Here is a 226,856-nt window from a genome sequence, read left to right on the forward strand (position 1 = left end):
GCGCCGACGTGCAGGAAGTGGCCAAGGGCATCGGCCTCGACAAGCGGATCGGTTCGAAATTCCTGCATGCAGGCCCCGGCTACGGCGGCAGCTGCTTCCCGAAAGACACCCGCGCCCTTGTGCGCTCGGCCGATGACGCAGGCGTTGACCTGAAAATCGTCCGCGCTGTCGTGGATGTGAACGAAGAACGCAAGCGTGCCATGGCCGCCAAGGTGATCGGCGGTTGCGGCGGTTCGGTTGCCGGCAAGAAGATCGCCGTGCTTGGCCTGACCTTCAAGCCGAACACCGACGACATGCGCGAAAGCCCGTCGCTCGATATCCTGCCCGCCCTTCAGAAGGCCGGCGCTGAAATCCATGCGTTTGACCCCAAGGGCATGGAAGAAGCCAAGCACCTGCTGCCGGGCGTGCATTTCGCGAATGACCCCTATGAAACCATGATCGGCGCCGATGCGCTTGTGATTGTCACCGAATGGAACCAGTTCCGCGCGCTGGACCTTGGCCGCGTCAAGGACCTGATGAAGTCGCCGGTGATGATCGACCTGCGCAACATCTATGGCCGCGCTGATCTGGCGAGCCACGGCTTCCACTATACGGGCATCGGTCGTTGAAGTGACGGATCGCGGCCGCGATAGACCGGCGCGGCCGCACCACCAGATCTGGGCCATTGCCGGGCCTGCCATCGTTGCTGGCTCGTCCGAGCCCATGGTGGCACTGGTGGACGCGTGGGCGGTGGGGCACCTGCCCTCGCCTGTTTACCTTGCCGCCATCGCAGTGGGCGCCGGGCTTTTTTCCTACATTTTCTGGGCTTTCGGTTTTCTCCGCATGGGGACAACCGGCCTGATCGCACAAGCGACCGGGCGGCGTGACATGGGCGAGGCTGCCGCCATCCTCACCCGCGCCGTCACCCTTGGCCTCGCCATCGGCCTCATCATCGTGGCCACAGGCCCCGTGATCTTCCATCTGGGCCTTCTGGCCTACGCGCCACCCGAAACAGTGGAAGCGCCGCTCACGCGATATTTCGACATCCGGCTTTTCGGCGCGCCCTTCACCCTGATGCTCTATGCCGTCACCGGCTATCTGATGGGTCGCGGGCAGGCCAAGCGCTCGCTTGTCGTGCAGCTGGTGCTCAATATCAGCAATGCAGTCCTGAACCTGATCCTTGTTGTCGGGCTTGAGATGGGGGTGGCCGGCGTGGCGCTCGGCACCCTAATTGCCACCCTGCTGGCGTTTGGGTGCGGGCTTTATTTTGTGCGGAACGACTTTAATGCCGGCACGCTGAAAGCGGCACTTCTGGACCGCGCCACCTGGGCGCCGCATGCCATCGGCAAGCTTTTCTCCTTAAGCGGACTTCTGCTTCTGCGCACGCTGATCCTGCTGACCAGCCTCCTGATCATCACCCGTCAGGCGGCAGCCCTCGGCGAGGCGGCCCTTGCCGCCACGCAGATCATGAACACTTTCATGATGCTGATGAGCCTTGGGCTTGATGGGTTTGCTTTCGCGTCCGAAGCGCTTGCAGGTGCGGCGGCCGGCGCGCGGGACAGGACGCTTTTTTCTTTCTGGGTCAGGATGGGTTTCCTGTGGTCGGCAATTGCCGCCCTTCTCTATGCAGGCTTCTATCTGGCTTTCGGCAACACGATTGTGGCGCTTCTGACCGACCTGCCGAGCGTGCGGGCGGCAATGGAACCGCTCATTCCCCTGCTCGCGCTGATGCCGATCCTCGGCTTTGCGGCCTACCAGTTTGACGGCATCTATGTGGGGCTGACGGCGGCGGGCGGCATGCTGGCCACGATCCTGGCGGGCGGCGCCGTGTTCGCCATCAGCGTCGGGCCGCTCAGCGACCGATACGGCCTTGTCGGCCTTTGGGGCGCTTTCGGGCTGTTTCTGGTGGTGCGTGGCCTAGGGCAAGCGCTTCTTTATCCGCGCCTTGCCGCAAGGGTTGGCCCTAGAGGATAGCTTTCACCGCTTCGGGCGGACGGCCAATGGCGGCCTTGCCGGCGTGGAACACAATCGGGCGTTCGATCAGCTTCGGTGTCGTCGCCATCGCCTTCACAAGCGCCTTGCCATTGGTGACATCCGCCAGACCCTGCGCCTTGTATTCGTCTTCCTTTGTGCGCATCAGGGCGCGCGGCTCGATCCCGAGCATGCCAAGCACTGCCTCAAGCTCGTCCTCCGACGGGGCCTCTTCAAGATACAGCCGCACGGTCGGTGTCAGGCCCATGCCTTCGAGAAGGGCGAGCGTTTCGCGTGATTTGGAACAGCGCGGATTGTGCCAGATGGTGACGGACTTTTCGGCCATGGGGCGGTCTCCTTGAAGGTCAGGAAAGGGAGCGGCTGGAGCGGGTAACGGGAATCGAACCCGTAACAAGAGCTTGGGAAGCTCGTGTGATACCTTTTCACCATACCCGCAATGGCCATGGTCGGTGCGGAAACTAGCCGCCTGACCGCCTGAAATCAAGAATGATCTGTGCCTTGGCCCCGCTTCGCGCTTGACGGCGACAGGATGCCCCGCCACTTTGTCGACGCCGGGTGGCAAGGGGCCGCCGCGGGCAATGATATTCAGGAGTTTGAACCATGCGCTATCAGAAAGGCACCGACCGCAACGTGACCTCCAAATGGGCTCGCCAGACCCAGATGGTCCGTGCCGGCACCATGCGCTCTGATTTTGGCGAGATGGCGGAATCCCTGTTCCTGACTTCCGGCTTCGCCTATGCGACCGCCGAGAGCGCCGAGGCGCGCTTCGATGGCCGCGAGGAAGGCTTCACCTACAGCCGGCAAACCAACCCGACCGTTGCCATGTTCGAGGAGCGGATGGCGCTTCTGGAAGGCACCGAGGTTGGCCGGGCGACCGGCACCGGCATGGCCGCGATGACGGCTGCCCTTCTTTGCCAGCTGAAAGCCGGCGATCATGTGATCGGCGCGCGGGCTGCGTTTGGCTCGTGCCGCTGGCTTCTTGATACCCTGCTGCCGCGCTACGGCATCGCCACCACAGTGGTGGACGGCACGGACATCAATGCCTGGGCCGCCGCCGTGCGCTCGGAGACCAAGGTCCTGTTCCTCGAGACACCCGCGAACCCGACGCTTGAAATGGTCGATATCGCCGCTGTTGCCGCTGTTGCCAAAAAGGCCGGCGCGCGGCTTGTGGTCGATAACGTGTTCGCGACCCCAGTGCTGCAGCGCCCGGTGGACCTTGGCGCCGATATCGTCTGCTATTCGACAACCAAGCATATCGACGGGCAAGGCCGCTGCCTTGGTGGCATCGTGCTTTGCGACAAAGCATTCGACGAGGAGTTTCTCTATCCCTACTACCGTCACACCGGCTGCGCCATGGCGCCTTTCAATGCCTGGGTGATGCTGAAGGGCCTAGAGACGATGGAACTCCGTGTCAATGCGATGGTCGATAACACCGAATATGTGGCCGCCGCCCTCGCAAAGCTTCTCGCCACCACGCGGCACCCCTCGCTGCCGAACTTCCCGCAGAAGGAACTGGCCGCACGCCAGATGACCCGCGGCGGTACCATGATTGCCTTCGAGCTGGCCGGTGGCCGCGACCAGGCGTTCAAATTCCTGAATGCGCTCGAGATCATCGATATCTCGAACAATCTCGGGGACAGCCGCTCGATCGCCACGCATCCGTGGAGCACGACCCACAAGGCGCTGGCCGAGGAATCAAGGCTGGAGCTTGGCATCACGCCGGGCCTTATCCGCCTGTCGGTCGGCCTTGAAGACAAGGATGACCTGGTCCGTGACCTGACCGCCGCCCTCAAGGCAGCGGGTGTGTGAGCCCTTTATGAGCGACGATGACGATGACATGGACGACGACCTGATCGATGGTGTGATGACCTTCGAGGCCATTACCGAAGGCGTGCGGGTCGCCGTCCAGTCCTATTTCCTCTCGGGGCAATCGGACCCTGAAGAGGGCTCCTACGTCTGGGCATACCGGATCCGCATCAGCAACGAGGGTGCGGCAACGGTGCAGCTTATCAACCGCCACTGGATCATCACCGATGGTCATGGCGGTGTGCAGGAAGTGCAGGGTGCCGGCGTTGTGGGCGAGCAACCGGTGCTCGCCCCCGGCGAACGCTTCGTCTATACAAGCGGCACCCCGCTTTCCACGCCCACGGGCTTCATGCGCGGCACATACGAGATGCAGCGCCCGGATGGCACCTTCTTCGATGTGGAAATCCCGGCCTTCTCCCTCGATAGTCCTCACTATTCGCTGAAGCTCAATTAAGCGCTTTATCTGGCGTTCAGCTTCATGGTCCTATGATGGGACCATGAAGAAGCTTTTTGCCCTGTTGCTGATTGTCTCCTGTGCCAGCACCGCCCGTGCAAACGAGGCTGCAGACGCCTATCGGCAGGGGCGTTTTCTAGTCGCCCGCGATCTCGGCCGGTCCCTCGGGGACGCCGACAGCCTCGCCTGGGCGTGCCGCGCCGGCCTTGTTATCGGCGGTTACAGCGGCGATGCCCGGCAATCTGCCCATGACCTGCACGGCGCACTTGAAGACTGCGACGCCGCGCTCGCCCTTGATCCCGACCATCCGTTTGCCCTCGTCAGCCGCGCGCTTGCCATCGGGTTCGAGGGAAAGCGCGTGAAGAAGGCCAATCTCGCCAAAGCATCGCGCGAGATGCTTGAAGGCGCCCTCACGCGCCACCCCGACGACCCGCTGGTGCTTGGCGCACTCGGCGGCTGGCATGCGGCTGTTTCACGATCCGGCTTTCTGGCGCGCGCCGTTCTCGGCGGCAATTCAAAAGTTGCGCGGGACTATTTTGAACAGGCCCTTGCCCTCGCGCCTGAAAATTTGCCGATCCGCTTTGAATTTCTGAAATTCCTTGCAACAGGTAACAGTGATGAACGCAAGGAAGCCCTTGAAGGCCTCGTAGCCTTTGAGGCAATGACACCATCGGACGCGTTCGACCGGATGCTGCTCGAAAAAGCGCGCGCCCTGACGGATGCCCTGAAAGTGAACGACAAACGCGCCATCCGGGACGCCCGTGAGGCCGCCAGCGCCTTCACCAATATCGACGATGCGAAGGAAGAGGTTGAGCCTTACCCGCTCGCCCAATGAATACCAAAGGGGGACATATGCCAGGGAACGCCGGGGCCAATCGATACAGCCTTGTTGCCATCGTCCTGCATTGGCTGCTCGCTGCGATGGTGATCGCGCTGCTGATTCTCGGCCCCGTCATGACAGACATGGGCGATGACGACCTGATGCTGAAGTTCGACCTTTACCAGTGGCACAAATCGCTTGGCATCAGCGTTCTCATTCTCACGCTCTTACGGATCGGCTGGCGTATCATGAAGGCCCCGCCTCCGCTGCCTGCCGCCATGGCGCGGCGTGATATCTTGCTAGCCCGCACGATGCATGCGCTTCTCTATGTCCTCACCCTTGCCATTCCGCTCGCCGGGTGGGTGACGGTGTCGGCGTCGCCGCTGGGTATTCCGACCTATCTTTATGGCACAGTCCCGTGGCCGCACCTGCCGGTTACCGGTGAAGCGGCAGAGGCCATCGCCAAGACGGTGCATGCCGCGCTGGCGTGGGGGCTGATGTTCCTTGCCGTCGGGCATATCCTCGCTGCCCTCTATCACCAGTTCGCCCTCAAAGACGGGCTCCTTGCCCGCATGTTCCCTATCGGAGACCCGCGCCCATGAAAGCTTTCATCGCTGTATTCATGCTTGCCACCGCGCCCGCAGCCGCGAGCGACTGGCAGCTTGACCGAGAGGCCAGCCATCTGGGCTTTGCCTACCAGCAGACGGGCGCACCCACTGAGGGACAGTTCAGCGCCTTCGACGCCGATATCAGCTTCGACCCTGCCGATCCGGCAGCTGCGAAAATCAGGGTGGTTGTCGACCTCGCCTCGATCGACCTCGGCGCCAAAGACCGTAACAAGATCGCGGCTGACCCGATATGGTTCGACAGCGGCGCCCACAGTGAAGCTGTTTTCACCGCAACTGGCGCGACCTCCCTTGGTGGAAACCGCTACCGCGCCGACGGAGCTCTTGCCATCAAGGGTATCGAAAAGCCCGCAACGCTTGATTTTACCCTCGATATCGATGGCGATACCGCCCACGCCGTTGGCAGCGCCACGCTCGCCCGGCTCGACTGGGACCTGGGCGGTGGCCAATATGCCTCCGAACGCTTCATCGGATTCAGCGTCCAGGTGAATTTTGACATCAAGGCCGAAAGGATTGCCCCGTGACCCTGCGCCACACTGCCACCGCCGCCCTCATTGCTGCCGCCCTTGGCCTTGGCGCCTGCCGGGGGATTGTCGATACCGTCTATCCGGTGAATGTGGCGCCTTCATCGATCCATGCCGGCAGCTACAGCATTGATCCCTCCCATGCGGGCGTCATCTTCAATATCCGGCATATGGAACTGGCCCGCTTTTACGGCCGCATTCCGGTGAAGGATGGATCGCTCGCCATCGACCCCGATAGCCCCGAGACGGCCAAACTGCAGGTCACGATGGATGCCGCCGGGCTCGACACTGCCAATCCGGTGCTGGACGAGAAATTGCGGGATCTGGTTTCAGCCGACGAATATCCGGAGATCACATTTGAGAGCATATCGGTTGTCCGGACCGGCGAAGCGACCGCCAATGTGACCGGCAACCTGACCATCGCCAAGGCAACAAAGCCGGTGACGCTTGTCGTTACCTTCGCCGGCAGACGCACAGATCCCCTGAGCGGCGATGACCGCATGGGTTTCGATGCGACAGGGACAATCAGGCTCAGCGAGTTCGGCCTCTCGGCTGTCTGGACCCCTTTTGTCGCTGACGAACTGGACCTGACAATCGGGGCCGAATTCACACGGCAGAAATAGGCTTCAGAAAGTTTTCTGGCGGGTCGCTGTTGCGCGCTCGATGGCGGCTGCCGTCAGCCGGTCGATGCCGAGCGTGTGGCGGATGATCTCGAGGAGGCGCAGTTCTTCCTGCGGAAGCTGGCCGTCCGAAGCTGCCACCTCGCAGGCGACCGAATAGACAAGGTCATAATCCTTTTCAGGCACCGCCTCAGCGACGAGGCCAAGGATGGCATCGAGGCCTTCCTCGCTCTGCAGGAGATCGATGCAGGTGTCGGTGTCGGTCGCCAGATGCTCGATCCGGTATCCCCGAAGTGCGGGAAGATAACCGACAAGTCCGGTCATCCGCTCGAGTTCGCGGTCCGTCATCGCATCATCGGACGCAGAGACAAGGACCATCGTATAGATGAGGGCGGTTTCCGGGCTGATCGTGGACATGGGATTCTTGTTCCTTGAATAATCGACTGTTCCGAACGTGGGGCAAATCGGCGGTCGCTGCAAGTCTCAGCGGCCGAAAAATTCACGGACCGAGGCAATCGCCGCGGCAAGCCCGAGCCTTTCAGCCACCACGCCTTCAGGCAAGCCTTCCAGAAGCCGGGTCGGCGTGCGGGCATCCAGAATGACGAACACGCCCCGGTCACCGGCCCGCCGGATAAGCCGGCCAAAGCCCTGTGCCAGCTTCATCCGTGTCTGCATATCGTCGTAAGCCGTACCGCCGAAAGCATCACGGCGCGCTTTATGGAGGAGCGTCGGGCGTGGCCACGGCACGCGGTCCAACACCAGAAGGCGCAGGCTTTCCCCCGGCACATCAACGCCGTCGCGCACGGCATCGGTGCCAAGAAGGCAGGCGTGCGGGTCATCGCGGAAGATATCGACAAGGGTAGCTGTGTCGATCGGGTCCACATGCTGGGCATAAAGCGGCAGGCCGGCCTCTTCCATCGGCCCGGCGATCTTATCCCACGTGGCCTTCAGGCGCTTGATCGCAGTGAAAAGGCCAAGGCCGCCACCACCTGAGGCGAGGAAAAGCTCACGGTAAGCCGACGCCACCTGGGCTGCGTCCATGCGGTTCACGTCATTCACCACGATCACGCGGGTCTGAGCCGCATAATCGAAGGGGGAAGGTACGGCAAGCCGACGCGCAGTGACGGGCAGATGCTTGGCGCCCGAGCGCAGGTCAACCCCGGCCCATCCGTCGCCCTCTTTATCCGCCGCGCGGTCGCGGAGGGTCGCTGATGTGACAAGAACACCGTGCGCGGGTGTGAACACCATATCGGCGAGCGGCTTGGTGGGGTCGATGAAATGACGGCGCATGCCAACGTCGCGCTCGCGGCCGTCCACCCGGTCGAGCTCGAACCAGTCGACGAAAATGTCAGGCACCGTACCGCCGAGCGACAGGAGCATTTCCATCCAGCTTTTGACCATTTCAGCGCGGAGCTTGAGGCTGCGGGCCGCGACCTCAAGCCGGCCACGGTCCCCGGTTTCCAGAATGTCGGCATCTTCATCGAGCCGCGCGAGGAGCGAGGCGGCAAGCGCCACCATCGGCCGCGCAAGGCCGGAAAGCGCCTCGGCAAGCTGCCCCGCAGCCGTCAGGAGCGCCGGCGGTGGGGCGGCAACCCCGGCCTCGACCGCCAGGCCGAACTCCACATTGTTCGCCCGCGCCAGCACGACAGCGCGCACTTCCATCAGGAAGGTTTCAAACCGGGTCATGGCGGCAGCCCCCGCCACCCGGCTCGCCCAGCCATCGGACGGCAGCACGCGTGCGGCTTCCAGAACCCCATCCAGAAGCGCCTTGGCGTCGGCATCATCGGCGATCAGTTCCTCGATCCGGTTCCGAAGGCCACGGGCACGGGTTGCGCCCCCCGATTCCTTGCCCCTGATCCAGCGGCGGAGCTCGCCTCCTTCAAGGCCGGTCAGCGCCACCGCAAAGGCGCTGTCGGCGGCATCAAAAAGGTGATGGCCTTCATCGAAGACCAGCCGTTTCGGCAGGTCGGGGTCGCCGTAGCGATTGGCAGCCTGCGCGATGGTCAGGGCATGGTTCGCGACCACCAGATCGGCGTGGCGCGCCTTGCGCCCGGCGCGCTCGATATAGCAGCGCCGGTAATGCTGGCATGCGGCATAAAGGCATTCGCCGCGCCGGTCGGTGAGCCCTGCGATACGGGCCGCGCCAAAGTGGGCGCCAAGCCAGCTCGGGAAATCGCCGCCGATCATGTCGCCGTCGCGGGTGAAGCGCGCCCAGCGCACCACAAGCCCCATCAGCACGCTGTCGCGGTCCGCCCCGCCACCAAGCGGCAAGGCACCCCGCTGCATCACGGCGGTCAGCGTTTCCTCGATATTCAGGAGGCAGGCGTAATTTTCCCGGCCCTTGCGGATCACGGCCTTGCGAGCCTTCCTTGTAGGATCGGGATAAAGCCTTGAAAGTTCCTGATCGAGCTGGCGCTGCAGGTTCTTGGTGAAGGTGGAAAGCCAGACAGGCGCGCCGTTTGTTTCAGCCCAGAGGCTGGCGGGTGCGATGTAACCCAGCGTTTTGCCCGTGCCGGTGCCAGCCTCCAGTATCTGCATGTTCGGCCCGCCTTCCATCTCGCGCGGGCGGAAGCTGTGGGTGGCGGCAGCGGCAAAGCGGCGCTGGCCTTCGCGGGTTTCGGAAGCATTCCCTAAAAGTTCGGCCAGCCGACTTTCTGACGACGCCGGGTCCACTGGGTCATCGCCCGGCGGCGGGGGCGGCCCCATGTCTTCCCATTCAGGCAGCGCTGTCCACACGCGGAGGCCGTCGTCGCGGCTATGGTCGGGGAAACGGCGCACTGCCCCCATCACCATCGGCCCCCAAGCCCAGCCGGCACGCGCCATCATGCCGGCGACCCGTTCGGCCCCGGCCCGATACCGCCAGATCTCGGCGCCCGCCTCGGCAAGCAATCGTTCCGCCACTGCCCGCATGGCCATGCACTGGTCTTCAAGGGTGGCGACAGGCAGATCAAGCGACAGTGCCTTCATCAGCCCGCCAAGCGTCGGCAGGCAGTAGCGTGCCGGACGCACGAAGGCGTAAAGCTCCAGAAGATCGAACGCCTGAAACTCGGAAAGGTTCAGCCGGCGGGCTGCAGCGGGCCGTGAAACAATCAGGTGCGGTTCGCGGACCAGATAGCCGGCGGCTTCATGCGGCCTCAGGGTTTCGATCACGCCGTCCGCATCAAGCCGGCAGCTTTCGCGCACCGAAAGCGCCATCACCGGCAGGCCATCAAGCCCCCTGCCCGCGCCGCCGCTTTCCGCATCGTATCCTGCCATGACCGTCATGCGCCGGACATTAGCGCCAGCCCGGAGGCCGCACCACAGAAAAGCGGCGGCCCCATCCGCATCCTTGACGAAAGGCGCAGAAATGCTTAGCTTCCGCCCACTTTTGAACCCCATCCCCAAAAGGTGCCAACATGACCGATAATGCCGCGCTTGCGCTTGCCTCCAACGCCTGGCCTTTCCAGGAAGCCGAGAAGCTGGTGAAGCGGTACTCGAAACAGGCACCCGAAAAGGGATATGTGCTCTTTGAGACCGGCTATGGCCCCTCGGGCCTGCCGCACATCGGCACCTTTGGCGAGGTTGCCCGCACCACGATGGTGATGCGCGCCTTCCGCGAGCTTTCGGACATCCCGACCCGCCTCATCTGTTTCTCGGATGATATGGACGGCATGCGGAAGATTCCCGAAAACGTGCCGAACCAGGAAATGCTGAGGGAACATCTGCAGAAGCCGCTGACCGCCGTGCCCGATCCCTTCGGCACGCATGGCAGCTTTGGCGAGCACAATAACGCGCGCCTTTGCGCTTTCCTCGATTCCTTCGGCTTCGATTACGTGTTCGCGTCCGCGACTGACTATTACAAATCGGGCAAGTTCGACGGTGTGCTGAAGCTCGCCGCTGAACGCTATGACGACATCATGAAAGTGATGCTGCCGACGCTCGGCGCCGAGCGGCAGGCGACCTATTCGCCCTTCCTGCCGATTTCGCCGAAATCCGGCCGCGTGCTTTATGTGCCCATGAAGAATGTGGACGCAAAAGCCGGTACCATCACGTTTGATGATGAAGACGGCGAAGAGCTGACCGTCTCCGTCACCGGCGGCAATTGCAAACTACAGTGGAAGCCGGACTTTGGCATGCGCTGGGCGGCCCTTGATGTTGATTTCGAGATGTTCGGCAAGGACCACCAGACGAACGCTGTGGTCTATGACCGCATCTGCCAGATTCTGGGCGGCCGCGCGCCCGAGCATTATGTTTACGAGCTGTTCCTTGACGACAAGGGCGAGAAAATCTCCAAGTCCAAAGGCAATGGCATCTCGATCGAGGAATGGCTGACCTATGCCAGCCCCGAAAGCCTCGCCCTTTACATGTACCAGAACCCGCGCAAGGCAAAGCGGCTGTATTTCGACGTGATCCCGAAGGCGGTGGACGAATATTACAGCTTCGTCGAAGCCTTTGGCCGTCAGGACGAGGCCGAGCGTTTCAAGAACCCGGCATGGCATATCCATGGCGGCAATGTTGAGCAGAAGAACCTGCCGGTGAGCTTCGCCCTCCTCCTCAACCTCGTTTCCGCGGCAAATGCCGAAGACAAGGCCACGCTTTGGGGCTTCGTCTCGCGCTATGTGCCGGGTGCCACGGCTGAGGCCTACCCCGAGCTTGACCGCCTGATGGGCTATGCGATCCGCTATTACGATGACTTCGTGAAACCGACGAAGGTCTTCCGTCTGGCAACCGATGCCGAGAAAGCCGCTTTCGACGGCCTCATCGCGCGCCTGAAGGCCCTGCCCGCAACCGAGACGGACGCCGAAGTGATCATGACCGAGGTCTATTCAGCCGGCAAAGACGCGGGCTACGAGAATCTCCGCGACTGGTTCAAGACCTGCTACGAAGTGCTCTTGGGCCAGGAACAAGGCCCGCGCATGGGCGGCTTCATCGCGCTTTACGGGATCGAGGACACGCTTGCCCTCATCGACCGCGCCCTGAAGGGCGAACTCGTCGCCTGAAGCGTTCGCTGATCCAATGAAAAAGGGCGGCCCGATTGGTGCCGCCCTTTTTATCTGTCCTGTCTGGCCGTCGGATCAGGCCTTGGTGTCCACATGCACATCCATGGCACGCGATACGCCAACCATGGCCGGGCGCAGGAGCCGGTCCTTGATCATATAGCCGCCGGCGATCAGCTGCACGACTGAACCCGGTGCATGCTCGGCGGTCGGCACCTCGAACATCGCCTGATGCTGCTGCGGGTCGAACCGGTCGCCCACCGCCGGCGTCACTTCACGGATGCCGTGGCGTTCGAAAATATTGATCAGCTCGCGTTCGGTCATCTGCACGCCTTCGATCACCGGCTTCACGGCTTCATCAAGGCTTTCCGGCAAGCCCGAAAGGGCGCGGCGCAGGTTATCGGAAACATTGAGGAGATCGCGGGCGAAGCTCGTCACGGCATAGGCCGAGGCGTCCGCCTTGTCCTTCTCGGCACGGCGGCGGATATTCTCGCTTTCGGCCATGGTGCGAAGGAGCCGGTCCTTCACTTCATTGAGGTCGGCTTGCAGCTGGTTGATCAGCTCGTCTTCGCTCGGGCCGTCTTCGGCGCCCGTGAGATCGATTGTATCGCTCTCGGACTCGGCGGCGGCGTGGGCTTCGGCGTCAATGCCGATGTCGTTTTCGGGAAGGTCGCTTGCTTTGTCTTCTGCGCTCATGTCTTCACTCAATTGGTTGTATTCGGGGCTGCCGGGCTATCAAAGAAGCCGGCTCACCACCTGTGCCGTGTAATCGACCATCGGGATGATCCGCGCATAGTTCAGCCGCGTGGGGCCAATGACCCCAAGCACCCCGACAATCTGGTTCGCACCGTTCATATAGGGGGAAACGACGACAGATGAACCCGAAAGTGAAAATAAATTGTTCTCGGCCCCAATGAACATCTTCACGCCGCGCCCATCACGGGCCAATTCCAGAAGCCGGATGAGGTCTTGCTTGCGCTCCAGTTCGTCAAACAGAAGCCTGATCCGCTCTAGGTCCGTCGCTTCCTGCACATTATCGAGAAGGTTCGACGTGCCCGAAATGATCAGCGAGGCCGGCAGGTCGTTACCGCCGGACCAGACGGCAAGGCCAGCTTCCACCACGCGGGCGGTGAGGTCATCAAGCTCGGCCCGGCGCGCCTCAAGCTCGGCCCGGATCGATGTCATGGCGCCTTCAAGCGTGCGACCACCGAGGCGCGCATTCAGATAATTGCCGGCGGACACAAGCGTGGAGGCCGGCAGCCCGGCTGGCAGGCTGATGATACGGTTTTCCACGCTGCCGTCTTCCGACACCATCACGACAAGCGCGCGGCCGGGGCCGACGGGCACAAATTCGATATGGCGAACGGAAAGCTCCCGCTTCGGCACCATCACAAGGGCGGCGCAGCGCGACAGGCCGGAGAGCGCCTTGGTGGCCTCCCCCAGTGCTTCCTCGATCGTACGGCCCGAGGAAACACAGCGGCCTTCGATGGAGGCACGCTCTTCCCGCGTCAGGTTGCCGACCTCCATCAGGCCGTCCACAAAAAGGCGCAGGCCGAAATCGGTGGGCACCCGCCCGGCTGAGGTGTGCGGCGCGGCGATCAGGCCAAGGTCTTCAAGATCTGCCATCACATTGCGGATGGTGGCGGGCGATACGGCGATCCCGTCGGCCCGGCTGATGGTGCGCGAGCCGACAGGGTCGCCGGTCTCGAGATAGGTCTCGACGATCTGGCGGAAAATGGCCTTCGAGCGTTCGTTCAGTTCGACAAGCGACATGGCGTTCCATCTGCCTTTCATCTTCCAGTCGGAATGTAGGAACGCGGCGCCCGCGCGTCAATCGCTGCGCCTTTGACCTTGGCGACGTGCTGAGGTAGAAGAGGGGCCATTTTTGAACGGTCCAGAAAAACCGGCCCCAAAGCCGGACAAAGAAAAGGAAGAAACATGCGAGCAAGCGGCCGCGCCACCGACGAGATGCGCCCCATTGAAATGATCCCGGGCTTTGCCAAGCACGCGGAAGGGAGCTGCCTTGTCAAATTTGGCGACACCCATGTGCTCGTGACTGCCACCTTCGAGGAGCGCGGCCCTTCGTGGCTTCGCGACAGCGGCAAGGGCTGGATCACCGCCGAATATGGCATGCTGCCCCGCGCCACCCATGGCCGCGTCGCCCGTGAAGCCGCCAAAGGCAAGCAAACCGGCCGCACGCAGGAAATCCAGCGCCTGATCGGTCGCGCCCTGCGCGCCGTTGTCGACCTCACCCAGCTGAACGAGAAGCAGATCCGCATCGACTGCGACGTGATCCAGGCCGATGGCGGCACCCGCACGGCTTCGATTTCCGGCGCCTATGTCGCCCTTCACCAGTGCTTTGACTGGATGGTCCGCGAAGGCCACCTTGCGGCCCTGCCCTTCACCGACAGCATCGCTGCCGTTTCGTGTGGTATCGTTGATGGCCGCGCCGTGCTTGATCTTGACTATGTCGAAGACAGCAGCGCCCACACCGACGCCAACTTCGTGCTGACCGGCAAGGGCGGCATCGTGGAAATCCAGGGCACGGCAGAGGAAAGCCCCTTCTCGGAGGAGGAATTCCTGCGTCTGTTGCGCCTTGCGCGCATGGGCTGCGACGCCATCGGCCGCGCCCAGAAGGCCGCTATCGAAAAGGCAAAATGAATGGCCCGCAAATTCACCGGCAACAAGATCGTCATCGCCAGCCATAACGAAGGCAAGGTGCGCGAGATCAACGAGCTTCTCGCCCCCTTCGGCGTGGAAGCCATCTCCGCCAAGACGCTTGGCCTGCCCGAGCCCGAGGAAAACGGCGACAGCTTCATCGCGAATGCCGAGATCAAGGCGGTGGCGGCAGCGCTTGTCTCGCAGATCCCGGCGCTTGCTGACGATAGCGGGCTGGAGGTCAATGCCCTTGCTGGTGATCCGGGCATTTTCAGCGCCCGCTGGGCCGGCCCGAAGAAAGATTTCAGTGCCGCCATGGCGCGCGTTATCGAGGAAATGGACGACGATCCGGACCGCGGCGCCAACTTCACCTGTGCACTCTCCCTCGCCTGGCCCGACGGCCATGTGGAAAGCTTCGAAGGCAAGGTGTTTGGCGAGCTTGTCTGGCCGATGCGCGGCGAGAAGGGCTTTGGCTATGATCCCATTTTTGTGGCGAAAGGCGAAAGCCGGACGTTCGCTGAAATGGACCCCGCCGAGAAACATGCGATGAGCCACCGGGCGGATGCCTTCCGCCAGCTGATCGCTGCCTGCTTCCAGAATGTCGCCTGACAAACCTTCGCTGCCGGGCGACAGTGCGCCGCACGCAGCCGGCATCTATGTGCACTGGCCTTTCTGCCTGAAGAAATGCCCTTACTGCGATTTCAACAGCCATGTCCGCGACAGCGTGGATCATGATGACTGGTCGCGCGCGCTGATTGCCGAGATTGACGCCACCGCCGCGCTCTACCCGAACCTCAAGGCCGCCTCGATCTTTTTCGGGGGCGGCACGCCTTCCTTAATGGCGCCTGAGACCGTGGCTGTGGTGATCGAGCGGGTGCGCAGCCATTGGGGCGGTGACGAGATTGAAATCACGCTAGAAGCCAACCCGTCCAGCGTGGAGGCCGGACGCTTCCGTGCCTACCGGGAGGCCGGCGTCAACCGCCTTTCGATGGGCATCCAGTCCTTGCGCGATGATGCCCTGCAGTTCCTCGGGCGGCTTCATAACGCCAGCGAAGCCCTGAGGGCGCTTGAAGTTGCGCGGCACACTTTTGAACGGGTCAGTTTCGATCTCATCTATGCCCGCCCCGGTATGGAGCTGGCCGATTGGCGCACCGAGCTTTCCGAGGCGCTCGCCATGGCGCCGTCGCACCTTTCGCTTTATCAGCTGACCATCGAGGAAGGCACCGCCTTCTGGCACCAGTATCGCCGGGGCGCCTTTGCCCTGCCCGACGAGGAAACGGCAGCAGCCCTTTATGACCTGACGCAGGACATGACGGCAGCGGCAGGCCTCCCCGCCTACGAGACATCAAACCACGCCGCCATGGGCCAGGAATCGCAGCATAATCTGATCTATTGGCGCGGCCTTCCCTATGTGGGGATCGGCCCCGGCGCGCACGGGCGGCTGCCAAACGGGAGCGGCGCGCTCGCCACCGCCAATATCAAGCGCCCGGAAGACTGGTTGAAGGCGGTATCCGACACCGGCTTCGGCCTCACCGAGACTTTCACGGTGGAGCCCCTCGAGCGCGCGACCGAGGCCTTGATGATGGGCCTGCGGCTGATGGAAGGGCTCGATATCGCCGCAATCGAGACCCGTTTCGGTGCGCCGCGAAACGAATGGCTTGATGAGGCGACCCTCGCCTCGCTCGTGTCAGACGGTTTTCTGAAGGCCGACGATGGCCGGGTGACGGTCACCCGTGCCGGTCAACCGGTCCTCAACCACCTTATCGGGAAACTGGCGTTGTAAAGGCCGCAGGCGACGGATCGATCACCTCGAACCCGCGATCGCCAATTTCAAGCACCGCAAGGCCGCGCTCGTTGAGCCCCGTGGGCAGCAAGCGGAAGATGCCATCGACGCCTGCAAAGCCCGTGGGTTCGGTCAGCGCCATTGCCGTGAAGAAATTGCGGCCATCCGCATCATCGCGCATCAGGCTCGCCACCAGCGCCATGCCGTCATAGGCCAGGCTTGCAAGCCGCGGCGCATCCCGGCCATGAAGGGCACGGTAGCGGCGGAAGAAGGCATCTGCCTTCGTGGGGTCGGGGGCCGCGAACCAGCCATGCTTCAGCGGCGGTTCTTTCAAAAGGTCCGGATCGAACCAGAGCCCGGTGCCCAGAAGCTTCACCCTATTGAGGTCGGTCTCATAATAGGCGAAGAGCGGCGCCAGCGTTTTCAGGAGCGCGCCCCCTTCAGGCAGCAGCACGGCATCAAAGTCGGGGTCGCCCAGCACTTCGCGGTCATCGATTTGGCGGGCGATTTCATCGGTCATCTCGTCGCGAAGGCTGCGCAGGAACGAGACTTCATCCTGCCGCGCCTTCCGGCGGGCGTCATAGTCGGTCAGGCGCTTCACGGGATCGGCAAGCGCCGCCGCGTCGGATTCGTAGGATTCAAGCCGGGTGACCTTGGCACCGGCATCGAAGACCGCGTCACCGAAGGCTGTGCGCACCCGCTCGCCGTAGCGGCCATAGGGGATCATCGCGGCGAAACGCTCGCGGCCCTGTGCGGCGGCGTAGCCGATCACCCGGTCCACCTCGGTTTCGGGCAGGAAGCCGAGGATATAGCGGCCGGGGGCCGCCACCGTGCGGTCGTTCGAAAAGCCGATCACCGGCACACGGCGCTGCGCCGCCAGCTCGCCCGCTGCCGCCACATTGCGCGACAGGAGCGGCCCAAGGATGATCGAGGCCTTGTGGGTATCAAGTGCGAGGGTTGCCGCCGCCCGCGCGCCTTCCTCCGTGCCTTTGGTGTCTAGCGGCACAAGGGTGATGCGGGGGTCGTAGGCATCGTAGAAAGCCATGGTGGCAGCATCAAGGAGCGCGTTGCCGACATCGGCTTCAGCGCCCGTCAGCGGCAGGAGAAGCGCGACCGTAACCGATACCTGTGCCTGCCCGGCCGGCGCCGGCGTGGGTTCGATCTTTTTCGGCTCGGTACGTGTTACCGGTGCGCGCGGTTCGCTCACGGTTGGTGCCGGTTGTTCGCGCTCACCGCCGCCGCATGCCGCCAGCAGGAAGACGGCTGCCAGCGCCGCGAACCTCATACCCGATTGAAAGCTTCTTGCCACCCGCCTGTCCCCTGGTGTTTGTTAGGCGCACAGATAAACATCCTGCCCCATGGCCCGGCCTGACACATAGCATCCGGCGCGGGCGCAGGTAAAGATAGCGGGCGCCTCGCCCGACCGCCACTCAGGAAAGCAAGTGAATGTGCCCGGAAGATGACATGGACGAGCCGTTGGCCGCAGAAGACCCGTTTGCCGATGCGCCGGGCAAGGGCGGGCCGCTCGCACCCGGGCTTTATGTCGTGGCCACCCCCATCGGCAACCTGGGCGATATGACGGACCGGGCGAAGGCCGTGCTGGCGCAAGTGGACCTGATCGCCTGCGAGGACACGCGGGTGACCCAGAAGCTGCTGTCCTATCTGATGATCCGGAAGCCCATGCTGCCCTATCACGAGCATAACGGCCCCGCCATGCGGCCGAAGCTTCTGGAAAAGCTGGCCGGCGGCGCGCGGATCGCGCTTGTGTCGGATGCCGGCACGCCGCTCATTTCCGACCCCGGTTTCAAGCTTGTGGATGCCGTGTGCGAGGCTGGCCACAAGGTTACGCCCATCCCAGGCCCTTCGGCGGCTATCACCGCCCTTTCGGTGGCCGGCCTGCCGACCGACCGTTTCCTGTTCATGGGCTTCCCGCCGCCGAAATCTTCCGCCCGGCGCGACTGGTTCGAAGCCGAGAAGGCAACCCGCGCCAGCCTTGTTTTCTATGAAAGCGCCCGCCGCCTGCCGGAAACCCTGCGGGACGCCGCCGATGTGCTCGGGGCCCGCCCGGCAGCCGTCGCCCGCGAGCTGACCAAGAAGTTTGAAGAAGTGCGGCGGGACGACTTGATAAGTCTCGCCAACCACTATGAAGCCGCCGGTGCCCCGAAGGGGGAAATCGTTGTGGTGATTGGTGCGGCTGAAGAAAAAGCCCCGGCAGGCACCGCCATCGATGCCGACAAGGCCCTGAAGCTGGCGCTGGAGCATATGAGCACCAAATCCGCCGCGCGCTTCGTGGCTGATCTCTTGGGCCTGAAGCGCAAGGACCTTTATGAACGCGCCCTCGAAATCGGTGGCAAGCATGGCGGCGAGGACTGACCGCCGCGACATCGAGAAAGCCGGGCGGCGCGCCGAGATGCTCGCGGGCCTCCTGTTGCGCCTCAAGGGATACCGCGTCCTCACCCGTCGCTTTCGCTCCCGCCGGGGCGAGGTCGACCTGATCGCGTGTCGGCGCGGGTTACTGGTCGCCGTAGAGGTGAAACAACGGCAAAGCGAAGCGGCAGCGCGCGAGGCGATCACCGCCCGCCAGCGCCAGCGTATCGCCGGCGGGATCGAGGACTGGAGCGCCCGCACCGGCCACACGGGCCCTGTACGCTTCGACGCCATCCTCATCCTGCCCCGCCGTCTGCCCATCCATATCAAGGACGCATGGCGGCTGACATGAGAAATTCTGACAACAGCGTGACTGGCACCCTGCGCCCCTTGGGGCTATAGGAATCAGACGACAGCAACAGGAGTTAAGCGATGAACGCTGCCCCCCTCCGGGTCGCCATCCAGATGGACCCGATTGAAACCATCAATATCAATGGCGACAGCAGCTTTGTTCTCGGCCTTGAAGCCCTGAAACGCGGCTATGAGCTTTATCACTATCTGCCCGAGGCGCTGACCTATGAAACCGGCAAGGTAACCGCCACGGCGCGCCGCATGGACCTGCGCCGCGAGGCTGGCAACCATTATACGCTCGGCGATCCGGTGAAGCTTGATCTTGCTGAAGATATTGACGTGATCCTGATGCGTCAGGACCCGCCCTTCGACATGGCCTATATCACCGCTACCCACCTTCTGGGCCTGATTGCCGACCGTACGCTTGTCGTCAACAACCCCGATGAAGTGCGGAACGCGCCCGAGAAACTGTTCGTCACCCTGTTTGCCGACCTGATGCCCGAAACCATGATCACGCGGCAGCTGGATGACATCCGCGAGTTTCGCAAGAAACACGGCGAGATCGTCATCAAGCCGCTTTATGGCATGGGTGGATCGGGCGTTTTTCACCTGCGGCAGGACGACAGCAACCTCACCGCCCTTTATGAGATGTTCGTCGAACGCAACCGCGAGCCGGTGATGGTGCAGCGCTTCATGCCCGAGGTACGCCACGGCGACAAACGCATCATTCTGGTGGATGGCAAGGCGGCTGGTGCGCTGAACCGCGTGCCCGCAACCGGCGAAATCCGCTCCAACCTTGTGGCGGGCGGCCGCGCCGAGAAGACCGAACTGACCGCCCGCGAGCAGGAAATCTGCGAACGCATCGGCCCCGCCCTTTACGAGCGCGGCCTGATTTTCGTCGGCATCGATGTGATTGGCGACTGGCTGACCGAGATCAATGTGACCTCGCCAACCGGCCTGCAGGCAATCCTCAAGCTCGGCGGCCCCGCCCTTTGGGAAGATATCTGGGATGCCATCGAGGCCCGACTGAAGGGCCTCGGGCGGCTTTAAGCCTTAAATCCCGCAAACACCAAGGCGGCCACACAGGTCATCGAGCTGATCGAGCGTTTCATAGCGGATGGTGACGACACCACCTTCACCGTCCGCGCCGCCGCCATGCTCGATCGTCACCTTCATGCCGGTTGCGGCTGAAAGATCCTTTTCAAGCGCCACGGTATCGGCGTCCTTCGCCTTGCCGGTACCGGAGAGGCCACGGGCCTTGGGTGCCGCCGGGCGGCCCTTGGCCTCGTTTGCCAGCACTTCAGTCTGGCGGACCGACAGGCCTTCCTTGACGATGCGTTTGGCAATCTCTTCAGCGTCCGCTGCACCAATCAGGGCGCGGGCATGGCCCATGGAGATAGCACCGGCATTGACCATATCCTGGACGCTCGTGGGCAGCAGCAGCAGGCGCATCAGGTTCGCCACATGACTACGGCTTTTGCCGACGATTTCCGCCGCGGTTTCCTGCGTATGGCCAAACTCGTCAATGAGCCGCTTGTAGGCGGTTGCTTCCTCAATGGCACTCAGGTCCTGCCGCTGGACGTTTTCAACGATGGCGATTTCGAGCACTTCGGAATCCGAAAGCTCCCGCACCACCACCGGCACTTCATGGATGCCGGCCTTCTGGGCTGCCCGCCAGCGCCTCTCGCCCGCCACGATCTGGAACCGGTCGCCACCCATCGGCCGCACAAGAATCGGCTGCAGGACACCCTTTTCCTTAATCGAGGCCGTCAGTTCGGCAATCGCTGCATCGTCGAACCGGTTGCGCGGCTGGGCGTTGTTGCGCTCCAGGAAAGCAATCGGCAGCACGCGACGCGAGGCATCGCCAATCGCGGCCTGGGCTGCCACCACCTGCGGGCGGTCGTCAGCGAGAAGAGCGGAAAGGCCTTTCCCGAGGCCTTTTTTGGGCTTGGCACCAAGTTGCATTGATAGTCCTAACTTCTTGTTTTTATTCTATACTTCAGGCCGCAAGCGCGCCGTCACGGGTGAGAAGCTCGCGCGCCAGGCTGATATAGGCCTGACTGCCCGGGCAGCGGTGATCGTAAATGAGCGCCGGCATGCCATGGCTCGGCGCTTCGGAAATCCGCACATTGCGCGGGATCATCGTCTCATAGACCTGCGAACCGAGATACTGGCGCACGTCGCTCGCCACCTGTTCCGACAGGCGGTTGCGGCGGTCGAACATCGTCAGCACGATCCCGTTGATCGAAAGCTGCGGATTGAGGCTCGCCTGTACCTGATTGATCGTTTTGAGGAGAAGGCTGAGGCCTTCAAGCGCGAAAAACTCGCACTGCAGCGGCACCAGCACCTGATCGGCCGCCACGAAGGCGTTGATGGTGAGGAGCGACAGCGAGGGCGGGCAATCGATCAGCACATAATCATAGGCCGACGACACTTCGGCCAGATCGAAGGCCTGACGCAGGCGGAAATTGCGCTGGGGCAGCTCGGCAAGCTCGAGATCAGCGCCCGACAGGTCAACCGTCGACGGGATCAGCTCGACAAGCGGAACCTCGGTTTCAATCACCGCGTCCTGCAGGTCTGCCGCGCCCATCACCACGTCATAAGAGGTGATTTCGCGCGATGCCCGGTCGATACCAAGGCCGGTCGAGGCATTGCCCTGCGGATCGAGATCCACGATAAGCACATGCTTGTCCACCGCTGCCATCGCCGTCGCCAGATTGATTGCCGTCGTCGTTTTGCCGACGCCACCCTTCTGATTCGCCACTGCGATGATGCGGCCCTTGCCGGATTGTGTCATGTCCGCCCCCCTTCAGGCTGATGCCGGATGGACTAATCGTCTGATTTTATTGGATTCCGCCTCAGGAAAAGCGGGGCTGAACTGCAGTGAGCCGCAAGATCACGCCCTTGTCGTCGCTCAGGCTTTGGAACCGGTCAACATCCATCTTCCACGCCTTCATGGCCTCGGTCAATTCGTCTTCCGCCCCTTCACCCTTCAATAGCCAGAATTCGGTATTCGGGCCGATGAAAGGCCTCCCCCAATCAAGGAGCTGACCCACCTTGGCACAGGCGCGCGACGTGATGAAATCGACAGGGAAAGTTTCAAGCGCTTCGATTCGCTCATTATGAATCGTGGCAAGGGCCGATGTTTCACGTGAAACCTGCCCCATGAAACTGCACTTCTTGCCGTTGCTTTCCACCATATGCGCGTGGCCGAGCCCCATAACGGAAAGCACAAGGCCGGGGAAACCCGCCCCCGACCCGATATCGAGGAAGGTGAAATCGCCCTCCCCCTTCGCCTTGCGGATCAGGGGATAAAGCTGCGCAGAATCAAGGAAATGGCGGCGCCACAGATCGGGGATCGTGGTATCGGACACCAGATTCTTGGCCTTCTGCCACTTCACGAGAAGGGCGGCATAGGCTTCGAGCTTCGCAAGTGTTTCACGTGGAACAGCGAGATCCGCGGCAAGGCGTTCGGCAGTATAGGCAGCCATATGTCAGGCTGCCCGCTTGCGCTTGATATGCCCAAGGATGAGCGTGAGCGCCGCCGGCGTCACACCGGCGATCCGGGCTGCGGCACCGAGCGTTGCCGGGCGGGCGGTGCGGAACTTCTCGCGCATCTCGTTTGAAAGCCCCGGAATGGCATCGAAATCCAGGTCCTCGGGGATCGTCAGCGCCTCATCCCTGCGGAAGGCATCGACGTCCGCCTGCTGCCGGTCCAGATAGCCGGCATACATGGCATCGATGCCGAGCTGCTCGGCAATCGCCGGATCGATGGCGCCAAGTTCCGCGGGCCAGATGGCTTTCAGCTGGGCATATTCAATGGTCGAGAAACCAAGAAGCGTTTCAGCCGACCGGCGCTGGCCATCCTGATTGAGGCTGAGGCCATGTTTGCCGGCTTCGTTCGGCGTCAGCGACAGGCCCTGCAGGGTGGCGCGACCGGCCGCCAGCGCCGCCTTCTTCGCCGCGAACGCCTCGCGGCGCTCGCTGCCGATAAAGCCAATGCGGTCTCCGATATCGGTCAGGCGCTGGTCCGCATTATCGGCCCTAAGCGTCAGGCGATATTCCGCCCGGCTCGTGAACATGCGGTAAGGCTCCCGCGTGCCCTGTGTAATCAGGTCATCGAGCATCACACCGATATAGGCGTCCGCACGATCAAGGATGAAAGGCGTCTCGCTGCCACCAGCCGCAAGCGCCGCATTGGCGCCAGCCATCAGGCCCTGCGCTGCTGCTTCCTCGTAGCCCGTGGTGCCATTGATCTGGCCGGCCAGATAAAGGCCGGTCACGCGGCGGGTCTCAAGCGTCGCTTTCAGTTCGCGCGGGTCGATGAAATCATATTCTATCGCATAGCCCGGCCGGATGATCGTCACCTTCTCAAGGCCGGGGATCGACCGGATGAGTGCATCCTGCACCTCTTCCGGCAGGCTTGTCGAAATGCCGTTCGGATAAACGGTCGGGTCATCAAGGCCTTCGGGCTCCAGGAAAATCTGGTGGCTTTCCTTATCCGAGAAACGCACGACCTTGTCCTCGATCGACGGGCAGTAGCGCGGGCCCCGACCTTCGATCTGGCCCGAATACATCGGCGCGCGGTGCAGGTTATCCTTGATCACCTGATGCGTCCGCTCGGTCGTCCGGGTGATGAAGCAGCTGATCTGCGGTGTGGTGATCTCGCGGGTCAGGAACGAGAAAGGCACCGGCGGATTATCGCCCGGCTGTTCCTCGCAGACAGACCAATCGATGGTGCGGCCATCGAGGCGCGCGGGCGTGCCGGTCTTCAGGCGGCCGAGCTCGAACCCGAGGCTCATGAGCGTATCGGAAAGGCCCAGTGCCGGCGCCTCGCCCACACGGCCCGCCGGAATCTTCTTTTCACCGATATGGATCAGGCCGCGCAGGAAAGTGCCTGTCGTCAGGATCACGGCACCGGCCCGGATCTCGGTGCCGTCACCCAGCACTACACCGCCAATGCGCGGCTTCTCGCCTGAGCGGTCGATGATCAGGTCCTCGACTGCGCCGCCAAGGATCGACAGATTCGCATAGTCGCCGAGGATCGCCTGCATGGCTTCGCGGTAAAGCTTGCGATCGGATTGCGCCCGCGGACCCTGCACCGCCGGACCCTTGCGACGATTAAGGAGGCGGAACTGGATGCCGGCGGCGTCCGCCACCTTGCCCATGACGCCATCAAGCGCATCGATCTCGCGGACCAGATGACCCTTGCCGAGCCCGCCGATGGCCGGGTTGCACGACATCTCGCCAACCGTTTCCGGCTTGTGGGTGACAAGCAGGGTCTTCGCGCCAACACGGGCCGACGCTGCCGCAGCCTCCGCCCCGGCGTGGCCACCACCAATCACGATCACATCAAACACGGTCGCGCTCATCCACAAACCTCACACATGGCAAAAGACAGGCCGCCCCGCGCCTTCGCGGAACCACCTGCCCAACCTGCTCTGAAACATGGCGGGGTCTATACTAGAGAAAGGCGTTTAAGTCAAAGTTAAGCGGGCCGCTTACCGGAGCGTGTTTCACGTGAAACACAGTGCCTGCTGCAAACGGGCCATGGCACTTTTCTGCTTCCGACTGACAGCAACTCCATCGCCCCAGGCTTCTCCGCTGTCGTGCCAAGCGGAAATGTGCGCAAGCGGCCAGGGCACATCAAAATCAGCCGCGCTTTCAACAAGAATAACGAGGGCCTCAACAGACCGGTCGAGCAAGGCTGCTTCGATACGTGCGGCAAGACCGGTGACCTTCATCGGAACAGGCTCAGGCTCGTCGTCCGTGCCTTTCCGCAGAAGCGTCTGGCTTGCACTGACCATCATGCAGTTCGCGTGACCTGCATCGACCAGTGTTTGTTGCCTCGTCCGCACAAGCGCTGCAGACCTTGCCCCACCCGCGCCGAAAACGACCTCGACCGGCATGGCGCCGGGCTGACACGCCAATCGGGCGAAGAAGTGCTGCAGATAGTGGCGGGAAATCGGGGCGAGGCCAACCACCGGCGCGAAATTCACTTCGTTCACCACAGCGCCAGATATGTGCCATGGAATGGATATGTCGTCAGTCATGATATCGATTCCGATCACCGAAAGGCGGAACAACGATTGTACCCGCCGTGCGAAATCGAGGTTTTCGGGATGGATGATGGGCGTCACATCCTCATCAAGGCCACCATCCGCCGTGCTTTCGATCTGCCGGAGCGGCGCACGCGTACCCTGCTGCGGCACATAGTCAAAACTCATCCCTGCCCGTTCAAGTGCCTGCGATGCCAGAGCATCGTGGGGCCAACGCGTATCCCGCTTCCACGGCGGCAGCTGTTCGTTCGTGGCATTGGCGCGCACCACCAGTTCGGCGATGGTGCTGGTGCCGTCGCCCACAACAGCCTTCGGGCCGCGCTTGACGGCATAAAGCAAGTGGCCGTCCACCATCACCAGCCGGTGGCAGACCCCCTTGAGCATCGGCTCCACCAGAATGCGTCCGGACGGCGAAAGCGCGAGCGCATCCTCCGCCGCAACACGCACGGCATCAGATGACGCCAGATTGATCGCCACGCCTTCACCCCGTTCGCAATCAACCGGCTTCACCACAACCGGCCAGCCGGCGGACGCCGCGGCTTGCAGCGCCGCGTCAACCGAACGAACAACATTTCCCTTTATGGCCGGCAGCCCGGCGCGGCGCATCAGATCGGCGGTTTGTGCCTTGTCCCGTGCGAGCCGGGCCCCGAGGGCGGAATCGCCCCCAAGCGAAGGCGCATCTATCCACACAGACTGTGCCCCGAAGCCGAGCTGGAAGGTGCCTCCTGCCAAATAACGAAAAGGGATGCCCTTCCGCCACGCTTCCCTCAGCACCGGCACCGTTGTTGCCCTGCCCCCGGCAAGAGAGAGAAGGCCACCGTCTATCACCTCATGCTGCAGCCAGTCCTGCACGGCCGAAATGTCACGATCATCCTGCGGCGAGGAAAGCCGCTTCAGGCATTCCATCGCTTGTCCCAAGAGCCACACATTGAGGTTGCGCCCGTATTCGGCAAATGCCGGAACCGCTGTCGCAACACGGTATGCCGGCACATCCTGCTCGGTTGTTTTCACATCGAGCGAAAGGATATGCCCTCGATCAAAGGATGGAATGCGAGCTGCAAGAAGGATCTCCCGCCGAACAAAAAGGCATCGCTCGACCCAGCCTCTGGCCTGCGAATGCTGTTCACCCTCCTTGGATAAAGTCAGGTGAAAACCTTCGCCAAAACAACGCACAATCCGGCCATCAAGCGTTTCGGCCTCAAAGGCCGGAATGGCTGTCAGTTCGAGCCTGATCCGTTCATGATCGAGCGGCCATACCGGCTGTGCGCGGCCACTGGTTTTAGCCTTTTCAACTCTGGTGTCGATATTCATGCCGCTACATCACTTGCCGATGCAGAAATCGGAGAAAATAACGTCCAGGAGGTCCTCGACGCCGACACGGCCGGTGATCCGGCCGAGCGCGCGCGCAGCCATGCGGACATCCTCGGCGGCGAGCACCGCATCGAAACCCGCGTTCGTCTCGAACCGCACCAGATGCTCCACAGTCTCGGAAAGCGCCTGGGCGTGGCGGAGGCGCGTCAGGCTTGGTGCCTCACGCGGTGCCATCGCATCCATCACATGGTCGCCCAGCCGCGCGAACAGGTCATCGAGCCCATGCTCGGTTTTTGCCGAAACGGCGGCAAAACCGACAAGGTCCGCAGGCACATCCTTTTGTTCCACGTGAAACATCGCTGTTCGGTCGGCCTGCGTGACCACAAGGAAGGCGCCTTCCCCAAGCCACTCGGTGACCCCTTTCGGGATTTGCGGCCAGTCGTCGGCGCGCACCAGCACGAGGCGCAAGTCAGCTTCCTCCGCCCGCGCCCGCGCCCGGCGGATGCCCTCGGCTTCAATCGCACCTGCCCCTTCGTCGCGTAGGCCCGCTGTATCGATCAGCCGCACCGGGTAGCCACCCAGATCAAGCTGCACTTCCAGCACGTCGCGTGTTGTGCCGGCTTCATCCGAAACGATGGCTACGTCGGATTTCGCGAGTGCATTCATGAGGGTCGATTTGCCCGCGTTCGGCTCACCGAGGATCACGATCCGGTAGCCGTCCCTTAGCGCCCTGCCCCGGCGGCCATCCGCAAGGTGCGCTTCGATCGACTGGCGCAGGCGGGCGATTTCAGGCCGCACCGCGCCCGCTACCCCTTCGGGCAAATCCTCGTCGGGGAAATCAATGTCGGCTTCGAGATGCGCGAGGTGAGATACAAGCGCCGTGCGCCAGCCCTCGTAAAGTGTGCGCAGGGCGCCGTCCATCTGGCGGAGCGCGACTTCCCGCTGGGCTGCGGTTTGCGCGTGGATCAGGTCATTCAGGCCCTCGGCTTCGGTGAGGTCAAGCTTGCCATGCTCGAACGCACGGCGCGAAAACTCGCCGGGTTCGGCCGGGCGCAGACCCTTCATGGCGCCCAGTGCTTCGATGACGCCGCCCACGACCGCGCGACCGCCATGGAGATGCAGTTCCACCACATCCTCGCCCGTAAAGCTCGCCGGGCCTTCGAAATAAAGGACAAGCGCTTCATCGAGCCGGGCAGCGGTTGCGGGGTCGGTCAATCGCCGGAGTGCGGCTTTGCGCGGCTCGGGGCGCGCCTTGCCGGAGGTCAGTGCCTCAAGGGCAGCACCAGCACGGGGGCCCGACAGGCGCACAACGGCAACGCCGGCGACACCGGCGCCGGAAGAAAGCGCAAAGATTGTATCGGTGGCCAAGGAATCACCAGTAACTATATGATTTTATTTATCTTTTGACGTATCTTGCGTGCCCGCCATACCCGACATCATGTTCCACATGCTTTTCTGGAACTCGCCAAGCCCGGTATTTGCACCGCCCATCCACAATTTGATGGCCTTGTCGATATCCTCGGCATCGAAGCCTTTTTCGATCCGGCGTTTCATCTCGTCCATCACCGCATCATTCAGTGGCCGTACATCCGGCAGGCCAAAAAAGGTGCGGGCTTCTTCAGGCGTGCAATCGATATCGATGGTAATCTTCATGGGGCGTCGACCTTCCGGCTTGCCGCCAGGCAGGCGGGCTTGATAGCGTCGCGTCAGACTTCTCTTCTAGCCGGAGCCGATCCTTGCCGCAACTCTCGATGCATACGCCTATTTCCGACCTGACCATCCACGAATGGGACGGCGCCCTTGTGGCGCTCGATTGGGGATGGGGCGGTGAGGACGAGGTGACCCCGCTGCTGCGGGAAGCCAAGCGCCAGCTGGACGCCTATTTCGACGGCGAGCTGACACAGTTCAACCTGCCCTTTGCGCCCGAAGGCACCCCTTTCCAGAAACGGCTGTGGCGCGCCCTTTCAGATATTCCGTATGGGGAAACCATGTCCTACGGCGAGCTCGCCACCAAGCTTACATCCTCGGCCCGGGCCGTGGGCACAGCGTGCGGCCGCAACCCGCTCCCGATCCTTATTCCCTGTCACCGTGTGCTGGCAGCTGGCGGCAATATGGGGGGCTATTCCGGCGATGGCGGCCTGATGACCAAGAAAGCGCTGCTGGTGCTTGAAGGCGCCATGAGCGTCGAGCAAGGACTGATGCTTGAAGCCTTGGGATTCCTTGATTAACCTTGCCGCGATTGCAACCGCATCTTTGGGGGATAAATGATGGGCGACTGGATCAATATCGACGCTGGCGACGGCTCTGGCAGCTTCAAAAGCTATATGGCCCGCCCGGCTGGCGGCAAGGGTCCGGTCGTGATCGCCATCCAGGAAATCTTCGGCGTCAATGCCGGCATGCGCCAGATTTGCGATGAGCTTGCAGCTGATGGCTATATCGCTCTTTCGCCCGATCTGTTCTGGCGGCAGGAAGCAGGCGTCGAGCTCACCGACAAATCCGATGCCGAATGGCAGCGCGCCTTCGCCCTGATGCAGGGCATGGATATCGACAAGGGTATCGAGGATATCGCCACCACCATCGCCGCTGCCCGTCGGCTTGAAGGCGCGTCCGGCAAGGTTGGCGCTACCGGTTATTGCCTTGGCGGGCTTCTCGCCTATCTCACCGCCTGCCGCACCGGGATCGACGCCACCGTCAGCTATTACGGCGTGAATATCGACAAGTTCCTGATCGAGGCCACGATGATGGAAACCCCGCTCGTGTTGCATATCGCGGGCGAGGATAAATTTGTCTCCAAGGAGGCGCAGGCCACCATCAAATCGGGCCTCAAGGATAATCCGCTTGTCGAAGTGCATATCTATGACGGCAAGGACCATGCCTTTGCCCGGCCGAACGGCATCCATTATGACGCCGACGCCGCCACGCTCGCCAATGGCCGCACGAAGGAATTCTTTGCGAAACATCTGAAGGCCTGACCTTCCCTGCTGCCCGGAGGGGCCAATGACCCGCAATCCGCTTGTTTTCATCGTCCTTGGTGCCGGCCTTTCGGCTGCCTCCGCCTTCCTGATGCTGCAGATGTTCGGCGACGGTGCCGTTGCCACCGGCTGGGCGCTGGATGCCACGGCGCGGGTTTCGTTCGCCTTCTGGTTCCTCACCTTCATCGCCCGGCCGCTTAATGCCGTGAAACGTAGCGAGGGAAGCAAGAAACTCGTCTCCCTGCGCCGCCAGTTCGGGATCGCGTTTGCAAGCGCCCATATCGTGCACGCCTATTTCATTGTGCAGATCGCAGCCCTGGTGCCTGCCGATTTCCCGCCGGCGCGATTTGTGCCCGGCGGCTTTGTCTATCTTCTGATCCTCCTGATGTTCGCGACGAGTTTTGACCGCACGGCCAAAGTCATGCCCGGTCGCAGCTGGCAGTATCTGCACCGCACCGGCCAGTGGGTCATTGCGCTCGCCTTCCTGAATTCATCCCTTCAGGGCATTTTCATCCCCGATCACAATCGCCTGACCCATATGGTGCTGGCCGCCCTTGTCATTGCCGCCATTGGTCTCAGGGCCTATGTCTGGCAGGGACAGCGCAAAAGGAGACAAGCCGCATGACGACAGCCCGTGTAATCCGCTTCGAAAAAACCGGCGGCCCCGAAGTGCTGGCAAGCGCCACATTGGATATTGCTGCCCCCGGTGCGGGCGAAGTGTTGATCCGGCAGGAAGCTATCGGGCTCGATTTCATCGATACCTATCACCGCTCGGGGCTTTACCCGGTGCCCCTGCCCGCCGTGCCGGGGCTTGAAGCCGCAGGCGTCATCGAAGCTGTTGGCGCTGGTGTTACAGAATTCCGCGAAGGTGACCGGGTGGCCTACCCCTCCGGCCCGATGGGCGCCTATGCAAGCCACCGCCTGTTCCCAGTCGCCCGCCTCGTGAAACTGCCGGACGGGGTCGATTTCGAAGCCGCTGCCGCGCTGATGCTGAAGGCCGCCACGGTTGAATGCCTCATCCGTCGCACCTTCCGAGTCGAAGCCGGACAAACCGTGTTGTTCCACGCAGCAGCTGGCGGCGTCGGTCTCATTGCCTGCCAGTGGCTCAAGGCGCTCGGCGCCAATATCATCGGTACGGTGGGGTCGGAAGAAAAGGCCGAAATCGCCCGCGCCCACGGCTGCACGCATACGATCAACTACAACACCGAAGACTTCGTCGCCCGCGTGCGCGAGATCACCGATGGCAAGGGTGTGCCTGTGGTTTACGATGGTGTCGGCAAGGATACCTTCATGGGGTCGCTCGATTGCCTTTCACGGCGCGGCATGATGGTCAGCTTTGGCAATGCGACGGGGCCGGTTGCCCCCTTCTCGCCTGCGATCCTCGCCCAGAAGGGGAGCCTTTTCCTTACCCGTCCGACGATGATGGATTATGTGGCAACCCGCGAGGATCTGGAGCTTTCCACAAACGCCATCTTCGATGCGATCAAGGCCGGGCATATCACGGCAAGCGTCCGCCAGCGTTTCGCGCTTGAGGATGCGCCAGAAGCCCACCGCGCGCTCGAAAGCCGGGCCACGACCGGCCAGACAATCCTTATCCCCTGAAACGAAAACGGCCCCGCAATCGGGGCCGCTTCTCATTCATTTCCTGACTGACGTTCAGGCCATCGTGTTGCGGTTGGCACCGCGGCGGCGGGCAAAGCCGATGCTGGCGCCGAAACCGAGGATCACCATGAGCCAGGTCGAGGGTTCGGGGATGCCGGCCACAAGACCGCCACCGGGAATGCTGGCAACCGGATCGATAAATTCCACATTCATCGAAAGGATACGGAAGGTGTCGTTCTGGCTGATCGCGCCGAACGCCAGCTGATCTGTTACCCAGCCACCATCGAAGGTGAAGGTCGACCGGTTGTGGTGCGAACCGCTGAGGCCGAACTCGCCCATCAGGGCATTGTCTTCACCGAACAGGCGGAAATCATCGGAATTGTCGGCGTTGCCGAACACGACGCTCACGATCCGCACGGCTTCGCTGAAATTGAAGACCAGCACATCATCGGTGCCGTTGCCATCAATCCAGCCATTGTCGTTCTTGCCAAGCGACACGCCAAGGCCGTCACCCGAGCGGGTCACCTGAGCATAGTCCCAGTAGCCACTGTGATGGTTCTGCTGAACCCATTCCCACGGGGTGATCGAGCCATTCTTGTACTGGCCGGCGGTAACCTTGAGGTTCACATCGCTCGACGAATAATCGTAGCTGTAGGCACTGCCCGAGCCACTTGAGAAATCGAACGTAACCGCAGCGCTTGCCGGAACACTGGCAAGGGCAAGGGCCCCAACAACTGCATACGAAAACGCCTTCAACATCTTGTCTCTCCCTGAGGACATTGGTGTCCTGATTCGAGACAAGTCTCTCAAATGCCGATAAAATCATTGCTAAGGATTGGAGACAATTTTAGGCGAATTGAAAAAGGGGCAGAAATCCTGCCCCTTTGAGATGTTTTAGCTGATTTGAAACCGGTTATTTCTTCGGCATCAGGTCCAGAAGGGCCGTAACGGTCGCTTCCACGCCGCGACGCACCGCCGGTTCAGGCGTTACTTTGAAGAGCGGCGAATGGTGGCTCGGCACCGGTTCCCCACCGGCTGCTGCGCGCTCGAAATCGGCCTTTGGTGTGCCGCCTACCTGGAAATAGACGCTCGGGATCGCCGGATCGGTGGTGAAGAAGGGGAAGTCTTCCGCCCCCATATTATCCTTCGGCTTGTTACCGACCATCTCGGCGCCGAATTCAGCGGTCCAGAGCTTGCGCAGGCGCTGGGCGAGCTCGGGGTTGTTCATGGTCGGCGGGGTCGATTCCACCGCAAGCCGCACTTCCGGTAGCAGGTCCTCGGGCATGCCATTGGCGCGGCCAATGCCCTCGGCGATATTCACGATGCCGTCAAAGAGCTTCTTGCGGGTCTCGGGATTGTCCGACCGCACGCTGAGGCCAAGCTCGGCATGATCCGAGATGATATTGGCCTTGGTGCCAGCCTGGAACAGGCCAACTGTCACCACGCCCGGCTCGTAGGGCCCGAGGGTGCGGGACACAAGCGTCTGCAGCGCCATCACGATTTCGGACGCGATCACCACCGGGTCCTTGCCGCGGTGCGGTGCGGCGCCATGCGCGCCAACGCCGTGGACAGTGATTTCAACCGTGTCGGAACCCGAATAGGGCGATGCGTCGGAAATGTCGATATAGCCAGCCTCATGGCCTGCTGCGACGTGGAAGGCGAGTGCCATATCCGGCTTGCCGTAGGTCTTGTAGATGCCCGCTTCCATCATCGCGCGGGCACCGCCAACAACCTCCTCCGCCGGCTGGCCGATAAGCATCAGGGTGCCCGACCATTTGTCCTTCATGGCTGCCATGCGGCGCGCGGTGCCAATCAGCGAGGTGACATGCACATCATGCCCGCAGGCATGCATCACCGGCATCAGGTTGCCGTTGCGGTCTTCCTGCGTGGCTTTGGAGGCATAGGCGAGGCCCGACTTTTCCTCAACCGGCAGGCCGTCCATATCGGCGCGCATCATCACCATCGGGCCGGCGCCGTTTTTCATGATGGCCACCACGCCGGTGCCACCGATCCCGGTTGTGACTTCGAAGCCCGCAGCCTTCAGCTCTGCCGCAAGTTTCGTCGCGGTTTTATGCTCCACAAAGGAAAGCTCGGGATTCGCGTGGAAGTCCTTGAACAAGGCATCGAGATGCTTGTCATAGTCGGCCTTAACGGCTTTGGTCAGCGCGTCGTCGGCATGGATTGCCGGCGCGGTCATCACAAGGCCAAGGGCAAGGGCGATAGTGCGTTTCATGAAGTGTCCCCCAATTCATCAAATCTGTTACTGCGCGAGCCTAGCACAGAATTCGGCACTGCCAACCCAAAGGGTCTATAACTTTAGAAAGACGCGAGAAGGGCGTCTGTTTTGATGACAAGGGCATAGTCAGCGGCCAGATGGGCAAGGGTCAGTGCCTGCACATCTTCAGCTGTCCAGACCCTGCCATTCATGTCCGTGACGTCAGTCGCGGCCGTTGCATCAGAAACTACGGTTGCCTTGAATCCAAGGCTCGCTGCCATACGGGCGCTGGTGTCCACCGAATGTTGCGTAAGTACGCCAGCAATCACCAGTGCTGATACGCCATTCGCTTTCAGCAGGGCCTCTAGTCCGGTATCCACAAAGGCATTGTTCGTGTTTTTTCCGAACACGGTTTCACCGCCGAGCGGCTTCACCTCATCCTTGAAGGCATGGAGCGGCTGGTCGGGCCGGTAAGGCGACATGGGATCAATGCTGTCGTGCCGGATATGCACAACCGGCCAGCCTTTTGCGCGCCAAGCAGCCAGCAATTGTGCCATGTTGGCCTCAGCGTGCGGGTTGCCACGCCGACCCCACTTCGGATGGTCGATCGCCTTCTGCACATCGATGAGGATCAGCGCCTTCATCATCACACCCCTTCAAAACGATAAGGGGCCCGATCATCGGACCCCTTAGCTGACTATCATTTTCGGAGATGAACCTAGTTGTTCATCTGCTGGAAGAATTCGTCGTTGTTCTTGGCGTCCTTGAGCTTAGCAAGGAGGAATTCCATCGCGTCCACAGTGCCCATGGGGGTGAGGATACGGCGCAGGACCCACATTTTGGCAAGCACGCCCTGATCGACGAGCAGCTCTTCTTTCCGGGTACCGGATTTGAGGATATCGATCGCCGGGAAGACGCGCTTGTCGGCGACCTTGCGGTCGAGCACGATTTCGCTGTTACCCGTGCCTTTGAATTCCTCGAAGATCACTTCGTCCATCCGGCTGCCGGTATCAATCAGTGCGGTTGCGATGATCGACAGCGAACCGCCTTCCTCGATATTACGTGCGGCACCAAAGAAGCGCTTGGGGCGCTGCAGGGCGTTCGCGTCCACACCGCCCGTCAGCACCTTGCCGGATGACGGAACAACGGTGTTGTAGGCGCGTGCAAGGCGGGTGATGGAATCAAGAAGGATCACAACATCCTTGCCGTGTTCGACAAGGCGTTTGGCCTTTTCAATCACCATTTCGGCAACCTGGACGTGGCGGGAAGCGGGTTCATCGAAGGTCGAGGAGACGACCTCACCCTTCACGCTGCGCTGCATGTCCGTCACTTCCTCAGGGCGTTCGTCGATCAGAAGGACGATCAGGAAGCATTCCGGATGGTTACGGGTGATCGACTGGGCGATATTCTGCAGGAGAACGGTTTTACCGGTGCGCGGCGGCGCCACGATGAGCGCGCGCTGGCCTTTACCGATGGGTGCCACCAGATCGATGACGCGCGGGCTTTTGTCCTTCACGGTCGGATCGTTGGGGTCAAGCTTCAGGCGCTCGTCCGGGTAAAGCGGCGTCAGGTTATCGAAGTGAACCTTGTGACGGGCCTTTTCAGGCTCCTCGAAATTGATGGCCGATACTTTGAGCAGGGCAAAATAGCGTTCGCCGTCTTTCGGCGCGCGAATCTGGCCTTCGACCGTGTCACCGGTCCTGAGGCCGAAGCGCCGCACCTGGGAGGGGCTCACATAGATATCATCGGGACCGGGCAGATAGTTTGCCTCGGGGCTCCGGAGGAAGCCGAAGCCATCCGACAGGATCTCGATCACGCCGCCGCCCATGATTTCAACCTCGTCCTCAGCCAGTTGCTTGAGGATGGCGAACATCATGTCCTGCTTGCGCATCGACGATGCGTTTTCAACACCGACCTCTTCGGCAAGCGAGAGAAGGTCTGCGGGTGATTTCTTCTTAAGATCCTGAAGATGCATGGGATCGTCCGATATCGCTGGGATTGGCAGGTCTGGATCCGGGCGTTTGTCCTGGGGCTCGATGGCTCGAAAATTCAGAACATTCCGTCGTGTGGCCGCTCGGTCGGATTACGGTGGACTGAGATGGATTGGCCGGGAACGGGGCGGATAGTCAGAGGTGGCACCGGATGAAGACAGTTCCGGTGTGGGATAAAGCTAGCATGACCGACCTTGCTGTCAAGCGATTTGGAAACCGGCGCCGATGTCAGAAGGGGCGAACGATCACCATGATCACCGCGATGATGATGCCAATGGCCGGGATTTCGTTGACCATGCGGAAGAAACGACCGTCATGATGGCGAATGCCGGCCGCCGCCTGCTTGCGCCAGCGCGCCACAAAAACCTGGAAAATGGTGAGGGCAACAACGGCCGCAAGCTTCACATAAAGCCAGATGCCGGCGTCGAACCCGATATTGAGGACAAGAAGGATACCGAAGGTCCAGGCCGCATGCATGGCAGGCCCGAGGATGATTTTGGCGAGCTTGGCTTCGCGCTCGATCCAGCGCGCATCCTCGCTGCCGCCGGCGGGGTAATCCATATGATGGGCCAGATAGCGCGGCATCAGGAAAAGCCCGGCCATCCAGAAGATGACGCTGATCACATGCAGCGCCTTCACCCAGAGGTAAAAATCACCCAGAAAGCCTTCGATGCCCATGACAATACCCCTTAGCGCCGGAATGTCTTGATGGTCTTGGCGAGCTCGGCCACATGCTCGGGGTTGGTTTGCGGCACGAAACCATGACCGAGGTTGAAGACATGCGCGCCGCCTGCAAGCCCTTCCAGGATGCGGAGCGTTTCAGCGACCATGCCGCCGCCGCCCGCAACCACATGCCAAGGGTCAAGATTGCCCTGCACCGGCACCATATTCTGGATATCCCGCCCGATTTTCAGCGATACGCCGGTGTCCAGCGACACGGCATTCACGCCGGTTTCGCGGACATATTTCTTGTAAAGGCTGCCGGCAAGGCGCGGGAAACCGATGATCGGCACTTCCTTGTGCTTGGCCCGGATACGCGACACGATGGCGCGGGTCGGCTCGATCACCCAATTGTCGAACGCGGGCTCCGGCAGTGCCGCCGACCAGCTGTCGAAAATCTGCACGGCATCGGCGCCGGCATCGATCTGCGCGATCAGATATTCACTGGTGGCTTCGACCAGCATATCGAGAAGACGGCCGAACAGGCCGGGCTTCGAATAACCCAGAAGCCGCGCGGCCCCATGGTCCTTGCTGCCTGCCCCTTCGACCATATAGGTCGCGACTGTCCACGGCGCCCCGGCAAACCCCAGAAGCGTTACCTCATCGGGCAGGTCCTTCCGGAGCCGCCTGACTGTTTCGTATACGGCACCGACCTTTTCATGAAAGCCCGTCATGCCGATTTTGGAGAAGGTGGCCTCGTCATTGACCGGCGTGAGGCGAGGTCCATGGCCTGTCTCGAACCAAACCTGCTGACCCAATCCGTCGGGCACGACAAGAATGTCCGCAAACAGGATCGCACCGTCCATGCCATAGCGGCGGATCGGCTGCAGGGTCACTTCGGTTGCAAGGTCCGGGCTATAGCAGAAATCCATGAAGGATTTCGATTTGGCCCGCGTCTCCAGATATTCAGGGAGATACCGCCCTGCCTGACGCATGAACCAGAAAGGTACACGGTCGCCCGGATTGTTCTTGAGCGTTTCAAGCAGGAGCCTGGTCATGATGAAGGGACGCCTTTCAATGCGTGTCGAAACTCGAAAACCGGGCGTACCCTATTCAATCTTCTTATATGAATCAAAAATATTGTTGTTGTAGTGGAACCCTGTGAATCCTGTGGATAAGCATTTTTCCACATCTTTATGCACAGTTTTCCACAAGCAGTGCTGGCCGTGGAAAATCTGTGGAAAGATCTGCGGATAAACCGGCGTTTAGGCTGGAATCCGCCGCCCGATTAGGATGGGATTGCGTGGAAAACCTGATTTCCAGCCGGTTTCAACCACCTGTCATCCCGGGTTTTCCGGGCAGTGGATAGACAGCACAAGCTTGCATATAAAGCTGTCGCAAAATGTGGGAATCCGCCCTAGTCTGTTTCTTCACAGTCCGGCCAACAGGTTATCCACAGCTTATCCCAGCGAGTTATACATGAACGATCTGACCGACATGCCGACCGCGCCGTTCCAGGAAGGGGAAAACCCCGGCGAACGGATTTTCCACGTGCATCTGGTGTCGGATTCGACCGGTGAAACGCTTGACGCGACCGTCGGGGCAGCCCTTGTCCAGTTCGAAGGTGTCAGGGTCCAGAAGCATAGCTGGCCGCTTATCCGTTCTGCCATGCAAATGGAACGGCTGATGGAAGATATCCGCGAGGACCCGGGCCTTGTCATGTATACCCTCGTGAACCCGAAAATACGACAGGCGCTGGAGGAAGGTTGTCAGGCCGCAAATCTACCGGTGCTGTCGATCCTTGATCCTGTCATCAATCTTCTTGGCACCTATTTCGGGGTGCAGGCGTCGCACAGCGTCGGCAAGCAGCATATGATGGACGCCAACTATTTCCGCCGTATCGATGCCCTTCACTATACGATGGCGCATGATGACGGCCAGATGACTGAGGAATTGTTCGAGGCCGATATCGTGCTTGTCGGCGTGTCGCGGTCGTCGAAAACGCCTACGAGCATCTATCTCGCCAACAAGGGCTACAAGACGGCGAATGTGCCCTTCGTGCCCGTTGTGCCGATGCCCGAGGAACTGGACCATCTGAAAGATACGTTCGTGATCGGCCTCACCACGAGCCCGGACCGGCTGGTGGCGATCCGTACCAACCGCTTGCGGTCGCTCCATAAGGATGACGATGGCTGCTATACGGACGAGGAGCATATCAAGACCGAAATCGCCGCCTGCCGCCGCTATTGCAGCGAACGGGGCTGGCCGGTCCTTGATGTCACCCGCCGCTCGATCGAGGAATCGGCGGCTGCCATCATCCACAAATATCACGCCTGGCTGGAGGCCCGCCGCGAGGGCAGCGCATGAGCGACGTGACAGGGGTCATCCTGGCATCCGGCAGCAAGACACGCCGGGCCATGTTTGCGGCTGCCGGTGCGGCAGTCGAGGCCGTCCGTCCCCCGGTTGACGAGGAAGCCCTGAAGGATTCCCTGATCGCGGAAGGTGCGTCGCCGCGCGAAATCGCCGATGCGCTTGCCGAACTGAAGGCGGTTGCCGTGTCGGCGCGCCATCCCGGTGCGCTTGTGATTGGCGGTGACCAGGTGCTGGTGCTCGGTGACCGGATCATTTCCAAAGCCAGGGACCGGGCCGATGCCACCGCGAAGCTGAAAGCTCTTTCAGGCAACCGGCACGAGCTGCTCTCGGCGGCGGTTGTGGCCTTGGACGGCCAGCCGATCTGGCGCCATGTCGATAAGGCCCGGCTCGACATGCGGCCACTCAGCGACGCTTTCATTGAAGACTATCTCGACCGGATGGGCGATGTGGCCTTTGAAAGTGCGGGCGCCTATCAGCTTGAAGGGCTCGGCGCCCAGCTTTTCACGCGGGTAGAAGGCGATTATTTCACCATTCTCGGGTTGCCGCTGTTGCCGCTTCTCGATCTTCTCCGCCGTTATGGACAGGTTCCCTTATGAGCGATCATGTATCTTTCGCCGATCTCACGTCAGGGGCGGTTACCGGCACGATTGCCGCAGTGATCGGTCACCCGGTCGGCCATTCGCTGTCCCCGAACCTGCATAATCCGTGGCTCGCGGGCGCCGGTATCGAAGGCCGCTACCGCGCCGTTGACGTGCCGCCGGAAGTGCTGGCTGGCGCCGTACCGGCGTTTCGCGACCTGGGCCTCAAGGGCTTCAATGTCACCGTGCCGCATAAGACGGCAATCATCCCCCACCTTGATGCGCTCGCACCTGTGGCACGCCAGATGGGCGCGGTGAATGTGGTGGCCTTCGATGAGGCCGGCAAGGCAACGGGGTATAACACCGATGGTACCGGCTTCATGGCGCACCTGAAGGCCAGCGTGCCCGATTGGCCGGTGGACCGGCCTGCGCTTGTGATCGGCGCAGGCGGGGCGGCCCGCGCCGCTATCGTCGGGCTTCTTGGTGAGCCGTTGCCCTTTGTGATGATCACGAACCGCAGCCGCGACAAGGCCGAAGCCATTGCCAGCGAGATCGGCCGGGGCCGGGTCACGGTTGTTGACTGGGCGGACCGGCACGCCGCCGTTGGCGGCGCCGGGCTTGTCGCCAACACCACCTCGCTTGGCATGAAGGGCCAACCGCCGCTTGAGCTTGATCTTGCGGCCGCTGCCGCTGATAGCGTCGTCTACGATATCGTCTATCAGCCGCTGATGACGGACCTTCTGACCCGTGCCGAGGCCCGTGGCCTGCGCACGGTCACCGGGCTTGGCATGCTGGTTGAACAGGCCCGCGCCGCCTTCCGCATCTGGTTTGGCCAGTTGCCGGAGGTGCCGGAGGGCCAGATCGCCGAGCTGGAGGCGCGCTTCAGATGATCATCCTTGGCCTCACCGGATCGATCGGTATGGGCAAGTCGGTGACGGCGGATATGTTCCGTGCGCTTGGCGTGCCCGTCCATGATTCCGATGCCGTGGTGCACCGGCTGCAGGCCAAGGACGGCAAGGCGATCCCGGCGATTGCGGCGGCCTTTCCGGGCACGGTCGAGGACGGTGCGCTGGACCGTCAGGCGCTTGGTGCCGCCGTTTTCGGCAACGAGTCGGCCTTGCAGCGCCTGCAGGGCATCATGTTTCCGCTGATCATGGAAGACCGCCGCGATTTCATCGAGGAAGCAACATTGAAAGGCCAGAAGCTGGTTGTCCTTGATGTGCCGCTTCTTTTTGAAACGGGGGGCGACAAGGCCTGCGACAAGGTCGTTGTGGTGACGGCACCCGCCGATGTGCAGCGCCAGCGCGTGCTCGCCCGACCGGGCATGACACCGGAGCGGTTCGAGAAGGTGCTGGCCCACCAGATGCCGGACGCCGAAAAACGCCGCCTCGCCGATTTTCTGATCGACACCAGCCTCGGGATGGCGCATGCCGAGGCGGAAGTGCGCAAGATTGTCGAAAGGTTGACCGCCGAATGAGAGAGATCATCTTCGATACCGAAACCACCGGCTTCGATCCCCTCACCGGGGACCGGGTGATCGAGATCGGATGCGTGGAGATGATCAACAAAAGCCTCACCGGCAACAATTATCACATCTATCTGAACCCGCGCCGCGAAGTGCCGGAATCCGCGGTGCGCGTGCACGGCATCACCACCGCGATGCTGGCCGACAAGCCCTTCTTCGAAGACGTGGTCGATGATTTTCTGGCCTATGTGGGGGATGACAGCATCCTTGTGGCCCACAATGCCGAGTTCGACATGAAATTCATCAACTGGGAGATCGAGAACGCGTCGCGTAAGATCATCTCGCCCAAGCGTTTCAAGGATACACTGGCGATCGCGCGGGTGAAGTTTCCGGGTGCGGGCAACAGCCTTGATGCGCTTTGCAAACGGTTCGGGATCGAAAACGGCCACCGCACCCTGCACGGCGCGCTTCTTGACGCTGAAATCCTCGCGGATGTCTATATCGAGCTTCTGGGGGGGCGTCAGGCCGGGCTTGATCTTTCCGTCACCCGCACCACCACGATGGTGAAGCGCGAACGCGTTTTCCGTGAGGCACGTTCTTTTGCACCGAGCGACGAAGAACTTGCCGCTCACAGTGCGTTTGTCGGCAAGCTCAAGGACGCGATCTGGCTCAAGTGACCTTGGGCTTTGGCTTCTCGCGCAGCAGCAGGACGCCGGTAAAAATCAGGCCGGTCGCCAGAAAATCCGCCAAACCGATATCCTCGCCCGCGATCACCGTGCCGATGAAAAGGGCGACTACCGGCGGCACATAGGTCGCCGAAGCTGCGGTCACCGCGCCTGACGAGGATACCAGATAATAATAGGTGATATAGGCAACGCCGGTGCCCATGAGCCCGAGCCCGACGATAAGGAGGGCCGCCACCGGCTTGTCGTCAAAAATTGCCCCCATCCCCGAAAAATCGGTGATCAGTGCAAGGATCACAAGGCTTGCCGCCAGCTGGTAGGTCGTGAGCGCCGCCGAAGGGATCTGGATGCCCGCCACATATTTGCGCGCATAGACAAACGAGGCACCAAGGCTGACGCTGCCGATCATGATGTAAAGCGCCCCGATGATGTTCCCCTCGCCGATGTCAGCCGCGAAGGGGTCGGCGATCAGGATCACACCCGCGAAGCCCGCCAGGATACCGAGGGCCTTGCGCAGGGTGATCTTCTCGTCCGGCAGGAAGATGGCGGCGATCAGGAAGGCGAACAGGGGGCTTGCCCCTGATAGGGCGCCGGCAATGCCCGATGGCAACAGCGCCACACCTGCCGCAAACCAGCCGAAATAGAAGACGGTGGCAAGGATCGCCATCATGGTGAAATGCAGCGTGTATTTCAGGTGGGCGCGCTTCAGATAGCCCTTGGCGCCGGCATACACAGCGACCGCCAGAAAGCCGAAAAAGACGCGGAAGATCACGATCTGCAGCGGCGAAAGCACGGCAGAGGCGAGCTTCATATAGAAGAAATTGCTGCCCCAGAGGATTCCGAGCGCCCAGAAGGCAATGACCGGCGCATAGCGCATGGCGAGACCTCAAAAACTGATCCGGTGATCAGTCGTAACGCTGGCCTGCCGCGCCGTCCAACCAGATATGGCCGGGGATGCCGTTAGCTCAGCTTTCCTCAGTTGATGCTGTTGAAGAAGCGACCGAGCGGGATACCAACCGGGCAGAAGACATCCTTGCCCTGATCGCAGTCATAGAGGCTGAATGTCGTGATGTCGGCGCGGCCCACAATGTATTTCTTGTGCACGAAACCCATCTCGTCCATCTCGCGGCTGTCGGCGGAGGCATCGCGGTTGTCGCCCATCATGAAATAATGGTCGGCGGGCACCACATAAAGTGGGGTGTTATCAAGCCGGCCGCGGTCGGTGCGTTCGTAAATGCGGTGAACAGTGCCGCCCGGCAGTGTTTCGTCATATTCTTTCACGCGGGTCTCGAAGCCGTTGTAGCTGGTGTAATCCACTTCACCCACGGGGCTGCGCGGCACCTGCACACCGTTGATATAGAGGCGGCCTTCCTTCATCTGGATGCGGTCACCCGGCAGGCCGATGACCCGCTTGATATAATCGGTGTCGCGGTAAGGCAGCGTGAAGACAACCACATCGCCGCGGTCCGGCGCGCTTTCAAACAGGCGCTCCTCGCCGACCGGCGGGTCAAAGGGCAGCGAATACTGATTGTAGCCATAGGCGAATTTCGCCACGAAAATCCGGTCACCAACCTCAAGCGTCGGCTCCATCGAGCCAGATGGAATATGGAAGCTGGCCCAGCCTACCGTTGTGAAAATCACATAGAAGAAGATGATTCCAAGGATGTCCTTGATGAAGGCTTTTGCCTCGTGCGCCATGCAAATATCCGCTTCTTGTCAATCGGTGGGGCGGGGCAGAAGCGCCACCCGGATGTGTTCTGCCAGATAGATAAGCCGCCCTTATCCGGCGTTTCAAGCACGGAATGGTTCTAAAATTTCTCTTTCACCTGCCTTGCGGCGCCGGAAAGCCGCGCCTATATAGGCCCTGAACGGAAAGCGCAGGCCGCTTTCCAGTATCTGCAAAGCCCGGAGAGACCGGACAATCGGCGCCTGATAGGGCCGCGTCCGGCCGGCTGAAAGGGAAGAGGACAAAATGGCAAAAGTAATCGGTATCGACCTCGGCACCACCAACAGCTGCGTCGCCATCATGGACGGCGCCAAGCCGAAGGTTATTGAAAACTCGGAAGGCGCACGCACCACGCCTTCGATGGTCGCTTTCACAAACGAAGACGAGCGTCTCGTCGGTCAGGCTGCAAAGCGCCAGGCGGTGACGAACCCCGTGAACACCCTGTTCGCGATCAAGCGCCTCATTGGCCGCACCTACGACGACCCGACCACCCAGAAAGACAAGGGCATGGTGCCCTACAATATCGTCAAGTCGCCGAACGGCGATGCCTGGGTCGAGGTCAACAGCGAAAAATACAGCCCGAGCCAGATCTCGGCCATGATCCTTCAGAAGATGAAGGAAACGGCTGAAAGCTATCTTGGTGAAGATGTGACGCAGGCGGTGATCACCGTTCCCGCTTACTTCAACGACGCCCAGCGCCAGGCCACCAAAGACGCCGGCAAGATCGCGGGCCTTGAAGTGCTGCGTATCATCAACGAGCCGACGGCAGCCGCCCTCGCCTACGGCCTTGAAAAAGACGACGGCCACACGATCGCAGTCTTCGACCTTGGCGGCGGTACTTTCGACGTATCGGTCCTCGAGATCGGTGACGGCGTGTTTGAAGTGAAGTCGACGAACGGCGATACGTTCCTCGGCGGTGAAGACTTCGACATGCGCCTCGTTGATTATCTCGCTGACGAGTTCAAGAAAGAGAACGGCATCGATCTGCGCACCGACCGCATGGCGCTGCAGCGCCTCAAGGAAGCGGCCGAGAAAGCCAAGATCGAACTGTCGACCGCACAGCAGACCGAAATCAACCTGCCCTTCATCACTGCAGATGCCTCGGGTCCGAAGCACCTTCAGCTGAAGCTGACGCGTGCCAAGCTCGAAAGCCTTGTTGAAGACCTGATCAAGCGTACGCTGGAGCCCTGCAAGAAAGCCCTCAAGGACGCGGGTCTCAAGGCTGGCGATATCCAGGACGTGGTTCTCGTGGGCGGCATGACCCGCATGCCCAAGATCCAGGAAGTTGTGAAGGAATTCTTCGGCCGCGAACCCCACAAGGGTGTGAACCCGGATGAAGTGGTGGCCATGGGTGCTGCCATTCAGGCGGGCGTCCTGCAAGGCGACGTGAAAGACGTTCTCCTTCTCGACGTGACCCCGCTGTCGCTTGGTATCGAAACGCTTGGCGGCGTGTTTACCCGCCTTATCGAGCGCAACACCACGATCCCGACCAAGAAGAGCCAGATCTTCTCGACCGCTGAAGACAACCAGAATGCGGTAACGATCCGGGTCTTCCAGGGCGAGCGCGAAATGGCAGCGGACAACAAGCTCCTCGGCCAGTTCGACCTTCTGGGTATTCCGGCCGCGCCGCGCGGTGTGCCGCAGATCGAGGTAACCTTCGATATCGACGCCAACGGCATCGTGAATGTGTCGGCGAAGGACAAGGGCACCGGCAAGGAACAGCAGATCAAGATCCAGGCGTCGGGCGGCCTTTCGGACGCTGACATCGACAAAATGGTGAAAGACGCTGAAGCCAATGCAGAAGCCGACAAGAAGCGCCGCGAGCTTGTGGAAGTGAAGAACCAGGCGGAAGCCCTTACCCACTCCACCGAGAAGACGCTTTCCGAGAACAAGGACAAGATCGCCGACGCCGACAAGAAGCCGGTTGAAGATGCGATTGCGGCCCTGCGCGGTGTGCTCGATAGCGAAGACGCCGATGCGATCCGCCAGAAAACCGAAGCCCTGGCTCAGGTTGCCATGAAGCTTGGCGAGCAGATCTACAAGGCGGACGCTGAAGGCGGCGCTGCGGCTGGTGGTGCGAAAGCCGCCGGTGCAGACGAAGCCGAAGGCGGCGACGATGTTGTCGATGTGGACTTTGAAGAAGTCGACGAGAACAACAAAAAGTAACAGCACCCTGAATTGAAGGGTGAAAGACAAGGGGCGCTTGCCGGACCATTGCAATAGGCAAGACCTGGCAGCGCCCCATTGCTTTTGACAATACGACCCTTCGGCCAAGACGGAGAAGACCGACGTGGCGAAGCAAGACTATTATGACCTTCTGGGGGTCGGCCGTGATGCCGATGCGGACGCGCTGAAGAAAGCCTTCCGCAAGGCGGCGATGCAATATCACCCTGACCGCAATCCGGGCGATGCGTCGGCCGAACAGAAGTTCAAGGAAATCAACGAAGCCTACGATGTCCTGAAGGACCCCGAGAAGCGCGCGGCTTATGACCGGTACGGTCACGCAGCGTTCGAGGGCGGCATGGGCGGTGGCCCGGGCGGCCATGGCGGCGCCGGCTTCAATGTGAACGACATTTTCGAAGAATTCTTCGGCGATTTCATGGGCGGCGGCGGGCGTGGCTCGCGGCGTGGCGGCGGCGGCAATGGCCGCGGCGCCGACATGCGCTTCAACATGGAAATCAGCCTTGAGGATGCCTACCACGGCAAAACGACGACGATCACGGTACCCAGCAGCGAAGCCTGCGGCCCGTGCGAAGGGTCGGGGGCAGCCCCGGGCACAGCGCCCGAGGTGTGCGACACCTGTAACGGCGCCGGCAAGATCCGCACCACGCAGGGCTTTTTCATGGTGGAACGCACCTGCCCCAAATGCCAGGGCGCGGGCCGTGTGATCACCAAGCCGTGCAAGGCCTGTCACGGCGCCGGCAAGGTGGCGAAGGAAAGCACGCTCGAGGTGAAGATTCCGCAGGGCGTGGAAGACGGCACCCGCATCCGCCTTTCCGGCAAGGGCGAGGCCGGCACGCGCGGGGCACCGCCCGGCGACCTTTACATCTTCCTCAGCGTGAAGCCGCACCCGTTGTTCCGGCGTGACCGCGACATGCTCTATTGCCAGGTCCCGATCCCGCTGACGACCGCGGCATTGGGCGGCACCATCGAGGTGCCCGTGGTGGATGGCAGCCGCGCACGGATCAAGATCCCCGAGGGCACCCAGTCGGGCAAGCAGTTCCGCCTGCGCGGCAAGGGCATGCCGGAGCTGAACGGCGGCTATACCGGCGACATGATCATCGAAACGGTGGTCGAAACCCCGGTCAACCTGTCGAAGCGCCAGCGCGAAATTCTGGAAGAGTTTGCCGATATTTCGGGGGACGATGTCTCGCCCCGCTCGCAAGGCTTTTTCGCTAAGGTCAAAGATCTCTGGGATGATCTGACCGAATAGAAAACGGGAGAATTGCCATGAAACTTGCGCCGGTCCTGCTTCTTATGATGCTGTCGGCGTGTGCCGTGGCCGATCCTTCCGTTTCAACCAGCGAAACAGCCCCCGGATTCTTCTGGGGGCTTCTTCATGGCTTCATCGCGCCCTTTGCCTTCATCGGCAGCCTGTTTTCCGACGATATCGCCGTTTACAGCGTGCCCAACAGCGGCGGCTGGTATGATGCCGGTTTCATCATCGGCTTCCTGTCGATGGCAGGGGGCGGCGGGAAGGCGTCCCGGCGCAAGGGCTGATCTCAGGCGAGATAGCCCGCCACCAGCCTGATCATTTCATCGACCAGCACTTCGGCGCGGGCTTCGTCCTGCTCCTCGATGGCCTGATCGGTCAGCACAGAAATTGCGGCCGTCAAGGTGCGGACCTGCGCTTCCAGCCGGTCGGCCGGCGGAGTGCGGTCGGTTTTGGCCAGTGCTTCGCGGATCAGCCGGTCCAGCCAGCTGCCGGGCTTCGGGATCGTGTTCCACAGCGGCTGGGTGCTGTTTTCATAGCGTGTCAACCGGCGGAAGGTCGGGTGGGCGCGGGCCGCAGCCCAGAAGCTTTTGATCAGATGACGGTTGGTGACGCTCCAGTCCGAATGCTCGCCGATGCGCTGCAGTTCGTTCGCCACCACCTGCATCACCTCGTCATGGGCGCGCTCGCGCAGCACCTCGAGGATCGAATCAAGGCTTTCGAAATACTGGTAAACCGAGCCCACCGGCACACCCGCCTCGCGCGCGATGGCGGTGGTGGAAAGGGCAGCGGTTTCTGCCTCCGGGGATGCCACCAGCAGCCGTTCTGTTGCTTCGATCAGGGCATTGACCCGGGCTTTGGCGCGAGCCTGCCGGGGTTCCTTGCGGATAGCGGTGCGCGTTGTCACCTGTTTTCCTTCTTGTTGCGCTGCCCACTGTATGGGGTGCGACATGCCGCCAGTCTAGCCAAATCGGCAAAAAATGAAATCGTTTCATCTTTTTCTTGACGGACCGGTCCAGAATAGGCAGCCTTGACGCATCGGACATCGGGCTCCGGCGGGATCATGCCGGGGGGCGTGTTTATTTGTGCGACGAGGGGACCCATGAACATCATTTTCAAATCGGCGGCGGTAGCCCTGTGCCTTGGCACCAGCGCGCTCGCCTGGGCGCAGGCGGAAACCGAAACGGCGCCGGCAGCAACAGAAGAAGCGGCGATGGCGGACAATGTGATCCGCGTCGTTCCCGGCGAAAACGCCCAGGAAGACATTCAGGAAGCCCTGATCCTTGCCGAACCGGGCAGCGTGATCGAGCTTGGTGCCGGCATTTATAACCTGACGGGCGCCTTGTCGCTTGACGTGCCGAACATCACGCTGCGTGGTGCGGGCATGGATCAGACGATCCTGTCGTTCAAGGGCCAGACGACCGGCTCCGAAGGCCTGCTCGTCACCGCGGGTGGCGCCTGGATCGAAAATCTGGCGATCGAGGACACTCCCGGCGACGGTATCAAGGCCAAGGGTGTTGACCAGATCACCTTCAAGGATGTCCGCGTTGAATGGACCCGCGGGCCCAACGCCGAAAACGGCGCTTACGGCCTGTATCCGGTGGAATCGAAGAATGTGCTGATCGACGGCGCGGTCGTGCGCGGTGCGTCAGACGCCGGCATTTACGTGGGCCAAAGCCAGCAGATCATCGTGCGCAACAGCCGCGCCGAGTTCAATGTGGCGGGTATCGAGATCGAAAACTGCTATTTCGCCGATGTTTACGACAATGTTGCCACGCGCAACACCGGCGGCATCCTGATCTTCGACATGCCGAACCTGCCCCAGAAGGGCGGCCATTCGATCCGCATTTACAATAACAAGTCGTTTGCCAACGACACCGCCAACTTCGCCCCTCCGGGCAACGTAGTGGGCAGCGTGCCGCGCGGTACTGGCCTCATCGTGATGGCGAACCACGATGTCGAGGTTTATGACAACGAGTTTTACGACAATGCCTCGATCAACGTGTCGGTGAACGCTTATCAGCGCGATTACAACGACCCGGAATTCGACCCGCTGCCGCGCAACATCTATATCCACGATAACACCTATGGCCGCGCGGGCTGGGACCCGGACAAGGCGGTCAAGGATCTGGTGGCACCGCTCACCGGCACGCCGATCCCCGATATCGTCTGGGATGGTGCTGTGGATGGCATCTGGGCCGCTTTCTTCGGCGCTGACGAAGGCAAGGGCGTCTATGTGAAGGAAGCGGCTACCGTGAAGGTCGCGAACCTCAATGTGGTGCGTGACATGATCCTGCCGTGGGATGTGTCGCCGACCTTCGAGCTTGAGGAATATCAAGGGACCCTGCCGCCGCGTGACGCGGTCAAGCTGCCGCAGGACAAGTGATGAAGGCGGGGTCTGCCCTGTCCGGCAGGCCCTGTTTTCAGCGAGTAGGGATGTGAAGAGGAACGCGTAATGAGGCGTCTTTTCGGGCTTTTGACGGTGATTTCAGCGATGTTCGCGCTTTCGGGCGCGGCGGCTGCCGTCAATGACGCCGTGTTGATGGCAAAGCGCCCGGCAAAGCTTCTGTCGGACTATGGCCTTTTTGCCGACGGGGCGGCGCAGGTGCCGGGCGAACGGGTGGTGGCCTATGACCTGATCAGCCCGCTGTTCACCGATTATGCCCACAAGTTCCGCTTCATCTATGTGCCTGAAGGCAAGACGGCGGCCTATGACGACACGGAAGTCCTTGATTTCCCGGTCGGCAGCGCGCTTGTCAAAACCTTTGCCTATCCCGCCGATTTCCGCAAACCGGACGACAATATCCGCCTGCTTGAAACCCGCCTCCTGATCCATCAGGCCGAAGGCTGGGTCACTTGGGCCTATGTCTGGAACGAGGACCAGTCGGACGCCGTTTTGAAGGTCGCGGGCGCTACCATCCCGGTCAGCTGGACGGACGAAAGCGGCGCCCCGCGCAGCATCCAGTATGTGGTGCCGAACAAGAACCAGTGCAAAGGCTGCCATGTGTTCGACAAGGCGGTTTCACCGATTGGCCCCAAGGCGCGGAACATGAACCGCGATAATGTTTATGCCGGTAACACGCAGAACCAGCTGGCACATCTTGCAGCCATCGGCTTCCTGACCGGCGCACCGTCGCCTGATCAGGCCCCGCGCGTCCCGGCACCGGATGACGCAGCGGCAAGCCTTGATGCGCGGGCACGGGCCTATCTTGATGTGAACTGTGCGCATTGCCACCGCATGGAAGGGCCGGCCTCCACCTCGGGGCTGTTCCTCATTTACGGCGAAACACGCATGAACCAGGTGGGGCTGAAAAAGCGCCCCGTGGCGGCCGGCCGCGGCTCCGGTAACCTCGCCTATGACATTGATCCCGGTCATGCCGACCGGTCCATCATTCCGTTCCGTATGGAATCGGTCGATCCGGGTGTGATGATGCCCGAGCTCGGACGAACCGTCGCCCATGCGGAGGGGGTTAAACTGATTTCCGACTGGATCAACAGTATGAAGGAATAGGCCTATCCGCTTCATAGATCCGGGGGGAATGAATAAAGGGCTTGCAGGCATATGGCTGCAAGCCCTTGTGGCCGTTCTGAGAACGGTTTGGCTAGGGAAAAGGGGCGGCAATTGAACAAGCAGCCCCGTAAAAAGGAAGCGGAGGGGAAACGCATGCTTTCCACGGATGTCATTGCCCGGCTTTTGGCGGGCGCAAGTGTAGCCACCATGATCGGCTCCCAAGCTGCGGTAGCGCAGGAGGAGCAGGATGTCTTCGGCCTTGAAGAGATCGTCATCACGGCCCAGAAACGCGAACAGTCGGCACAGGATGTGCCGATTTCACTGAATGCCTTTTCGGGTGAATTCCTTGATATCGTTGCGGCCGAGGACATGCGTGACCTCGTCGCCTATACGCCGGGCCTTGAGATCGGCACCAGCGTCACCCAGCCTTCCTTCCAGATCCGCGGCGTGCAGACCTCCGACTTCGGTGTGGGCACCGATCCAGCGGTCGGCCTTTATGTGGACGGCGTTTACGCGGCACGCTCGGGTGCTGCCATCGTCTTCTTCTCGGATATCGAGCGGGTTGAAGTACTGAAAGGCCCGCAGGGCACGCTCTTTGGCCGCAACACGGCGGCTGGCGCCATTTCGATCATCACCAAGAAACCGGTGATGAACGAAACTGAAGGCAAGGTGAAGCTGCGGTATGGCCGGTTCGACAAGCAGCAGCTTGATGCGATGATCAACCTGCCGATCACCGAAACGCTGGCCCTTCGCGCCAACCTCCTTGTCAACAATCAGGACGGCTATGTGAAGGATGCGCTCACCGGCGAAGATTACGGCCGCGAGAATAACGACACAGGCCGTGTCCAGCTGCGCTGGGAGCCCTCTCCGCAGACCTCTGTCAACCTTGCCTACGAGTTCGATCGTACCCGGCAGGACGAGAATCCGCCGATCATCGGCGTTTCGAATGGCGGTTATCGGTATAACCCGAGCGCCGATACGCTCGGCGACATTCCGGGACAGGGCGATGTGCTTGTTGGCATCGCACCGCTCCTCGGGCTTCCTTTCACGCGCGATACACCGCTATCGGCACTTGATGCTGTGCCCCTTGGTGCCATCTATGCCGGCTTCGCGCCGTTCGGCTATGTGCCGAGCAACCCGGGTGCCTCGTGGAACTTCTTCAAGCCTGCGACCTCGGTAGGCGGGGCCGATCCCTTGGGGCCGCTCGCCAGCGACATTCATAACGGCGCCGAGAACCGCAACCTTTACGGGGTGAACCTGACGATCACCCATGATTTCGAATGGGCGACGCTCACTTCGGTCTCGGCTTTCAAGAAGTTCAGCACCAATAACCTGCAGGACGAGGACGGCACCGCCGACCCCACCTTCTATTTCGATACGGACAATATCGAGGACAACAAGCATTTCTATCAGGAACTGCGCCTCAACGGCGTCAGTGGCCCGCTGACCTGGACGGCAGGCGTTTCCTTCTTCAAGGAACGCGCCGAGCAGGCTTCGGCCACGCACGGCACCACAGATTCGATCGACAATACGCTCTATAACGTCGGCGCTACGCCCGGTGCGCTCGCCTTCGCGTTCGATCCGACCGACGGTTTCAATGCGTGCGACAGCCTGATGCTCGACAGCTTTGGCGGGTTCGTCAGCCTCCTGAACGATGTGCCGCTTTCCTGCTTCGATCCGTCACTGCCCGGTGCATCGCTCGAGCAGCTTGCCCAGACGTTCGGCACCACCATGTTCGGCCGCACCTGGGAAGAAACCATGTATGGTGTCGGTCGCAACTCGGCGTATGCGGCCTATGCAGACGCCACCTATGCCCTGACCGACCGGCTGAACCTTACGGCGGGCATCCGCTTCACCCACGACAAGAAATCGTGGGAATGGTTCAACGGTGCACGCACCATCTCGGGCTATGACGAGCTGACCATCCCGGCCATCGGCATGAATCTCGCCGATGTTCACCAGATGCTCCTCGCCAGTATCCTTGGCGGCAACGGTGACCTCGTGTTCAACCAAAGCCTTGAAGGCCAAGAGTTCGAGCGCAAGGACAGCTGGAACAACCTCAGCCCGCGGGTTGTGGTGGACTATAAACTGACCGACGACTTCATGGTCTTTGCCTCTTACGCCAATGGCTACAAGGCGGGCGGCTTCAACTCGGTCGAGGTGAACAGTTATTTCGACAACGAAAAAGTCTGGAACATCGAGGGCGGCTTCAAGTCGGAATGGTTCGACCGCACGCTGCGTTTCAATGCGGCCGTATGGCATTATCGCTATGACGACCGGCAGTCGATCCGCCTGACCACGGTCGATGGCTCGAACGTACCGCAATATGTCACCCAGACGACCGATACCTCGGGCAAGGGTATCGATCTTGAATTGCTGTGGGTGCCGGTTGAAGGTATGCGCCTCTTTGCCAACGCCGGCTTCCAGGACATCACCTGCAAATCGAACTGCGGCGATGACGACACGTCGGACGGCGATGATGATCCCTTCATCGGCGAACCGACCGGTGTGCCCTCCACCCGCATCTCGTTCGGCGGCATGTACCGGTTCGATCTCGGCACCCGTGGTTTCCTCGATTTCCATGTAGCTCATAGCTACAGTTCGGCAAATCGCGAGAACCAGCTTTGCCGTAATGCCGGCTCGTGCGGCATTGTCACGGTGGGTGATGTGACCTGGGAAACCGGTGTGGCCGAAAACTACACCGATGCCCGGATCACCTGGTCGACCGAAGACGAGAACTTCAGCCTGTCGGTCTTCGCCAACAATATCTTCAGCAATCGCTATCTTGGCGGCGCCGGTGGTCTTGTTGTCGATACGATGGGGGCCCCGCGGACCGAAATCCGGATGCCCGGTATCTGGGGCATCGATCTGACCGCGCGCTTCTGAGGCGCCGACACCAGCTTTACGGGAAGGCCGGGTTCGCCCGGCCTTTTCTTTTGCCCGTCACTTTGCTAGGGCTTCTGCACCGGATGAAAGGAAATGCGATGGCGGAACAGGCGCTGAGGGTCGGCATCATCGGATGCATGGGCCGCATGGGACAGGCGGTTGCCGCCGTGGTGACAGCTGCGGACGGGCTCGTGCTCGCGGGCGGTATCGACCGGGCTGGCAATCCGGGCCAGCGACTTGCCGGTACGGGCGCGCCCATCGTTGCCGATATTGCGGGCCTTTTCGAAATTTCGGACGTGGTGATCGATTTTTCGGCGCCCGGCTCCACCGCCGCGCATGCCGAAGCGGCGACAGTGGCGGCAACGGCCCTTGTCGTCGGCACGACGGGGCTCACGGCCAGTGATCATGCGGCCCTTGATGCAGCGGGCAAATCGACGGCTATCGTCCAGGCTGGCAATTTCTCGCTCGGCGTCAATCTCCTGATGGCGCTCACGGAAGAAGCCGCCCGGGTGCTGGGCGATGACTGGGATATCGATATTCTTGAAATGCACCACCGTCACAAGGTGGACGCACCTTCTGGCACAGCGCTGATGCTGGGGGAAGCTGCTGCCAAGGGTCGCGGTGTTGATCTGGATACGGTCGCCTGCAAGGCGCGTGACGGGGTGATCGGCGAACGGCCTGTTGGCGAAATCGGCTTTGCAACCCTCCGGGGCGGCGCTGTGATCGGCGAACATGAAGTCATTTTTGCATCGGATAGTGAACGGCTCGTCCTGTCGCACAAGGCTGAAAATCGCAGCCTTTTCGCCAAGGGTGCCGTGGTGGCAGCTCGTTTCGCCGCGACTGTCCCGGCAGGGCGTTATTCGATGCAGGATGTGCTGAAGCTGCAGCTCGGGGGCCAATGATGGGTGGAATGACGGGTGACAAGCTTTCCGATCTTGGCCGTCAGATGCGCCTCAATGCCGCCGGTAAAAAGCTGGCGAGCGGTGATATGCCCGCCGCCTTTGCCGACTATCTGGCCCTCGCGCGCGAGGGCTATGCACCGGCCCAGCATGTGACGGCCCTTTGCCTCGGCTCCGAGGATATGCCGGACGAGGCCCTTGGCGAGGAAGCACAGGACTGGGAGCGCGACGTGGAAGCGGCTGCGTGGGATTGTATCTCGGTCCGGAACGGTTTTGATGGGGCGGGTTTGATTTTCAAGCAGGCGGCCCTCGACCCCGAATGGCACGCCGCGATGGAAGCCCGCGTTGACGAACTGGCGGCCGAGTTCCCGGCGGCCGTGCAGGATACTTTGCCGGACGAAGACGATGACTGACGATCAGTCCGATGAGGCATGCTATGACCGCCATATGGCTGCGACCGAAATGCTCCGTGCCGGCGCCTTTGCAGAGGCTTTTGCTGAATTTCTGACGCTCGCCCGGGCAGGATATGCGCCTTCCCAGCATCTGGTGGGGCTTTGCTTCGCGTCTTCAGACATGCCCGACGAAGCCCTTGGCAAGGAAGGGGAAGGCCGGGACCGCGAGGTGGAAGCGGCGGCCTGGGATTACCTTTCGGTCCTGAACAAGTTCAAAGGCGCCGGGCTGATTTTCAGGCAGGCGATCCTGGACCCTGAATGGCGTGCAGCAATGAATGCCCGGAGGGATGAACTGGAGGCAGAGTTTCCGTCAACCATGCGGGAAGTCCGCCCTGAGGACGACTAGACCTAGCGCCGCTGCCACGCCTCCAGCGCTTCTCGGATTTCAGCGGCAAGGTCGCGCCGTTCGGCAGGGTTCAGATAGGCGCCAAGGCTCACCGTTTGCTGGTGGGTTGTGATGGTCAGCTCGGTGCCGCCGCGGTCGTCTTCCAGAAGCTTCACCTTGGCCCAGTAGGGCTCCAGCCGCCAGCTTTCGCGTCGTCCGTTCGGGTAGCGCCGCTCCACCAGAAGATCGGTATCCGTCAGGCGGACCGTTTCGGTCAGCCGGGCGCGGCGGTAGCTGATGGTGAAGGCAAGCCAGATGGCAAAAATGTCGGCAGCCACGAACAGCACGACAGGCCACGCCCCCACGAACAGGAAGCGCAGGGCGGCAAGCCCGGTGATGCCGCCAATCACCCACATCAGGCGCTTGAAATGTCGCCGGCTCAGTGACCGGTGGGGATAAACGATCAGGTCCAGATGGGCCCGGCCCGTCACAACCGGTCGCCGGAGAGGAGCTTCGGCAGCGTGCCGACCGTGCCGCGCGCGTGCGCCATGAAGAAATTCCTCAGGGGCGGGATGCGGTCGACCACCGCAAGGCCAAGGTCGCGGGCGATACGAACGGGTGCGATATCGTTCGAGAACAGACGGTTCAGCACGTCGGTGACGCCCGCAAGGGTCACATTGTCGAACTCGCGCCAACGGGCGTAGCGGTCAAGCACCGCGCCCGATCCGATATCGAGCCCGGCCCGGGCAGCATCAACAATCACCTCGATCAGGGCGGCCACATCGCGCAGGCCCATATTGAGGCCCTGACCCGCAATCGGGTGGATGCCGTGGGCGGCGTCCCCCACCAGTGCAAGTCGCGTGTCGGTATAGCGGTCAGCGAACTGCAGGGTCAGCGGATAGCACCAGCGCCCGCCAATCACCTTCACCTTGCCCAGAAAATCGCCGCAGCGGCGCTGCACTTCGGCCTCGAAGGCGCGCGGCGAAAGGCCCATCACCGTGTCGGCCAGATGCTGCTTTTCGGTCCAGACAAGCGAGGAACGATTGCCGGTCAGTGGCAGGATCGCAAAGGGTCCGGACGGCAGGAAACGCTCATGCGCCACACCGCCATGCGGAAGCTCATGCTCGATCGAGCAGACGATACCAACCTGATCGTAACCCCATTCGGTTGCCGTGATGCCGGCTGCCCGCCGTGCCTGGCTGGCACGCCCGTCGATCCCGAGGAGGAGGCGGGCACTGATCGTGTTGCCGTCGGCGAGGGTCAGGCGGACGGTGGCTGCATCGCGCTCGATTTCGGTGACACTTGCGGGTGCCAGATGGCGCAGGTTCGGCAATTCCTTGGCGCGGGCATGAAGCGCCAGCCGCATGTGGCGGTTTTCAACCATCTCGCCAAGCGGTCCGGCGCCGAGGTCGCGGTGGTCAAAATGCAGATGCATCAGCGACGGGCCGTCCGACACGCGGATTTCCTTGATCGGCTGGTGGCGGCCTTCAAGATGGTCCCACACGCCGATGGCTTTCAGAAGATTGCAGCTGGCATAGGCGATGGCACTTGAGCGCCCGTCGAAGCTTTCGAGCGTCTGGTCGCCCGGCTCGCCCCTGTCGATCACGGTCACATCAAGGCCGTGCGCCGCGAGCCCGATGCCCGCCGCAAGACCCGCGAGGCCCCCACCAAGGATGGCGATATCGGTCGTCTGATCGTGTGGCATGGCGCGGGCTCCTCTCTCCCTTCTGCTCTACGCCCTTGGGGGCTTGCTGTCCAGCATGGCCAACGCCTACTTGTCAGGGCCCCGGCGGTCTGGGTAAAGTGGCCGGGCTCATGCAGAACAAATCAGGGACAGGCAGACAGTGACAGGCGTAAAGGGAGTGAAACGGACAGCGGGCAAGAAGCCCGGCAAGGCTCAGGCTGCGGCATCCCGCTCCCCGCGCCGCGTTTCCTCGAAACCCGCTGCCCGCAAGGGTGGTGCGGCGCCGATCCTGCCGCCTGCCGTCGTGACGGGTCTGAAGTCCACCGCCTGGCGTGGTTTCGGCCTTCTCCTGATGGCGCTTGGCGTCATGCTTGTGCTGTCGCTCGCGACCTATAATCCGATGGACCCGACGCTCAATCGCATCGCGGATGGCCCTGTCACCAATATGATGGGGGCGCCGGGCGCGGCGGTTGCCGATATCCTGATGCAGACGCTGGCGCTTGGCGCCTATCTCCTTGCCTTGCCGCTGCTCGTCTGGGGCTTCAAGATCGCAAGGCTCAAATGGCTGCGCCTTTTCTGGATCAATCTCGCCTTCCTGCCGGTTGGCGTGATCCTTCTCTCCACCGCGATCAGTGTGGTGGCACCGGGCGGCGATTTCCCGGTGCAGGCGGGCTATGGCGGTGCGCTTGGCCAGATGTTCTACAGTTATGTCATCACGCTTTTCGGCGCGCTGGTGCTGCCGAAATGGATTTTCGCGCTCGTTTTCGTGGCGCTGGGCTTGCCGGCCTATGCTGTGTCGCTGGCGCTTTCGGGCGAAGAATGGCGCACCATCGCGCGCGGCATTTATATCGCCGTGGCGATGAGCTGGCGCTGGCTCAAATGGGGCCTCGCCCATAGCGTTCTCGCCGTCGTCAAGGCAGCCGGCTTTGCCAAGGGCCGGGTGGCGGAACAAACGGCCTCGCGCCGCGCCGCGCGTGCTGTACGCCGCGAACCGGTGATCGGTGAAGCAGCCGACCACGCCCCCGTCTTTGTGGACACTGAGCCCGATGACGACGACCTGCCGCCTTTTGAAATGGACGAAACCCCCGCCAGCCGCAGCCGCGTGAAGGCCCGGCAGGACCCGGTGAAGGGTAAGCGCGAGGAAATCGAGGCCCAGCGTGCCTTCGATCTGGGCGACAGTGACGGCTTCCGCCTGCCGCCCTTGGAACTCTTGGCCCCGCCCAAGCCCGGTGAAAAGATCGACAGCCTGTCGACCGAGGCACTGGACGGCAATGCCCGCATGCTGGAAAGCGTGCTTGATGACTTTGGCGTCAAGGGCGACATCAATGACGTTCGCCCCGGCCCCGTTGTCACGCTTTATGAGCTCGAACCCGCCCGCGGCACCAAATCGGCCCGTGTGATCGGCCTTGCCGACGATATCGCCCGCTCGATGAGCGCGATCTCGGCCCGTGTGGCCGTTGTGCCGGGTCGCAACGCCATTGGGATCGAACTGCCGAACCAGAAGCGCGAAACGGTTTACCTGCGCGAACTGCTGGCGAGCCGCGAATATGAAATGACCAAGGCCCGCCTGCCGGTGGCGCTTGGCAAGGATATCGGCGGCGCTCCGGTGATCGCTGACCTCGCCACCATGCCGCACCTTCTGGTCGCCGGTACTACGGGCTCGGGCAAGTCGGTCGGCATCAATACGATGATCGAGTCGCTCCTTTACCGGCATACGCCCGAAACGCTCAGGCTGATCATGGTCGACCCCAAGATGCTGGAACTGTCGATCTATGACGATATTCCGCATCTCCTCACCCCTGTGGTGACCGAAGCGAAGAAGGCGGTCGTGGCGCTCAAATGGGCGGTGCGCGAGATGGAAACCCGCTACCGCAACATGTCGCGCCTTGGCGTGCGCAACCTTGCGGCTTTCAACAAGCGGATCGAGGAAGCCCGCGCCAACGGCGAAGAGCTCGTGCGCGAGGTTCAGGTTGGTTTCGACAAGGAAACTGGCCAGCCGATGTATGAAGAACAGCGCTTCGACTTCCAGCCGCTGCCTTATATCGTCATTATCATCGACGAGATGGCTGACCTGATGCTGGTTGCCGGCAAGGACGTGGAAGCCACTGTCCAGCGACTGGCGCAGATGGCACGGGCGGCGGGAATTCACCTGATCATGGCGACTCAGCGGCCGTCCGTTGACGTGATCACCGGTACGATCAAGGCGAACTTCCCGACCCGGATCAGCTTCCAGGTCACCTCGAAGATCGACAGCCGCACCATTCTGGGGGAGCAGGGCGCCGAACAGCTCCTTGGCATGGGCGACATGCTTTATATGGCGGGGGGCGGACGCATCACTCGCGTGCATGGTGCCTTTGTCTCGGACGAAGAGGTACAGTCCATCGTCGATCACCTGAAACTGCAGGGTCAGCCGGACTATAAGGCGGAAGTCACCGAAGAACCTGAAGAAGGCTTCGACAGCCCGTTCATCCCCGGTCCATCCGGCGGCGGCAATAGTGGCGATGATGCCAGCCTCTATGATCAGGCGGTGGATATCGTGCTGCGTGACAGGCGGCCCACCACCAGCTATATCCAGCGGCGGCTGAAGATCGGCTACAACAAGGCCGCCTCGCTGATCGAGGAAATGGAACAACAAGGCGTGATCAGCGCGCCCAATGCCAAAGGCCAGCGCGAAGTACTGGTCCCGGCACGCGAGGAAGAATACTGATGAAGCGCGCTTTTGCGCCCCTCCTTCTCTCCCTTTCGGTCTTTTTCTCAGGCATGGCAGCGGCGCAGGAAGCCGAACTGCCGCCCCTTGAGGAAGCGACGATGGAGGAAGACCCGATCTTCGCTGCCTTCAAGGCGGTGGAACGCTATTTCCGCGAAACCCAGAGCCTGAAGGCCGGCTTCGTGCAGCATGCACCCTCGGGCGAGATCACCTCGGGCATGGTCTATATGGCACGGCCCGGCCGCATCCGGTTTGATTACGCGGGCGATGTGCCTTTCCTTGTGGTGGCGGACGGTGAAGCCCTCAACCTTATCGACTATGAAGTCGGGCAGGTAACGCGCTGGCCGATCGACGATACGCCCTTGCGGCTGCTCCTTGGCCGCGATGTGGATCTTGCCCGCCTTGGCGCGCAGGTGCAGGCGGCACCGGGCGGTGACGAGCGGATTGTGGCCGTGCATGCGCGCGACGAAAACCGGCCCGAGCTTGGCACCATCACGATCTTTTTCGAACGCCGCGCGGGCGAGCCCGACACGCTGACGCTGAAAGGCTGGCTCGTGAAGGATGCACAGGCGCAGGAAACCTATGTCGAGCTCGTGGACGCCATCCTCAATCCCGAGCTTGAAAAGAAGCTCTGGACGTTTGAAGACCCGCGCGGCCTTTCCAAGCGCCGCCGCACGCGCTGAGGGGATCATCATGGCTGATATCGATATCGACGATCTTCTGGAAGAATTGCCGACCCTTTCGGGCGTCGCCGCCTTCATCGCGGTCGTCAACAATATGCACTGGTTCCGCACGCTTGGCGAAACGCCGTCGGATAACGACCGGCGCATTGCCGAAGCTTACGGCCCCGCACTCGGTTTCCCGGAAGCCGAACCCGCGTTCCTGTTTGACTGGGAAGATGCGGCGGCAGCAGCGGAATCGAACGATATCAACAGCCCCTCGTGGGAAGCGGAAGAGCAGCTTCGCGCCTCGCTCACCGATGATCTTCTGGCGGTGCTTGACGAAGATACGTTCGAAATGGTGCTGACGCATATCAATGAAAGCACGATCCCGGCGATTGAAGCGGCGGCCGAAGATGCCGCGGATTATCTCAGGATCGACGACGGCGAGTTTGTGCGCGCCGCCGCCGGGGCCGCCGTGCAGGCGGTGCATCAGGCCGCTCTTGTGATGCTGACCGGGGCCGATGACGATCACCCCTTCGCGCTCCGTTTCCGGCTTTTTGAACGCGGGCGCTGGCCCATTGGCGTCACCGGCGCCAGTTTCCTCATCTACTGACCGACGAAAGGATCAGCCCTTGCGCATTGTTACCTGGAACATCAACTCGGTCAGGGCCCGGCTTGATATTGTCGAGCATCTCATCCGCACGCATCAGCCCGATGTGCTGTGCCTGCAGGAAACCAAGGTGATGGACCCGGATTTCCCGCGCCGCTTCTTTGAAGATCTCGGGATGCCGCATCTGGCCATCAAAGGCCAGAAAAGCCATCACGGCGTGGCGATTGCCGCGAAGGCGCCGTTTGCGGAAAGCTATTCGCTGGACTGGTGCGGCAAGGGCGACGCCCGGCATATCGCGGTGAAGCTCACGACAGGCCAGACCGTCCACAATTTCTATGTGCCGGCAGGCGGCGATGAGCCTGACCCTGCGATCAACGACAAGTTTGCCCACAAGCTGCAGTTTCTGGACGAGATGATCGAATGGTCGAAAAAGCTCGCTGAGCCCTCGATCCTCGTGGGCGATATCAACGTGGCGCCGCACCCCGATGATGTTTGGAACCACAAGCAGCTTCTGAAAGTCGTCTCGCACACCCCGGTGGAGACCGACAAGCTGTTCACGCTTCTGGATGCGCACCAGTGGGTCGATGTATGCCGCGAGATCGTGCCGCTTCCCGAAAAGCTCTATAGCTGGTGGTCCTACCGCTCGCCCGACTGGTCGAACGCCGACAAGGGCCGCAGGCTCGACCATGTGTGGACGAGCCCGTCGCTGAAAGCTGCGATCCGCGGGGCAAAAGTGCTGCGCGACGGGCGCGGCTGGGGCGAAAAGCCATCTGACCACGCACCCGTCGTCGCTGATTTCGAGTTTTGAAGAAATTTCTCGTCATGCCGGGCTTGACCCGGCATCCAGTGGTGCTTGCCGCAAATATGGACCCCGGATCAAGTCCGGGGTGACGAGTTCTATCAGCCGAGCGCCTGCAGGCTGTAGCCGCCGGGCTCGGTGATCAGCAATTGTGCTGCACCGGGCTCGGGCTCGATTTTCTGGCGCAGGCGGTAAACGTGGGTCTCCAGCGTGTGGGTGGTCACACCTGAATTATAGCCCCAGACCTCCGTCAGCAGCTCTTCCCGGCCAACCGGCTTGCCGCCGGCGCGGTAAAGATATTTCAGGATCGCCGTTTCTTTCTCGGTCAGGCGCACCTTCTTGCGGGCACCCTGGTCCTCAAGCAGTTTGCCTGCCGGGCGGAACTGGTAGGGCCCGATATGGAAGGTGGCGTCTTCGGTCTGCTCGTGCTGGCGCAGATGGGCGCGCACGCGGGCCAGCAGCACGTTGAAGCTGAAAGGCTTCGTCACATAATCATTCGCGCCAGCATCAAGGCCAAGGACGGTATCGGCATCCGAGGTCACACCGGTCAGCATGATCACCGGGGTCTTGATCCCGTTCTTGCGGATGCGGCGGCACAGTTCGCGGCCGTCCATGTCGGGCAGGCCCACGTCCAGCACCAGAAGATCGGCCTGGTTTTTGGAAAGCCAGTCGAGCGCGGCGCCGGCCGTGCCTTCCTGATGGGTGGTGAACTCGTCACAAAGCGCCAGCTGGTCGGCCAGCGTCTCGCGCAGATCTTCGTCATCGTCCACAAGCAGGATTTTGCGGGTCGCCATGTTGTTTGCTCCTTGGCCTTTGCTGTCGTGTCTTGTGCCTCGGGCTTCGAGTATGCCCGAGCTTTGGTCCTCTATAAAGTGGCGGCAGATTGGCAACAGTCAAACTTGCTCACAAATGTTTGATTGGCATCGCGCCGTATGACACAACAGGTTCCCGTGCAATGCCCATGAGTGAAGCCTTAGCCCATGCTCGATTTTCGTGACAACCTGACGCCTGTGAACCGGGCCGCCGACGATTTGCGGCGCGGCCTGCCGGTCGTGGTGGCGGGCGCGGATGGCAAGGGATTGGCACTTCTGCCGCTGGAGCTTGCAAACGGCCCGGCGCTTGACGCGTTCGAGGCGGTGGCCGGCACCGGCTTCCTGATGGTGACAGGCCAACGTGCCGAAGTCCTGAAGGTCGGCCACAAGGGCTGGCCCGTGGTGCGCCTGAAGCGCCCCGGCTGGATGGAAAGTGCCGATCTTGCGGCCCTTGCCGACCCGACGCTCGATCTTGCCTCGCCGCTCAAGGGCCCGTTCACGCGGATCGATCACCCGGACACGGACACCGACCGGGCGGCCCTGAAGCTCCTGAAATGGGCGCGGCTGTTGCCTGCGGCCCTTGCGGCTGAAATTGACGACGCTGCCACCGTTGCTGCCCGCGAAGGCTGGCTGGTGGCGAATGCGGATGCCGTGCTGGCGGTTGACCTGTCGCAGGCAAGTGCCCTCAGGATCGTGGCGCGTGCCCTGGTGCCGCTCGCGGGCGCTGAAAAGACCGAGCTTGTCTCGTTCCGGCCGCTGTCGGGCGGGATCGAGCATATCGCGATTGTGGTGGGTGACCCTTCCCGCCATTCACCGGTGCTGGCGCGGCTTCACAGCGAATGCTTCACGGGCGATCTTCTCGGTAGCCTCAAATGCGACTGCGGCGAACAGCTGCGCGGCGCCATCAAGGCAATTGGCGAAGCCGGCGGCGGCGTTGTGCTGTATCTCGCGCAGGAAGGCCGGGGCATCGGGCTTATCTCGAAACTGAAGGCTTATTCGCTGCAGGATCAGGGCTATGACACGGTCGACGCCAACACCCGGCTCGGGTTTGATGTCGACGAGCGCGTCTTTGCGCCGGCGGCTAAAATGCTGAAAAGCCTCGGGTTCTCGACCGTGCGCCTGATGACCAATAATCCCGAAAAAGTCGCCGCCCTCGGCCGTTTCGGGATCGAGGTCACTGAGCGGGTCCAGCATGCCTTTCCGCCGAACCCTCATAATGTCGGCTATCTCGCGACCAAAAAGTCGCGCACCGGCCATATGCTCTGATCATGCCACAGGTCTGGACCGTCACGCCCTCGGCTGATGATGCCACCAAAGGGCAGCTCTCCGGTCCGCTCCTGAAGGCGCCGTGCGCGCTCGGCCGATCGGGCGTGGTACCGGAAGCTGACAAGACGGAGGGCGACGGCGCAACACCTGCTGGCACCTATGCGCTGCGCCGGGTTTTCTACCGGCCTGACAAGGAAGCAGCGCCGGTCACCCGCTTGCCGGTGATGGCGCTGAACCCGACGCTCGGCTGGTGCGATGACCCTGAAAGCCCCGATTATAACCGGCTCGTGCGCCTGCCGACCGGTGCTTCGCACGAGAAGCTGTGGCGGGATGATGCCCGCTATGACCTCATCCTCGTGCTTGGCCACAATGATGCACCGCCTGTGCCCGGCAAGGGCAGCGCCATCTTTGTGCATGTGGTGGAACCCGGCTTTGTGCCGACACAAGGCTGTGTCGCCTTCGAGGCAAGCGCCTTGCGCTCGCTCCTCCGGTTAGTTGCGCCAGACGACCTTTTCCGGATCGGGCGGCTTTAGGCCCGGTTGCCGAAAATGGCGGTGCCGACGCGCACATCGGTTGCCCCCATCGCGGCGGCGAGCGCGAAATCGCTGCTCATACCCATCGATAGCCGTGCGAGGCCGTGGCGGGCAGCCAGCTTTTTCAGAAGCGCGAAATGTAGGGTCGGGTCATCGTCCACAGGCGGGATCACCATCAGGCCAACAACATTCAGGCCGATCTCGCGGGCGTGGGCGAGAAGGCCGGGCAGTTCCTCAAGCGAGACCCCACCCTTTTGGTCCTCGCGGCCGGTATTCACCTGAATATAGACGGGCAGCTGGCGGCCCTGCGCATCCATTTCCTTCTTCAGGGCGTCGGCGAGCTTGATGCGGTCAAGGCTGTGAATCTCGTCAAACAGCGCAACGGCATCGCTCGCCTTGTTCGATTGCAGGCTGCCGATCAGGTGCAGCTCTACATCCGGGAAACGTTCCTTGAGGGGGAGCCAGCGGCCCTCGGCCTCCTGCACGCGGTTCTCGCCGAAAACGCGGTGGCCGGCCTCAAGTGCCTCGACGACCCGGTCTTCTGGTTGCATCTTGGAAACTGCAATCAGGCGTGGCTGCACGTCGGGTGCACCGGCATGGCGGCACATGCGGCTGATGTCTTTGGAGACCTGGGCGAGATTATCGGCAACAGACGTGCTCATGTCCTGTCCTTGTCGTGGCAGCTATTCGGGGGCTGGAGGCTTCAGGGAGCTATGTGGTATGAGGCCGTCATGGTCAAGCCCTTCACGCCAGTCCGCCATCAGATTTGCCGCCGCGCCGGGGTGTGCGTTGCCGTCTATATCGCAGACCGCGGACGCGGCGCTGATCCGCTTTCGATCATTCGCCATCTGCCTGCCGGCGCGTTTGTCCTCTACCGCGATTATGATGCGGTGGACCGGGCCGCGTATGCACGTGGCCTCGCCAGCGCCTGCCGGAAGCGGCACTTGCCACTCATCGTCGCAGGTGATGCGCGTCTGGCCCGTGCGGTGAAGGCTGACGGCCTCCACCTGCCGGAATATCAGCTCTATCGTCGCCCGGCGAGCTGGCGCGGGCTGCTGACGGCTGCGACCCACAGCCGACGCGCGCTCCATTTCGCCCGGTTGCGCGGGGTGGACCTTGCACTTGTCTCCCCGGTTTTTGAAACACGCAGCCATCCGGGTGCCCGCACGCTCGGGGTCCACCGGCTTGCCCGGCTCGTGCGCGGGGCAGGTGTTAGGTTCGCCGCACTTGGCGGCGTGAAAAAGGCAAACGCAGGCAGGCTGAGGGGGCTGCCCCTTGCCGCTATCGCCATGATGGATGGTTGGAATTAGGCCCTAGAAGCGGAACTGGCCGCCAAGGAAGACCATCTGCTCGCTTTCGGCCGAGAAGGGCGTTGCCACGATGCGGCTCGAATAATCGAGATAACGCACGCCGCCCTGCACGCCGATCCGCTCGGTCAGCCGGTAAGACGCGCCAAGCTCGACGGCCAGCACGTCGCGCGCGGCATTGTCGATGCCCATCAGGTCGGCGCCGGCCTTGTATTCGCTGAGCGAAAGGCGGGTCGCGAAGGCCCCTTGGCGCCACGAGAAGCCGACGTCATAGCCGGTCGAGCGGCCAGCGGCATGATCGGTAACCTGCAGCATGGCGGCGTCGATGGCAAAGCCGCCGAAACCAAGGCTGAGGCCGGATTCGATGCGTTCCTCGCCGGGGCTGACGCCAAACCCGAAGGCATCGGTTGCGGCCACGCGGCGGTCACCCTCGATCCGGTAGCTGCCGGAGAAGCCAAGACGGAACGCCGGGTCAGCCTTGTCCTTGCCGAAGGAAAGGGTCAGGTTGCTGTCCGCACCCGCCAGCGGCAGGCGGTTCACGCCCTGCGTGCCCGAAGGTGCCAGCAGCGAGGAGAAATCGGGAATATCGCTGGAAGTACGGCCACTGCCTATCGGGGCGGCGTTTTCCTGCAGATAGAAGAAGCCTTTTTGCTGCCCGTTGTCGTTCTGGCGCAGGCTCAGTTCCAGTTCCTTCAGGCCTTCGGCGCTGCCGTCGCGCGGCACAGGCTTCAGCCAGGCCATATGTTCGGCCATGAAGAGATCGAGGCTTTCAAGGAAACCGTTCGATTCAAAACGGGTACTGTCCTCTGCCCCGGAGGGAGCAGAGACAAGCGCGGCAACAAGAAGTGCCATTCCCGTCCTGGTCAGTCGTTTCATTGTTCGTTCCTCGAAACACGAAGGGGCACCTCGGCCCACACACGGCCCTGGAACCCATGGGGGTACACGCGGCATATCCGTTGATACGCTTTAACCGCCCATGTCCCTTTAAGGTAAGGACGATTTTTGTGCGAGGGCAAGAGGGCGGCGTTAATAAATACTGGCTGTGACCCGGAGGCCACTGTTTGTCCGCTTTTCTGGCTGGTCAGGGGGCGGTGAGGCCGCTATAAGGCCAAGGAGCATGGCGGCAAGTCCCATTTTGGGCATGTCTATGCCGCTGGAACGATAGCGAAGAACGGGAACCCAGGTATGATTCGATTGGTGCGGTTTGGCATGGTGGCAGTGGCTTCGATGATGCTCGCAGCCTGCGGCATTTTCGGCGGTGGCGACGAAGTCGACGCGCAGAAGATCGAGGCGCGGACCACGGCGCTTGGCGTCAATGGTTACCTGTGGCAAGCCACGCTTGAAACCCTGTCCTTCATGCCGATTGAAAAGGCCGACCCGGCTGCAGCCGTGATCCTGACCGGCTGGCAGACCGATCCCGCCACCCCGAGCGAGCGGGTGAAGGTGATGGTGCGTTTCCTCAGCGAAGACCTGCGTTCCGACGGCATCAAGGTCAGCGTTGTGCGGGAAGCCGATCAGGGCGGCAACTGGGTGGCGGTGCCGGTGCAGGCCTCGACGGCGCTGACGATCGAGGAATCGATCCTCGCCAAGGCCCGGACCCTGAAGGTCGGTACTGTCCGCTAAGGGCGGACGCACACTACCAAGAATTTTCCGGGTCCGGGACATGCCGCACGTCAGGCATGGCCGGACCCTTCAACTATCCGAGTGAATATCATGTCGCGCTACAATGCCAAGGCAACCGAAGCGAAATGGCAGAAGGTCTGGACAGACCGCGCCAGCTTCAAGACCGATTCCACCAGCAGCAAGCCCAAATATTATGTGCTTGAGATGTTCCCGTACCCGTCGGGCCGCATCCATATGGGCCATGTGCGGAACTATACGCTTGGTGATGTGGTTGCCCGTTTCCGCCGTGCGCGCGGCTTTGAAGTGCTGCATCCGATGGGCTGGGACGCCTTCGGCATGCCGGCTGAAAACGCCGCGATGGAACGCAAGGTCCACCCCGCCGACTGGACCTACGACAATATCGCCAACATGCGTGCCCAGCTGAAACAGGTTGGCCTCGCCATCGATTGGGACCGCGAGATCGCGACCTGCGACCCCGAATATTACGGGCAGGAACAGCGCATCTTCCTCGATTTCCTTGAAGCCGGCCTCGTTTACCGCCGCGAAAGCTGGGTGAACTGGGATCCGGTCGATAATACTGTGCTCGCGAACGAGCAGGTGATCGATGGCCGCGGCTGGCGTTCGGGTGCGCTTGTCGAGCGCCGCAAGCTCAGCCAGTGGTTCCTCAAGATCACCGATTTCGCCGACGAGCTCCTTGACGGCCTCAAGACGCTTGACCGCTGGCCCGATAAAGTCCGCCTGATGCAGGAAAACTGGATCGGCCGTTCGGAAGGCCTCGAGTTCACCTTCAAGGTCGATGAAACCGGCGAAGACCTGCCGGTTTACACCACCCGTCCGGACACGCTTTTCGGCGCCAGCTTCTGCGCGATTTCGGCTGACCATCCGATTGCCGCGAAGCTCGCTGAAGAGAATGCCGAGCTCGCAGCCTTCATCACCGAATGCCGCCAGACCGGCACCAGCGAAGAAGCGCTCGAGAAAGCGGAAAAGCGTGGCTACAACACCGGGCTTCATGTGATCCATCCGCTGGACAGCAGCTGGAAGCTGCCTGTCTATGTCGCCAACTTCGTGCTGATGGAATATGGCACCGGCGCCATTTTCGGCTGCCCGTCGGGCGACCAGCGCGACCTCGATTTCGCCCGCAAATACGGCCTGTCGGTCGTGCCGGTCGTTATGCCGGCGGACGGCGACGCTGCCACCTTCACGGTTGGCGACGAGGCCTACACGGGCCCCGGCGTGATGATCAACAGCTGCTTCATGGACGGCATGGAAGCTTCGGCTGCCAAGGCGATGATCATCGACAAGGCGGAGGCCGATGGCTGGGGCACGCGCCGCGTGAACTTCCGCCTGCGCGACTGGGGCGTTTCGCGCCAGCGCTACTGGGGCACGCCGATTCCGGTGATCCACTGCGAAGCCTGCGGCGCCGTGCCGGTGCCGGCGAGCGACCTGCCGGTGAAACTGCCGGAAGATGTGAGCTTCGACCGGCCGGGCAACCCGCTTGAACATCACCCCACCTGGAAGCATGTGAATTGCCCCTCGTGCGGCAAGCCCGCGCGCCGGGAAACCGACACGATGGACACGTTCGTGGACAGCAGCTGGTATTTCCTGCGCTTCTGCACGCCCGAACGCCATGACGTGCCGTTCGACAAGGATATCGCCGACAGCTGGATGCCGGTGCGCCAGTATATCGGCGGGATCGAGCATGCGATCCTGCACCTTCTGTATGCCCGCTTCTTCACCCGTGCGCTCCACAAGGTTGGCCGTGTTGGCATCACCGAACCCTTTGAAGGCCTCTTCACGCAGGGAATGGTGAACCACGCCACCTACAAGGACACAACCGGCCAGTGGGTTTTCCCCGAGCTTGTGCAGTCGCGCGAGGACGGCACCTTCTACCGCACCGACAACGGCCTTGATGTCGTTGAGGGCCGTGTCGAGAAGATGTCGAAATCGAAGAAGAACGTGGTCGATCCCGACGACATCATCGACCAGTACGGCGCCGATACCGCCCGCTGGTTCATGCTGTCGGACAGCCCGCCGGAGCGCGATCTCCTTTGGACCGAAGCCGGGATCGAAGGCGCATGGCGCTTCACGCAGCGCCTGCATAGGCTGGTGACCGGGGCGCTGGAGACGATGGCGCCGAAGGGTGCCGCGATGCCGGCGAGTCTGTCGGAGAGCGCGCTGGCGCTTCGCAAGGCCGCCCATAAAACGATCGACGGCGTGACCGGCGATATCGAGGCCCTGCATTTCAACAAGGCAGTGGCGCGGCTTTACGAGTTCGCCAATGCGCTTGGCGCCGATACCAAAGGCGAGGGTGCAGCTGAAGCCGTGCGCGAGGCTTGCGAAATCCTCGTGCAGCTGGTTGGCCCCATGATGCCGCACATTGCCGAGGAACTGTGGTCCAAGCTCGGTCACACGACCCTTTTGGCCGATACGCCGTGGCCGGTTGCCGACAAGGCACTTGTCGTGGACGATACCGTCACGCTTGCGGTGCAGGTGAACGGCAAAACCCGCGACACGATCGATGTGGCGAAGGATATGCCGAAGGACGAGGTCGAGAAGGTGGCGTTGGCGAACGACAAGGTCGCCAGGTTCCTTGACGGCGTCACCGTCCGCAAGGTCATCGTCGTGCCGGGCCGTATTGTCAATATCGTTGCGAACTAGGAGCCTCTGACCCATGCGCCTTGCCCCCGTCTTCGCCCTTGCCGCCGCCCTGCTGACCGCTGCCTGCGGTTTCCAGCCGCTCTATCAAGGTGGTGCTGACGGGGCGGTGCGTGGCGGGATCGCGGGTGTCGAGGTCGGCCCGATTGCCGACCGGCTGGGGCAGGAGATGCGCAACCGCCTGATCGAACGGATGGGTTCGGGCGAGGGCAGCGATTACCGGCTGGATGTGGTGCTGAACACCGAAACCGAAGGCTTCGGTATCCGCTCGGACGCCGCCGCCACGCAGGAACAGATGATCCTGACGGCCGCCATCCGCCTCACCCCCATCGGCACCGACACACCGGTGATCGAGGATACCCTGCGTGCCCGCACGTCTTACGATCTTGTGCTGTCGGATTATGCGACGGTCGCCGAGCGGGAAGATGCCGCCCGCCGCCTCGCCTTTGAACTTGCCGAGCGTATCCACCGCCGCCTTGCCCTCTATTTCAATCAGAAGGACAAGGAAAAGACCGGCCAATGAAGGTTGCACCCCGCGACATCGAAGCCGTTTGCCGGTCGCTGCCGGCCGGGGTTCGGGTCGTGCTGGTGTATGGCCGGGACGAGGGCCTCGCGCGTGAACGCGCCACCCGCATCGGCAAGCAGATTGCCCCCGATCTTTCCGATCCTTTCCAGGTTGCCCGCCCCGATAATGCGACGGTGAAGGCCACGCCGTCGCTTCTCGTTGATGAAATGTCGGCCATCTCGATGCTTGGCGGGCGCCGCCTTGTGCGCCTTGAAGGTGCCGGCAACGACATGACAGACGCGGTGAAACTGGTGCTGGCCGACCCGCGCGGTGACGGGCTTCTCCTCATCACGGCGGGGGACCTTGATGGCGGCTCGTCGCTCCGCAAGGCGGTTGAGGGCGGCAAGGATGCGCTCGCCATCGCCTGCTATGAGGATAATGCCCGCGATCTCTCGGGCCTTGTGCAGGAAGTGCTGTCCGCTGCCGGGCTTCGCGCCAGCCGCGATGCGATGGCCTATCTGATTGAAAACCTGGGCGGGGACCGTGCCGTTTCGCGCGGGGAGCTCGACAAGCTTGTCCTTTATAAGGGCAATGACAAAAGCGAGATCACGCTGGATGATGCCCGCGCCTGCGTGGGCGACACGGCGGCCTTCGCACTGCATGAGATTGCCTCTGCTGTGACTGCGGGCGACATGAAAAAGCTGGAAACGGGGCTGGAGCGCGCCTGGATCGCCGGTGAAAGCCCCATCGCGATCCTCCTGCTGCTCTCTCGCCGCCTGATGCGCCTGCATTATGCGCGTGCCTTGATGACAGAACAGAATCTGGGCCCCGCCGAAGCGGTGGAACGCCTGCGCCCGCCCGTCATTTTCTTCGAAAAACCGGTCTTCACCGCCGATCTCGCCCGCTGGACCGCCCGGAAGATCGAACAGGCGCTCGATATCCTCATCGAAGCCGATCTCGAGTGCAAAACCACCGGCAACCCGGCGGAGGTTATCTGCGCCCGCGCCTGCCTGCGCCTCGCCAAAGCGGCGCGGTAAATCAGGCGGAAAAGCCGATTCGTTACAACGTGTTAGCGCTGGTCACGCCTGTGGATAACTTAGCTTCCTCTAAATTACCGTTAAGATTCAATTAACTAATTGTCTACCAGCAAAGTGCGGTTGACACTTCAACATTCTGTATAAAAAATCGATGCTGACCCAAGATGTAGTGGCTGCGGTGTACGAGACCGCAGCCACTATAAACCGCAATATAGGTGTCTGCCCGCGGTCAAAGGCGTTCGACAGGGAAATTCTACCCCAAACTTCTCAGGGGTCAAGGCAGACACGAGGCGAAGCTGACGAATAAAGGAGGCCAAAATGGCTGACGTCACATACCCGTGTTACAAACAACGAAAAGATGCTAGCGGTCAGTGGTATTGGATATACTACGCCAAAAATAAAGAAGAGATCGCGAGGAGTAGTGAAAGCTATCACAATCGTAGCGATTGTACTCATAGCATCAATTTGGTCAAAAACTCCAAGGACGACCAAATTTACTATTACGACTAATCATATGGGCCGGCTGTGTCTGTGTGTGGTACAGCCGGTCCGCATCTGGGTTTTTTTCGATCATTCCCACCTTTGGATATATCCAAATTTGACGCGGCAGGCTCACCCCTGCCCGTGGAGTTGCCGGTAGGCCGTCGGGCTCATGCCGAAACGGCGTTCGAATGCCTGAATGAGCCGTCCGGCGGTGCCGAAGCCTGAATGGGCAGCGACAGCCTTCAGCGGCAGGCCGGGGCCTTCCAACAGGCTACGGGCGGCGTCAAGCCGCAGGCGCTCGAGATACCGGGCCGGTGTGTCGCCGGTTTCCTTCACGAAATGACGGTGGAAGCTGCGCTCGCTCATGCCGGCGCGGGCGGCGGCATCGCTCACATTGATCGGACCGGCCAGATTGTCGGCCATCCAGCTGATGATGGCACCGCAGCTGCCGGCGGATTTCACCTGACCCTTCAGAAGCGTGCTGAACTGGCTCTGGCTGCCCGGCCGGCGGGCGTAAACCACAAGGCCGCGCGCGACCTTCATGGCGAGGTCGCGGCCAAGGTCGGCTTCCACAAGTGCCAGGCACATATCGATGCCCGCTGTCACCCCGGCAGAGGACCAGAGATCGCTGTCCTGCACATAAAGTGCGTCGGCATCGACACTGACCGCCGGATATAGCTCCTGCATGCGTCTGGCCCAGCGCCAGTGGGTGGCAAGGCGCTTGCCTTCGGCCACCCCGGCAGCGGCCAGAATGAAGGCGCCGGTGCAAACGGACCCCAACCGTCGCGCACAGCCAGCCGCCTTTCGCACAAAGGCTTGCAGGCGGGCATCGTTCGCGGCTTCTTCGGCCCCATGCCCCCCTGAAATCAGGACGGTGTCGGCGTCCTCTGGGTTGATTTCATCCAGCGGTGTGGCCTGCAGGGTGAGCCCGGCGGTCGTGGCAATCTCGCGGCCCTCAAGGCTCGCGAGCAACACCCGATACTGCGGCTGCGGGGACAGTTCGCTTGCCGAGGCAAAGACCTGCGCCGGGCCGGTGATATCCAGAATCTGGGCGCGGTCGAAGCCGACGATCACAATGGTGCGCATGGGCGCCCTCTCCAGTTTGGCAGAAAATACACATAATGTGTCATATCAGACAATCACGATCAAGCCTAGGATAGGGGCACAAAAAACCGAGACACGACACGAAGGAGAAAAACCATGACCATCGAAATCGGATTTCTGCTGTTCAACGGCATGACCCAGCTGGATTTTGCCGGACCTTTTGAAGTGCTATCCCGTGTGCCGGGTGCGCGGGTGCACCTGGTGGCGGACAGCCTTGACCCCATCACGGCAGACACGCACCTGCGGCTGCTACCCACCGTTACCTATGACGATTGCCCGGCGCTGAATGTTGTATGCGTGCCCGGCGGGCCGCATGTGGAAAGCGTTTACGAGAATGCGGCTGCCATCGATTTCCTGCGCCGGCAGGCCGCACAGGCGGATTATGTGACCTCGGTCTGCACCGGGTCCCTGATCCTTGGCGTTGCCGGGCTTCTGGACGGCTACAAGGCGACCAGTCACTGGACGTCGTTGCCGCTTCTCGCCCATTTCGGCGCGGTGCCGACCAAGGGCCGGGTGGTGACCGACCGCAACCGCATCACCGGCGGCGGGGTAACGGCGGGGATCGATTTCGGCCTCACAGTCGCGGCGGCGCTTGTCGGCGAAACGGCAGCCAAGATGATCCAGCTGGGCCTTGAATATGATCCGGCGCCGCCCTTCAACAGCGGCCATCCGGACGTGGCGGACAAAGAGATCACCGATGCGGTGCTGGCCGCCATGCAGGACCGGCTCGACACGCGTTTCAAGCGCGCGGCGGAATTCGCCTGACCCTCGACCTGGCTCACGACAGCCTTTAAAAAAGACGAACCGGCTGCAACCTCATGGATTGCAGCCGGCCCGCACTTCGGAGCTTTCCGCTCCCGGACTCTGGAGAGGTTGTTGCTCTTAATTCAGGGTTTCCGGGGTCGGTTCTTCTGCGCCTTGCTGTTCCTGGGCCATTTGAGCCCGGTACAGGGCTTCAAAATTGATCGGCTCAAGCAGCAGCGGCGGGAAGCCACCATCGCGCGACGCATCGGCAATGATGCGACGGGCAAACGGGAACATCAGCATCGGGGCCTGCACCAGGAGGAAGGCGCGAACCGCTTCCTCGGGCACGTTCCGGAGGCCGAAAAGGCTGCCGTACACAAGCTCGACAGCGAACGCGACCTGGTTCTTGCCGTCTTCGAGCGTGTTGTTGGCAGTGGCGGAAATCTTCAGTTCCACCTCGTAAACGTCGTCACCCAGCCGGTGCACGCCCACATTCACATTCACATCGATCGCCGGTTTGGCGGCGGTCATGTTCTGCAGGCTTGCCGGGGCATTCGGGTTTTCGAAGGACAGGTCCTTCACATATTGGGTGATCACGCCAACCTGCGGCATGTCGGCGCCATCCGGGGCGGGACCGCTCAGCGGGTTCTGGTCGTTCTCGAAAACATTGTCGGCCATGGTAAGTGCGTTTCCTATTTGGGGCGCCGCCGGTTTCGATGGCCACCCGGGATCGTTTTCGGGGGACACGGCTAGCACGGTTTGAAGGGGGGAACAACCCGGAATTCCGGGCTTTCCGGCAATTTCACAATTTGTCGATAGGGCGTGGCGGGGTGGTGTCGTCCTTTTCGGAAACCACTTCGCCCTCGATGATAATGACCCGGCCTGATCCACCCCGCGGGCGGACCATCAATCCGGCAGCACCCACCTTGATCAGCGCACTGCGCACCGGCGGGATCAGGAGAAGGAAACCGAGGCCGTCTGTCAGGAAACCCGGGATCATCAGGCAGAAACCGGCAACCAGGAGGAAGGCACCATGCACGAGCGTGGCGCCCACGGGCTGTCCGTCAGCGGCGGCGCGCTGCATGTCCAGCATCAGCCCTATGCCCTGATGGCGCACAAGGCCAAGGCCGACAACAGCCGTCAGGATGCAAAGGCCAACGGTCGACAAGGCGCCGATTTCGTCGCCCACGTCGATCAATACAGTCAGCTCCGCCACCGGCAGGCCGATCAGAAGAATGAGGAGAATCCAACCCATCGCTTGTTCTTTTCGTTCAACACTCCTATCTATTAGGGGATCATGGGCGCTGCCTTCAATGGTTTGGCGCTTTAAAAACTCTGCTGGGTCGACCTGGAACACGATACATGGAAATTTTCGACATCATCATCCTTGCCATGGTGGCCGGATTCATTTTCCTGCGCCTGAGGGGCGAACTGGGCAACAAGACCGGCAATGAACCCTTGCCGCCGTCGAACCCGCACCCGCGCGCCGCGGGGTCTGACCGCGTGGTCGACCTGCAGGGCCGCCCGGTTGACGATGCCGATTATGCAGCCCCTGCCGAGGCCGAAGCTGCCGATCCGCGCTTTGCGTCGGCCTTCAATGCCATGCGCCGGCTGGACAGCCATTTCAGCCCCGCGCAGTTCCTGAACGGTGCGGCGCAGGCTTATCCGATGATCCTCGAGGCCTTCTGGGCCGGTGACCGTGACACGCTTAAAAACTATCTGTCGCCCGCCGTTTTCGACCAGTTTGACGGGGCGCTGAAAGCGCGCGAGGAAGCGGGCCACAAGCTTGATAACCGTCTTCTTGACGTAACGGCTGCCGATATCGTTGAAGCGCGCCTTGAGGGCAAGACGGCTGAAATCACCGTCCATTTCTCGGCTGAAATCATTGCAGTCACCCGCGACAAGGACGGCAAGGCCATCGAAGGCAACCTGTCGGACAGCGTTGTCGTGAACGACAACTGGACCTTCGCCCGCGACCTGAAATCGCGCGATCCGTCCTGGAGCCTCGTCGCGACCCGCGCCGGCTGACCTGCCATGGCGGGGCGTTTCCTGAAGCTTCTGGCTTTTCTGGCGCTGGTGGCCCTGCCGCTGGCGCTTGCCTTTTTCCTGCGCCCGCCCGAGCGGGGCCTGCGCTTCGCCCCTGTAGCCTACAGCGACCTGCCGGGTTGGGATGCTGACCAGACGAAGGACGCCTGGCCGGCGCTCGCCGAAAGCTGCAAGCGTATCCTGACCCTGCCTGACAGCCGCGCCATCCCCGGTGCTGCCATTGGCGGCACGGCGGCAGACTGGAAGCCGGTCTGTGGTGCGCTCCTGACCCTTGAAGGGGCTGATACTGAAACGCTGCGTGTTTTCATCGAGGCCAATTTCACGCCCTTTGCCGTTACCCTTGCCGGTAACCCGGCCGGGCTTTTCACCGGCTATCACGAGGCTTTCCTGAAGGGCAGCGAGACGCCTTCCGAAACCTATAATGTGCCCCTTTATGTGCGCCCGCCCGAGCTCGTGATGGTCAATCTTGGCCTTTTCCGGGACAGCCTGAAGGGGGAGCGGATCGCCGGCGAGGTGAAGGACGGGCAGCTGGTGCCCTATGCCTCCCACGCCGATATCAACAAGGGCGCGCTCAATGGTCGCGGGCTCGAGCTTCTGTGGGTCGATGACGCCGTTGAGGCTTTCAACCTGCATATCCAGGGCTCCGGCCGCGTCCAGATGCCGGATGGCAGCCTCCGCAAGGTCGGTTATGCAGCCCAAAACGGCCACCCCTATGTCGCCATCGGTCGTATCCTGATCGAACGCGGTGAAATCCCGCGTGAAAAGATGTCGATGCCTGCGATCAAGGATTGGCTGCGCGCCCACCCGGACGAAGCCGCCGGGGTGATGGAGGCCAACCCTTCTTTCGTATTCTTCCGCGACCTGCCGGTCGATCAGGAGCCCGTGGGGGCGGCGGGTGTGCCGCTCACAGGTGGCCGTTCGCTGGCGGTGGATCGCAGCCACCTGCCCCTGCACGCTCCTGTTTTCCTGTCCGCCAGCCAGCCTGACCCAAAAGCACCAAATGAGAGCCTTCCCTTCAACCGCCTGATGGTGGCGCAGGATACGGGCGGGGCGATCCGCGGCGAGATCCGCGGCGACGTTTACTGGGGTTCTGGCGAGGACGCGACGATTGTTGCAGGCCATATGGCGGCCAAGGGCCGTTTCTGGCTGCTGCTGCCGAACGGGATCGGCCCCGATGCCGGGCGGTCGTAAACGGCCAAGGAAGCCCGCCGCCCCGCCTGAACTGACGGGTGAGGACGCGACCCTCTGGGAGGCACTGGCCGCCAGCGTGCGCCCCCTGAAGGGTCGCCCCAAGCCGCCACCGCTAAGCCCCCGCCGCCCCGATGTACCCGACCGCGGCGCCGACCGCCTGCCGGATGAATGGTTCCGCGAAGGCGGCCCCGCGCCAACGCCCGGCATTGACCGCAAGACCCGCCGCCGCATCGCCAAGGGCCATACCGATGTGGACCGCGCGCTGGACCTGCACGGCATGACGCAGGACGGCGCCTATAATGCACTCAAAGGGGCCATTGAAGGCGCCATCCGCCGGGGCGACAAGACGCTTCTTGTGGTTACCGGCAAGGGCGGCGCGCGCTTCAACCAGATTGGCGCCTTGCCCGCCATGTTCCGCCGCCGCGAGGATTTCGAGCAACATGGCGGGGTGCTTCGCCGCATGTTGCCCCTGTGGCTTGAAAGCGGTGAATTGCGCCCCTTCGTTGAAAGCTACGGCCCGGCGGCAGACGAGCATGGCGGCGACGGCGCCTTCTATATACGCTTGCGCAAACGCCTGCCGGGCAGCCGGCGAAAGACGGGGGACGAGGCATGACGCCGTTCGGGGAAAGATTGCGGGAACTCAGGGCTGCGCGCGGCGAAAGCCAGGCTGAGATGGCAGCCGCCCTGCAGGTGACGCCTGCTTATCTTTCCGCGCTTGAACATGGCAAGCGCGGCGCGCCCTCATGGCCTTTCCTGCAGAAGGTGATCCATCATTTCGGCCTCATCTGGGATGACGCCGAGGCGCTCACCAAACTGGCGCAGGTATCGAAGCCCCGTGTGACCATCGATACAAGCGGTATGGACGAACGCGCCACCCGGCTCGCCAACCTTCTTGCCAAGCGTTTACCGCGCCTAACGGGCGCCGAGCTTGACGCGATCCTGAAGATCGTCGACCGGGGCGACTGAACAAACAGGAAACAAACACGCTTGCCACGTGCCCTTTCCTAACCCTAAGCTGCAGTCCTACACGGCAGACGCGGGGGGCAGGCGCATGGTTGCAACGGTGCAGACGGTGGCGTTCGAGGGGATCGAGGGCAGGACCGTCGATGTGCAGGTGCAGATATCAGGCGGCTTGCCGGCTTTTACGGTCGTCGGCTTGCCCGACAAGGCGGTGAGCGAAGCGCGGGAACGGGTGCGGGCGGCCCTCACCGCCATTGGCCTCTCGCTGCCGCCTGAACGTATCACGGTGAACCTGTCGCCCGCCGATATCCCGAAGGAAGGCAGCCATTACGACCTGCCCATCGCGCTCGGGCTTCTGCTCGCCATGCAGGTGTTGCCGTCCGACAGCCTTGAAGGTTTCATGGCTATGGGGGAACTGGGGCTTGATGCCTCGGTGCGGGCTGTGCCCGGTGTGCTGCCGGCGGCAATCCATGCAGGGTCGGAAGAAAAAGGCCTTGTCTGCCCCGGCGCCTGCGGGCCTGAGGCGGCATGGGCAGGGTCAAGCGAAATTGTCGCGCCGCATGACTTGATGAGCCTCATCAATCACCTGCGCGGAACACGGCTTCTGGAACCGCCGAAGGCCGAAATCCTGCTGGATGACCGGCCGGTGCCGGACTTGCGAGATATTAAAGGCCAGGAGAGCGCCAAGCGTGCAATTGTGGTCGCAGCTGCTGGCGGGCACAATCTCCTGATGATCGGGCCGCCGGGGTCGGGCAAATCGATGCTTGCCGCGCGCCTGCCGGGGCTTTTGCCGCCGCTCTCGTCCGGCGAAGCGCTCGAAGTCAGCATGATTGCCTCGATTGCGGGTGAGCTGACCGACGGGCGGCTTTCGCGCACCCGGCCTTTCAGAAACCCGCACCACACAGCCAGCCAACCGGCCTTGATCGGTGGTGGTACGCGCGCAAAACCCGGCGAGGTTTCGCTGGCCCATACCGGTGTGCTGTTCCTTGACGAACTGCCCGAATTTGCCCGTGGCACGCTCGAAGCCCTGCGCCAGCCGATGGAATCCGGCCGCGCCGTTATCGCCCGTGCGCAGGCGCATGTGTCCTATCCTGCCCGCTTCCAGCTTATCGCCGCGATGAACCCCTGCCGGTGCGGGTATCTGGGTGACGAAAGCATGGCCTGCAGCCGGGCGCCCAAATGCGGCGCGGATTATCAGGCCAAGATATCCGGCCCGCTTTATGACCGGATGGACCTGATGATCGAGGTTGCCGCTGTTTCCGCCGCTGATCTCACCCTGCCGCCGCCCGCCGAAAGCTCGGCTGATGTGGCGGCGCGGGTGGCGGCAGCGCGGCAGGCGCAGCTGGATCGTTACGCCCGGCTCGATCCGGTGGCCAGGGTGCGCACCAATGCCGAAGCGGACGGCCAGCTTCTGGAAACTGTGGCCGCACCCGATGAAAAGGGTCGCAAACTGCTGGAACAGGCAGTTACCCAGATGCGGCTGAGTGCGCGGGGCTATCACCGGGTGCTGCGGGTTGCACGCACACTGGCCGATCTCGCCGGGCGCGATGCCGTGACGGCAGCAGACGTGGCCGAGGCGCTTTCCTACCGCCGGCTCAATCCGCAGGCGGTGCTGGCTGCGGTGCGCTGAGGCTCGCCATGGGCCGATCCTGAATTACGATGGTGATGCTGCTGCGGCTGGGCGGATAGCCATCCCGCGTGACCATCACCTCGCCGCGCCACAGGCCGGGCATCCAGCCGTTTGGCGGGCGGCGCACCCCGGCGTAGCGCCATTGCAGCTGGCGGTCCTGCTCGATCTTCGTGCGGTTTTCCATCACGACGCCCCCTTTGGGGTCAATCAGGCGGATATCCCATGTGTCGCCCACGCGGGCATGGAAGGCGCGGCCATTGAGGATCAGCGCCGGGGCATCGGTACCAAGTTCGGCAGCCGTCGGCTCCCAGAGGCTTGCCCTTGTGTGCGGTTTGGCGCTGAAGGTGGGGGGTAGAAGGACGATGGAGGGTTCGGTGATCGGCTGGCGCCACAGCTGCGGCTTGGGGCCGCGCCGGTCACAGCCATTTTCCATGGCGCCGCCCCCGAACGGATCGACGATCACCCCCATGTGCCGCACGGTGATATGCAGATGGGGATATTCGGTGAGGCCCGAAACGCCCATCTCGCCCAGAAAATCGCCAGCCTTCACCTTGTCGCCGGGCTTCACGCGCAGGCTGCCCTCGCGCAGATGGCAATATTGCACCTGCCAGTCACGGCCAAGGTCAAGGACTAGGCCGTTGCCGCATTCGCGCCCGGCGATATCGTCGCGCTCGTCAGCCGTCACCTTGCGGTCGGGCATGGCATCGCGCACACGCTCGACCGTTGCATCTGCCACTGCCAGCACGCCAACCCCGGCGCGCAGGCGGGTGAAGCTTGAAACCGCGATATCGGTGCCATTGTGGCCGTCTTCGCTGCGGCGGCGGCAGGCATGGTCGGAAACCGTGCTGCCAAGGCCGCGGTCCATATAGCGGGTGATCCAGCAATCCTTGCCGAGTGTGCAATCAAGCGGGAAATCGAGTTGTGGTTTGCGCGAGCCGAAAAGGGCGGCACCGGCATCCGGGCCGCTACCCAGCGCCAGAAGAAGCGCAATCAGGGAAGAGCGGAGGACCGCCCCTTTCATGGAGCCCGGTTCGCCTTCTCGACGAGGCCGGAAAGGCCTTCGCGCCGGGCAAGCTCGGCGGCGATATCGTCGAGGCTCAGGCCGTGCGCCGACAGAAGCACCATCAGGTGGAACATCAGGTCCGCACTTTCGGAAACGAGGGCCTTGTCGTCGCCGGCTGCCACCGCCATTGCGGTTTCGACGGCTTCTTCCCCTACCTTCTGGGCGATCTTGGCCCGTCCTTTGGCAAAGAGGCTGGCGACATAGCTCGCCTTCGGATCGCAACCCTTGCGGGCCTCGATCGTCTCTGCCAGGGCCACGAAGGTGGCGGCGCTCGTTTTCATCTCAGGACTCCCGCACGGCGATGCCAGCGGCCCTCATATGGGCCTTGGCTTCAGCGATACTATAGTCCCCGAAATGAAAAATCGAGGCTGCAAGCACAGCAGAAGCATGGCCGTCGCGGATACCTTCCACAAGATGATCAAGATTGCCGACGCCGCCCGAAGCGATCACGGGCACGCTGACGGCATCGGACACCTTGCGAACGAGATCGAGATCGAAGCCGTCCTTGGTGCCGTCGCGGTCCATGGAGGTGAGAAGGATCTCGCCAGCGCCCAGCCGTGCGGCCTCTTTCGCATATTCAACGGCATCAAGGCCCGTGGCGGTGCGGCCGCCGTGGGTGAAGACTTCCCACTTGTCGTGGCCGACCTTTTTGGCGTCCACCGCCACCACGATGCACTGGGCGCCGAATTTCTCGGAAAGCTCACCGATCACGGACGGATTGTTCACCGCCGCGGTCATCAGCGAAACCTTGTCGGCGCCCGCCAGCAGCAGGCGGCGCACGTCTTCGGCGGTGCGCACACCACCACCCACCGTCAGCGGCATGAAGCAGGCCTCTGCGGTGCGCGCAACAACGTCCAGAAGGATATCGCGGCGCTCGTGGGACGCGGTGATATCAAGGAAGGTCAGTTCGTCGGCGCCGGCAGCATCATAGATGCGGGCTTGCTCCACCGGGTCGCCGGCGTCCTTCAGGCCGACGAAATTGACACCCTTGACGACGCGGCCGTCCTTCACGTCAAGGCAGGGGATGACGCGGGCCTTCAGCATCAGGCATCCCCCTCGCAGGCGATCTTCAGGGCTGTTTTCAGGTCCATGCCGCCATCATAAAGCGCGCGGCCGGTGACAACCCCGTCAAGATTGCCGGCGGCGACGACGGCGCGGATGTCATCAAGGTCTTTCACCCCGCCCGAGGCGATGACGGGGATCGACACCGCAGCGGCAAGCTCCGAAGAAGCGGCCACATTGACACCTTCAAGTGTGCCGTCGCGGTCGATATCCGTGTGAATGATCGCGGCGACACCGGCATCCTCGAACCGTTTGGCGAGGTCAATGACGCCAAGCTCGCTCGTCTCCGCCCAGCCTTCCACCGCAACCCGGCCAGCCCGTGCGTCGATACCGACAGCGATACGGCCGGGGAAGGCACGGCAGGCTTTTTTCACAAGGGCGGGGTCTTTCACGGCGAGCGTGCCGAGAATCAGGCGGGTGATGCCGGCATCGATCCAGGCTTCCATGGTGGCCAGATCGCGGATACCGCCACCCAGCTGCACGGGCACGCTGATCGCGGACAGGATATCATCGACGGCCTTTTTGTTGACCGGGGTGCCCGCGAAGGCGCCGTTCAGGTCAACGAGATGCAGCCAGTTGCAGCCGGCTGCGACAAAGGCGGCGGCTTGGGCTGCCGGGTCCTTGTTGAAAACGGTCGCGGCGTCCATCGCGCCCTTGTAAAGCCGCACGCAGGCGCCGTCTTTCAGGTCGATGGCCGGATAGATATTGATCATGGGCGCCACTCCAGAAAGGCGGTCAGGAATTTCAGGCCGACGGCCTGGCTCTTTTCAGGGTGGAACTGGGTGCCGATAAAGTTGTCCTGGCCGACAATCGCAGTGACCGGCCCGCCATAGTCGCAGGTGGCGAGAAGGGCACGTTCGTCCGCCACCGTCATATGGTAGCTATGGACGAAATAGGCATGATCGCCGGGCGTGATGACGCGGGCGACAGGATGGCCTTCCCCGGCGCCGGTCAGCGCCAGCTCGTTCCAGCCCATGTGGGGGATTTTCAGGCTTTTGTCCGCCGGCGTCAGTGGGCCGACGGTAGCATCAAGCCAGCCAAGGCCCGGATGCACGCCGTGTTCATGGCCTTCACGCGCGGTGAGCTGCATGCCGACGCAAATCCCGAGGAAGGGCTTGCCCCGCCCCTGCACGGTTTCATCGAGCGCGTCCTTGAGGCCCGCCACAGCGTCAAGGCCCCGGCGGCAATCGCCAAAGGCGCCAACACCCGGCAGGACCACGCGGTCAGCCTTGCGGACGGCCTCGGCATCGGCGCTTACCGCTACCTCGATATCGAGGCCAGCTTCATTGGCAGCGCGCACCAAGGCTTTCTCGGCGGACCTGAGGTTGCCAGAGCCGTAGTCGATCAGTACCAGTCGTTCCGTCATAGGAGCCTCAGAGACTGCCGCCCAGCGTACCCTTGGTCGAAGGGATGGCATCGGCTTTCCGCGGATCGATCTCGAGCGCGTCACGCAGCGCGCGGGCGAGACCCTTGAAACAGCTTTCGATAATATGGTGGCTGTTCACGCCGTAGAGGTTTTCCACATGCAGCGTGATGCCGGCCGCGAAAGCGAAGCCGCGGTAAAATTCCTCGAAAAGCTCGGTATCCATTTCGCCGATTTTCTCGCGCGGGAAATTCACCTTCCACACAAGGAAGGGCCGCCCCGAGATATCAAGCGCCACGCGGGTCAGCGTTTCATCCATCGGGATATAGGCGTGGGCATAGCGGGTGATGCCCTTCATGTCACCGAGCGCCTTCTTGAAGGCCATGCCGATGGCGATGCCGCAGTCTTCGGTCGTGTGGTGCCCGTCGATATGCAGGTCACCCTCGCAGGCGAGCGTCAGGTCGATCAGCGAATGGCGCGACAGCTGCTCCAGCATATGATCCAGAAAACCGATCCCGGTTTTCACCTCATACTGGCCTTTGCCATCAAGATTCAGCTTCACGCTGATCTTTGTTTCATTCGTGTTGCGATCGATCACTGCCGTACGCATCGGATACTGTCCTCCGGATATCAGGGTGCCTCTCTTTAACACCGGTTTTGCAGGTGCGAAAGCCCATCTGGTAAGCCTATGGGAAACATATTGTTTCGCCGCCCATAAGCATCTCTCGCCCGCCCCCTGCCCTTGCAAGCGAAGGGGGCGCCCCATATATCGGGGAAAACACACACGAAGGACCCTATCCCGAATGACCCACGACAGCAGCAAATTTCCGGGCTGGCATGCCACAACGATCATCTCCGTGCGCAAGGGCGACACGGTGACCATCGCGGGCGACGGCCAGGTTTCGGTCGGCGATACCGTGATGAAGGCGAATGCCCGCAAGGTGCGCACGCTGGCGGGCGGCAAGGTGATTGCCGGTTTCGCTGGTGCCACCGCCGATGCCTTCACGCTGTTCGAGCGGCTGGAAGCCAAGCTCGAACGTTTCCCCGGCCAGCTGGCGCGCGCTGCGGTCGAACTCGCCAAGGACTGGCGGACTGACAAATATCTGCGTCAGTTGCAGGCCATGATGATCGTGGTTGATGAAACCGTCAGCCTTGTCGTCACCGGCAACGGCGATGTGCTGGAGCCCGAACACGGCGTTGTCGCCATCGGGTCGGGCGGCAATTATGCCCTCGCCGCCGGCCGCGCGCTTTATGACCTTGACCTCACGGCCGAGGAAATCGCCCGCCGCGCCATGGGCATCGCCGCCGACATCTGCGTCTATACGAACCATAATATCGTCCTCGAAAAACTGCCGAACGCGCAGGCCGAGGCATAAGGATACCTTCCATGACAGCTTTTTCCCCCCGCGAGATCGTTTCCGAGCTCGACCGTTTCATCATTGGCCAGAAGGATGCCAAGCGCGCCGTTGCCGTGGCGCTGAGGAACCGCTGGCGGCGCCAGCAGCTTGAAGGCGCGATGCGCGACGAGGTGCTGCCGAAAAATATCCTGATGATCGGGCCGACCGGTGTAGGCAAGACCGAGATTTCGCGCCGCCTCGCCAAGCTGGCCGATGCGCCCTTCATCAAGGTCGAGGCCACCAAATTCACCGAAGTCGGTTATGTTGGCCGCGATGTGGAGCAGATCGTGCGCGATCTGGTGGAAGTCGCGATCCTGATGGTGCGCGACAAGAAGCGCGCTGAGGTGGCGGCCAAGGCCGAGCTTTCGGCTGAGGAACGTGTGCTTGATGCGCTCGTCGGTGACGGCGCCGGCGAGGCAACCCGCCAGAAGTTCCGCAAGATGCTCCGCGAAGGCGAGCTTGCCGACAAGGAAATCGAGCTGGACGTGGCCGATACCGGCAGCGGCATGCCGACCTTTGAAATCCCCGGCATGCCCGGCGCCTCGATGGGGATGATCAATCTTTCCGACATACTCGGCAAGGCGATGGGAGGCGCGCGCACCACCCGCAAGAAGCTGAAGGTTTCGGAAGCCTATGACGTGCTGATGGGCGAAGAAGCCGACAAGCTTGTCGACCAGGAAGCCACGACCCGCGAGGCGGTGGCAACGGTCGAGCAGAACGGCATCGTCTTCCTCGACGAGATCGACAAGATTTGTGCCCGGGCCGAAGTGCGCGGCGCCGATGTCTCCCGCGAGGGCGTGCAGCGCGACTTGCTGCCGCTGATTGAGGGTACAACGGTCGCGACCAAGCATGGCGCGGTGAAAACCGACCATATCCTCTTTATCGCGTCCGGCGCCTTCCATATCGCCAAGCCGTCGGATCTGCTGCCTGAACTGCAAGGCCGCCTGCCGATCCGGGTGGAGCTTTCGGCGCTTTCCGAGGAGGATTTCAAACGCATCCTCACCGAACCCGACTATAGCCTTATCCGCCAGTATGTGGCGCTGATGGGCACCGAGGAGGTGAACCTCGATTTCACCGAAGACGGTATCGCCGAAATTGCGCGCGTATCGGCCCATTTCAACGAAACGGTTGAAAATATCGGGGCAAGGCGGCTTCATACGGTTCTGGAAAAGGTTCTCGAAAGCGTTTCCTTCGAAGCAGCGGACATGAGCGGCCAAACCGTGAAGGTGGATGCGGCCTATGTGCGTGATAATATCGGCGAGGCGGCGACAGCCGGGGACCTGAAGAAATTCATCCTTTAAGGACAGGCGGGAGGACAGGCTATGGCCTATGACACCAACAATGTGTTCGCGAAGATCCTGCGCGGTGAGATACCGGCGAAGAAGGTGTATGAGGACGAGTTCGCCCTCGCCTTCCACGATATCAACCCGCAGGCGCCGATCCATGTGCTGGTGATCCCGAAGGGTGACTATGTCTCGATGGCGGATTTCACGGCGCATGCGCCGGCTGACCTGATCGCCGGTTTCTTCCGGGCCGTTGGCACGGTGGCGAAGGATCTGGGGCTTGTCGAGCCTGGCTACCGCATCCTCGCCAACGCGGGCACCAACGCGCATCAGGAAGTGCCGCACCTGCATATCCATATCTTCGGCGGGCGTCCGCTTGGCCCCATGCTTGTCCATTCGATTGACTGATGCTGGTCACCGCCCTCACCCGCTCGCTCGGCCAGTTTGACGATCCGGTCTTCCGTCGGCTCTTCCTTCTCGGGATTGTGGTCTCGGCGGCGGTCCTTGGCGGAACGCTTTATGCCGGTTGGGTTTTCTGGCCGGCCGACTATAAATCCGGCTATGAATGGATCGACGCTGGCGGGTATGTTGCCGTGTCGCTCCTGTCCATCTGGTTCCTGTTCCCGGCCATCGCCGTCACGGTGATGAGCCTTTTTGCAGACCAGATCTGCACGGCGGTGGAAAGGCGGCACTATCCCGCCCGGGTCGGCACCCGGCCGGTGGGCATTCCTGAAACCGTCTGGGCGAGCCTCAAGCTCATGGCGCTGATGGTTCTTTTGAACCTTCTCGCCTTCGTGCCCTATATGATCCTTCTGTTCTCCACCGGGGGGCTTGGCACCCTGGCGCTCTATCTCGCGCTCAACGGATTTCTTCTGTCGCGCGAATATTATGATCTTGTCATTCAACGACATGCAGCGGGCCGTGCTGCCACTGCGTTCCGCAAGCGGGCGGGCGGCAGCATCTTTTTAGGCGGGGTCGCTATCGCGGGCCTGTTCATTGTGCCGATTTTCAATATACTGGCGCCGATTCTCGGGGCCGCAGTGATGACACATATCGTGCAGATGCTGGCCGAAAAGGATGGCGGGATGCCATCCGCCGAGGCATGACCAGACAGTGACCTGAAAGTAGTTGACGACGATGGTTCGTTTTTCCGCCCTCACCCTGCCCTTTGCCCTTCTTCTTGTGGCTGCCTGCACCGAAGCGACAACCCAGGCGCCTGCCCCCGTGGCAGCGGTTGATCCCGCGCCCGAGGAGCCCAAGGGCCCGCGCATGGCAACAAGCAACATGAAGGATGCGCCGCAGATCGCCGCAGTGGAAACGGGCGACCTGACGGAAGAATCCTTCACGCCGCCCTTCTCGCCTGACCGGCTTCTGGGCCTTGGCCCCCGTGATGTGGAAGGCGTGATCGGCGAACCCGGCCTTGTGCGCAACGACGGCCCGGTGACCGTGATGCTGTTCGAAGGTGATGATTGTGTCCTTGATGTTGTCTTCCGTGACGCGAAGGCTGCAAGCCTTGCCGCCCGCACGCCGCATGGCTCGGAAGCCGAGGTCGGCGCCTGCCTTGCCTATCTCCTGCGCGAAAACAACGTCGCAAGGGCCGTTTCCCGGTGAGTGCGGGCTCCAAAGTCGATGTCGGACTGATCGTCAAGCTGGCGGTCTGGAGCCTGATTGTCGGCGCCATTCTCTATTGGCTCGACCTCAGCCCCGGCGACGTTTACAGCTGGGTTGGTGACAAGCTCAACGGCTTGTGGCAATGGACGGTCGGTAACGGGCTCAATTACATGCTCCTTGGTGCCACCATCGTTGTTCCCGTCTATATCCTTCTGCGCCTGAAGGCCGGACTGAAACGGCCCCCGAAAAGCTGATACCGTGACTGACAAACGTTTCTTCGAACCACTCGACCAGGGCAATGGCCGGCTGCACGCGCCTGCCACATCCCGCAATCGCCAGCCGATCTATGAAGTGCTTCGCGATCACCTGCCGCAGCATGGCACGATCCTCGAGCTCGCCTGCGGCACGGGCGAGCATGCCGCTTTCATGGCGCCGAAATTCAAGGCCCATCACTGGCAACCGACGGATCTGGAGCGCGAGCATCTGGTCAGCGCACTGACCTGGGCGAAATATGTGGGGGCGTCAAATATCCTCACGCCGCGCAAGCTTGATGTGATGCAGGTGCCGTGGCCGCTCGATAACCTGCCGTCCGACGTGACGGCGGTTCTCGCCATCAACCTCATCCATATTGCGCCGGTGGAGGCAATGCAGACGCTGATCCGTGAAGCGGGCCGCGTGCTGGCGCCCGGCGGGATTCTCTATTTCTACGGGCCATTCAAGCGCGACGGCGAGCATACCGCTGCCTCGAACGAGCTGTTTGACCAGTCCTTGAAGCTGCGCAACCCGCGCTGGGGTGTGCGCAATCTTGAAAGCGTGGCGGATATCGCCCTTCGCGCGCAGTTCGCCGACCCCGAAATTGTCGAGATGCCGGCGAACAATCTTTCTGTGATTTTCCGGAAGCTTTAGGCCGCCGCCGTATCCTGGCCGTCATTCGCTTCGGCTGCCAGATCATAGTGGCGGCTGTAGCGGTCCGCGATCTTTTCAACCGGCAGCAGGATGAACACGTCCGTCGTGCCGAACTGATGATCGATCACCGCGCCGTCGCCAATCAGGCAGCCAAGGCGCAGGTACCCCTTGATGAGCGGCGGCAGGGCGCGGCGCGCGCGGCGGGCGTCGATCTCGTCGGACGCCATCAAATTCATCGGTACATAACGGTCATCCAGTGCCTTCACTGCAAAGTCGTCCGGCACAAGGTGATTGTGATGCAGGTAGGCGAACGCCTCGCGGAAGGTTTCGGCGTCAGTGCCTTCAAAGCTCGCGCAGCCGAACATCCAGGCGATGCGATGCTCTTTCAGATATTCGGCGATGCCCTTCCACAGCATGTTGATGGTGCTGCTGGCGCGGTAATCGGGATGCACGCACGAACGGCCAAGCTCCAGAAGCTGGCGGCCGCCGCCAAGGTTTTGGCGAAACTCGTCGCTCATCAGGGTCGAGAGGTCAAATTCGCTCGCTGAATAGAAACCCTTGTGGCGCTCGGCCACTTCCTGACGCAGCAGGCGATAGGTGCCGACAATCCGTTTCGATTTCGGCAGGTCATGGTCGATCACCAGAAGGTGGTCGGCAATGGCGTCATAGGCATCGATATCGCGGCGGGTCAGACGGCAGGTCCAGTCGGGCTTTGCCTGCATTTCTTCGTAGAAGATCGAATAGCGCAGTTTCTGGGCTGCCTTGATCTCGTTCCACGAGCGGGCGAGCCGCACCTCGAGGCTGCCGACACGACCGTAGGACTGGGCGCCGGCGATGGCTTGCGCCGCATAAATGCGCGGGCGAAGGAGGGCGTAACGTTTCATCTGGACCATCCTTGGATATTGGCCTTCATCGTTATCGGCTGGTCATACGCTCCCTTGATGACAAAGGCATGACAATTTTAACCGGCGGCGGATGGGGCCCTTGTGGCGCGGCGCCAGAGTATCACGAGAACGATAAGGCCCGGAATGGCGATGAGACCGGAGAGAATGAAGAAATTCACCCAGCCGAGGCTTTCGACCATCACGCCCGAGGATGTGCCGAAAATGGCGCGGGCTTGGCTCGCCAGCGACGAGAGGAGCGCATATTGCGTGGCGGTGAAGGCAAGGTTGCAAAGGCTGGAGAGGTAAGCGATGACGACGGTATTGCCGAGCCCGGTAGCGAAATTCTCGGCCGCCACGGTGATGGCGAGCGCCATATTGTCGTGCCCGACGATGGCAAGCCATGCGAAGACGAAATTGGTGGCCATCATCAGCACACCGGCGATGAAGAGGGCGCGGTAGGTGCCGGTCACCCCATATAGGAAGCCGCCAAGCGCGATGCCGGCCCAAAGGGCAAAGGTGCCGACCGCCTTGTTATAGTCCGCGATCTCGCCGTCGGTGAAGCCAAGGTCCACCAGAAGCGGCCCGGTCATGATGGCGGCAAGCGCGTCACCCGCTTTGTAAAGGAAGATGAAGGCAAGGATCAGGAGCCAGCCGTCGCGGCTTGTGAACTCCTTGAAGGGCATGATCACGGCATCGCGGAAGAAGGTGACGAAGCGCGAAGCCTTGTGGGCCGCATGGTCGCGTTCGATCAGGGCTTCGGCCTTGGTGTGATCCGGCTCGCCGATCCAGAGCGCGGCGAGCGCCCCGGGGATGACAAGCACGGCAAGCGACAGGATGGCGACGTGCCAGCCATAGATATCGGCAATGTGCAACGTGCCGAAGCCGGCCAGCAGCCCCCCGGCGCGATAGCCGAAGGCGACCATGGCGGCCGCGTGGGCCAGCTGATGTTTCTCGCTGATCTCGATCCGGTAGGCGTCGATCACGATATCCTGGCTCGCCGACAGGAAACCTGCAGCGATCACCAGAAGGCCGACGAGGCCGACGTCAATCGAAGGGTCAAGCGTTGAAAGCGCTATAATGACGGCAACCAGCACCGCCTGAATGAGGAAAAGCCAAGACCGCCGATGTCCGATAAGGCGCGCGAAAGGCCCGAGGTGCAGCCGGTCAATGACCGGCGACCACAGGAATTTCCAGGCATAGGGCACAGTGGCCAGTGCAAAGATGCCGATTGTCTTCTTGTCGACGCCGTACCGCGCCAGCCAGATACCTGTAAGGCTGACAACCAGTGTCAGCGGAAAACCGCTTGAGATGCCAAGCAGGAAGTTGGCAAGCGTCGCCCGTGCGAAATAAGGCTTCAGGCCCGCCGCCAGCCGGTTCACGCAGCTGCCCCGGCAATCAGGGCGGCATCGACGATCACCCAAAGGCCGAGCGCCTTGGCGACAATCGTGCCGTCGGCGCGGACAAGGGCCGTGCCGCACTGGCGCTTGCGGCCTTCGCCGCCAAGGTTCCAGCCGATCACGGTCACGGGTTCGCCAACCTTCAGGCTGCCGGTGATTTCAGCCGTAAGTCGCCCGAGTAACGCGGGCTCGCCGCACGCACAGGCGAAATAGCCGGGGCAATCAAGCGCCGACCACAGGAAAACGGGGTCGACGGTCAGCGCGCCGGGGCGGGCGAGGCTGGCGTCGGGTGTCCATGTGGTGGCCACAACATCGGGCCGGTCTTTCACTTCGTGGCAGGCGATGCACAGCCCGTCGCCGGGCTTGCGGTCGGCTCCACACACAAAACAGGTGCCGAAGGGCCGGAACGCGCCTTCGCGCTCCAGCGCGTTCAGGGGGCCGGGCAGGATATCGCCGGGCGCGGGCACGGCAGGCACTTGCAAATCAAGCGTCACGGCGGTGGCGACACCCAAAAGCCGGTCATCAAGGCTGAGGCGGGCTTCCTGCGGGCTTGCTGTCAGCGTGAGGGCGGTCTCGAGCGGCGGGGGGGCCTTCAGGCTTGCTTCCACCGCACCCTTGTAGCCGGCGTCCATCATGGCTTGCCCCAGAAGGCCACAAACATAGCCGCCATTGCCGCTCGTCGGCGGGCCTTTGTAACGGCTGTCGATCCGGATGGTTTTGAGCATCGCTTCTCTCCCCTGAATGACAAGCCTTAGCGCGGCGGCAGGCAGTGGCGCAAGTTCCGCTTTCTTCTGTCGCGCCTTTGTGGTCAAAGGAGGCCATGAGCGACAAGAAAACAGAGATGACGGCCGGCATCCCAGCCCGGACCGTGGCCGTGCGTGTGCTGATGGCGGTGCTCCTGAAGGGGCGGCCGTTCGAGGCGGCGTTTGACGAACTGTCTGCAGGCGCCAAGCTGGAGCCGCGCGACCGTGCCTTCGCGCTGGAACTGGTCATGACCGTCCTGCGCCGCAAGGGCAGCCTCACCCATGTGATGGACGGGCTTCTCTCGAAAGGCGGCTTGCCGTTTGAAGCGACCTGGACGCGCCATGCGCTCCTCGTCGCCCTCGCCCAGCTCCTGATCCTTGATACACCGGCGCATGCGGCAGTCGACCAGACCGTCGGCCTCATCAAAAACTTGAACGGCAAGGAAGCGGGCTTTGCGCCGCTCGTGAATGCCGTCCTGCGCCGTGCCGTGCGCGAAAAGGACGAATGGGTCGCGGCCCTCAATGCCGCGCCCGAGCTTGATATCGCCGATTGGCTCCGCGAAAGCTGGACGGCGGCGTACGGGGCCGAGGCCGTGGCAGCCATCGGCCTTTCGCTCCGCTCCGTGCCGCCGCTTGATATCAGCCTGAAGGACGACAGCGATAAAGTCGTCTGGGCTGAAAAATTGCAGGCAACCCTGATGCCGACCGGGACACTGCGCCGGGCGCTGACCGATGTGCGCGCCCTGCCCGGCTTCGAGACGGGCGACTGGTGGGTGCAGGATATGGCGGCGGCCATCCCGGCCACGCTCCTTGGGGATGTATCCGGCAAGCATGTGCTGGACCTCTGCGCCGCGCCCGGCGGCAAGACGATGCAGCTGGCCGCACGCGGCGCTGATGTCACTGCCGTTGATCGTAACAAGAACCGCCTGAAGCGACTGGCCGAAAACATCGCCCGCGTCGGCCTTGAAGACCGCGTGGAGATCGAGGCTGAAGACGCCGCCTCCTATGTGCCGGCCGTGAGTGCTGCAGATGCGATCCTTGTGGACGCGCCCTGTTCGGCCACCGGGACGCTGCGCCGCAACCCCGATGTGATGTGGACCAAGGGCCGGGCCGATGTTGAAAAGCTCGCTGACCTGCAGGCTCGCATCCTGGATCATGCCTTCAGCCTGCTGCCTGCCGGTGGCCGGCTGGTTTACTGCGTTTGCTCGCTGGAGCCATCAGAGGGTATCGACCAGATCGAGGCCTTCCTGACCCGCACGCCGGAAGCCCGCCGTGAGGCGCTGACCGCATCGGAAGTGGGCGGGATTTCAGCCTTTGTCACCGACAAGGGCGACCTTCTGACCCTGCCCTCGATGCTTGGCCAAGAAGGCGGCGTCGATGGCTTCTATGCGGCCCGCATTGTCCGGGCCTGAAAGCCGCGAAAATCCCCGTGTCTCCGCCTTGCGGGGGAGGTGCGTGAATGCTATGAGGCCCCTATGAGCAACACGATCAAAATAGCCCCTTCGATCCTCTCCGCCGACTTCGCGAAGCTCGGGGAAGAGGTGCGTGCCGTCGATCTCGCCGGCGCCGATTATATCCATATCGATGTGATGGATGGCCATTATGTGCCGAACATCACCATCGGCCCCGATGTCGTGAAGGCGCTAAGGCCGCATTCGGACAAGGTTTTTGACGTGCATCTGATGATCGCACCGGTCGATCCCTATCTCGAGGCCTTCGCGAACGCAGGTTCGGATATCATCACCGTGCATGCCGAAGCCGGCCCGCACACGCACCGCACGCTGCAGGCGATCCGCAACCTTGGCAAAAAGCCGGGCATCTCGCTCAACCCGTCCACGCCTGAAAGCGTGCTTGAATATCTTTATGAAGACGTGAACCTCATCCTTGTGATGTCGGTGAACCCGGGCTTCGGCGGCCAGTCCTTCATCACGAGCCAACTTCGCAAGATCGAGGCAATCCGCAAGCGGATCGAAGCACTTGGCCTTGATATCGACCTGCAGGTCGATGGCGGCGTGAATGTGGAAACCGCGAAGCAGGTGATCGCCGCAGGCGCCAATGTGCTGGTGGCCGGCAGCGCCACCTTCAAGGGCGGCCCGTCGAAATATGCCGAGAATATCAAGGCCCTCCGGGGATAATTTCTGACCCACAGAAAGGACCGGCGGGGGTGAAACCGGCCAGCCAGCAATTTTCGCTTCTCGATGTCGCCGGCGCCGCCCAGCGCGCCGAGATCGTCCGCGCGAAAGGCCAAGGTGCGCTTGCCGGTATTCGGGACAACTTTTTCCGTGGTCTCCGTGAATGGGGTTACAGGACAAAGCTTTATGGCCACCGCCTGAAGGGCCGCCACCCGGTCCAACTTCTGTTCTCGCCCGATGACCCGGCCCCCGGCAGCGCCGTCATGGGCTCGGCGCTTCTTGGCGGCGAGATGATGGCGGGCGAGGCCAGCCTGCCGATTGACGATAATTTCTGGAAGCTCCTGACCATTTCGGGCGCCGAGGCCTTTGCCTATGCGCATCGCTTCCACTGGCTGCAGGATCTGGCGCAGGTGGGGGACCAGCGCGAAGCCCGCGCGGTGGCCGAGCGCCTCACCCGGGGCTGGCTCGCCATCGGGCAGGATTATGACCCCGCGATCTGGGCTGCGGAAACGCTGGCCCGGCGGCTCATCCACTGGCTGGCGCATGCGCCGCTGGTTATGTCGTCCGGGGATCTTGTTTATCGTTCGTCGATCCTCCTGACCATGGCGCGGCAGGCCCGGCACCTGATGCGGGTGCTGGATGATGCTGACCCCGGCCTTCCCCGGCATTATACCGCCGCTGCACTCACCATGGCCGGTGTGCTGCTGCCGGGCGGGCAGGCATGGCGGCTGAAGGGTGTGAAAGCGCTCGACCGGCAGGTCACAGCCTTTGTGCTGGCGGATGGTGGCCCTGCGAGCCGTGATCCGTCAGACGCGATCCGCGCCATGCAGCTTCTGATCCTTGTGCGCGACAGCTTTGTGGGCGTGAAGGGCGAACCGCCGGCCTTCCTGCAAATGGCGCTGGATCGGATCGGGCCTTTTGTCCGGTCGCTCCGCCACGGCGATGGCAGTTTTGCGGGCTTCAACGGCGTATCTGCCGAAGGCGGCCACGGTGTCGATGCGCTTCTTGCAGCGTCCGATGCGCGCGGCAAGCCGATCGAGAATGCAGCCCACGCCGGCTACCAGCGGATGGCGCTCGGGCGGGGCTGCGTGATCGTCGATTCCGGCCCGCCACCGGCGCCGGAGCTGTCTTCGCACGCGCACGCCGGCACCGCGAGCTTCGAATTCTCGCACGGGACCGACCGGATCATCGTCAATATGGGGCCGGGGCCGGAAAGCGGGCCGCTTGCGTCCCTCCACGGTCTCGCGCGGACGAGTGCGGCGCATTCGACCCTGATCATCGGGGACCGCAATTCCTGCCGCATCCTTGATGACGGGCGGCTGGGCGACGGTGTCCGCAGCGTTACCACCTCCCGCGAGGCAGGGCCGGATGGCACGCTTCTCGAGGTCGCGCATGATGGCTATGTGAAGCGCTTCGGTGCGCGCCATGTCCGCAAGCTCTATCTGCGCCCCGATGGCAACCGGCTCGATGGGGCCGATATCCTCACCACCACGCGACGGCGCGGCATGGGCAGCGGCGAAGTCTTGTTGCGCTTTCACCTGCACCCCGCTATCAAGCCCCGCGAGGATGAAGGCGGCGTGATTTTCCTTGAGACGCGCAGTGGCTCCCTGTGGCGCTTCACAGTGGAGGGCGGCGCAGCCCGGCTTGAGGAAAGCCTCTATCTGCCGCGCCCGGCCGATATGCAGGGCACGCACCAGATCGTGGTCCGTCTCGACCGCAGCGACGGCCTTGAAATGGGCTGCGTGTGGGCCCTCGTCCGGGTGAGTGGCAAAATCTGACGGCGCAGGCGCCGGGCACCGGGTCCGGTCTGCCACGCCCTATTGAAACAAGGCTTGGTACATGACCGATCTCGTCCGCGTCGAACGCGCTCTTCTTTCCGTTTCCGATAAAACCGGCCTCATCGAGCTCGCAAAGGCGCTCGTGGCGGCGGGTGTGGAAATACTGTCGACCGGCGGCTCGGCCAAGGCAATCCGCGATGCGGGCCTGCCCGTGAAGGAAGTGGCCGATCACACCGGCTTCCCCGAAATGATGGACGGCCGCGTGAAGACGCTGCACCCGATGATCCACGGCGGCCTTCTGGCCCTGCGCGATAACGCCACCCACAAGGCAGCGATGGACGAGCACGGCATCGGCGCCATCGATCTGGTTGCCATCAACCTCTATCCGTTCGAGGCAACGGTCGCCAAGGGCGGCTCCTATGAAGACTGTGTCGAGAATATCGATATCGGCGGCCCGGCCATGGTGCGCTCGGCGGCCAAGAACCATGGCTTCGTGACGATCCTGACGGACCCCGCCGACTATACGGAAGTGATCGAGGCGCTGAAAGCCGAGGGCGGCACCCGCCTGGATGCGCGCAAACGTTTTGCTGCCAAGGCCTACAGTCGCACCGCCGCTTACGACAGCGCCATTTCGCGCTGGTTCGCGGGCGAACTGGGCAATGCCTATCCCGACCGCCTGACCCTCGCGGGGGAAAAGGTGCAGGACTGTCGCTACGGCGAAAACCCGCACCAGTCGGCCGCCTTCTACCGCACCAACGAACAGCGCCCCGGCATCGCCACGGCGAAGCAGCTGCAGGGCAAGGAACTTTCCTACAATAACCTGAACGACACCGATGCGGCGTTCGAGCTCGTCAGCGAGTTCGACCCCAAGGTGCCGACGGTTGCCATCATCAAGCACGCCAACCCGTGCGGTGTGGCCACGGGCACGAGCCTGAAGGCCGCCTACGAAAAAGCCCTGAAGTGCGATCCGGTATCGGCCTTCGGCGGCATCGTGGCGCTGAATGGCACGCTCGACGCCGAAACGGCTGAAGAAGTCGTCAAGGTCTTCACAGAAGTGATCATCGCGCCGGCGGTCACCGATGAAGCCGCCGCTATCGTGGCCGCGAAGAAGAACCTGCGTCTGCTGGTCACCGGTGGTCTCGCCAACCCCGAACAGGGCGCGCAGATGGTGAAATCCGTCGCCGGTGGTTTCCTCGTGCAGAACCGCGATACGGGCCGCGTGACGGTTGATGACCTGAAGGTGGTGACCGCGCGCAAGCCGAGCGAGCAGGAACTGAAGGACATGCTGTTCGCCTTCCAGGTGGCCAAGCATGTGAAATCGAACGCTATCGTCTATGTGCGTGACGGTATGACCGTCGGCATCGGTGCCGGCCAGATGAACCGCCGGGACAGCAGCCGGATCGCTGCCATCCGCGCGGGCGAAGCTGCCGAGCTCGCCGGTGAAGCCGCAAGCCTTGCCAAGGGCTCGGTCGTGGCGTCGGACGCCTTCTTCCCCTTCGCGGACGGCCTGCTGGCCGCTGCCGAAGCGGGCGCGACCGCGATCATCCAGCCTGGCGGCTCGATCCGCGATGACGATGTGATCAAGGCCGCGAACGAAGCCGGCCTTGCCATGGTCTTCACCGGCATGCGCCATTTCCGCCACTAGGAGGCGGGCTTTCCCAAAAACGAAGGGGCAGGCCAGCATCGCTGCGGCCTGCCCCTTTTTTTGTTCTGGCGATCTGCCGGAAGGACTTAGGCGTCGGGCTCGGTGGCCTCTTCAACCTTCTCCTCGGCGTCGTCCATCATCTCTTTCGCCTTGTCTTTCATGTCGTCCATGGCTTCCTCGGCGCCGTCAGCAGCTTCTTCAGCAGCGTCCTTCACGTCGTCGGCGGCATCCGAAGCAGCGTCTTTTGCTTCGTCAGCCATGTCTTTCATGGAATCCTTGGCTTCTTCCATGGTGCTTTCAGCAGCCGGAGCCTCTTCCGTGGCTGCTTCCTCTTTCTTCTCGCCGCAGGCGGCAACACCGGCCACGAGGGCGGCGATCATCAGATAACGAAGTTCCTGTGCCATTGTCTCTCTCCCTTGCTTCCATCCGCGGGCGTCCCGTTGCTACCCGCTCGCAGGTGCAACCATAAAACATTGGTTTAGTTGAAGGAACAGCTAATTTTGAGGCGAGGTGGCGGCTCAGGGCTGCAGGATATCACGCAGGCCCTCCAGCCAGCGGTCAAGGTCACCATCACCGAAGGGGGCAGCGGGCATTTTGCCCCACACCGGGGCCGGCCAGGCGGGGTCGCCGTGGAAGCGCGCGATGACATGCACATGCAGCTGCGGCACCATGTTGCCAAGGGCCGCGACATTGATCTTGTCGGCTGAAAAGGCTGTCTTCAAGCGACTGGAAACGAAGGATATTTCATCCATCAGTGTGTCGCGGTCCGTGGCTTCCAGCTCGAAAATCTCGGTGATATTGTCGCGGTCCGGCACAAGGATCAGCCAGGGGTAATTGGCGTCCTTCATGAGGAGAACGTGCGAGAGCGCCAGCCGGCAAACCGGCACCGTATCGGCGACAAGCTGTGGGTGCAGCGCTGCCATTTCAGGCCGCCGTCTTTTCGTTAAACTGGCAAAGATCGATCACCGGGCAGGCTGCGCAATCGGGTTTTCGGGCCTTGCAGATGTAACGACCATGCAGAATCAGCCAGTGATGGGCGTGCCGCGCGAAGGGGGCAGGGATCGCCTGCATCAGCTTTTTCTCAACGGCGAGGGGTGTTTTGCCCGGCGCCATGCCGGTACGGTTGGCAACGCGGAAAATGTGGGTATCCACCGCACAAGTGGGCTCGCCGAACGCGATGTTCAGGACAACATTCGCCGTCTTGCGGCCGACGCCAGCAAGGCTTTCCAGCGCTTCGCGGTCACGTGGGACTTCGGAGCCGTAAACATCCACGAGCCGCCTTGAGAGCAGCATCACATTCTCGGCCTTGGCGTTATAAAGCCCGATGGTCTTGATGTGTGATTTCAGGCCCTCAAGGCCGAGCGCCAGCATCTTTTCAGGCGTATCGGCCACCTTGAAAAGGGCGCGGGTCGCCTTGTTCACGCCCACATCGGTAGCCTGCGCCGACAGGACAACCGCCACCAGCAGGGTGAATTCGTTCACATACTCAAGCTCGCCCTTGGGCTCGGGGTTTTTCGCCTCGAGCCGCGCGAAAAATTCGGTGATCTCGGCGGGCTTCATCAGCCGCGCCTTCTTTGCTTTCGCCGCCACCTCTCAGCGCTCCGCGAAAGCGGTGGCAAGGGACGTACGGATCGGGCGGATCAGATATCCCATCAGGCTTTTCTCGCCGGTCTGGATATCGGCGGTCACCGTCATGCCCGGCACGATCTGGTTCGAGGCCGGGTCGGTGCCGACATAGTTCTTTTCCAGCACCACGCGGGCCTTGTAGTAGACGCTGCCGTCAGGGGCATCGAAGGTGTCGGGCGACACCCGGTCCACGCGGCCGTCGATCCCGCCGTAGCGGCCATATTTGTAACTGTCGACGCGGATCAGCACCGGCATGCCTTGTTTGATGTGGCCCACATCGCGGGTTGAAACCTTTACTTCGGCGACCAGTACATCGTGGCTCGGGACAAGGGTCAGCAGCGTGGTGCCGGGGGCGACCACGGCGCCGGCGCGGGTGGCGACGAGGCCGTTCACCCGGCCATTGAGCGAAGCGCGCACCGACAGGCGCTCGACGCGCGCTGTCAGATCCCGCAGGCTGTCTTCAGCGATGGCAAGCTCCGTACCGGCGGAAGCCGCGGCTTCAAGTGCGTCCCGGCGCAAGCCCTCGGTGGTCGCGGCTTCGTTGGAGCGCGCCTCGATCAGGCCGGCTTCGGCGCGGGCGAGCGATGTCTTGCGGGCGGCAAGCTCGCCGGCCTCACGGCCATATTCGGTTTCGGCATCGAGCACACTGCCGCGTGACCCTGTACCCCTCTTGAGGAGCGCTTGCCGCATTTCGAGCGATTCCTTGAGGGCGCGGACCTGGATCCCGAGGGCGGCGACTTCTTCGGTATAGCCGGCGACTTCGGCTTCACGGGTCAGGGTCACGGCATGGGCGGCCCCGATGCGGGCATCCTGTGTGGCCTTGGCGGCCTCATAGGCCTGCCGGGCGTCGGCCACAAGGCCGGGGAAGTCCTGGCTCCAGCGGTCGAAGCGCGGATCGCGGCCCTCGGCGAGGGCCAGCTGGCGTTCGCGCGACATGGCAAGGGCGGCCACACGGGCGCGCTGGCCGTCATAGCGGGCCTGCAGTTCGGTATCGGTGAGGCGCATCAGCACCTGGCCGATCTTCACCTCTTCGCCTTCCTGCACCATCACATCGCTGACGATGCCGCCATCCTTGGTCTGTACCGGCAGGGTCAGCATCGAGGGCAGCACTTCGCCCGGGGCCACAGCCTTCTCCGCGAAAGTCGAGAGGCTGGCCCACAGAAGGAAAACGGCCACAAGACCTGCCATCACCCGAACAGCGATGGTGAGGGCAGCTGGCGGGTTGGTTTCCTCCAGAAGCACCGAGCGCGACAGGAGCTTGGCGTCCTCGCGCGTGATGGCGGCGGCCACTTCGGTCGAGGTCCAGGCGATGGTGCGGGCGGGCACGTTTGCACGGGCAGCGACGGCGGCGCCTGCTGTCTCGGTTGCGACCACGCTGTCCTTGGGTTTACGGACCATCAGCTTCCCCTCGTCACGGTGGAAAGCACCTCATCAGGTGTTCCGGCTTTGGTGATTGTACCACGGTTCATCAGGATCAGGCGATCGGCGAGCCGCAGGTGGCTCGGCCGGTGGGAGACCATGATGATTGTCTTGTCGCCCTTCAGGTTTTCAAGCGCTGCCACAAGGGCGGCGTCGCCCGGCTCGTCCAGCGCGTGGGCGGGTTCGTCCATCAGGATGATCGGCGCATCGGTCACATAGGCGCGCGCCAGTGCGATCTTCTGCTGGAGGCCCGAATTCATCTGGGCCAGCGACTGGTCGCCGAAGCGGCTGTTGAAGCCCTCGGGCAGCGCCTCGATGGCTTCAAGGGCACCGGAAAGCTGGCAGGCCTTGCGCAGGTCCTCGTCACTGGCGATCGGGTTCGACAGGCGCAGGTTCTGGGCAATCGTGCCATAGAAAAGCTTCGGCTGCTGCGGCACATAGGCGATGGCGTTGCGGAGCTCAGACGGCACGATCTGGCGGATATCCACCCCGTCGAGCGTGATCTGCCCGGCTTGCGGCCGGTGCATGGCGAGAAGCAGCCTGAGGATCGAGCTTTTGCCAGATCCGTTCGAGCCGCTGACCGCGAGAAACTCGCCGGGCTCGATATCGAAGCTGACGCCCAGAAGCGCGGGTTCGCCGTGCTGGTTATAGCGTAGCGACACGCGGTTGAAGCTGATGCCGCCCTGCCATGCGCGCACCACGCCCGACGATTGCTTCTGGCGGGAGGGCTCTTCCTCCATCGCCATCAGGCTATTGATCTGGCCGATGGCGAGCTTTGTCTGCTCGGCCCGTGTGAAGGTCAGGAACAGGTTCTGGATCGGCGACAGGACCCGCCAGGTCAGTGCCATCGCGGCAATCAGGGCGCCAAGCGACAGCTGCCCGGTGATCGCCAGTTCCACACCAACCACGAGGGTGGCGATGCCCGACAGCATCATCACGCCCTGTGCCAGCGTCTGGAACAGGAAGGAGATTTGCGTGGACCAATGGTGGGCCAGTGCTGATTCCGCCGAAATTTCCCGGAAACGCTGTCGCCAGACAGATTCAACGGCGGCTTCCTTGATCGTCCGCATGTTGGAGATCATCTCGACAAGGAAGCTGTGCCGCTCCGCCCGCTTGCGGCTGGAGACAAGCACTGCCCGCCGCATGCGCGGGGCAAGGATCCACCAGATGATCAGGTAAATTACGATCATGCCGACCGGCACAAAACCGAGCGGCCCGGCGATCAGGAACAGCGCGATCACAAAGATCACCACGAAGGGCATTTCAAGCGCCACGGTTACCAGAAGGCTGGTGAACAGGTCACGCAGCGAATCGAAATCGCGGAGCTTGGCAACCTGGCTGCCAAGCGGTGCCGATTCCGTCATGGTCGGCGGCAGGCCGATGATTTTCGAGAAGGTGCTGGTGCCGACAATCTGTTCGATACGCGCCCCGGCAAAGGCGATGAGGCGCGCGCGCACCATGCGCAGGGCGGTATCGAACGTGATAGCCAGCAGGCCGCCGACCATCAGGCTGACGAGCACATCGCCGGCGCGGATCGGGATCACCTGATCATAAAGGGCAAGGGTGAGTAGCGGCACGGCAAGCGCCAGCATGTTGAGGCAGAAGGTAATCAGCAGGAGCCGGGTCAGCACTGGCTGGAACCGTCGACCGATGGCGCTGAACCAGCCGCCGTGGGCGCGGCCCGGGTCTGTCGGCTCGCCCGAACGGTCAATCACATAGGCGGTGCCTGAAATCATCGGGTCATCGAGGACGACCTTGTCATGCTCGACGCCGCCGAAGGCCGCAACGCCGCCGGCTTCATCCTTGGTCAGCACATAGGGTTTGCTGGCGTCGGTGACGAAGATCAGCGGGAAAAGCCGCGGGTCGATTTCGGCAAGCCGCGCGATCCGCCGCTCCTGCGTGCGGTAGCCGAGAAGCGCGAGCACATTCTGCAGCTCCGCCATGCCAAGGGTGCTGGCGAAGTGGGGCAGGGCCTCGAAAAGTTCATTCAAGGTGCCGCGCCAGCCGAGAGCCTTCAGAAGCGGGAAAAGCGTGGCCGCGAAGGGCGACTGCGCCTCGAACGAGCCGTATCGGCCCTGCCGCAGTGCGTCGGCAAGCTGGTCGATCCCGCCGGTTGAAAGGCGGGGGCCGCGTTTGCGCCCGGCCTTTACCTTTTCTGGTCCGTCTGTGTTTTTGGTCTCGTCCGTCACGGCTTTTCTCCGGCGGGCGGTTCCGGTGGCAGGGCACGCGGCGACTGGCCGATGGGCGGTCGCTCGGTCAGGGTGCCGTCCTTCAGGGTATAAAGCCGGTTCGCGATCGCCAGCAGCGACGGGCGGTAGGTGACAAGCACGATGCCGGTATCGTGAGCGAGATCGAGCAGAACCTGCTTGAGGAGCATTTCACCGGTCTGGTCGAGCGCCGAATTGGCTTCGTCAAACAGGACGATTGACGGGTGACGTGCGAGAACGCGGGCGATGGCGATACGCTGGGCCACCCCGCTTGGCAGGCTGGAGGCCGAGGCCTCGCCGACCTTGGTGTCGTAGCCATCGGGGAGGCGCGCGAAAACTTCATCAAGGCCCAGCCGTGCCGCCGCGGCAAGCGAGGCGTCGAGCGACTGGTCCTTGCGGAAGAAGGCGAGATTTTCAAGCACACTGCCCTGCAATAGGCGGGGCCGCTGCGGCAGGTAGGCGATCTGCTGGCGGATCACATCAGGGCTGGCGCCATAAAGCTTTTCGCCGTTCACCAGAAATTCGCCGTCGGTCGGGATCAGGCGGCCCATCAACAGGTGCAACAGCGTTGTCTTGCCGCTGCCATTGTCGCCCTGGATACCTACGATCTCGCCGCGTTTCACCGAAAGATTGATACCCTGAAGTACCGTCGGAAGGTCCTGCCGGTAACGGAAGGACACATTGCTGAGCGCGAGTGTTTCAAGCGCGCCGGGCGGGGCGTCGCCTTCATGGCGGCGTTCGCGCGGCAGGGCATCGATGGCGGCGATCTTGTCCTCGGCCACGCGGATCGACTGATAGCGGGTCCATAGCGACAGCGCCCGCATGGCGGGCTGGATGGCGCGGCCGGCAAGGAGGGTGCAGGCCGCAAGCGAACCGATTGTCAGATAGTCATGGATCACGAACCAGGCACCGATGGTGGCAACCAGCACCATTGTCAGCTGATTGGCAACACTGCCGACCGACTGGCTGAGCGAGGAGAGAAGCGCCACGCGGTGGCCGCTGGCGGCGGCACTTTCCATCAGGCGTTCATAGCGGCGCTCCATCAGCGCTTCCATCGCCATCGATTTGATCGTGTGGATGCCGCCAAGGGTTTCGATAATGAAATTGTAGCGCCGGTCATCCCAGATATTGCGGTCATTGAGCGCGGATTTCAGCCCGCGGCCAAGCCACAGGCCGATCCAGCCGGTCAGGATCAGGATGACGATCGGGATCACCACAAGCCAGCCGCCGATATAGGCCAGAAGCCCGAGGAACAAGACAATGAAAGGCGCGTCGATGAAGGAAATGGCCGCCTGGCTTGCGTAAAAGTCGCGGATGGAATCGATCGCGGTCATGCGGTCCAGATGGTTGCCGGCGGGGATCGCCTCGATGGTCTCAAGATCGCCTTCGAGTAGCCGGTCGGCTGCATGCTTGCCGGCCTGATGCTCGAACCGGGCGCCGGACCAGCCGGCGAGCCACGACCGCGCCACCTTCAGGATGGTTTCAAGCACCATGACAAGGAACAGGCCAAGGATCAGGTAAGTGAAGGTGCCGGTTGCCTGATTGGGGATGACGCGGTCATAGACCTGCAGGGTAACGAGCGGCAGGGCAAGCGACATCAGATTGATGCCGAAAGAGGCCACCAGCATGTCCGGCCGGGCAAGCGGAAGATAATGCCGCCACAAGCCGACGAGCTCGTTTTCCTGTGCCGCAACTTCCCCCGGTCTAGCCATATAGTCCGATCAGCCCCGTTTCGCCCCGAATGCGCCTGTCGTTAAGCCAGCCCCGTATAAGGGCTAAAAGCGGCTTGTTTACCGACACTTCGGACGGCTTCCCCCACTAATATGGCCGGTTCCTGTAAAGATTGCTACAGTAATGGCGTGAGGTTCCAGCCAGACCCTGACCTACAGGGAAACCCCGCTAAAAGTCTCGTAAAATTTTAGCCATTCTTTGCCTTTTTTTTAAAAACAAGCGAGCAATATTGTCACGACTGGCAAGAGAGTCGAACCGGGATACATGCCGATATTTGCCAGAGCTCCGGTTCCAGAGACAGGAATAGTGCCGTGACTGATCGTACCGAAACCACGAAATCGAACACTCCGTCCGCTGACGAGGAACTGGCGCTGTCGACGCCGGTGACCAACAACCCGGACGACGAGGCCCTGCTGACCGGCGGGACCGACTTCGAAGTGTCGGACGACGCCATTTCGCCGAACCTGCACACCGGGACCGGGAGTGAAGGCGAGGCGACCCAGTCCGGCGTCGACGGTGCGGGCGATGGCTACAGCGCTTCCGGCTACACTGAAAGCGACCCTGCAGCCAAATCCTCAGGCGATACGGTGGATGGTTCGGAAAATGTCCAGACCGGGACCGAAAGCCGCGACGACGAGATTTATGCCGGGGATAATGCAGAAGGCAGCAGCGCTGCACCCGCGGCCGACGATCAATCCGTGGATATTCTTGATCAGGATGCCGGCACCACGGACGCCAGCAGCCCGATCAGCGCGCGCTCGACCGATACCTTCACCGTGCAGGAGCCCGTGAGCGGCCAGACCGACGAACCGGTCGATGAGGTTGAGCCTGAGCCCGAGCCGCAGCCGGAAGAGCCGGTCGATGAGGTGGAGCCGGAGCCTGAGCCGCAACCGGAAGAGTCGGTCGACGAGGTGGAGCCTGAGCCTGAGCCGCAGCCGGAAGAACCGATTGATGAGGTTGAGCCTGAGCCCGAGCCGCAGCCGGAAGAACCGGTCGATGAGGTTGAGCCTGAGCCCGAACCGCAGCCGGAAGAGCCGGTTGATGAAGTTGAGCCCGAGCCTGAGCCGCAGCCGGAAGAACCGATTGATGAGGTTGAGCCTGAGCCCGAACCGCAACCCGAAGAACCGGTCGATGAGGTCGAGCCCGAGCCTGAGCAAGAACCGCAGCCGGAAGAACCGGTTGACGAGGTCGAGCCCGAGCCTGAGCCGCAACCGGAAGAGCCGGTTGATGACGGCAATAATGGCCACGGTAATGACGAAGACGGCGTTGACGAGAGCAATCCCGGTCGGGGCGGCGGTGGGCCGACCGGCGAGAATAACGAGCAACAAGCTGAGGAACCGGTTGATGAGGTGGAACCCGAGCCCGAGCCGCAGCCCGAAGAGCCGGTTGACGAAGTAACGCCGCCTCCGCCCGCCGAACCGCGCGATCTTGGCACCGTAACAGCGAATAACGCCAATTCGCTGCCGGGGATCAAGGTCTATACCGTCAACCTGCACAATGAAGTGGGCACCGTTGACAAGGTCGATGGCGGCATGGGCGTTGACGAGCCCGACGACCGTATCGGCCAGATCGAGTTTGATCCCAAGACCGGCAAGTCCGAGCAGCTGGTGATGGAACTGGATGAAGACGCCACGGAAATGACCTGGTCGGTTGACCGTCTGTATGCCAACGAAGAACGCGACGGCTATAAGGGTACCGACGAAACCGGCCGTTACGAGATTTTCAATGACGGCGTGAAGGTCGGTGAGGGCCAGTTTGTTGCCAATCAGGGCAGCGACAATGGCACCTACACGATCAGCCACTCTGGCGGGTTTGACAAGGTTATCTTCTCGGCCCGTGACTTCACGAATGGCGCGCAATCGAACGAGGATGCCAACAAGGACGGCCTCGCCGATGACGGCAGCTTCAATAATGTCGACAGCACCGGCAAAACGCTGACGACGGGTGCCAGCCGCACCGATAGCAGTGACTATGTGGTGACCAGCGTCAATTTCAAGACGACGCTGGAACAGCAGCCGCAACAGGAAAAGCCGGCGGCAGAAGACCCGCCGGTTGTTCCGGTCGAGCAGGAGCCTGAAGAGCCGGTTGAGGATGTGGTGCCAGAAGAGCCCGTCGAGGAGGAACCGGCGGAAGAACAGCCGGTTGACGAGCAGCCTGCGGAAGAAGAGCCGGTCGCAGAGGAAGAGCCTGCTGCCGAGGAACCGGTTGAAGAAGAACCGGTTGGCGAAGATGTTCCCGAGGCCGGCGCTGTTGTCGTACCGGAACCCGAGCCCGAGCCCGAGGCTCCGGCACCCGAACCCGTTACCGTGAAGCTCACCTTCATGGGCGAAGATGCCGGCTATCACAGCTCGGTCGGTGTTTACCGCGTGGGCCAGGACGGCAATATCAGCGACGTGCAGATCGTGTTCCGCGATGTCTCGAACGGGGTATCCGGCATGAATGCGGGTCAAACCTCGGCGACCTTCAACAATTATGTGGAAGGCGACAAGGTCGGCGTCTTCATCGTGGCGGATGGCTGGAACCAGAACGGCGGCTATTCAAGCCTGCCTGCCGGCGGCAGTTATTCCTTCGTGAACAGTTCCGGCGAACAGGCGAGTGCGAGTGACCCGAGCGTGAAGCTCGTTTACACCGCGCCGTCGGGCCAGACCTACAATATCAAAGGTGATGTGTTCCATGCCGGTAATGACGCATCGGACCTGAACCCCGACAATATCAATCACACGAAGATTGATACGTCCGAAACGGGCGATGCCGCCATCATCAACTTTGAAGACCTCAAAGGCGGTGGCGACCTGGACTTCAACGACATGGCGCTGAAGGTCGAGGTTGAAGGTGGTTCAGTCGAAGTTGGCGGCAAGGAAATCACCGACCCTGATGCGGTCGTGGTTGAAGAGCCCGAAGCACCGGCGGAAGAAGCTGTTGTGGCACCGGTTGAGGATGAAGCGCCGGTGGAAGAACCGGCTGCCGACCCTGAAGCTGCCGAACAGGAAGCCGCAAACGACGAACAGCCGGCAGAAGAGCAACCCGCTGACGACACCCCGGATGCCCCCGTTATTCAGGGCACGGACAATCAGGATATGCTGGTTGGTGGCAACGACGCCGAGGAAATCCACGGTGCCGGCGGCGGTGACATGGTCGTGGGTGGTGGCGGTAACGACACCATCTATGGTGAAGGTGGTGCCGACCATCTGAACGGCGATGCTGGCGACGATGTGATCGTGGGCGGCGAAGGTGCCGACATGCTGAACGGCGGCGACGGCAGTGACGTGCTGTTTGCGGGCGACGGCGACTATGTCTCCGGTGGTACCGGTGCAGGCTGGGTCGATACGCTGGATGTTTCGGGCATCGAAGGCGCCGGTGGCAGCGCCGACTGGACGCTCAACCTGACGAGCGGTTCGGTGGTCGAGCAGGGCGCTGACTATATCACCCTCACGCAGGATGCCTCGGGCCACCTGACGACCGCTGACGGCAGCGAGATCGAGTTCGAAGGCATCGAACGCATCAACGGCTGATTGGCATCAGAATAGCGAAAGGCGCTGGCACCCCATGGTTCCGGCGCCTTTTCCTTTTCAGCGCAGGCCGTCCGCCACTTCACGGGTGATGCGGACAAGGCGTTTCAGGTCGCGGTCGGTGGAAAGCCTGTGGTCGCCTTCGGGTACAAGGATAATCTCAACGTCGCCGCCCCTTATGCCTCTCGCGATATCCAGGGTGCCGGCCCACGGAACGTCGGGGTCGGCGGTGCCCTGAATGAGGCGCACGGGGATATCAAGATGGAGGGGCGAGCCCATCACCCGCTCCCGCCAGCCATCCTCGAACAAGGCGCGGGTCAAGCGGTAGGGCGTGTCGCCATACTGGGTCGGCACATCGACGAAGCCTTTTTCAGTGATGGCCGCCTGCTGCTCGGCAGTCAGGTCCGCCCACATGCGGGGGGTGAAATCGGGGGCCGCCGCCACGCCTACCATGCCGCGCACCCGCCCCGGGCGAGCCTTGGCAAGTTTCAGGGCGATCCAGCCCCCCATCGACGAGCCAACCAGCAATTGCGGGCCTTCGGTGAGGGTATCAAGGGCGGCGAGCGCATCGCGCGCCCAAAGGCCGATGGTGCCATCCGCAAAGGCGCCGTCCGACTGGCCGTGACCCTGATAATCAAATCGCAGGAAGGCGCGGCCCTCCGCCTTCGCCCAGGCCTCGAGCGCCAGCGCCTTCGAGCCTTCCATATCGCTCATGAAGCCGCCAAGGAACACGATGCCCGGCCCCGCACCGTGCGTGCGGTGATAGGCAATGCGGGTGCCGTGGGGGGTGGTCAGAAAGGCGGGTTTGGTCATCAGGCTCTCTCCTGCTGCGGGAAGGAGCCCCAGACTAGCGGATCACCGTGTTGGTTCAAGCCGGGATCAGCCGGTGAATTTGGCGCCGATCAGGGTGATGCTGGCGGTGAGCACCAGAAGAGCGGACACCACCACAAGCGCCATGCCGGCGGCGCGGGTTTCGCGCGGGGCGCGTAGTGCCAGTTGGGGCATATGGTCAGCGACGGAATCGCAAGTCTCCGCCCCGATCACCAGAAGCTTGCCGTCATGACCCGGAATGCAGCCAAGCTCCATCCAGCCATCGCCGTAGCTGCCATCCCTGAGGTAAAACTGCCCGGCCGCCATATGGAGCGGAGGACGGCCGCTGATGGCAACAAGCGCCTCGCCGCGGTCATCCACACTCAGGACGGCATCAAGCCCTTCGTCCGCATCATTATCGAAATAACGCACAGTCCACTTCATCGTACCGACCCCCCTCGGTTGTGCGATCACCATTTAAAGTGAATCTGGCGAATTTCTCAAGACCGATGTGACCCGCAGGCGCGCCTTATCGAAAACGGCCCGAAGCACAGGGATTTCTTGACTTCACGCCGGGCTGCGGCTACCTCGCCAAGGCGAGTTTCTCGCACCATAGAAATCGAAAGGATGGAAAGAGCTGCCATGAGCCAGCAAGCAAGCATGTCGAACCCGGTCAATCTGCGCCTTCCGGACAATAGCGTCCGTACCTTTACCGGCGTGGTGACTGGCGAGACCCTGGCTGGCGATATCGGGCCGGGCCTCCTCAAAGCTGCTCTTGCCATCAAGGTAAATGGCGAACTCTGGGACCTGCGCCGCCCGATCGAGGCAGACGCCGACGTCGCCATTGTGACGCGCAAGGACGAGGAAGGCCTCGAGCTGCTGCGTCACGATGCAGCCCATATCATGGCCGAAGCCGTGCAGGAACTTTTCCCCGGCACGCAGGTCACGATCGGCCCCGTTATCGAAGACGGCTTCTTCTATGACTTCGCGCGCGACAAGCCCTTCACCGAGGACGACCTCGCGGTGATCGAGGCGAAGATGCATGACATCGTCAAGCGCGACGAAGATATCATCCGTGAAGTCTGGGACCGCAACGAGGCTATCGCCTATTTCAAGAAGATCGGCGAGCATTACAAGGCCGAGATCATTTCCGACCTGCCGGAAGGCGAGGTTGTCACGGTGTATCGTCAGGGCGAATGGCTCGACCTTTGCCGTGGCCCGCACCTGCCGTCGACCGGCAAGCTCGGCGACGCCTTCAAACTGATGAAGGTGGCCGGTGCCTATTGGCGCGGCGATCACCGCAACGCTATGCTGACGCGCATCTATGGCACCTGCTGGCGCGACAAGAAGGAGCTTCAGGCTCACCTGACGCGTCTTGAGGAAGCCGCGAAGCGTGACCACCGCCGCCTTGGCCGCGAGATGGACCTCTTTCACCTGCAGGAAGAGGCGCAGGGCTCTGTCTTCTGGCATCCGGCGGGCTATACGGTCTGGCTGCAGCTTGAAAACTATATCCGTCGCCGCCTGAAGGGTGCCGGCTATCAGGAAGTGAAAACGCCGCAGCTTCTGGACAGCAAGTTCTGGGAACAGTCGGGTCACTGGTCCAAGTTCCGCGAAAACATGTTCGTGGTGCCGGACGAAGTGCCCTCGACGGACGAGGACGCGCCTGTCCTTTCCGGCAAGGCCAAGCTGATGGCGCTGAAGCCCATGAACTGCCCGGCGCACGTTCAGGTGTTCAAGCAGGGGATCAAGTCGTACCGCGACCTGCCAATCCGCCTTGCCGAGTTCGGCTGCTGCCACCGGAACGAGGCGCACGGCGCGCTGCACGGCCTGATGCGGGTTCGCCAGATGACGCAGGATGACGCCCACATCTTCTGCCGCGAAGACCAGATCACGTCCGAAAGCATCGCTTTCTGCGAGCTTCTGTCGTCGGTTTATCAGGATCTCGGCTTCCCCGAGTTCAAGGTGAAGCTCGCCACGCGCCCCGAACTGCGCGCCGGCGAGGATGACGTGTGGGACCGTGCGGAGGCAGGCCTTGCCGACGCCCTCACCGCAGCGGGCATTCCGTTCGAGATCGCACCGGGTGACGGTGCCTTCTACGGGCCGAAGCTCGAGTTCCACCTGTCGGACGCCATCGGCCGGACGTGGCAGTGCGGCACCCTGCAGCTCGATTTCGTGCTGCCGGAACGCCTTGACGCATCCTATATCGGCGAAGACGGCGCCAAGCACCGCCCGGTGATGCTCCACCGCGCGATCCTTGGCACGCTTGAACGCTTCATCGGCATCATGATCGAGCATTATGCCGGCAAGCTGCCGGTGTGGCTGGCACCGACCCAGGTTGTGGTCGCACCCATCACCTCGGATGCAGACGCTTATGCAAGCGAAGTGGCCGCGGCGCTTGAGGCGGCTGGGCTGCGCGCCAAGGCCGACCTCCGGAACGAGAAGATCAACTACAAGGTCCGCGAACACAGCCATGCGAAGGTGCCGGTGATCCTGGCCGTTGGTGGCCGCGAGGCGGAAGCCCGCACCGTCAGCATTCGCCGGCTCGGGTCCAATGACCAGACCGTGGCGGGCCTTGACGAGACCGTCGCAGCCCTGAAAGCCGAGGGTATGCCCCCGGCCTGAGGCGACGGGGCAAACCGGATTCTAGCCCCTCGCTTTCAAAGCTTTATGACGCTATAGTGACCGCCGCCGGAGCGACCCTCCGGCGGCAAATGTCGAAACAGAAATGAAGGAGAGCCGACATACGTAAGGGAAATATGGCGGGCCCCACCAAATCGGATGGGCCTCGCATCAACGATCAGATCCGGGAACGCGAAGTCCGTCTGATCGGCGCTGAAGGTGAGAATCATGGTGTAGTCTCGATCCAGAGGGCGCTGGAAATCGCCGCTGATTCGGGTCTGGACCTTGTCGAAATTTCACCCAATGCCGAACCCCCGGTATGCAAGGTTCTTGATTACGGCAAATTCAAGTACGAGCAGCAGAAGAAAGCCAATGCTGCCCGCAAGAATCAACGGACGCAGGAGGTCAAGGAGATCAAGATGCGCCCGGGGATCGATACCCATGACTATGACGTCAAGATGAAGAAGATCCGCGAATTCATCGAAGACGGCGACAAGGTCAAGGTAACGATCCGCTTCCGCGGCCGCGAAGTGGCGCACCAGGACCTCGGCATGGCCGTCCTTGAGCGCGTCGTGACCGAGATGGAAGAAGACGCCAAGATCGAGGCGCGCCCCAAGATGGAAGGCCGCCAGATGATCATGGTCATCGCGCCGAAATAACTTCCAGTTGCGGGCATCGCCCCACTTCTGAAACAATGGCCCTGCCGGTACCGGCGGGGCCGTTTCTTTTTTATTCAGTTTCTTTCAGTAAATTACAGGCAGGGCCCCCGGGGAGAAGGCTGATGATCCTTCGGATGGGAAGTGAACGTTTGGACCTGCCTGCGGAAATAGCCCGCATGCACGGCATCCCGCGCCGCGTGTATGAACACTGGTGCCGGGTGGCAGCACTTGAGGATGGCATCCCGACGCTTGAGGCCTTTCAGCTGAAAGCCGTGGCCTATGCCGATCCCTATATTTCCCTGGTGGGCGTCGAGGAAGACCCGCGCCGATACCGCATGCTGCGTGTGGGCGAAGACCTGATCAGCCATTATGGCGCCGATTTTTCGGGCAAATGCCTTGATGAGCTTGATGTTCGCAACATCAATGCGATCATCGAGCTCGATAACGATATTGTGGCCACCCGCACACCGATTGCCGCCCTTGTCACCATCGGGCTTCTGGGCATCCCGATCATCCGTCTCAATGGTATCGGTGTTCCGCTCGTGGACGAAACGGGCCGCATATCCCATATTGTGGCCTGCACCACCCGCGAAATGTTCGGCTTCGGAGTCTGACCTTGCTTGATATCACCGCCATCGCCACCTTCTGCCGCGCTGTCGAGGCCGGCAACCTCACCGAAGCCGCCAAAGCGCTGCATATCACTAAATCGGTGGCCAGCCGCCGCATCCAGGCGCTGGAAGAAGAGCTTGGCGTGCGGCTCCTGAAACGTTCCACCCGCGGGGTGACGCCGACGGAAGAGGGGACGGCGGTGTACGAGCGCGGTGTGCGGATCATGTCCGATCTCGACGACCTCAAAACCGAGGCCGGCTGCGCGCGGCAGCATCTCTCCGGCACTATCCGGATGACTGCGCCCAAAACCTTCGGTGAAGCTGTCCTGATGGACCCGATTGCCGCCTTCATGAAGGCGAATCCGGGGGTGACGTTCGAGCTGGACCTCTCGGACGAGCGGGTGGATGTGACCGGCGGCGGTTACGATCTTGCCCTGCGCATCGCGGCCTCGCTGGATGACAGCGCGCTCATCTCCCGCCGTATCCTGCCGCTCGAATCGCTGGTGGTCGCAAGCCCCGAGTATCTGGAGCGTCGCGGCACGCCGCAGGTGCCGGAAGACCTGAAAGCGCATGATTGCATCTTTTACCGGAACGTGACAGCGAGCGAGCAATGGCGGTTCGACGGCGCCCATGGCCCCATGTCGGTGAAGGTGAACGGGCCGCTTATCACCAATTCCGGGATCGCGCAGGCCCGCGCTGCCATCGCCGGGATCGGCATTGCCATCCTGCCGCGCTTCTTTGTCTATCAGGCCCTTTGCGAAGGGCGGCTGGTGCCCATTCTTGGCGACTGGTTCCGCCGCCCGATGGCGCTTTATGCCCTGTATCCCGAAAAGCGGCTGATGCCGATCAAGGTCGGCGCCTTTGTCGATTTCCTGGCCAACTGGTTCACGGAACCGGACCATTTGAAGGGTCTTTGATGCGGGCTGTTGCGCCGTTTGCAACGCGGTTGTTCAAAGCGGATGGCTAGCGGGGCCCGGGCGGCAAGCGTATCTTCCGGTCATGACCTGACGGGAAAGGAACCCAGTCCATGACAAATCGCCAGATCGCGGGGCTTCTCCCCGCCCAGTCGATGGCCGAAGGCGCTGACGCCACGGTCCATCGCACCATCGGGACCCGGGCACTGAGTGTGCTTGATCCCTTCCTTCTGCTTGACGAGTTCGAACTCGCCGATACCGCCGCCGGATTCCCCGATCACCCGCACCGGGGCTTTGAAACTGTCACCTATATGTTCGAGGGCGAGATCGAGCACCGCGACGCCGTTGGCCATCGCGGCGTGATCGGCCCCGGCGATACCCAGTGGATGACCGCAGGGCGGGGCATTGTTCATAGCGAAAAGCCGGTGAAGGGCAAAGGAACCGTTCGCGGTCTGCAACTTTGGCTGAACCTGCCTTCAGGCGACAAGATGACCTGCCCGAAATACCGGGATGCCCGCGCCGCCGATGTGCCGGTGGTGAAGGGCGAAGGCTATAGCGCGCGGCTGATCGCCGGATCGCTCGGGGGTGCCAAAGGCCCCATCGGTGACATCACGGTGGCACCCCTTTACGCCATCGTCACGCTGACGGGCGGCAAGGCCATGCTCGATGTGCCGAAGGGCCACACGGCCTTCCTTTATGGCATCAAGGGCAAGGCGCAGCTTGCAAACGGCTATGTGCCGCCGCGCCATCTGGCAGTGCTGACCGACGGTGAAGGTTTTGCCGTGGAAGGCGAGGCCGGCACCGAGTTCCTGCTGGTGGCCGCTGCCCCGATCAAGGAGCCGGTCGCCCGCTACGGCCCGTTTGTGATGAATACGGAAGACGAAATCCGCGAAACGCTGAATGAATGGCACAGCGGCATGTTCGTCAAAAATATGCGCAGCGAGTTCCACAAAAGCGCGTGAAGCATCGCCCATGCAGCGGGGCAAATGAAAAGGGCCGGTGAAAACCGGCCCTTTTGCGTTTCTGTTCCGTAATTTCCCTCAGCGCAGGATCGAGCGCAGGTGACGCGCCGCGAAGCTGAGCTTCGATACCGACAAGGCACCCGAGGTTTTCAGGTCATCCACAAGGCGCGTTGCCCGGATGATGCGGGTCTGTTCGTCCTTCAGCCAGTCGCGGGTGGCGACAGCTGCGGCCTTCTTGTCGGCGCCGGTGCAAACCGTCAGCGCAAGGCTGCGCTGCTGGTCCGACAGGTCCTCGAGAAGCGAACGGACGGCCAGCACATCCCAGTGATCGTGCGTCTGGATACGTTCGGCCCGCTGACGCAGCCAGTCGAACCCGAGCGCATCGCCAAGGGCAAAGTGCACTTCGGCCGCATAGTCGATCTTCTTGCCCGAATCCTCGGCCACCGCGATGATATCGGGGCCGTCGCGCAGCACCTCAAAGCCTGCCACGAAGGTGGCAAGGTCGTGGCCCACGCCCTCGGCCTTGAAGGCGTCGCGGCGGTGGACGAAGGTTTCGCGCACGGGGGCGGAAAGGATGTCGGCCGAGATATCAAAGAGATCGCGGACCTGGCCCTTGTAACGACCGATCAGCGCTTTCACGTCGAACGGCTGGGGCAGGTTACGGAGCATCCACAGGACCTGCGACTTCAGGCTGTCGGATACCGACTGGTGCATGTCATACTGCAGGCGCGCCGGGACATGGTAATCAAGCGCGTTGATTGCCTGCCAGTGCGACTTCAGCTCGAACACCTCGCGCACCACCACGAAGGCGGCCACGATATCCTCGACCGCAAGGCCGGTTTCTTCCTTGATCTCATAGACAAAGGTGAGGCCGGCCCAGTTCACCACCTCGTTCGCGAGAACGGTGGAGACAAGCTCGCGCTTCAGGCGGTGGGCCTTCAGCTCGTCGGCGAAGCGTTCGCGCAGCACGGTCGGGAAGCCCCATTCCAGTTCCGGCGTCAGCACCGGATCATCGATGAGATGGCCTTTGATCAGCACGTCTGACAGCGACATTTTCGCGTAAGACATCAGGATCGCAAGCTCCGGCCGGGCAAGGCCGCGGTCGTTGGCAGCAAGCTCGGCAAAGCCTTCGTCCGAGGGCAGGCCCTCGATCTCGCGGTTCAGGGTGCCGTCGCGTTCGAGCGTACGGATGAGGCCCAGATGATATTCCCGCGCCTTCGTCGCCTGCGCTTCCGCCAGCGAAATCGCCTGCGTCTGCAGATAGTTATCCGAAAGCACGATGGCGGCCACATCGTCCGTCATGGCGGCGAGGAGCGCATCGCGGTCTTCCCGCTTCAGTGTACCGCGCGAGATGGCTTCGGTCAGAAGGATCTTGATATTGACCTCCTTGTCCGAGCAATCCACACCGGCCGAGTTGTCGACAAAGTCGGTGTTGCCACGACCGCCCCGACGGCCCCATTCGATGCGGGCGCGCTGGGTCATGCCGAGGTTGCCGCCTTCGCCGACGACCTTGGCTTTCAGTTCCTTGGCCGTCACACGCACTGCATCGTTGGCGCGGTCGCCAACCTGTGCGTCGCTTTCATCGGACGCACGAACATAGGTGCCGATGCCACCGAACCACAGAAGGTCGATCTCGGCCTTCAGGATGGTGTTAATGAGCGCGTTCGGCGTCAGGCTTTCGGCGTCGGTCTTTAGCCATTCGCGGACTTCGGCGGAAAGCGGGATCGACTTGGCCGAGCGGGCGAAGATGCCGCCGCCCTTGCTGATCAGCTTCTTGTCATAGTCTTCCCAGGTTGAACGCGGCAGGTCGAACATGCGCTTGCGCTCGTTCCACTGCGCGGCGAAGTCGCCGGGCGTGGGGTCGAGGAAGATATGCATATGGTTGAAGGCGGCTTTCAGATGCAGCGTCTTTGACAGAAGCAAGCCGTTGCCGAACACGTCGCCCGCCATGTCGCCGATACCGACGACGCTGAAGGTGTCATGCTGGGTGTTGATGCCCATTTCGCGGAAGTGGCGCTGGACACTGACCCAGCCGCCGCGGGCGGTGATGCCCATCTTCTTGTGGTCGTAACCGGCCGAGCCACCCGATGCGAAGGCATCGTCCAGCCAGAAATTATGGCCGGTCGAGATGCTGTTCGCGATATCGGAGAAGGTAGCCGTGCCCTTGTCGGCGGCAACCACCAGATAGGGGTCGTCGCTGTCGCGGCGCACCGTATCCTTCGGCGGCACCACTTCATTCAGCACAAGGTTATCGGTGACCGAAAGAAGGCTCGAAATGAAGCTACGATAGCATTTCACGCCCTCGGCGAACCATGCGTCGCGGTCGGATGCCGGCGGCAGCTGCTTCGGGTAGAAGCCACCCTTCGCGCCTTGCGGCACGATCACGGCGTTTTTCACCTGCTGGGCTTTCACAAGGCCCAGCACCTCGGTGCGGAAATCCTCGCGGCGGTCGGACCAGCGCAGGCCACCACGCGCCACGGGGCCGGAGCGCAGGTGCACGCCTTCGACCCGCGGGCTATAGACCCAGATTTCGGCAAAGGGCCGCGGCAGCGGTGCTTCCTTGACCTCGCGGGAGCGGATCTTGAAGGCGAGCGCGCGTTCGTCTGCCCCTTCGATCACACCCGGCTGGTAGAAGTTGGTGCGCATCGTGGCCTGCACGACATTGAGGTAGGCCGACAGGATACGGTCCTGATCGAGGCTCGAAACGGATTCGAGCGCCTTTTTCACGCTTTCCGTGGCCTTTTCGATCAGGGCCTTGCGGTCCTTTTCCTTGATGGCGGGATCGAACTGGGCATGGAACAGCGTCAGGATATGGGCTGCCACGTCCGAATGCTCGACGATACAGTCGGCGATATAGTCAGGCGTATAGCCAAGGCCGAGCTGGCGCAGATATTTGCCGTAAGCTCGCAGGATCACGATGTCGCGCCAGCCGAGGCCGGCGGCCAGCACCAGCCGGTTGAAGCCGTCGTTTTCAGCCGTGGCCGACCAGACGCGCAGGAACAGGCCTTCGATCAGCGGGCGGATCACATCCATCGGCGAGCCGATGCCGCTGGCGCGCTCCAGCGTGAAATCATGGATATAGCCGCCGGCATGGTCGGCCAGCTCGTAGCTATATTCGCCGAGGACGCGGAAGCCCATGTTTTCAAGGATCGGCATGCAGTTCGACAGCGCGACAAGGCTGGTGCCGTGATAGAGCTTCAGCCGGTAGCGGTTCTCGCCGTCGGCCAGATGGCGGTAGAAATCGACCCGCAGGTCGTCCTTGCCGTCCACTTCCTCCAGCTGGGTGATATCGAACGCTGCCTGGCCGGGCGCGAAGCTTTCGCGATAAGCGGCCGTGAAACGGTCCTTGTATTTATGGTGCAGGCGGTTGCCGATTTCCTCGCCGAGGCGGTTGACGAGCTCGCTCGACAGGCGGTCTGTCCAGCCCTGGGCGGCTTCGGCAATCTGGCGGTTGATGGCATCGGGGTCCGCCTTCGGCACGCTGCCGGGCTTGGTGCGGATGATGAAATGCCAGCGCGCCAGCGCCGATTCCGAAAGGTTGGCGTAATAAACCGAAATCTCGCCCTTGTAGGCGTCGCACAGGATCTGCTCGACGGCGGTACGAAGGCCCGAGTGATAGTTTTCACGCGGCACATAGACAATGGCCGACACGAAGCGCTCGAACCGGTCGGGGCGCACGAAGGCGCGCGGACGCGGGCGTTCGGTCAGCTGCAGGATGCCGAGCGCGGTATCAAGCAGCCGGTCCTCACCGATCTGGAACAGTTCGTCACGCGGGAAGGTTTCGAGGATATGGTCGATGGCCTTGGCGGCGTAGGAGCGTTCCTTGAACTTGGTGCGCTTCTTGACGTTCGCGACCTTCTGGCGAAGCAGCGGCACATCGCGGGCAAATTCACTGTAGGAAAGCGACGTGAAAAGCCCGATGAAGCGGCGTTCGCCAACGGCGCGGCCTTGCGGGTTGAAAATCTTCACACCGATATAATCAAGGTGCGAGGTGCGGTGCACGGTCGATTTCACGTTGGCCTTGGTGATGATCACCGGCTCGGGCCGTGACAGGAAGTGGCGGATCTCGGGCGACATCTGGGTCAGGCCGTCGCGGTCCCGAAGGACATTACGGTTGGCATCGCGCAGGATGCCAAGGCCGGAGCCGTCGACTTGCGTGAAATCGAAGGTGTCAGCGTCGCCTTCGAAGCGATATTCGCGGAAGCCAAGGAAGGTAAAATGGTCAGCGCCCAGCCAGCGGAGGAAGCGGATGGTTTCATCCACCTGTTCCTGCTGCAGCGGCGGCGGGTTGACGGTGAGCGAGGCAACCGTTTCATCGATCTTGGCGAGCATGCCTTTCCAGTCGACCACGCAGGCGCGCACGTCCCCGAGGATCGCCGAGAGATGGGCGTCGATTTCCTTCAGGGACTCTTTGTCCGACTGGGCATCGATCTCGATGAACATATAGCTTTCGCGGCGGGCGTCATCGCCCCCTACTTTCACGCGGTTGCCCTTATCATCGCGCACGATGCCGATGATCGGATGGTGCATCATATGGATGCGGTGGCGCATCGTCTGGCTGATGCCGCCGGTGATCGAATCAACAAGGAACGGCATGTCGTCATTGATGATCTGGATGACCGTATGGCGGGTTTCCCAGCCGGCCTTGCCGCCACGCGGATTGGAAATCAACACTGTCGGCTTGCCCGGCGTGCGCTTGGCGGATGCCTCATACATACCGTGGGCGATGGCGAAAAGCGTTTCGCCCGGCCACGTCAGAAGGTCGTCAGGCCCGGTGACATAGAAGGCGTCGACGAATTCAAGGAAGTCGGCAAGCGTTTCGCCTGCCAGATGTTCATGGGCTAGCCGGCCAATATCGGCAATCTTCTGCTGGCGCGGATCGGTGCTGGTCACGATTTCTGGTCCCCTGGTGCCGTCCTTGCGGCACGGCTCCATGATGTTTTTATGTTCAGGTAAAGGTCTGGCGGCGCAGGATCGCCGTCAGCTGGCTGGGGTCCGCCTTGGCAAGGCCAAGGGGCTCTAACTCGCCGTCGTCGTTGCGGCGTGCGAGAAGGAGGCATATGTCGTCGCCGGGCGCGGCCTCGGCGGCGATATCTTTAAGACGGCGGGCGGGCATCGCCGCCACCATCGACCGGATGCCGGAAAGCGGATCACGCGCGGTGCGGCCGCTGCGTTTGCGGCGACGGGTGCTGCGCTCTTCGCGCACGCAGCCCTTGATGCCGCCCGGCATCTTCATCAGGAAATCGGGAAGATCTTCCGACCGCACGCCATTTTTCACAGCATGGGCGAGGGCGGCTGCATATTCGGTCAGCCGCGTCTTGTCGTAACCCTTGCCGAAAACGAGCTTCAGCACGGGTGTGAAGGGCGCGCGGGCCTGCGCCTTTATTCCGGCGTCACCGAGAAGCGCTTCGAAACTCGCGGGGTCGCTGTCGGCCTGCTCGTAAATCGCCAGCGCGCGGCCAAGGGCCGCATAAAGACTTTCACGACCGCCTTCATCCATCCTCACCACTTTTTTGGCAGCGGCCACCCCTTCGCCGACAGCGGCGGCAAGGGCGGGCGGCAACGCGGCCTCAAGCCGGAAGTCGGCAACCGGCATCGAAACCGCTACAGGGGCCTCAGCAGCGGGTGTCGGGGTTGCTGGCGTGTGGAATTCTGCGAGGCCTTCGGTGCTGTGGCGGCGGAAGGTCGCGACCACCATCAGGAACTGAACGCCGTCACCGTCCAGCGACAGCGGCAGCATGATGCCCCGGCTTTCGACGCGGTCTTCGGTGAATTCGAACTCGGCAGCGCGGAAGGCGGGCGATTCGGCCGACAGAAGCTGCACCAGTTCGTGCGCGAAGCCATCGCCGATTTCGGAAAGGTCGTGGCCCTTGCTGACCGGATGATCGATCAGCACGGCGAAACGCTCGCCGATGGCCCGCACGCGATATTCGCCGGGGTTCGATACATCCAGAAGCAGGCAGTTTGCCTTGAAGGGGGAAAGGCCTTCGGCGGTCAGGTCACGGAACAGGGGCAGGTCGCGCCCGGCCCGCAGGCTGCGCCAGAATTCGAAAGCTGCCAGATGCAGGCGGCGTTCTTCGCCCACGGCATCCTTGTAGGTGAAGAAGTCGTCCTCTTCCCCCGCCGGCGCGGCGCCCTCAGATGATTCCCATTGGTCTTTATCGTCCATGGCCTTCAAACCATTTGACTTTCGCGGCCCGATGGTCGCGTCCAATGACCTTGGTATGGCATTCCGGGATGCGCGGTGCAAGGACGATCGGGGGCATGGCCCAACTTTCGTGTCCGGTGTTGCTTCGCTGCCAAGGCTTGAAGGCGACCGCCTTTTGCGTCACATAGGAAAGCGAGGGGACCATCACAATAGAACATTGAGGGACGGGTATGGCGATCAAGCGCTTCGAAAGCCTTACGGCTATGTTTTTCGAGCAGGCGACAGCGCGCGGGGATGCGCCGTTCCTGTATGCCAAAGAGGAAGGCCGCGGCTGGGTGCCGATGAGCTGGCGGCAGGTGGCGGACGATGTGGCGCGGCTCGCTGATGTGCTGACAAGCCTTGGTATCCGCGCCGGCGACCGGGTCGTGCTTGTCAGCGAAAACCGGCCTGAATGGTTCGTCTCGGACCTTGCCATCATGGCGGCGGGCGCCATCAGCGTGCCGACCTACACGACCTATACCGAACGCGATTATCTGCACATCATCGAAAACAGCGGCGCCAAGGCGGCGATTGTATCGACCAAGGCGCTTGCCCGCACCTTCCTGAAAGCGGCGCACCAGTCGGATATCCTCAACCATGCCATCGTGATCGAGGAAGCCGGGCTCGGCCAGAGCCTCAACTGCGATGTGCACCGCTGGGACAAGGTGATGGCGAACGCTGAACCCGATCTCGACGCTTTGAAGGCCCGCGCGGCCGGCACTACGCGCGATGATCTCGCCTGCCTGATTTACACCAGCGGTACGGGCGGCGCGCCGAAAGGGGTGCAGCTTTCGCACGGGGCCATCCTTTCGAACTGCGAAGGGGCCGCGAAGGTGCTCGAGACCATCGGGCTTGAAAATAACGCCTTCCTGTCGTTCCTGCCGCTTTCCCATGCCTATGAACATACCGCAGGCCAATTCCTGCCGGTCGCGACAGGGGCTGAAATCTGGTACGCTGAAGGGCTTGAAAAGCTCGCCGCGAACCTTGAGGAAGCCAAGCCCACCGTGATGGTGGTGGTGCCGCGCCTGTTCGAGCTTCTGCGTGCGCGTCTGATGCGGGCGATCGAAAAAGAAGGCGGCCTGAAGGCAAAGCTTTTCGACAAGGCGCTCGAGCTCGGCCTGAAGCGCAAGCGCGACGGCCAGCCGCTGTCGATTATCGAGAAAGTCATCGACAAGGGGCTCGACCTCACCGTTCGCAAGAAGGTGCGCGAACGTTTTGGCGGCCGCCTGAAGGCGCTTGTCTCGGGCGGAGCGCCACTTTCCCCCGATGTCGGCTATTTCTTCGCGGCGTTCGACCTGCCGCTGTTGCAAGGCTACGGGCAAACCGAGGCGGCGCCGGTTATTTCGGTCAACCCGCCTGCCGCCCCGCGCATGCATACGGTTGGCAAGATCCTCGACGGGGTCGAGGTGAAGATTGCCGACGACGGCGAGATTTGCGTGCGCGGCGAGCTTGTCATGAAGGGCTACTGGAACGACGAGAAGGCGACGAATGCCGTGATCGTCGATGGCTGGCTGCACACCGGCGATATCGGGCGGCTCGATGAGGACGGCTATCTCGAGATCACTGACCGCAAGAAGGACATCATCGTCAACGACAAGGGCGACAATGTGAGCCCGCAGAAGATCGAAGGCATGCTGGCGCTTGAAGATGAAATCGCCCAGGCCATGATTTACGGCGACCGCCGGCCGCATCTTGTGGGGCTTATCGTGCCCGATGCCGAATGGGCGCGCGAATGGGCAGCCAAACACGGCAAGGGCAGCGACATGGACGCGCTGAAAGCCGATGCCGATTTCCGCAAGGCGGTGGACGCGGCGGTGGCGCGGGTCAATATGCGGCTTTCGAACGTTGAAAAAGTGCGGAAGTTCACCTTCGCGGACGAGGCATTCTCTGTGGAGAATGAACAAATGACGCCGACCCTGAAGGTGCGGCGCCATATTGTCTCGAAAGCCTACAAGGAAAAGCTCGAGGCCCTTTACTGAGGTAAAAGGCCCCGGCTTTTTTCTCAGCCCTGTTTGCTGATCAGCACCTGATGCGGGAAGGGGATTTCGATGCCGTTCGAGTCGAAGGCTTCCTTTACGGCGCGGGTCATGTCGAACTTCACGTTCCAGTATTCGGTACCCTGCGTCCAGACACGGACGATCAGGTCCACCGAACTGGCGCCAAGGTTGCCGACGACAAGAAGCGGCTCCGGGTCTTTCAGGATGCGTGCGTCCTTCTCTATCACGCCGCGGATGGCCTCGAAGGCCTTGCCGACATCCATGCCGTAGCCGATGCCGAAGGTCATGTCGACGCGGCGGGTTTCGTGGTAGCCGAAGTTGCGGATCGCGGCGCCCCAGATCATGCCGTTCGGCACGGTGACGCGGATATTGTCGGGCGTGTCCAGTTCGGTCGTGAACAGGGTGATGCCCTTGGCGGTGCCGGCGAGCCCTGCAACCTCGATATAATGGCCGACCCGGAAGGGGCGGAAGATGAGGAGCATTACGCCCGCCGCCACGTTCGAGAGCGTGCCCTGAAGGGCGAGGCCAACAGCGAGGCCGGCGGCACCGAAGACAGCGACAAGGCTTGTCGTCTCGACCCCGAACTGGCCAAGCACGGCGATGATGGTGACGCCGATGACCACATATTTGACAAGGCTGCCGAGGAATTCCGAGACGGTTTCGTCGATCTTGCCGGTGCGGCCCAGGGCCTTTGTGGTCAGATGGCGCGCCCGGCCAGCCAGCCAGAAACCGATGATAAGGATGACAACAGCGCCAAGCACGCTGAGGCCGTATGTGGTGGCGAGCAGCACGAGCTGGTCGACGAGGTCGCGGATTTGCGCTTCATCCATGGGGGAGGTCTCCTTGAACTGATGGATCGCGCCGGATTATGCGCGACAAGCAGCGGGGATTGAAGGGAAAAATCCTGCCTTTTCGGCCTCAGGTGCTGATGGCGGCGAGGCTGCGTTCGATAAGTGCGGATGCCTCGCGGAGGGCCGGCACAAGCGTCGTTACCGCGCGTTCGCGGGTGCCTTCAGCATAGGGCATGGCGAAATTGAGCGCCGCCTGCACCCGACCGCTGCGATCCTTCACGGGCACGGCGAGCGAGCAAAGGCCGCGCTCCAGTTCTTCCTGCACATAGGCATAGCCCTGCACCCGCACCTTCATGATTTCCTGCCGGAGCTGCACCTTGTCGGTGATCGTCAGGTCAGTGCGCGGCCGCACCTCGGCGCCCGCCAGCCATTCGTCAAGCACGGCATCGGGCTGGCCCGCCAGCAGCACGCGCCCCATCGAGGAACAATGAGCCGGCAGGCGTGCACCCACGCCCAGCGTCACGGCCATCACCTTGCGCGCCGCCACGCGCTGCACATAGACGATATCGGCGCCGTCCAGGACCGACATCGAGCAGCTTTCATGCACGCGGCGGACAAGGTCTTCCATGAAGGGCAGCGCGATCTCGGTGATTGGCAGGGCCGAAAGATAGCTGAAGCCAAGATCGAGGATACGCGGGGAAAGGCTGAACTGGCGGCCCGACTGGCGGGCATAACCCAGATACTTGAGCGTCAGCAGCACGCGGCGCACCACGGCGCGCGACAGGCCGGTGGCGTCCGCCAGTTCCGACTGGCTCATCTGCGCGCTTTCATTGAAGGCGCGGATCACCATCAGGGCGCGGTCCAGCGACTGCAGATAATCGGGGCCGTCGGTGAAGCCCTTGTCCATTTCCTCGCTCATGATTCCTCCCGCCGCACAGGGCTGAACTGTGGTTGACAGTCTCTGTCCTTGCGCGTAATTTTACAAGATACGAATTATCGTTCGCATAACGCACAAAATAAGTCAAGTCCCAGCGTGTCCGGAGCCCGATATCATGGCCTTCAGCCTGACCTATTCGACCATGTTCAACCCCCCTGCCGAAATGCACGACCGGTTCGAGGCAGCGGCTGCCAAAGTGCGCGCCGGCCTTGGCGCCCGGCATGACCTTTTCATCGGCGGCAAGGATGTGAAGGCGGCGTCCTACGCCCGCGTCACCAGCCCCATCGATACGAGCCTTGTGCTGGGTGAGTTTGCCGAAGCGACGGTCGCTGACGTCGATACGGCGGTCGCTGCGGCGAAGGCAGCAGCAGCCCGCTGGCGCAAGACCCCGGTCGCTGACCGGCTTGCCATCATGCGCCGCGCTGCCGATATCATCGAGGAACGGGTGTATGAGATGGCGGCTGCCGTCGCGCTTGAGGTTGGCAAGAACCGGATGGAAGCGCTCGGTGAAGTGCAGGAAACAGCCGATTTCTTCCGCCATTATGCCGATGACTTTGAAGCGAACGGCGGGTTCGACCGCAAACTGCCGAACGATCCGCTGGATGGCTGGGTCTCCACCAACCGTTCGGTGATGAAGCCGCATGGCGTGTGGGCCGTGATCGTGCCCTTCAACTTCCCCTTCGCGCTCGCCGGCGGGCCGATTGCGGCGGCGCTCGTCACAGGCAATACGGTCGTCCACAAGGGCGCGCCCTCCACGCCCTGGTCGGGCTGGATGCTCGCCGATTGCCTGCGCGATGCCGGGCTGCCGGCTGGCGTGTTCAACGATCTCGGTGGCGGCAGCGACGAGGTCGGCAAGGCGCTCGTCGGGCACAAGGATGTGGGCGGCGTCACCTTCACGGGTTCGCACGAGGTGGGCATGGCGATCCAGCGCCAGATGCTGGCGGGTAAATTCCCGAAGCCGGTGATCGCCGAAATGGGCGGCAAGAATGCCTGCATGGTGACGAAGCACGCGGACCTTGAGCGTGCCGTGCTTGGCTGCTCACGCTCTGCCTTCGGGCTTTCGGGCCAGAAATGCTCGGCCCTTTCGCGCATCTATGTCGATCAAGTCGTTGCAGACGACTTTATTGCGCGCCTGACGAAACAGGTGGAAAGCCTTGTTGTCGGCAACCCGCTTGAAAAGCCTGTCTATATGGGGCCGGTGGCCACGAAGGAAGCCTACGAGCGCTACAAGGCCCTGCTTGCGGAGCTTGCCGCAAGCGGCGGCAAGATCCTCGCAGGCGGCAAGCTGCTGACGGAAGGCGATTTCGCCAGGGGCTTTTTCGTGGCGCCGACGCTTGTGGAAGCGCCCGCCGACCATCCGCTGTTCGCACGCGAGCTTTTCCTGCCCATCCTGATGGTGGCGCGGGTGGCATCGAACGAGGAATCCATGTCCCACATCAATAACACACCGCTTGGCCTCACGGCGGGTGTGTTCGGCAATGCTGCGGAGGTCGACTGGTTCCTCGATCATGTGGAAGCCGGTGTCACCTATGTGAACCGCCCGCAAGGGGCCACGACCGGCGCTTGGCCGGGCTACCAGCCCTTCGGCGGCTGGAAGGGGTCGGGCAACACCGGCTGCGCCATCGCCAGCTTCTATTATCTGCCGCGCTACATGCGCGAACAGTCCCAGACCGTGGTGGAGTGACGCTCGAATGGCTTTGATGTCGCTCTCGGAGGCGATCCGTCTCCATGTGAAGGACGGCATGAGTGTGGCGCTTGAAGGCTTCACGCATCTCATCCCCTTTGCCGCCGGGCATGAAATCATCCGGCAGGGTATCCGTGGCCTGCACCTGATCCGCATGACGCCGGACCTGATCTATGACCAGATGATCGGCGCGGGTGTTGCCGACAGGCTGACTTTCAGCTGGGGTGGAAACCCAGGTGTCGGCTCATTGCACCGGTTGCGCGACGCGGTCGAAAATGGCTGGCCCGTGAAGCTTGAAATATTCGAACATAGCCACGGCGAAATGGCGGCGGCCTACACGGCGGGGGCGGCACGCCTGCCCTTTGCCGTGATGAAAGGCCATTCGGACAATGATCTGGCGGCTCACCAATCGGGCCGGACAACTAAAATGGATTGCCCTTTCACGGGTGCGTCTGTCACCGCTGTGCGCGCGGTGAACCCGGATGTGACGATCCTCCATGCCCAAAAGGCGGACCGCGCCGGCAACGTGCTGATCGAAGGGATCGTCGGGGCCGTGAAGGAGGCTGCCTTTGCGGCTGGCAAGGTGATCGCGACCGTCGAACAGGTGGTTGATGACCTGGGCGCCGAAAAGAATGCGGTGATCCTGCCACATTTCCTCGTTTCCGCCGTCGCTTGCGTGCCGGGCGGGGCCTACCCGAGCTATGCGATGGGCCATTATGACCGCGACAACAGCTTCTATATCGCGTGGGACGATATCGCCCGCGACCGCGAAGGCTTCACCGACTGGATCGCCGCGCATGTAACCGGCGTGGCCGACCATCGCGCCTTCCTTGAAAAGCTGGGGGTCGTTGCATGAGCTATACACTCGATGAAATGATGACGGTGGCGGCATCGCGGCAACTGAAAGACGGGGCGGTGTGCTTCGTCGGTATCGGCCTGCCGTCGGCTGCCTGTGTGCTGGCGTCCCGTACCCACGCGCCGAACCTTGTGCTGATCTACGAATCAGGCACGGTGGAGACAGCGCCCGAGGTGCTGCCCCTGTCGATCGGGGACGGTGAGCTTGCGGCCACCGCCACCTCCGTTGTGCCGCTCCCTGAAATTTTCAGCCATTATCTGCAAGGTGGCCGGATCGATGTGGGGTTCCTCGGCGCCGCGCAGATCGACCGGTTCGGCAACCTCAACAGCACGGTGATCGGGCCTTACGAGGCGCCGAAGACCCGGCTGCCGGGGGCGGGTGGTGCGCCCGAGATTGCGACCCATGCGAAGGAAATCCTTATCGTGATGCGGATGAGCAAACGGGGCTTTGTGGACAGCCTTGCCTTCCGCACCTCGAGCGGCCACCTTGCCGGCAATGGCGAGCGCAAGACGAAAGCCTACCCGGGCCACGGGCCGCAGGCGCTTGTCACCGATTTCGGTATCCTGCGCCCCGACGCCGAGACCGACGAACTGGTGCTGACCGAGCTGTTCGAGGGCGTGAGTGCAGCGGATGCCGTTGCCGCCTGCGGCTGGCCGCTGAAGGTGGCGGACAATCCGGGCCGCGTCGCCCCGCCCACAGAAACCGAACTTGAAACCCTGCGCGCCCTCAATGCGCGCACCAAAACGGCCCATGCGGCCAAAGTAACCCTCAGCCTGAACTGACGAGACAGATCATGAAGAATCCTCATATCAAGACAGCTCTTCCCGGCCCCAAGGCACAGGAAATGCTTGCCCGCGACAAGGCGGTTATTTCGCCCTCCTACCCGCGCGACTATCCTTTCGTGATGAGCCACGGCAAGGGCGCCGAGGTGTGGGATGTGGACGGCAACCGTTTCCTTGATTTCATGTCGGGGATTGCCGTCTGCTCCACCGGCCACGCGCACCCGAAGGTGATCGGTGCAATCCGCGAAGCATCGGAAAAGTTCCTGCATATCTCGTCGGATTACTGGCACGACTATCAGGTCCGCCTTGGCGAGACGATGAACCGCTTGGCGCCGATGGGCGAGCCTGTCCTTTCCTTCATGTGCCAGTCGGGCACCGAAGCGGTCGAAGGCGCGCTGAAGCTTGCCCGTTATGTAACGGGCCGCCCGCGTGTGCTTGCCTTCCTTGGCGCTTTCCACGGCCGCACCATGGGCAGCCTTTCCTGCACGGCTTCGAAATATACCCAGCAGAAGGGCTTCTTCCCGACCATGCCGGGCGTGACCCATGTGCCCTACCCGAACCCTTACCGCCCGCTTTTCGCTGGCGACGACCAGGGGCAGGCGGTGCTGAACTATATCGAAAACATCCTTTTCGCATCGAACGTGCCGGCGAATGAGGTGGCCGCCATCCTGATCGAGCCCGTGCAGGGCGAAGGCGGCTATATCACGCCGCCCAAGGGCTTCCTTGAAGGCCTGCGCGCGCTTTGTGACAAGCACGGCATCTTCCTGATTTTCGACGAGGTCCAGTCGGGCGTTGGCCGCACGGGCAAGATGTTCGCCGCCGAACATACCGGCGTGAAGCCCGATATCATGACGCTCGCCAAGGGGCTTGGCTCCGGCATGCCGATCGGCATGGTGGTCGCCAAAAAGCCGATCATGGAAAAGTGGGCGCGCGGGGCGCACGGCAACACCTATGGCGGCAACCCGGTTTGCTGTGCGGCGGCCCTCGCCACGCTTGAACTTGTGGAGGCCGAGTATGCCGCGAATGCAGCCAGTGTTGGTGCCTATTTCACCGAACGCCTGAAGGATCTCGCCACCCGCTTTGATGTGATCGGCGACGTGCGCGGGCCGGGCCTGATGATCGGCATGGAACTGGTGGAAGACAAGGCCAGCAAAAAGCCTGCGACAAAACTTTGCGATGCCCTCCTGACACGGGCTTTCCATAACGGCCTGTTGCTTCTATCGTGCGGGATCAGCACCGTCCGCTTCATTCCGCCCTTGATGATCTCGAAGGCCGATGTGGACGAGGCCATGACCATCATCGAGGCCAGCCTCGAGGAGGTTCTGGCCGAGAGAAATTGATCGCACGCCAGTGTGGGCAGGGAGGCCCGGATGACAATGAGGACAAAACGGTTTCAGCAGATCCTGATGATCGGCGCAGGGCTCATGATGATGACCCCGGCAACGGTCGCGCAGGACGGCGCCAAGCGCCAGCCGGTCCTCCAGAGCCTCACCCTGCCCCACAGCTATTACTGGCGGGAAATGTATCTGCCGCAGCTGACGGCAGGCCCGTCGTCGGTGGCCTTCACGCCGGATGGCAAGGCGCTTGTCTATTCGATGGGCGGCTCGCTGTGGCGGCAGGATCTGGATAGCGAAGAAGCGGTCGAGCTGACCCACGGGCCGGGCTACGACTATCAGCCTGATGTTTCGCCCGATGGCCGCTACGTTTATTTCGTGCGGCACAGCGAGGACAGCCTGCAGCTGATGCGGCTGGATATGGAACAGGGCCTTGAAGCCCGGCTTTCGGACGGGCGCGACAGCTATCTGGAGCCGCGCGTCAGCCCCGATGGCCGCCGCCTCGCGTTTGTCTCCACGCGGGGTACTGGCCAGTTCAACCTGTTTGTCGCCAATGTCGATGAAAATGGCCTGACGGGCGTGCGCACCGCAGTGATGCCGCGCCAGAGCGCCATCGACCGCTATTATTATGCGGTTGAAGATCATGCCATCAACCCGAGCTGGTCGCCGGACGGCGAGCGGCTGCTGTTTGTCGCCAACCGGGAAATTGCCTGGGGCAGCGGTGATGTCTGGTCGGTGTCCTCGCGCGATCCGGCGGATATCCGTAAAGTCGTCTCGGAAGAAACAACATGGGCAGCGCGGCCTGAGATTTCGCCCGATGGCAAGCGGGTGCTTTATGCAAGCTATGAAGGCCGCCAGTGGCACCAGCTGTGGCTGACCAACCGGCAGGGCCAGTCGCCCATGCCGCTCACCTTCGGGGATTTTGACCGCAAGAATGCGCGTTGGTCACCCGATGGCAAACAGGTTGCCTTCATCAGCAACGAAACCGGCGGCTTGACGCTTTGGGTGCTTGATATGGTTGGCGGCGCCATGCGGCAGATCACGGCGACAAGCCGGGTGCCGCGCGTGACGATGCGGCCGCTTGCTGTGCATCTGGCCGACGAGGCTGGCCAGCCGCTGCCGGCGCGGGTCAGTGTGCTTGGGGCGGACGGGCGCTATTATGGCCCGGTCGATGCCCGCATGCATGGCGATGACGCGTTCGTCGCGGCGAAGCAAAGTCAGGAAACCCGCTATTTCCACTGCCCCGGCGTGTGCCGCCTGATGGTGCCCGAGGGGGCTGTCACCGTACATGCCCAGCACGGCTTTGCCCGCACACCGGCGGACGTGACGGTCGAGGCTGGAGAAAAGCCGGCAGAAGCGCGCCTCACGCTGGTGGCGAACGGCTTGCCTTCCACCTTCGGCACGCATGTGTCGGCAGACCTGCATGTTCATATGAATTATGGCGGCGCCTACAAACAGACGGTCGAGACCATGGCCGCCGAGGCGAAGGCCGAGGATCTGGACGTCATCTATAATCTCATCGTGAACAAGGAACAGCGCATCCCCAATGTGGAAGATTTCCACACGGGCGCCGACCGGGTGAACGGCGTGACCGTTTACTGGGGGCAGGAATATCACACCAGCTTCTGGGGCCATCAGGGGCTGCTGCATCTGGATGATCACCTGCTGCTGCCCGATTTTGCGAGCTACCGCCACACCGGCCTGGCCTCGCCCTATCCGCATGGCGGCACGATTGCCGATCTCGCCCACGCCCAGAATGCCCTTGTCGGTTATGTCCACCCCTTCGACTGGATACCCGATCCCGAGGCACCTGCCGCCCTGTCGCACATGCTGCCGGCGGATGTGGCAAACGGCCGGGCCGATTATCTGGAGGTCGTCGGTTTCTCCGATCATCTGGCAACGGCCGAGGTCTGGTACAAGTTCCTGAACCTTGGCTACAAGCTGGCGGCTGGCGCCGGCACCGATGCCATGACGAATTATGCGTCGCTGCGCGGGCCCGTTGGCCTCAACCGCGTATTCCTGCGGGCTGAAAATACCGAGCCTGAAACGCTGAAGGCGGCCCTGAAGGCCGGGCATGGCTTTGTCACGAACGGGCCGCTTGTGGGTCTGCGCGCCGGTGACGTGCGCCCAGGGGACACGCTGACGATGGCCGCCCCCGGCAAGGTCGCGGTCGAACTGGCACTGCGCTCGCCTGTGCCCGTCAATCGCGCCGAGCTTGTCTTCAACGGTGAAGTTATCCAGACGCTGCAGCTTTCGGATGAAGGCCGCGCCGGGCATTTCCTTGGCGAGATCGAGCTGCCGGGTTCCGGCTGGCTGGTCCTGCGCGCGGTCGGCGACGCCGATTCCATTGTTCAGGACATCTACCCCTATGCCACCACCAATCCGGTGTGGGTGGAGGTGAAGGATATGCCCGCGCCCGAGGCCAACGCGGATGCGGCATACCTGAAGCGCTGGATGGACCGGGTGATCGAGGCGGCAACCGCCCGCAAGGCCGACTTCAACACGGAAGAGGAATTCCGCGCCACGCTCGACTATCTGGAAGCGGCGCGGGCGGCGTACGAAGCCAGAATGTAGGACGTTTTCAAGGGGAATACGATGGGTTTGCGGGGGATCGGCGGCGCGATTGCGCTGGTGGCACTGGGGTTTGCGCCGGTGCTGGCGGAAGGGAAAAGGCCGTTCGAGATCGGCGACCTTTATAACCTTGAAGACCTTTCCTCCCCGAGCCTGTCGCCCGATGGTTTCTCGGTCGTTTATGCGGTTGAAACCCGCAACGCCGACGCCGACGCCACGGTCAGCGATCTTTATGTGGCGCCCTACAAGGGCGGGGTTGCAACGCGGCTGACCGATACGCCGTTCGCCAGCGAATGGTCGCCCGCCTGGTCGCCCGATGGCCGCTGGATCGCTTTCCTTTCGGATCGCGGCGAGGACGAGACCGCACAGGTCTGGCTGATGCCGGCTGCCGGTGGCGCCGCGCCCCGGCAGGTGACAAACCTCTCCGCCGGGATCAGCGATTTCGGCTGGGCGCCCACAAGCGACCGGCTGGTTTTCGTCTCCGAAGGCGACGCTCCGGCGCCCGAGAAGGACAGCCGAGGCCGCGACAGGCCAGTAAAGCCTATCGAAATCCACCGTTTCCAGTTCAAGGAAGACTATCGCGGCTATCTGACCGACCAGCGCCAGCATCTTTACACGGTTTCGCTGACAGACGGCGTGGTGACACAGCTGACAGAGGGCGAGAATGATGCCTGGCTGCCGTCATGGTCACCCGATGGCAAGCAGATCGCCTATGTCGCCAAAACGGAAGACGCCAGAACGGCGGACCGCACGCTCAATTACGATATCTATGTGATCGCGCCCGAAGCGGGTGCGACGCCGCGCCAGATTTCGCATTTCTCGGGCACGGATGTGGACCCTTACTGGGAAAGCCGGCCCATGTGGTCGCCTGATTCCCGAAAGCTCGTCTGGCTGCGCTCGGGCGAGGATAAATGGATCTATTACAAGCCGTGGGACATGGTAGTGGCCGATGTGACGACGGGCGAGGAAAGCTACCCCGCCCCGCGCGACCATTTTGTTTACAAGCCGCGCTTCTCGGATGATGGCAAATCGATCATTGCGCTTGTCGAGCAGCCGGAAGCCATGTGGCTCGCCCGGATCGACCTCGCGACCGACAAGGTAACGTACCTGACCTCCGGCAAGCGCTTTGCCTATGATTTCGATATGGCAGCGGGGCGTACGGTCATTCTGGACAGCACCGACACCGCACCCAATGCGATCTCAGCGGTTGAAAAGAAGCTGCGGCCGATCAGCCGCCATAACGATTTCCTGAAAGGTGTGGACCTGCATGCCGCCGAAGACATCAAGCTGATGTCGGACGGCGTTGAAATCCACGCGATGCTTACCAAACCGGCGGGCTACGAGCCCGGCAAGCGCTATCCCACCATCGTGCGGGTGCATGGCGGGCCGGTTTACCAGTTTTCCCACGAGTTTAACTGGGACTGGCAGGTCTATGCAGCGAACGGCTATGCCGTGCTTGCCGTCAATCCGCGCGGGTCATCGGGGCGCGGGTTTGATTTCGCCAAGGCCATCTATGCCGACTGGGGCAATGTGGACGTGAAAGACGTGCTCGCCGGGATCGACAAGGCGGTCGAGATGGGCGTCGCGGATCCCGACCGGATCGGGGTGGGCGGCTGGAGCTACGGGTCCATTCTCACCAATTATCTGATCGCGTCCGACACGCGTTTCAAGGCGGCGGTATCGGGGGCGGGGGCTTCGAACCCGCTCGCCAACTATGGCCACGACCAATATACCGCGCTTTACGAGCTGGAGCTCGGCACGCCCTGGACCAATCTCGAGGTCTATACCCGCACCGGCTATCCGTTCCTTCATGCCGACCGGATCAAGACCCCGACGCTCTTCCAGTGCGCGGAGCTTGATTACAATGTGCCGTGCCTCGGGGCCGAGCAGATGTATCAGGCGCTTCGCTCGCTCGATATCGAGACCCGGTTCGTGATCTATCCGGGCCAGCATCACGGCATCACAGTGCCGAGTTATCTGGTCCATCGCTTGCAGCAGACGCTGGGCTGGTATAACCGTTTTATGAAGAAGTGAGACTGCGGCCGAAAGAAGCGGCAGTCCGGGGACCTTGGGAGAAAACATGACCAACAGTAACGAGGGCAAGGCGCAGCCGGCCGGAACCGATTCACCTATTCCACTCGGGCTGGCGCTTCTGCCGCTCCTCATTCTGATGGCGCTTCTCGCCGGGTCCGTGGCCCTGTTCGGCGACGGTTCCTCGGGCGGGCCGAACCAGATTTCGCTGCTTATGGCCTCGGGCGTGGCTTTCATCATCGGCGGTCGCCGGGGGATGACCTGGCCGCAGATGGAAAAGGTGATCGTGGACGGCATCTCGCTCGCCCTCGGTGCCTGCCTCATCCTTCTGGCCATCGGGTCGCTGATCGGCGCCTGGATGCTGGCGGGAACAGCGCCCGCGCTGATTTACCACGGCCTTGGCATTCTGGATGCCGACTGGTTCTATCCGGCCTCGCTCATCATCTGCGCCATGGTCTCGGTGACGATCGGCTCCAGCTGGACAACCGCCGGCACCATCGGCCTCGCGCTGATCGGGATTGCCCAGGTGATGGGCCTGTCGCTTGAGGTTACGGCAGGTGCGGTTATCTCCGGCGCCTATTTCGGGGACAAGCTTTCGCCCCTTTCGGACACCACCAACCTGGCGCCTGCCATGGTCGGCACCGATCTTTTCACCCATATCCGCCATATGCTGTGGACGACGGTGCCTTCGGTGATCATCGCGCTGATCCTCTTTACCGTCATCGGCTTCTCGACAAGCCATACGGCGGCCTCCACCGATACGATCGATGCGATCCGGGGGATTCTCTCCACCGAATATAATCTCGGCTGGCCGACCTTCCTGCCGCTCGTGATCCTGCTGTTCCTTGCCTTCCGCAAGTTCCCGGCCTTCCCGACCATCGTGATCGGGGCGCTTGCCGGCTGCGCGGTTGCGATTTTCTACCAACCCAGTGTGGTGACGCAGTTTGGCGACCCGGAAGGCGGGATGTCGGCTTTTGCAGCGTCCGCGAAGGCAATGTGGATGGCGCTCGCCAACGGCTTCTCGGCATCCACCGGTGACGAAGCGCTCGATAGCCTCCTGTCGCGCGGCGGCATGTCCAGCATGCTGAACACCATCTGGCTGATCATGACCGCCATGACCTTCGGCGCCTCGATGGAGCAAACCGGCCTTCTGCCGCGTATCGTTGAAGTGCTGCTCAAAGGCGTGCGCGGTACCGGTTCGCTGATCGTGACCACGGTGCTGACGTCTGTCGGCATGAATGTGATTGCGGCGGACCAATATATTGCCATCGTGCTGCCGGGCCGCATGTACCGCATGGAGTTTGCCCGTCGCGGCCTTGCCCCGCAGAACCTTTCGCGCACGCTCGAGGACGCTGGCACCATGACCTCGGCGCTGATCCCGTGGAACACCTGCGGTGCCTTCATGGCAGCGACGCTCGGCGTGCCGACCTTCGCCTATGCGCCCTATGCCTTCCTCAATATCATGAACCCGCTGATGGCCATCTTCTACGGGCTCACCAACATCAAGATCCAGCCGCTTTCACCGGATGAGGTGAACGAGATCGTGCATCTGGAAGAACATCACGTGGGTGAAGGCCCGATCCGTCATTGAGGCGTGAAGCGGCGCCCCGAAGCCTTCATTCAGGCTTCTGGTAGCGCCCGTATTTCTTGAGAAGATCAACAAGGGCATCCTGAGGGATGCCCTTGACGTATCGGCCCTGGGTGCCGGTCATGTCGCGCCCGGCGACGAGCGCGTTGACAATGGCTTCTTCGGTCGCCTCCACCGTGCCCCGGAACAGCGGGTCCATATTCTCGTTGGCGAGCATGGTGATATTGGCGGGGGCCCCCGCTTGCGAGGCCGCGTCGTTCGCAGTCGAAAAGGCGAGGAAAATATCCCCCGATCCGTTCCCGGCGTAGGAGCCGACCCGCGCCAGCCCCATTGTCGCCCGCTTGGCGACGCGCGCCAGCTGGTGTGGTAGCAGCGGTGCGTCCGTCGCCACCAGAATGATGATCGAGCCTGTGTCGGCGTTCGGCCCCGTGGGGGCCTGATAGACCATTTCATCCCGCAGATGCTGCCCGACCGGGACACCGGCCACAGTCAGCGTATCGCGGATGCCATAGTTTGCCTGCACCAGCACACCAACCGTATAAGTCGTGCCGTCCGACTTGATAAGGCGCGAGGCCGTGCCGGTGCCGCATTTGAATTCGTGGCAGATCATGCCGGTGCCGCCGCCTGTGGCCCCTTCTGCCACCGGGCCGGAGCTGGCTTTTTCGATGGCGTCGAACACATGCTGCGGCTTCACATGGAAACCGTTGATCTCGTTCAGATGCCCGTCCCACGTTTCGGCGACAACAGGCAGCGACCACCAGTAGCCCGAGGCATCGGCGCCCCCTGCCTTCACCCGCCATTCAATGGCAGCGTCGCGCACTACGCCCACGGAATGGGTATTGGTCAGGAAGATCGGGCCTTCCACAAAGCCCGATTCCGCGATCCAGTGGCTGCCGGTCAGTTCGCCGTTGCCGTTTTGCGAGAAGACGGCGCCGAACACCGGCTTATCCTGCGTGTCGCGCCCGCGCGGCAGGATGGCGGTGACGCCGGTGCGCACGCCTTCGCCCTCGATCAGCGTCACTTCGCCGACCGTTACGCCTTTCACATCCGTGATGGCGTTCCATGTGCCCGGTGTGCCGGTGAAGGGGATGCCGATGTCACGTGCCCTCGGCTGGGGCGCGCGGGGTTCTGCCGCCAGCGCCGTTCCAGCCATCAGGAGTACGCCAAGCGCACCTGCCAAAGTCTTCATCGACCGACCCTCCGTTTTGGGATACCTAGAGCGTCCAAGATGATTGCGCGGCGGGGGGCTGGCAACTGAAACGGCCTCCCGTGCGCGACCCGCACGAAAAGAAGGCCCCATGTCCATGCGCGACCCCCGTTACGATATCCTGTTTGAACCCGTGAAGATCGGCCCGGTGACTGCAAAGAACCGTTTCTTCCAGGTGCCGCACTGCAATGGCATGGGCCACGGGATGCCGGAAAGCCATGCCGCGATGCGCGAGGTGAAGGCCGAAGGCGGCTGGGCGGTTGTCTCAACGGAAGAATGTGAAATCCATCCGTCTGGCGACGTCAGTCCCTATGTGGAAGCGCGGCTTTGGGACGATCACGATATCCCGGCGCTGAAACTGATGTGCGACAAGGTGCATGCCCACGGCGGCCTCGCCGCGGTGGAACTGACGCACAACGGCCCGACGGCCTCGAACCTTTTCAGCCGCGAAGTGCTGATCGCCCCGTCGCACCAGCCATCCAAATATGGCTACCCCGCACAGGCGCGCGGGATGGATATGGAAGATATCCGCAACTATCGCCGCTGGCACCGCGAGGCCGCCATTCGCGGCAAAAAGGCGGGCTTCGATATCATCTATGTCTATGCGGCGCACGACCTGTCGCTTGCCATGCATTTCCTGCAGAAACGCCGCAACCACCGGACGGACGAATATGGCGGCAGCCTCGAGAACCGCGCACGCCTTCTGAAAGAAGTGCTGATCGACACCAAGGAAGCGGTGGGCGACACCTGCGGGGTAGCGCTGCGCTTTGCGGTCGACGAGCTGATCGGTGCAGGTGGCATCACGGTTGAGGAAGCCAAGGATGTGGTCGCCATGGTCGCCGAGATCCCGGACCTCTGGGACGTCAATCTCGCTGCCTGGTACAATGATTCGATCCCGTCGCGCTTCGCACCCGAAGGCGCGCAGGAGCCTTTCATCAACTGGGTGAAAAGCCTGACGACGAAGCCCGTGGTGGGCGTGGGCCGTTTCACCTCGCCCGATACGATGGTCTCGCAAATCAGGCGCGGGGTGATCGACATGATCGGCGCGGCGCGGCCGTCGATTGCCGACCCCTTCCTGCCGAAAAAGATCGAGGATGGCCGGGTGGAGGACATCCGCGAATGTATCGGTTGCAATATCTGCGTATCGGGCGACATGACCATCACCCCGATCCGCTGCACGCAAAACCCCTCGATGGGCGAAGAATGGCGCAAGGGCTGGCACCCCGACCGCATCCGCAAGGCCGAATCCGATGCCCGTATCCTTGTGGTCGGCGCTGGCCCGGCAGGGCTTGAAGCTACCCGCGCGCTCGGGTCACGTGGCTATGAAGTGCATCTGGCTGAAGCCACCCGCGTGCTCGGCGGACGGGTCGACCGCGAAGCCAAGCTTCCGGGCCTTGCCGAATGGGGCCGGGTGCGCGACTGGCGCGTCGGCCAGATCGACAAGCTGACGAATGTTTCGGTGTACCGGGAATCGCCGCTGGCGGCCGATGATATCCTCGAGTTTGGCGCCTCGCATGTGGTGGTGGCAACCGGCAGCCGCTGGCGCGCCGATGCCTTCGGTCGCTCGGCCCATGCGCCGGTCATCAGCGAGGGCACACCGAATGTGCTGACACCCGACGACATCATGGACGGCGCTGCCCTCAAGGGCCATGTGGTCATCTATGATGACGACTATTTCTATATGGCAAGCGTGATGGCCGAAGTGGCGGCGAAGGCCGGCTGCAGCGTGACGCTCGTCACCAGCGACGATACGGTCGCCAGCTGGTCCTCGAACACGCTTGACTACCGGCACATCATGAAGCGGCTTCACAAGGTCGGCGTGAAGATGCTGCCGTCATTGTCGCTCACTGGCTGGGACGGGGCCAAGGCCGCGTTCGAGCATAGCTGGTCGGGCGCGGAAGAGGTTGTCTCGGGCGACATAATTATCCCCGTCACCATGCGCCTGCCGAACGACGGGCTCTATCTCGACCTCAAGGCCCGCGCGGCGGACTGGGCGGACGCAGGCATCGCATCCGTGAAAGTGATCGGCGACGCCGAAGCGCCGGGGCTGATCGCCCACGCCGTTTACGCCGGGCACCGCTACGCGCAGGAACTGGATGGGCCGGACCGCGGCGAGGTCAAGTTCCGCCGCCACCTGCATACGGCGGTGACGCCCTAGGCTTTCTCGGTCGCGAGCTTTTCGGGGGTGGCTGCCTTGGTGGTGGCTGCTTCCCGTCGTTCGCCCACCAGCTCGGCGCCCCAAGCCCTGAGCTTTTCAAAGCCCCAGAGGAAAGCAAGGACGCCAGCGAGCGCGAGCGCGATACCGCCGAGGCCGAGGGCAGCGCGTTCGGCCACGCAGGTCCAGACAAACTGGCCGACACAAAGGACCGCGACGAACAGGAGCGTTGGCTTGCGGCCGATCAGTTCCACAACAAACACGCCAAGCGGCGCGCCAAGGGCCACGACGGGGGCGGCTGCCAGCCAGTTTTCATAAACGCCGGGCTGGACGCCGGGCCCTATGGCCTTGACCGCGATGCCAAGGACGGACGTGAAGGCCATGATGACGACGGAGGTCGGGATCGCGATCTTCAGGTCAGCGCGGGTGAGGAGCACGAGGGCCGCATAGATCACCATGTCGATCCCAACGCCGGTGACGGCCGCCACGGTGGCGCCGGCACCAAGCCCGAGCTTGAGGCCGAGGCGGAAGTCCCAGCGTTCGTCAAATTCGGTCATGCCGCTATGGCCGGCAATTTCGTTGATCCGGTAGAGATGCAGGACGCCGAAGCTTGCCCAGACGACCGCGAAGATCACCTTGATCCAGAGCTCCGGGATGAAAGGCGCCACAAAGAAGATACCGAAGGGCGTGCCGATCAGGCTGCCGAGCATGGCGCCCTTGAGGAGGCTCCAGGCCAGCGGCTGGCGGCGGGCGAGGATGAAGATCGTCGCACTTGTCATACCGATGGACTGGACGGCGAAGCTGAAATCACGCCCGAGTGTTGCCGGCATGTCAAAGAAAAGGACAAGAACGGGGAAGCCGACGGTGCCGCCCCCCATGGGCGTCGAGCCCGCCACATAGCTGCCCATCGCCATCGCGGCGGCAATCGGCCAGTGCGCAACCGCGGCGGCCCAGCCGCCTAGGCCAAAGTTGAGCCAGGCCCAGGTGGAATAGAAGGCCGCAAGCCACAGGAACCAGACCCAGTAATATTTCTTGCGCGCCGGCAGCAAACTCATGACGTCCCCCTCAGTCGTCCGGCCCGCGCCCCGGGCCGCCCGCCACTTTCTGACGGGTATCCGGGGAGCGCCAGCAAGAAAATCTAACGGGCACCTTCATCCTTGTAGATCACGCCGCCTTTCATCACGGCCGATACATGCTCGACTTTCGACACATCGCTCATCAGGTCGCCTTCCACGGCAACCAGATCGGCATATTTGCCGGGGGCGATGGAACCCACCTCTTTTTCCCAGCCAAGAAGCTCGGCGGAAGACAAGGTGGCGGAGCGGATGGCCTGCATCGGGGTCATGCCATATTTGACCATATAGGCCATCTGGCGGCCATTCAGCCCGTGCGGATAAACGCCGCTGTCGGTGCCATAGGCGATTTTCACGCCGGCCTTCACCGCCTTGCGGAAGCCCTGGCGCTGGGCGTCGGTCGTGTCATCATTCTTGCGGAGCTGCTCTTCCGGCCAGCCCTCTTCGCGGCCGACGGTGGCGATATAGTCACCGTTATAGATGTCGGCGACGAGCCAGGTGCCGCGCTTGGCCATCATGGCGATGGCTTCGTCATCAATCAGCGAGCCGTGCTCGATGGAGCGCACACCGGCGCGAACCGCATTCTTGATGCCCTCGGCCCCGTGCGCGTGCGCGGTGACATAGACATCATAGTGTGCGGCTTCAACGACGGCGGCGCGCAGCTCTTCCTCGGAAAGCTCGACAGCGCCAACGGCGGTGCCGTTCGTGAGCACCGCGCCCGTTGCCAGCGTCTTGATGAAGGTGGCGCCGCGCTGAATCAGCGAGCGTACCTTCAGGCGTACTTCATCGGCATTCTTCACTTCGCCGAACTTCATGTCGGCCGGCACGCCCACATCCAGCGCCTGATCGGTGATCGCGCCCGAGCCGCCGGGCACGGTGACATAGGCGCCAACCACCGCCATACGCGGGCCGATGATATCGCCGCGGTCGATGGCGTCCCTCAGCGCCACATCATTGAAGGCGCGCCACGTGCCCACGTCGCGCACGGTGGTGAAGCCTGCCATCAGGGTTTCGCGGGCATTCTTCACGCCCACAAGCACCGCTTCAGCGGCCGATACCTCGAGGGGGGCAAGCGGATTGTTCGACTGGCCGCCATCCGCGATATGCGTGTGCATGTCCATGAGGCCGGGGATGACGGTGCGGCTGGACCAATCGAGCACGTTCGAGCGCTCGGCCGGGTCTTTCCAGTCGCTGACGGAAACGATGCGGTCACCGTCCACCACGATCATCTGGTCCTTCAGGACGCGGCCTTTTTCCACATCGACCATCTGGCCGGCGCGGATGATCAGCCGGTCTGCCATGGCGGCGGGTGCCACCAGCATCAGGCCCAGAAACAAACTCAGAAAACGACGCATCGCTGTCCCCCACATTCATTGAATTGGCGGCAGTCTAGGGACAGGGCGGCCACAAGGGCAACCCCCCAATCGGGCCGTGCGCGATGCGGACGCTGTGCGGCGCGCTCAGGCCTTGAGGCCGGCGAGCACGAGATCGGCGCTCGCCTTGTTGACGGCAAGCGGGATGTCGTTGAGCGCGGCGATGCGGATGAGCGCCTTGATATCCACATCGTGCGGGTGCGGTGACAGAGGGTCGATGAAGAAGACAAGCGCCGAAAGGCGTCCCTCGGCGATCATGGCGCCAAGCTGCTGGTCGCCGCCAAGTGGCCCGCTTTTAAGGGGGGTCACATCAAGCTCGGGGCAGGCCTCGCGGATGCGGCCGCCGGTGGTGCCGGTGGAAAAGATGCGGAACGAGCCTAGGATATTACGGTGCGCGGTGACCCACGCCACCATTGCCGCCTTCTTTTCGTCATGCGCCACAAGCCCGATCGCCGTCATCTATATCCTCCGGAAACTGCTGTCGGGGACGAGCCTAACGGGCGCCCGGATGATGGCAACAGAAAAGCTTTCGGGGTGTTTGACCCGGCGCAAATTTTCATCATTTTCACCCAAAATCCCGACACACGTAATGGCAGTATTGCTGCCTTTTCTCGGTTTTTTCGTCACAAAACAATTAATAAAAACATCATGTTACATTTTATTTTGCAAATTCATTTCATCCCGCATTGACCATGTTATATCGTAATGTTAGCGTTACCAAGTTGGTAACGTTACCAGCGTGCTTTTGAGACTCGGCGAGGGGCCGGGTTTCTATATAAGCTGACTGCTGATTGGGAGGGAATCATATGTCACGCACGTCACTCGCGCGGGCACTAAAGTGCTCCGCGTCTTATGCCGCCTGTATTGCTGCTTTCACGACCGCACCGGCCGCTTTTGCTGTCGATGCGGAAGACAATGCGCTTGAGGAGATCGTCGTCACCGGCGTGCGCGCCTCGCTCCAGCGTTCGATCGACCTGAAACGCCAGTCGAATGGCGTGGTCGACGGGATTTCTGCCGAAGACATCGGCAAGTTCCCCGATACGAACCTTGCCGAATCCATGCAACGTATCCCGGGTGTGTCAATTGACCGCGTCAACGGCGAAGGCTCGAAGGTTACGGTTCGCGGCTTCGGTCCCGGCTATAACCTTGTCACCCTGAACGGCCGCGCGCTGCCGACCGCATCGATTGAAACAATCGGTACCGACCAGAGCGGTGACTTCGCCACCGGCACCTCGCGGTCCTTCGATTTCTCGAACCTTGCATCCGAAGGTGTGAGCCGCCTTGAGGTTTACAAAACCTCGCGGGCGTCCGTCACGTCGGGTGGCCTTGGTGCCGCGATCAACGTGGTGACCCGCAAGCCGCTGGACGGCAACGATGGGGGTTTCACCGGCTCGATCGGCGGCAAAGCCGTTTATGACGAGGGTGACACCGAGGACTTCTCGCGCGTCACGCCGGAGCTTTCGGGTCTCCTGAATTGGGCGAATGACGAAGGCACCTTCGGTATCGGCCTCTTCGGCAGCTGGCAACGCCGCAATAACTCGGCAGCGTCGGTTACCGTCAACGACTGGAACACCGAATCGTTCGCCGATTTCTCGAACACCGGCCGTGGCCGCGTGAAAAGCGATGGCACAACGGTGATTGAAGGCGCCCCGAGCGACCCGAACCAGCTCGTGGCCTTCCCGAACGACACCCGCTTCCAGTATTCGGAGTTCAGCCGCGAACGCACGAACGGCCAGCTGACGCTGCAGTTCAAGCCGTCCGACACGCTGAATATCACGGCGGACGCCACCTATTATGAGAACAAGGCTGACGAACTGCGGACCGACCAGACCAACTGGCTGAACCGTCCGTTCGACAGGGTCACCTTCGATGGCAATCCGGATGTGGCAACCGCCATCTTCATCGATGACATCATCTCGGGCACCAAGGACGGCGGTTTCGAGCAGCAATATCGTGGCCTGAAGAACAAGCTGTTCTCCACCGGCCTCAATATCGAATACAAGCCGACCGAACGCCTGACACTGAAGCTTGATGGCCAGCATTCGAAGGCGCAGGCACTGCCGAACAACCCGCTCGGCCATTCCTCGACCCTTGTTGCTATCGCGACCAAGGATATCGCCGACCAGACCTTCGGCATCGTCAATGGCTTCCCGGTCCAGACCGTGACCGCCAACGACAATCCGGCCACCGGCGGCAATGGCAATGCCAACGGCCAGCGTGATGTTGCCGATCTCGGCAGCCAGGTCGCGCGCTCGATGACCTCGGCCCAGGTCCAGAAGACGGATGAAATCCGCCTTGATGGTTCGTGGGACATGGACAACGACAACCGCGTCGATTTCGGTGGTTCGTACCGCGACAGCCGCATGCACCAGACCCGTACCGAGACCTATCAGGCCCTCGGCGACTGGGGTGTGGCCAACGTGGGTGACATTGCCCAGTATGCCGGCGACCTTGTCACGCCCTTCTGCCTCGTCTGCGAATTCTCGCATTTCGATCCGATGGCAACCGGGGCGTCGCTTGTGGCCTTCCGGGGCGATGCGACCGAGCTTTACACCGCCCTTGGCAACCAGTATCCGGGCTTCGGCAATCTCAACGGCACGTCGGACAACCGCGTGAACGAGAAAATCTGGGCGGCTTATGCTCAGGTTGACCTCAATGCCGAACTTCTGAACCGTCCGGTCAATGTGGTTGCCGGTGTTCGCTACGAACACACCAAGACCAACTCGGTGTCGGTGATCACGCCGCCGGCTGGCCTTGTCTGGTATTCGAACAACGACTTCATCCGCGAGCTCGCCAGCGGCAGCATCGATTATGAAGTATCGAATAGCTACAACCATATCCTGCCGGCCCTCGATATCTCGGTGGACCTGACGGATGACATCATCGGTCGTGTTTCTTGGGGCCGCACCATCGCGCGTCCGAGCTTCGGGGACCTGTTCTCGACCGTTGATATCGGCAACAACAACCCGAACCGCCCGACTTTCCTTGGCGGTACGCCGAATGCCACCGCGGGTAACCCCGAACTGGTGCCGCTTGTCTCGGACAATTTCGACGTTTCGTTCGAATGGTATTATGCCGACTCGAGCTTCCTGTCGGTCGGCTTCTTCGACAAGCGCGTGAAGAACTTCGTTGGCCGCGGCCAGGATACGCAGACGCTCTTCGACCTGCGTGACCCCGGTTCAGGCGCTGCCGGTACGCGTTCGGGGGCGGCGGTTGCCTTCCTGAACTCGATCGGCGCCGACCTTTCGGACGATAACCTCTTCACCATGACCGCGCTCATCGACACCATGAGCATGGATCAGGCGCAAGCCACCTTCCTTGCCAACTATTCGAATGGCGGCCTCGGTCAGGCCTTCATCGATCAGGTGGCGGCGAATGTGGACATCGATGCCAATTCGTCCGATCCCTTCTATCAGTTCCGGGTGCAGAAGCCGGTGAACAACGAAGAAGGGCATATCTGGGGCTGGGAAATCGCCGGTCAACATTTCTTCGGCGATACGGGCTTCGGTGTTTCGGGTGCTTATACGATCGTGGAAGGCGATATCGGCTATGATATCACCGCCCCGACGAACGCCGACCAGTTCGCGCTCCTCGGTCTTTCCGATACCGCGAACGCAACGCTGATCTTCGAGAAATACGGTTTCTCGGCACGTCTGGCCTACAACTGGCGTGGTACGTTCCTCAACAACAACAGCCGCGGCAGCTCCCGCGCGCCGGTGTTCGTGAAGTCGTACGATCAGCTTGATGTGAGCCTGAGCTACGATGTCACCGAAGATCTTTCGATCACCTTCGAAGGCATCAACCTCACCAAATCGAACGTGAAGACGTTTGCCCGCACCGAGAACCAGCCCTGGTTCATCGTGGAAGGCAATCGCCGGTTCCTCCTCGGGGCCCGTTACAAGTTCTGATTTTGGCTCCCGTTTCCCTCGAGCGAACAGAGGTCGCGCCCCCGGGCGCGGCCTCTCCCTTCTCGGGGCCGACCAAATCTGCTAAGGGCAGACGGGAGAGGGGAAAAACTCAATGACAACTGCGCGACTGGACAATGTAAACCACAGTAATATCAAGGTCCTGACCGGCCACGGTGCTGCCTTTGGCGAGGCGGTCAACCAGGTGGCGGTATTCGCCAGCGAATTTGCGGATGTGCAACGCGACTATCCGATCCTGTTCCGCCGGGACGAACAGAATATGCTGCAGGCGCTTGCCATCCTTGGCCTCGGGCGCGACGAAAATCTCTATCTCGATGGTGACCGCTGGGACGCCTTCTATATTCCCGCCCTGATGCGGCGGGGGCCTTTCATGATCGGTTTCGCCGATGGCGGCGAGCCGGTGATCCATGTGGATCTCGATCATCCGCGCATTGTGGAAGACGGCAGCAAGGGCGAACCCCTGTTCCTGCCCCAGGGCGGTCATGCACCGGCCCTTGAAGCGGCGGTCGATGCCCTGCGCACCATCCATATCGGCGTCGAGGCAGCCAATGCGCTGACGACGCTTTTCACCGAAATGAAACTCGCCGAGCCCGTGCAGCTGCAGGTCAGCGTTTCGGATACAGAAGTTGTCGATTTCGAAGGCTATCTTGCCGTGACGCCCGAAAAGATTGCGTCGCTTGATGGCGCTGCGCTCGAGCGGCTGAACAAGGCCGGCCTTCTGGAAGTTGCGGTCTTTGCCGCCGCGTCGCTCACCAACATGAGCCGCCTGATCGCTTACCGCCAGCGGAGAAGTGCCTGATGACCGACGCTTCCCCGCTTGGCACGCTCGCCAGGGTCGCCACGCGCGACGGGCCGCTCCCGACGGGGGCTGCTTGGGAAGCATTGATCGCTGAGGGCCGCCCTGTTCTTTTCAAGGGGGCGGCGAACGACTGGGCGCTGGTGAAAGCGGGCAAAGGCTCCGCCACTGAGGCCGCCGAAAAGCTGAAGGCATGGCATTCGGGCGACCCGGTCGTTGTTTATCGCGGCGCGCCCGAAATCGGCGGGCGCTTCTTCTACACCGATGCCGTCGACGGCTTCAATTTCAAGGCAACGCGCGAGCCGCTGGCGCCGGTGCTGGATGAAATCCTTGGCACAAAGGATGATGCCGGGGCGGGGTCCGTGTATATCGGCTCCACCGACGCGAGTGCCTATTTCCCCGGTTTCAGGGCGGAAAACCCGTTTGATCTGGCCGCACTTCATCCGATGCTCACGGCCTATCCGGGCCTCGCGAGCCTCTGGATCGGCAACCGGACAACCGCCGCCTGTCACTATGACTATAGCCACAATATCGCGGTTGCCGCCGTTGGCCGGCGGCGCTTCACCCTGTTTCCGCCGGATCAGGCCGCGAACCTTTATCCCGGCCCGCTGGAGCCTACGCCGGGCGGGCAGGTGGTCAGCATGGTCGATTTCACGAAGCCCGACCTCGTCCGTTTCCCGCGCTTCGCCGAAGCCCTGAAGGCAGGTGAAGTGGCCGATATGGAAGCTGGTGATGTGCTCGTTTACCCTGCCATGTGGTGGCACAATGTGGAGGCGCTTGATGCCTTCAATGTGCTTGTGAACTATTGGTGGAACGCGGTGCCCGCCTATATCGACAGTCCGCAGGTGACGCTTCTGCACGCGCTTCTGAGCCTTCGGGACAGGCCGGCAGACGAGAAGGCCGCCTGGAAAGGCCTCTTTGACTATTATGTCTTCGGGGATGCCGCACACCCCCGCGCCCATCTGCCCGATGGTGCACAGGGGCCGCTTGCCCCCATCGATGACATGACGGCCCGGCGCCTCCGTGCCCTGATCATGAGGAAATTGCAGCGATGAGCGATAACCCTATCCGCGTCGTGGTTGCCGGCGGCGGCACCGCCGGCTGGATCGCCGCCACTGCCATTGCCCGCATGCTGGGGCAGCTGGTGCAGGTGACGCTGGTTGAAAGCGAGGCCATCGGCACGGTAGGCGTGGGCGAGGCAACCATCCCCACGGCCCGCACCTTCCACGAATTCCTGAAGATCGACGAGCAATCCTTCCTGAAGGCGACGCAGGCGACCATCAAGCTTGGCATCGCGTTTGAAAATTGGGCGCGGGTCGGTGACCGCTATATCCACTCGTTCGGTAGCGCACCCCTCAGTACATGGATGGCGGATTTCCAGCATTTCTGGCTGCAAGGCCGCGCCGAAGGGCACGCCGGGCCACTTGGTGACTATTATCCCGAATATAAAGCGGCGGAAGCAGGGCGCTTCACACGGGGCGGCGAGGCGCCGCTCAATTATGCCTACCATCTGGACGCCGGGCTTTACGCCAAATTCCTGCGCCGAATCGGTGAAAATGACGGCGTGAAGCGCGTCGAGGGCAAGATCGCCCGGGTGGAGCAGAACGCTGAGACCGGCGATATCGCGGCCCTTCATCTGGAAGGCGACATCTGCATCGAAGGCGACCTTTTCATCGATTGCACCGGCTTCCGCGGCCTTCTGATCGAGGAAACGCTGAAAACGGGCTACGAGGACTGGAGCCGCTGGCTGCCGACGAATGCGGCCCTTGCGGTGCAAACCGAAGCCGTGGCCGAGCCCATCCCCTATACCCGTTCGATCGCGCATGAGGCGGGCTGGCAGTGGCGCATTCCGCTGCAGCACCGGGTAGGTAACGGCATCGTCTTTTCGACCGACCATATGGAGGTGGATGCAGCGCGCGAGAAGCTCCTGTCCACGGTTGAAGGCAAGCCGCTCATCGAGCCGCGCCTCATCCGCTACAAGGCCGGCAAGCGCCGCCAGATGTGGGTGAAAAACTGCCTGTCGCTGGGGCTTTCGTCGGGGTTTGTCGAACCCCTCGAATCCACCAGCATCCATCTTTTCATGATCGGCGTGACGCGCCTGTTGCAGCAGTTCCCGTTCGGCGGCATCACGCCCGAAGTGCGCGAACGCTATAACCGTATGGCGGATAACGAACTGATCCGCGTGCGGGATTTCATCATCCTGCACTACAAGCTCACTGAACGCGACGACAGCCCCTTCTGGCGCTATTGCCGCGACATGAGCATCCCCGAAAGCCTTGCAGAGCGGATCGCGCTTTTCCGCGAAACCGCGCAAGCCTGGCAGGCGCCCGATGACCTGTTCCGGGTCGATAGCTGGCTGCAGGTGATGATCGGCCAGCGGCTGGAGCCGAAAAGCTGGCACAAGCAGGCGCTGCTGATGTCGCCCGGCCGGCTGCAGCAGACCCTTGCGACGATGCGCGAGCGTGTGGCGGCAACGGTTGCGGGGCTGCCGACCCATCAGCAGTTTATCGACAGCTATTGCCGCGCCGACGCCTGAGGCCCGCTGCGAGCTTCCACGCAAGCGTCATGCTTGCAGGCGGCGCTGCCCTCCGCTTACCATCCGGACCGGAAGGGGAATTCCGGATGGGAAAACGGACGGCCATGGCGTTTGTCGGCGCTGCCCTGTGGCTTGCAGGCGCATGGGGTGCGCTCGCGGGCGACGAGGTCTGCCGCACCTGCCATCAGGCCGAACATGCTGCTTGGTCCTTGTCCGATCATGCCCGCGCCATGGCGGCGGCGAGCGAGGCGAGCGTCCTTGGCGACTTTTCCGGAGTGACCGTCAGCCACCATGGCGCCAGCGCCACGTTCCGCCGAAGCGGCGACGGGTTCGAGGTTTCAATCAGCGAAGGCGGGGATGCCGAAACCTACCCGGTCGCCTACACCTTCGGTCATGCCCCCTTGCAGCAGTATCTGGTGGAAACGGAACGCGGCAAATATCAGGTGCTGCCCTTCGCATGGGATAGCCGGCCGGCGGCTGATGGCGGCCAGCACTGGTTCCCGAATTATCCGGCGGAAAATGTTGTGCCGGGCGACAGATTGCACTGGAAGGCGCCGCTGCAGAACTGGAACGGCATGTGCGCCGACTGCCATTCCACCGGCCTCACGCGCCGGTATGATCCTTCGGCTGACCGGTTCGCCACGCACTATGACAGCGTCAATGTTTCCTGCTCTTCGTGCCACGCCGGTGCCGCGCGCCACGCCGAAGCCCGCCTGAAGGGCGGCGCGGAGGACGGCTGGAAAGACGATCTGATGGCGTACCTGCGCCAGGATGGCGGCTTTGTGCGGGCGGAAGGCGAGGCGACGGCGCATTGGTCGGGCAAGGCGCCCCGCCTGCGGCCCGAGATCGAGGTTTGCGCCAGCTGCCACAGCCTGCGTGCGCCGCTCACCGACGGGATCGATCCGGGGGAAAAGTTCCTCGATCAGTTCCTGCCGTCGCTTCTCGATGATCCGCTTTATTTCCCGGACGGGCAAATCAGGGAGGAGGTCTATGTCTGGGGCTCGTTCTTGCAAAGCCGGATGTACGGGGCGGGTGTCAGCTGCCTTGATTGCCACGACAGCCACAGCATGAAGCTGAAAGTGCAGGGGAATGGCCTGTGTACCCAGTGTCATGCCAGCGATATATTCGACACACCGGACCATCATCACCACACACCCACCGCCAAAGGCAGCCAGTGTGTAGACTGCCACATGCCGGCGCGCACCTATATGGTGGTGGACCCGCGCCGCGACCACAGCTTCAAGGTGCCGCGCCCCGATATGGCAGCGCGCACCGGCAGCCCCGACCCCTGCACGACCTGCCATCTGGACAGGAAACCCGCTTGGGCGGCCGAGGTGATCGCCCGCTGGTTCCCTGAACGCACACCACGGGACAGTTACGCCGTCACCATCCATCAGGCGCGGCAGGGCGACCCGGCGGCGCGCGAAGGCCTCGCCCGGCTGATCGGCGACGACAACCAGCCTGAAATCGTGCGGGCAACCGCCTTGTCCCTTGTGCCGCAGGTGGCCGACCCCGCGCTGGTGCGGCTCGCCATCGGGGCGCTATCGGGCGACAAGCCCTTGATGCGCATCGGCGCGGTCCGCGGGCTTGCCATGCTGCCGGTCGCTGACCGTCAGCCCTATGTTGCCCCGCTCCTTGATGATCCCCTTCGCGCCATCAGGGTTGAAGCTGCCCGCAGTCTTCTGGATGCGCCGGAGATCGATCTCACCCGTCGGGCTTTGACCGAGCTGATGGCAGCAGATGAGGGCAGCAGCTGGCGGGGCGAAGGTCGGGTCAATCTCGCCCGTCATTATCTTGTGCGGCACGACTATGATGTGATGGAGGCCGAATACCGGCAGGCCCTGACTATCGACCCCGGATTTGCGCCCGCCCGCATCAATCTCGCTGAATTCATGCGCCAGACAGGGCGGCAGGGTGAAAGCCATGCGCTTCTTGTGGCAGCCGCCGGAGGCCCCGGCCCTGTGGACCCGGAAATCCGCCATGCCCTCGGCCTTTCCTTCGTGCGACAGGGCAACCTTGCAACGGCGCTTGGGCATCTGAAGGCAGCGACGGACGCCGCGCCCCGGAACGCGCGCTATGCCTATGTCTATCTTGTGGCGCTGAACAGCAGCGGTGCGACGGTCCTCGGCCAGTTGAAAGAAGCCATCGCCGCGCATCCCTATGATGAAAATCTCCTGCGGTTCGGCCTGTCAGCGGCAATGAAGGCGGGTGACAAGGCATACGCCCGCGATATGACCGACCGGCTTCGTGTGATCAATCCGGCGGGGTCGCAAAGGCCTTGACTCTTGGTTCTGTAAAATAGAACATAACAAGAACAAAAACACCCGAGTCACGACAGATGAGACCAAGAGGCGGATCATGCCGCTCGATTTCGCACAGAATGATAATCCGGCCTTTTCCGCACGGCGGGAGGGGCTTCGGCACCTGATCCGGCAGATCGAGGGCGGGGAGGCGGAGACCGATCCGTCCTCCGCCCGGCTGGATGAGGTGAGGCCCGAACGGCTGGCCGATATCGCCGCCGCCAGCCTCTGGGCGTTGGCCCCCCATATTGCAGGCGAAAAGCCTATCCTGTGGGTGGGCGAATATCACCGGATCATGGATGAAGGCCTGCCTTACGGCCCCGGCCTGCAGCAGGCGGGGGTAGCACCTGACCGTTTCATCCTTGTGCGGGCGCGGCGGGCCATCGATGCCCTCTGGGCGATGGAGGAAGGCCTGCGCTCGGGCGCTGTCGGGCTTGTGGTGGGCGAGGTCGCGGACATGGATCTGACCGCCAGCCGCCGCCTTTCGCTGGCAGCGCGCGAATCGGGGGTGCCTTGCATGGTCCTTGGCCCGGCGGGCGGGGCCGGGGCGCCCGCTGCTTTCAGCCGGGTGCTGGTTTCCGCCGCCGCGCGCGATAGGGATGATGACCTGCAGCCGTATCTCGCCGCCCGGCTTGAAAAGCATCGCGGCGGCGAGCCGCCTGCCACCTCTTTCATGGAATGGAACGATGCGACGCATTCTTTCGCTATGGTTGCCCCATTGGCCGGTGGAACGCTGGCGGCGTCAGGGCGGCATCTCGCCAGCGCCTGACAGGCCGCTTGTTTTCTATGAACAGGCCGGTAACCGCCAGCTTCTGACCGCCGTTGACGAAACGGCGGGCGCCATGGGGCTGCGCATCGGCCAGCCGCTGGCGGACGCGCGGGCCATTGTGCCTGATATCGCCGTGCTGCCTGCCGACCGGCAAGCCGACGCTGAAGCGCTTGTCCGGCTTGCCCGCTGGCTCGTGCGGATGAGCCCGATCACCGCGACCGATGGCGACGAAGGCCTGCTTGTGGATACCACCGGCACCGATCACCTGATGGGCGGTGAGGCCTCAATGCTTGAAACCGTCACCGGCTGGCTCGCGGGGCTTGGTATCAGTGCCCGCGTCGCACTGGCGCCAACACGCGGGGCGGCCTGGGCACTGGCGCGCTACGGCGCGAACGGTGCGGTCGCCATACCCGAAACGCTGGCGGCCCTGCTTGCCCCCCTGCCGGTCGCTGCCCTCCGGCTGGACGGCGGCACCATTCTCCTGTTGCAGCGACTGGGGCTCAAAACAGTGGGCGATCTCGCGGGCCTGCCGCGCACCGGCATCGCCCGTCGCTTCCGGGGCGCTGAAGCCCGGCAGGTGAGTGATCTTCTGGACCGGCTGGACCGGGTGACGGGCCGCAAGCCCGATCCCCTTGGCGCCCTTGTCCCCTTGCCGGACTGGCGGGTGCGCCGCGCCTTCATGGAACCGCTGATGACCCCCGAAGGGCTGATGGCGGTGGCAACTTCACTGGTGGCGGACTTGGGCCACGCGCTTGAAACAGCGGGACAGGGCCTCAGGCGGTTGCGGCTGCTGGCCTTCGGGACAGATGGCAGCCTGCAGGTGGCAGCCATCGGCACCAGCCGGGCAAGCCGCGACGCGGCCCACCTGATGCGGCTCCTGCGGGAAAAGATACCGGAGATTGACCCCGGCTTCGGGATCGATCTCCTGCTGATGGAAGCGCACGACTGCATTCCCCTCGCGGAACGCCAGATGGCCGCGGGGCACGAGGAACGCACCACCGAAGCGCTTGACCGGCTCATGGACCGGCTCGGCACCCGGCTCGGGCAGGGCAGTGTGGCGCGGCTTCGTCACCGCGAAAGCCATTTGCCGGAACGTGCCCAGACGCTCGCCGCCCCCGCCACCGATGACCTTGGCTGGGACCGGCTGCCCGCTGGCCTGCCGCCGCGCCCCTTGCGGCTGCTCGCTCGCCCCGAACCCATCGAGGTGATGGCCGAAGTGCCCGAAGGCCCGCCTCTCACCTTCCGCTGGCGGCGGGTGGCGTGGCGGGTGGCGCGCGCCGAGGGGCCGGAACGCCTGTCGAGCGAATGGTGGCGGCACGACGCCCCGAAAAGCCGGGACTATTACCGGGTGGAGGTTACCGCCGGGCCGCGTTTCTGGCTGTTCCGTCACGGGCTATACGGCGTCCCCGGCGTGCGCCACGCCGAGGAAGGCGCCCCCGCCTGGTATCTGCACGGCTTCTTTGCCTGAAAGGATCGCGCATGGCCGATTATGCCGAACTTCAGGTGACAAGCGCCTTCAGCTTCATGCGCGGGGCCTCGCATCCGGACGAGCTTGTCCTGATGGCGAAGGCGCTGGGCCTGAAGGCGCTGGCGCTGGTTGACCGGAACTCGGTGGCCGGGCTTGTCCGGGCGCACAAGGCCGCGAAAATGTGCGGGATGCCTTTCATCCCCGGTTGCCGGCTCGATCTGATGGATGCGCCGTCGCTTCTTGTCTGGCCGACCGACCGGGCGGCGTGGGGGCGGCTCACCGCCCTTCTCACCCTTGGCAACCGGCGGGCGGAAAAGGGCGAATGTCACCTCACACTGGATGATGTGGCGGCGCATGCCGCGGGCCTGCACTTTGCCATGGTGCCGGAAGTGGGCACCGATATCGTCAGCGCCCTCCGCACGGCGCGAGAGAGGCTGGATATGGCCCCGGCCCTTGCCGTCAGCCCGCAGTATGACGGGCGGGACAGGCGTCGGTTCGCCCGCATGGCGGCGCTGGCGCGGGAAGCCGGGGCATCGCTCCTCGCGACCGGCGACGTGCGCTATCATATCCCTGAGCGGCGCCCGCTTCTCGATATCCTCACCTGCGTGCGCGAGCATGTGACCATCGATACGGCAGGTTACCGGCTGGCCCCGAATGCCGAGCGCTTCCTGCGGCCGGGGTTCGAGATGGCCCGGCTGTTTGAGGGTCACCCCGAAGCCTTGCGTACGGGGCTCGAGATTGCCGAGGCCTGCACCTTCTCGCTTGATGAACTGCGCTACAATTATCCGAACGAACCGGTGCCACCGGGGATGACGGCGCAGGCCCAGCTTGAAACGCTTGCCCGCGCGGGGATCGAGTGGCGCTATCCGGGGGGCGTGCCGCCAGCGGTGCAGGCCACGCTCGAACATGAACTTGCGCTGATCGGTCGGCTCGGCTTCGCCGCTTATTTCCTGACGGTGCACGATATCGTCGCCTATGCGCGGTCGCAGCATATCCTTTGCCAGGGCCGGGGGTCGGCGGCCAATTCGGTCGTCTGTTATGCGCTGCGGGTGACGGATGTGGACCCGACACAGGTGGACCTGCTGTTCGAACGTTTCATTTCGGAAGAGCGGGGCGAGCCCCCAGATATCGATGTGGATTTCGAGCATGAGCGGCGCGAAGAGGTGATCCAGTATATCTATGCCCGTTATGGCCGGCACCGGGCCGCCCTTGCCGCCACGCTCATCACATGGCGGGCGCGCTCGGCCATTCGCGAGGTCGGCAAGGCGATGGGCCTGTCGGAGGACACGGTCGCCGGGCTTGCCGGCACTGTCTGGGGCTCTTACGGCCGTGAAATCCCGGATGAGCAGGTGGTGGAAGCGGGTTTTGACCCCTCGGATGCGCGGCTCCGGCAGACGCTTGATCTGGCGCATGAGCTGATGGGTTTTCCCCGCCATCTCAGCCAGCATGTCGGCGGTTTCGTGCTGACCGAAGATCCGCTCGACCGGCTTGTCCCCATCCAGAATGCGGCGATGGCGGACCGTACCGTGATCGAATGGGACAAGGACGATATCGATGCCCTTGGCATCCTGAAGGTGGATGTGCTGGCGCTTGGCATGCTGTCGTGCCTGAGGCGCGGGTTTGCCTTCCTGAAGGAGGCGAAAGGGCTGACGGCGACCCTCGCCACCCTACCGAAGGACGACATGGCCACGTACGATATGCTCTGCAAGGCCGACAGTATCGGGGTCTTTCAGGTGGAAAGCCGGGCGCAGATGTCGATGCTGCCGCGCCTTCGCCCGCGCAAGTTCTATGACCTTGTCGTGCAGGTGGCGATCGTGCGGCCGGGCCCCATCCAAGGCGGGATGGTGAACCCCTATCTGCGCCGCCGTATGGGGCGCGAGACCGTCGATTATCCGTCACCCGCGCCCGAGCATGGCCTGCCCGACGAGCTGCGCCATGTGCTTTCCAAAACCATGGGGGTGCCGCTTTTTCAGGAGCAGGCAATGAAGATCGCCATCGTGGCGGCAGGCTTCACGCCGGGCGAGGCCGACGGCCTGCGCCGTGCCATGGCGACCTTCAAGAACAGCGGCACGGTCGGCAATTTCCGCGAACGCTTCACAAGCGGCATGACGCGCCGGGGCTATACCCCGGATTTCGCGGATCGCTGCTTCAAGCAGATCGAAGGCTTTGCCGATTATGGCTTCCCCGAAAGCCATGCGGCGAGTTTCGCGTTGCTGGCTTATGCTTCCGCCTGGATGAAATGCCATCACCCCGATGTCTTCGCCGCCGCCCTTCTGAACAGCCAGCCGATGGGTTTCTATGCCGCCGCGCAGATCGTGCGCGATGCGGTGGACCACGGCGTGGCGGTGCGTGCTGCGGACGTGAACCTGAGCGACTGGGATTCGACCCTTGAAGCAGCACCCGGCAACCGCCACGGCCATGCCGTGCGGCTTGGCCTGCGCCAGATTACGGGGTTCCGGGAGGATGCTGCGGACCGGATCATGGCGGCGCGCCGCCAACCGTTCCACGATCTTGCCGACCTGCAGGCCCGCGCCCGGCTCACTGTGGCCGAGATTGAAAAACTGGCCGAGGCCGATGCTTGCCGCTCCATGGGGCTTGATCGCCGTGCCGCGCTTTGGGCGGTGCGGGGGCTGTCGGACGCGCCGGACCTGCCGCTTTTCCGTCATGCCGAAACCTCGGCCGAAGGGGCGGAGGAAGCGGCCATCCTGCCCGTGATGCCGGTCGCCGAGCATGTGGTCGCGGATTATCAGACCCTGCGCCTGTCGTTGAAGGCGCATCCCCTGTCCTTCCTGCGGCCGCGCCTGCAGGAACGCGGCGTGATGACCGCCATGGAGGTACGGTCCTTGCGCGACGGGGCGCCGGTCACGGTCGCCGGGCTCGTGCTGGTGCGGCAGCGGCCGGGTACGGCGAAGGGGGTCATTTTCGTCACGCTTGAGGACGAGACAGGCATCGTCAATGTTGTCGTCTGGGCCAAGGTGTTCGAGGCCCAGCGGCGCGCGCTGATGGGCAGCCGCCTGATGGTCGTGAAAGGCAGGGTGCAGTTCGCGGACGATGTGCTGCATGTGGTGGCGGAGCATCTGAGTGATGCTTCAGCCGATCTCTTGACCCTCTCTGACGGGACTTTCGACCTGCCGGCACCAGCGGCAGATGAAGCCCGTACCGGACGCGGCGACGATCCGCGCCTGCCGCGCTTCCGCCCCGCCGGCCATCCGCGTGCCGTGCGCGATCTGGTACCCCAGAGCCGGGATTTTCACTGATGAGTACAGGCCCAGTTCATTGCTTCTTCAGCGGTCGAACATATCCGGGTCTCCCAGCTGGGGACTTCCAGCCAGTCCAGATAGGACTGGGCGGCTTCAAGGACATCCGGTCGTGTCGCGACAATGGCAACCCTCATGGACATGTTCGGTTCAGACTTCGCCGCCACGGTATCGATACGTGCCATGGCCAGGCCGTCAGAAGGATCGACAAGGAAGCCCTCGATACCGCTGAAATCAATGATCTGGAACCTGAACTTCGGCCAGTTCTCATGGCCCCATGCTGTTGCATTGGTATCAAGCAGATCCCGGAAGGTAACGGTGCCGCTGAAGTTCCAGATTATGCCGCTTTCGCGAAAATCGGTTGTGAAGGGCATCGGATGGCTCTGAATAAGATGAATGTCGCAAAGCTTAGGTCATTGGCGGCCCTGATAAATGTGCCGCAGGTAATTGTCCAACCATAACAGAGGATCGCGTCAGGGCGCTATCCGGTGAACGTCAGCTGTAACAATGGGGTCTGGCGCGATGCGCATGAGGCCGGAGCTTGCAAAAAATTACAAATATCGTATTATCATGACAGCCGTACCCTGCGCGATGCCGGGACCGGCGGTGAGTGCGATGCTCACCATCCCCATTCATCTGACAATCGGCGCGGCCATGCGGCGGAGGATCGACCATACCTCCAGCCCGGGGTAGCGCTTTGCATTTTCACCCCCATCCAAGGAAGTCCCAATGACCGTATCATTGAGTGCCGAGGGTCCAGACAGGGTAAAGGTCATGAGTGCCGCCAAACGGCTTGCCGCCGACATTGGTGCGCGCTGGCCGCTCCCAAAAGCTGAACGCGAAAGCCTTGCCGCCATTGTCCTGAAAGTGGCGGAGCGTGCCCTTGTACCGCTGGCCTCTGCCGGGCGCGAACCCACTGTCCGTATTGCTGATGACGGCCGGTTCGAGGCCTCGTTTGTCCTTGACCCGGCCTTTGCGGGGCCTGTCAGCGCCGCCGACCCGGCTGCCCGATCCATGATACGCGTTGTCTCAGAAACGGTTGCCTTTTCGAAGGAATGGATCGCGGGCCCGCGCGAGACCCTTGTTTACAGAAGTGCAGTTGCCCACCCTTTTCTGGTTCGCCCCGAGGCGCCTGCGGCGAACGATCTCAGCCGCCTTGGTCTCACCGACCTGCCGAAATGCCCAGTCCTGAAAAGCTTGTGTGCCGCTTTTATCGAGGCCGGGAAGCTGGCCTCAAAAAGCGATGCCGCCAAAAGGCGCTCCACGATTGCCGCCCTCACCCATACAGTCCCTGTCGGCACGCAGGACCCGAATGGCCGGAAATTCAAAGGGCTGGTTGACGACCGGGGGTGGGATCAAAAGCTTGGCGATACGGGGCTCGATGGCATGTGGGCAGAGATCGACCGGGCGGTTGGCAGCGGCTTGGAGCTGGTTGCTGCAGGCAGCAAAAAGCTGGTTGATGGAGAGCCGGCAGCGCTTGCCGCGTTCGGGAAATATTTTGGCAGCACAGAGGCCAAACTCGTAAGGCGCGCCCTTGCAGTTCTGGAGCATGTGCAGGCATTTCTGAGCAGTGCCACGCGGTCCATCTTTCATTCGACAGAGTTTGTGGACCTTGACGACCGCTTTCTCACCGATGCCCAAAGGGAGGTCAAAGTGGCATTCAAGGCCAGCCACGATACCATCGCGCTTCATCACCGCGGGCATATCTTTCTCGATACATTCGGCATGACCCTGAAAAGCGCTTCCCTTGACCATGCAATCCTGCATGAAGCGATCCATGCGAACCTTCACAACAGCCATCGCCGCGAAGGGAAGGCCGATCCGGGCTATCTGTGGGAGGGCAATCTGGAAAGCCTGACGAGCGAACAGGCGCTGGATAATCCCGATTCCTATATCGCTTTCTTGCAGGCATTATGAACGCGGAGGTATCAGGAATGCTCAACCGAATGTCCATATTCCGGCCGGCGGCCGTCCTTTTGCTGGGCCTTGCCTTGCCCCTGAATGGTGTATCGGCCACCGTGATTGCGCCGGAAGATGACACCCGCCGGGACATGAGCTTTGACGAAGTGGCAGAGGTTTGGGCCTATTACACAGGCTTTGCGCCCACGCCCGATACCGAAATCGACCATGCAAGGGTAACGCCCCGGCCAGATGGCGCCGAACTTCATCAGCGTCCGTTCAAGCATTATGACATCCGGCTCTCTTCTCGCCCCGTCCTGACACTGGTCAGCGAGAGTTTACAGACAGGCCATTGGATTGGCGTCTGCGCCAAGACCACGTACAGCCTTGATGCAATCCGGAATGAACCGCCGGAGCCGGCGCCGCAGACCAGCAATTCCTTCGGCCTGCACAGCGAGCAGTCTTTCGCGTTGCCATCAGAAGAAGGTGTTTGCGCTAAAGGGGGCAACTGGGTCACGGTCGGGGCAGGTTATGCGCGCCCCGGCTTTGCTTATCATGGCCTTGCCACAACACAGTCCTGGCTCGAAGAGTTCAAGGCGCAACGATGGACGTGCAACACGCTGGATGAGCGGGGCGGGTGTGAGGCGCTTGCCCGTCTTTTAAAGAGCTCCGCACCTCCTGTTCCGGCTCACTTCACCTACGAAATCGGCCCCGTAAAAGAGGAGGGCGCCCTGATCACCGACCTGTGGCAGGGCAGCCGGCTTTTCAGGGTCAGATTCGAGCGGATGGCAGACGATACTTTCGAGGTGCGCAAGATCGAGGAGCGCAGTGCAGGCGGGCGCCCGTGAGCTGAACGCATTAAAAAAGCCACCGGTTTTCACCAGTGGCTTTTTTAAATGGAGCGGGCGATGAGATTCGAACTCACGACCCTAACCTTGGCAAGGTTATGCTCTACCCCTGAGCTACGCCCGCTCAATCAGCGTATCGGGTGCGAGGCCGTCTGGCCTTGCGAGGGGGGAATATAGCGGCCAAAAGTCCCTTTGCAACAGTTATTTTGAATTTTTTTGAAGATTGATCCAAGGTCTTGATTTCCCTTTATAAGGACCGAAAAATTGACCTCACGGCAACCGATTGGCCATAGGGGAAGAATGATGCCGGCAACTGAATCCGACCTTATGCAATTTCTGGCGTCCCTCGGGATCACGGTGACCATGCACCGGCATGCCCCCGTTTTCACGGTGGAGGACGCGCGCGCCCACCGGGGCGAAATCCCGGGCGGGCATTGCAAGTGCCTGTTCGTGCGCGACAAGAAGAAACGCCGCCTGCTGGCGGTGGTTGATGAAGAACGTCGGGTCGATCTGGATGGTCTCGCTGCAGCTGCCGGCATGGGCCGGATGTCCTTTTCAAGCGCCGACAGCCTGATGGACATGCTGGGCGTCGTGCCGGGTTCTGTCACCCCTTTCGCGCTCATCAATGCGCGGGTGGCGGAAGGTGAGGAACCACCGCTTCTGGTCGTGCTCGACAAGGCGATGATGGCGCATGAGCTTCTGAATTATCACCCGCTCCATAATGCGGCGACGGTGACGATCCGGCGCGAAGATTTGGTGGCCTTCATCCGGGCCTGCGGCTTTGAGCCCATGATCGTCGATCTGGATACTGAAATCACACACTGAAGACTGGAACCATGCGGCAGGACGTTTTAAGAAGAACACACGATCCCCACCCCTGAAGAGACAGGCAGGACTTGATGGACCCGATGATGTCCGGCGGCGCAGCCGCCACCCCGGCAAATGGCGCGCTCATCCGCGACACCAATCTGCAGAACTTTGCCGAAGATGTGCTGATGCAGTCGCGCGAGCGGCCGGTGATCGTGGACTTCTGGGCCGAATGGTGTGGCCCCTGCAAGCAGCTGATGCCGATGCTGGAAGCCGAGGTGAAGGCAGCCGGCGGCGCCGTTGGCCTTGTGAAGGTGAATGCGGACGAGAATCAGGCGATCTGCGGCCAGCTCCGTATCCAGAGCCTGCCGACCGTGATGGCTTTCTGGCAAGGCCAGCCGGTGGATGGCTTCCAGGGCGCGGTGCCCCAGTCGCAGGTGAAAGCATTTGTGGCGCGGCTTGCCGAGCTTGTTGGTGGCGCGGGCGGCGATGATCCGCTGGTGCAGGCGATCGAACAGGCCGAAGCCCTGGTCGAGGCGGGCGAAGCCGCAACCGCCGCCGATATCCTGTCGCAGGTGGTGGCGCATGACGAGACGAACGAACGCGCCCGTATCGGCCTTGCCGAATCGCTCCTGGCACTTGGTGATGCGGTGGCGGCGTCTGAGCTGATCGCCTCCCTGCCGGCGGACCCGAAACGTGATGCCGCCCTTGTCGCCCGGATCGGCAAGGTGAATGCCCGGCTCGAACTGGCGGCGCAAGCTGAAGGCGCGGGTGACGAGGCCGATCTTGAGGCCCGCATTGCAGCGGATCCGCAGGATCATCAGGCCCGGTTCGACCTCGCCCTTGCGCGGCAGGCGCGCGGCGACATGGCAGGCGCGGCCGAAGCACTGCTCGCCAGCCTGATGCGCGACCGCAGCTGGAACGAGGAAGCCGCCCGCAAGCAGCTTGTGAAGCTGTTCGAGGCGGCAGGCCCGAACGATCCTTTCACCATCAAATACCGGCGACGGCTGTCGTCGGTCCTCTTCTCCTGAGGTGGCGATGACGGCAGGCCGCGCAAACGACCAGCCTTTCCCGTCGGTGATACCGGTCTTTCCGCTCGCCGGTGTGGTGCTGATGACGGGGAACAGCCTGCCGCTCAATGTCTTCGAACCGCGCTATGTCGCCATGGTGCGCGATGCCATGGCCGGCGCGCGGGTCATTGGCATGGTGCAGCCAAGAAGCGGGGTCGATACGGCCCGGCCGGGGGCTGCGCCCCCGATCTATGATGTCGGTGGTGCCGGGCGGATCGTTGATTGCAAGGAAACCGAGGACGGGCGTTTTCTGATCCGCCTTGAAGGCGTGGGGCGTTTCCGGATCGAGCATGAACTGGCTGCCACCACACCCTACCGGCAGGTACAGGCGGTGTGGCAGCCCTTCGGGCTGGACCCGACCGAAGGCGAGGAACGCCCGGCGGTAATCGACCATGAAGGCATCATCAAGGCCCTGCACCACTATCTGGATCACAAGGGCCTGAGCGCCGATTATGACGCCATTGCCGGCACGCCCGACAAGCTGCTCGTCAACACGCTGTCGATGATCGTGCCCTTCAGCCCGGCGGAAAAACAGGCGCTGCTTGAAGCACCCGACCTGCCGGCCAGGGCGAAGCTCCTTGTGGCCCTTCTCGATATCGCCTCGCACGAAGACATGCCGCCCTCGCAGATCAGCTGACGGGCAACCGGAGACCCATTTTGACCGACGCCAAAGCAAAACCCGCCGCCGACCGGCATCTTCTGGAAATCCTCGTTTGCCCCGTGACGCGGCAGACGCTGGAATATGATGCGGGCGCGCAGGAACTGATCAGCCGCAAGGCCGGCCTCGCCTTCCCGATTCGCGACGGTATCCCGATCCTTCTGGTGGACGAAGCCCGCGAACTTGACTGATTTCAGGCGCGTTTTCCGCTCAAGCCCTTAGCCCCACGGCCCCTTCTGGCGCTTGTCATCCGATTCCGGGATGCCGGACGTGCCGGTGGCGCGGCGTGAGGAAGGCTTGTGATGGGCGCCGTGGTGCGGGCGTGCCGTAGGAGTACCCATCGCCATCGCCTCAAGCCGCCGGATGCGTTCGTCCATACGGGGGTGGGTCGAGAAAAGCTCGTCCACACCGCCGGCGCGCAGCGGATTGACGATGAAAAGATGGGCGGTAGCCGGGGCATTTTCGGCGTCCGGGTTGGGGATGGCTTCAGCGCCCTTGTGAAGTTTCCTCAGCGCATTGGCGAGCGACATAGGCCGGCCGCAGATCTCGGCGCCGCGCTTGTCGGCGGCATATTCGCGGGTGCGGCTGATCGCCATCTGCACCAGCATCGCGGCAATGGGCGCGAGAATCATCACAAGAAGCGTGCCGACGATGCCGAGCGGATTGTTGCGGTCACGCCCGCCGAAGAAGAAGGCAAAGTTGGCAAGCATGGAAATGGCACCGGCGAGCGTCGCGGTCAGCGTCATCGTCAGCGTGTCGCGGTGCTCCACATGCGCCAGCTCGTGCGCCATCACGCCTTCAACCTCGTCGCGCGACAGGCGCTCCAGAAGGCCTGTGGTTGCGGCAACGGCAGCGTTCTCGGGGTTGCGGCCGGTCGCGAAGGCGTTCGGCTGCGGGTTATCGATGATATAGACCTTCGGCATCGGCAGGCCAGCAGACGCTGCCAGATTGCGCACCATGGCGACAAATTCGGGGGCCGAGCGCTCGTCCACCTCGCGCGCATGATGCATTGAAAGCACCATCTTGTCGGAGTTCCAGTAGGCGAAGAAGTTCATGCCAGCGGCCACGACAAAGGCGATGCCCATGCCGCCTGTACCGCCGATCATGTAGCCGACGCCCAGGAAGATCGCGGTCATCGCCGCCATCAGGATGCCGGTTCTGAATACATTCATCGCGCAAAACACTCCGTTCATAGGGTCCTGTTTGACAGTCATAAGGACCTTTTGAGAATGTAGGATCGGCCAACATACGTTCAAGACCTGCCTATGGGCGGGGTTGAGCACCGTTTTCCGCTGTGGCGGAAGACCGATAGTTTGAGGGATGCTGCATGTCTGCCATCGGCGAAACCGCCATGATACCGAAGGAGCGCTGGGTTAAAGCGCTGACCCTGTTCATCCTGTTCACCGCCGCTTTCTCGCTGGTGGTGGACTGGTTCCTGATCCAGATGGGGCTGAAACGGCTTTATATGGCGGCGCTGATGTGGTCGCCGGGGCTCGCTGCCCTGCTCACCTTCAAGCTGATGAAGATCGATCTTTCGGCGCTTGGCTGGAAATGGGGCCCATCGCGCTATCACGCCGCCGCCTATTTCATTCCGGTCATATACGGCGTCCTCGCCTATATGCTGATCTGGTCGCTCGGGTTCGGGGCGCCGGGCAACCCCGAGTATGTGAAAGAGCTGCGCTATTATCTCGGCACGCCGGACTGGCCTGCCGACCGGGTGCTCGTCTTTGGCATGGTCCTGCAGGTGACGATCGGCCTTGTGTGGCATCTGGCAACGGCGCTTGGCGAAGAGATCGGCTGGCGCGGGTTCCTTACCCCCCTTCTGATGCGGCGCATGGGATTTGTGGGGGCTTCGGTTGTGACAGGCCTTCTGTGGGCGCTGTGGCATGTGCCGATCGTTCTTTGCACCAGCTATAATGCCGGGCCGACCGGCCTGCCGCTGCAGATGGCGCTGTTCACGGTCATGCTGGTTTCGCTTTCCTTCATCATGACCTGGCTGCGGCTGCGGTCGGGTAGCTTGTGGCCGGCGGTTACCCTGCATGCGGCGCACAATGCCATTGTGTTGTCGGTGCTGCAGCCCTTCACCCTGCCGAACGCGCAGACGCCGATGTTTGCCGGCGAGTTTGGCCTGATCCTGCCGCTTGTCACCGTGCCCTTCGCGCTATACGCATGGTATCGGGCAAAGGCCCAGGGCCACGCCGGCCCCGTTCATCCCCACTAGGACAGGCGCATGACCGACGAGACGAAAAAAACCGAAGAAGCAAAAACGGAAAAGGCTGAAAAGCCCGAAGTGAAGCCCATGCCGAAGGAAATCGGCGGCCGCGCAGGGCCGGAGCCCACCCGCTATGGCGACTGGGAAAAGAATGGCCTGATTTCGGATTTCTGAGGGCGCTTCCGGCCCTCAGCTATCGTCTTCCTTGGTGATGTTGGCGCGTGACAGCAACATGCGGAAGTTAAGCAGTGCCTTCTCCGCGTCCGCGCGGCCAAGGCCTGAGATCAGCCCTTCGGTGAAGCCCGGCGACTTCATATAGTGGCGTGCTTGCAGTTCGGCACGGTCCCGTGCCTCGCCGTCAGTGAAATAGCCGTCCGCCAGCATCGTCAGCAGTTTTGCTGCTTTTTCCTGCACCGGCACATCCAACTGGTGCAGGCGCTTCAGCACCTGCGTGTTTTCAAGGATGGTCCTGCCAAACTCATCAAGCTTTTCGCAGATCTTGCGGCGGTGCATTTCCGACAGGTCGGCGCCATTCACTTTGCCTTGCAAGGCTGTCAGCTTCGGCAGAACCTTCAGCGGCTGACCGCCAAGGCCGAGGAAAATGGTCTCGTTATCGGCCCGTGTCAGGATCGGCAGGATGAAATTGGCGATCATCCGCTTGTTGATCATACCCACGACCAGTGCCTCGATCTCGAGCAGGAATTCGATCTGCGCGAACGGGTCTTTGATGTCATAAACCATCTCGCCGATGATCTGGGTGTTGATCAGCCGGCTTGAGCGCGATTTCAGCGCTTCATCCAGCGCATCGGCGGCCGAGATATCGATCTTCAGTGCTTCAACCGCCTGCCGCAGCCGGTCGACGCTCGCCAGCTGCGCCAGCAAGCCTTTCTTGTTCAGGGGCTTCGAGGATTCGATTTCCATCTTCAGCCGCTCGAACAGGCTGCGGGCGGTTTGCGGCAGGCTCGAGGTCGCGAGGAAGCCGCTCAGCAGCAGGACCTGTTCGTCATATTGCTGCTTGCCGTCTTCAGGCGGATTAAGGTGCAATTGCCCGGCCTGCAGCCAGGCGATCTGGGCCATGAAATCACCGCGATCCTCGCCTTCGATCAGAAGGCTGGTGATCACCCGGTCATGCAGCAGAAGTTCGCTGATGAACTGGTCGAGGATATCCATCACCCATGCTGGCCGGTCAGGCGAAAGGAAGCCGACAATCTGGCGCAGCTTCTCGTTCATGCTGCTCAAGGGGCGCAGATATTCCGTGATGGCGCACAGAAGCAGGAAACGGCGGTTCGGGGCTTCTTCAACTTCCTCGACCGCCTGTTTCAGCCTGTCGGCCTCGATCTTCGGAACGTTGCCCTTTTCGTTTTCCATGATGGCGACCGCAAAATCGATCACCTTGTAAAGCTTGCGCATCCGCTCCTGCACCGAGCCCTGATCGGCCTCCAGCGAGATGGCGGTATGCTGCACGGCATTCTGCAGCTTGGTGCCGGTGTTATAGAGCCGGTAATAGTGTTCGAGACTGTGCAGGATTTCGGTCGGCGTCAGGTTCCATTCGTGGAGCGTCGTGTGCAGCAGATCGTGCAGCGAACGGCGACCGTCGGCGCTATAAAGATCGTCGGGCGTCAGGCAGGGTGCGATCGAACCGGTCTGGTCGTATTTCGAAGCCTTGCGGGCAACGCCGCGGGAAAAAATTTCAACTGTTGCAAAGGCTTGTGTTCCAGGGTCGAACGATTCCCGGATGATCTTCACGCCATTGAACTGATTGGTTCCCCAGGCTCGCTCCGCATGGGTGATGGCCTCGTTGCGGTCATTCATAACCCCCAGAATGGCCCAGCGGCTGCTGCGCCGCCCCATGATTTCATAATGGACGTTGGCACTAACCCCCAACATGTCCTCCTGCGAACACAAATACATCGGACAGACGGGTGGAATATAGTGTGACGGGCCCCCTACCGCACGCCACGCCGCCAGTTGCGGATCGTATCGTTCACCAGTTCGTCAAGGCAGTCAATATCTTGTCGCCAACTCTCGGTGAAGCGGGGGTCGTCGCTCGCCGGGCGAAGCTCTTCTTCAAGGAAGTCGAGACGCACCCGCATGGGGCAGGGTGCCCCTTCACCAGCGATGATGCATTCGCGGTTCTGCAGGGTCGGCAGGGAGGCCAGGAAGCTTTCTGAACCCTCCGGCATCGAGGCCGTTACAAAGGCGCGGTCGCGGTCGTTGTTCATGCGCATCGAAAGGATGGTGCCGCACTGGGAAAGCACGGCTTCGGAGAGGTCCGACGGGCGCTGGGAGACAAGCCCCAAGGACACGCCGTATTTGCGGCCTTCCTTGGCAATGCGTTCCAGCGATTTCCGCGCCGACTGGATGCGGGTTTCGGTTTCGGCGTTCGGGACATAGCGGTGGGCTTCCTCGCACACCAGCAGCACGGGGCGGGCCTGCCGCTGGCTGCGGCTCCACATCGAAAAGTCGAACACAAGGCGTGACAGGAGCGACACGACGACATCGACGATATCGGACGGCACGCCCGAAAGGTCGAGCGTGCTGACCGGCCGGCCATCGACCGGGAAACGCATCAGCTTGGCCACGAGGCTCGCCAGATTGTCCTGCATCAGGAGGCCGGAGAACATGAAGGCATAGCGCTGGTCGGTCCTGAGTTCCTCGATCTTCAATTTGAGACGCAGGAAGGGGCGGACATTTTCGGCCTTGTCGAGCCGACCGAGTTCCTCGTCCAGCCGGGCCAGAAGGTCGGTCAGTTTATAAGGGATCGGCGTATCGACCGTGAGGCGCGAGGCGCCAACGGTGGCGGATGATTTCTTGCGGGCGTCCAGAAGGCAGCGCTTGAGGATATCGATCTCCGCCTCGCGGCCTTCGGTATTGCGGCCGATCAGAAGCTCGACATGTTCCTCGAAATTCATCAGCCAGTAGGGGATCGACAGGTTCTCGGTCGTCACATGCACGCCGTTGGTTTGGAAGGCGCGTTCATATTCATTGTGCGGATCAAGGATCACGATATGGGCGTTGGGGTTGGCTTCCACCAGCCGGTGGATGATCAGCGCCGTGGTCGTCGATTTGCCGGTGCCGGTGGAGCCGAGGATCGCAAAGTGGCGCGACAGCATGGCTTCGGCATTGATGCCGGCGGAGAGGGTGTCGGACGGGAAGACCGTGCCGATGCGGACCGTGCGGTCGGATGTCGGCGCATAGACGGCGGCGAGGTCGTCATCGTCGGTTGTCAGTACCTCGGTGCCGGGCATCGGGAAATGGCGCACCCCGCGCGAGAAGGAGCCCTCGGTGCGTTCGCCCAGAAAATCGACCGTCAGATCGACACCCTTTTCGCTGGTGGCGGCAACCGAACGGACGGTGCCGAAAATCAGGCTGCCTTCCACCGGCAGCTTCAGCGTGCCGCCGATCCGGTAGCGGCTGGCGAGCCCGGGGGTGGCGAGCGCGTCTTCGCTCAGCCTGACGGTAACGGACGCGGAGCCGACGGTCCTGACCGCCCCGATCACATGGTTTGCAAAATCCGGCATCGCTGCCTCCCTGCCTGATGACTTTTCGCCTTGCCCGGAGCCTGCCTGAGGCAAGGTTAACATCTTCATAATGTTAGAATTATCCGGATATCAGCGCCGGATATCGAGGAGCCCTTCCTCGCGGAGCCAGTTGATACTTTCCGCCACGCTTTCGGCCAGCGGCACGATGCGATAGCCAAGCTCGCGAACCGCCTTGTCGGCGTGCGCATCCATGGTCTCGCAGGCGAATGCGGCTTCCTCGGGCGTCACCATCGGTCGCTTGCCGGTGAGCATCGTCCATGCCGCGCCCGCGCTGCCCAGCAATTGCAGGAGGAAGGCGGGTGTCGGTCGGCCCGGCGGGGGCAGGTCCATCAGTTTTGCGGCTTCGCCGAGGAGCTCCCGGAAGCTCGCCTTGGGGCCGCCGAGGATATAATTCTCGCCGCGCTTGCCGTGCGCGTGGGCCGCGATCAGCCCGGCAGCCACGGCGCCGCCATTGGCGAAATTACCCCCGCCCGGCGGCACACCCGGCAGCTTGCCCGCTGCCTGCATGGTGAAAAGCCGCGCCCAGTTGTGGCTGTCGAACCGGCCGACGATATGGGTCGGGTTGACGATGACAGCGTCAAGGCCGTCTGCTACGGCCGCGCGCACCAGCATTTCGCCTTCGCGCTTCGTTTGCGCATAATTGGTCGGGGCATCGGCATAGGGGGCTGTTTCATCGAACGGCGCATGTTGCGGCCCGAAAACCGAGATTGAGGACACATGCACGAGCCGCCCGCAGCCGGCGGCCTGAACGGCGGAGAGGACGTGTGCCGTGCCGGCCACATTCACCCGGCGCTGGCGGGCTGCCTCGCGTGACCAGCTCGAGGTATCGGCCGCCACATGGAAAACAGCGTCCATGTCCGGCGTGATGGCGGCTTTGACCGAGGCGGCGTCTGTCACATCGCCGGGCATAATTTCGGCGCCATCGCCGATCACTTTTCGGGCTGCCGCCACATCGCGCGCCAGCGCCCGGACCTCCCATCCGGATTGGCCCAAGAGGTTGATCAGATTGCGCCCCAGGAATCCGGTGCCGCCGGTGACAAATGCCTTTGCCATGATGTTGCCGCTGCCCCCCACAAAAAAGCCGGGATTTTGCCTTGAACTTGGCCACTATCCCCATTAAGCCCGGATTATAGGGCCTTCTCGTGGGGCCGCACCCTGAAAATCGAGAGGACCAACATCCGATGCCCCCAGCCGGTCAGACCAAAGCTGCCTACCTGTTTTCGTGCGCCCTTGCCGTAGCGGCGATTTCCCTTCCCGCTGCTGCCGATATCCCGCCGGGTGCCAAGTCGATGCTTTCCACCGCAGCAAAGTCGGCCGAACCCAAGGTTTTTCAGACCGTCCTGCAAACTGCACTGGCAACCTGGCCGGGTGAGCGCGAGGCGATCCTCGCCTATGCCGATGCGCTGAACACCGATCTTCTGACCGAACGCCAGCACACCGAGCTTACCGAAGTGCGCGAAGAGAAGGTTGCCGCCGAAGCGGCGCAGCGCGCGCGGGGCATGGTCTATTATATCGACCCCAAGCTCTGGGCCGGCCAGATCGATTTCGGTGCGGGCAAGACATCGGGTGACAGTAGCGAAACGGCAGCAACGGTTGGAGTCAGCTTCAAGCGGACTTTCGGCCCCAAGTGGGAACATGCGATCAACCTGCATTTCGACTATGCCCGCAACAACGAGGTCACGACCCGCGAGAAATATCTCGGCGACTATGAGGTCCTCTGGAAGAACTGGGAGAAGCTTTATCTCCTCAGCTTCACGGCTTTCGAGGTCGACCAGTTCTCGGGTTACGACTACCGCATCCTGCAGAACGTCGGTTTCGGTTACGAGGTCTTCAATAATGCGATCCAGCAGCTTCGCTTTGAAGGCGGCCCCGGTGTGCGCTTCAACAAGCTGAGCCTCACGAACGGTGCAATGCCGATCACCGGCGACACCACCGAGACCGAAATCATCGCACGTCTCGCTGCTAGCTACAGCATCCAGCTGACCGAGGATATCTCGCTCAAGGACAAGGCAAGCGTGCTGCTCGGTGGCCTGTCGTCAAGCTTCGACAATCTTGTCGAGATGACAACGCGGATCAATTCGCACCTCGCCGGCAAGGCATCTTTCCAGTTCAAGCAGGAAAGCAATGCGCCCGAAGGCACGTCCGGCACCGATACGATCACGCGCCTGTCGCTGACCTATATGTTCTGAGACTTTGCCGCGTTCAGCGGCGGATCGGGATTGAGCGGGTCGGGGTTTCCTCGGCCGGCCGCGTCAGGTCGATATTCAGAAGCCCGTTTTCCATGAAAGCGTCGGCGACCTCGATCCCGTCGGCGAGGACAAACTTGCGCATGAACTGACGGGCAGCAATACCCCGGTGCAGGAAGGTGCGGTCGTCGCTGTCGTCTTCCTGCCGGCCCCGGATCACCAGCTGGCGGGCTTCAAGCTGGATATCGATATCGTCCTGGGTGAAACCGGCAACCGCGAGGCTGATGCGCAGGCGGCCATCCGGCAGTTCTTCGATATTATAGGGCGGGAAACCGTCTCCCGTGCCGCGCGACGCGCTATCCAGCATCTGCTCCAGCCGTTCGAAGCCCAGCAGAAACGGGCTGTTGAACGATGAATTGCGCGGCATCGGCTGGCTCCTCTCCCTGTTGCACCTTCCCAAAAGTGGGGCGTCAACAGGGGGACGTCAAGGTTGCACGGCGCCGAATTCGGGCCGGCGATTACTCGGCGTCAGTCGGCTTCTTGCCTTCCGAAGGCTCAGGCGGGCGGATCCAGCAATCGGTGCCGTTGGCCTTCAGCGCGTTGCACAGCTCCCGCGCTTCGGCAAGGGACTTCAGCGGACCGGCATTCAGACGGTAATAGAAGCCCGACGGCTTGGTGTCGCGCGTGCCGAAATCCACTTCCGAGCGGCGCGGTTCGATGCCGTTCAGGATATCCTGGTTGGCGGCATGAAGGAGATCCCAGCCCCGGATCAGTTCCTTGACGGTGCGATAGGCGGCGATCTGCAGCGCCCAGCCTTCGGATTCGAGGAGCGGCGGGATATCGCCCTGCTGGTAAGGCTTCTTCTCGGCGACCGGTGTCGCAGGGGCGGCGGGGGCTGCTGGCATCATCTCGACCGTATCGGCCGAAGCCGGATCGGTCACCAGCCGGTTTGCCGCCGCATCGCGGTCTTCGGTATCGGTGAGGCGCAGGTTGCCCGGGGTGGCGCCATCGGTTGCGGGCGAAATGGCCCCGATGGCGAGCGAGCGCATGCGCTCCTCCGGTGTCAATGACTTGATGGCATTATAGAAGCCGAAAGTGTCGGCAACGGTGGCGGCATCGAGGTCGAGCCGGGCCATCCGTTCCGCATCCTTGTCACGGCCGGCCATCAGGTAGGCGAAGGCCAGATTCTGGCGGTCACGCGGGCCGCCTTCGGCGTTCGATACGATGGGCTCAAGGATCGCGATCGCTTCGTCAGGCTGGTCCCACGCGGCCAGCACCAGCGCCTTGTTGGATTGGCCAAGCGTATCGCCGGCGCTATCGAAACTTTCGACCGCATCATCCAGCCGTCCAAGGGCGGCGAGCGCAATGCCGCGGCCCGAACGGGGACGCCCGTCGCCGGACATCCGGTTGGAGGCTTCGGTGAAGGCGGCCAGCGCCTGATCAAACTGCCCGAGCGACAGGAAGGTCTTGCCCATGGCGTGCCAGGCATCGCCCGAGGCATTCTTGTCATCGATCAGCGAGCGCAGCACCTTCATCGCTTCTTCGGGCGATCCGGTGGCATTCAGGCTGGCGGCAAGGCCGACCCGGGCGCGGTCGCCATCGCTGCCGCCAAGTAGCGAGCGATAAAGCGGGATGGCGGCGGCATGATTGCCTTCCGCTGCCAGCCGGTCGGCGACATCGATAAGGCTGCCGGTGGCGCCGCTGCTTTGCATCGCGGCGGAAGCTGCCTGCACATCGGGGGTGGCACCGGCCGAGGTAGAATGTCCGGCGCATGCGGCAAGGGTAACAAGACAAGCGCCCGTCGCCATCAGCCTGAAGGAAGAGTTTGTCGTCATGGTCGCTCACCTGCCTGCATTGGCGCTGCCCTTTGCGGGTCTGCCATGTTCCCGAATAGACCTAACACATTGGTCCATTAAGGTTAAGAAATATGGAAGGAAAAGACAGAATGGCCGGCTCCTTTTCGGGAACGGCCATCCTGATCGGGTGGAGGACTATTTCTTGACGGCACCGCAGAGGCAGCCGCCTTTGCCTTCTTCAGCGGCAAGCAGGGCTTCGACGGCCTCATGCATCAGCGATTGCTGGGTGACGCCGCGACCGGCGGCCAGAAGGCGCAGCTTGATGTGCGTTTCGCGGTCGACCCTCAGTGTCTTCGAGACGGGTTTCGCGGGTTCTGCCTTCACCAGCACCGGGCGCTTTTCAGCCACCGGTTCGGGCCGCGGGGCGGCACGCTCGGGCGTGCGTTCCAGCGTCAGGCGCACCGGGCTTGCACCCGTGCCGGCGGCGGGACGGGCTGTCTGCTGCGGGGTCGGCTCGAAATGGATGCCGGCAGACGGGCGTGCCTGCCCTTTGCGGGCGAGAAGCGAGGCTGTAAGGGATGCCATAGCCATCGGATTCAGTCCTTTCCCTTTTTATCTCAGCTCACTGCATGCAGCGGCGACCCGCCGAAAGCGGCACGGCCAAAGGTCGCGCGCGGCTGGTGCACGGTCTTGAAGCCGGCCTTCACAGGCAGGCGGCGGATACGTTCGTCGATGAAAGTCCAGAGCGCTGCGATCTCTTCCGTCGATTTGGACGAGGGGGAAGCTTCCATCACGGTGCGGCCGTCGATCATGCTGGCAGCAAAATCCTGCCGGTTATGGATGACGGTCGGGGCCACTGCACCGTGCGCAGAAAGCGCGATGGCGGCTTCGGTCGTCAGGCGGGCCCGCGGCGTGGCGGCATTGATGACGAACACCAGAGGCTTGCCGGCGCGTTCAACCAGATCGACGGTGGCACCGGCGGCGCGCAGGTCATGCGGGCTCGGGCGTGTCGGGATGATCACGAGGTCCGACTTCGCAACCACGGCCTGGATCGAGCGGGTGATGGCGGGCGGGGTATCGATGATCACGAGCTGGAAGTTTTCCTCACGCAGCGCGTTGAGGTCTGCCTCAAGGTCATAAATGCTGGTTTGTGCAAAAGCGGGGTCTGCCGTCTCCCGCGCATTCCACCATGCAGCGAGGCTGCCCTGGGGATCGGTATCAATCAGCGCAACCTTGCCTGCCCCCTGCCGGACGGCTTCGACTGCGAGATGCCCCGACAAGGTCGTTTTGCCGGAGCCGCCTTTCTGCGATGACACTGCCACTACACGCATCTTAAGTCTCCAATTTGCCTGTGGGGAGCGTCTGCCAACGACTCCCGCATGAGGAAACGATACTAATTGCGTTTAAATATGGATTTAACAGATGCGGAAAATTTGGTGCGAATACTGACAAAATCGGCGGCGAGCGACCCAAGTATTTGTGGCAGCGGCAAAAAGAAGCCCCAGTGGTAGCACCACCGGGGCCAGATCAGGGGAATTGCCGGCAGAGCCGGACGGTAGAATGATGGTCAATACTGGCTTTCGGGCGTGTGGACTCGCAGTCCCTCAAGCTCTGCCGAGACATTGATCTGGCAGGAAAGGCGGGAATTTTCGCGCCGGTAGTCGTTCATTTCCAGCATCGAAATTTCCATATCGCTCGGCGGTGTCAGCTTGCCGGCGAAGGCCTCGTCCACATAGACATGGCAGGTGGCGCAGGCACAGGCGCCGCCGCAATCGGCAAGGATGCCATCCACGCCGTTTTGCATGGCATTTTCCATCACCGAAACGCCATCCTTGGCATCGACGATGCGTTCCTCGCCTTCCGGGTTCACGAAGATGATCTTGGTCATTGGGCACCTACAGTCTTGAGGGTTTTGAGGATCTCGGGGATCGGCCGGGCTTCATCGGCGACCATCGCGGCGGTCAGCGGCAGGCCGGCCTTGAGCACCTGCTTGCCGAGCATGAAGGCCTGTGCGTCGTTGATGGCATCAACCGCGATGAAGGCGTCGTCCCTGAAATAGAAGACGGCGAACTTGCCGCTTTCAGGGGTGCCACGCACCACGGTTGAGGTGTGGCCGGTGAAAAGCCCGGCGGTCTGGATCTTGGTCGAATATTGATCGGACCAGAACCAGGGCGCGTCATAGGCCGGGCGCGGATTACCGGTAATATGGCAGGCGGCGATTTCCGCCATCTCGATCGCATTCGGCACGCTTTCAAGCCGCAGTCGGCCTTCCTGCCCGGCGAGCGGCCGGAAGGCACAGTCACCGATGGCATAGATGGCGGGGTCTGACGTCAGGCAGTCCTCGTCGACGCTGATGCCGTTGGCGCAGGCGATGCCCGCATCCGCCGCCAGTTCCTGATTGGGCAGGACGCCGATACCGACCATCAGAAGATCGGTCACGAAGGTTTCGCCGCCTTTCATGACGATGCCGCTGATATGGCCGTCGGCGGTTACAAAACGCTCGACCTCGGCATTCAGACGCACATCCACACCGTGGCTTTGGTGCAGCGACAGGAAATAGTCGGAAATCGCCTCGCCGGTGACGCGCGACAGAAGCCTTGGCATGCGTTCAAGCACGGTGACCGCAATGCCCGCTTCGGCCAGCACGGCTGCAGCCTCGAGCCCGATATAGCCGCCGCCCAGCAGGGTGACATGGCGCAGGTCGCCGACGCGGGCTTTCAGCGCCTTGGCGTCATCGATGCCGCGCATCACCTGCACGCCGCGAATGCCGGTCAGTTCGTCCAGCAGGCGCGGGCGGGTGCCGGTGGCGATCACCAGCCGGTCATAGCCATGCATTTTGCCGTCAGATGTTGTTACCACCCTGGCCGCGCGGTCGATGGCGGCGGCGCGGGTGCGGGTGACGAGGGCGACCTTCTTGTCGGTGTAAAAGCTTTCGGGCTTCAGATACAGGCGCGGCTCTTCCATCTCGCCCTTCAGGAAGGCTTTCGACAGCGGCGGGCGCTGGTAGGGCGGATAGGCCTCTTCGCCGATCAGGGTGATCGCGCCTTCAAAGCCTTTCATCCTCAGCGAATGTGCAAGCTGGATCGCCGCCTGTCCGGCGCCGATCAAAAGGATATTGTTGATGCCGGCTTCCACCATGCCCACCTGTCCCATCTTCCGTTCCGGCTATCCTGTAACCGGTGATGGTGGGGCGGCGCCTTGCAAATCCGGCCAACTTTCAGGCGGCAGTTTCCTTCGCGCCTGTATGCCGACGACGATATTCGGACGGCCCGACGCCGCCCGACCAGCGGCTGAAGGCGCGGGAGAAGGAAGCGGAATCGGCAAAGCCGATCAGGTAGCCGATTTCGGTCGCCGTCATCCGTGTGGTGGTCAGATAGTCCCGCGCGAGGGTGAAGTTGCGGGCGTCCAGAAGGTCCGAGAAGGAAACCCCTTCCGCCTTCAGCCGGCGATAGAGGGTCGCTTCCGACATGCCGATATGCTGCGCCACTTTCCGCGCCGTGATGGGCGGCGCGATGCGGTTGCCATAAAGGACATATTCGACCTGGTCACCCAGCGTCTTCATCCGCTGGATTGTTTCAAACTCGCGGTCGAGGAAGGTTTTCAGGATCGGCGAAAGGCTTTCATCCAGTACCTTGCCGCGCACCCGGTTGCAGGATGCGGGGATCGAGACGCAGTTATAATCCTGCCCGAAATAAACGGGCGCCTTGATCAGCTTTTCATAAACGCGCTTGTCGGCAAGCGGTGCGTGGCGGAAATAAACACCGCTGATCGGCACCTCGCCCTCCGCGAAAATGCGGATCAGGCGCTTGGTCAGCATCAGGGAAAACTCCACGTCCTGCCGACAATCGTGATCCTTCACATGCAGCAGCTGATAGACGAACGAGGTTTCCTCATTGTCCTGCACCACCTGCGCAAAGGTCACGCCCTGCAGGATATTGATATAGTGGCTGAGATTCTGCATCGCCTCGAGGATGGTTTTCGACGACAGGAACAGGAAGCCGATGGCGCCCAGCGTTTCGGGCCCCGCCGACCGTGCAAGATGAAGGCCGAGCGTGGGGTTGCCCGATTGCTGCGCCGCCAGTTCCATGAAGCGCAGATAGGCCTTCAGTGGCACCTCGCCGTTCGTGCGCAGCACATCCTGCGGATCGATGCCGGAAGCGCGCATCAGGGCGTCCGGATCAAGGTCATGCTCAAGGAGCGGAATCCTGAGGCTGCGGATCACGGTTGACCAGATAAGCGGCTCCAGCCGTCCTTCGCTTGCCAGCATTTCCCTGCCTTTCGTGCCATCTCGCCCTAATGTGATAGAATATATCATCAGATTGATAGAGATAATCAAGCGAACTGTCACAAGCCCTTCATACTCGACACCATGGCCGTGGGGGCCTTGCGTGAAGGGGAAGAAGAATGCGTGCAGCATTTGTCAATGCATCCGCGCTTGGTGACTGGAAAGGCGTGCTGGCGCAGCGCGGCCTCGATTATTCACAGATCGATGCACTGCTGAAGGTGCCGAACACCATGGGCGATACCTACGGTCATCAGGTGATCGATCTTCGCAAATTTGTGGAAACCGTGGAAACTGCGGGCAAGATCAAGAACCGTTCGGGCATGTCCTGGTCGGTGGGGCTTGCCTCCAACTATGCCAAACGCGGCAAGGTGGGGCATGCGATCCTCGGCTCCCGCACGCTTGGTACGGCGTTTCACCGGCTCGTCAAATATTATCCGCTCATTCAGGATCACACCGACCTCAACCTGAAGGTCGGCGAAAGCTGGACGACGCTTGGCTACCGCATCCTCGATCCCGATATCTGGCCGCGGACCGAAGACGCGCTCTATTCGCTTGGTGTCTTTGCCTCGTTCGTGAAAACGGTGGCGCCGGACGCCTGGAACAGCGTTGAAATCTCGGTCGAGGCCGACAAGGACCTCATCCGCAACGACCTGTCGGACGTGGTGCAGACGAACGTGATTTACGGCGCCGAATCGAACGCCATCCGCTTCCCGACGCAGCTGATGAACCGCGATTTCGGCCTGTTGCCGGCGGTCGATAATGACGCGATCAACCGCCTGTCGCGGCTCCTCACCGAGAAGACCCGCAAGCTGCCGATGAGCGACCGGACCCGCCACCTGATCTTCCAGGGCCTGAGCGTGGGCCGGGTCAATCAGGATCATGTTGCAAAGGAACTTGGCGTGTCGCGCCGCACGCTTCGCCGCAAGCTGGCGGTTGAAGGTGAAAGCTTCCAGTCGATCCTTGACGAATGCCGCATCCGCGCCGCGATGCTGGAGTTCCGGGTGAGCCCCGGCCAGTCGCTTTCGGAAATGGCGCTGAAGCTCGGTTATTCCGAACACAGCACTTTCTCCCGCGCTTTCATGCGCTGGGCCGGGATCGCGCCGCAAGAGTTCCGCAAGCTGATGTAGTGCAGCATCCCGCAGCATGACCGCAATCGCAAAGCCCGCTCCGGCGGGCTTTTCTATGCTGGCGTGAAACTGCCAGGAGACATTTCATGCCGCATCTTCTGTTGATGGAAGGCAACCCGGCTGGCGTGCGTGCCAAAGCCGACAAGCTTCAGGTCCGCTCGGCGAGCGAGGTTTACGCGACCGCCATCCACGCTCATTTCCCCGATATCCGCCTGACCGTGATCAACGCCGCCGACCCCGACGCCGCCTTGCCCGAGGGCATGGGGCTTGGCGATTTCGACGGGATGGTGATCAGCGGATCGAGCCTTCGGGCGTTCGAGGATGATCCCGGCATCACCCGCCAGATCGATCTCCTGAAGGCTTATTGCGAAACGGGGAAGCCGGTGCTGGGCAGCTGCTGGGGCCTGCAGATCGCGGCAATTGCTGCAGGCGGCGAAGTGGCGCCGAGCCCCATCGGCCGCGAGATCGGTTTCGCCCGCAAGCTGACGCTGACGCCGGCGGGGCAGGTCCATCCCTATTTCAACGGCAAACCGGCAAGCTTCGATGCGCCCTGCATCCATTATGACGAAGTAAGCCGCCTGCCCGCTGGTGCCACGCTCCTCTGCGGCAATGCCCACAGCCCGGTGCAAGGCGCCGTGATCCCGATTGCAAAATCGGAAGTCTGGGCCGTGCAATATCACCCCGAGTTCGATCTCGCCCAGATGTCCATGCTGTTCCGCCTGTATGGCCGGGACCTGATGGAGCAGGGTTTTTTTGAAACCGAAGACCAGGCGGCAAGCTACCGCGGCCATATCGATGCGCTGGTCGCGGACCCCGCAAACAAGTCGGCCGCATGGCAGCTCGGGATTGACGCGGACATCATCGACGATGAAAAGCGCCGCGCCGAGATCATCAACTGGGTGCGCCACCGCATCCTCAAATAATGCCAATGAAAAAGGCCGGACAGGGGTGCAATCTGTCCGGCCTTCAGCTGTCGGGATAGGATCGAGGGGGATCAGCCCGTCCAGCCGTTTTCGGGACGGTCGAACCAGACATGCACCTGGCTTGTCCCGATGGAATTCTCGTAATCACTGAACAGCCGGCCCTTGCCGTGGCAGTCACGCCCGCCGATAGCGGCTGCCATCATCAGATAGTGGCCGAACCCGCCCTCGGGGCGGTGCTTGTAAAACTCGGGCATTGTGTCGATGACGCGGGCATGGTCGCCCTTGGCGAACCAGTCGATTCGCTCAAGGTCTGCCTCACGCGCGGCGGCGGTGAAGATATGCTTCGGGTCGGATGCTTCGTGCTTCGCCAGTTCCTTCAGGGGATAGAAGGTGTGGCTCATCGAACCGCTGGCCAGCAGCACCACGCGCTTGCCGGATTTGCGGATGGCCTCGCCCACCCCGCGCCCGACCGAGAGATAATCGTCGGCGTCGGCGGTCATGCACACGCCAATGCTCAGCCATTCTTCGCCTTTTTCGAGATAATGGGCGAGGTTCACGGTCGGATAATGGATCGGCAGGTAGGGATCATCAATCGGCGTGCAGGGTGTGCCCTCGGCCTTCACGCATTCGGCGATCGACCGCGCGAGATCGGGGTTGCCCTTGAGGTCATAGGGCACCTGACACATGCCGCGCGGCAATTCTTCGGACGTATATTTGCCGGTGCGGCGCGCGTGCGCGGTGACGATGAATTCAACCGTCGTCGCCCAGTGGGTGTCGAACACGATCACCGTATCGGGCTTCAGCACATCCAGTACTTCCTCGCGCAGCCGGTGAAAGCCGGTGACGAGGGAGATTTCCTTTCCCTCGTTCAGCTCATAGCGGATTTCCTGCGGCAGCATGATGGTCGGCACGTGTGATACAAGGCCGGCCCCGACAACTTCTCCCATCCCGTCTCTCCTTGGTGATCAGGAACCATGATGGGAATTTAACGCAACAGATGCAAAGCAACAGGGGTGGGGGCCTATTCTGTCCACATCTGCTAAGACGGGCTTCTGTGGCCCCGGTAACGTCCTCTCAATGGCCTTTTTGCTGCACTTGTTGCAGCGCGTTAGCTTGAGGGGACTATTCTATGAGCAGCGCCTGGAAATACCCGTTCGTTCAATCGGCGGACCCGCATATCGACCTGTCGTCACAGGATGCCTTCAACCAGGGGGCACCCTTGTCCACTTTCGCCCGCATGCAGGATGAAGGCGAAATCACCTGGACCGAAGAAACCGGTGGTCGCGGCTTCTGGTCGGTAACGCGCCTTGAAGACATCATGGCGCTGAACCGCCAGCCCGATCTCCTGAGCTCCGCGAAGGGCATCCGGATCGAGGACCAGACGGAAGAAGAGTATGAAGCGCGCAAGACGTTTCAGGAAACCGACCAGCCCGAGCATACCTATTTCCGCATGCTGGTGAACAAGGCCTTCTCGCGCAACCAGGTGGCGCTTTTCGAGGATCAGATCCGCGAAATCACCGGCGACCTGATCGACAAGTGCCTGCAGATGGGCGAATTTGACGCGACCCACGAAATCGCCCGCCAGCTGCCGATGCGGATGCTTGGCCAGATCATCGGCGTGCCGCAGGAAGACACCGACTGGCTCGTTGAAAAGGGCGATGCGCTGATTTCGAACGCCGATCCCGAATATACCGATTTCGTGGTCGACAAGATCGACACCGAAGAATATCGCCTGCTGCCCTTCCGCTCGCCGGCCGCGATCGAGCTTTTCGATTATGCGAACGACCTCTTGAAGCGGATGGACGAGGGCGAAAGCTTCGGGGTTCTCAATCTCGTGCTGCAGAAAACCAAGGACGGTCGCAGCATGTCGCATGATGAGTTCCGCAACTTCTTCTGCCTTCTGGTGGCGGCCGGCAACGATACGACGCGCTACAGCATCGCGGCATCGATCCACGCGCTTGCCAACCAGCCGTCGCTGCTGCAACAGCTCAAGGATAATCTCGGCAACGAGGAATTCATGATGACAGCAGCGGACGAGATGATTCGCTGGGCCTCGCCCACCACCCACTTCCGCCGCACTGCCACCCGCGATTTCGAGCATGGCGGCAAGACGGTGAAAAAGGGCGACAAGGTGGTGCTGTGGTTCACCGCCGGGAACCGTGACACGCGCGCCTTTGACAATCCGAACGAGATTGACCTGACCCGCAAGCCGAACCGGTTTGTCTCCTTCGGGCAGGGCGGCCCGCACGTGTGCCTTGGCATGTGGCTCGCCAAGCTTGAAGTGCGGATCGTGCTGGAGGAACTGGCGCGGCGCGTCGGCACACTCGAACAGACGGCCAATCACGATTACCTCAGGTCCAACTTCATCCTCGGGATCAAGCATCTGCCCGTGCGCATGACGGCAGCCTGAGCGGACAGGACAGGGGAAGCAGGATCATGGACGCTCAGACAATGAAACGTATCCGCGTGCTTTTTGCAGACCAGCTCAATCTGGCACGCGGCAAGTATATTCCGGAAGATTTCGCACAAGGCGGGGCCGCGCGCTTCTGCATCGGCACCTATGCCGTCACCTACGCCCGCAACATCGTGGACGCCCCCGGCGCCGGTGTGCTTGAAGGCCTGCCCGATATCGAAGCGGTTTTCGACCCCGCCAGCTATCGCCCCGGATGGGAGCCGAATACCCAGATCGCGCTTGGCGATGTGCATATGCACCACAAGCCTTCACCGCTTTGCGGCCGCTCTGCGCTCAAGAAGGCGATTGCGGCATGGAAGGCCAAAGGCCTCAACCCGATGATCGGGCTTGAGGGCGAGGCCTATATCTTCCAGCGCGGTGAAAATGGCGAATGGGTGCCCTACGATACGCCCGGTGCGTTTGTTTACGGCACCGGCCCCTTCACCGACCCCGCCGGGCTTATCGACGAGGTCTGGGCCAAGGCGCAGGAGATCGGCATCAGGGTCGAATCCTTCAATTCGGAATATGACAGCCCTCAGTTCGAACTGACGCTTGGCTATACCGATGCCCTGAAGGCCTGTGACGATTTCTTCCTGTTCCGCCAGATGGCGCGGGAAGTGCTTTACAAGCGCGGCTATCTCCTCAGCTTCCTGCCGAAACCCATCGCGGGTATCGCCGGTAGCGGGCTTCATGTGAACCTCAGCTTCCAGGATAAGGACGGCAACAATGTGATGGCCGATGCCACGGGGCGCGACCAGCTTTCAGACCTTGTGAAAGGCTGTATCGCCGGCCTTGTGCATCACCACGAAAGCCTGAGCGCCATGCTCGCCCCTATCGTCAATTCCTATGACCGGCTACAGCCCGGTGCGCTCAGCGGTTATTGGGCGAACTGGGGTTACGATCACCGCGGTGTGGCGGTGCGTGTGTCGGCTGAGACCGGCAAGGCGGCGCGGATCGAACACCGGCTTGGTGATTGCGCGGCCAGCCCCTATGCAGCGGTGGCGGCGATCCTGAATGCTGCCTACCTCGGTTTCGAGGAAGGCTATGACCTGCAACCGGCTGAAGACGGCGACGGGATCGAGACGATCAACACGACCACGCGGCATGTGCCCGCGTCGCTCGGCGAAGCGCTCGGATATCTGAAAAAGGATACTGCCTTTACCGACCGCATGGGCCAGACGCTTATCGACAATTATATTGCGATCAAGGAAGCCGAGATCGAGGAAGTGGCGGGCAAAGACGCCGCCGGCATCTTCGACTATTATGCTCCCTTTATCTGAGACCGGAACAAGATCGATGCGTGACAGATTCAGCGTTGGCGACGTGCAGATCAGCCCCGACCATTATATCGGCGGCAAGCGCGTTTCCTCGCCCGAAACATTCGAAACCCGCAGTCCGATGGACTGGGATCTGCTTCTGGGCAATATCTCGCGCGGGGACGCAAAAACGGCAGACCTCGCCTTGCAGGCTGCGACCGATGCCTTCCCGGCGTGGGCAGCACTTTCCCCGAAGGAACGGGGCGCCTACCTGCACCGGCTGGCGGACCTGATTGAGGAAAACAAGGACGCCATCGCCTATGCCGAATGCATGGATATGGCGATGCTTCTGGAAAGCCTGCAGCTTCGGCTCGTGCCGCGCGGCGCGCTCAATTTCCGCAATTATGCCGATCTCGCGATCGAGCATGAGGAACGCGTGTGGGATTCGAAAGGCACCCACAACAGGGTGATCCGCATGCCGGCAGGCCCGGCGGTGATCATCACCCCGTGGAACGCGCCCTTCATGCTGTCCACCTGGAAATGCGCGCCCGCCCTTGCCGCCGGCAATACGGTGGTGCTGAAGCCCGCTGAATGGTCACCGCTGTCGGCAAGCCTGCTCGCTGACATGGCCGACAAGGCAGGCTTCCCGCCGGGCGTGTTCAACGTGGTTCAAGGCTATGGGGCGGAGGTCGGCAACGCGCTTGTCTCCGACCCGCGCGCCAAGCGTATTTCCTTCACGGGGTCGGTGCCCACGGCCCGCGTCATCGGCAAGGCGGCGGCAGAGAATGTCGTGCCGTTTACCGCCGAGCTTGGTGGCAAGTCGTGCCTTCTCGTGTTCGCCGACGCCGACATCGACGCTGCCGCCAAAAAGGCCGCCGGCCAGTTTGACGACAGCGGCCAGGTTTGCATGGCGGGCACGCGGATTATCGTCGAGGAATCGATTGCCGAGGAATTCGAGCGCCGCTTCCACGAATATACAGACAAGCATGCGATGGGCGACAGCCGCGACAAGGCGACCACCATGTCGGCCATGATCCACCCCATCCACATCGCCCGCGTTGAAGGCTTTGTGGACCGCGCCCGCGCGAACGGCGACACCATCGTGCGCGGAGGCAAACGCCATATCGACGGCAAGCTCTGGTACGAGCCGACGCTGATCAAACCGAAAAGTAACCAGTCGGAAGTGGTGCAAAGCGAGGTCTTCGGGCCCGTCCTCACCTTCCAGACCTTCAAGACGGAAGAAGAGGGCGTGGCCCTTGCCAACTCCACCGTCTATGGCCTTTCGGGCATCGTCTATACGGGCTCCCGCGAGCGCGCGGAACGGGTCGGCCGCATGGTGCGCGGCGGCACGGTCTGGGTGAATACCTTCCTCGTGCGCGACCTGACGGCCCCCTTTGGCGGCATCGGCCTCAGCGGCCTTGGCCGCGAGGGCGGGCACTATGCCCTCGAATTCCACTCTGACCTCAAGACCCTGCAAATCCTCGAAGGCTCCACCCGTTAAGGGGCCACTCGGGAGCTTTCATCACACCCGGCTTGCGGCACCTGCCGTTTGCCGGGTGTTTTTTCTTCAGTCGAAGATATCGAGACGCAGAGCGTGGGGCGTGCCCAGCCAGATCACGCCGGTCGTATGGTCGCGGCGCATGTCGTTGCTGACCGGATGGATCATCACGGTCAGGGGGCCGCGCTTTTCTTCCAGCCATTCGATGACGGCGTCAAGGCGTGGGGCGGGGACTGTCAGCTGGCAGCTGCCGATGGGATGCGGGCCGATGGGCCCGTCATGCAGGCGGCCCATCGGGATGCGCCATGCCCGTTTGGCGGCGAGACACAGGGTCTCGGCCACCGTTCGTTCGCCCGTGCCGTAATAGACATGGGCATGATAAAGCGCTGTCGGGAGCGACGGGGCCACGCGTGCGGCCCCGTTCAGAAGTCCGGCAGGGTTTTGCGCGCGAGCGTCGTCCCGGCTTTCCAGGAAACGCAGACCTCGTGCCAGTAGGCCCCGATCTTTTCAAGGATCGGCAGGCTGGTCAGTTCCTCCACCGGGCTGTCGAACAGCGAAAGTTCGAAATCACCCTTGAAGCAGCGCCCCATCTGGGCATCGAAGCCCGACATGGTGACGACCTCGGAAAGGCTGTCGGTGCCGTTCGTTTCAATCGCCGGGTACCAGCGGTTATGCGCCATCGGCAGGCCGTTCACGAAGCCGGGCTTTTCAGCTGTACCGGTGATGGTGAACACGCCTTCGGCGAGGCGGCGGTCATAGGCCGCGAGCGTGGCGCCGAACTTGCCGCCGACCTCGAGCCGGGGGCCGGCTTTGCCGAGGGTGACCGGGCGGCTCATATGGATGGAGCCGAGCTTTTTGGGGTAGCCCTGATGCTGGCCGCGGATGATGGCGAAATCCTTGTCCACCCAGATGAAGGCGCAGCGGCTGTAATGCTTGCCCTGAAACTTGCAGCGGATAACGACGAACATTTCCTTGTACTGGCAGCGCACCGGATCGAGGATTTCATTGAAATCGTCCGAACAGCTTTGCCAGTCGGCCCAGATGGCGGCAACCGCACCCGGGTCCTCGTCAGCAAGTTCGAACCCTTCAGGGAGAAGGGCGGCAATCGCCTTGGGGTCGGTGCGATATTCAAAGGTAATCAGCTCGCCCGAATAGTGCCAGGGCACAGGCGGCAGGATGGCGGATTTGCCCGAAGCGGTGCGCGGATAATAGAAGCCGGACATGGGAATTCTCTTTCCTCGGATGGTCACTGTTGTTGATTGGACTATCTGTCATGCCCGCGCCGCACGCCAGCAAGGGCGCGGATTATGGCCTCATATGCTAAGAAAAATGCTGGCTTCGGCCTATTGTGATCCCATGCAAAACTGCGGCCCTCCTGTGCGGGGCGACCGCTGCGAATGAGGGAAGCATCATGACTGTTGAATATCGCAAGATCCTCCTGGACGGCTATCCGATCCTTGCCACCCGCGAAGGCGACCAGCTTGTCACCCGTGATGGCCGCAAGGTCCATGTGGACGAGGCCGTTCACCTGCCGCCGGTGGAGCCGCGCAAGATCATCTGCGTGCATCTGAATTATCACAGCCGCGTCGACGAGTTCATGACCAAGCTTGGCTCCTCGCCCACCTATTTCCACAAGCCGGTGACGGCGCTGAATACCCACAAGGGCGATGTGGTGCGCCCCAAGCGCTGCAAATATCTGAATTATGAAGGCGAGATCGCCATCGTGATCGGCAAGCATTGCCGCAACATTTCGCCCGCTGAAGCGGGCGATTATATCGCCGGCTATGCCGTTTCGAATGACTATGGCCTGCATGATTTCCGCGATACGGATGCGGGCTCCATGCTCAGGGTGAAAGGCTCCGATACGCTCTGCCCCATCGGGCCGGGGCTCGTCACCGGTTGGGACTATAAAAACAAGATGATCCGCACTTATGTGAACGGCAAGCTTGTGCAGGAAGACAATACGGATAACATGGAGTGGGACATGCACTATCTGGTGGCCGATATTGCCCGCAATATCACGCTGGAGCCCGGTGATGTCCTCCTGTCTGGCACACCGGCAAACAGCCGTCCCGTGCAGCCCGGCGACATTGTCGAAGTCGAGGTCGATGGCCTTGGCAAGCTGACGAACCGCATTGTTGAAGGCCCCTGGCCGATCCGCGATGATGTGGGCGCCCAGCCGACCGAATCGGAAGAAGTGATTTCGACGGCGATGGGCGGCGACTGGGAATTCCGCGGCAAGCGCGCTGCGGGCGGACAAGGCGCCCAATTCTACAAATCGACCCTCGAGGACTGAGCCTCGAAGGGCCTGACACAAGAGGAAGCATCATGACCCTGCCTGACGCCACCCGTTTCTATATCGACGGCAAATGGGTAGAGCCCGAACCCGGCGCGACACTGGCTCCTGTCGTCAATCCGGCAACAGGCGGGGAAGTCTGCAAGATCGCCCTTGGCACCAAGGCGGATGTTGAAAAGGCAGTGATGGCAGCGCGTGCCGCTTTCCCGGCTTTCGCCCGCACGAGCGTGGCCGAACGCCGCGAGCTGCTGGCCGCGATCAACGCCAAGCTCATCGAACGCAATGACGAGATCGCCAAGGCGATCTCGGTCGCCATGGGCGCCCCGATGGGGCTCGCCATCCATGCGCAGGCGCCTTCGGGCCCGCAGCATTTCGAACAGATCCTGACCGAGATCGACAATTACAAGTTCGAGGAAGACATGGGCACCACCCGCATCCGGCACGAGCCGATCGGGGTCTGTGCGCTCATTACCCCCTGGAACTGGCCGATGAACCAGATCGCCACCAAGGTCGCACCGGCGATTGCGGCTGGCTGCACGATGGTGCTGAAGCCGAGCGAACTGGCGCCCCTTGATGCCGTGATCCTCGCCGAGATCATCGACGAGATCGGCCTGCCGAAAGGTGTGTTCAACCTGGTGCATGGCGACGGCCCCGGTGTGGGTTCCTCGCTTGTCAGCCACCAAGAGGTCGACATGGTCTCCTTCACGGGCTCGACCCGCGCCGGCATCGCCATTTCGGAAGCGGCTGCCAAAACCGTGAAGCGTGTGTCGCTGGAGCTTGGCGGCAAGTCCGCCATGATCGTGATGCCGTCGGCCGATATCAAGACCGCCATCGCCACCTCGGTGCGCGAGGTGATGGTCAATTCCGGCCAGTCGTGCAACGCCCGCACCCGCATTCTCGTGCCGAAAGACAGGTATGCCGAGGCAGCAGCCGTTGCCGCCGAAGCCGCGAAAGGCCTTACGGTCGGCAAGCCGGAGGACAAGGTGAACCTTGGGCCCGTGGCCAACCGCAACCAGTATGAAAAGGTCGTCTCGCTGATCCGCAAGGGTGCTGCGGAAGGCGCCACTTTGCTCGCCGGTGGCCCCGACAAGCCCGCAGGCCTTGAGGACGGTTTCTTCGTGGTCCCCACCGTGTTCGGCGATGTGACGCCCGACATGACAGTGGCACGGGAAGAGATTTTCGGGCCCGTGGCCTGCCTCATGACCTATGACACGCTCGATCAGGCGGTCGATATCGCGAACGACAGCGAATATGGCCTGTCGGGCGGGGTGTGGGCGGCCAGCCGCGAGGAAGCGGCCGAGGTGGCCGCGCGCCTGCGCACTGGCATGGTGCATATCAACGGCGCCGGGCTTGATAGCGCTGCGCCCTTTGGCGGATACAAGATGTCCGGCAATGGCCGCGAATGGGGCAAATACGGCCTCGAAGACTATCTCGAGCTGAAATCGGTTTACGGCGCGAACGGCTGATCGCCGTTCGCGATCCCCTCCCTTCAAGCTTCTTGCAACAGCCGGGCGGCGGCCTTCGCCTTTTCCGCCCGGCTGTGCGCCATGATCGGCACGATCAGCAGCGCATAGCCGATGATGAAGAAGACGACGCTTGAAAGCTCGACCCCGAAATAGTTGCCGTCGCCGACGATCTGCGAGGCGATATAAGGGCCGATGGCGAGACCCGTCATCTGGATCGCGAGCGCGAAACTCATCACCCGGCCGCGCAGGTCGAAGTCCGAAATGGCAGCAAGGATGAAGGGCAGAACCTTGTTCCAGGCGAGATTGAAGCCGCACACAGCGACCAGATAGGTCAGCGGCCCCGGCCCCGGCATCAGGATCGCGATGAAGGCAGCCCCGCCGAGCACGCCAAGCGTGATGGGGGCAAACCGCCCCACCGCTTTCGAGGAAATGATGACGGCGAGGAAGGCCCCGATCACCCCGAAAATCTGGGAGAGGAACAGGTCGTTCGCGACCGTCTGATCGGATAGCCCGGCGTCGATCCCGATCAGGAACAGGTACGCCCAGACGATCCCCTGTGAGATATTATAGGCAAGAAAGCCGACAAGGGTCGGCACCAGCAGCCGGAAATTGATGGGCTCGTGGACCTCTGTCTCGGGCGGCGTTTCATGCGGGGCAACGGGGATGAAAGGCACAGCCAGAAGGCCGAGTGCGGAAGCCACCGCAAAGGCGATGAAAAGCCCCGAAAGCCCGATGGTATCCAGAAGATAGGGGATCATCAGCAGCCCGAGCGCGCCGTAGGATAGAAGCACGGTGAGGTAAATACCGAGGTTGAAATCGGTGCGCTTCGTGAGGCCGATGGCCGCGAAACTCAGCGAAATCAGCCCGCCGTGCCCGAAGCCGGCGATGAAGCGCGCGATCCCGAGCGAATGAAAGTCGGTCATGAAGGCCGAAAGTATGTCGCCGCCTGCCCCCACAAGTGCACAGAGCGCAAGGCAGACCCGCCAGTTGCTGCGCAGCGACAGGACCGCGAGAAGAATCGTGGATGCCGCGATCCCGAACATCTCGTAAGCCGCAAGCTCGCCCGCCTGCCCTTCGCTAAATTTCAGGATCTCGACAAAGCCGCCGACCAGCCCCGGCTGGATGATGAAGGATATGTTGGCAGCAAGGCCGAGCAGTACGGCAGCCGTCACTGAGGACGGCGCATCCGGGCTGTAGCCGCTTTTCACCTGAAACAAACGCATGAACGCACCTCCCCTATGAGACGGGCAGTTTCACCATAGGGCAGGTGCGCGGCATGACAAATGTGGCCTTTTTGCCAATTGCGGGGCGGGAAGCGACATGCAGGCCCTTCAAATGTCCGAATTTGACAAGCGGCGTGCACTATCAAGAGGAAGGCTTGAGCGTTACCCGAAGTGCGGGAAGTGACACGCGACATATAAAATCCAGGGAGGCTTGTAACCGTGATGCAGATTGAAAAGGGGCATTCGGGCTTGAGGCGGCAATTGCTGGCGTCATCGGCCGTAGCAGTGCTGGTGGCGGTGGCGCCCGCCGCGCACGCGCAGCTCATTGAGGAAATCGTTATCTCCGCGCAAAAGCGCGAGCAGAATATGCAGGAAGTGGGCGTTTCGCTGACCGCATTCAGCGGCGACGCGCTCAAGGAATTCGGCTTCAACGACAGCACGCAGATTGTGGCGCAGGTGCCAGGCCTGAATGTCGGCACGCCGGTGGGCGAGGGCAACAACCCGTCCTTCACGCTGCGCGGTGTGGGCCTCAATGACTTCAACGACAATAACGAAGGCCCGATTGCCGTTTATCTGGATGATGTCTATCAGGCGGCCCTGCCGGGCCTCACCTTCCAGCTTTTTGACGTGGAACGGGTGGAAGTGCTGCGCGGGCCGCAAGGCACGATCTATGGACGTAACGCCACGGGTGGCCTGATCAAGTTTGTCTCCCGCAAGCCGACGGAAGAGACCGAAGGCTATATCGACGTGGAAGGCGGCGCCTACGAAAGCCTCAATGTGAAATCGGCCATCTCCGGCGCGCTGGGTGATGGCGTGCGCGGGCGTCTGGCGGCGGCCTATGGCCGCAACGGCGGCTATGTTGAAAACCGTATGGGGCCCACCACGAACGAAGCCAACAGCATCGCTCTCCGCGGCCAGATCGAGTTCGACGTTGGCGATGACGGCCTTCTCAACCTGAAGGGCATCTATTCGCGCTCGAAGACCGATGCGCCGCAGTATCAGCATCAGGCGACACTTGGTGCGACGGGGGCTGACAACCTGCCCTTCTGCCCGACCGATGTGCCGCGCGACAATTATTGCTATGCCGACACGGATGATGACGTGCATGCGGGCGAATATGACCGCCACGGCGACCTGAAGATCGAGGTGAAGGGCGTTCACGCCACCTACGAGCATGATTTCGGCGGGATCGAGCTCACCAACACCTTCTCGTACCAGAATACCGAGAAATTCCACGAGGAAGACACGGACGTTGGCCCCAATCCGGGGATCGAGCCGACCTTCCGGTCGGAAAATGACGCCCTTTCGAACGAACTGCGCCTGATGGGCCGCTATGACAAGGGCTTCTGGCAGGTTGGTGTCTTCTATCTCGATACCAAAGTGAAAAGCGCGAATGACTTGCCGGTATACTGGCGCGGTGACTTCGCGGCACTTCTGGATAGCGATCCTGCTGTTTTTGGCGGCGCGCTGGAGGCCTTCACGCCGGGCTACGACAAGGGGCCGGGCCTTGTTCCCGCCATCTATTATGACGTGGACTATACCCAGAAGACCAAATCCTACGCCGGATTCGCGCAGGTTGAATATCTGCTGACCGAAGAACTGAACCTGACGGCAGGTATCCGTTACACCAAGGAAAAGCGGAACTTCGATTATATCAACCGCGCCCCTGAAGGGTATCTCCTGAACAATCTGCTCGCCGGCCTTGGCGAAGCAAACTTCATGAGCCTTCATGCCGGCGATGTGAACGGCTTTGCAGCCGCCCTCGGCGCAGGTGACCCGGATGTCGTGTCTGCCGATGCGTCGCGGATCAACGACGATAACGTGATCGGCAAGGTCTCGCTCGACTGGCAGGTGGATAACCGGACGCTTCTTTATGTCACCTGGAGCAAGGGCTTCAAGGCGGGTGGCTTCAATGCCGGCTTCATCGACCAGACCGACTTCCTGACCTCCGATCAGGTGGCGTTCGACCCCGAGGTGCTGACGTCTTACGAGACCGGTGTGAAATGGACGTCATCTGACAATGCCCTGCGCATCAACGCCTCCGGCTTCTATTATGACTATAACGACTTCCAGGCCCTGACCTTCCAGGGGCTGTCGCAGTTCATCACCAATGCGTCGGCCAAGTTTTATGGCGGCGAGGCGGAGATCGGCATGCGGCCGGTCGAGAATCTCGATATCCAGCTGGGTGTCAGCTATCTCGATACCGATGTGGACGGCGTGACTGTTCAGGGTGAAACCGCCGATAACCGTCGTGCGGTGCTGGCGCCCAAATTTACGGCAAACGGCTTCATCGCCTACACGATCCCGATGGATAACGGTGACGAGATCATCCCGTCGGCGAGCTTCAATTACCAAAGCAGCCACTATTTCGATATCACCAACAGCGATATCTCGAAACAGAAGGGCTATATGCTCGTCGACATGCGTCTTGCCTATCGGATGGAAGACAAGGGGCTGGAGTTCGCAGCCTTCGCCAAGAATGTGTTCGACAAGGAATACAAGGTTTACACCTTCGATTTCACCGGACCCGGCGGCTACAACCAGCTTTTCTACGGCAAGCCGCGTTGGTGGGGTGTTTCGGTCGGTTATCGCTTCTGATCCGGCCCATCCAGAACAAGCTACCGAAGACCCGCCAACCCGGCGGGTCTTTGCTTTTTCAGCGCGCGGATGCATCGGCGCTTGACTCATATTTCTATTAAGGATATTAAATATCCATAAGGATAAAAAATATCCTTAATAAGTGATCTTCATCACCAGAGCTGCTCAAGAAAGGACCCGAGTCATGTCAGCACGTCTCAACTATTTCGCCCTCTCCGGCAGCACCGCCAAAGGCTATCTCGATTTCAGCACTGCCCAGCATGGCGGCTCGATCGAGGAAAGCGCGCGTCACCTTGTCGATATTCGTGTGTCGCAGCTCAATGGCTGTGCCTTTTGTCTGGACATGCACGTCAAGGAAGCCAAAATCGACGGCGAACGTGAACTGCGCTTGCATCACCTGGCGATCTGGCGGGAATCCCCCCTTTTCACCCCGCGTGAGCGCGCCATTCTGGAATGGGCCGAACTCTTGACCAAACTGCCGCCTGAAGGTGTTTCCGACGAAGCCTTTGCTGCCGTGCGTGCGCACCTCAGCGACAAGGAAATTTCCGATCTCACCTTCATTGTGCTGACCGTCAACGGCTGGAATCGCCTCAGCATCGCCTTCCGCCCGGTGCCGGGTTCGAACGACAAGATGTTCGGCCTCGACAAGGCCGGCCTTGCCTGATGCAGCTTCGCAACCAGGTCGAATGGGCACTCCATTGCTGCGGCATCCTTGCCGGGGTGCCCGACGACCGCTACCTGCCGACCAAGGCTTTGGCGGAATTCCACGGCGTGCCGAAGGAATATCTGTCCAAGGCCTTGCAGGCCTTGTCGCAGGCCGGGCTGGTGGAAAGCACGCTGGGGCCGTCCGGCGGTTACCGGCTGGCGCGGCCGCCCGAGGCGATCAGCTTCCTTGATATCGTTGAAGCGGTGGAAGGCAAGGCTTCCACCTTCGTCTGCACCAACATCCGTTTCAACAACCCTTGTGTGCCAACGGACGATTGCGCTGCCGCAAGCCGCCCCTGCGCCATTGCGCGCGTGATGTGGGAAGCCGACAAGGCGTGGCGCGACCGGCTGAAGGCTACCACCTTGGCGGACCTTGGAAAAACGCTGGTCACCGATCTGGATGAGGCAACACGGGACCGCATTGCGGACTGGGTTCAAACACACAGCTGAGAGATAGATTGGATTTTAGGCATATTTCAGCGAGATTTTAACATACGCCCATTATAGTGCCTGTGGGGTCGAGATGGTTGGGATGTGGAGGTTTGTGTGTTTACTTTCCCTGAACTATCTCTCGCCGGCAACAAGACCGGCAACGACAGCTTTATCCTTGAGGCCATTCGGAACGCTCTGGCGACCATCGAATTTGAGCCTGATGGAACAATCATCACCGCGAACGACAGCTTCCTGACCCTGATGGGGTACGGGCTGGATGACGTGCGCGGCAAGCATCATCGCATCTTTCTGGAGGCTGCCTATGCGGCCTCGGAAGATTATGTATCCTTCTGGCAAGGCCTGAAGCGCGGCGAGGCCGCTGTCGCCGAATTCAAACGGATCGGCAAGGATGGCAATCCCGTGTGGATCAGGGCGTCCTATTGCCCGGTCAAAGACAAAGGCGGCAAGGTCATCCGTATCGTCAAGGTCGCGATGGACGTGACCCGCGATGTGCTTGAAAGCGCCGATGCCAAAGGCCAGCTGGATGCTATCTCGCGCTCGCAGGCCGTCATCAGCTTCGCGCCGGATGGCACGATCCTCGATGCCAACGAGAATTTCCTGAGGGCAACGGGGTATGCCCGCGACGAAATTGTCGGCCATCAACACCGCATGTTCGTGTGCCCGGAAGAGGCACGCACATCGGACTATGCCGCTTTCTGGGAAAAGCTGGCGGCCGGAAACTTTGATGCCGGCCAGTATCGCCGCATCGCAAAGGAAGGCCGGGAAATCTGGCTGCAGGCAACCTACAATCCGATCTTCGATCCTGAAGGCCGGGTTGTGAAGGTGGTGAAATATGCTTGGGATGTGACCGAAGAAGTGCTGAGGAACGCCGATTATAAAGGCCAGATCGAGGCTATCGGCAAGGCGCAGGCCGCGATCAGCTTCGACCTTGACGGCAATATTCTGGACGCCAACGAAAACTTCCTGCAGGCGGTTGGCTACAGCCTTGCCGAGGTCAAGGGCAAACACCACCGCATGTTCGTGGAGCCGGGTGAGGCTCAGACGCCGGCTTATGCTGAATTGTGGAAGCAGCTTCGTTTTGGCCGGTTCCAGGCAGGCGAATTCAAGCGTGTCGGCAAGGGCGGGAAGGATGTCTGGATCCAGGCGAGCTATAATCCGATCCTCGATCCAACAGGCCGCCCCTTCAAAGTCGTGAAGTTTGCGACGGACATCACAAAGCGGGTGGAACTGCGGCTTGAAACCCGCCGTGTCGGAGCGCTTGTGGATCAGAATCTGACCAGAATCCTCGATAGTGTCAGCGATGCGAGCGAACAGTCGGTCTCTGCGTCGGCGGCGTCCGACCAGACGCTGGCGACCGTTCAGTCGGTGGCGGTAGCAACAGAAGAGTTCGAGGCAACAAGCCGCGAGATCGCTATCAATATGGACCGCTCCCGCGAGCAGGTGACTCGTGTGATGGAAGAAACCCAGACGGCGGACGAGCATGCGGACAGCCTCGTGAAAGCGGCTGAAGCCATGGGCAATATCATCAGCGTGATCGAGGATATCGCCGGGCAGATCAATCTGCTGGCCCTGAATGCCACCATCGAATCGGCCCGCGCGGGCGATGCCGGCCGTGGTTTTGCGGTGGTCGCGAACGAGGTGAAATCGCTTGCCAATCAGGTGGCGGGTGCCACGGCCCAGATTTCGGAAGAAATCGGCAGCATGCAGGGTATCAGCCGTGATGTGGTGGGCTGCCTGACCGCCATCCGGACAAGCGTCAACCATGTCGAGAACAGCGTGACGAGCGTTTCGAGCGCGGTTGAGGAACAGGCTGCGACCTCGCAGGAAATTTCCCGCAACATGCAGGTGGCTGCCGGCGCGGTTGAAGAGTTCGCGGCCAATCTCCGGGCGATCACCGATGCAATCACGCAGTCGAACGAACTGGCGACCGAAGGCACGAACCTTTATCGGTCCTTGCAGGACAAAACGCAGGTCCAGTCGCAGGCAGCGGCCTGACGCACCGGAATATATTGAAAGAAAAGGCGGGGCTTTGGCCTCGCCTTTTGATTCTAGCCGATCAGTTCCCTGAACCGGCGCTCGCCAGTGCCTGAAAAAATGATCGCCCGTGTTGCAGGCTGGCGTTGCGCCCAGCCGAGCGCAAAGAACTGGTCGAGGATCAGTTTGCCGGCGCTGCCTGCAAGATGATGGCGCCGCACGCTCCAGTCCAGACAGGTGCGGCATTCAGGGCGGTTTGACCTCGGCAGGCTTGCCGGAGTGAGGCCAATGACGGACAGTTGCTCCCATCCCCGGGATGAGATAACGAGCCTGGCGCCCGTGTCCATCAGCCATTTGTCAGCGATCATCCGGTCGAGAAGCGCCACACCCATGTCGCCTGCCAGATGGTCGTAACAAACGCGGGCTTTGCGCATGGCAGCGTCCGTGGGGCCTGTGCGGGTGCGCTTGCCGGTGCCACTTGTGTCTGCAACTCGCATCAGCGCTTCAAGGAGGGCGGCAACGTCGCGACCGGCCAGCCGGTAATAATGGTGCCTTCCCTGTACCTCGCGCTCGATCAGGCGCCCCTCCATCAGCCGGGCAAGATGTGAACTCGCCGTCTGCTTGGTGATGCCGGCCTCGATGGCCAACTCACCGGCCGTCAGCGCACGACCGTCCATCAGGGCGTTCAGCATATTGCCGCGGGCGGGGTCGCCAACGAGGGCAGCAATCCGGGAAATGTCGGGGCCTTCTTTCATAGTTCGACCCTAATCGAACCATTATGTCTGCGCAATCGGTTAGAAGGGCATCACCATCCGGCAAGGAGATGTGCCCATGATAACCTGTTTCATCCGCTACGAGATTGATCCGTTCCGAAAGGATCTGTTTGAACGTTATGCCCGTGGCTGGGGCGAGGCGATCCCGCGTTGCGGGGCCGACCTCATCGGCTATTTTGCGCCGCACGAGGGCTCGACCACCGTGGCATACGGGGTCTATTCCCTCCCGTCGCTCGCCGATTACGAGGCCTACAAAACCCGGCTTGCGGCCGATCCCGCAGGGCGGGAAAATTACGAGTTTGCGCGAGCCGAAGGTTTCATCCGGCGGGAGGACAGACTGTTCCTGAAGCTTGCTTCTGCGCCTCACGGGGTGAAGGGAGGCGTGCAATGATCGCCGTCCTTTTTGAAGCTGTGGCGAGCGACGCCCACACGCACGAATATTTCGATCTGGCAGGTCAGTTGCGCCCGCTTCTTGATGAAATCGATGGCTTCATCTCAATCGAGCGGTTCGAAAGCATCACGACGCCGGGCAAGGTTCTGTCCCTGTCTTTCTGGCGGGACGAGGAAGCCATCCAGGCATGGCGACGGACGGTCGCGCACCGCAAGGCGCAGGCGGTCGGGCGGCACCATGTATTTGATGACTACCGGCTGCGGATCGCTCACGTGGTGCGCGATTACGGCCTGAACGACCGGACGGAGGCCCCCGACGACAGCCGGGAGGCCCACGGCGAACATGGCTAAGTCGGCCTGAATATGCCATCTGCCGGACGGGTGACAAAGACGGAACCATCGGTCTATTGTTCCTTCATGGCTCGGTATGAAGGAACGCTCCCTATGCATCTGGTTTTTCTCTACGGCCCCCCGGCGGCAGGAAAATATACCGTTGCCAGGCTTCTGGCGGCGGAAACCGGCTATGCGCTTTTCCATAATCATCTGGTGGTGGATGCGGTTGCGGCCGTCTTCCCCTTTGGCAGCGAAAGCTTCGTGCGCCTGCGTGAGGATTTCTGGATGAAAAGCTTTGAGGCGGCAGCGCGCGAGGAACGCTCGCTGATCTTCACCTTCCAGCCGGAAGGCTCCGTCGCCCCCGATTTTGCAGGGCGTGTCGCCGATCTGGTGCGCGGAGCGGGCGGAAAGGTCACATTCGTGCATCTCACCCTGTCGCGTGAGGAACAGGTTGCCCGGGTCGACAATGCCGACCGCGCGAAGTTTGGAAAACTTCGGGATGTAGTGCTGTTGAAGGCGTTGCAGGACGAATTCACGGCCTGCGAACGCGCGATGCCGACGCCGGACCTGACGATCGATACCGCCCGTGTGCCGCCCGAAGAAGCGGCGGCGATGATCAGGGCAGTCCTTTAAGGCGGGTGGGGCATCCTGCGCCCCATTCGTGACAGATTTCCTGATTATCTCTTCAAATAACATTGAGTTGCCTTCGGCGCGCACCTGTCCCACAGTGCGCGCGCCGGCATGAAGCACCTCCCCGCTCTTGCCGTGCGGACTGACGGCGCCCCGCCGTTTTCCCCGCATTCGCCTTCAGGCTGCCGTTCCTGCAACGGGTTCGGCGCATGCCTTTTTCACTGTTGCCCCATCCTGTGAAGGAGATTTCGAAAATGACCGACCAGACCCCGACCTTCGAACTGCCGCCGCTCCCCTACGGCCACGCAGACCTCGCGCCCGCGCTTTCGGAAGAAACGCTGCAGGTTCACCACGGCAAACACCATGCCCGCTATGTGACGGTGCTGAACGGCTTCATCGCCGACAAGGGCCTGACCGCCACCTCGATCGAGCAGGTGACGAAAGACGCGCATGCCAAGGGCGACAAGCCGGTCTTCAATAACGCGGCACAGGCCTGGAACCATGCCTTCTTCTGGGAAAGCATGAGCCCCAAGGCAACCGCACCTGCCGGTGCGCTTCTTGATGCCATCAACGCGGCTTTCGGTAGCGTGGAAGAGCTGAAAAAGCGCTTCGTGGCTGAAGGCGTCGGCCATTTCGGCTCCGGTTGGGCGTGGCTCATTGTGCGCGCTGGCAAGCTTGAGGTCGTCTCGACCCATGATGCCGGCCTGCCGATTCTGGAAGACGGTGTGACCGCCCTTCTGGCCTGCGACGTGTGGGAACATGCCTACTATATCGACTACCGCCAGGACCGCCCGACGTGGCTCGGCAACTGGTTCGACAAGCTCGCCAACTGGGATTTCGCGGCCCGGCAATTTGCCGCCGCAATCGAAGGCGGCGAAGGCTGGCGCTACCCCGCGCCGAAATAAGCGACAAGACCTATCCGAGAAGAGGCCCGCCCAATCTGGCGGGCCTTTTTTCTTGGGGATGCGCTGGCGGCGTCAATCTACTATTGATTGATATTTTCGGGCGCCAGCAGTAGATTCCCGGTTTCTTTACAGCCGACAGTTTCAGCGTGACGACAAGTGTTCCGGTATTCCGCAATCCAAGGGAGGCCCCGGCATGACCGCTCGCCCTCGTTCGTCAGTAGCCAGCAACAAGGAAATCAGCAGCCCGACGCTTACCGCGGCGGAAGACGTGCGCGTCCTGAGCGTACGCCCGGACACGCTTGATTTCCGGGACCGCATGTTCGAACCGACACTCGTTGAAGTGCCGCTTCGACGAACCCTCGATGATTATTGCAGCGCCGGTGTGCCGATCCTTGATCAGGGCCGCGAAGGCGCCTGCACCGGCTTCGGGCTTGCCACGATGGTTCACTATCTGCTGCGCACCCGCAAGGTTGAACGCTCCGAAGATATGGTCAGCCCCAACATGCTCTATGACATGGCCCGTCGGTACGATGAATGGGCCGGTGAAAACTACAGCGGCTCCAGCTGCCGGGGCGCCATCAAGGGATGGTTCAAGCACGGCGTGTGCGACACCAAACTGTGGCCCAAGTCGCTTGGCGAAGCGGCGGTTGTGAACCATGCAATCGCCACCGATGCCTCGCGCCGGCCGCTCGGCGCCTATTTCAGGGTCAATCATCAGGATCTTGTGGCCATGCACTGCGCGATCACGGAAGCGGGCATCCTTTATGCCAGTGCCGCCGTGCATCAGGGCTGGCAACGGGTCGGCAAGGACGGGGTGATTGCCTATCCGGGCGGCAACATGATCGGCGGGCACGCCTTCGCCATTGTTGCTTATGACGAAGAAGGGCTTTGGATCCAGAATTCATGGGGCACCAAATGGGGCAAGAAAGGCTTTGCCCGGATTTCCTATGAAGACTGGCTGGCGAACGGCAGCGATGTGTGGGCGGCCCGGCTTGCGGTGCCCACTCGGCGTGGTGCGGTCGATGCTGTCAGCAGCCTGGCGCACGGTGCGGCCCAGATTCCGGCGCTCGCCCTCAGCGAGTTGCGCCCGCATGTCATCAATGTCGGTAATGACGGCAAGCTTGACCCCAAAGGGGATATCGGCACAACGCCCGAAACGCTGGCCGAAATCGTGCGGGGTGACATCCCCCGTCTGACCAAGGGCTGGTCCAAGCGGCGTATTGTCCTTTATGCCCATGGCGGCCTTGTGGGCAAATCGAACGCCTTGCAGCGGGTCAATGATTACCGTGCCGCCATGCTCGGGGCCGAATGCTATCCGCTTGCCTTCATCTGGAAGACCGATTTCTGGACCACGGTGCGCAATATCCTCGCGGATGCCAATCGTCAGCGGCGGCCCGAAGGCTTCATCGACGACAGCCGGAATTTCATGCTCGACCGGCTGGACGATCTCCTTGAGCCGGCCGCTCGCACGCTCGGCGGAAAAGCCGTCTGGAACGAAATGAAGGAGAATGCCGAGCTCGCGACCCTGCGCAAGCCGGGGGACGGCGCGGCGCGGCAACTTGCCGATCTCCTGGCTGCCGACAAGGATATCGAGCTGCATCTGGTGGCCCACAGCGCCGGCAGCATTTTCTTCGCCCGCTTCGTCGAATACTGGACGAAGACGCTTGGCCTGCCCGTCGCCACCTGCACCCTGTGGGCGCCGGCCTGCACGACGGCGCTGTTCAAGAAACATTATCTGCCGGCGATAGACAGCGGGAAGATCGAACGCTTCACCCTTTTCACGCTGACCGACCAGACCGAGCAGAATGACAATTGCGCCAAGATCTATAACAAGTCGCTGCTCTATCTTGTCTCCAACGCCTTCGAGGAACGGTTCCGGATTCCGATTTTCCGGCCGGACGGCGAAGCGATCCTCGGCATGGAAAAATTTGTCGAGAAAGACAAGGCGATCAAGGCCCTGTTCAAGGGCAAGAAGGCCGTACACGAATGGATCCGCTCACCGGCCGGCTTGCCGGAAGGCGATCCTTATGCCTCGGAAGCCCAGCATCACGGCGATTTCGATGACGACCGCTTCACCGTGAAGGCGACGCTTGCGCGCATTCTGGCCGCCAAGAAAGGCTTCCACGGGACCGTCAGCTTCGCCCGCTCTGCCTCCTCCCGCCGCTCAATGCGCGAACGACTGAGCGACTGAGGGTATAGCCAGCGCGGGCCCCTCCAACTCGCCCTTCAGGCTGGCTTGCGCACCGCGATCAGGGCAGCAAGGGCAGCGAAGAGGGTTGCCACAAGGAAGGTCGTCTGCAGGCCGCCTGCCGCGAACACCGACCCGAGGACCGCGGCGCCTGTAATGAAGCCGAGGCTGCGGGAGAGATTGAGAAGGGCCGAGGTCATGCCGCGCTGGTCGGCGGCGGCCTCCTGCATGACCATCGTATTGTTGGCGGTGTGGAAGAAAGCATAGCCGAGCGTGACGGCCATCAGCGGGCCGATATAGCCGGGGACCCCAAGCGACGCAGGCGCCGTGGCAAGGGCGAGGGCGCCAGCCGTCATCAGGGTCAGCCCCCCGATCTGGCTGCGGCGGACACCGAACCTGTCAGCTGCGCGCCCTGCCGGCACACCGGCAAGCGCGACCATCAGTGGCCCGGCAGACATCACGAGGCCAACCGACGCTGTATCGAGGCCAAGGCCGTGCGCCAGATAGAAGGGGCCGACCACAAGCGATGCCATCATGATGGCGGAGACGAGGCAATTCATCACAAGGCCGGCGCTCAAAACCGGGTTCCGGAACAGGCCGGGGCGGATCAGCGGGTGTGCCGTCTTCCTCTCGAACCGGACAAAAACTAACCCGCCCGCGACCGCCGCACCCACAAGGCCAGCGTTCACGAGGGCGGAACCCCCGGCGCCGGTCATGGCCAGCGCATAGGCCGCAAGGACAGCGGCGAGGAGGAGGGTGCCGACCGTATCGAATTGGCGAGGGTCGAACCGGGATGCAGGGGCTTCGGCGGGTACGCTGCGCGCGATCAGGGCGAGCGCGGCGACACCGAGGGGGAGATTGACCAGAAAGATCGACGGCCAGCCGAAAGCTGAGACCATGAAACCGCCAAGCGTGGGGCCAAGCGTGGTGCCCGCCGCCGACATGGTCGCGAGGAGGCCCATCGCTGCGCCGGCGCGTTCCTTCGGCACCGCGGCCCCGACAAGCGCCATTGTCATGGCCATCATGACCGCCGCCCCGACCCCCTGCGCCACGCGCGCGGCAAGAAGCCAGTGGGTTGACGGCGCAGCGGCGCAAAGGGCCGACGCCAGCATGTAAAGAAGGATGCCGCCCATCAGCAGGCGGCGCCGGTCCATCATGTCGCCGAGCCGCCCAACCCCGGCCATGAAGGCGGTCATCGACAGGAGATAGGCGAGAACAATCCACTGGGCTGTATCAAAGGTGGCACCGAACGCTTCGGTCAGGGTCGGCAAGGCCACATTGACAATACCGGTGCCCACGGCCGCGATGAGCATCGAAAGGGAAAGGCTGACGAGTGCTAGCTTTGCGTTGCCTGAGGGGGCGGCAGGCATGGCATCGGGGCCTTCAAGGCCTATTGTTGCACTGTTGTTCATGGAATTCACCAATTCCTGTTGAATATATGCGTGCGCATGCATATATTCAACAGGAAGCAGAGAGTCAAGTGGATGAACGGAATGAATGGATATCTGGCCCTTTTTGATCGGCTCGGGCAGCTTGGGCGGCAGCGCTACCGCATGGCGGAAGACTATTTTGCGCGGCTCGGGCTCAATCACACGGAAGCGCGTCTCCTGACGCTTCTGACCCAGGCGGGTGGCCGGGCGACGCAGGATGCCCTCGCAGGCCAGCTTTATATCGATCGCAGTAATGTGGGGCGGGCCCTAAAAGCGCTGGAGGCGCGCGACTATGTAGCGCGGCAGAAGGATGCGAAAGACAAGCGCGCCAACTTTGTGCAGATCACCGCAAAAGGCAGCGCAGCGGCGGGTGAAATTGCCAGTCTGAAGGGTGAAATGGCGGCGGCCTTCTTCAACGGCCTCGAGGAATCAGAAGCGGCAATGATCGCCGGTCTCCTCGGTCGGGTGGAGCCATTTGGGGCCAATACGGCGTAATAGCATGTGAAGCGAAGGGGGGCTGACATGAAAGATACAGCAAAGGGATATTGCAATTGCGGCGCGGTCGCCTTCGAGATCGAAGGCGCCATCAGGGACATCTATATGTGCCACTGTTCGATCTGCCGCCGGTGGACCGGGCACGCTGGTGTCGCGGTGGTGGTTGTGCCGAAAGCGACTTTCCGCTGGGTGCGGGGGCAGGATCAGATCGGATCATGGTCTAAGCCGGATGCGGACTGGCAAAGCTCGTTCTGCAAGACATGCGGATCGGCGCTCCCTGGCACCAATGATCCTTCAACCGTGTTCATTCCTGCCGGACTGATTGCAGGCGGCGCCGAGAAACTGAAAGTGGCCCATCATATATGGGTTGGCTCCAAAGCGCCGTGGGACGAGATCAATGATGAGGCCAAGCAACATCCTGAGGCGTTCATAAGTAGCTGAGGCCGATACACGTTCCGCAGCATCAGCCCTGTTCCGTAACGGTTACAAAAAAATGGTCGCACTAAGGTCTATTTAAACTATTTCCGCCTATTATTGGCCAAGAGATGTCCAATTGGCCCCCAATTGGGCGATACAAAGCCGGTCGCCCCATCTTCTCCCTGCGACAATTCTTGCGAAGACTCCGGAACAAGGAACACACTAATAACAATTTATTAGTGTGTGCGTGCCATTCTGGGACGATCAAGATATGATTCTTGAGAATTCGACAGGATTCGCCAATGTTTGATCGCCCCTCCCCCCTTAACGAAGAAATCAAGTTCGGCGTCGATGAAATCATCGTCTCCAAAACCGACACTCGCGGTTATCTGACCTATGCCAACGATGTTTTTTGCCGTGTCGCTGAAATGTCGACGCACGATGTGATTGGCAAGCCGCACGCTATTATCCGCCATCCCGATATGCCGCGCGCGGTGTTCAAGCTTTTGTGGGAAACCATCAAAGGCGGGAACGAGATCTTCGCCTATGTGAAGAACATGTCGGCAACGGGTCGTTATTACTGGGTCATTGCCCATGTTACCCCCAGTTTTGCGCCGGATGGCAGTATCAGTGGCTTCCATTCCAACAGGCGATGCCCATCCCGCAAAGGTATCAGCGACATCGAACCCCTGTATCAGCGTCTTCTGGATGAAGAACGGAAGCATTCGAACCCCAAGGACGGCCTCGCCGCCAGTTATCAGTATCTGACGGACATGCTGGCCGAGAAGCAGGTTTCCTATTCCAAGTTCATCTGGTCGACAGGGGAATAATGATGTTTTCCTTCAACAAAACGTCTTTTAACGGTGAAGAGCTTGCAGCCCTGAAGGCGGAACTCGCAGCCCTGCGCGAAGAAAACCGACTTTACCGTGATGCTTTCGCCGAAGTTCGCTCGGTCGCGGCTCGGGCTGCCAAGGGCGATCTCTCTGCGCGTATTGTCCATTGGGACGATTTCGGTGACCTGACAGAGACGCTTGCCGCCTTCAATCATGCGCTCGATATGGCAGACGCGTTTGTGCGGGAAGCAGGTGAGGCCTTGAACGCGGCGCTTGAGAAGCAATTTTACCGGGTCTTCCTTACGCAAGGCATTCTTGGTGATTTTGGGCGCGGCGCCGAGATCATCAACGTTGCATCCGCCAAGATGAAAGAAGCCGACCGCGCCAAGAAGCAATTCGTCAGCGATATCAGCAAGGCGTTCGAGCAAGACGTGCTCAGCATTGTCTCTGCCCTTGCCAGCAGTGCCCGACAAACATCGGAAGCTGCCGCCCGACTGATCGAACATTCCAACAATAACCAGACACAGGCAACAACGGTTGCCTCGGCGGCCGAGCAGGCAACCGTCAACGTTCAAACCGTCGCTGCGGCAGCAGAACAACTGACGGCTTCGGTGGAAGAAATCGCCCAGCAGGTCAGCGCGTCATCGCAGAAGACCGGCCTCGCCGAGCATGAGGCGAACGGTGCATCAACCACCATCAGTCTCCTGAACGAGGCCTCGACCTCAATCGGCCAGGTGGTCAGCCTGATCAATGACATTGCAGATCAGACCAACCTGCTTGCCCTTAATGCAACGATCGAGGCGGCGCGTGCCGGCGACGCGGGGAAGGGCTTTGCCGTTGTGGCCTCGGAGGTCAAGTCACTTGCTGGTCAGACCGCCAATGCGACAAAGGATATTGCCTCGAAGGTCAAGGAAATCCAGACCAAGACGACGGTTTCCGTCGATGCGGTCGAAAAGATCAGGTCGCTGATCACCTCGCTCAACGAGATTGCCGGGGCAATCGCTTCGGCGACCGAAGAGCAGAGCGCTGCCACGATGGAAATCAGCCGCAATATTCAGGAAGCATCACAGGGTACAGCCGAAGTGTCCCGCAGCATCGCAGCGGTGAATGATACCGTAGGACGGGCCATGCGCCGCGCCATGGAAGTACGTCAGGCGGCTGAGCATATGCAGGTGGAGGTGACAAACCTCAACAGCAAATCGGAAGCGTTCATCCGGTCGATCTCCGAGATGTGAAGGACACGGATGCTGAGCTGTCAAAAACAGAAAGCTCGCCTTCTGGCGGGCTTTTTCATGGCTGTTGCGGCGTGGGATTGTTGGGATCGAAGGGCAGCAGGAAGTGGGCTTCGATGCCGTACTTCCGGGGGATAGAAGCCAGCGGTTCTGCTGGATCGGCCAGCAAGCCGGAGATGGCCGTGTCGAACGCTTTCGCATGCGCGGCGTCCCTGAAGCACAGGAATTGCGGCAGGGAGCGATAGAATTTGATGGGCGAAACCCGGTATCCGCCTGTATTGCGCTCTTGCGGCTGCTGCAAAAAATAGGAAATGCCGGTGTGATCCCCGACAAAGGCATCAAGCCTGCCGTTCTCCAGCATCCGCACGGCGCTTTCGAGGGTGCTGACCTCCGAGACCTGCTGGAAGTCCCAGTTCTCGTCAGCCAGTTCAGGCAATGCCTTCAGGGCACCCCGGAAAATCCCGATGCGGCTGCTTTGCAGGTTCGAAGGCGTGTGGGGCTTCGGATTTTCAGGGTTCGCTGCAACGAAAAGCGCATCCCGCCAGTGGCGATAGGGCAAGGATTGGTGGCATTCAAGCCCTTCGGCGATATTCCATGCCGAGATGGCATCAAGCTTGGTCTGTTGCCAGACGCGTCGATGCCGATTGAGCGGCATATCGAGATAGTCCGCCGCAAAGCCCATTTTGGCAAAGGCCATATTCAGTATTTCAATCTCCAGGCCCTTTTGTGCCACGAAATCTATGACATAGGGTGCTGCTTTGGAGGAGAGGCCAATCTGAAGGCGCGGCTCGCCGCTGGAAGCGTTTGAGGCAGGAACAGGCACAACCGCGATGCAGAAAAACGAAAGGGCGAGCGCCGCATACGTGTAGCGAGAAAAGAAATCACGAAGAGCCACCATGTCCGCTCCGCATAAGGCTGTGGTTTGATTTCTCGACCCCAATAGATTTGCCGAAATTTTGGCAAATAATTCCAATTATTGCAAGGTAACGGCCCCCTCTGAAGCGAAAGGCCACGGCACCTTCGGTCTCGTTTGGCAAATTTTCCGAAAAGCGGATCTTCAGATTTTGAGGTCTTGGCCGGAAAACTGCTGGCTGGAGAAGATGGTGTTCATGATGCGATCTTCGGCCTGGCTGAGGATATCATGGACAATGGCCCGGACGCGGCTCGGCTCGTCGCAGCGCATCACCTCGATCGCCATGACATGCTGGTCGGCAGTGTAGGGCATGCTTTTCAGCCTTTTGAGATAAAGCCAGTAAATCCGCATGGCCCCGTCCTCCAGCTGGTGAACCCAATCATGCATCAGCGGAAAGCCGACGCTTTCGCACAGGGCGATATTGATTTCCTTGTTCTTTTTCAACAGCGCAAGGGCTTCATCATCAGTTGACGGGCGCAACAGTGCTTCGATCTCGTGGCTCAGTTCTTCCAGCCGCTTGAAGTCGGCTGTGGCGGCGGCAAGGGACAGGATCGACGGCAGCAACATCTTGCGCAGGGTGAAATTCTGCTTGATCTCATGGAGTGTGAGCGGCGCCACAATCGTGATGCGCGGCGACAGGTTGACCATGAATTGCTGGCTGACCAGCCGTTCGATCAGGGTGCGGGCAACCGTGCGGCTGATGCCGAACATGTCACTCAGCAGATTTTCCGAAACCTTCTGGCTCGGCGCCAGCTGCTGCGTGACAATCGCATCCATGATCGCTTGATAGGCGTCACCAGCTTCACTGATCCGGGTTTGGTCGTTCATGTCGAGCAATCCTCAAGAATCAAATTCATAGGTTGCCCTGAATGACCAGAAGGGCGACCCCGAGAGTACTAACTTGATAAGAACACGACAAGGGAAAGCGTCGCTGAAGATCCGGGCGGAAATTCACCCTGATACGATCTGGTCCCCAAAAAGCAAAAGACCCGCCTTTAGGGCGGGTCTTTTCATGGTGGAGCTAAGCGGGATCGAACCGCTGACCTCTTGCATGCCATGCAAGCGCTCTCCCAGCTGAGCTATAGCCCCGTCGACTATGGGATGCCCGGGGCTGCGGCCTCGGGAACGGCGCGGACTATAGTCAGGGACTTCGGTCCGCGCAAGGGTTTTTTTCAAGGGGTTGAGGCTGATGTCAACCCCTTGAAGAATATCGATTATTCGTCGTCCGAAAGTGACGAATCGACCATGCCGGTCACTTCATCGTCGTCATCGTCGTCGAGGCTTACGATATCGTCATCGTCGCCGCCGAGATCGATGTCGTCATCGTCGTCGAGCAGGTCTTCGTTGTCGGTCTCGTCATCTTCCTTCGGCGCTGCCTTGGCGGCGGCGGCCTTGTCGATGATGACCGGCTGCTTGGCTTTCAGAATCGGTTCCGGCGTCCATGTGGTGCCGCAATCGATGCAGGTTGCCGGATCGTCTTTTTGCAGGTCGTAGAAGCGCGTGCCGCATTTCGGGCAGGTGCGCTTTGTACCCCATTCGGGTTTTGCCACGGCTGTCTCCACTCTATCTTGAGCGCATTAAAGCTTGATTTCGGCGCTTCCCTTGCCATGATCCACCGCGCCTGTCAAAGATTCCTTTCGTGCTCATCCCGAAAGTCCGCCTGAAAGTCTGCCCGTGTCTGCACATCACTTCCCCGACGCTGCCCCTGAGCCCCTCGTTTCCGCCCCCGGCCGTGCCCTTGAAGGCGCCGTCCGCATTCCGGGCGACAAGTCGGTCTCGCACCGCTCGATCATGCTCGGCGCGCTTGCCGTCGGCAAAAGCCGGGTAAGCGGCCTTCTGGAGGGCGAAGACGTGATGGCAACCGCCGCCGCGATGCGCGCCATGGGTGCCACGGTCACCCGCAAGGGCGAAGGCGAGTGGGAGATCGACGGTGTCGGTGTCGGCGGCCTGCTGGAGCCCGACGACGTGATCGACATGGGCAATTCAGGCACGTCCACGCGCCTTATCATGGGGCTGATCGCCACGCACCCGATCCAGGTGACGATGACGGGCGACGCGAGCTTGCGCAAACGCCCGATGGGCCGGGTGATCGATCCACTGACCGACATGGGCGCCAGCGTCCATGCCCGCACAGGAGGGCGCCTGCCGCTGGTGATCAAGGGGACGGACATGCCGCTTCCCATCGATTACACAACCCCGATGGCCTCGGCGCAGGTAAAATCGGCGGTGCTTCTTGCCGGCCTCAACACCCCGGGCATCACAACCGTGCGCGAAAAGGTGGCAACACGGGATCATACCGAACGGATGCTCTCCTCCATGGGGGCCGATATCCGGGTCGAAGACGGGACGGAAGGCCGCGTGGTGAAACTCGTCGGCCAGCCCGAACTCAGCCCCATCCATATGGAAGTGCCGGGCGATATTTCTTCGTCCGCCTTCCCGATGGTCGCGGCCTCCATCGTGCCGGGCTCGGACGTGCTGATCCGCAATGTGGGGCTCAATCCCCTGCGCACCGGCATCATCTTCGCCCTGCGCGAGATGGGCGCCGATATCACGGTCGAGAATGAACGCGTGCTTGGCGGTGAGCCGGTCGGTGACCTGCGGGTGCGTGCGGCCCGCCTTAAAGGGGTTCAGGGCCTGTCGGTTGACCCGTCCACGATGATCGACGAATTCCCGGTGCTGTTCGCCGCCGCTGCGGTCGCCGAGGGCGACAGCCGGTTCGACGGATTGCACGAGCTGCGCGTGAAAGAATCAGACCGCCTTGCCGCCATGGCTGCAGGCCTGAAGGCCAACGGTGTGGAGGTCGAAGAATTCGACGATGGCATCATCATCAAGGGCTGCGGTGGCAATGTGCCGGGTGGCGGCACGGTCGAAACCCATCTTGATCACCGCATCGCCATGAGCTTTGCCATTCTTGGCCAGCGTGCCGACAAGCCCGTGACCATCGATGACGCCCGCGCCATCCGCACGAGTTTCCCGGTCTTCATTGAAATGATGAAGGGGCTGGGGGCAGGGCTCGAGGCCTAGGCCCCGCCTTCCTTGAACTGGGCGAAGGTGACGATGTGGCCGCCGGGCTCGCGGTAGCCGATCTCGGTGGCGCCGTAGAAGGTTTCGCGCTTTTCCATCACCACCGGTTCACCGGCGAGGGCTGCCTCGATGCTGTCGATATTATCGACTTCGATGAACAGAAGCACCGGGCTGCCGGCTTCAGCGCCTTCCTTGAAGACGTCCGAATCGCCGATCAGGCTTTCACGGGTCTGGAACATCAGCTGCGTGGGGCCCTGTTGCAGGATCACGAAGCCCTTGTGGTCGCCTTCGGGCACGCTCACCGTTTCCGCGAAGCCGACCTTGGCGAAAAAGGCCGCAGAAGCCTCTACCCGGTCAACCGGCAGCACAGGTGTGGCGGAGCGAATCATCCCTTGCTTTCCTGTCTCGTCGGCGCGCAGGGCGCCGATCGTGATGGCCAGAAGGCCAATAAATCCAATCAGCAGAACGACCAAAGGCCGAAACGGCTTCTCCATGCAGATATCCCCCGATAGCAGGACAGGGAGTGTGACGTGGATGGGCGCTTGCCGCAAGGGGCTGGCGTTCGCGCGTGCGACCGCTTATGGAAGGCGAAACGGAAAGGACCGCCATGCCGCCCTCTGACGCTGCCTTTGTGATCGCTATCGATGGCCCCGCCGCTGCGGGCAAGGGTACGCTCGCGCGCCGGCTGGCCGATCATTATGGCTTTGCCTTCCTTGATACCGGGTCGCTTTACCGCGCCGTCGGCCTGCAGATGATCATCGAGGGCAGCGATCTTGATGACGCCCAGAAAGCCACGGAAACCGCAGCCCGCCTTGATCTTGGCCTGATCGGCGACCCGCGCCTGAGGGCCGAGGAAACCGGCGGGGCGGCCTCCCGCGTGGCGGCGGTGCCGGGGGTGCGCGCTGCGCTTCTCGATTTCCAGCGGCAGTTTGCGGGGCATCCGCCGGGGGATACGGCTGGCGCGGTGCTCGATGGCCGTGATGTCGGTACGGTGATCTGCCCCGACGCGCCCGTGAAGCTGTTCGTGACGGCCTCCGCTGAGGAACGCGCCCGCCGCCGCACGCTTGAAATGGAGGGTCGCGGCGAGGCCGCTGACTATGCCGCCATTCTTGAAGACGTGAAGGCCCGCGACGCCCGCGACATGGGCCGCAAGGACGCCCCCCTGAAGCCCGCCGAAGATGCGCTCTTGCTTGATACGACCAATTTGGCTATAGACGCCGTGTTTTTACGGGCCAAGAGCTTCATCGATGGCAAGCTGTCCTCCAGAGACGGCGCCTGAGGCGAGACGGACGGGCTCCAATAATTCCGATGACCTGAGAGGGTGGTTTCCGGTGGATGCCGGAGACTGGCCCATTTGGTGTTTGAGGCCTGAATCGTACCCTGAGCCGGCAGGATGGTCCTGTCCGGGGGGAAACCGACGATCAGGAAGACCGCCGGACACAACCGGTTGGCAGGTAACCGAACAAAGGACCAAATATGAGCAACTTCAACCCGAGCCTCGCCGATTTCGAGGCAATGCTGAATGAAACCCTTCCCGCCGAAGGCGGCTTTGACGGCCAGGTCGTCAAAGGCAAGGTCGTCTCGATCGAGAACGACTTCGCAATCATCGATATCGGTCTCAAGGCCGAAGGTCGCGTTCCCCTGAAAGAATTCGCAGCTCCCGGCGCCCAGGCCGAAATCGCCGTTGGCGATGACGTCGAAGTGTTTGTCGAGCGCGTCGAGAACGCCCTTGGCGAAGCCATCCTGTCGCGTGACAAGGCTCGCCGCGAAGAAGCCTGGGAAACCCTCGAGAAATCGTTCGAAGGCGATGCCCGTGTCAACGGCGTCATCTTCGGTCGCGTCAAAGGCGGCTTCACCGTGGACCTCAACGGCGCCGTGGCATTCCTGCCGGGCAGCCAGGTCGACATCCGTCCGATCCGCGACATCACCCCGCTGATGAACATCAAGCAACCCTTCCAGATCCTGAAAATGGACCGTCGCCGTGGCAACATCGTTGTGTCGCGCCGCGCCGTGATGGAAGAAGATCGTGCTGGCCAGCGTGCTGAACTCCTTGGCAAGCTCAAGGAAGGCGACACCGTTGACGGCGTGGTCAAGAACATCACCGATTACGGTGCGTTCGTTGACCTCGGCGGCATCGATGGCCTGCTGCATGTCACCGACATCAGCTGGCGCCGTGTCAACCACCCGAGCGAAGTTCTCACTGTCGGTGAGACCGTGAAGGTTCAGGTTGTCCGCATCAACCCGGAAACCCAGCGCATCAGCCTCGGCATGAAGCAACTGGCGGACGATCCGTGGGATGGCATCGATGCCAAGTACCCGGTCAATGCCAAGTTCAAGGGCACCGTCACCAACATCACCGACTACGGCGCGTTCGTTGAGCTCGAAGCCGGTGTTGAAGGCCTCGTGCACGTTTCCGAAATGAGCTGGGTGAAGAAGAACGTCCATCCGGGCAAGATCGTCTCCACCAGCCAGGAAGTTGACGTGATGATCCTCGAGGTTGATCCCTCGAAGCGTCGCATCAGCCTCGGCCTCAAGCAGTGTGGCGAGAATCCGTGGGACGCCTTCTCGGCGAAATACCCGGCCGGCACCGAAATCGAAGGCGAAGTCAAGAACATCACCGAGTTCGGTCTGTTCATCGGCCTCGACGGCGACGTGGACGGCATGGTTCACCTTTCGGACCTCGATTGGGACCGTTCGGGCGAAGAAGCCATCCAGGACTTCAAGAAGGGCGACGTTGTCAAAGCTGTCGTTCTCGACGTCGATGTCTCGAAAGAGCGCATCAGCCTCGGCATCAAGCAACTCTCGGGTGATCCGTTCGCCAACGTCAAAGACCGCAAGCGTGGCGAGACCGTCACTTGCGTTGTCAAGGTTGTGAACGAGAACGGCATCGAGGTTGAAGTTGGCGATACCGGCATGACTTCGTTCATCCGTCGCGGCGATCTCGCCCGTGACCGTGGCGACCAGCGCCCCGAGCGTTTCGCTGTTGGTGACAAGGTCGACGCCATGATCACCGGCACCGACCGTTCGAGCCGCAAAGTCAATCTCTCGATCAAGGCTCTGGAAGTCGCAGAAGAGAAAGCTGCCGTCGAACAATATGGTTCGGCTGACAGCGGTGCTTCGCTCGGCGATATCCTGGGTGCCGCCCTCGAGAAAGCCAAGTCGGGCGAATAAGCCCCGACCGGCTGATCAAGCCATCACGAAAGGCCGTCCCGCACCGCGCGGGGCGGCCTTTTGCCTTTTTGTGGGGTGCCGGGAAGCGCCTTTTCAGCACATTTTGGGCCTGATGATCGGAAAGTCCTGTCATATGAAAGGCTTATCTTGACGATAGGCACTTTGGATGGCACGCTTGGGCCAAGGTCGTGACTGAGTCCGTTGCCGAAGATCGCCGTTGCTGCAAGGGCAGGCGTCCGCCACCGGGTTGACGCCCGGGGCCCAAGGGAGGTTCTGAATGATTAAGTCCGAGTTGATTGCCAAGATCGCCGAGGCGAATCCTCACCTCTACCACCGCGATGTCGAGCGCATCGTGTCCACGATTTTCGATGAAATCACGTCAGCGCTTGCGCGGGGCGACCGGGTCGAACTCCGCGGCTTCGGGGCTTTCTCGGTAAAGGAGCGGCCAGCCCGCACCGGGCGCAACCCGCGTACCGGCGATCAGGTGGACGTGGCCGAAAAGCGCGTGCCCTATTTCAAGACGGGCAAGGACCTGCGCGAGCGGCTGAACAAGTAACTCCCGGCCGGACCCTGACGTGACCGCCTTCATTGCACTGCTGCGACGCCTTTTCTGGGGCATCCTTGCTGTTCTCTTGGTCTTTTTCGCGATCAACAACCGCGCGCCGGTGACGATTGCGTTCGAGCCCTTCCCCTTCACCGTCACGATGCCGCTGTGGCTCGTGCTGTTTGTCGGCATCTTCATCGGCCTTGCTGTCGCCGGGATGGTGACAAGCTGGCTCCGGCTCAAGGGCTTCACGGCACGGCGCAAGGCGGAACGGCGGGCCAAATCGCTGGAAGGCGAGATGGCGGACCTCACTGCCCGCGCGCAGGATGCCGAGCGCAGCGCCACCGAAAATGCCATCGTGGTTGGACAGACGGGACCGGTGCGGCGCTGAGGGCTAATCGGTCTGGCTCTTGTCGTGCCGCCCGCCCTTCGCTATAGGACGCGGACGAGCGAACCGAGGAGACACGCCATGCCTTTTGAGCCGAAGACCCCAGCCGAACGCATCTTCTGTGCCCTCGACACCACCGACCCCGCCGCTGCAGCGGCCCTTGCCGCCAAACTCAAAGGCACGGTCGGCGGTATCAAGCTCGGCCTCGAATATTATTGCTCGACGGGGGCGGACGGCTTCAAGGCTGTGGCCCAGACCGGCATGCCGATCTTTCTGGACCTGAAGTTCCACGACATCCCGAACACGGTGGCCGGTGCGATCCGCGCTGTCGCTCCCCTCGCCCCGAAGATCCTGACGATCCACACGCAGGGCGGGCCGGAAATGATGCGCCGCGCCGCCGCAACCGCCGCCGAGGAAGCCGCCCGCCTCGGGGTCGAGCGCCCCGTCGTGGTGGCGGTGACGATCCTGACGAGCCTTGACGGGCGCGACCTCAATGCGATCGGCGTCGACCATGCGGTCGATGATCAGGTGGTGCGGCTCGCGGCCTTGGCCGACGAATGCGGTGTGGACGGTATCGTCTGCAGCCCAAAAGAAATCCGCCTTGTGCGCGCCGCCACGCGTGAGGACTTCACCCTTGTGGTGCCCGGCATCCGCCCCGCCGGCAGTGCCGTAGGCGACCAGAAGCGTGTGATGACCCCGAAAGAAGCGGTGGACGCGGGCGCCAGTGTGCTGGTGATCGGCCGCCCGATCACCGAAGCCGCCGACCCCGCCGCCGCTGCCAAGGCAATTGCCGCGTCGCTCTAACGCAGCTCTTTCCGGATCACCAGCTTCAGCCCGGACCAGACCGCATCGACGGCGCACACTTTCACGTCCACAAGGCCTTTGGGCAGAACATCGGCGCGGATCGTGTCTTCAGTAATGTCGGTCGACACTTTCGAGGCTTTCTTCGGCCACGACAGCCAGATCATGCCGTCATGTTTAATGGCGGCGATCAGGCTTGGCAGGTCTGCCTGTATGGCAGCCCTTTCGGTATAGAAAGCATGGATGAAGTCGGCATTGCCAGCGGCAAGGCCAGCTTCTTCAATTGGCTGCGGCATCGGGGCCATCAGGGCGGGATAGTGGTCGGGCGGGTTCACGAACACCGCGCGCATGCCGGACCTCAGCCCGAGCTTCGCGGCAAGCGGTTTGCCGGAATATCCCGCCGTTGCCGTCACGGCACCCTCACCAAGGACACGTCGGTCAGCCGGGTGAAGCCGGTCGGTAGGGCCTTTTCAGCCGGAATGTCCGCCGCCTTGGCATAGGTAACGCCGTTATCGACGCTGACGAAACGGGTAACGGGCTTGTCGGCCTCGACGATAGGCAGGCAAAGATACCGGCTGCGCACCGGCGTTTGGCCGCTGACCACGCGTCGTTCCACAAAGCCGACCGATCCACAGGGCGTGGCGGCCATCCTGGCAAACATCTGGCGGATGAAATCGCGGTGGCTTTCCACATACACCTCAATGAAGTCCTTTGGCAGACCGCTTGCGGTCGCCTCGCGCTCCTTGATGTTGGCGCCGACGAAGCTTGCAGACAGGTTGCCTTCTTCAAAGCTGAAGATCATGCATTTCGCGGCGAACGCCTTGTCGGCGGCGAGGATGTCCAGAAGGTCGGGCGCGCCGTCATGCTTGTGCCAGAGGTCCCACAGGCGGCGGCGCGGGACAGAAAGGCTGCTTGTATCAAGCGGGCGGAAGGTCAGGTTTTTCGGCATGATGGGCCTGTCAAACTCGTTACAAATATACGCGGATTGCTGGTCTGGCGGAAGGCCTACCTTATTGGACGCGCTGCACCATGAAGCCTTTTTGTTGCAGCAGTTCAACAAGTGATTCCTTGCCGACAAGGTGCCCGGCGCCGACAGCGACCATGATGGTGCCCGGTCGTTGCATGCGGCCCGCCAGTGCCTCCGCCCATGTGCGGTTGCGGTCATGGAGGATACGGTCGGCAAGTTCGGGCGATTCTGCCATCGATTCGTTCAGCACTTCATCAAGGGTTACGGTGTCGCCGGTTGCCCACGCTTTTTCCATCCGCGCGAAATAGCCTTCGGCATCGTTCAGGTCGCGCAGGGTGACGAGAAGGAGGGTGCGTTCCTCTTCGGGCGTCAGCTCCCCGAAGAGGCTTGCCTGAAAGGCCGCGGTTTCAAGCCCGGCGACAGGCATGCCGCGGCGGGTGGCTTCGTCAGCCAGGGATTTGTCCGCGCCGGAGCTCGGGTCATAGCCCGCCCGCACAAGCGTGACGACACTCAGGGACATGCTGGTGAACCACGGTCGGGCCTGATCGAAGGCACCATCAGGCAGGCCAAGGGTGCGCGAAACTCGCATCACATCGCTATAAAGGCCTTCGCCAACGGCATTGCGCAGTGTTTCGCCCTCGGGCAGGCGGCCGGCAGTAGCCATCAGCGGGCCGGCGGCGGCGATCTGGTCGGGGGCGAGCTCCAGCATCAGGCCATTGGATGCCCCGAGCGCATCGGTGAGCGTCGGCGTCACCCAGTTGGTGCCCTTCTTGATCAGATGCAGCGTGCCGAACAGGTAAATCGTCGTGTCCTCATCCGCCATCTTCCACAGGGCAGGTCCTTCCGCCCGGACGGGCAAGGCGGCAAAGATGATCAGGAAAACCAGCGATAAACGGCGGAAAAGGTTCATTTCAGGACACTTTCTTCTGCATTCTGCGACACACAGGTTCACATTCTTCTACGCTGCAGCCATCATCGCAAGCGCTGTGCCAGATAAGAATGCGGCGTTGAGGGGAGTTTGATGTTCAATCATGTAAAAATATGGGCCGGTGCGGCCCTTTTTCTGGTCGCGGGTGCGGCAGAGGCCCAGTCGGTCAAGGTGAATGTGGATGCTTCCTACGCCCAGTATCTTCTGGACATGGTCTGTTCCGGCAAAGCGGTGGATGAGGCGTATCTGAGGGCTTTGCCGGTGTTGCAGGGCCAGATCAAACACCATTCCGAAGTCCAGCCGCTGCGCAATATGGACTCTTTCCTCGCCGGACTGAAGGACGCGTCCGACTGCAAAGTACCGGAGAAGGATCTCTTCCGTTTCGGAGCGCTGGTGAAGGAGAAGGCCAAGTTTCAGGCAGCGGTTGATTTTTTCAAGGCGCGCGATGCCGAAATCGGCGCGTATATAGTGGACAAGGTAAGTCCCTATGTTCCGGCGGGCCTCGATTACACCGGCAATCTGGTGCTTTCAGTTGTCGGCAACCCGTGCGGCGGGTTTGCCACAAGCGGCTATTTCTACCTCGCGCTCAACTGCCTGAAGGAAAATACCGAGGGTGAGTATGCGGCCGCCAAGGTGGTGTCCGCGCATGAGGTTTATCACGACATCCAATACAGGTTTTTCTATCCGGTACCGCTTGAAATGGGTGAGGTGAAAACGCGGGATCAGGCTTTCACCTACATTTTCAAAGGGCTACTGCACGAGGGCACGGCGGAATATGTGGCGAACAGCCATGAAATGGCAGGCGAGGGGACGCTGACCGACACGCTGAACCAGTTTTCGGCGGCGGGTTACGCGCAGCTTTCGCTCAACACCCGCTTTTTCAGCGACAGCGCAGATATCCTGATGGGCGGCGATGATATCGAGCGGCGGACAAAGGATGTGTTCTTCCTCGGGCTGACTGGTATCGGCCGGCAGGCGTTTTACTATGTGGGCGCAGGCATGGCGCGCCATATTGAAACGGCCTACGGCCGTCCCGCTCTTCTTTGCGTTATGAAACAGCCGCCTGAGCAGTTCGTGAGGGCTTATCAGCAGGCGGTGGCGAAGGCGCCCGGAGAAGGGACCGAGCCCATGGGTAGCACGATGATGGCTGCGGCAAACCGGCTGAGCGATACCCGGGATGCGAAGCTCAGGTTCGAGGCCTGTCGTTCCTGATGGCCCCGGGGTGCCCCAAAACGCCTGAATCCCCTTGCATTCGGGTTCTCTCGAGTCTATAAGGCCGCTTCTCAAAGCGAGGCTTCCGGCTGATAAATGGGCTGCCGTGGGGCTTCAGAAGCGAAACCTGAACTGAAAAGTGAGGACAGCAAATGCCCAAGATGAAAACTAAATCGAGCGTGAAAAAGCGCTTCTCCACGACCGCCACTGGCAAGGTCCGCGCTACGCAAGCCGGCAAACAGCACGGCATGATCAAGCGCACCAACAAGCAGATCCGTAACCAGCGCGGCACCACCATCCTCGCGGAATGCGATGCGAACATCGTTCGCCAGTTCATTCCTTACGGTCTGAAATAAGAAGGTCAGGAGAAGTATAAATGGCACGCGTTACTCGTGGTTTGACGTCCCACGCACGTCACAAAAAAGTTCTTGAAGCCGCCAAAGGTTACCGTGGTCGTCGCAAGAATACGATCAAGGTTGCCCGTCAGGCAGTAGAGAAAGCCGGTCAGTACGCTTACCGCGACCGCAAGGCTCGCAAGCGTAACTTCCGCGCCCTGTGGATCCAGCGTATCAACGCCGGTGCCCGCGCTCTCGGCCTGCCCTACGGCCAGTTCATGCACGGCCTGCAGCTCGCTGGTGTCGAGCTCGACCGCAAGGTTCTCTCGGACCTCGCGATCCATGAGCCGACTGCGTTTGAAGCGCTGGTGAATCAGGCCAAGGCTGCCCTCACCAAGTAAGGCGCTGGCGCGCACTAGCCGCGCTACGCAGAGGAAATCAGAGGGGGCCGGGCGTCATGTCTGGCCCCTTTTGCTTGTCCGGGCTTTATTCGCCCACGGTCAGCGGCTATAGATCGCCGACCACCGATTTTCACCCACCAATTTTGCGGGGACAGGATGCAGAGCGAGATCGATCGGCTGAAAACCGAGCTCACCGCCGCCATCGAAGCGGCAGGAGACCTCGGCGCGCTCGAGGAAGTACGGGTCGCGGCCCTTGGCAAGAAGGGCAGCGTGTCTGGCCTCATGAAGAATCTGGGCGGCATGAGCCCCGAGGAACGTCAGGTCATGGGCCCGGCGCTCAATGGCCTGAAGGACCTCGTTGGCGACCTGATCGGCACCAAGAAGGACGCCCTTGAGGGTGCGGCCATGGATGCCCGTCTCGCTGGTGAACGCGTGGACGTGTCGCTCCCTGTGATGGGCCGCCCGCAAGGCACCATCCATCCGATCAGTCAGGTGATGGACGAGATTGCCGAGATTTTCGCGAACCTCGGTTTCGATGTCGCGGAAGGCCCCGATCTCGAAAGCGACTTCCACAATTTCACCGCGCTCAATATCCCGGAAACGCACCCCGCCCGGCAGATGCACGATACCTTCTATCTGAAGCCGGACGAAAACGGCGAGCGCAAGGTCCTGCGCACGCACACGAGCCCGGTGCAGATCCGCACGATGCTGTCGAAACAGCCGCCGATCCGCATCATTGCGCCCGGCCGTACGTATCGTTCTGATTCGGATGCGACCCACACGCCGATGTTCCATCAGGTCGAAGGCCTTGTGATCGACACCGACACGCATCTCGGGCACCTCAAAGGCACGCTCGAAGCCTTCCTGAAGGCTTTCTTCGAGGTGGACGCAGTGACCCTGCGCCTGCGCCCCAGCTATTTCCCCTTCACCGAACCCTCGATGGAAGTGGATGTGCAATGCTCGTTCGATGGCGGCACCGTGAAAATCGGCGACGGCAACGACTGGCTCGAAATTCTCGGCTCCGGCATGGTGCACCCGAAGGTGCTCGAGGCCTGCAACCTCGACCCCGCCAAATATCAGGGCTTCGCCTTCGGCTGCGGGATCGACCGTCTGGCCATGCTGAAATACGGCATGAATGACCTTCGCGCCTTCTTCGATGCCGATCTGCGCTGGCTCAAACATTATGGTTTCCGCACGCTCGCCATGCCGACGCTTGCAGGAGGGCTCTCCCAATGAAATTCACCCTTTCCTGGCTGAAGGATCACCTTGAAACGTCGGCGAGCCTCGACGAGATCCTGAAAACCCTGAATGCCATCGGCCTTGAGGTCGAAGGCGTTGAAAACCCGGCTGAAAAACTTGGCGCCTTCAAGGTTGCCGAAGTGATCGAGGCCGTGCCGCATCCGGACGCCGACAAGCTGCGTGTTTGCACGGTCAACACCGGCACGGAAACCATCACGGTCGTTTGCGGTGCGCCCAACGCGCGTACCGGCATGAAGGCTGTGCTCGGCCGCCCCGGCGACTATGTGCCCGGCCTTGATGTGACGCTCGCTCTCCGCAAGGTGCGCGGTGTGGAATCGAACGGCATGATGTGCTCGTCCGCCGAGCTGGAACTTGGCGACGACAGCTACGGCATCATCGACCTGCCCGCTGACGCACCCGTTGGTGCCACCTATGTGGATTATGCCGGCCTCAATGACCCGGTTATCGAGATCGCCATCACGCCGAACCGTCAGGATTGCCTCGGCATCCATGGCATCGCCCGCGATCTGGCCGCTGCCGGCCTCGGCACGCTGAAGCCTTACAAGGTACCGGCGATTGCCGGCGGCTTTGAAAGCCCCGTGCAGGTTGCGGTGAAGGGCGACGGCACGCCCTATTACATCGGCTATTATGTCAAGGGCGTGAAGAACGGCGCGAGCCCGGCCTGGGTTCAGAAACGCCTGAAGGCCATTGGCCTGCGGCCCATCTCGGCGCTTGTCGATATCACCAACTATATCTCCTACGATTTCGGCCGCCCGCTGCACGTCTATGACGCTGCGAAAGTCACCGGCACCATCGTCACCCGCGCGGCCGAGAAGGGCGAAAGCTTCCTCGCGCTCAATGACGCTACCTACACCGCTGAAGGCGGCGAGGCGGTGATCGCGGACGACAAGGGTGTTCTCGGCTTTGCCGGCATCATCGGCGGCGACGCCAGCGGTGTCAGCGAAACGACGACCGACGTGATCCTTGAAATCGGCTATTTCGAGCCGATCCGGGCGGCCCTCACCGGCCGCGCCCACAATGTGTTCACCGATGCGCGCTACCGCGCCGAGCGCGGCCTTGATGCGCACTTCATGGAAGACGGGGCGAAAATCGCCGTGCAGATGATCCTCGATTTCTGCGGCGGCGAGGCTTCGAAGCCGTTTGTGGATGGCACCCTGCCGGTGTTCGACCGCACTGTGCCTTTCCGCTCGGGCCGTGTGGCGTCGCTTGGCGGGCTCGATGTGCCCGTGAACCAGAGCCTCTCGATCCTCGAAAAGCTTGGCTTCCAGGTGGAAGGCAACGACCCCTTCACCGTCCGTGTGCCTTCGTGGCGGCGTGACGTGGAAGGCGAGGCCGATATCGTCGAGGAAGTGCTCAGGATCGTCGGCTACGACAATATCCCGTCGGCACAGCTGCCCGCGACCGACCACAAGGCCGGCACCACGCTGTCCGACCGTCAGAAGCGCGCTCGTGCGGCCAAGCGTCGGCTGGCCGGTGAAGGCCTATACGAGGCGGTTACCTGGAGCTTCATGAAGCGCGAGCACGCGGTGCATTTCGGCGGTGGCGGCGATGATCTCATCGTTGATAACCCGATCAGCTCCGAGCTCGATTGCATGCGCCCGAGCGTGCTGCCGAACCTCCTGAAGGCGGCGCAGCGCAATCGCGACCGCGGGGTCGAGGCTGTGGCGCTGTTTGAGGTTGGCCCGGTCTACGAAAACGCCGAGGACGCCGGCCAGCTTCTGGTTGCCGGCGGCGTGCGCACGGGCCAAACGGGGGCTCGTCACTGGGCGGTGAAAGCCAAGGCCGTTGACGTGTTCGACGCCAAGGCTGACGCCATCGCGGCGCTTGAAGCCGTCGGTGCGCCGGTCGCCAACCTGCAGGTCTTCACCGAAAGCGCGCCCTGGTACCATCCGGGCCGCTCGGGCACCCTGCGCCTTGGGCCCAAAACGGTTCTGGCCGCGTTCGGTGAACTGCATCCGCGTGTCCTGAAGGAACTGGATGTGGACGGCCCGGCGGTTGGTTTCGAGGTCTATCTTGACCGCGTGCCGACGCCGAAAAAGGCTGGGCCGGGCAAAGGCGCGCTGGAGATTTCGAACCTGCAGCCCGTGTCGCGCGATTTCGCCTTCCTGATGGCAGCCGACAAGCCGGTGGCCGACCTTGTGAAAGCCGTGAAGGGTGCCGACAAGGTCTTCATCACCGATGTGGGCGTGTTTGACCTTTACGAAGGCAAGGGCGTGCCCGAGGGCGAGAAATCGGTGGCGATCAGCGTGGCGCTGGAGCCGAAGGACGAGACTTTCTCGGACAAGGCAATCGAGGCGATTGGCGCCAAGATCATCGCGGCAGCTGAAAAAGCGGTGGGCGCGCGGCTCCGGACCTGACCCATATCGGGAATTTCCCGCCGTTTCCAATAACCTGCATCGATCGGGGCTTGCATTATGGCCCCGATCCGTTTTCTTATGGTGCATGGGGAACGGTTGCGGGGGGCGCCGGCGACGGTCGCTCCCGTGTGTGCGGAAGTAAAACGTGGCTGAGAAGGCGAAGGGTTCGAAAACGAAACTGCCGCTAAAATGGCGTTTGAAAGCTTGGTGGGAGGGCTATGACCCTGCTGAGCTTGAAAAGCGTTATCTTGCCAGCCTGCCGCCGGAAGACGCGCCGCCCGCTGCGCCGCCTGCACCGAAAAAGCCTGCAGAAGCACCGAAGCCTGCCGCTCTTGCCACGACGGTCGAGGAAATCGACCCTGTCCAGAATGCAGCCGACCGCATCAATATCGCCCAGTATATCTGGGGCGAGGGATATTGCGGCCCCGGCGGGCCCGACTATATCGTCGCGCTGTCGAAGCTTCTCGCGCTGTCGCCTGAAATGTCCATGCTGTTTCTGTCTGCCGGCCTTGGCGGGCCTGCCCGCGTGCTTGCCGACAAGTTCGGCGTATGGGTGACGGGCTATGAAGAAGACGAGCATCTGGCAGCCAAGGCCAAGGAACTGTCAAAGATGGCCGGCATGGAGCGCAAGGCCGCTGTCGAGCATTATGTTCCGAACAGCGAGTTTCAGGGCTTCGACCGCAAGTTTGACCGGGCGATGGCCAAGGAAGCGCTATACACGGTCGAGGACAAGGATGCCCTTATCGCCCATGTGGAAGACAAGCTGAAGCCGGGCGGCCTGTTCCTTATCACCGATTATGTGATTGCCGAGGATTCGGTCGTCGCCAAGGAAAACTTCCGCGAATGGAAGGTGGCTGAACGCTCCACACCCTATATGGTCACGCCGAAGGAGCTTGAGGCCAAGCTGAAGAATGTGCGCATGCAGGTGCGGGTGTCCGAAGATATCACCGCCCAGTATGTGGAAATGATCAACAAGGCCTGGGCCGGTGCGGATGAAGTTGCCGCGAAGCTGGCCAAGCTTGATGATGGCGCCCGCCTTATTCAGGTGCTGATGCGCGAGGCCGAATACTGGACCCGCCGCAAGTCGCTTCTGGAATCCGGCGACATGCGCCTGTGGCGGATCGTGGCGAACAAGAAGGCTGGCGGACCGTCGATGATGTCCGACTGGTAGGGAACTATCTGGCCGTTCTGGCCAGATAGATGCCGGCAAAGATGGCGAGTGCGCCGATACCCTGCAGGGCGCCGAGGGCTTCCCCGAACAGAATGAAGGCAAGGAGTGCCGCAACAACAGGCTGGATCAGCAATGTTGCCGCCCCGACCGCTGCCCGCACATGGGCAAGCCCGTAAACGATCAGCCCCTGCCCCAGAACGTGCGTGACGACGGCGAGGCCGACAAGCGGCCACCAGGCGGCAAGGCCCGTCGGCCACGTGGCGCCGTCTTCCATCATCGCAAGCGGGAAAAGGAACAGGCAGGTCGTCACGCTTGTCCCGATCATCACGGCGAGCGTGGAAATGCGCGTCCGGATCCGCGAGGTTGAAAGGATATAGCCCGCATAGCCAACAGCCGCCGCGATGCCGAGGAGATCACCCGTGATATAGGCGGGGTTGAGCTCGGCATTCTGGCCGACGAGCATCCCCATGCCGGCAAGGCAAAGGGTGAGGCCACCGAGGAAGCGCCGCCCGAAGCGCTCGCCAAAGAACAGGAAACCCCCAAGCGAGGTGAAGACCACGGCAAGGTTGGCGAGGAGCGTTGCGTTCGCCACCGTCGTCTTCTGCACCGACCAGTGCCAGAAGCCGAGATCGATGGCGAGCCAAAGGCCAACCAGAAGCAGCGGGCCGAAATAGCGCAGCGTATCCTGCACGGCCTGTCGCACTGCCGCCACGCCGCCGGTGGCGAACCCCCAGAGGAGGGCAGCGGGCAATGCCAGCGCCATGCGCCAGAAGGCGGCGGAGGCCGGGGTGACGGTTGAATAGCGCATCCAGATGGGCGCCGTGCCGATGGCGACCGCCCCTGCAATCAGCGCCAAAAAAGCTTTGCGGTCGAGATTGTTCGCGCTATCCATACAGGCAGTTCCCCGAGACCAAACAAACACGCCGGTATCACGGCAGTATGAACATCCGCAAGCCTTGAAAGTCGGGTGGCGTACGTCCATGATCGGCGCCCGTAGAGGAAGAGGGACCCCCCATGAGTGAAGAACTTGTCATTCCGGTGAAGCCAGCCGCGCGCGCCGTCACCCGCTGCACGGCCGAAGACTATGAAGCGCGTTACAAGGCGTCGGTCGACGACCCGGAAGCCTTCTGGTTCGAGGAAGGCAAGCGTATCGACTGGGTGAAGCCTTACAGCCGCGCCAAGCACACGAGCTTCGAGGGGCAGGTTTCGATCCGCTGGTACGAGGACGGCACGCTGAACGCGTCGGTCAACTGCATCGACCGCCACCTGCCATCGCGCGCCAGCGATACCGCGATTCTGTGGGAAGCCGACACGCCGGGCGACGTGCGCCGGATCAGCTATCAGGACCTGCATGACGAGGTCTGCCGCTTTGCCAATGTGATGAAAAAGCACGGCGTGACGAAGGGGGACCGGGTCACCATCTATATGCCGATGATCCCCGAGGCGGCCTTCGCGATGCTCGCCTGCGCGCGGATCGGCGCTGTGCATTCCGTGGTCTTCGGCGGCTTCTCGCCCGATGCGCTCGCTGGCCGGATCGAGGATTGCCGGTCGACCTTCGTGATCACGGCGGACGAGGGCGTGCGCGGCGGCAAGCATGTGCCGCTGAAATCGAATGTCGATAAGGCGCTCGGCAAGGTTTCGGGTGTCCGGAATGTGCTCGTCGTCAGGCATACCGGCGGCGAGATCGGCTGGGTCGAGGGCCGTGATGTCTGGTATCATGTCGAAGCCAAAAAGGTGGACGCAACCTGCCCGCCCGCCGAGATGAGCGCCGAAGACCCGCTTTTCATCCTTTATACCTCAGGCTCCACGGGCAAACCGAAGGGCGTGCTGCACACCACAGGCGGCTATATGGTCTGGGCTTCGATGACCTTCGACTATGTTTTCGACTACAAGCCAGGCGAGCTCTTCTGGTGCACGGCCGATGTGGGCTGGGTGACCGGCCACAGTTATATCGTCTATGGCCCGCTTGCGATGGGCGCGACGACCCTGATGTTTGAAGGCATCCCGACATGGCCCGATGCCGGTCGCTTCTGGGATGTGATCGAGCGCCACAAGGTGAATATCTTCTACACGGCGCCGACGGCCATACGCGCGCTGGAACGCCTTGGCGATGACTTCGTGACGAAATACGACCGCTCCAGCGTGCGGCTCCTGGGGTCGGTGGGTGAGCCCATCAACCCCGAAGCGTGGCTCTGGTATTATCGCACCGTGGGCGAGGAACGCTGCCCGATCGTCGATACATGGTGGCAAACCGAAACCGGCGGCGTGATGATCTCGCCTCTGCCGGGGGCGACCGACCTGAAACCGGGCTCGGCCTCGAAACCTTTCTTCGGCGTGCAGCCTGCCCTTGTGGACGGTGACGGCAAGTTCCTCGAAGGGGCGACGTCCGGCAACCTTGTGATCAAGGACAGCTGGCCGGGGCAGGCGCGCACGGTTTACGGCGATCATGACCGCTTCATCCAGACCTATTTCTCCACCTACAAGGGGCTCTATTTCACCGGCGACGGCTGCCGCCGCGATGCGGACGGCTATTACTGGATCACGGGCCGGGTGGATGACGTGCTGAACGTTTCAGGCCACCGTCTGGGCACGGCGGAGATCGAATCGGCGCTTGTGGCCCACACCTGTGTCAGCGAAGCGGCGGTTGTCGGCTTCCCGCACGATATCAAGGGGCAGGGCATCTATGCCTATGTCACCCCGCCCGTGGGCACTGAGCCCAGCGAGGAGCTGCGGAAAGCGCTTGTCCAGTGGGTGCGGCAGGAGATCGGCCCGGTGGCAACGCCCGATGTCATCCAGTTCGCGCCCGGCCTGCCGAAGACGCGTTCGGGCAAGATCATGCGCCGTATCCTTCGGAAGATTGCCGAAAATGACGTGTCGAACCTTGGCGATACCTCGACGCTCGCGGACCCGGGCGTGGTTGACGACCTGATCGCCAACCGGGTGACACCCAACAAGGGCTAAGGGTCGCCTCAGATCATCTCACGGGCAGCTGGCGGCGCCGGTTTGCCCGTCGATTTGGCCGCCCCGCCTGTCAGCGCCTTGCTGATGGTGGCCGAGAGAAGCGACAGCTTGATCGGCTTCGAGATATAGCCGTTCATCCCGGCTTCTTTCACCGACTTCTCCATCTCCGCCGAGGCATCGGCGGTGATGGCGATCACCGGCACGCCGGGGGCGAGGCCTTCCTCATGGCGGCGGCGATTGAATTCGAAGCCGGAGAAATCGGGCAGGTTGATATCGAGAAGAATGAGATCGACCCGGCGGCCACGCAAAAGGTCCAGCCCTTCGCCCGACGTGTTGGCGAAGATCAACGAGCACTCGGGGAAATTGGCAAAGATGCGCTCCATGATCCGCTGGTTGAGGATCATGTCTTCCACATAAAGGACGGTCTTGCCCTTGAGGACGAGCGGATCGAGCCATACGCCGGCAGGCGCTGCGGCGCGGACCGGTACGGCGGCTTCACGGGCCAGCGGCAGGGTGAACCAGAAGGTGCTGCCGACGCCGGGCACACTCGTGACCCCGATCCGGCCCTTCATCTGCTCGATCACCTTTTTGGAGAAGGCGAGGCCGATGCCCGAGCCTTCGATGCCGGTCTGTTCGGCGCCTAGGCGGTTGAAAGGTTCCCAAAGCTCGTCGATCCGCTGCGGATCGATGCCACGGCCGGTATCGCGGATCTCGACATAAAGCCGGTCGTCCTCCATGCGGGCGAGCACGAAAATCTGGCCGCCGACACGGTTATATTTCACCGCGTTTGACAGGATATTGGTCATCACCTGCCGGGCACGCGTCGGATCGGTCCAGATGGGTGGCAGGGACTTCATATCGGTTTCGACGACGATATTTATGTCGGCCCGGCGGGCAAAATCGCCAACCATGGCGAGGCTGTCTTCAACAAGCGTGGCGACCGGCACCTGCTGCGGCGAGATCGACAGTTCGCCAACGTCAAGCTTGGCATATTCGAGCACCTCGTTCAGAAGCGACAGGAGATGCTCGCCGCTCTTGATGATGTAATCGACCTGCTCCGAAAGCTCGCGGTCGTTCCTGATCTGCCGGGCCTCGCGCACCAGCTGCCCGAAGCCGAGCACGGCATTGAGCGGGGTGCGAAGTTCGTGGCTCATGGACGAGAGAAACACCGATTTCGCATGGTTTGCGGCCTCGGCCCGGTCGCGTGCGATCTTCAGGTGATGTTCCTGCTCGGCCGCGCGGTTCGAGGCGCGGGTGTTGAAATACATGAGGCCCAGAAGGAAGGTGAGGCTGGCGGCGGCAAGTGCCCGGATCATCGCGACGGCGAAATCAAGCCCTTCGAAGGCGCTTGCGGCATCCACTTCGGTGCCAAGCCCCATGCCGAGGCCGTGGTTCCATGTCCAGGCACCGATCACCCTCTCGCCCCGAATGTCCGTGTAAGGTGTCATGCTATAGGCACTGACCCCGCCGAGCGCGCTTTCCGCCATGCGGGTCAGCTTCGGCTTCTCGCCGGCCTTGCCGCTCGCGGGTTCGGTCATGCGCTGCCAGTTGATCCGCGCCCCCAAGGACGTGCCCTGATGGCTGCCAAGCGAATCGATGGCGGGATCGTTGAGGATCATGCCGCTGGCGTCGAAGGCATAATTGTGAAGCGCCGGCCCCTGCGCACCGGCGGCGAACAGCGGCAGGAAATCCTGTGCGGGATCGATCCGGGCCAAGAGGATGGCCACCACGCTCAGGTCATCGTCAAAGATCGGGGCGATGCCGAGGATATAATCGACATTCTGTTTGACCCGCCCGTCCAGATCGACCATTTCGCCGTCATGATGCAGGGGATGCGTCACAGTTGTCGCGCCAGTCAGCGCCCGGGCGATCAGCCCCGGCAGGCGGTCTGTCACCGGGCTGGTGACGCCCAGAAGCCCGCGGTCGAGCGAGGCGATGCCGGTGCCATCCGGCGCCAGCACCTGGAAGCCGCTGTAACCGTAGATCGACAGCCACGGTGAAAGCTGCACGCGCAAGGCGCGCTGTTCGGGTGCTTCGGCCAGTTGCATGGCGAGGTCGGCACCCTCTTCGGCGTCTGCCTTGATCTGCAGAAGCGTGCGGACCGGCTGGCGGATGGCGGCGAGGGTGGAGATATTGACGAGGTTGCGTTCCTGTTCGCTGTACCAGCGTTCCACCCCGTCCTCGGTCTGGGCAAGCGTGGCTTCAATGGTGGCAAGCGTGCGTTCGTGCATTTTGGCGCGCAGCACGGTTTCAGCCACCAGCACCGCCAGGATCATCAGGAGGCTGACAAGGATATAGGCGATCGTACCGTGCCGGTTTTTTATCGTCACACTGTCATCCATAAACCGAAATCGCCTGTCTGTTCACGAGGATATGATGCCAAATTGTTTAACAAAAAGCAGTCTCTGCACCTATCGTGTCAAGCCGAACGCGAGGATACAAGGAACGAGAATGATTACGCTTTATACAGCCGCAACGCCGAACGGTCACAAGGTTTCGATTGCGCTCGAGGAATTGGGTATCGACTATGAGTTGCGCCATCTCGATTTTAGCGCGAAGGAACAGAAGAGTCCCGAGTTCCTTAAAATCAATCCTAATGGCAGAATTCCGGCCATTGTGGACCATGAGGCCGGCGATCTGACCATTTTCGAATCCGGCGCCATCCTTCTTTATCTTGCAGACAAATATGGCAAGTTGATAGCGCCCGAAGGCCCGGCGCGCTGGGCGGCCATCCAGTGGCTGATGTTCCAGATGGGCGGCGTTGGCCCCATGCAGGGGCAGGCGAACGTCTTCTTCCGCTATATGCCGGAGAAAATCCCGGTTGCTATCGACCGTTACCAGAATGAAACGCGCCGCCTGTATGAAGTGCTGAACACGCGGCTAGGGGAAGCCGACTATCTGGCCGGCAGCGACTATTCGATCGCCGATATCGCCACCTTCCCGTGGGTGAAGGTACATGACTGGGCCGGGGTGTCGGTCGACGGGCTGGAGCATCTGCAACGCTGGATCGCCGCGATTGATACCCGCCCGGCGGTGCAGCGCGGGTTCCAGCGCCCGCCGCGCGCTGACCTGAAGGCCAAAGAGGAACAGGACAAATTTGCCAAGTCGGCGCAGGCAATTCTGCAGCGCTGACGGTCAATACAAGGGGAAGAACATGAAAAAACTGATGATTGCGGCAGCGTTCCTGCTGTCCGGCGCCGCGTCGGCCACTGATATGAGCGTCGAATGGGCGGTGAACGAGAATCCGTGGCGTACGGCTGAAGAGAAGGTTCGTGACGCGGATCGCCATCCGGCTGAAACGCTCGCCTTCTTTGGCGTAACGCCGTCCTCGACCGTTGCCGAGGTCAATCCGGGCGGTGGCTGGTACAGCCGTATCCTCGCGCCGCTTGTGAAGGAAAAAGGCCGCTATGTGGGACTGGAGCATAACCCTGCGGTCTATGCAGACGCCGGCAACTATGCGGCTGGTCTTGCCAAATACCCCGAAAAGTTTGCTGCCGCCAAGGACATGTACGGCGACAAGGCCGTTGCAGGCTTTATCCCGCTGCGCGGTGAAGCGGTCACAGCTCCCGGCAGTGTTGACGTGGTGATGGTGGTGCGCGCCATGCACAACTGGGCGCGGCGCGGCTTCATGGAAGAAGCCCTGAAGGATGTTCACGGCCTGTTGAAATCGGGCGGCGTTCTGGCGGTTGTCCAGCACCGCGCAGCGGAAGATGCCGCGGGCGACTGGCAGGAGACCACCAAACAGGGCCGCTGGAAGCAGAGCGAGCTTGTCAAAGTGATCGAATCGCATGGTTTCAAGCTGGAAGCCGCGAGCGAGATCAACGCCAACCCGCGTGACAAGAACGAATATCCGGCCGGTGTCTGGGCGCTGCCGCCCAACTATAACGGCGCTGATACCGACGAGGAAAAGGCGGCCCGCGATGCCATCGGCGAATCCGACCGCATGACGCTGAAGTTCGTGAAGGTCGGCTAAAGCAGAATCCCCATCGGATTCGCAGGGCGGCGATTGCCGCCCTGTTGCTTTTTGGGGCATGATGCGGGAAGCGGCGGACGGGGTCGCACAAGCGAGGGACGGGATGGGAAACCTTTTTCTTCTGAGACACGCCAAATCCGACTGGGGCGATGCGAGCCTTGCGGATTTCGACAGGCCAATCAATGCGCGCGGTCAGGCCGCTGCCGACATGATGGGCCGCTATCTGAAGGATGAGGGGATCGTGCCCGATCTGGTGCTGGTATCGTCGGCGGTGCGCACCCGTCAGACGATCGACCGGGTGATGGACGCCGCCGGCGCCAACTGGGCGGTCCAGTATGACGATGCCCTGTATCTTGCCGACCCGATCACCATCTTTGCCGCCATCCATGCCGTGCCTGACGGGGTGAAGACCCTGATGATCGTGGGCCACAATCCGGGGCTAGAGGAAACAGCAAGGCGCCTCGCGGGCCGTGCACCGCACGAGCTTCTGTACCGCCTCCGCGAAAAATATCCGACCGCGACCCTCGCCGGGTTTGAGACGAAGGTGCCCTGGCACAGGCTGGCACCCGCCCATTCGCTGCTCACCCGGCTTGTCCGTCCGGCAGACCTCAGCCCGGTTGCTGATCGCGGCGCACTATAACCATCGATCAGCCGCGCCGTCTGCCCTAACGCCTTGCTCCGAAATCTGTTATACTGGCGTTTAGTGGGGGTTGAGAGTGGAGGGTTGATATGAGCATCTTCGAATCACCAATCAGCCGCACGCGGCTTTCAAGGGTTTCGGGCGTCCTCGCGGCAGCCATGGTTTGGGCCGGTCTTTCCATGCCGGTTTCGGCCCATGTCATTGACGTGGTGCTGGCGCCATCGTCGCTTCTGACCAAGGGGAACGAAGCCGTTACGCTTGGCAACAGCGAAAGCGCCCGGGACTATTATCGCACCGCGCTCCGGTCCAATCTGAACGACAGGCAGCGCTCGCTTGCCCACAATGGCATGTGCGTTTCCTTCATCATGGAAGAACGCTGGAGTGAAGCGATGGTGGAATGCGACCGGGCAATCCGGCTGCGCCCCAACAACTGGCGCTTCTACAACAACCGCGGCAACATCTTCCTGGAGCAGGGTGACTTCGCAAAGGCGCGTGCTGAATATGAGCGC

General features: G+C 61.9%; 213 protein-coding genes and 3 tRNA genes (2 of these 216 running past the window's edge). 131 read left to right on the forward strand and 85 right to left on the reverse strand.

Features of this window, described 5'->3' with window-relative positions:
• Both PH603_RS02135 and PH603_RS02140 read left to right on the forward strand, forming a co-directional pair.
• On the forward strand, positions 1–608 hold the end of the coding sequence (locus PH603_RS02135) for a UDP-glucose dehydrogenase family protein (RefSeq protein ID WP_289504275.1). Its footprint begins 694 nt before the window's first position; the window shows 608 of its 1,302 coding nt (coding positions 695–1,302); its start codon lies beyond the left edge, outside the window; its stop codon occupies positions 606–608.
• Positions 553–1,953, forward strand: a complete 1,401-nt coding sequence (locus tag PH603_RS02140; RefSeq protein WP_289504276.1) for an MATE family efflux transporter — start codon at positions 553–555, stop codon at positions 1,951–1,953. Before PH603_RS02135 ends, PH603_RS02140 begins: the two co-directional genes overlap by 56 nt.
• On the opposite strand, the gene arsC is transcribed toward PH603_RS02140, so the two are convergent.
• Both arsC and PH603_RS02150 read right to left on the reverse strand, forming a co-directional pair.
• On the reverse strand, positions 1,943–2,296 hold the full coding sequence (arsC, locus tag PH603_RS02145; protein ID WP_289504277.1) for an arsenate reductase (glutaredoxin): 354 nt from the start codon (positions 2,294–2,296) through the stop codon (positions 1,943–1,945). The two genes, PH603_RS02140 and arsC, sit on opposite strands and share 11 nt — an antisense overlap.
• Before the next feature lie 36 nt (positions 2,297–2,332).
• Positions 2,333–2,406, reverse strand: a tRNA-Gly gene (locus tag PH603_RS02150).
• 165 nt (positions 2,407–2,571) lie between these two features.
• Here PH603_RS02150 and metZ point away from each other — a divergent pair.
• From metZ to PH603_RS02180, 6 genes are read left to right on the forward strand one after another with little or no spacing between them, the layout of a single operon-like run.
• The gene (gene metZ / locus PH603_RS02155) at positions 2,572–3,780 is read left to right on the forward strand and encodes an O-succinylhomoserine sulfhydrylase (protein ID WP_289504278.1); all 1,209 of its coding nucleotides are present in this window, start codon (positions 2,572–2,574) and stop codon (positions 3,778–3,780) included.
• Between the two features lie 7 nt (positions 3,781–3,787).
• Positions 3,788–4,231 carry a Co2+/Mg2+ efflux protein ApaG gene (apaG, locus tag PH603_RS02160; protein ID WP_289504279.1) on the forward strand — a complete coding sequence of 148 codons (444 nt, stop codon included), beginning with the start codon at positions 3,788–3,790 and terminating at the stop codon, positions 4,229–4,231.
• A gap of 43 nt (positions 4,232–4,274) precedes the next feature.
• Positions 4,275–5,066: a tetratricopeptide repeat protein gene (locus tag PH603_RS02165; protein ID WP_289504280.1), complete on the forward strand. Its 792-nt coding sequence runs from the start codon at positions 4,275–4,277 to the stop codon at positions 5,064–5,066.
• A 17-nt stretch (positions 5,067–5,083) separates the two neighbouring features.
• Positions 5,084–5,653 carry a cytochrome b gene (locus tag PH603_RS02170; protein ID WP_289504281.1) on the forward strand — a complete coding sequence of 190 codons (570 nt, stop codon included), beginning with the start codon at positions 5,084–5,086 and terminating at the stop codon, positions 5,651–5,653.
• Positions 5,650–6,201, forward strand: coding sequence for a YceI family protein (locus PH603_RS02175; RefSeq protein ID WP_289504282.1), 552 nt, complete (start codon positions 5,650–5,652; stop codon positions 6,199–6,201). The genes PH603_RS02170 and PH603_RS02175 overlap by 4 nt, the downstream gene beginning before the upstream one ends.
• Positions 6,198–6,824, forward strand: coding sequence for a YceI family protein (locus tag PH603_RS02180; protein WP_289504283.1), 627 nt, complete (start codon positions 6,198–6,200; stop codon positions 6,822–6,824). Before PH603_RS02175 ends, PH603_RS02180 begins: the two co-directional genes overlap by 4 nt.
• Positions 6,825–6,827: 3 nt before the next feature.
• Here PH603_RS02180 and PH603_RS02185 read toward each other — a convergent pair whose 3' ends face one another.
• Both PH603_RS02185 and PH603_RS02190 read right to left on the reverse strand, forming a co-directional pair.
• Entirely contained in the window at positions 6,828–7,238 is a 411-nt protein-coding gene (locus PH603_RS02185; RefSeq protein WP_289504284.1) for a tellurite resistance TerB family protein, read from the reverse strand.
• Positions 7,239–7,304: 66 nt separating this feature from the next.
• Positions 7,305–10,076, reverse strand: coding sequence for an ATP-dependent DNA helicase (locus PH603_RS02190; RefSeq protein WP_289504285.1), 2,772 nt, complete (start codon positions 10,074–10,076; stop codon positions 7,305–7,307).
• A 140-nt stretch (positions 10,077–10,216) separates the two neighbouring features.
• Between PH603_RS02190 and PH603_RS02195 the strand changes: the two genes are divergently transcribed.
• Positions 10,217–11,800, forward strand: coding sequence for a lysine--tRNA ligase (locus tag PH603_RS02195; protein ID WP_289504286.1), 1,584 nt, complete (start codon positions 10,217–10,219; stop codon positions 11,798–11,800).
• 75 nt (positions 11,801–11,875) lie between these two features.
• Here the strand turns inward: PH603_RS02195 and grpE are convergent, their stop codons facing one another.
• Both grpE and hrcA read right to left on the reverse strand, forming a co-directional pair.
• A complete protein-coding gene (grpE, locus tag PH603_RS02200) occupies positions 11,876–12,493 on the reverse strand; it encodes a nucleotide exchange factor GrpE (RefSeq protein WP_289504287.1) in 618 nt (205 codons plus the stop codon).
• Positions 12,494–12,532: 39 nt separating this feature from the next.
• Complete coding sequence (gene hrcA / locus PH603_RS02205) at positions 12,533–13,591, reverse strand: heat-inducible transcriptional repressor HrcA (RefSeq protein WP_289504288.1); 1,059 nt, start codon at positions 13,589–13,591, stop codon at positions 12,533–12,535.
• 144 nt (positions 13,592–13,735) lie between these two features.
• On the opposite strand from hrcA, the gene rph reads away from it, so the two are divergent.
• Genes rph through hemW form a run of 3 tightly spaced genes read left to right on the forward strand, consistent with a single transcriptional unit; the run spans position 13,736 to position 16,238 of the window.
• Complete coding sequence (gene rph, locus PH603_RS02210) at positions 13,736–14,458, forward strand: ribonuclease PH (protein WP_289504289.1); 723 nt, start codon at positions 13,736–13,738, stop codon at positions 14,456–14,458.
• Positions 14,459–15,064, forward strand: coding sequence for an RdgB/HAM1 family non-canonical purine NTP pyrophosphatase (gene rdgB / locus PH603_RS02215; RefSeq protein ID WP_289504290.1), 606 nt, complete (start codon positions 14,459–14,461; stop codon positions 15,062–15,064). It abuts the gene before it with no gap.
• Positions 15,054–16,238 (forward strand): radical SAM family heme chaperone HemW, encoded by a 1,185-nt coding sequence (hemW, locus tag PH603_RS02220; RefSeq protein ID WP_289504291.1) that lies wholly within the window; start codon positions 15,054–15,056, stop codon positions 16,236–16,238. Before rdgB ends, hemW begins: the two co-directional genes overlap by 11 nt.
• On the opposite strand, the gene PH603_RS02225 is transcribed toward hemW, so the two are convergent.
• A complete protein-coding gene (locus PH603_RS02225) occupies positions 16,216–17,523 on the reverse strand; it encodes a penicillin-binding protein activator (RefSeq protein WP_289504292.1) in 1,308 nt (435 codons plus the stop codon). The two genes, hemW and PH603_RS02225, sit on opposite strands and share 23 nt — an antisense overlap.
• 179 nt (positions 17,524–17,702) lie before the next feature.
• Here PH603_RS02225 and rsmI point away from each other — a divergent pair, with 179 nt between their 5' ends.
• The 3 genes from rsmI to gshB all read left to right on the forward strand — a co-directional run bounded on the left by rsmI (position 17,703) and on the right by gshB (position 20,006).
• Positions 17,703–18,611 (forward strand): 16S rRNA (cytidine(1402)-2'-O)-methyltransferase, encoded by a 909-nt coding sequence (rsmI, locus tag PH603_RS02230; RefSeq protein WP_289504293.1) that lies wholly within the window; start codon positions 17,703–17,705, stop codon positions 18,609–18,611.
• Positions 18,595–18,957, forward strand: coding sequence for a YraN family protein (locus PH603_RS02235; protein WP_289504294.1), 363 nt, complete (start codon positions 18,595–18,597; stop codon positions 18,955–18,957). The genes rsmI and PH603_RS02235 overlap by 17 nt, the downstream gene beginning before the upstream one ends.
• An 80-nt stretch (positions 18,958–19,037) precedes the next feature.
• Positions 19,038–20,006: a glutathione synthase gene (gene gshB / locus PH603_RS02240; RefSeq protein ID WP_289504295.1), complete on the forward strand. Its 969-nt coding sequence runs from the start codon at positions 19,038–19,040 to the stop codon at positions 20,004–20,006.
• A 3-nt stretch (positions 20,007–20,009) separates the two neighbouring features.
• On the opposite strand, the gene PH603_RS02245 is transcribed toward gshB, so the two are convergent.
• The 7 genes from PH603_RS02245 to PH603_RS02275 form a co-directional block, all read right to left on the reverse strand.
• A complete protein-coding gene (locus PH603_RS02245; RefSeq protein ID WP_289504296.1) occupies positions 20,010–20,921 on the reverse strand; it encodes a ParB/RepB/Spo0J family partition protein in 912 nt (303 codons plus the stop codon).
• 34 nt (positions 20,922–20,955) lie between these two features.
• The gene (locus PH603_RS02250; protein ID WP_289504297.1) at positions 20,956–21,753 is read right to left on the reverse strand and encodes a ParA family protein; all 798 of its coding nucleotides are present in this window, start codon (positions 21,751–21,753) and stop codon (positions 20,956–20,958) included.
• A 61-nt stretch (positions 21,754–21,814) separates the two neighbouring features.
• On the reverse strand, positions 21,815–22,447 hold the full coding sequence (gene rsmG / locus PH603_RS02255) for a 16S rRNA (guanine(527)-N(7))-methyltransferase RsmG (RefSeq protein ID WP_289504298.1): 633 nt from the start codon (positions 22,445–22,447) through the stop codon (positions 21,815–21,817).
• Between the two features lie 3 nt (positions 22,448–22,450).
• A complete protein-coding gene (mnmG, locus tag PH603_RS02260) occupies positions 22,451–24,328 on the reverse strand; it encodes a tRNA uridine-5-carboxymethylaminomethyl(34) synthesis enzyme MnmG (RefSeq protein ID WP_289504299.1) in 1,878 nt (625 codons plus the stop codon).
• Between the two features lie 144 nt (positions 24,329–24,472).
• Positions 24,473–26,326 carry an ATP-binding protein gene (locus PH603_RS02265; RefSeq protein WP_289504300.1) on the reverse strand — a complete coding sequence of 618 codons (1,854 nt, stop codon included), beginning with the start codon at positions 26,324–26,326 and terminating at the stop codon, positions 24,473–24,475.
• A gap of 9 nt (positions 26,327–26,335) precedes the next feature.
• Positions 26,336–27,694 (reverse strand): tRNA uridine-5-carboxymethylaminomethyl(34) synthesis GTPase MnmE, encoded by a 1,359-nt coding sequence (gene mnmE / locus PH603_RS02270; protein WP_289504301.1) that lies wholly within the window; start codon positions 27,692–27,694, stop codon positions 26,336–26,338.
• 24 nt (positions 27,695–27,718) lie between these two features.
• Positions 27,719–27,979: a DUF6489 family protein gene (locus PH603_RS02275; protein ID WP_289504302.1), complete on the reverse strand. Its 261-nt coding sequence runs from the start codon at positions 27,977–27,979 to the stop codon at positions 27,719–27,721.
• An 83-nt stretch (positions 27,980–28,062) separates the two neighbouring features.
• Here PH603_RS02275 and PH603_RS02280 point away from each other — a divergent pair, with 83 nt between their 5' ends.
• Genes PH603_RS02280 through PH603_RS02295 form a run of 4 tightly spaced genes read left to right on the forward strand, consistent with a single transcriptional unit; the run spans position 28,063 to position 30,900 of the window.
• Positions 28,063–28,554, forward strand: coding sequence for a methylated-DNA--[protein]-cysteine S-methyltransferase (locus tag PH603_RS02280; protein WP_289504303.1), 492 nt, complete (start codon positions 28,063–28,065; stop codon positions 28,552–28,554).
• A 39-nt stretch (positions 28,555–28,593) separates the two neighbouring features.
• Complete coding sequence (locus tag PH603_RS02285) at positions 28,594–29,298, forward strand: dienelactone hydrolase family protein (protein WP_353507438.1); 705 nt, start codon at positions 28,594–28,596, stop codon at positions 29,296–29,298.
• Between the two features lie 25 nt (positions 29,299–29,323).
• Positions 29,324–29,923 carry a hypothetical protein gene (locus PH603_RS02290; protein WP_289504305.1) on the forward strand — a complete coding sequence of 200 codons (600 nt, stop codon included), beginning with the start codon at positions 29,324–29,326 and terminating at the stop codon, positions 29,921–29,923.
• Complete coding sequence (locus tag PH603_RS02295) at positions 29,920–30,900, forward strand: quinone oxidoreductase family protein (protein WP_289504306.1); 981 nt, start codon at positions 29,920–29,922, stop codon at positions 30,898–30,900. Before PH603_RS02290 ends, PH603_RS02295 begins: the two co-directional genes overlap by 4 nt.
• A gap of 54 nt (positions 30,901–30,954) precedes the next feature.
• On the opposite strand, the gene PH603_RS02300 is transcribed toward PH603_RS02295, so the two are convergent.
• The 6 genes from PH603_RS02300 to hemE form a co-directional block, all read right to left on the reverse strand.
• Positions 30,955–31,659 (reverse strand): PEP-CTERM sorting domain-containing protein, encoded by a 705-nt coding sequence (locus PH603_RS02300; protein WP_289504307.1) that lies wholly within the window; start codon positions 31,657–31,659, stop codon positions 30,955–30,957.
• A gap of 154 nt (positions 31,660–31,813) precedes the next feature.
• Positions 31,814–33,133, reverse strand: coding sequence for an amidohydrolase (locus PH603_RS02305; protein WP_289504308.1), 1,320 nt, complete (start codon positions 33,131–33,133; stop codon positions 31,814–31,816).
• A gap of 83 nt (positions 33,134–33,216) precedes the next feature.
• Complete coding sequence (locus PH603_RS02310) at positions 33,217–33,762, reverse strand: cysteine hydrolase family protein (RefSeq protein ID WP_289504309.1); 546 nt, start codon at positions 33,760–33,762, stop codon at positions 33,217–33,219.
• A gap of 71 nt (positions 33,763–33,833) precedes the next feature.
• On the reverse strand, positions 33,834–35,090 hold the full coding sequence (rho, locus tag PH603_RS02315; protein ID WP_289504310.1) for a transcription termination factor Rho: 1,257 nt from the start codon (positions 35,088–35,090) through the stop codon (positions 33,834–33,836).
• 244 nt (positions 35,091–35,334) lie between these two features.
• A complete protein-coding gene (locus PH603_RS02320) occupies positions 35,335–35,784 on the reverse strand; it encodes a CopD family protein (RefSeq protein ID WP_289504311.1) in 450 nt (149 codons plus the stop codon).
• Positions 35,785–35,795: 11 nt separating this feature from the next.
• Positions 35,796–36,824, reverse strand: coding sequence for a uroporphyrinogen decarboxylase (hemE, locus tag PH603_RS02325; RefSeq protein WP_289504312.1), 1,029 nt, complete (start codon positions 36,822–36,824; stop codon positions 35,796–35,798).
• A gap of 439 nt (positions 36,825–37,263) precedes the next feature.
• Here hemE and PH603_RS02330 point away from each other — a divergent pair, with 439 nt between their 5' ends.
• From PH603_RS02330 to dnaQ, 5 genes are read left to right on the forward strand one after another with little or no spacing between them, the layout of a single operon-like run.
• Positions 37,264–38,133, forward strand: a complete 870-nt coding sequence (locus PH603_RS02330; protein WP_353507439.1) for a pyruvate, water dikinase regulatory protein — start codon at positions 37,264–37,266, stop codon at positions 38,131–38,133.
• Complete coding sequence (locus PH603_RS02335; protein ID WP_289504314.1) at positions 38,130–38,735, forward strand: Maf family protein; 606 nt, start codon at positions 38,130–38,132, stop codon at positions 38,733–38,735. The genes PH603_RS02330 and PH603_RS02335 overlap by 4 nt, the downstream gene beginning before the upstream one ends.
• Positions 38,732–39,607, forward strand: a complete 876-nt coding sequence (gene aroE, locus PH603_RS02340) for a shikimate dehydrogenase (protein WP_289504315.1) — start codon at positions 38,732–38,734, stop codon at positions 39,605–39,607. Before PH603_RS02335 ends, aroE begins: the two co-directional genes overlap by 4 nt.
• The gene (coaE, locus tag PH603_RS02345) at positions 39,604–40,194 is read left to right on the forward strand and encodes a dephospho-CoA kinase (RefSeq protein WP_289504316.1); all 591 of its coding nucleotides are present in this window, start codon (positions 39,604–39,606) and stop codon (positions 40,192–40,194) included. Before aroE ends, coaE begins: the two co-directional genes overlap by 4 nt.
• Complete coding sequence (dnaQ, locus tag PH603_RS02350; protein ID WP_289504317.1) at positions 40,191–40,859, forward strand: DNA polymerase III subunit epsilon; 669 nt, start codon at positions 40,191–40,193, stop codon at positions 40,857–40,859. Before coaE ends, dnaQ begins: the two co-directional genes overlap by 4 nt.
• On the opposite strand, the gene PH603_RS02355 is transcribed toward dnaQ, so the two are convergent.
• Together PH603_RS02355 and lepB are read right to left on the reverse strand one after the other, a co-directional pair.
• Positions 40,852–41,742, reverse strand: coding sequence for a DMT family transporter (locus tag PH603_RS02355; protein WP_289504318.1), 891 nt, complete (start codon positions 41,740–41,742; stop codon positions 40,852–40,854). The two genes, dnaQ and PH603_RS02355, sit on opposite strands and share 8 nt — an antisense overlap.
• Before the next feature lie 98 nt (positions 41,743–41,840).
• A complete protein-coding gene (lepB, locus tag PH603_RS02360; protein WP_289504319.1) occupies positions 41,841–42,563 on the reverse strand; it encodes a signal peptidase I in 723 nt (240 codons plus the stop codon).
• Positions 42,564–42,837: 274 nt separating this feature from the next.
• Between lepB and dnaK the strand changes: the two genes are divergently transcribed.
• The 3 genes from dnaK to PH603_RS02375 all read left to right on the forward strand — a co-directional run bounded on the left by dnaK (position 42,838) and on the right by PH603_RS02375 (position 46,311).
• A complete protein-coding gene (dnaK, locus tag PH603_RS02365) occupies positions 42,838–44,757 on the forward strand; it encodes a molecular chaperone DnaK (protein ID WP_289504320.1) in 1,920 nt (639 codons plus the stop codon).
• A gap of 124 nt (positions 44,758–44,881) precedes the next feature.
• Positions 44,882–46,024, forward strand: coding sequence for a molecular chaperone DnaJ (dnaJ, locus tag PH603_RS02370; protein ID WP_289504321.1), 1,143 nt, complete (start codon positions 44,882–44,884; stop codon positions 46,022–46,024).
• 17 nt (positions 46,025–46,041) lie between these two features.
• Positions 46,042–46,311 (forward strand): hypothetical protein, encoded by a 270-nt coding sequence (locus PH603_RS02375; protein WP_289504322.1) that lies wholly within the window; start codon positions 46,042–46,044, stop codon positions 46,309–46,311.
• A gap of 2 nt (positions 46,312–46,313) precedes the next feature.
• Here the strand turns inward: PH603_RS02375 and PH603_RS02380 are convergent, their stop codons facing one another.
• Positions 46,314–46,931: a TetR/AcrR family transcriptional regulator gene (locus PH603_RS02380; protein ID WP_289504323.1), complete on the reverse strand. Its 618-nt coding sequence runs from the start codon at positions 46,929–46,931 to the stop codon at positions 46,314–46,316.
• Between the two features lie 195 nt (positions 46,932–47,126).
• On the opposite strand from PH603_RS02380, the gene PH603_RS02385 reads away from it, so the two are divergent.
• From PH603_RS02385 to PH603_RS02410, 6 genes are all read left to right on the forward strand, one after another.
• On the forward strand, positions 47,127–48,410 hold the full coding sequence (locus PH603_RS02385; RefSeq protein WP_289504324.1) for a parallel beta-helix domain-containing protein: 1,284 nt from the start codon (positions 47,127–47,129) through the stop codon (positions 48,408–48,410).
• A 69-nt stretch (positions 48,411–48,479) separates the two neighbouring features.
• On the forward strand, positions 48,480–49,535 hold the full coding sequence (locus PH603_RS02390; protein WP_289504325.1) for an SO2930 family diheme c-type cytochrome: 1,056 nt from the start codon (positions 48,480–48,482) through the stop codon (positions 49,533–49,535).
• Positions 49,536–49,688: 153 nt separating this feature from the next.
• The gene (locus PH603_RS02395) at positions 49,689–52,421 is read left to right on the forward strand and encodes a TonB-dependent receptor (protein ID WP_289504326.1); all 2,733 of its coding nucleotides are present in this window, start codon (positions 49,689–49,691) and stop codon (positions 52,419–52,421) included.
• A 98-nt stretch (positions 52,422–52,519) separates the two neighbouring features.
• Entirely contained in the window at positions 52,520–53,323 is an 804-nt protein-coding gene (gene dapB, locus PH603_RS02400) for a 4-hydroxy-tetrahydrodipicolinate reductase (protein WP_289504327.1), read from the forward strand.
• Entirely contained in the window at positions 53,323–53,733 is a 411-nt protein-coding gene (locus PH603_RS02405; protein WP_289504328.1) for a hypothetical protein, read from the forward strand. The genes dapB and PH603_RS02405 overlap by 1 nt, the downstream gene beginning before the upstream one ends.
• Positions 53,726–54,118 (forward strand): hypothetical protein, encoded by a 393-nt coding sequence (locus PH603_RS02410; protein ID WP_289504329.1) that lies wholly within the window; start codon positions 53,726–53,728, stop codon positions 54,116–54,118. Before PH603_RS02405 ends, PH603_RS02410 begins: the two co-directional genes overlap by 8 nt.
• 2 nt (positions 54,119–54,120) lie before the next feature.
• Here the strand turns inward: PH603_RS02410 and PH603_RS02415 are convergent, their stop codons facing one another.
• Positions 54,121–54,588 (reverse strand): DUF2244 domain-containing protein, encoded by a 468-nt coding sequence (locus PH603_RS02415; protein ID WP_289504330.1) that lies wholly within the window; start codon positions 54,586–54,588, stop codon positions 54,121–54,123.
• Positions 54,585–55,802 carry a UbiH/UbiF/VisC/COQ6 family ubiquinone biosynthesis hydroxylase gene (locus PH603_RS02420; protein ID WP_289504331.1) on the reverse strand — a complete coding sequence of 406 codons (1,218 nt, stop codon included), beginning with the start codon at positions 55,800–55,802 and terminating at the stop codon, positions 54,585–54,587. Before PH603_RS02420 ends, PH603_RS02415 begins: the two co-directional genes overlap by 4 nt.
• A gap of 157 nt (positions 55,803–55,959) precedes the next feature.
• On the opposite strand from PH603_RS02420, the gene PH603_RS02425 reads away from it, so the two are divergent.
• Genes PH603_RS02425 through PH603_RS02440 form a run of 4 tightly spaced genes read left to right on the forward strand, consistent with a single transcriptional unit; the run spans position 55,960 to position 60,568 of the window.
• Positions 55,960–58,488: an FtsK/SpoIIIE family DNA translocase gene (locus tag PH603_RS02425; protein WP_289504332.1), complete on the forward strand. Its 2,529-nt coding sequence runs from the start codon at positions 55,960–55,962 to the stop codon at positions 58,486–58,488.
• On the forward strand, positions 58,488–59,171 hold the full coding sequence (locus PH603_RS02430) for a LolA family protein (protein ID WP_289504333.1): 684 nt from the start codon (positions 58,488–58,490) through the stop codon (positions 59,169–59,171). The genes PH603_RS02425 and PH603_RS02430 overlap by 1 nt, the downstream gene beginning before the upstream one ends.
• Before the next feature lie 10 nt (positions 59,172–59,181).
• A complete protein-coding gene (locus tag PH603_RS02435; RefSeq protein ID WP_289504334.1) occupies positions 59,182–59,763 on the forward strand; it encodes a hypothetical protein in 582 nt (193 codons plus the stop codon).
• A 19-nt stretch (positions 59,764–59,782) separates the two neighbouring features.
• Positions 59,783–60,568 (forward strand): exodeoxyribonuclease III, encoded by a 786-nt coding sequence (locus tag PH603_RS02440; RefSeq protein ID WP_289504335.1) that lies wholly within the window; start codon positions 59,783–59,785, stop codon positions 60,566–60,568.
• Positions 60,569–60,660: 92 nt separating this feature from the next.
• Here PH603_RS02440 and PH603_RS02445 read toward each other — a convergent pair whose 3' ends face one another.
• The gene (locus PH603_RS02445) at positions 60,661–61,353 is read right to left on the reverse strand and encodes a response regulator transcription factor (protein ID WP_289504336.1); all 693 of its coding nucleotides are present in this window, start codon (positions 61,351–61,353) and stop codon (positions 60,661–60,663) included.
• A 186-nt stretch (positions 61,354–61,539) separates the two neighbouring features.
• On the opposite strand from PH603_RS02445, the gene ribA reads away from it, so the two are divergent.
• Both ribA and PH603_RS02455 read left to right on the forward strand, forming a co-directional pair.
• Positions 61,540–62,637, forward strand: coding sequence for a GTP cyclohydrolase II (gene ribA, locus PH603_RS02450; protein WP_289504337.1), 1,098 nt, complete (start codon positions 61,540–61,542; stop codon positions 62,635–62,637).
• Positions 62,638–62,639: 2 nt separating this feature from the next.
• Positions 62,640–63,170, forward strand: a complete 531-nt coding sequence (locus PH603_RS02455; protein ID WP_289504338.1) for a L,D-transpeptidase family protein — start codon at positions 62,640–62,642, stop codon at positions 63,168–63,170.
• On the opposite strand, the gene PH603_RS02460 is transcribed toward PH603_RS02455, so the two are convergent.
• Positions 63,167–63,832: a YggS family pyridoxal phosphate-dependent enzyme gene (locus PH603_RS02460; RefSeq protein WP_289504339.1), complete on the reverse strand. Its 666-nt coding sequence runs from the start codon at positions 63,830–63,832 to the stop codon at positions 63,167–63,169. The two genes, PH603_RS02455 and PH603_RS02460, sit on opposite strands and share 4 nt — an antisense overlap.
• A gap of 69 nt (positions 63,833–63,901) precedes the next feature.
• On the opposite strand from PH603_RS02460, the gene PH603_RS02465 reads away from it, so the two are divergent.
• Positions 63,902–64,480 (forward strand): thiamine phosphate synthase, encoded by a 579-nt coding sequence (locus PH603_RS02465; RefSeq protein ID WP_289504340.1) that lies wholly within the window; start codon positions 63,902–63,904, stop codon positions 64,478–64,480.
• Between the two features lie 3 nt (positions 64,481–64,483).
• Here the strand turns inward: PH603_RS02465 and PH603_RS02470 are convergent, their stop codons facing one another.
• Positions 64,484–65,353, reverse strand: coding sequence for a porin (locus PH603_RS02470; protein WP_289504341.1), 870 nt, complete (start codon positions 65,351–65,353; stop codon positions 64,484–64,486).
• Positions 65,354–65,662: 309 nt separating this feature from the next.
• Between PH603_RS02470 and PH603_RS02475 the strand changes: the two genes are divergently transcribed.
• The 5 genes from PH603_RS02475 to PH603_RS16500 all read left to right on the forward strand — a co-directional run bounded on the left by PH603_RS02475 (position 65,663) and on the right by PH603_RS16500 (position 70,807).
• A complete protein-coding gene (locus PH603_RS02475; protein ID WP_289504342.1) occupies positions 65,663–66,100 on the forward strand; it encodes a DUF3576 domain-containing protein in 438 nt (145 codons plus the stop codon).
• A gap of 90 nt (positions 66,101–66,190) precedes the next feature.
• On the forward strand, positions 66,191–68,758 hold the full coding sequence (gene leuS / locus PH603_RS02480) for a leucine--tRNA ligase (protein WP_289504343.1): 2,568 nt from the start codon (positions 66,191–66,193) through the stop codon (positions 68,756–68,758).
• A gap of 13 nt (positions 68,759–68,771) precedes the next feature.
• Positions 68,772–69,278: an LPS assembly lipoprotein LptE gene (lptE, locus tag PH603_RS02485; protein ID WP_289504344.1), complete on the forward strand. Its 507-nt coding sequence runs from the start codon at positions 68,772–68,774 to the stop codon at positions 69,276–69,278.
• Positions 69,275–70,297 carry a DNA polymerase III subunit delta gene (holA, locus tag PH603_RS02490; RefSeq protein ID WP_289504345.1) on the forward strand — a complete coding sequence of 341 codons (1,023 nt, stop codon included), beginning with the start codon at positions 69,275–69,277 and terminating at the stop codon, positions 70,295–70,297. The genes lptE and holA overlap by 4 nt, the downstream gene beginning before the upstream one ends.
• 318 nt (positions 70,298–70,615) lie before the next feature.
• Positions 70,616–70,807: a YegP family protein gene (locus PH603_RS16500; RefSeq protein ID WP_353507361.1), complete on the forward strand. Its 192-nt coding sequence runs from the start codon at positions 70,616–70,618 to the stop codon at positions 70,805–70,807.
• A 102-nt stretch (positions 70,808–70,909) separates the two neighbouring features.
• Here PH603_RS16500 and PH603_RS02495 read toward each other — a convergent pair whose 3' ends face one another.
• Positions 70,910–71,866: a GlxA family transcriptional regulator gene (locus PH603_RS02495; RefSeq protein WP_289504346.1), complete on the reverse strand. Its 957-nt coding sequence runs from the start codon at positions 71,864–71,866 to the stop codon at positions 70,910–70,912.
• A 114-nt stretch (positions 71,867–71,980) separates the two neighbouring features.
• On the opposite strand from PH603_RS02495, the gene PH603_RS02500 reads away from it, so the two are divergent.
• On the forward strand, positions 71,981–72,649 hold the full coding sequence (locus tag PH603_RS02500) for a DJ-1/PfpI family protein (RefSeq protein WP_289504347.1): 669 nt from the start codon (positions 71,981–71,983) through the stop codon (positions 72,647–72,649).
• Between the two features lie 117 nt (positions 72,650–72,766).
• On the opposite strand, the gene secB is transcribed toward PH603_RS02500, so the two are convergent.
• Both secB and PH603_RS02510 read right to left on the reverse strand, forming a co-directional pair.
• Complete coding sequence (secB, locus tag PH603_RS02505; RefSeq protein WP_289504348.1) at positions 72,767–73,306, reverse strand: protein-export chaperone SecB; 540 nt, start codon at positions 73,304–73,306, stop codon at positions 72,767–72,769.
• A gap of 124 nt (positions 73,307–73,430) precedes the next feature.
• Complete coding sequence (locus PH603_RS02510) at positions 73,431–73,883, reverse strand: FxsA family protein (protein ID WP_289504349.1); 453 nt, start codon at positions 73,881–73,883, stop codon at positions 73,431–73,433.
• A 107-nt stretch (positions 73,884–73,990) separates the two neighbouring features.
• Here PH603_RS02510 and PH603_RS02515 point away from each other — a divergent pair, with 107 nt between their 5' ends.
• The 5 genes from PH603_RS02515 to PH603_RS02535 all read left to right on the forward strand — a co-directional run bounded on the left by PH603_RS02515 (position 73,991) and on the right by PH603_RS02535 (position 78,455).
• Positions 73,991–74,656, forward strand: coding sequence for a Tim44/TimA family putative adaptor protein (locus PH603_RS02515; RefSeq protein ID WP_289504350.1), 666 nt, complete (start codon positions 73,991–73,993; stop codon positions 74,654–74,656).
• A gap of 6 nt (positions 74,657–74,662) precedes the next feature.
• Entirely contained in the window at positions 74,663–75,865 is a 1,203-nt protein-coding gene (gene mltA / locus PH603_RS02520) for a murein transglycosylase A (RefSeq protein WP_289504351.1), read from the forward strand.
• Positions 75,849–76,478 (forward strand): Smr/MutS family protein, encoded by a 630-nt coding sequence (locus PH603_RS02525; RefSeq protein ID WP_289504352.1) that lies wholly within the window; start codon positions 75,849–75,851, stop codon positions 76,476–76,478. Before mltA ends, PH603_RS02525 begins: the two co-directional genes overlap by 17 nt.
• Positions 76,475–76,831: a helix-turn-helix domain-containing protein gene (locus PH603_RS02530; protein WP_289504353.1), complete on the forward strand. Its 357-nt coding sequence runs from the start codon at positions 76,475–76,477 to the stop codon at positions 76,829–76,831. Before PH603_RS02525 ends, PH603_RS02530 begins: the two co-directional genes overlap by 4 nt.
• Positions 76,832–76,916: 85 nt before the next feature.
• The gene (locus PH603_RS02535) at positions 76,917–78,455 is read left to right on the forward strand and encodes a YifB family Mg chelatase-like AAA ATPase (protein WP_289504354.1); all 1,539 of its coding nucleotides are present in this window, start codon (positions 76,917–76,919) and stop codon (positions 78,453–78,455) included.
• On the opposite strand, the gene PH603_RS02540 is transcribed toward PH603_RS02535, so the two are convergent.
• From PH603_RS02540 to hisB, 6 genes are read right to left on the reverse strand one after another with little or no spacing between them, the layout of a single operon-like run.
• Positions 78,421–79,476 carry a M23 family metallopeptidase gene (locus PH603_RS02540; RefSeq protein ID WP_289504355.1) on the reverse strand — a complete coding sequence of 352 codons (1,056 nt, stop codon included), beginning with the start codon at positions 79,474–79,476 and terminating at the stop codon, positions 78,421–78,423. The two genes, PH603_RS02535 and PH603_RS02540, sit on opposite strands and share 35 nt — an antisense overlap.
• On the reverse strand, positions 79,473–79,799 hold the full coding sequence (locus PH603_RS02545) for a phosphoribosyl-ATP diphosphatase (RefSeq protein ID WP_289504356.1): 327 nt from the start codon (positions 79,797–79,799) through the stop codon (positions 79,473–79,475). Before PH603_RS02545 ends, PH603_RS02540 begins: the two co-directional genes overlap by 4 nt.
• 1 nt (position 79,800) lies before the next feature.
• On the reverse strand, positions 79,801–80,562 hold the full coding sequence (gene hisF / locus PH603_RS02550) for an imidazole glycerol phosphate synthase subunit HisF (protein WP_289504357.1): 762 nt from the start codon (positions 80,560–80,562) through the stop codon (positions 79,801–79,803).
• Positions 80,562–81,293, reverse strand: coding sequence for a 1-(5-phosphoribosyl)-5-[(5-phosphoribosylamino)methylideneamino]imidazole-4-carboxamide isomerase (hisA, locus tag PH603_RS02555; RefSeq protein WP_289504358.1), 732 nt, complete (start codon positions 81,291–81,293; stop codon positions 80,562–80,564). Before hisA ends, hisF begins: the two co-directional genes overlap by 1 nt.
• Positions 81,290–81,946, reverse strand: a complete 657-nt coding sequence (hisH, locus tag PH603_RS02560; RefSeq protein WP_289504359.1) for an imidazole glycerol phosphate synthase subunit HisH — start codon at positions 81,944–81,946, stop codon at positions 81,290–81,292. The genes hisA and hisH overlap by 4 nt, the downstream gene beginning before the upstream one ends.
• Before the next feature lie 7 nt (positions 81,947–81,953).
• Positions 81,954–82,553, reverse strand: coding sequence for an imidazoleglycerol-phosphate dehydratase HisB (hisB, locus tag PH603_RS02565; protein WP_289504360.1), 600 nt, complete (start codon positions 82,551–82,553; stop codon positions 81,954–81,956).
• Positions 82,554–82,746: 193 nt separating this feature from the next.
• Between hisB and hslV the strand changes: the two genes are divergently transcribed.
• The 7 genes from hslV to PH603_RS02600 are packed head-to-tail and all read left to right on the forward strand — an operon-like array spanning position 82,747 to position 87,140.
• Complete coding sequence (hslV, locus tag PH603_RS02570) at positions 82,747–83,319, forward strand: ATP-dependent protease subunit HslV (RefSeq protein ID WP_289504361.1); 573 nt, start codon at positions 82,747–82,749, stop codon at positions 83,317–83,319.
• A gap of 11 nt (positions 83,320–83,330) precedes the next feature.
• Positions 83,331–84,641, forward strand: coding sequence for an ATP-dependent protease ATPase subunit HslU (gene hslU, locus PH603_RS02575; protein ID WP_289504362.1), 1,311 nt, complete (start codon positions 83,331–83,333; stop codon positions 84,639–84,641).
• A gap of 21 nt (positions 84,642–84,662) precedes the next feature.
• Entirely contained in the window at positions 84,663–85,031 is a 369-nt protein-coding gene (locus PH603_RS02580; protein WP_289504363.1) for a histidine triad nucleotide-binding protein, read from the forward strand.
• A complete protein-coding gene (locus PH603_RS02585) occupies positions 85,031–85,729 on the forward strand; it encodes an EI24 domain-containing protein (RefSeq protein WP_289504364.1) in 699 nt (232 codons plus the stop codon). The genes PH603_RS02580 and PH603_RS02585 overlap by 1 nt, the downstream gene beginning before the upstream one ends.
• Before the next feature lie 31 nt (positions 85,730–85,760).
• Entirely contained in the window at positions 85,761–86,234 is a 474-nt protein-coding gene (locus PH603_RS02590) for a hypothetical protein (protein ID WP_289504365.1), read from the forward strand.
• A complete protein-coding gene (locus tag PH603_RS02595; RefSeq protein WP_289504366.1) occupies positions 86,231–86,488 on the forward strand; it encodes a DUF6460 domain-containing protein in 258 nt (85 codons plus the stop codon). Before PH603_RS02590 ends, PH603_RS02595 begins: the two co-directional genes overlap by 4 nt.
• A 4-nt stretch (positions 86,489–86,492) precedes the next feature.
• Entirely contained in the window at positions 86,493–87,140 is a 648-nt protein-coding gene (locus tag PH603_RS02600; RefSeq protein WP_289504367.1) for a DUF938 domain-containing protein, read from the forward strand.
• On the opposite strand, the gene olsB is transcribed toward PH603_RS02600, so the two are convergent.
• The 3 genes from olsB to PH603_RS02615 all read right to left on the reverse strand — a co-directional run bounded on the left by olsB (position 87,137) and on the right by PH603_RS02615 (position 90,146).
• The gene (gene olsB / locus PH603_RS02605) at positions 87,137–88,024 is read right to left on the reverse strand and encodes a l-ornithine N(alpha)-acyltransferase (protein ID WP_289504368.1); all 888 of its coding nucleotides are present in this window, start codon (positions 88,022–88,024) and stop codon (positions 87,137–87,139) included. The two genes, PH603_RS02600 and olsB, sit on opposite strands and share 4 nt — an antisense overlap.
• A 77-nt stretch (positions 88,025–88,101) precedes the next feature.
• Entirely contained in the window at positions 88,102–89,403 is a 1,302-nt protein-coding gene (locus tag PH603_RS02610; RefSeq protein WP_289504369.1) for an AmpG family muropeptide MFS transporter, read from the reverse strand.
• Positions 89,400–90,146 (reverse strand): hypothetical protein, encoded by a 747-nt coding sequence (locus PH603_RS02615; RefSeq protein ID WP_289504370.1) that lies wholly within the window; start codon positions 90,144–90,146, stop codon positions 89,400–89,402. The genes PH603_RS02610 and PH603_RS02615 overlap by 4 nt, the downstream gene beginning before the upstream one ends.
• A gap of 95 nt (positions 90,147–90,241) precedes the next feature.
• On the opposite strand from PH603_RS02615, the gene PH603_RS02620 reads away from it, so the two are divergent.
• The 4 genes from PH603_RS02620 to purH all read left to right on the forward strand — a co-directional run bounded on the left by PH603_RS02620 (position 90,242) and on the right by purH (position 95,719).
• Positions 90,242–91,576, forward strand: a complete 1,335-nt coding sequence (locus PH603_RS02620) for an RsmB/NOP family class I SAM-dependent RNA methyltransferase (RefSeq protein WP_289504371.1) — start codon at positions 90,242–90,244, stop codon at positions 91,574–91,576.
• Between the two features lie 63 nt (positions 91,577–91,639).
• Positions 91,640–92,299: a ribulose-phosphate 3-epimerase gene (gene rpe, locus PH603_RS02625; protein WP_289504372.1), complete on the forward strand. Its 660-nt coding sequence runs from the start codon at positions 91,640–91,642 to the stop codon at positions 92,297–92,299.
• A gap of 29 nt (positions 92,300–92,328) precedes the next feature.
• Positions 92,329–94,074, forward strand: a complete 1,746-nt coding sequence (locus tag PH603_RS02630; RefSeq protein ID WP_289504373.1) for a heparinase II/III family protein — start codon at positions 92,329–92,331, stop codon at positions 94,072–94,074.
• 61 nt (positions 94,075–94,135) lie between these two features.
• Positions 94,136–95,719: a bifunctional phosphoribosylaminoimidazolecarboxamide formyltransferase/IMP cyclohydrolase gene (gene purH / locus PH603_RS02635; RefSeq protein ID WP_289504374.1), complete on the forward strand. Its 1,584-nt coding sequence runs from the start codon at positions 94,136–94,138 to the stop codon at positions 95,717–95,719.
• A gap of 86 nt (positions 95,720–95,805) precedes the next feature.
• Here the strand turns inward: purH and PH603_RS02640 are convergent, their stop codons facing one another.
• From PH603_RS02640 to PH603_RS02665, 6 genes are all read right to left on the reverse strand, one after another.
• Positions 95,806–96,123: a hypothetical protein gene (locus tag PH603_RS02640; RefSeq protein WP_289504375.1), complete on the reverse strand. Its 318-nt coding sequence runs from the start codon at positions 96,121–96,123 to the stop codon at positions 95,806–95,808.
• Positions 96,124–96,237: 114 nt separating this feature from the next.
• Positions 96,238–96,642 carry an HIT domain-containing protein gene (locus PH603_RS02645; protein WP_289504376.1) on the reverse strand — a complete coding sequence of 135 codons (405 nt, stop codon included), beginning with the start codon at positions 96,640–96,642 and terminating at the stop codon, positions 96,238–96,240.
• Between the two features lies 1 nt (position 96,643).
• On the reverse strand, positions 96,644–97,279 hold the full coding sequence (nth, locus tag PH603_RS02650; protein ID WP_353507441.1) for an endonuclease III: 636 nt from the start codon (positions 97,277–97,279) through the stop codon (positions 96,644–96,646).
• A 33-nt stretch (positions 97,280–97,312) separates the two neighbouring features.
• Complete coding sequence (locus PH603_RS02655; RefSeq protein ID WP_289504378.1) at positions 97,313–98,743, reverse strand: HlyD family type I secretion periplasmic adaptor subunit; 1,431 nt, start codon at positions 98,741–98,743, stop codon at positions 97,313–97,315.
• Entirely contained in the window at positions 98,743–100,953 is a 2,211-nt protein-coding gene (locus tag PH603_RS02660) for a peptidase domain-containing ABC transporter (RefSeq protein ID WP_289504379.1), read from the reverse strand. The genes PH603_RS02655 and PH603_RS02660 overlap by 1 nt, the downstream gene beginning before the upstream one ends.
• Positions 100,950–102,683: a peptidase domain-containing ABC transporter gene (locus PH603_RS02665; RefSeq protein ID WP_289504380.1), complete on the reverse strand. Its 1,734-nt coding sequence runs from the start codon at positions 102,681–102,683 to the stop codon at positions 100,950–100,952. The genes PH603_RS02660 and PH603_RS02665 overlap by 4 nt, the downstream gene beginning before the upstream one ends.
• Before the next feature lie 330 nt (positions 102,684–103,013).
• Here PH603_RS02665 and PH603_RS02670 point away from each other — a divergent pair, with 330 nt between their 5' ends.
• Positions 103,014–106,214, forward strand: coding sequence for a DUF4114 domain-containing protein (locus PH603_RS02670; RefSeq protein WP_289504381.1), 3,201 nt, complete (start codon positions 103,014–103,016; stop codon positions 106,212–106,214).
• Positions 106,215–106,271: 57 nt separating this feature from the next.
• On the opposite strand, the gene PH603_RS02675 is transcribed toward PH603_RS02670, so the two are convergent.
• On the reverse strand, positions 106,272–107,024 hold the full coding sequence (locus PH603_RS02675; RefSeq protein WP_289504382.1) for an alpha/beta fold hydrolase: 753 nt from the start codon (positions 107,022–107,024) through the stop codon (positions 106,272–106,274).
• Positions 107,025–107,090: 66 nt separating this feature from the next.
• A complete protein-coding gene (locus PH603_RS02680) occupies positions 107,091–107,465 on the reverse strand; it encodes a hypothetical protein (RefSeq protein ID WP_289504383.1) in 375 nt (124 codons plus the stop codon).
• A gap of 198 nt (positions 107,466–107,663) precedes the next feature.
• Between PH603_RS02680 and thrS the strand changes: the two genes are divergently transcribed.
• From thrS to PH603_RS02705, 5 genes are all read left to right on the forward strand, one after another.
• Positions 107,664–109,643 carry a threonine--tRNA ligase gene (gene thrS, locus PH603_RS02685; RefSeq protein WP_289504384.1) on the forward strand — a complete coding sequence of 660 codons (1,980 nt, stop codon included), beginning with the start codon at positions 107,664–107,666 and terminating at the stop codon, positions 109,641–109,643.
• A gap of 134 nt (positions 109,644–109,777) precedes the next feature.
• On the forward strand, positions 109,778–110,299 hold the full coding sequence (gene infC, locus PH603_RS02690) for a translation initiation factor IF-3 (RefSeq protein ID WP_289504385.1): 522 nt from the start codon (positions 109,778–109,780) through the stop codon (positions 110,297–110,299).
• A gap of 122 nt (positions 110,300–110,421) precedes the next feature.
• Positions 110,422–110,913: a hypothetical protein gene (locus tag PH603_RS02695; RefSeq protein WP_289504386.1), complete on the forward strand. Its 492-nt coding sequence runs from the start codon at positions 110,422–110,424 to the stop codon at positions 110,911–110,913.
• Between the two features lie 2 nt (positions 110,914–110,915).
• Positions 110,916–111,824, forward strand: coding sequence for a LysR family transcriptional regulator (locus PH603_RS02700; protein ID WP_289504387.1), 909 nt, complete (start codon positions 110,916–110,918; stop codon positions 111,822–111,824).
• A 110-nt stretch (positions 111,825–111,934) separates the two neighbouring features.
• Positions 111,935–112,783: a pirin family protein gene (locus PH603_RS02705; RefSeq protein WP_289504388.1), complete on the forward strand. Its 849-nt coding sequence runs from the start codon at positions 111,935–111,937 to the stop codon at positions 112,781–112,783.
• Between the two features lie 78 nt (positions 112,784–112,861).
• On the opposite strand, the gene PH603_RS02710 is transcribed toward PH603_RS02705, so the two are convergent.
• Complete coding sequence (locus PH603_RS02710) at positions 112,862–117,676, reverse strand: NAD-glutamate dehydrogenase (RefSeq protein ID WP_289504389.1); 4,815 nt, start codon at positions 117,674–117,676, stop codon at positions 112,862–112,864.
• Positions 117,677–117,731: 55 nt separating this feature from the next.
• A complete protein-coding gene (locus PH603_RS02715) occupies positions 117,732–118,952 on the reverse strand; it encodes a PAS domain-containing protein (RefSeq protein WP_289504390.1) in 1,221 nt (406 codons plus the stop codon).
• 209 nt (positions 118,953–119,161) lie between these two features.
• On the opposite strand from PH603_RS02715, the gene PH603_RS02720 reads away from it, so the two are divergent.
• Complete coding sequence (locus PH603_RS02720; RefSeq protein WP_289504391.1) at positions 119,162–120,949, forward strand: AMP-dependent synthetase/ligase; 1,788 nt, start codon at positions 119,162–119,164, stop codon at positions 120,947–120,949.
• Between the two features lie 23 nt (positions 120,950–120,972).
• Here PH603_RS02720 and PH603_RS02725 read toward each other — a convergent pair whose 3' ends face one another.
• Complete coding sequence (locus PH603_RS02725; RefSeq protein WP_289504392.1) at positions 120,973–121,797, reverse strand: mechanosensitive ion channel family protein; 825 nt, start codon at positions 121,795–121,797, stop codon at positions 120,973–120,975.
• Positions 121,798–121,885: 88 nt separating this feature from the next.
• Complete coding sequence (locus PH603_RS02730; RefSeq protein ID WP_289504393.1) at positions 121,886–122,677, reverse strand: IclR family transcriptional regulator domain-containing protein; 792 nt, start codon at positions 122,675–122,677, stop codon at positions 121,886–121,888.
• Positions 122,678–122,810: 133 nt separating this feature from the next.
• Between PH603_RS02730 and PH603_RS02735 the strand changes: the two genes are divergently transcribed.
• Genes PH603_RS02735 through nhaC form a run of 7 tightly spaced genes read left to right on the forward strand, consistent with a single transcriptional unit; the run spans position 122,811 to position 133,544 of the window.
• Positions 122,811–124,379, forward strand: a complete 1,569-nt coding sequence (locus tag PH603_RS02735; RefSeq protein WP_289504394.1) for an aldehyde dehydrogenase family protein — start codon at positions 122,811–122,813, stop codon at positions 124,377–124,379.
• 7 nt (positions 124,380–124,386) lie between these two features.
• Positions 124,387–125,235: a CoA transferase subunit A gene (locus PH603_RS02740; RefSeq protein ID WP_289504395.1), complete on the forward strand. Its 849-nt coding sequence runs from the start codon at positions 124,387–124,389 to the stop codon at positions 125,233–125,235.
• The gene (locus PH603_RS02745; protein WP_289504396.1) at positions 125,232–126,017 is read left to right on the forward strand and encodes a CoA-transferase subunit beta; all 786 of its coding nucleotides are present in this window, start codon (positions 125,232–125,234) and stop codon (positions 126,015–126,017) included. Before PH603_RS02740 ends, PH603_RS02745 begins: the two co-directional genes overlap by 4 nt.
• Positions 126,018–126,028: 11 nt before the next feature.
• Positions 126,029–127,357: an acetyl ornithine aminotransferase family protein gene (locus PH603_RS02750; RefSeq protein ID WP_289504397.1), complete on the forward strand. Its 1,329-nt coding sequence runs from the start codon at positions 126,029–126,031 to the stop codon at positions 127,355–127,357.
• A 30-nt stretch (positions 127,358–127,387) separates the two neighbouring features.
• Positions 127,388–129,925: a CehA/McbA family metallohydrolase gene (locus tag PH603_RS02755; protein ID WP_289504398.1), complete on the forward strand. Its 2,538-nt coding sequence runs from the start codon at positions 127,388–127,390 to the stop codon at positions 129,923–129,925.
• Positions 129,926–129,946: 21 nt separating this feature from the next.
• Positions 129,947–131,956, forward strand: coding sequence for a S9 family peptidase (locus PH603_RS02760; protein ID WP_289504399.1), 2,010 nt, complete (start codon positions 129,947–129,949; stop codon positions 131,954–131,956).
• Between the two features lie 46 nt (positions 131,957–132,002).
• Complete coding sequence (nhaC, locus tag PH603_RS02765; protein WP_289504400.1) at positions 132,003–133,544, forward strand: Na+/H+ antiporter NhaC; 1,542 nt, start codon at positions 132,003–132,005, stop codon at positions 133,542–133,544.
• Between the two features lie 25 nt (positions 133,545–133,569).
• Here the strand turns inward: nhaC and PH603_RS02770 are convergent, their stop codons facing one another.
• Positions 133,570–134,730: a DmpA family aminopeptidase gene (locus PH603_RS02770; RefSeq protein ID WP_289504401.1), complete on the reverse strand. Its 1,161-nt coding sequence runs from the start codon at positions 134,728–134,730 to the stop codon at positions 133,570–133,572.
• A gap of 115 nt (positions 134,731–134,845) precedes the next feature.
• Between PH603_RS02770 and PH603_RS02775 the strand changes: the two genes are divergently transcribed.
• Positions 134,846–136,906, forward strand: a complete 2,061-nt coding sequence (locus PH603_RS02775; protein ID WP_289504402.1) for an oxidoreductase — start codon at positions 134,846–134,848, stop codon at positions 136,904–136,906.
• Here the strand turns inward: PH603_RS02775 and PH603_RS02780 are convergent.
• The 3 genes from PH603_RS02780 to PH603_RS02790 all read right to left on the reverse strand — a co-directional run bounded on the left by PH603_RS02780 (position 136,903) and on the right by PH603_RS02790 (position 139,808).
• Positions 136,903–137,958, reverse strand: coding sequence for a sulfite exporter TauE/SafE family protein (locus tag PH603_RS02780; protein ID WP_289504403.1), 1,056 nt, complete (start codon positions 137,956–137,958; stop codon positions 136,903–136,905). The two genes, PH603_RS02775 and PH603_RS02780, sit on opposite strands and share 4 nt — an antisense overlap.
• Before the next feature lie 83 nt (positions 137,959–138,041).
• Positions 138,042–139,331: a Xaa-Pro dipeptidase gene (locus PH603_RS02785; RefSeq protein ID WP_289504404.1), complete on the reverse strand. Its 1,290-nt coding sequence runs from the start codon at positions 139,329–139,331 to the stop codon at positions 138,042–138,044.
• 105 nt (positions 139,332–139,436) lie between these two features.
• Positions 139,437–139,808, reverse strand: coding sequence for a methylglyoxal synthase (locus PH603_RS02790; protein ID WP_289504405.1), 372 nt, complete (start codon positions 139,806–139,808; stop codon positions 139,437–139,439).
• A 347-nt stretch (positions 139,809–140,155) separates the two neighbouring features.
• Here PH603_RS02790 and PH603_RS02795 point away from each other — a divergent pair, with 347 nt between their 5' ends.
• The 8 genes from PH603_RS02795 (at position 140,156) to PH603_RS02830 (ending at position 154,401) form a co-directional block, all read left to right on the forward strand.
• The gene (locus PH603_RS02795; protein ID WP_289504406.1) at positions 140,156–143,257 is read left to right on the forward strand and encodes a TonB-dependent receptor; all 3,102 of its coding nucleotides are present in this window, start codon (positions 140,156–140,158) and stop codon (positions 143,255–143,257) included.
• 112 nt (positions 143,258–143,369) lie between these two features.
• Complete coding sequence (locus PH603_RS02800) at positions 143,370–144,074, forward strand: SapC family protein (RefSeq protein ID WP_289504407.1); 705 nt, start codon at positions 143,370–143,372, stop codon at positions 144,072–144,074.
• The gene (locus PH603_RS02805; RefSeq protein ID WP_289504408.1) at positions 144,074–145,126 is read left to right on the forward strand and encodes a cupin-like domain-containing protein; all 1,053 of its coding nucleotides are present in this window, start codon (positions 144,074–144,076) and stop codon (positions 145,124–145,126) included. The genes PH603_RS02800 and PH603_RS02805 overlap by 1 nt, the downstream gene beginning before the upstream one ends.
• Entirely contained in the window at positions 145,123–146,607 is a 1,485-nt protein-coding gene (locus PH603_RS02810; RefSeq protein WP_289504409.1) for a tryptophan halogenase family protein, read from the forward strand. The genes PH603_RS02805 and PH603_RS02810 overlap by 4 nt, the downstream gene beginning before the upstream one ends.
• 86 nt (positions 146,608–146,693) lie before the next feature.
• Complete coding sequence (locus tag PH603_RS02815) at positions 146,694–148,889, forward strand: cytochrome c3 family protein (RefSeq protein ID WP_289504410.1); 2,196 nt, start codon at positions 146,694–146,696, stop codon at positions 148,887–148,889.
• 76 nt (positions 148,890–148,965) lie between these two features.
• Positions 148,966–149,676 carry an ImuA family protein gene (locus PH603_RS02820; protein ID WP_289504411.1) on the forward strand — a complete coding sequence of 237 codons (711 nt, stop codon included), beginning with the start codon at positions 148,966–148,968 and terminating at the stop codon, positions 149,674–149,676.
• A complete protein-coding gene (locus tag PH603_RS02825) occupies positions 149,594–151,144 on the forward strand; it encodes a Y-family DNA polymerase (protein ID WP_289504412.1) in 1,551 nt (516 codons plus the stop codon). The genes PH603_RS02820 and PH603_RS02825 overlap by 83 nt, the downstream gene beginning before the upstream one ends.
• An 11-nt stretch (positions 151,145–151,155) precedes the next feature.
• Positions 151,156–154,401 carry an error-prone DNA polymerase gene (locus tag PH603_RS02830; protein WP_289504413.1) on the forward strand — a complete coding sequence of 1,082 codons (3,246 nt, stop codon included), beginning with the start codon at positions 151,156–151,158 and terminating at the stop codon, positions 154,399–154,401.
• Here the strand turns inward: PH603_RS02830 and PH603_RS02835 are convergent.
• On the reverse strand, positions 154,395–154,775 hold the full coding sequence (locus tag PH603_RS02835; protein ID WP_289504414.1) for a hypothetical protein: 381 nt from the start codon (positions 154,773–154,775) through the stop codon (positions 154,395–154,397). The genes PH603_RS02830 and PH603_RS02835 overlap by 7 nt on opposite strands.
• A 400-nt stretch (positions 154,776–155,175) precedes the next feature.
• Here PH603_RS02835 and PH603_RS02840 point away from each other — a divergent pair, with 400 nt between their 5' ends.
• A complete protein-coding gene (locus tag PH603_RS02840) occupies positions 155,176–156,318 on the forward strand; it encodes a hypothetical protein (RefSeq protein WP_289504415.1) in 1,143 nt (380 codons plus the stop codon).
• 17 nt (positions 156,319–156,335) lie between these two features.
• Complete coding sequence (locus PH603_RS02845; protein WP_289504416.1) at positions 156,336–157,148, forward strand: hypothetical protein; 813 nt, start codon at positions 156,336–156,338, stop codon at positions 157,146–157,148.
• Positions 157,149–157,197: 49 nt separating this feature from the next.
• Here PH603_RS02845 and PH603_RS02850 read toward each other — a convergent pair.
• Positions 157,198–157,272, reverse strand: a tRNA-Gly gene (locus PH603_RS02850).
• Positions 157,273–157,448: 176 nt separating this feature from the next.
• Between PH603_RS02850 and PH603_RS02855 the strand changes: the two genes are divergently transcribed.
• The 4 genes from PH603_RS02855 (at position 157,449) to PH603_RS02870 (ending at position 159,874) form a co-directional block, all read left to right on the forward strand.
• Entirely contained in the window at positions 157,449–157,973 is a 525-nt protein-coding gene (locus PH603_RS02855) for a prolyl-tRNA synthetase associated domain-containing protein (RefSeq protein ID WP_289504417.1), read from the forward strand.
• Between the two features lie 74 nt (positions 157,974–158,047).
• On the forward strand, positions 158,048–158,986 hold the full coding sequence (locus PH603_RS02860; protein WP_289504418.1) for a thioredoxin family protein: 939 nt from the start codon (positions 158,048–158,050) through the stop codon (positions 158,984–158,986).
• A 7-nt stretch (positions 158,987–158,993) separates the two neighbouring features.
• Entirely contained in the window at positions 158,994–159,662 is a 669-nt protein-coding gene (locus PH603_RS02865) for an LON peptidase substrate-binding domain-containing protein (protein ID WP_289504419.1), read from the forward strand.
• 20 nt (positions 159,663–159,682) lie between these two features.
• Entirely contained in the window at positions 159,683–159,874 is a 192-nt protein-coding gene (locus PH603_RS02870; RefSeq protein WP_289504420.1) for a Trm112 family protein, read from the forward strand.
• A 27-nt stretch (positions 159,875–159,901) separates the two neighbouring features.
• On the opposite strand, the gene htpX is transcribed toward PH603_RS02870, so the two are convergent.
• Positions 159,902–160,855: a zinc metalloprotease HtpX gene (htpX, locus tag PH603_RS02875; protein WP_289504421.1), complete on the reverse strand. Its 954-nt coding sequence runs from the start codon at positions 160,853–160,855 to the stop codon at positions 159,902–159,904.
• A gap of 155 nt (positions 160,856–161,010) precedes the next feature.
• Between htpX and PH603_RS02880 the strand changes: the two genes are divergently transcribed.
• Both PH603_RS02880 and PH603_RS02885 read left to right on the forward strand, forming a co-directional pair.
• Entirely contained in the window at positions 161,011–161,904 is an 894-nt protein-coding gene (locus PH603_RS02880) for a CPBP family intramembrane glutamic endopeptidase (protein ID WP_289504422.1), read from the forward strand.
• Positions 161,905–161,913: 9 nt separating this feature from the next.
• Positions 161,914–162,069 carry a DUF1674 domain-containing protein gene (locus PH603_RS02885; RefSeq protein ID WP_289504423.1) on the forward strand — a complete coding sequence of 52 codons (156 nt, stop codon included), beginning with the start codon at positions 161,914–161,916 and terminating at the stop codon, positions 162,067–162,069.
• A 15-nt stretch (positions 162,070–162,084) separates the two neighbouring features.
• On the opposite strand, the gene PH603_RS02890 is transcribed toward PH603_RS02885, so the two are convergent.
• The 3 genes from PH603_RS02890 to PH603_RS02900 all read right to left on the reverse strand — a co-directional run bounded on the left by PH603_RS02890 (position 162,085) and on the right by PH603_RS02900 (position 166,490).
• Entirely contained in the window at positions 162,085–163,782 is a 1,698-nt protein-coding gene (locus PH603_RS02890) for a hypothetical protein (protein ID WP_289504424.1), read from the reverse strand.
• 59 nt (positions 163,783–163,841) lie between these two features.
• Entirely contained in the window at positions 163,842–165,416 is a 1,575-nt protein-coding gene (locus PH603_RS02895) for an ATP-binding protein (RefSeq protein WP_289504425.1), read from the reverse strand.
• A 90-nt stretch (positions 165,417–165,506) separates the two neighbouring features.
• Complete coding sequence (locus PH603_RS02900; RefSeq protein ID WP_289504426.1) at positions 165,507–166,490, reverse strand: NAD-dependent epimerase/dehydratase family protein; 984 nt, start codon at positions 166,488–166,490, stop codon at positions 165,507–165,509.
• Positions 166,491–166,618: 128 nt separating this feature from the next.
• On the opposite strand from PH603_RS02900, the gene PH603_RS02905 reads away from it, so the two are divergent.
• Positions 166,619–167,626, forward strand: coding sequence for a DUF481 domain-containing protein (locus tag PH603_RS02905; protein WP_289504427.1), 1,008 nt, complete (start codon positions 166,619–166,621; stop codon positions 167,624–167,626).
• A 13-nt stretch (positions 167,627–167,639) separates the two neighbouring features.
• Here PH603_RS02905 and PH603_RS02910 read toward each other — a convergent pair whose 3' ends face one another.
• The 7 genes from PH603_RS02910 to PH603_RS02940 form a co-directional block, all read right to left on the reverse strand.
• Positions 167,640–168,050: an Hsp20 family protein gene (locus PH603_RS02910; protein WP_289504428.1), complete on the reverse strand. Its 411-nt coding sequence runs from the start codon at positions 168,048–168,050 to the stop codon at positions 167,640–167,642.
• A gap of 91 nt (positions 168,051–168,141) precedes the next feature.
• Entirely contained in the window at positions 168,142–169,458 is a 1,317-nt protein-coding gene (locus PH603_RS02915) for an SPOR domain-containing protein (RefSeq protein WP_289504429.1), read from the reverse strand.
• Between the two features lie 156 nt (positions 169,459–169,614).
• Positions 169,615–170,010 (reverse strand): hypothetical protein, encoded by a 396-nt coding sequence (locus tag PH603_RS02920; protein ID WP_289504430.1) that lies wholly within the window; start codon positions 170,008–170,010, stop codon positions 169,615–169,617.
• 26 nt (positions 170,011–170,036) lie between these two features.
• Positions 170,037–170,750 (reverse strand): AAA family ATPase, encoded by a 714-nt coding sequence (locus PH603_RS02925; protein ID WP_289504431.1) that lies wholly within the window; start codon positions 170,748–170,750, stop codon positions 170,037–170,039.
• A 236-nt stretch (positions 170,751–170,986) separates the two neighbouring features.
• On the reverse strand, positions 170,987–171,307 hold the full coding sequence (locus tag PH603_RS02930) for a 2Fe-2S iron-sulfur cluster-binding protein (RefSeq protein WP_289504432.1): 321 nt from the start codon (positions 171,305–171,307) through the stop codon (positions 170,987–170,989).
• Entirely contained in the window at positions 171,304–172,572 is a 1,269-nt protein-coding gene (locus PH603_RS02935) for an NAD(P)/FAD-dependent oxidoreductase (protein ID WP_289504433.1), read from the reverse strand. Before PH603_RS02935 ends, PH603_RS02930 begins: the two co-directional genes overlap by 4 nt.
• A gap of 64 nt (positions 172,573–172,636) precedes the next feature.
• Entirely contained in the window at positions 172,637–173,686 is a 1,050-nt protein-coding gene (locus tag PH603_RS02940) for an AraC family transcriptional regulator (protein ID WP_289504434.1), read from the reverse strand.
• Between the two features lie 137 nt (positions 173,687–173,823).
• Here PH603_RS02940 and qhpR point away from each other — a divergent pair, with 137 nt between their 5' ends.
• Entirely contained in the window at positions 173,824–174,831 is a 1,008-nt protein-coding gene (qhpR, locus tag PH603_RS02945) for an AraC-like transcriptional regulator QhpR (RefSeq protein ID WP_289504435.1), read from the forward strand.
• A gap of 86 nt (positions 174,832–174,917) precedes the next feature.
• On the forward strand, positions 174,918–175,754 hold the full coding sequence (locus tag PH603_RS02950) for a type 1 glutamine amidotransferase (protein ID WP_289504436.1): 837 nt from the start codon (positions 174,918–174,920) through the stop codon (positions 175,752–175,754).
• Between the two features lie 71 nt (positions 175,755–175,825).
• On the opposite strand, the gene PH603_RS02955 is transcribed toward PH603_RS02950, so the two are convergent.
• Positions 175,826–176,701: a DODA-type extradiol aromatic ring-opening family dioxygenase gene (locus tag PH603_RS02955; protein WP_289504437.1), complete on the reverse strand. Its 876-nt coding sequence runs from the start codon at positions 176,699–176,701 to the stop codon at positions 175,826–175,828.
• A 182-nt stretch (positions 176,702–176,883) separates the two neighbouring features.
• Between PH603_RS02955 and PH603_RS02960 the strand changes: the two genes are divergently transcribed.
• From PH603_RS02960 to PH603_RS02970, 3 genes are read left to right on the forward strand one after another with little or no spacing between them, the layout of a single operon-like run.
• Positions 176,884–178,164: a cytochrome P450 gene (locus PH603_RS02960; RefSeq protein WP_289504438.1), complete on the forward strand. Its 1,281-nt coding sequence runs from the start codon at positions 176,884–176,886 to the stop codon at positions 178,162–178,164.
• Positions 178,165–178,190: 26 nt separating this feature from the next.
• A complete protein-coding gene (locus tag PH603_RS02965; protein ID WP_289504439.1) occupies positions 178,191–179,486 on the forward strand; it encodes a type I glutamate--ammonia ligase in 1,296 nt (431 codons plus the stop codon).
• Positions 179,487–179,502: 16 nt separating this feature from the next.
• On the forward strand, positions 179,503–180,963 hold the full coding sequence (locus PH603_RS02970; RefSeq protein WP_289504440.1) for an aldehyde dehydrogenase: 1,461 nt from the start codon (positions 179,503–179,505) through the stop codon (positions 180,961–180,963).
• A gap of 66 nt (positions 180,964–181,029) precedes the next feature.
• Here PH603_RS02970 and PH603_RS02975 read toward each other — a convergent pair whose 3' ends face one another.
• Together PH603_RS02975 and PH603_RS02980 are read right to left on the reverse strand one after the other, a co-directional pair.
• The gene (locus PH603_RS02975; RefSeq protein WP_289504441.1) at positions 181,030–181,368 is read right to left on the reverse strand and encodes a DOPA 4,5-dioxygenase family protein; all 339 of its coding nucleotides are present in this window, start codon (positions 181,366–181,368) and stop codon (positions 181,030–181,032) included.
• A 14-nt stretch (positions 181,369–181,382) separates the two neighbouring features.
• On the reverse strand, positions 181,383–182,183 hold the full coding sequence (locus PH603_RS02980; protein ID WP_289504442.1) for an acetoacetate decarboxylase family protein: 801 nt from the start codon (positions 182,181–182,183) through the stop codon (positions 181,383–181,385).
• 188 nt (positions 182,184–182,371) lie between these two features.
• Between PH603_RS02980 and PH603_RS02985 the strand changes: the two genes are divergently transcribed.
• Both PH603_RS02985 and PH603_RS02990 read left to right on the forward strand, forming a co-directional pair.
• Positions 182,372–183,256: a fumarylacetoacetate hydrolase family protein gene (locus PH603_RS02985; RefSeq protein WP_289504443.1), complete on the forward strand. Its 885-nt coding sequence runs from the start codon at positions 182,372–182,374 to the stop codon at positions 183,254–183,256.
• 32 nt (positions 183,257–183,288) lie between these two features.
• The gene (locus PH603_RS02990; protein WP_289504444.1) at positions 183,289–184,722 is read left to right on the forward strand and encodes an aldehyde dehydrogenase family protein; all 1,434 of its coding nucleotides are present in this window, start codon (positions 183,289–183,291) and stop codon (positions 184,720–184,722) included.
• Positions 184,723–184,745: 23 nt separating this feature from the next.
• Here PH603_RS02990 and PH603_RS02995 read toward each other — a convergent pair whose 3' ends face one another.
• Complete coding sequence (locus PH603_RS02995) at positions 184,746–185,945, reverse strand: MFS transporter (RefSeq protein WP_289504445.1); 1,200 nt, start codon at positions 185,943–185,945, stop codon at positions 184,746–184,748.
• Between the two features lie 222 nt (positions 185,946–186,167).
• Here PH603_RS02995 and PH603_RS03000 point away from each other — a divergent pair, with 222 nt between their 5' ends.
• The 4 genes from PH603_RS03000 to PH603_RS03015 all read left to right on the forward strand — a co-directional run bounded on the left by PH603_RS03000 (position 186,168) and on the right by PH603_RS03015 (position 191,696).
• Positions 186,168–188,543, forward strand: a complete 2,376-nt coding sequence (locus PH603_RS03000) for a TonB-dependent receptor (protein WP_289505660.1) — start codon at positions 186,168–186,170, stop codon at positions 188,541–188,543.
• A gap of 184 nt (positions 188,544–188,727) precedes the next feature.
• Positions 188,728–189,207 (forward strand): carboxymuconolactone decarboxylase family protein, encoded by a 480-nt coding sequence (locus PH603_RS03005; RefSeq protein ID WP_289504446.1) that lies wholly within the window; start codon positions 188,728–188,730, stop codon positions 189,205–189,207.
• Positions 189,207–189,698 (forward strand): RrF2 family transcriptional regulator, encoded by a 492-nt coding sequence (locus PH603_RS03010; protein WP_289504447.1) that lies wholly within the window; start codon positions 189,207–189,209, stop codon positions 189,696–189,698. The genes PH603_RS03005 and PH603_RS03010 overlap by 1 nt, the downstream gene beginning before the upstream one ends.
• 96 nt (positions 189,699–189,794) lie before the next feature.
• Complete coding sequence (locus tag PH603_RS03015; RefSeq protein ID WP_289504448.1) at positions 189,795–191,696, forward strand: methyl-accepting chemotaxis protein; 1,902 nt, start codon at positions 189,795–189,797, stop codon at positions 191,694–191,696.
• Between the two features lie 53 nt (positions 191,697–191,749).
• Here the strand turns inward: PH603_RS03015 and PH603_RS03020 are convergent, their stop codons facing one another.
• Positions 191,750–192,430 (reverse strand): ArsR/SmtB family transcription factor, encoded by a 681-nt coding sequence (locus PH603_RS03020; RefSeq protein WP_289504449.1) that lies wholly within the window; start codon positions 192,428–192,430, stop codon positions 191,750–191,752.
• A 76-nt stretch (positions 192,431–192,506) separates the two neighbouring features.
• Between PH603_RS03020 and PH603_RS03025 the strand changes: the two genes are divergently transcribed.
• The 5 genes from PH603_RS03025 to PH603_RS03045 all read left to right on the forward strand — a co-directional run bounded on the left by PH603_RS03025 (position 192,507) and on the right by PH603_RS03045 (position 196,897).
• Positions 192,507–192,839 (forward strand): NIPSNAP family protein, encoded by a 333-nt coding sequence (locus PH603_RS03025; RefSeq protein WP_289504450.1) that lies wholly within the window; start codon positions 192,507–192,509, stop codon positions 192,837–192,839.
• Positions 192,836–193,189 carry an antibiotic biosynthesis monooxygenase family protein gene (locus tag PH603_RS03030; protein ID WP_289504451.1) on the forward strand — a complete coding sequence of 118 codons (354 nt, stop codon included), beginning with the start codon at positions 192,836–192,838 and terminating at the stop codon, positions 193,187–193,189. Before PH603_RS03025 ends, PH603_RS03030 begins: the two co-directional genes overlap by 4 nt.
• A 93-nt stretch (positions 193,190–193,282) precedes the next feature.
• Complete coding sequence (locus PH603_RS03035; protein ID WP_289504452.1) at positions 193,283–193,804, forward strand: P-loop NTPase family protein; 522 nt, start codon at positions 193,283–193,285, stop codon at positions 193,802–193,804.
• Positions 193,805–194,055: 251 nt separating this feature from the next.
• The gene (locus PH603_RS03040) at positions 194,056–194,706 is read left to right on the forward strand and encodes a superoxide dismutase (protein ID WP_289504453.1); all 651 of its coding nucleotides are present in this window, start codon (positions 194,056–194,058) and stop codon (positions 194,704–194,706) included.
• A 193-nt stretch (positions 194,707–194,899) separates the two neighbouring features.
• A complete protein-coding gene (locus tag PH603_RS03045; RefSeq protein ID WP_289504454.1) occupies positions 194,900–196,897 on the forward strand; it encodes a C1 family peptidase in 1,998 nt (665 codons plus the stop codon).
• A 35-nt stretch (positions 196,898–196,932) separates the two neighbouring features.
• Here the strand turns inward: PH603_RS03045 and PH603_RS03050 are convergent, their stop codons facing one another.
• Positions 196,933–198,306, reverse strand: a complete 1,374-nt coding sequence (locus PH603_RS03050; protein WP_289504455.1) for an MFS transporter — start codon at positions 198,304–198,306, stop codon at positions 196,933–196,935.
• Between the two features lie 81 nt (positions 198,307–198,387).
• Between PH603_RS03050 and PH603_RS03055 the strand changes: the two genes are divergently transcribed.
• The 4 genes from PH603_RS03055 (at position 198,388) to PH603_RS03070 (ending at position 201,304) form a co-directional block, all read left to right on the forward strand.
• Positions 198,388–198,819: a MarR family winged helix-turn-helix transcriptional regulator gene (locus tag PH603_RS03055; RefSeq protein ID WP_289504456.1), complete on the forward strand. Its 432-nt coding sequence runs from the start codon at positions 198,388–198,390 to the stop codon at positions 198,817–198,819.
• Positions 198,820–198,846: 27 nt separating this feature from the next.
• Entirely contained in the window at positions 198,847–199,260 is a 414-nt protein-coding gene (locus PH603_RS03060) for a GFA family protein (RefSeq protein WP_289504457.1), read from the forward strand.
• A 278-nt stretch (positions 199,261–199,538) separates the two neighbouring features.
• Entirely contained in the window at positions 199,539–200,066 is a 528-nt protein-coding gene (locus tag PH603_RS03065) for a PAS domain-containing protein (RefSeq protein ID WP_289504458.1), read from the forward strand.
• Positions 200,066–201,304 (forward strand): methyl-accepting chemotaxis protein, encoded by a 1,239-nt coding sequence (locus PH603_RS03070; RefSeq protein WP_289504459.1) that lies wholly within the window; start codon positions 200,066–200,068, stop codon positions 201,302–201,304. The genes PH603_RS03065 and PH603_RS03070 overlap by 1 nt, the downstream gene beginning before the upstream one ends.
• 55 nt (positions 201,305–201,359) lie before the next feature.
• On the opposite strand, the gene PH603_RS03075 is transcribed toward PH603_RS03070, so the two are convergent.
• The 4 genes from PH603_RS03075 to PH603_RS03090 all read right to left on the reverse strand — a co-directional run bounded on the left by PH603_RS03075 (position 201,360) and on the right by PH603_RS03090 (position 203,764).
• Positions 201,360–202,199, reverse strand: coding sequence for a substrate-binding periplasmic protein (locus PH603_RS03075; RefSeq protein WP_289504460.1), 840 nt, complete (start codon positions 202,197–202,199; stop codon positions 201,360–201,362).
• Between the two features lie 159 nt (positions 202,200–202,358).
• On the reverse strand, positions 202,359–203,042 hold the full coding sequence (locus PH603_RS03080) for a GntR family transcriptional regulator (RefSeq protein WP_289504461.1): 684 nt from the start codon (positions 203,040–203,042) through the stop codon (positions 202,359–202,361).
• Positions 203,043–203,227: 185 nt separating this feature from the next.
• Positions 203,228–203,303: transfer RNA gene (locus PH603_RS03085), tRNA-Ala, on the reverse strand.
• 125 nt (positions 203,304–203,428) lie between these two features.
• Positions 203,429–203,764: a TIGR02300 family protein gene (locus PH603_RS03090; protein WP_289504462.1), complete on the reverse strand. Its 336-nt coding sequence runs from the start codon at positions 203,762–203,764 to the stop codon at positions 203,429–203,431.
• A 124-nt stretch (positions 203,765–203,888) separates the two neighbouring features.
• Between PH603_RS03090 and aroA the strand changes: the two genes are divergently transcribed.
• Entirely contained in the window at positions 203,889–205,238 is a 1,350-nt protein-coding gene (aroA, locus tag PH603_RS03095; protein WP_289504463.1) for a 3-phosphoshikimate 1-carboxyvinyltransferase, read from the forward strand.
• Here aroA and PH603_RS03100 read toward each other — a convergent pair.
• Complete coding sequence (locus tag PH603_RS03100; RefSeq protein WP_289504464.1) at positions 205,235–205,627, reverse strand: VOC family protein; 393 nt, start codon at positions 205,625–205,627, stop codon at positions 205,235–205,237. The genes aroA and PH603_RS03100 overlap by 4 nt on opposite strands.
• A 218-nt stretch (positions 205,628–205,845) precedes the next feature.
• Between PH603_RS03100 and cmk the strand changes: the two genes are divergently transcribed.
• The 5 genes from cmk to pyrF all read left to right on the forward strand — a co-directional run bounded on the left by cmk (position 205,846) and on the right by pyrF (position 210,145).
• A complete protein-coding gene (gene cmk, locus PH603_RS03105; RefSeq protein WP_289504465.1) occupies positions 205,846–206,517 on the forward strand; it encodes a (d)CMP kinase in 672 nt (223 codons plus the stop codon).
• A 197-nt stretch (positions 206,518–206,714) separates the two neighbouring features.
• A complete protein-coding gene (gene rpsA, locus PH603_RS03110) occupies positions 206,715–208,409 on the forward strand; it encodes a 30S ribosomal protein S1 (protein WP_289504466.1) in 1,695 nt (564 codons plus the stop codon).
• A 277-nt stretch (positions 208,410–208,686) separates the two neighbouring features.
• Positions 208,687–208,965, forward strand: a complete 279-nt coding sequence (locus tag PH603_RS03115) for an integration host factor subunit beta (RefSeq protein ID WP_289504467.1) — start codon at positions 208,687–208,689, stop codon at positions 208,963–208,965.
• 19 nt (positions 208,966–208,984) lie between these two features.
• Entirely contained in the window at positions 208,985–209,344 is a 360-nt protein-coding gene (locus PH603_RS03120; RefSeq protein ID WP_289504468.1) for a lipopolysaccharide assembly protein LapA domain-containing protein, read from the forward strand.
• A gap of 78 nt (positions 209,345–209,422) precedes the next feature.
• Positions 209,423–210,145, forward strand: a complete 723-nt coding sequence (gene pyrF, locus PH603_RS03125; RefSeq protein ID WP_289504469.1) for an orotidine-5'-phosphate decarboxylase — start codon at positions 209,423–209,425, stop codon at positions 210,143–210,145.
• Here pyrF and PH603_RS03130 read toward each other — a convergent pair.
• The 3 genes from PH603_RS03130 to PH603_RS03140 all read right to left on the reverse strand — a co-directional run bounded on the left by PH603_RS03130 (position 210,142) and on the right by PH603_RS03140 (position 212,019).
• Positions 210,142–210,555, reverse strand: a complete 414-nt coding sequence (locus PH603_RS03130; protein WP_289504470.1) for a DUF3052 domain-containing protein — start codon at positions 210,553–210,555, stop codon at positions 210,142–210,144. The two genes, pyrF and PH603_RS03130, sit on opposite strands and share 4 nt — an antisense overlap.
• Positions 210,552–211,091 (reverse strand): hypothetical protein, encoded by a 540-nt coding sequence (locus PH603_RS03135; protein ID WP_289504471.1) that lies wholly within the window; start codon positions 211,089–211,091, stop codon positions 210,552–210,554. Before PH603_RS03135 ends, PH603_RS03130 begins: the two co-directional genes overlap by 4 nt.
• A gap of 61 nt (positions 211,092–211,152) precedes the next feature.
• Positions 211,153–212,019, reverse strand: coding sequence for a TraB/GumN family protein (locus tag PH603_RS03140; protein WP_289504472.1), 867 nt, complete (start codon positions 212,017–212,019; stop codon positions 211,153–211,155).
• Positions 212,020–212,214: 195 nt separating this feature from the next.
• Between PH603_RS03140 and PH603_RS03145 the strand changes: the two genes are divergently transcribed.
• The 6 genes from PH603_RS03145 (at position 212,215) to PH603_RS03170 (ending at position 218,773) form a co-directional block, all read left to right on the forward strand.
• The gene (locus PH603_RS03145) at positions 212,215–213,249 is read left to right on the forward strand and encodes a DUF5700 domain-containing putative Zn-dependent protease (protein ID WP_289504473.1); all 1,035 of its coding nucleotides are present in this window, start codon (positions 212,215–212,217) and stop codon (positions 213,247–213,249) included.
• A gap of 152 nt (positions 213,250–213,401) precedes the next feature.
• Positions 213,402–213,605 (forward strand): 50S ribosomal protein L35, encoded by a 204-nt coding sequence (gene rpmI / locus PH603_RS03150; protein ID WP_289504474.1) that lies wholly within the window; start codon positions 213,402–213,404, stop codon positions 213,603–213,605.
• A gap of 20 nt (positions 213,606–213,625) precedes the next feature.
• Positions 213,626–213,985: a 50S ribosomal protein L20 gene (rplT, locus tag PH603_RS03155; RefSeq protein WP_289504475.1), complete on the forward strand. Its 360-nt coding sequence runs from the start codon at positions 213,626–213,628 to the stop codon at positions 213,983–213,985.
• Positions 213,986–214,141: 156 nt separating this feature from the next.
• The gene (gene pheS / locus PH603_RS03160) at positions 214,142–215,221 is read left to right on the forward strand and encodes a phenylalanine--tRNA ligase subunit alpha (RefSeq protein WP_289504476.1); all 1,080 of its coding nucleotides are present in this window, start codon (positions 214,142–214,144) and stop codon (positions 215,219–215,221) included.
• Positions 215,218–217,602: a phenylalanine--tRNA ligase subunit beta gene (pheT, locus tag PH603_RS03165; RefSeq protein ID WP_289504477.1), complete on the forward strand. Its 2,385-nt coding sequence runs from the start codon at positions 215,218–215,220 to the stop codon at positions 217,600–217,602. Before pheS ends, pheT begins: the two co-directional genes overlap by 4 nt.
• A 145-nt stretch (positions 217,603–217,747) precedes the next feature.
• On the forward strand, positions 217,748–218,773 hold the full coding sequence (locus tag PH603_RS03170) for a methyltransferase domain-containing protein (RefSeq protein ID WP_289504478.1): 1,026 nt from the start codon (positions 217,748–217,750) through the stop codon (positions 218,771–218,773).
• A 4-nt stretch (positions 218,774–218,777) separates the two neighbouring features.
• On the opposite strand, the gene PH603_RS03175 is transcribed toward PH603_RS03170, so the two are convergent.
• Entirely contained in the window at positions 218,778–219,665 is an 888-nt protein-coding gene (locus tag PH603_RS03175; protein WP_289504479.1) for a DMT family transporter, read from the reverse strand.
• Positions 219,666–219,787: 122 nt separating this feature from the next.
• On the opposite strand from PH603_RS03175, the gene acs reads away from it, so the two are divergent.
• Positions 219,788–221,734, forward strand: a complete 1,947-nt coding sequence (gene acs / locus PH603_RS03180) for an acetate--CoA ligase (protein ID WP_289504480.1) — start codon at positions 219,788–219,790, stop codon at positions 221,732–221,734.
• Between the two features lie 8 nt (positions 221,735–221,742).
• Here acs and PH603_RS03185 read toward each other — a convergent pair whose 3' ends face one another.
• Entirely contained in the window at positions 221,743–224,076 is a 2,334-nt protein-coding gene (locus PH603_RS03185; RefSeq protein ID WP_289504481.1) for a hybrid sensor histidine kinase/response regulator, read from the reverse strand.
• Between the two features lie 109 nt (positions 224,077–224,185).
• On the opposite strand from PH603_RS03185, the gene PH603_RS03190 reads away from it, so the two are divergent.
• The 4 genes from PH603_RS03190 to PH603_RS03205 form a co-directional block, all read left to right on the forward strand.
• Positions 224,186–224,866 carry a glutathione S-transferase family protein gene (locus tag PH603_RS03190; protein WP_289504482.1) on the forward strand — a complete coding sequence of 227 codons (681 nt, stop codon included), beginning with the start codon at positions 224,186–224,188 and terminating at the stop codon, positions 224,864–224,866.
• A gap of 22 nt (positions 224,867–224,888) precedes the next feature.
• Positions 224,889–225,707, forward strand: a complete 819-nt coding sequence (locus PH603_RS03195) for a class I SAM-dependent methyltransferase (RefSeq protein WP_289504483.1) — start codon at positions 224,889–224,891, stop codon at positions 225,705–225,707.
• Positions 225,708–225,810: 103 nt separating this feature from the next.
• Positions 225,811–226,347: a SixA phosphatase family protein gene (locus PH603_RS03200; RefSeq protein ID WP_289504484.1), complete on the forward strand. Its 537-nt coding sequence runs from the start codon at positions 225,811–225,813 to the stop codon at positions 226,345–226,347.
• 89 nt (positions 226,348–226,436) lie between these two features.
• A protein-coding gene (locus tag PH603_RS03205) for a tetratricopeptide repeat protein (RefSeq protein ID WP_289504485.1) crosses the window boundary here: on the forward strand, positions 226,437–226,856 show its 5' portion. Its footprint extends 123 nt past the window's final position; only the first 420 of its 543 coding nucleotides appear in the window; its start codon is at positions 226,437–226,439; the stop codon falls past the right edge of the window.

Source organism: Gimibacter soli (assembly GCF_028463845.1).
Taxonomy (GTDB): domain Bacteria; phylum Pseudomonadota; class Alphaproteobacteria; order Sphingomonadales; family Kordiimonadaceae; genus Gimibacter; species Gimibacter soli.

Excerpts from the sequence above, each read along its gene's own strand:
- PH603_RS02140 (WP_289504276.1), top strand. The coding sequence starts at position 553 with ATGGCCGCGCTGATCTGGCGAGCCACGGCTTCCACTATACGGGCATCG.
- arsC (WP_289504277.1), bottom strand. The coding sequence starts at position 2,296 with ATGGCCGAAAAGTCCGTCACCATCTGGCACAATCCGCGCTGTTCCAAA.
- metZ (WP_289504278.1), top strand. The coding sequence starts at position 2,572 with ATGCGCTATCAGAAAGGCACCGACCGCAACGTGACCTCCAAATGGGCT.
- apaG (WP_289504279.1), top strand. The coding sequence starts at position 3,788 with ATGAGCGACGATGACGATGACATGGACGACGACCTGATCGATGGTGTG.
- PH603_RS02165 (WP_289504280.1), top strand. The coding sequence starts at position 4,275 with ATGAAGAAGCTTTTTGCCCTGTTGCTGATTGTCTCCTGTGCCAGCACC.
- PH603_RS02170 (WP_289504281.1), top strand. The coding sequence starts at position 5,084 with ATGCCAGGGAACGCCGGGGCCAATCGATACAGCCTTGTTGCCATCGTC.
- PH603_RS02175 (WP_289504282.1), top strand. The coding sequence starts at position 5,650 with ATGAAAGCTTTCATCGCTGTATTCATGCTTGCCACCGCGCCCGCAGCC.
- PH603_RS02185 (WP_289504284.1), bottom strand. The coding sequence starts at position 7,238 with ATGTCCACGATCAGCCCGGAAACCGCCCTCATCTATACGATGGTCCTT.
- PH603_RS02190 (WP_289504285.1), bottom strand. The coding sequence starts at position 10,076 with ATGGCAGGATACGATGCGGAAAGCGGCGGCGCGGGCAGGGGGCTTGAT.
- PH603_RS02195 (WP_289504286.1), top strand. The coding sequence starts at position 10,217 with ATGACCGATAATGCCGCGCTTGCGCTTGCCTCCAACGCCTGGCCTTTC.
- grpE (WP_289504287.1), bottom strand. The coding sequence starts at position 12,493 with ATGAGCGCAGAAGACAAAGCAAGCGACCTTCCCGAAAACGACATCGGC.
- hrcA (WP_289504288.1), bottom strand. The coding sequence starts at position 13,591 with ATGAAAGGCAGATGGAACGCCATGTCGCTTGTCGAACTGAACGAACGC.
- rph (WP_289504289.1), top strand. The coding sequence starts at position 13,736 with ATGCGAGCAAGCGGCCGCGCCACCGACGAGATGCGCCCCATTGAAATG.
- rdgB (WP_289504290.1), top strand. The coding sequence starts at position 14,459 with ATGGCCCGCAAATTCACCGGCAACAAGATCGTCATCGCCAGCCATAAC.
- hemW (WP_289504291.1), top strand. The coding sequence starts at position 15,054 with ATGTCGCCTGACAAACCTTCGCTGCCGGGCGACAGTGCGCCGCACGCA.
- PH603_RS02225 (WP_289504292.1), bottom strand. The coding sequence starts at position 17,523 with ATGAGGTTCGCGGCGCTGGCAGCCGTCTTCCTGCTGGCGGCATGCGGC.
- rsmI (WP_289504293.1), top strand. The coding sequence starts at position 17,703 with ATGGACGAGCCGTTGGCCGCAGAAGACCCGTTTGCCGATGCGCCGGGC.
- PH603_RS02235 (WP_289504294.1), top strand. The coding sequence starts at position 18,595 with ATGGCGGCGAGGACTGACCGCCGCGACATCGAGAAAGCCGGGCGGCGC.
- gshB (WP_289504295.1), top strand. The coding sequence starts at position 19,038 with ATGAACGCTGCCCCCCTCCGGGTCGCCATCCAGATGGACCCGATTGAA.
- PH603_RS02245 (WP_289504296.1), bottom strand. The coding sequence starts at position 20,921 with ATGCAACTTGGTGCCAAGCCCAAAAAAGGCCTCGGGAAAGGCCTTTCC.
- PH603_RS02250 (WP_289504297.1), bottom strand. The coding sequence starts at position 21,753 with ATGACACAATCCGGCAAGGGCCGCATCATCGCAGTGGCGAATCAGAAG.
- rsmG (WP_289504298.1), bottom strand. The coding sequence starts at position 22,447 with ATGGCTGCCTATACTGCCGAACGCCTTGCCGCGGATCTCGCTGTTCCA.
- mnmG (WP_289504299.1), bottom strand. The coding sequence starts at position 24,328 with ATGAGCGCGACCGTGTTTGATGTGATCGTGATTGGTGGTGGCCACGCC.
- PH603_RS02265 (WP_289504300.1), bottom strand. The coding sequence starts at position 26,326 with ATGAATATCGACACCAGAGTTGAAAAGGCTAAAACCAGTGGCCGCGCA.
- PH603_RS02275 (WP_289504302.1), bottom strand. The coding sequence starts at position 27,979 with ATGAAGATTACCATCGATATCGATTGCACGCCTGAAGAAGCCCGCACC.
- PH603_RS02285 (WP_353507438.1), top strand. The coding sequence starts at position 28,594 with ATGGGCGACTGGATCAATATCGACGCTGGCGACGGCTCTGGCAGCTTC.
- PH603_RS02290 (WP_289504305.1), top strand. The coding sequence starts at position 29,324 with ATGACCCGCAATCCGCTTGTTTTCATCGTCCTTGGTGCCGGCCTTTCG.
- PH603_RS02295 (WP_289504306.1), top strand. The coding sequence starts at position 29,920 with ATGACGACAGCCCGTGTAATCCGCTTCGAAAAAACCGGCGGCCCCGAA.
- PH603_RS02300 (WP_289504307.1), bottom strand. The coding sequence starts at position 31,659 with ATGTTGAAGGCGTTTTCGTATGCAGTTGTTGGGGCCCTTGCCCTTGCC.
- PH603_RS02305 (WP_289504308.1), bottom strand. The coding sequence starts at position 33,133 with ATGAAACGCACTATCGCCCTTGCCCTTGGCCTTGTGATGACCGCGCCG.
- PH603_RS02310 (WP_289504309.1), bottom strand. The coding sequence starts at position 33,762 with ATGATGAAGGCGCTGATCCTCATCGATGTGCAGAAGGCGATCGACCAT.
- rho (WP_289504310.1), bottom strand. The coding sequence starts at position 35,090 with ATGCATCTTCAGGATCTTAAGAAGAAATCACCCGCAGACCTTCTCTCG.
- PH603_RS02320 (WP_289504311.1), bottom strand. The coding sequence starts at position 35,784 with ATGGGCATCGAAGGCTTTCTGGGTGATTTTTACCTCTGGGTGAAGGCG.
- hemE (WP_289504312.1), bottom strand. The coding sequence starts at position 36,824 with ATGACCAGGCTCCTGCTTGAAACGCTCAAGAACAATCCGGGCGACCGT.
- PH603_RS02330 (WP_353507439.1), top strand. The coding sequence starts at position 37,264 with ATGCCGACCGCGCCGTTCCAGGAAGGGGAAAACCCCGGCGAACGGATT.
- PH603_RS02335 (WP_289504314.1), top strand. The coding sequence starts at position 38,130 with ATGAGCGACGTGACAGGGGTCATCCTGGCATCCGGCAGCAAGACACGC.
- aroE (WP_289504315.1), top strand. The coding sequence starts at position 38,732 with ATGAGCGATCATGTATCTTTCGCCGATCTCACGTCAGGGGCGGTTACC.
- coaE (WP_289504316.1), top strand. The coding sequence starts at position 39,604 with ATGATCATCCTTGGCCTCACCGGATCGATCGGTATGGGCAAGTCGGTG.
- dnaQ (WP_289504317.1), top strand. The coding sequence starts at position 40,191 with ATGAGAGAGATCATCTTCGATACCGAAACCACCGGCTTCGATCCCCTC.
- PH603_RS02355 (WP_289504318.1), bottom strand. The coding sequence starts at position 41,742 with ATGCGCTATGCGCCGGTCATTGCCTTCTGGGCGCTCGGAATCCTCTGG.
- lepB (WP_289504319.1), bottom strand. The coding sequence starts at position 42,563 with ATGGCGCACGAGGCAAAAGCCTTCATCAAGGACATCCTTGGAATCATC.
- dnaK (WP_289504320.1), top strand. The coding sequence starts at position 42,838 with ATGGCAAAAGTAATCGGTATCGACCTCGGCACCACCAACAGCTGCGTC.
- PH603_RS02375 (WP_289504322.1), top strand. The coding sequence starts at position 46,042 with ATGAAACTTGCGCCGGTCCTGCTTCTTATGATGCTGTCGGCGTGTGCC.
- PH603_RS02385 (WP_289504324.1), top strand. The coding sequence starts at position 47,127 with ATGAACATCATTTTCAAATCGGCGGCGGTAGCCCTGTGCCTTGGCACC.
- PH603_RS02390 (WP_289504325.1), top strand. The coding sequence starts at position 48,480 with ATGAGGCGTCTTTTCGGGCTTTTGACGGTGATTTCAGCGATGTTCGCG.
- PH603_RS02395 (WP_289504326.1), top strand. The coding sequence starts at position 49,689 with ATGCTTTCCACGGATGTCATTGCCCGGCTTTTGGCGGGCGCAAGTGTA.
- dapB (WP_289504327.1), top strand. The coding sequence starts at position 52,520 with ATGGCGGAACAGGCGCTGAGGGTCGGCATCATCGGATGCATGGGCCGC.
- PH603_RS02405 (WP_289504328.1), top strand. The coding sequence starts at position 53,323 with ATGGGTGGAATGACGGGTGACAAGCTTTCCGATCTTGGCCGTCAGATG.
- PH603_RS02410 (WP_289504329.1), top strand. The coding sequence starts at position 53,726 with ATGACTGACGATCAGTCCGATGAGGCATGCTATGACCGCCATATGGCT.
- PH603_RS02420 (WP_289504331.1), bottom strand. The coding sequence starts at position 55,802 with ATGCCACACGATCAGACGACCGATATCGCCATCCTTGGTGGGGGCCTC.
- PH603_RS02430 (WP_289504333.1), top strand. The coding sequence starts at position 58,488 with ATGAAGCGCGCTTTTGCGCCCCTCCTTCTCTCCCTTTCGGTCTTTTTC.
- PH603_RS02435 (WP_289504334.1), top strand. The coding sequence starts at position 59,182 with ATGGCTGATATCGATATCGACGATCTTCTGGAAGAATTGCCGACCCTT.
- PH603_RS02445 (WP_289504336.1), bottom strand. The coding sequence starts at position 61,353 with ATGGCGACCCGCAAAATCCTGCTTGTGGACGATGACGAAGATCTGCGC.
- ribA (WP_289504337.1), top strand. The coding sequence starts at position 61,540 with ATGCTCGATTTTCGTGACAACCTGACGCCTGTGAACCGGGCCGCCGAC.
- PH603_RS02455 (WP_289504338.1), top strand. The coding sequence starts at position 62,640 with ATGCCACAGGTCTGGACCGTCACGCCCTCGGCTGATGATGCCACCAAA.
- PH603_RS02460 (WP_289504339.1), bottom strand. The coding sequence starts at position 63,832 with ATGAGCACGTCTGTTGCCGATAATCTCGCCCAGGTCTCCAAAGACATC.
- PH603_RS02465 (WP_289504340.1), top strand. The coding sequence starts at position 63,902 with ATGGTCAAGCCCTTCACGCCAGTCCGCCATCAGATTTGCCGCCGCGCC.
- PH603_RS02470 (WP_289504341.1), bottom strand. The coding sequence starts at position 65,353 with ATGAAACGACTGACCAGGACGGGAATGGCACTTCTTGTTGCCGCGCTT.
- PH603_RS02475 (WP_289504342.1), top strand. The coding sequence starts at position 65,663 with ATGATTCGATTGGTGCGGTTTGGCATGGTGGCAGTGGCTTCGATGATG.
- leuS (WP_289504343.1), top strand. The coding sequence starts at position 66,191 with ATGTCGCGCTACAATGCCAAGGCAACCGAAGCGAAATGGCAGAAGGTC.
- lptE (WP_289504344.1), top strand. The coding sequence starts at position 68,772 with ATGCGCCTTGCCCCCGTCTTCGCCCTTGCCGCCGCCCTGCTGACCGCT.
- holA (WP_289504345.1), top strand. The coding sequence starts at position 69,275 with ATGAAGGTTGCACCCCGCGACATCGAAGCCGTTTGCCGGTCGCTGCCG.
- PH603_RS16500 (WP_353507361.1), top strand. The coding sequence starts at position 70,616 with ATGGCTGACGTCACATACCCGTGTTACAAACAACGAAAAGATGCTAGC.
- PH603_RS02495 (WP_289504346.1), bottom strand. The coding sequence starts at position 71,866 with ATGCGCACCATTGTGATCGTCGGCTTCGACCGCGCCCAGATTCTGGAT.
- PH603_RS02500 (WP_289504347.1), top strand. The coding sequence starts at position 71,981 with ATGACCATCGAAATCGGATTTCTGCTGTTCAACGGCATGACCCAGCTG.
- secB (WP_289504348.1), bottom strand. The coding sequence starts at position 73,306 with ATGGCCGACAATGTTTTCGAGAACGACCAGAACCCGCTGAGCGGTCCC.
- PH603_RS02510 (WP_289504349.1), bottom strand. The coding sequence starts at position 73,883 with ATGGGTTGGATTCTCCTCATTCTTCTGATCGGCCTGCCGGTGGCGGAG.
- PH603_RS02515 (WP_289504350.1), top strand. The coding sequence starts at position 73,991 with ATGGAAATTTTCGACATCATCATCCTTGCCATGGTGGCCGGATTCATT.
- mltA (WP_289504351.1), top strand. The coding sequence starts at position 74,663 with ATGGCGGGGCGTTTCCTGAAGCTTCTGGCTTTTCTGGCGCTGGTGGCC.
- PH603_RS02525 (WP_289504352.1), top strand. The coding sequence starts at position 75,849 with ATGCCGGGCGGTCGTAAACGGCCAAGGAAGCCCGCCGCCCCGCCTGAA.
- PH603_RS02530 (WP_289504353.1), top strand. The coding sequence starts at position 76,475 with ATGACGCCGTTCGGGGAAAGATTGCGGGAACTCAGGGCTGCGCGCGGC.
- PH603_RS02535 (WP_289504354.1), top strand. The coding sequence starts at position 76,917 with ATGGTTGCAACGGTGCAGACGGTGGCGTTCGAGGGGATCGAGGGCAGG.
- PH603_RS02540 (WP_289504355.1), bottom strand. The coding sequence starts at position 79,476 with ATGAAAGGGGCGGTCCTCCGCTCTTCCCTGATTGCGCTTCTTCTGGCG.
- PH603_RS02545 (WP_289504356.1), bottom strand. The coding sequence starts at position 79,799 with ATGAAAACGAGCGCCGCCACCTTCGTGGCCCTGGCAGAGACGATCGAG.
- hisF (WP_289504357.1), bottom strand. The coding sequence starts at position 80,562 with ATGCTGAAGGCCCGCGTCATCCCCTGCCTTGACGTGAAGGACGGCCGC.
- hisA (WP_289504358.1), bottom strand. The coding sequence starts at position 81,293 with ATGATCAATATCTATCCGGCCATCGACCTGAAAGACGGCGCCTGCGTG.
- hisH (WP_289504359.1), bottom strand. The coding sequence starts at position 81,946 with ATGACGGAACGACTGGTACTGATCGACTACGGCTCTGGCAACCTCAGG.
- hisB (WP_289504360.1), bottom strand. The coding sequence starts at position 82,553 with ATGCGTACGGCAGTGATCGATCGCAACACGAATGAAACAAAGATCAGC.
- hslV (WP_289504361.1), top strand. The coding sequence starts at position 82,747 with ATGACCCACGACAGCAGCAAATTTCCGGGCTGGCATGCCACAACGATC.
- hslU (WP_289504362.1), top strand. The coding sequence starts at position 83,331 with ATGACAGCTTTTTCCCCCCGCGAGATCGTTTCCGAGCTCGACCGTTTC.
- PH603_RS02580 (WP_289504363.1), top strand. The coding sequence starts at position 84,663 with ATGGCCTATGACACCAACAATGTGTTCGCGAAGATCCTGCGCGGTGAG.
- PH603_RS02585 (WP_289504364.1), top strand. The coding sequence starts at position 85,031 with ATGCTGGTCACCGCCCTCACCCGCTCGCTCGGCCAGTTTGACGATCCG.
- PH603_RS02590 (WP_289504365.1), top strand. The coding sequence starts at position 85,761 with ATGGTTCGTTTTTCCGCCCTCACCCTGCCCTTTGCCCTTCTTCTTGTG.
- olsB (WP_289504368.1), bottom strand. The coding sequence starts at position 88,024 with ATGAAACGTTACGCCCTCCTTCGCCCGCGCATTTATGCGGCGCAAGCC.
- PH603_RS02615 (WP_289504370.1), bottom strand. The coding sequence starts at position 90,146 with ATGCTCAAAACCATCCGGATCGACAGCCGTTACAAAGGCCCGCCGACG.
- PH603_RS02620 (WP_289504371.1), top strand. The coding sequence starts at position 90,242 with ATGAGCGACAAGAAAACAGAGATGACGGCCGGCATCCCAGCCCGGACC.
- rpe (WP_289504372.1), top strand. The coding sequence starts at position 91,640 with ATGAGCAACACGATCAAAATAGCCCCTTCGATCCTCTCCGCCGACTTC.
- purH (WP_289504374.1), top strand. The coding sequence starts at position 94,136 with ATGACCGATCTCGTCCGCGTCGAACGCGCTCTTCTTTCCGTTTCCGAT.
- PH603_RS02640 (WP_289504375.1), bottom strand. The coding sequence starts at position 96,123 with ATGGCACAGGAACTTCGTTATCTGATGATCGCCGCCCTCGTGGCCGGT.
- PH603_RS02645 (WP_289504376.1), bottom strand. The coding sequence starts at position 96,642 with ATGGCAGCGCTGCACCCACAGCTTGTCGCCGATACGGTGCCGGTTTGC.
- nth (WP_353507441.1), bottom strand. The coding sequence starts at position 97,279 with ATGAAGCCCGCCGAGATCACCGAATTTTTCGCGCGGCTCGAGGCGAAA.
- PH603_RS02655 (WP_289504378.1), bottom strand. The coding sequence starts at position 98,743 with ATGGTCCGTAAACCCAAGGACAGCGTGGTCGCAACCGAGACAGCAGGC.
- PH603_RS02665 (WP_289504380.1), bottom strand. The coding sequence starts at position 102,683 with ATGGCTAGACCGGGGGAAGTTGCGGCACAGGAAAACGAGCTCGTCGGC.
- PH603_RS02675 (WP_289504382.1), bottom strand. The coding sequence starts at position 107,024 with ATGACCAAACCCGCCTTTCTGACCACCCCCCACGGCACCCGCATTGCC.
- PH603_RS02680 (WP_289504383.1), bottom strand. The coding sequence starts at position 107,465 with ATGAAGTGGACTGTGCGTTATTTCGATAATGATGCGGACGAAGGGCTT.
- thrS (WP_289504384.1), top strand. The coding sequence starts at position 107,664 with ATGAGCCAGCAAGCAAGCATGTCGAACCCGGTCAATCTGCGCCTTCCG.
- infC (WP_289504385.1), top strand. The coding sequence starts at position 109,778 with ATGGCGGGCCCCACCAAATCGGATGGGCCTCGCATCAACGATCAGATC.
- PH603_RS02695 (WP_289504386.1), top strand. The coding sequence starts at position 110,422 with ATGATCCTTCGGATGGGAAGTGAACGTTTGGACCTGCCTGCGGAAATA.
- PH603_RS02705 (WP_289504388.1), top strand. The coding sequence starts at position 111,935 with ATGACAAATCGCCAGATCGCGGGGCTTCTCCCCGCCCAGTCGATGGCC.
- PH603_RS02715 (WP_289504390.1), bottom strand. The coding sequence starts at position 118,952 with ATGGACGATAAAGACCAATGGGAATCATCTGAGGGCGCCGCGCCGGCG.
- PH603_RS02720 (WP_289504391.1), top strand. The coding sequence starts at position 119,162 with ATGGCGATCAAGCGCTTCGAAAGCCTTACGGCTATGTTTTTCGAGCAG.
- PH603_RS02725 (WP_289504392.1), bottom strand. The coding sequence starts at position 121,797 with ATGGATGAAGCGCAAATCCGCGACCTCGTCGACCAGCTCGTGCTGCTC.
- PH603_RS02730 (WP_289504393.1), bottom strand. The coding sequence starts at position 122,677 with ATGAGCGAGGAAATGGACAAGGGCTTCACCGACGGCCCCGATTATCTG.
- PH603_RS02735 (WP_289504394.1), top strand. The coding sequence starts at position 122,811 with ATGGCCTTCAGCCTGACCTATTCGACCATGTTCAACCCCCCTGCCGAA.
- PH603_RS02740 (WP_289504395.1), top strand. The coding sequence starts at position 124,387 with ATGGCTTTGATGTCGCTCTCGGAGGCGATCCGTCTCCATGTGAAGGAC.
- PH603_RS02745 (WP_289504396.1), top strand. The coding sequence starts at position 125,232 with ATGAGCTATACACTCGATGAAATGATGACGGTGGCGGCATCGCGGCAA.
- PH603_RS02750 (WP_289504397.1), top strand. The coding sequence starts at position 126,029 with ATGAAGAATCCTCATATCAAGACAGCTCTTCCCGGCCCCAAGGCACAG.
- PH603_RS02755 (WP_289504398.1), top strand. The coding sequence starts at position 127,388 with ATGACAATGAGGACAAAACGGTTTCAGCAGATCCTGATGATCGGCGCA.
- PH603_RS02760 (WP_289504399.1), top strand. The coding sequence starts at position 129,947 with ATGGGTTTGCGGGGGATCGGCGGCGCGATTGCGCTGGTGGCACTGGGG.
- nhaC (WP_289504400.1), top strand. The coding sequence starts at position 132,003 with ATGACCAACAGTAACGAGGGCAAGGCGCAGCCGGCCGGAACCGATTCA.
- PH603_RS02770 (WP_289504401.1), bottom strand. The coding sequence starts at position 134,730 with ATGAAGACTTTGGCAGGTGCGCTTGGCGTACTCCTGATGGCTGGAACG.
- PH603_RS02775 (WP_289504402.1), top strand. The coding sequence starts at position 134,846 with ATGCGCGACCCCCGTTACGATATCCTGTTTGAACCCGTGAAGATCGGC.
- PH603_RS02780 (WP_289504403.1), bottom strand. The coding sequence starts at position 137,958 with ATGAGTTTGCTGCCGGCGCGCAAGAAATATTACTGGGTCTGGTTCCTG.
- PH603_RS02785 (WP_289504404.1), bottom strand. The coding sequence starts at position 139,331 with ATGCGTCGTTTTCTGAGTTTGTTTCTGGGCCTGATGCTGGTGGCACCC.
- PH603_RS02790 (WP_289504405.1), bottom strand. The coding sequence starts at position 139,808 with ATGACGGCGATCGGGCTTGTGGCGCATGACGAAAAGAAGGCGGCAATG.
- PH603_RS02795 (WP_289504406.1), top strand. The coding sequence starts at position 140,156 with ATGTCACGCACGTCACTCGCGCGGGCACTAAAGTGCTCCGCGTCTTAT.
- PH603_RS02800 (WP_289504407.1), top strand. The coding sequence starts at position 143,370 with ATGACAACTGCGCGACTGGACAATGTAAACCACAGTAATATCAAGGTC.
- PH603_RS02805 (WP_289504408.1), top strand. The coding sequence starts at position 144,074 with ATGACCGACGCTTCCCCGCTTGGCACGCTCGCCAGGGTCGCCACGCGC.
- PH603_RS02810 (WP_289504409.1), top strand. The coding sequence starts at position 145,123 with ATGAGCGATAACCCTATCCGCGTCGTGGTTGCCGGCGGCGGCACCGCC.
- PH603_RS02815 (WP_289504410.1), top strand. The coding sequence starts at position 146,694 with ATGGGAAAACGGACGGCCATGGCGTTTGTCGGCGCTGCCCTGTGGCTT.
- PH603_RS02820 (WP_289504411.1), top strand. The coding sequence starts at position 148,966 with ATGCCGCTCGATTTCGCACAGAATGATAATCCGGCCTTTTCCGCACGG.
- PH603_RS02825 (WP_289504412.1), top strand. The coding sequence starts at position 149,594 with ATGCGACGCATTCTTTCGCTATGGTTGCCCCATTGGCCGGTGGAACGC.
- PH603_RS02830 (WP_289504413.1), top strand. The coding sequence starts at position 151,156 with ATGGCCGATTATGCCGAACTTCAGGTGACAAGCGCCTTCAGCTTCATG.
- PH603_RS02835 (WP_289504414.1), bottom strand. The coding sequence starts at position 154,775 with ATGCCCTTCACAACCGATTTTCGCGAAAGCGGCATAATCTGGAACTTC.
- PH603_RS02840 (WP_289504415.1), top strand. The coding sequence starts at position 155,176 with ATGAGTGCCGCCAAACGGCTTGCCGCCGACATTGGTGCGCGCTGGCCG.
- PH603_RS02845 (WP_289504416.1), top strand. The coding sequence starts at position 156,336 with ATGCTCAACCGAATGTCCATATTCCGGCCGGCGGCCGTCCTTTTGCTG.
- PH603_RS02855 (WP_289504417.1), top strand. The coding sequence starts at position 157,449 with ATGATGCCGGCAACTGAATCCGACCTTATGCAATTTCTGGCGTCCCTC.
- PH603_RS02860 (WP_289504418.1), top strand. The coding sequence starts at position 158,048 with ATGGACCCGATGATGTCCGGCGGCGCAGCCGCCACCCCGGCAAATGGC.
- PH603_RS02865 (WP_289504419.1), top strand. The coding sequence starts at position 158,994 with ATGACGGCAGGCCGCGCAAACGACCAGCCTTTCCCGTCGGTGATACCG.
- htpX (WP_289504421.1), bottom strand. The coding sequence starts at position 160,855 with ATGAATGTATTCAGAACCGGCATCCTGATGGCGGCGATGACCGCGATC.
- PH603_RS02880 (WP_289504422.1), top strand. The coding sequence starts at position 161,011 with ATGTCTGCCATCGGCGAAACCGCCATGATACCGAAGGAGCGCTGGGTT.
- PH603_RS02885 (WP_289504423.1), top strand. The coding sequence starts at position 161,914 with ATGACCGACGAGACGAAAAAAACCGAAGAAGCAAAAACGGAAAAGGCT.
- PH603_RS02890 (WP_289504424.1), bottom strand. The coding sequence starts at position 163,782 with ATGTTGGGGGTTAGTGCCAACGTCCATTATGAAATCATGGGGCGGCGC.
- PH603_RS02895 (WP_289504425.1), bottom strand. The coding sequence starts at position 165,416 with ATGCCGGATTTTGCAAACCATGTGATCGGGGCGGTCAGGACCGTCGGC.
- PH603_RS02900 (WP_289504426.1), bottom strand. The coding sequence starts at position 166,490 with ATGGCAAAGGCATTTGTCACCGGCGGCACCGGATTCCTGGGGCGCAAT.
- PH603_RS02905 (WP_289504427.1), top strand. The coding sequence starts at position 166,619 with ATGCCCCCAGCCGGTCAGACCAAAGCTGCCTACCTGTTTTCGTGCGCC.
- PH603_RS02910 (WP_289504428.1), bottom strand. The coding sequence starts at position 168,050 with ATGCCGCGCAATTCATCGTTCAACAGCCCGTTTCTGCTGGGCTTCGAA.
- PH603_RS02915 (WP_289504429.1), bottom strand. The coding sequence starts at position 169,458 with ATGACGACAAACTCTTCCTTCAGGCTGATGGCGACGGGCGCTTGTCTT.
- PH603_RS02920 (WP_289504430.1), bottom strand. The coding sequence starts at position 170,010 with ATGGCTATGGCATCCCTTACAGCCTCGCTTCTCGCCCGCAAAGGGCAG.
- PH603_RS02925 (WP_289504431.1), bottom strand. The coding sequence starts at position 170,750 with ATGCGTGTAGTGGCAGTGTCATCGCAGAAAGGCGGCTCCGGCAAAACG.
- PH603_RS02930 (WP_289504432.1), bottom strand. The coding sequence starts at position 171,307 with ATGACCAAGATCATCTTCGTGAACCCGGAAGGCGAGGAACGCATCGTC.
- PH603_RS02935 (WP_289504433.1), bottom strand. The coding sequence starts at position 172,572 with ATGGGACAGGTGGGCATGGTGGAAGCCGGCATCAACAATATCCTTTTG.
- PH603_RS02940 (WP_289504434.1), bottom strand. The coding sequence starts at position 173,686 with ATGCTGGCAAGCGAAGGACGGCTGGAGCCGCTTATCTGGTCAACCGTG.
- qhpR (WP_289504435.1), top strand. The coding sequence starts at position 173,824 with ATGCGTGCAGCATTTGTCAATGCATCCGCGCTTGGTGACTGGAAAGGC.
- PH603_RS02950 (WP_289504436.1), top strand. The coding sequence starts at position 174,918 with ATGCCGCATCTTCTGTTGATGGAAGGCAACCCGGCTGGCGTGCGTGCC.
- PH603_RS02955 (WP_289504437.1), bottom strand. The coding sequence starts at position 176,701 with ATGGGAGAAGTTGTCGGGGCCGGCCTTGTATCACACGTGCCGACCATC.
- PH603_RS02960 (WP_289504438.1), top strand. The coding sequence starts at position 176,884 with ATGAGCAGCGCCTGGAAATACCCGTTCGTTCAATCGGCGGACCCGCAT.
- PH603_RS02965 (WP_289504439.1), top strand. The coding sequence starts at position 178,191 with ATGGACGCTCAGACAATGAAACGTATCCGCGTGCTTTTTGCAGACCAG.
- PH603_RS02970 (WP_289504440.1), top strand. The coding sequence starts at position 179,503 with ATGCGTGACAGATTCAGCGTTGGCGACGTGCAGATCAGCCCCGACCAT.
- PH603_RS02980 (WP_289504442.1), bottom strand. The coding sequence starts at position 182,183 with ATGTCCGGCTTCTATTATCCGCGCACCGCTTCGGGCAAATCCGCCATC.
- PH603_RS02985 (WP_289504443.1), top strand. The coding sequence starts at position 182,372 with ATGACTGTTGAATATCGCAAGATCCTCCTGGACGGCTATCCGATCCTT.
- PH603_RS02990 (WP_289504444.1), top strand. The coding sequence starts at position 183,289 with ATGACCCTGCCTGACGCCACCCGTTTCTATATCGACGGCAAATGGGTA.
- PH603_RS02995 (WP_289504445.1), bottom strand. The coding sequence starts at position 185,945 with ATGCGTTTGTTTCAGGTGAAAAGCGGCTACAGCCCGGATGCGCCGTCC.
- PH603_RS03000 (WP_289505660.1), top strand. The coding sequence starts at position 186,168 with ATGCAGATTGAAAAGGGGCATTCGGGCTTGAGGCGGCAATTGCTGGCG.
- PH603_RS03005 (WP_289504446.1), top strand. The coding sequence starts at position 188,728 with ATGTCAGCACGTCTCAACTATTTCGCCCTCTCCGGCAGCACCGCCAAA.
- PH603_RS03010 (WP_289504447.1), top strand. The coding sequence starts at position 189,207 with ATGCAGCTTCGCAACCAGGTCGAATGGGCACTCCATTGCTGCGGCATC.
- PH603_RS03020 (WP_289504449.1), bottom strand. The coding sequence starts at position 192,430 with ATGAAAGAAGGCCCCGACATTTCCCGGATTGCTGCCCTCGTTGGCGAC.
- PH603_RS03025 (WP_289504450.1), top strand. The coding sequence starts at position 192,507 with ATGATAACCTGTTTCATCCGCTACGAGATTGATCCGTTCCGAAAGGAT.
- PH603_RS03030 (WP_289504451.1), top strand. The coding sequence starts at position 192,836 with ATGATCGCCGTCCTTTTTGAAGCTGTGGCGAGCGACGCCCACACGCAC.
- PH603_RS03035 (WP_289504452.1), top strand. The coding sequence starts at position 193,283 with ATGCATCTGGTTTTTCTCTACGGCCCCCCGGCGGCAGGAAAATATACC.
- PH603_RS03040 (WP_289504453.1), top strand. The coding sequence starts at position 194,056 with ATGACCGACCAGACCCCGACCTTCGAACTGCCGCCGCTCCCCTACGGC.
- PH603_RS03045 (WP_289504454.1), top strand. The coding sequence starts at position 194,900 with ATGACCGCTCGCCCTCGTTCGTCAGTAGCCAGCAACAAGGAAATCAGC.
- PH603_RS03050 (WP_289504455.1), bottom strand. The coding sequence starts at position 198,306 with ATGAACAACAGTGCAACAATAGGCCTTGAAGGCCCCGATGCCATGCCT.
- PH603_RS03055 (WP_289504456.1), top strand. The coding sequence starts at position 198,388 with ATGAATGGATATCTGGCCCTTTTTGATCGGCTCGGGCAGCTTGGGCGG.
- PH603_RS03060 (WP_289504457.1), top strand. The coding sequence starts at position 198,847 with ATGAAAGATACAGCAAAGGGATATTGCAATTGCGGCGCGGTCGCCTTC.
- PH603_RS03065 (WP_289504458.1), top strand. The coding sequence starts at position 199,539 with ATGTTTGATCGCCCCTCCCCCCTTAACGAAGAAATCAAGTTCGGCGTC.
- PH603_RS03070 (WP_289504459.1), top strand. The coding sequence starts at position 200,066 with ATGATGTTTTCCTTCAACAAAACGTCTTTTAACGGTGAAGAGCTTGCA.
- PH603_RS03075 (WP_289504460.1), bottom strand. The coding sequence starts at position 202,199 with ATGGTGGCTCTTCGTGATTTCTTTTCTCGCTACACGTATGCGGCGCTC.
- PH603_RS03080 (WP_289504461.1), bottom strand. The coding sequence starts at position 203,042 with ATGAACGACCAAACCCGGATCAGTGAAGCTGGTGACGCCTATCAAGCG.
- PH603_RS03100 (WP_289504464.1), bottom strand. The coding sequence starts at position 205,627 with ATGATTCGCTCCGCCACACCTGTGCTGCCGGTTGACCGGGTAGAGGCT.
- cmk (WP_289504465.1), top strand. The coding sequence starts at position 205,846 with ATGCCGCCCTCTGACGCTGCCTTTGTGATCGCTATCGATGGCCCCGCC.
- rpsA (WP_289504466.1), top strand. The coding sequence starts at position 206,715 with ATGAGCAACTTCAACCCGAGCCTCGCCGATTTCGAGGCAATGCTGAAT.
- PH603_RS03115 (WP_289504467.1), top strand. The coding sequence starts at position 208,687 with ATGATTAAGTCCGAGTTGATTGCCAAGATCGCCGAGGCGAATCCTCAC.
- pyrF (WP_289504469.1), top strand. The coding sequence starts at position 209,423 with ATGCCTTTTGAGCCGAAGACCCCAGCCGAACGCATCTTCTGTGCCCTC.
- PH603_RS03135 (WP_289504471.1), bottom strand. The coding sequence starts at position 211,091 with ATGCCGAAAAACCTGACCTTCCGCCCGCTTGATACAAGCAGCCTTTCT.
- PH603_RS03140 (WP_289504472.1), bottom strand. The coding sequence starts at position 212,019 with ATGAACCTTTTCCGCCGTTTATCGCTGGTTTTCCTGATCATCTTTGCC.
- rpmI (WP_289504474.1), top strand. The coding sequence starts at position 213,402 with ATGCCCAAGATGAAAACTAAATCGAGCGTGAAAAAGCGCTTCTCCACG.
- rplT (WP_289504475.1), top strand. The coding sequence starts at position 213,626 with ATGGCACGCGTTACTCGTGGTTTGACGTCCCACGCACGTCACAAAAAA.
- pheS (WP_289504476.1), top strand. The coding sequence starts at position 214,142 with ATGCAGAGCGAGATCGATCGGCTGAAAACCGAGCTCACCGCCGCCATC.
- pheT (WP_289504477.1), top strand. The coding sequence starts at position 215,218 with ATGAAATTCACCCTTTCCTGGCTGAAGGATCACCTTGAAACGTCGGCG.
- PH603_RS03175 (WP_289504479.1), bottom strand. The coding sequence starts at position 219,665 with ATGGATAGCGCGAACAATCTCGACCGCAAAGCTTTTTTGGCGCTGATT.
- acs (WP_289504480.1), top strand. The coding sequence starts at position 219,788 with ATGAGTGAAGAACTTGTCATTCCGGTGAAGCCAGCCGCGCGCGCCGTC.
- PH603_RS03185 (WP_289504481.1), bottom strand. The coding sequence starts at position 224,076 with ATGGATGACAGTGTGACGATAAAAAACCGGCACGGTACGATCGCCTAT.
- PH603_RS03190 (WP_289504482.1), top strand. The coding sequence starts at position 224,186 with ATGATTACGCTTTATACAGCCGCAACGCCGAACGGTCACAAGGTTTCG.
- PH603_RS03195 (WP_289504483.1), top strand. The coding sequence starts at position 224,889 with ATGAAAAAACTGATGATTGCGGCAGCGTTCCTGCTGTCCGGCGCCGCG.
- PH603_RS03200 (WP_289504484.1), top strand. The coding sequence starts at position 225,811 with ATGGGAAACCTTTTTCTTCTGAGACACGCCAAATCCGACTGGGGCGAT.